This is a genomic window from Gimesia sp. (genome assembly GCF_048260065.1).
Taxonomy (GTDB): Bacteria; Planctomycetota; Planctomycetia; order Planctomycetales; family Planctomycetaceae; genus Gimesia.
Genome location: NZ_JBLXHC010000006.1, coordinates 230686 through 435388, shown reverse-complemented (window position 1 = coordinate 435388; position 204703 = coordinate 230686). Strand labels below are relative to the sequence as shown.

Here is a 204703-nt window from a genome sequence, read left to right as displayed (position 1 = left end):
GTATCAAACCAGGTCGGCATGCGAGGATACCATTGATGACCAGTCTGACTGGAGCACTTGTTCTGAACCGCCGTGTACGGAACCGTACGCACGGTGGTGTGGGAGGACGGGGGAGCAATCCCCCTCCTACCCGATACATCTGGCAAAGTTATGTCAGTCGCTTAGCGAAACGTGCCTCGAATTGCACGGCCCAGCAGGCTGCGGTTGCTCTGAAATTTCCAGGCGAGATTTTCCAGCAGCGATCTGAGATTACGTTCCCCTGCGGGAATTCCCTGGAATACCAGTCTGACATCGGAGAGGACGGTATTACTGTCAGCGTGATACGAGTGCCCGAGTGCGAACAGGTTGGTATCAATTTCCGAGGCATCCACGACATTGATTTTTTTATATTCGGGGAACACGGTCAAATAAGAGCCCCCTTCTCCCAGACGCTGATGCCAGTAGGAATTGACGACCCTCGAAGCTTTCAATGCCAGATCTTCTGACGAGGAATAGATCGTGAAGCGTTCTGCCGTCTGAACTATGTGCGGGGCGATCGATTCTTTAAAGACCTGTGCATCAATGTCGGGCGCTGTCAGAATTACTTCATTAAACAACGGCTCTTCTTCCTGCGTGAGAGCCAGTTTCTGTGAAATGTTTTTCAATGCCCTCGATAAAACCCGATTTCCCATACTGTGAGCGATAAGATGGATTTTTCTGGCTCCAGATTCTCGTGCAATGGCTTCAATAAACAGGGTGACATTTTCTTCACACCACTGCGCAGTGCGGCCATCTTCTTTATAGGCCCAGATAGAACCTCTCTCCTGCGAAGGCCAGCTATACATTAAGGGGGCACCTTTGAATTTCAGGTCGTAGGCGATCTGTGCCGTCCTGCGTGCTGCATCTTCGAATGAGTTGTTAAAGCCGTGAATAAAGATGAACGCTTCCCCGCCAACCTTGATTAATCCGTTGGGGGTTTCTTCGACTTCTACTGATTCTTCGATGGTTTGGCGCAGCTGTAATAAAAAGTCTGATCCGGAAGCGGGCTCAATGGATTTCAGCACGACATGCTTATCGGGGTTTTCCCGGAATTCCAGTTTCCAGATTTTAGGTGATTCCAGTTTACCGGCTTCGTGATTTTCCGGGATACTCACATCACAGAAACCCAATGACAGACTGGCGCGTCTGGTTCCAAAATACGTCTTGGGATGGGGGGAACCTGTCAGATTGCGATCGGTGCCATAAAAGACACGAACGGTTTCGTGCTTCTCTTTTTTCTTCGACTTTAATTGCTCATCAGAAACTGCCGATGCTGGTTCGGGTTGTTCTGACATGCGAGGCGCTTGTGCTTCCTCAGGAGCGCGTTTAGCATCTTTCGCGCCGCTACATCCGGTCAGTGTGGCCCCGGCGAGCGCCAGGGTTAAAAAGATTTTGGCGGCGTTCATTTTGCATCCTTGCAGTGTGAAGCAGTACCTGCTGAATATAAAGCAGTTTCAATGCGAAAAATAATCCATCTGGCTGGATGACTCAAGGCGAAATTGCATCGCAGGCTGGTAGTGATTTTGGCCTGGAAATTCTGACGGAACGGGAATCTCTGTTAACTTAACATCATTATTTGCTATGGGTTATGCTGTCTGTTATGCTGAGATTCAGAGAATCGCCAGCTCAAATGTTCTACCATTCATTGGCATTTTGAACCCGTTTGGACAGGAATTCATCGTGAAAAGCGCTCAACGAATTGTCTTCAGTCTTCTCTTTGTGTTGTTTTGTCTTCAGCAGCCACTGTTTGCTGCGAAAGCTGCTGCGAAACCGAATTTCATCATCATCTTTGCTGATGATCTGGGGTATGGAGATCTTGAGTGCTATGGGCATCCAAAGTTTAAGACACCTCATATCAACCAGATGGCTGCAGAGGGCGCACGATTAACTCAGTTTAATGTTCCGGTTCCTTACTGTGCTCCTTCGCGTGCGACGCTTTTGACAGGCCGCTATCCCTGGCGGCATGGTGTGTGGTTTAATCCTGCACCGGATGGAAAGAAATTCAGTAGTGGGGTGGGAATTGCCGAGAGCGAACTGCTTTTGAGTGAACTGCTCAAAGACAACGGGTATGCGACGATCTGCATTGGCAAATGGCATCTGGGACATGATCCGGAATATTATCCGACCCGGCATGGCTTTGATGATTATCTGGGAATTCTTTATTCCAATGACATGCGCCCCGTCAATTTGATGCAGGGGGAAAAGCTGCTGGAGTATCCAGTCATTCAGGCGAACCTGACGAAACGTTATACGGAACGGGCCGTTAAATTTATTCAGGAGAATCAGGAGCGTCCTTTCTTTTTGTACCTGCCACATGCGATGCCTCACAAGCCACTGGCTGCTTCAGAGGCATTCTACAAAAAAAGTGGAGCCGGCCTGTATGGTGATGTGCTGGCCGAACTGGACTGGAGTGTCGGGCAGATTTTTAAAACCCTGCGCGAGTTGAATCTGGATGAGAACACACTGGTTATTTTTGCATCTGATAATGGCCCCTGGTTTGGAGGCAATACCGCCGGTCTTTCCGGGATGAAGTCGACCAGCTGGGAAGGGGGCTTGCGCGTTCCCATGATCGCCCGCTGGCCCGGTAAAATTCCGCCCCGGCAGGTGATTGATACTGTCTGCGGTTCGATTGACGTCTTTCCCACGATTCTGAAGCAGGCAGGAATTCCGGTTCCGACTGATCGGGTCATTGATGGCAAAGACCTGTTTCCCGTTTTGACAGAGCAGGCACCGACTCCCCATCAGGCTCTGTATTCAATGAAAGGGAATTCGCTGTTTACCGTTCGTAGCGGTCCCTGGAAGTTACATGTGAAACCTTCCCCCCGGCAGGTACTCGCCGGGAAAGGGAAAGACTGGATTGACCCGCGCGGACCCGATGGTGTGACCATTATCGCACCTTACGAACAGGCGATGCCGGATCAGCAACCAGGCATTCTTACCGGTGATAAGCCAGTGCCCATGATGCTGTTCAACCTGGAGCAGGATCCCGCAGAACAGAAAAACGTAGCGAGCGAACATCCCGAAGTTGTCGCACGTCTCATGAAACTGTATCAGCAAATGCAGGCAGAAGTGCCTGCCTCGATTCGGGACTATAAATAACTGGTCGCCAGTCTGGTCCTGAAATCAAAGAGATTATTTCTATCAGTTTCTTTTCAGGATTCGCTGCTGCGCGGCAAAGTTTCTCTCACGTTGCTTTCCATTTACAAAAGGCATTGTTCAGTAATGCCACTTTTCCCTGTCAGGTTTTTCCGACTCAAACGTCGTGGTAGAAACCGTGATCTTGTTGCCAAAATCCAACATTCGTGCTCTCTCGCTCGTAGTGAAGGTTAGAAATGGCAACAGCGTAGAGAGTGTTGCTCCCCTGGCGTGTTTCCGCATCCAAACCTTTTGTGATGTCTTTTTACACCTGACGTTGATCTGGTGTAGAAAAAATACAACAGCGCGGATGAAGAAATTATTAATCTGAAATCGGCTGACATTTCTTAAGTCTCAATGATATAGCGGTTTACCTGCTTTTAGAAACAGAAGTAAACGAATCAGGGCATCAATGGCCCGCGCTTTGCGTCTATTCAATCTTCTTAACAGTTCACTGTTCAGCAGCTTTGATATTCAACAAGAAGAACAAGCAGAAAGTGAGTACAACGGCATGGCATCAAAACGCGACAGAATGAGCGTCTATGAGCGTGAAGGAGTGACCGTACTGGATTTCGGAACAATGGAAATCTGGGACGGAGCCGATCTGGCCCTGCTGCGCGAGACGTTGACGCGTCTGGTTGATCAGGAAGGCTGTAAATCGATTGGTGTCGAACTGTCGTCTGTTAAGTATATCCCCAGTGGATTTTTCGGCATGCTGTATGATCTCTATGAAAAAGGGATCGCGGTGACTCTATATAGTCCGCAGCCGAATGTTGCCAGTATGCTCTGGTTCAAACAGTTCTGTACTCATACCGAGGATGGTCGGTATCTTTTGAAGAGCGATACGATCGCTGCTCAACAGACTCCTACCGAAGAACAGGTACGATCTGAAAAAGAAAAGTGGGAAAAAAGCCTGAAACAGTCCAGCGACTATTCAACAACTGTTTCCTGAAGGGGACATGCTCGTTCTGAGCACGACCCCGGATCCTGAGTACTGACTTATGAAGCAGATTCATCTTCCAGCAGTACCGCATATTTCTCCAGGCGGTTTTTGAGCGAAAGGTAATTCGCTGCCGCCGTTGATTCTTCTCTCAGTTCCTGATCAATTTTCTCTGCCAGGTCAAACAGCTTGAATTCAGGCCAGGCTTCAGCCAGTGTCACTAACTGTTGCAAACCCTCAGGGTTTTGCCGGAGCGGATCCGGGATCAGTGACGCGACTGCGACAGCTGCTGCCGGAGTCAGTCCCAACCTGTCATTGGTCAGTAATTTCAACCCTTCATGGTGCAGATAGACCAGGCAGATCAGATCATCAGGAAATGACCAGTCCAGCATGACATGGGCGGCTGCTTCACAATGGTTCCAGCGGAAATGTTCAAGTTCATAGTCACTGAGCAGACAGGGAGTGCTGTCCTGACTCACCGTAAACTGCAGGTATTGATCAAACAGTTCCCGGGAAAGAACGGGTAAGAGAAAATCCTGAAGCATGGCTGCGGAGAATGCAACATCGGGATCGACTTTCATCAGTAAAGCAATCTCCCGCGCCATCAGAGCCCGCTCAAGATTGGTACTCCAGAAGTTTGGCAGATTGATCAGTTTGGAATCACTGGTTGACATGGCCTGCTTCAACCCGGTGGTGACCAGGAAGAGTTTGGTGGAGCGAATTCCCAGGAGAGTGATTGTCTGTTGTATAGAAGAGACTTTCCGTCTCAAACCCAGAGCGCTGGAATTGACAATTCGCAACAGTTCACAGGAGATGCCAGCGTCAGTTTCGATAATTTTACTGAGCTCTTTCGGAGTGGTATTGGGGTCTTCTGCTTTACGCGAAAATTCCATCACCGCCTTGGGCAGCATGGGAAGTTTAATTTCAGGAGGAAGTGGACTTCTTTTTCCTTCACCAATCAGGTCTTTACGTAATTTGGTCCAGTCTGTCATTATTTCCTCAGATGCTTCGTGAAAAAAGCAATTTCAATGTTTGTGCCAAGGGTAGATTTGCCATACAAAATATCTGCTATGACTGATATCTACGGAAATAATCAGTGTCAGCAGGTTGGCTTTCGTGGTATTAAAACTTTAGCTTAGAGATTCCCGTAAGACAGAGACTTTTTCTGCTTTTCTGGGACCGGAATTCTGTACTTTTGATGATGATTTCCTCTCTAAAAGCACTGCAGATCTTACATTGAATTAAAATCATAAGTTACTAAAATACAGACACTTAGAATCGCATGTATTAAGCGACAGGCAGGCACAGTCAAGCGAAGTGCCTATTCGTATAGAAGCTGAAAACCTCCACCAGTCAGGACCAGAATCATGGATGCATCGTCATTGGATTTCTTAAAAAAACTGCTCCATTCCCCCGCACCTTCGGGCTATGAAGGTCCGATCCAGGATGTAGTGCGAGAGTTTGCCGGTGGATTCGCGGATGAAATTACCACCGACCTGCACGGCAACGTGATCGCCGCCGTCAATCCGGATGCGGAACGCAGGGTGATGTTTGCCGGCCACTGTGACCAGATTGGCTTGCTCGTGCAATACATTGATGATGAGGGATACCTCTGGGCGAATCTGATTGGTGGCTGGGATATCCAGATGCTCCTGGGGCAGAATATGCAGGTTCATACCGCTTCTGGTCCCATCCATGGTGTGATCGCCCGTAAAGCCATTCATCTACTGACGCCGGATGAACGCAAAACCGTTCCAGAAATCAAAGACCTCTGGATCGATATCGGAGCAAAAAACGGCGAAGAAGCCCGCAAGCTGGTTGCCATTGGAGATCCAGTAACCTTTGAACTGGGTTTTCGACCGATGCTAAATAATCTGGCGTCTGCCCCGGGCATGGATAACCGGGTGGGGGTCTGGGTTGTCATGGAGGCATTAAGACAAGTCAGCCAGAAAGCACCGGGTGTCGGTGTCTTCTCTGTTTCAACCGTTCAGGAAGAGATCGGCCTGCGTGGTGCAAAGACCAGTGCCTATTCCATTCAGCCGGAAGTCGGAATTGCCGTCGATGTCACCCATGCGACGGATTGTCCCGCTGTGAGCAAGCAGGAAAATGGCGATATTAAAGTGGGATGTGGTCCGGTCGTTTATCGAGGACCGAATGTGAATCCCGTCGTATTCTCGTCATTAAAGACTCTCGCAGATGAACACGAAATCAGCTGTCAGATCAATGGAATCTCACGGCCCGCCGGTAATGATGCCAATGCGATGCAGTTGAACCAGGGGGGCATGGCGACGGGAATCGTTGCGATTCCCAATCGGTATATGCATAGCCCGGTTGAAGTCATTTCGCTAGACGATCTGGAACAGGCGGCCCGTCTACTGGCGGAGTTCTGCCTGGCCATCAACAATCAGACAGACTTTACGCCTTAAATTACCTCTGTCTGATCAACCAATTTCCTGGAGGACTTCCTCTGCCGCCTGAATGATGTGATCGATATCTTCGTCAGTCAGCATCACCGATGTGAAGTTGGCTTCGAACTGGCTGCAGGGGAGGTAGACTCCCCGATCCAGCATGCCCTGGAAGTACCGACCAAAGCGGGCCGTATCATTCTTTGCAGAGATCGCGTAACTGGTGACTTTTTCCGGGTTGAAAAACAGGGTGAACATCGAACCGCATTCCGCCAGAGTGTGAGGCAGATCTGCTTTCGCAGCCGCTGCACGCAATCCCCGGGTCAGGCGGCTGGTCTTCGATTCCAACTCGGCATAGGGATTGGTTTCTCGCAGGCATTCCAGGGTCGCAATCCCGGAAGCCATGGCAATCGGATTTCCGGACAGGGTTCCCGCCTGATACACGCTGCCAACGGGTGAAATCACATCCATGATTTCTGCTTTACCGCCGTACGCGCCGACAGGCATCCCCCCGCCAATCACTTTTCCGAGCATGCAGATGTCCGGCATGATATCAAACCGCTGTTGTGCACCACCCAGGGCAACACGGAAGCCAGTCATGACTTCATCCATGATGAATACCGAGCCATTTTGAGTACAGACTTCCCGCACGGTTTCCAGAAAACCGGGTTCGGGCAGTACCACACCCATATTTCCCACAACTGGTTCCAGGATGACCGCAGCAATCTGATCTCCCAGTTGCACGAAGGTTTCTTTCAGTTGTTCGATATCATTGTATTCCAGAACCAGTGTATCGGCAGTGCAACCTTGCGGGACACCCGGGCTGGAAGGCGTCCCCAGAGTCAGGGCACCGCTGCCGGCCTGAACCAGCAGGCTGTCGACATGACCATGATAACAGCCTGCAAATTTGATGATTTTATCCCGTCCTGTATATCCGCGAGCCAGTCGAATCACACTCATGCCCGCTTCGGTACCGGAATTGACCATCCGTACTTTTTCGACGCAGGGAACCAGGTCCACGACGAGTTCGGCCAGTTCTGTTTCCACTAAAGTTGGAGCGCCAAAACTGGTGCCTTTCTTGAGGGCTTCTTCAATTCGAGGCATTACCCGGGGATGCAGGTGTCCCAGGATATGAGGTCCCCAGGAACCTACCAGATCGATATAGCGGTTACCATCAATGTCATACAGGTATTGACCTTCCCCCCGGTCAATGACAACGGGGTGTCCTCCGACTGCTCCGAAAGCACGTGCGGGGCTGTTAACGCCTCCAGGAATGACTTTCATGGCGCGGGCAAACTGTTCTTCACTTTTAGCACGTTGGCTGGCTGGCATCTTTACGGGAAATCCTTAGTTTGAGCTGGAGTTATCTGAAGCAGCGGGAGGCTGAACCGGTTTGTTGAGATCCAGACACTTGAGGGCTTTGGTATCTCTGACGAATAACAGACCATTCGACAGAGCAGGGAGGGCACGGGTCGTAGTATTCAAAACCTGGGCACGCCCCAGTTCTTTATATTCTTCTTTCGAGGCGGTGGCCATCACGAGGGTCCCGTCCGTTTTCAGAATGAGTAGCTTGCCGTCCGCTTCGATCAAGGTCGCGTAACCATAGTTCTCCTGGGACCAGAGTACTTTCTGCTCGTTCGGATCAAAACAGAGCAGGCTCGAAGGACCTATGTCCTGTCGGCCGTCTACGCCAATGAGAGCGCCGTCGTATTCGATGGGGGTGGTGTACTGGCTGGCCATCGGTTTCAGGCCTCGCCAGATCTCGGATGTGTTATTGCCTTCAACAATCCCCCAGAAACCGCCGACTCCGTAGCTGGCAGTCGCAAAAATATTCCTGCCGACCTGGACCGGGTTGGCACCATTGACGGTAGCTCCCCGCTTGCCAAAGGGGAACTGAAACAGAATGTTCCCGTTTTCCGGATCGATGCCGATCAGGTGAAGTCGGGTAATAAATACGGCATAGAAACGACCATTCAGATAAACAGAGATCGGCGAAGAATAACTGGCATCGTCGGGCATGGACTGCCAGAGCGTTCTGCCTTGATCCAGTGAAAACGCGACAATGCCGGCATTCTGGCGTTTACCACCTACATTGACCAGGAGCTTATCATCGATAATGATCGGTGTGCTGCCAACTCCGAAAAAGCCTTCTCCCACTTGAAAATCTTTGTGTGTCTGACGGGACCAGATCTGTTTTCCCGTTTTGAAATCCAGACATTGCAGGTGTCCGGTGATTCCATAAACGTACACACGGTTGTTATAGATTAAGGGGACTGCAATGGGGCCATCGTTGGGGTTGTATGAACCTGTATAGCTGACCGGTGACTGATGTTTCCAGATCACTTCCCCTGTGTCAGCCTGCAGTGCTTCGACGATTTCCTGGTCTTCAAGACGATGAAATAAAATCGCTACATTCTGGAAAACCGATACTCCAGCAAAACCACTTCCGACAGCCCTTTGCCATTTCAAACCGGGACCGCCGGCAGGCCATTTGGCTGCCAGTGATTCACTTTCGGCTGCATGTCCATTTCGCGATGGACCCATAATTTGAGGCCAGTCACCAGCTCGACAGGGAACAGTCAGGCTCATGATAATCAGCAGGCTCAATTGAATGAATCGCATATGTCGGGCTCCGCCTTTCAGATGGTACAGATAATGATTTGAATAATGATTTGAACGAATCCTATTTTAACAGGATCGGGGCTTGGCTGCATAGGAACGTCTGTTATAGTCTGGTAAGATAAAAAGTGAAACCGAACCATAGCGACACCGCGCTTCCTGAAGAGGGTTTTCGTGAGATCGTTTGCTTTGCAGGAGAAGACTTTGGACTCAAATCCCTTACGGTTAATCAGAAATCTACGTCGAAGCCGCGAAATTGTGACGGTTCTCATGAACTACGGTTTTGACGACCTCGTTGATCAGCTGCGGTTAAGACGCTATCTCCGCTGGGGGCGCAGGCTGCTGTTCTGGAAGCGTGCAGAGCCCGAAGTGAAACTGACCCGCGCCAAGCGGATTCGCCTGGCCCTGGAAAGCCTGGGGGTCACGTTTATCAAGTTTGGCCAGGTGGTCAGTACCCGCCCCGATCTCGTACCCCGCGATGTGATTCGGGAGCTCTCCAAGCTTCAGGAACGCGTTCCTTCGTTTCCCGGCGAGATTGCCATGGGAATTGTGGAACGGGAACTGGAAGCTCCTGTCAGTGAGTTGTTCGCGGAATTCGATCCTCAGCCATTAGCCGCCGGTTCACTGGGGCAGGTGCATCGTGCACGTCACCATGATGGCACTCCGCTCGTCGTCAAAATCAAACGTCCCGACATCGATCGAGTGATCGAGCAGGATCTCAGTCTGATGATGGAACTGGCGATGATGATCGAACGCCATTTTCCCGATGCAGAAGTGTTTGATCCCACCGGGCTGGTTAATCAGTTTTCACGAACCATTCACCGCGAACTGCAGTTTTCCCGCGAAGCCCGTTCGACGGATGAATTCTGCCGACTGTTTCAGGACGACGCCACACTGTATGTCCCCAAAATATACAGGGATCTGACACAGGGTGATGTGATTACCATGGAATTCATCGACGGTTATAAAATCGATGATGACAGCGAACTCAAAAATCTGCCGATCAGTGCTCATGAAGTGGCGGCGAATGGTGCCCGTATTTTTATGAAGATGACATTCGAGTTTGGCATCTTCCATGCAGATCCTCATCCGGGGAATTTTCGAGTAATGCCGGACGGTTCCCTGTGCCTGCTGGACTATGGGATGATCGGAGTTCTGGAGGAAGAACGTCGGGATATGCTCGTTGATCTTTTCCTGAATGTCGCCCGCAAAGATACGGCGAAACTGGTGGAAGTTGTCTTGAAAATTGGCAAAGCGAAACGCAACGTCGACCACCAGCTTTTACGGGCGGATCTCCGGGATTTTATCGGCAATTATTATGGCGTGCCTATGGACGAAATCAGCGTCGGTAAAATGTTGACGGATTTTATCAATATTCTGGCGAATCACCGTATCCGCTGTCCCGTTGACATCATGCTGTTAATTCGTGCGTTGATCACTCTGGAAGGAATCGCAACTCGGATTGCGCCGGAACTGAATATCGCGCAGGAAATGGAGCCTTACATCTATCGGCTTTCTTCTGAACGCTATCATCCCAAGGCGATTATGAATCGGATCTGGTCAGAAACCTGCAGTCTGTCCAAAGTCATGCATGACCTGCCTGAGCAGATCGGCCGCACTCTCGGAAAACTGAGTGATGATGAACTCAAGGTTCATCTGGAACTGAACGGCATCAATCATCTGACGACAGAGTTAGACCGCTCCGGAAATCGGCTGGCCATCGGAATGGTGATGTCTTCTCTGATCCTGGCTTCCGCCATTACCATTTCTCTGGACTCAAATCTGGTATTTATCAGCATCCCCATTTTTATGATGTCGAGTCTGCTGGGGATCTGGCTGATCTACGGGGTCTTTCGCAGCGGTCGATTATAGACCTTATTCAGTTGGCCGAGTTGGCGTCGCTGATGCGTTGTCTCAGGTAGTTGGCCCGGGCCGCATTACGTTCGCTGGATTGCAGTTCTCCACCATGCAGTTTCTGCAGGTGTGCGGGTTGAGTGAAAATAAACATTTCGTTGACGGCAGAGATCGGCAGTCCTTCAATCAATCCCAGATTCACGCCCATGCGTACGCTGGAGAGCAGGTGCATGGTTTCTTCAGAACTGATGGTCTGAGCGGTGCTTAAAATTCCGTAAGCCCGGGAGACCTGGTCATGCAGTCCCTGGCGGTTTTCCTTAATCAGCGAATTTCTGACTCGCCGTTCATAGGAAATAATATTGGGAACGACTTCCTTGATGCTGTCAATCAATTGGTGTTCGGTCTGTCCCAGTGTTACCTGATTGGAGATCTGGTAGAAGTCTCCCATGGCCTGACTGCCTTCACCATAGAGACCCCGGACGGCCAGGTTGATTTTCTGCAGGGCCTGGAAGACCTTCTGAATCTCTTTGGTAATCACCAGCGCGGGCAGGTGCAGCATGACGCTGACCCGGATCCCGGTGCCGACGTTGGTCGGGCAGGCGGTCAGATAGCCGAACTCTTCACTGAAGGCGTACGTCACTTCCTGTTCCAGGAGATCGTCGATATGGTTGATCGTATCCCAGCACTCATTCAGCGAAAAACCGCTCCGGAGCACCTGCAGACGGAGATGGTCTTCTTCGTTGACCATGATGCCGATATTTTCTTCACTGTCCAGTCCAACCCCGCGCGGGCCTGATCGCTCGGAATGTTCACGGCTGATCAGTTGGCGTTCGACAATAAACTGACGATCCAGATTACCCAGGCTGTTCACATCCAGGTAGGAGAGTTTTACGTCCATGGGGAGTGCGGTAATAATCGGCCGCATCAGCTGTTCGATTTCGCCCAGTGTCGATTCCGTACAGCGATTGATAAAGGGGAACTGTGCGAGGTTCCGGGCCAGACGAATGCGGCTGGACATCACGATATCGGAGTCCGGGCCGATTCCTCTCAACCATTCACCACTTGTGCGAGTGAACGCGTCCAAATTCACCCTATTCTCCTTTATAGTATTCAAAACAGATCAGATCGATGGGGTTGTGATCTGGTCTCTGGCGTTAGTATAACTCACGTGACTTTCATTCCCAAACGGTGTAGACTCGGGGAACAAGTACCATACTCATTCATTACGGGAAAACAAAGTCTAATCCACGGGTTCTGGTTGAAAGCTGTTTAAGATTCGTGTTGTTATTCCATTTTATGCTATGAGTGTCTTGAATACCATTCCTCTCAAGTGATTCCGAAACTGAAAAATCCGAAACTCCCTGTTACGGACCGCTGTTTTCCAGATCTGGCAGCCAGACTTTTTGGAGTTTTTTGAGAACTGAAGCCGCGGGCAGCTTGTCTCTCCGAAAAGAAATGTTCATAAGAGAGACGACTCTGAGTATTAGAGAACCCGGGATGCTTGTTCATCCACAGACAGTAGCAGTTAAGATAGTCCATGAAATACGTTCCCGATTTTGAAACTTTTAAATCACTTTCCGGGCAGGTCAACCTGGTCCCCGTCTATCGGCAGTTGACCGGGGATACCCTGACTCCGGTCAGTGCCTACCAGTTGCTGGAAAAAGGCCCCTATTCCTTTCTGTTTGAAAGTGTGGTCGGAGGCGAACAGATCAGCCGCTACAGCTTTCTGGGAGCGAACCCGTTTTTAACTGTCGACGCGTACGAGCAGCGGATGGTGATCCAGCAGCAGGGGCAGATAGAGGAACGAACAGTCGAAGACCCGCTGCAGGAACTGGAAAATATTCTCGGGCAATACCAGGCAGCAGAGCTTCCCGGTCTCCCCCGGTTTTGCGGAGGGGCAGTCGGGTACGCGGGCTACGATGTCGTCCGCTACTCGGAGCACTTGCCGAATGCCCCGGAAAACGATCGCCAGCTCCCTGATCTTTCCTTTGCCTTATATGATCACATGGTGGTCTTCGATCAGATCAATAAAACGGTTCTGGTCGTGGCACACGCCCACCTTGATGGCGATTTGAATGAAGCCGAATTAAAAGACGCTTATCGGAGTGCCTGTGAAAAAATTGATCAGACCTGTCAGCGGTTTCAGACGGGTGATCCTTCTGCATTAAAGATGGCGGATATCAGTGTTGATACACACGCCGAGCCTGATCTGAACTGGACCTCGAATTTTACACAGCAGAAGTTTGAATCAGCCGTCGATGCCTGTAAAGAATATATTGTTGCCGGCGATATATTTCAGGTCGTACTTAGTCAGCGATTGAAGCTGGAAACGAAAGCGACGCCGCTCGATATCTATCGCAGTCTGCGCGTCGTGAATCCCAGTCCGTTCATGTTTCTGTTGAAAACGCCGGAAGTGGATCTGGTGGGGAGTTCTCCGGAAATCATGGTCCGGGTCGAAGATCGTGTGACGACAATTCGTCCACTCGCCGGTACCCGAAAACGGGGCAAAACGGAAGCAGAAGACAAACGCCTGGCAGATGAACTGCTGGCGGATCCCAAGGAACGGGCCGAGCATGTCATGCTGATCGACCTGGCTCGCAATGACGTGGGCCGCGTGTGTGAATTTGGCTCAGTCGAACTGTCCGATGTTATGGTGGTGGAACGCTACAGCCACGTGATGCACATTACATCGAATGTCACTGGAACTTTAACTGAAGAACGTTCTGCCCTGGATGCACTCCGGGCGGGACTACCTGCAGGAACGGTTTCCGGCGCCCCCAAAGTCAGGGCCATGGAAATCATCGATGAATTTGAACCGCACCGCCGCGGTCCTTATGCAGGAGCCGTCGGCTATCTCGATTTTACCGGGAATATGGATACGTGTATTGCACTTCGAACACTGGTTATGCAGGGATCTACGGCCTACGTACAGGCCGGCGCCGGGATTGTTGCCGACAGTGTGCCGGAAACGGAATATCATGAGACACTTAACAAGGCAAAGGGGTTGCTCAAAGCAATAGAGGTCGCAGAAAAACAACTCACGTAATCGGAAATGCATTTCACGTGTGAGTTCACGAAATGCAAACCGGATCTGAGTGATCACTGTTTGAATCCTTACGGCTCTGAGTAATGTTTCGACTGTCCCCTTCGTCGAAGACAAAGATGAAACAGGAGTACGATGGAATCTCAACAGGAGAGTAACGCGCTCGATCCTTCCGTTGATTCGACTCTCGAAGAATCAATCAAAGCCCCCACCGATTTCTGGGGGATCGTCAAACGACTGGGACCGGGACTCATCGTCGCCGGCAGTATTGTCGGTTCCGGCGAACTGATCGCTACCACCAAGACCGGTGCTCAGGCAGGGATTGCTCTGTTATGGCTGATCATCGTGGGATGTCTGATCAAAGTATTTGTCCAGATCGAACTGGGACGTTATTCCATCTCGCAAGGTGAGACGACACTCGCCGCATTGAATCATGTTCCTGGCCCCCGGCTCGGATTTCTAAGCACCAAAGGGCAGAAAACTCCCAACTGGATTCTCTGGTTCTGGCTGGTGATGAGTCTCTGTACCATCGGGCAGTTGGGCGGGATCGTGGGGGGCGTGGGACAGGCCCTGGCATTGACCCTGCCGATCAAGGGAGATTATCTTCAGGCGATTCAATACCCTTCAGAGAAAGAATTCGTGCATTATCTGGAGCTGGAAGAAGCTTTAAAAGAGGAAGAGAAAGCACTTTCAGATTTAACGCCTGCCGAGCGAGAACGCTATCTGCGCGGACACGCCAAAATGAAGCAGCGCATTGAACGCCTGCAGGCGGCAGGACAGGTGATTCTCGAAAAAATACGCAACGAGGAGTCTCTGCTGGATAAAGATGGGAAATCAATCCTCGAGCCCCAGACCTGGGATGACAAGATCTGGGCCAGTATCATCGCCGTTTTGACAGCCTTTCTGTTGTACTACGGTCGCTATAATCTGATTGAGCATCTATCGACAATTCTGGTTGTCTCGTTCACCTTCATTACCATAGGCAATGTCGTTTCCCTGCAGGCATCCGACATCTGGAGTATTTCGACTGCTGAAATCATCCGCGGACTCTCTTTTGGAGTACCGGAAGCGACAGGCGGTATGAACCCGCTGCTGACTGCACTGGCGGCGTTCGGGATTATTGGTGTCGGCGCAACGGAACTGATTGCTTATCCCTACTGGTGTCTCGAAAAAGGTTATGCACGTTTTACTGGCCCTCATGCAGAAGACGATGCCTGGGCGGAACGAGCGAAAGGCTGGATGCGTGTGATGAAAATTGACGCATTTGCTTCGATGTGCATTTACACTTTCGCGACACTTGCCTTTTATCTGATGGGAGTCGCAGTGTTGCACAAGGAAGGCCTCGACCCGGACGGCATGCGGATGGTGAGTACCCTGGCGGAAGCCTATGTCCCTGTCTTTGGTGCGTTCGCCAAGTGGCTGTTTCTGGCCGGCGCGATTGCCGTGCTTTATTCCACATTCCTGGTGGCGAACGCCGCTAATGCACGAATCTTCTCAGACGGCTTGCGATTTTTTGGGGTCGTAGATGAGAGCAAACCGCACGCGCTGCAGAACTGGATCAAAATCATGTCACTGGTTCTGCCTCTGTTGTGCCTGGCTGTCTTCCTGACAGGAGCCAACCCGGTGCGGCTGGTCTTAATCGCGGGAACGATGCAGGCCATCATGTTGCCGATGCTGGGAGTCGCAGCGATTTATCTGCGCTATACCAGGATTGATGCCCGTCTCGCTCCCGGACGATTGTGGAATCTGATGCTGTTCGTTTCCTGCCTGGGACTGCTGCTGGCTGGTGTATATGGTGTTTACAAACAGCTCTTTACCTGATCTGTTTTAATTGTTGTAGAATAGAATAAGCGACTACAGATTCGATTTTCAGTTTTCGGACTGGTTTTTAAGAAATAGTGTCGAATGAAATACGGAGGAAGCAGGTTACATGTCAGGTGAGAAAACAATTTTCAAGAAAATCATTGATCGGGAAATACCGGCAGACATTATCTATGAGGATGAATTATGCCTGGCTTTCAACGATGTGAATCCACAGGCTCCCGTGCATGTTCTGGTGATTCCAAAACAGGAAATTCCGTCTATTGCACACCTGCAGGATTCGGATCAGGAACTCGTGGGGCATCTGTTGCTCACTGTTGGGAAACTGGCGAAGAAGCTGGGGCTGGACTCGGGATATCGTACAATCGTTAATACCGGTAAAGAAGGAGGCCAGACTGTCGATCACCTGCATCTGCATCTGCTGGGAGGACGATCGTTACAATGGCCACCCGGGTAGTGTTTTTTGTATTTCATGACTGAAGAGATTGGAATGCCGGATTCTGATTGCCAGTAGTAGCTGCCAATCGCCATAATAAAGGTATTCACTTTTATTTTAATCTAGTAGAGGAATCGAATCGTGTCGAAATTCAGAGCTGGCTGGAATGTTCAATTTCTGTTTGTGGGAACTGCTCTGGCTGTAATGATGCTGTCAGAACCCGTAGTGGCTCAGAGTTCCAAAAAAAACAATGTCAAGCAAATCAACCTGCAGGCAGACAAGCTGAAAGATTCCTTCATTCGAGAGTCTGCAGAAATCGCCCGGAAGTATTCAGAAGCCGGAGACTATGAGAAATCTCGCGAGATGCTCGAAGTGATTCAAAGCATTCAAAAAGATGTTCCTGGCGTGAAAGCCATGATTACACAGCTCAATGAAAAACTGATGAGTTCTAATTCATCCGATATTGATATTGATGTTGCGCGAAACTGGAGTACGCCTGCAGGTCTGGTGGCGAAGGGAAAAACGGTCCGCATTCAGGCAATGGGCACCTATGATTTTGTAGCCGACATCAAAACCACAGTAGAAGGTCTGCCACATGGAACAGCCATGAAAGAACTGGCAGACGGGATTCCTGCAGGCGCACTGATGGGACTAGTGGTCTCACAGGAAAAGGGAAAACCGAAAGTAGGTAAACCGTTTCTGATCGGTGAGAAGGCCGAGTTTACACCAAAGGATGACGGCTTATTGATGATTGGGGTGAACCTGCCTGCCGGGCATAAATCAACGGGTAAGTTGAAAGTCCGCATCAGCGGTTATATCCGGCGCGGTTCGAATTGAATCTCAATCGGGTAGCGAGGGAGCTAATCCTTTTTATTTCTCGCATTCATTTCTGCGCGAATTTCACGCCGCAGCAGTTCGGTCATCTGACTGCGTTCCTGCAGAAGCGGTGCTGTCTGAGCAATCACACGCCGCATGTCGTTAATAATGCCACTCTCCAGTTCTTCGGTGCTGATCCCATCACAGGCATTAACACAGGCAACAAAGCGACGAACTAACTCCTGATTCTCGGGGGTGTCTTCACCCAGAAGCTCTCCCTCACTGGAAATCACGAAATGAGGGGGTTGAATGGATTGACGCGCTCCAGTCATTCGCCGAGTACTCCGGTTTCTTAAAGAGACAGAATTGAAGAGCTCTGTCCGTTTGTTCTGTTTGAGTGATTGATTTGAACTCAAAGCATTAAGAAATATTAATACCTGATATCTAAACTATCGGCGAAATTTCAGGCAGCGGTTGAATTTCTCTAATGTTTCAAAGCAAAATGAAACCTGTTTTTGTATAAAATCATCCTTTTAAAGCAATACTGGTGCGGTTGGGTAAGATGGAGCGATGCCTTCAGGACGCATGAGGATATCAGCCACTCTGAGGCTGGGGGGAATTGCCCAGCCTCAGAGTGGAGGTAAATACCTTACGTTGTGAAAGTAAATCTGTTCAAATGACTGGCTATTCCAGCACAATCAACAGATCGCCCGATTCCACTTGCGTGCCTGGCTCGGCGAGAATTTCTTTCACAACGCCGTCCTGTTCGGAAATAACACTCGTCTGCATTTTCATGGCTTCGAGCATCAAGAGCTGATCGCCGGCTTTCACCTTGCTTCCGACTTTAATGCTCAATGAGACAACCACACCGGGCATGACTGCTCCGATCTGCTTTGGATCAGAAGAATCGGCTCGGCGACGCGAACTGTCCTGTGGCTTCAGAGCTTTGTCCACGATCACGACTTCTCGAGGCTGACCGTTCAGTTCAAAGAAGACCGTTCGACAGCCATCCGTCTGTGGCTTACCTACTGCCAGGAACTTAATGATCAACGTCTTACCAGGAGCGATCTCTACAGAGATTTCTTCTTCCGGTTCCAGACCATTGAAGAACGCATAAGTTGGCAGACCGCTTGTATCGAAGTAGGCTTTCTGGTGGGCTGCGAAATCTTCGAAGACTTTCGGGTATAACAGATACGAAACCACATCCTGATCGGTGGGCGTGCGGTTAATCAGTTTCTGAACAGTCTTCGCCGCATCCTCGAAGTCGGCGGGAGGCAGAATACTTCCCGGACGTTCGGTAAGCGGTTCTTCTCCCCGCAGAATCTTCTTCTGAACATCTTCAGGGAAGCCACCGGGAGTCTGTCCCATGCGACCGCTGATCAGATCCAGCACAGATTCCGGAAACGCCAGATCGCGATCGCCGTTCACGACATCATCACAGCTCAGGTCATTCGCGACCAGGAAGAGTGCCATATCGCCAACCGCTTTCGAGGTCGGAGTCACTTTGACGATATCACCCAGCAGTTGATTGACTTCAGCATACACATGGCAGACTTCGATCCAGCGATCTCCCAGTCCCAGTGACTGTGCCTGCTGCAGCAGGTTCGTATATTGGCCGCCCGGCATCTGATGCTCGTACAGATTGGCACCGGCGGGTAAGACCGGACTTTCAAAAGCGGTGTAGTAATTACGGACTGCACGCCAGTATTCGGAAATATCATCCAGATAGCTGACCTGCACTGTTGGCTGATGATCGGTGAACCGCTGGGCTTCGATCACGGTGGTCAGGTTAGGCTGAGATGTTCCACCTGACATGGAAGGCACTGCACCATCGGCAATATCCAGTCCTGCTTCCGCCGCTTTTAGAATCGCAGCCGCCTGGCCTCCACTGGTATCGTGAGTGTGGAAGTGAATGGGAATACCGATTTCCTGCTTCAGAGTTTTTACGAGTAACTCAGCTGCATACGGTTTACACAATCCTGCCATGTCTTTGATGGCCAGAATATGGGCACCCATCTTTTCCAGCTCTTTAGCCATGTTGACGTAATACTTGAGATCGTATTTCGTTTTGGCTGGATCGAGGATGTCACCCGTGTAGCAGATACTGGCTTCGCAGATCGCGCCGCGTTTCTGCACTTCTTCCATCGCGACTTTCATGTTGGGCACCCAGTTCAAGGCGTCGAACACGCGGAATACATCGATGCCCGCTTCAGCGGCTTCTTTCACGAACGCGCGGACCACATTGTCCGGATAGTTGGTGTATCCCACTGCGCTGGAAGCACGAATCAGCATCTGGAACAGGATGTTCGGCACCCGGGTCCGCATCTCTGACAGTCGCTGCCAGGGAGATTCTTTCAGGAATCGCATGGATGTATCGAAAGTGGCACCACCCCACATTTCCAGAGAGAACAGTTCCGGACAGTTGTGTGCGTAGACCTCGGCGATCTGCAGCATGTCATGTGTGCGGAATCGGGTGGCATACAATGACTGATGTGCATCGCGGAAGGAAGTGTCCGTCAGCAGGAGCGGCTTCTGTTCCAGAATCCACTTACTGAATTTCTCAGCTCCCAGCTCCAGCAGCTTCTGTCGCATCCCGTCCGGCGGCGAGATCTTTTTCTTATTGTAAGCAGGAACGGGGGCAGGTGTACGACGGACTGCTTTGGCACGGTCTTTTACCAGCGGGTTTCCGTTGACGACTGTTTCCGCCAGATAAGTCAGAAGTTTCGTAGCACGGTCATGCCGTTTGGGAAACTTGAACAGCTCAGGCGTGTCATCGATGAACCGGGTATAACATTCGCCGTTCAGGAAGGTCGGATGCGTAATCAGTTTGAGCACGAAGGGAATATTCGTCTTTACGCCACGAATTCGAAACTCCTGCAGACAACGCTCCGTGCGGGCTGCAGCGTCTCTGAAGGTTCGCGCCCATGTGGTGACCTTCACCAGCAGTGAATCGTAATACGGGAAGACCATCGCTCCCGAGAACGCCGTCCCTGCATCCAGACGCACGCCCATCCCGCTGGCGGACCGGTAATGTGCCACGCGACCATAGTCGGGCATGAAATTATTCGAGGGATCTTCAGTCGTCACGCGGCACTGCAGCGCGAATCCGTGTGTCTGCAGTTCTTCCTGGGAATTGATCCGGATGCCCGGATCATTCAACTTGGCTCCTTGTGCCAGCAGGATCTGTGATTTCACAATATCGACGCCGGTCACTTCTTCCGTTACCGTGTGTTCCACCTGAATTCGCGGATTGACTTCGATAAAGTAGAACTGATTTGTGTCGGCGTCCAGCAGGAACTCCACGGTTCCCGCCAGTTCGTAGTTCACGCTCTTACCAATTTTCAAAGCCGCTTCGCACAGAGCGTCTCGCACAACCGGATCAAGGTTGGGAGCCGGTGCAATTTCCACTACCTTCTGGTGACGCCGCTGTACCGAACAGTCGCGTTCGAAAAGATGTACCAGGTTACCATGCTTGTCCCCCAGCAACTGCACTTCAATGTGGCGGGCGCGTGAGATGAATTTTTCGACGAAAACATCTTCGCTGCCAAACGCTGCCAGAGATTCACTCCGTGCCAGCTCATAAGCCGCATCGAAATCTTCTTCTTTCTGAACCACTCGCATACCGCGACCACCACCGCCGTGCGCTGCTTTCAGAATGATCGGGAAGCCAATGTCGATCGCAGTCTTCCGGCCCGAGGCAGCGTCCACAATTGCTTCGCCACTTCCCCCCAGCACGGGGACGCCTACCTGCTCAGCAATTTTGCGGGCCGAGATTTTATCTCCCAGCGCTCTCAGCGTTTCGACCCGGGGGCCGACAAAGATGATTCCGGCATCTTCACATGCCTGAGCGAACTCAGCATTTTCAGAGAGAAATCCGTAACCTGGATGGATTGCGTCAATTTTCTTCTGCTTGGCGAGTGTGATAATCGCCTCGATATCCAGGTAGGATTTCACCGGGTGCCCCGGTTTTCCAATCTGATATGCTTCGTCTGCCTTGGTGCGGTGCAGGGCATAACGATCTTCATGGGTATAGATGCCGACTGTGCGAATTCCTAATTCGTGTGTGCTTCGAAAAATTCGAATGGCAATTTCACTACGGTTGGCGACGAGCAGCTTCTTGATTTTACCCTCAGACATGAATGTTCCTAACTCTTTGTATACTTTCGGCTTGAAGGCTGATTTGCCGGGTCATTTTTGATAACTTTTGCTTCAGTTCGTTGGTCATAAGGGTACATGCATGAGCCCGGAAAAACAATGCAGCACACCCTGTCAGGCCATTTCTCAGTCGAACACAATCTCCGAGGGCCCCGATGATCGGAAAATTGGGCCAGATCGCTTCACAATTAACCACAATTTCTGTCAATCTAATATTCTCGGTACAAACGGATCTGGAGTCGTGACAGTAAAACTGGACACAGTCTAAATCCCTCTTGGAAACAGGCTTGAAATGATTCATCTTGACCTGTTTTCCCACTCCGATTAGTGTTCACGCCAATCTGTCCTGTTCTATGGCCTCCGGTTCGAGTTTCAAGGACCTGAAGTGATAGAATTCAATGAATTCTGGCGAATAAATGTGGTGAATCCGATGGAACAAAAACAGTGCGATCTGTGTGCAGGAACCGAGTTCGAGCAAATTGGAGATCGGGATCGACATGGAAATTTGTTGGAATCCGTAATCTGCAAAACCTGTGGTCTGGTCGCGCATGGTAAAATTCCGACTGATGAGGAACTTGCACACTATTACGCCACAGAATACCGTCAGAGTTATCATGGCGAGATGACCCCTTCCGATCGCAGGGTAATGCGTGCCTGGAAAAATGGTCAACGGATTTTTCGTCAGCTGCAACCGCATATCGAACCTGATGCAGATGTCTTCGAAGTCGGAGCTGGGATTGGCTGCACCGTCAAAGTCTTCGAACTCAACGGCCATCAGGCAACCGGCATTGAGCCAGGCGAAGGTTTCCAGGATTACTCGCAGCAGCGCCTGTTGACCAACGTCGTGCGCGGGGATCTGTTTGAACAACCTCGTGATCACAGTCGAGAACTGGTGCTGCTGGTCCATGTGATCGAGCATTTCAATTCGCCACGTCGCGCCCTGGAATACATTCGAGGCATGATGGCGGAGAACGGATTGTTCTATGTCGAATGCCCGAACATCGCAGCTCCGTTTGCACGACGCAGTAAAATGTTTCATTACGCTCACATTCATAATTTCACGCCGTCCAGTCTGAAGATGCTTGCGGAAAGCTGCGGATTCAAACTCGAAGTACAGTTCGGTTCAAAAGAAGATCCCAATCTGCAGATGCTCTTCTCCTGCAGTGACAGCACCGAACTCAACATCGATCCTGCTAACTATCAGCAGACGATGCAGGTCATCGAACAGGCAACCCCCGTTCGCTATCATCTGCGTCCCTGGTATGTCTCAACGCGTCTTTCGAAAGTCGCCAGCTACCTGCGCGAGCATCTGACGGCAAAACAGTTTGTCGCTGACGTAGTGAAAGAATGCCAGCAGTTCGCTTCTGATCAGGAAGACGATCAGCCTGCGGAATTGCGAGCTGCTGCCTGAGTAACTTCACTAAACTGTCTGATTTACTCTGTCTGTTTTTAGCGTTGTAGAAAATAATTTTCGATTGTCGGAATGCGCCCCGGTCATGCTGCCGCGCTGAGCTGAATCGTCTGTATTTCAGGGCTCAACGTCTTCTCAGTGAAAAATGCGACTTTGATTTGAGCACTGTTTTTGCTTGCGCAAAACTGCGTGTTCCGTCACTTATAGACCACTTTCTGCGCAATTTCATACCTGTCTCGCGACACGCCCCCACTCGATCTTGACCACTTTCGGGCGGATTGTTTCTCAGCTTCTCTGCAAGATTCGGTAGCGGCACGCCATCGCATCATACTGGAAAGATTCCCCGAACACGGAAGTGAAAATCGATCACCGGTGCAGGCGATTTTTCAGTTCGCAGCCGGTTTCGGGTTCCCGGGGAGTGTCAGCTTTGCTGCGGGGCCCAGTGGTCGTACTTCCTGATGCGGAAAGGCCCGGATGGTGGTGACGATCTGTTTTTGCTGTTCGAATTCTTTCCCACTGGCCAGTTTCACCGTGGTTTCCAGGAAGCGGTCGATTTTCGATTCGAGGGGCAATCCCGTTTTGCGATCAATCAGGCAGGAGCCGAACGATTTTCCGCCCCGGATGTAGAGTTGAACCGATTTCCCGTGCTGGTTGATCGGGCTGCTGATTTTCGATGCGGCGATATCACCGGCGATGTTGATGCGGGCGATATTGTCGTTCAACTCGCGGAGCGTGTATTCGGTTTTGAGGACCATCGGGATCGGTTGCGTCAGGCGGCGGGTTTTGACCCAGGTCTCACCCACGCGGATGGCACCCCCTTTGTGATTTTCATCGATGTTATAAGGCAGCAGTCCGATACTGTCGTCGATGAAATTTGCGACGCCATCATCGCCCGAGGATTCCGAGATCTTCGCCAGTACGGTTTCCCGCTGGCTGGCACTGGTGTTCTGCAGGCAACGTTTGAGAAACTCATCAAATCCCACCAGTTCCACGATTTTGTTATCCGGCCCGATCCAGAACGAAAATCCGTTATTCACGAGATGCTGGTAGGCCTGAACCTCAGGGGGCACCGGACCTGAGGCGCGATTAGAGTCATAGTTTACCTGTTCGCCGGCGATATCGTGTGAATATTTGACACCTGTGTAACTCACTTTGAGCCGTTTGCGACCGTCGTCGCGCAGTTCTTCTACCGTCAGCGCCAGAATCAGTTCCAGTTTCGAGGTACTCTGAATGATGCCGGCTGCAGAGGCCTGTGACAGTTTCTGTTCGACTGTTTTGATCATGGGGAATCGCTGGTTGACTTGCAGGTTCAATTCCAGCACTTCCACTTTTTCATCTCGAAGCGAGGCATTCTGGACCTGAATCGGGTTTTCCAGTGGATTGACGACCGCCTCAGCCTGGGGTGGTGCTTTGTCCTCAATCACTTCAACGGCATCCTGGCGTTTGATCCAGAATGACCAACCGGTCCACGCCAGTATCATAATTCCCAGCATCCAGCTGATATAACGCTTGCCCTGCATGGCGACATTGTCCAGAATAGATAAAGAAAGCTAACGAATAAGAAATTTCACTCAGATTGAGATGCAAAACTTATCAGTAATACGGATTTTGTGAAAGACGAATTCGGCTCACCCGAGGCCAATTCTTCTTACCAGGAGAGAGAATCATGCCGGCTGTTATTCGCACTTTTCTGCTTATTTTATGCCTGAATTTCTGTTGTACCGGCCTGGCTGCAGACAGAAATCGCGATACGGGAGCGACTCGTCCGAATATCGTCTTTCTCCTCAGTGATGACCAGCGACCCGATACGATTGCGGCCCTGGGGAATCCGCTCATTAAAACACCGAATCTGGATCAGCTGGTGAAAGCGGGAACCAGTTTCACCCGTGCCGTCTGTGCGAACCCGATCTGTACTCCCAGTCGGGCTGAGATACTCTCGGGTGTCAGTGGTTTTCATAACGGTTCAATGGATTTCGGCAAGCCGATCAAAAAAGAACTCCCCACCTGGTCACAGACGCTGTCGAAAGCGGGCTACAACACCTGGTATGTTGGCAAGTGGCACAATGACGGCAAACCTGTCCAGCGCGGTTACGATGAAACGCTGGGCCTGTTTACCGGCGGGGGGGGACGCTGGGCGGTTCCCTCGTATGACGGGAACGGTGTGCTGGTCACCGGTTATCGAGGCTGGATCTTTCAGGATGACGAACGTCATTTCTTTCCCGAGAAAGGGGTCGGTCTTACTTCGAATATCAGCGAACACTTCGCCGACGCCGCCATTGAGTTCATTGATCGCAAGCACGAAAAACCATTTTTTCTGCACGTCTGCTTCACGGCGCCCCACGATCCACTGTTGATGCCGATAGGTTATGAGCAATACTACGATCCGAATAAGATGCCGGTCCCCGCGAACTTTCTGCCACAGCATCCCTTTGATCATGGCAATTTTGACGGCCGCGACGAAGCACTCCTCCCCTGGCCGCGCACGAAAGAGATCGTCCAGAACGATCTTTCACTCTATTATTCGGTTATTTCGCATCTGGATGCGCAGGTCGGCAGAATTGTAGACGCGTTGAAAAAAACGGGTGAGTGGGAGAATACCATTCTCATCTATTCCAGCGATCATGGTCTGGCAATGGGCAGCCATGGGTTGCGGGGGAAGCAGAACATGTATGAGCACACTGTCAACGTACCGCTGATCATGGTCGGCCCCGGGATTCCCGCGGATAAAAGATCAAATGCACAATGCTATCTTCGCGATCTGTATCCCACCAGCTGCGATCTGGCGGGAGTCCCCATTCCGAAGACCGTCGAAGGCAAGAGCCTTAAGCCGGTACTCTCAGGGGAGCAGGATGCGATCTACGATGAGGTCTACTGCTATTTCCGGAACTTCCAGCGGATGATCCGCAATGATCGCTGGAAGCTCATCTACTATCCCCATCTGGATCGCGTGCAGCTGTTTGATCTCAAAAATGATCCGCTCGAACAACACGACCTCTCAGGAGAAGCCGCGCAGCAACAGGTAAAAGAGAAACTCCTGGGCCAACTGAACGCCTGGCGTCAGCAGCAGGACGATCCCTCATTGAAGGGAACGTAACCGCTTAGCTGTCGGAACAGAAGGAGAAGGCTTCAGTTCCGATTTCGAAATCTCAGGGAAATTGAAGAGTCTGGTCGTCATTGTATGCCTTGCCTGCGTCGTTGGCCTGGTTGGCACCCCAGCTGGTCAATCGCGCCTGCTTTGATCCGTCACGGGTATACTGGAACGGTTCGTGCGAAAACATGTCGAGAGGGACCTCTGCGAGTATTTCCGGAGTCAGTTCAGAAAGTGCAGTGGGATAAGTTTCGTGTTGGCTGCGATACACGACCAGAGCCAGTCCGATCAACACCATTGCTTTGCGATTTTGGCCGCGACTATGAGTGAGCTTGCGTTGCCAGCAGTTGGTTCGCAGTGAATAGGCAATCGCTTCTCCAATCCAGCGACTCGTGCCCTCTGGATCGCTGCGGAATACTTCCTCGAATTTGGGGGCAGGTTTGTCTTCTGCATCTGGTTTCTCTTTGGCGACGGGTTCCTCGTCCCCCTTCAGCCATTGTTCGTACTGATCATTCAGCTTCTGAAACTGTTCAAGCTGCTGCCTGGGTTTGTCATGCATGGAAAGCGCCTGTACGACTCCGTCCTGGATTTCGTCTGCCCGTTTTTTAGCAAGATCCCACTGGATCTTTGCATTCTGGAACGCCTCCACTTCGCTTGAGGAATCTTTCCCTCCATGTTCGAAAAAGCCGACGACAGACTCTCTGTCGGTCTGCAGAAGCTCAATTTCCTGTTGAATGATGGCCCGTTCTCCCATGTCTGCAGCGACTTCAGGTGCCGTGATGTCGGGTAATTCTAAGAGGAGCTTCAGGAGTTGCTGAGCCTGGGAACCGGAAAGAATTCCGCTTTCGATCAGTCCCGTTTCCGCCTGGCAGGTCATGGCCTCGATCACATGGGCTTTTACAATTGATACGTCAAAGGGGGAGCCAGCTGCTAACAGGCGCGCCATGCGATGGCAGGCCAGCAGATCACGGAAGGCACCGTCCACATCTTTTTCTTTGACGCGGAGCAGGGCACGTGCAATCAGGCAGCGATAGACAAACTTCAGACGAAACTCAACGGCCAGTGAAGCAGAGATCAACCGGGACGGCGTATCGCTGCACAACAGGGGCGCGTAATATTTCGGTAATTCAGAAGCAGCGACAAACAGGTCGAGCGCTTCTTTATTCTCGGTCAGGTAGTCGGCAAAGGCTGCGTTGTCTGACCGTTGCCAGGGATGATTCGCCAGTTCCACCAGCCCGATTTGAATCTGTGTGGCAAGATTTGCAGCTTGTGCCTCGTTCTCGGCGTGCTCTTTTACGTAGTCGGCAACATATTGGAATCTGGTAGATTGTGCGGACACAGATTCAATTCCCAGCATGTCCAGCGAGTCTTTTTTCAAAGCGGGTTCGAACACATCCGTCCCAAAGAGTTTCACCAGAATGACCACCGCATTGTCTCTGGGCGCGATTCCCTTACTGAGCGTGGCATTCAGTCTGCGAAGTTCGCCAGTCAGATTGTCGTTGATGACGGGACTGGTCGTTTTGATTCCAGACAGGGGTGTTGCGGATTCTTCAGCGTGGCCATGCTGCACGAGGATGCAGATAAAAAGAATGCACGCGCTCCAGGAAAAGTTGCCACGAAACAGAGAAAAGATTGTCGATCGCATCTGTACCACTCCTTGCAGTCAAACTGAGATGGGGAATCACTCCGCATCTGATTACACATTCCATCTTAACATCACGCTCTTCCCCCTTAATAGTGTGTTGCGAATTTTAAGGATTTTCTTAGTCCTGTTGCCGCCACTGGGAGTAAGCCAGATTGGAGTTCTCCCGTCCGGCAGCCAGCGTCATGATGCTGCGGCAATTGGGATGGTGAAGGGCAGGTAGTCAAAGCGGAAAACGGATTGAAGCCACCGGCAGAAAATTCCTGAGTCCCCGGTCATACTGCTGCTAAAATGAGTCGTTTTTGAAATCATTATGATGGCGCGACTCGATGTTGTGTGGATTTTACAAGCTTTCCTGCTGGACAGTCTGTCTGAAATATAAAAATGTAAACCTATATTTAATAACACTTTAAAGGTTTGTGTTTTCGGCCGTTCATATCAAATCGATATAATTGGCATATTTTACGCTCTTCTCTCAAACCGTTCACATCACAACGCGGGCAGCAACGGTTTAACCAAAGGGGAAGAGTCATGATGATCCAGAATAAAGTCCGTTACTTTAAACGGCCGTTTCGCATGTTACTGTCACTGGCAATCGTAGGAGGGATCTGTAGTGCTCCCATACTGGCGGCTGATAAATCGTCAGATCGCAAGAGCCGCAGTTCCAGTCGCAGCAGCCAAAGCAGCTCACAAAGTTCGTCAAAATCATCCCGGCCACAACGTTCTTCCAGTCGGCCACAAAGTTTCACACGCCCTAAAACCTCACGACCTCTGTCGTCTTCCATCTCGAAGAGTCTGCCAAAGACTTCCGGTAAAAGTGTCAAAAACTTTTCCGGTAATATCAGTCCCAAAGTCATTGACAGAGGAAGCAGTCGACCATCGAAATCATTCAAAGTCACACCGCCGACAAAACGCCCCGACTTCAAGATGCCACAGTTTGGAAATCAGGGGAGCATTAAACTCGACACTAAGGATCTGAAACCACGAATTCCCGATCGGAAGGTACCAGATCGCAAAGTACCTCAGATCAGGATTCCTGAGCACAAAATTCCTGGCACAAAGATTCCGGACCGGAAAATACCCGATCGCAAAATTCCGAATCTGAAGATTCCCGATCGTAAAGTCGATCCTGGAAAGTTTGTACCGAAACCAGGTAAAGGGACAAAACCATCAAAACCCGGTTTTGACAACAACGTCTTCAAACCCGGAAAAGGTAAATTCGATCCCAAGCCTGGCAAAGATAATAATGTCTTCAAACCTGGGAAAAAACCGAATCAGATCGGCAAGCTTCCTAAAGGGATTGACCTGCCTGGTCATAAAGACTTTCCCAAAGGCAAACACTCTGGTCCTTCCAAGAAGTGGCTCGGTAAAAATGGTGTGCCTATCAACAAAGATCTGTTCAAAGATAAAAATATCAAACCTCTCAAATTGAATCTGGATAAACAGCTGCAGGCCGGAAAATTCAACGCCCTGATCAACAGCAAGAACAACAAACAGTGGAATCTGAAAAAGCAGTTCGAACTGCACAAGAAAGGGGATGTGGCCCGTCAGCTGCACCTGAATCAGAATCTGCTCAAGCATGGTGGCTGGAGAAACCGCACACTGTTCGGCAACATGGCCAATTCCTTCACCCATACTCACTTCGGCAGCTGGTACGCTGGTCCCGGCATGTACCCCAGCTACTGCTGGAGCCCTCACTGGTCTGCCTGGGTGGACTGGTGCTGGTGGGACTGGTGTCACCCCATCTGTGATCCTCGTCCCTTGATCTGTCGTCCTATCATCTGCAGTCCTTGTGGCCCCTGGGTCTGGTACAACTGCCCTGTCTGGCAGCCACTGCCAGTCGTAACCTGTGGTACCTGGGTTGATATTGAACCGATCGTGATAAACAGCGGACTCGACCTGCAGATGCTGGCAGTACGCTTTGTGGACTCCGGTCATGCAGAAGAAGAACTCGGACCTCGTTTCCGCGTCTGGTTCCGCAACAATAGTGTGGTTGATATCAACCAGCCTTTCAATGTCATGCTGCTGGCTTCCAACTCACGGGAAGCAGTCGCCGGAGTACCTGAAGCAGGAACACGCGTTGATAATATCGCAGCAGGACAGATTCAGTCGGTCGATATTCGTCTGCCATTCGCTGCGAGCACACTTTCTACGGATGCTGAAGGAAATCTGGTGCCTTTCGAACAGCTGCATGTGCTGATCGATTCACACCGGGAAATTCCGGAAGCCTTCGAAGAAAACAACGGTGCTGTCGTGGCTCGTGTTGATGTACTGCCCGTCGATCCTGCTCTGTTCTCTGCAGATTCCGATGTCGTCTTCAGTGGCGGAATGGTGAATCTGGCCGGTGAAGGTCTGGGACCGGAACCAGGTAAAGTTCTGATGTCTCTGAATGGCATGAACTTCGAAGCAGAAATTTATGGCTGGTACGACCTGGGTGTTCGCATCCAACTGCCAGAACTGCCACTGCTGGACGTAGCAGATGCCACCTTCGTCATCGTACGAGGCGATGGTGCTGCATCGAACCCGATCGATTTGCAACTGGCACCGCAGGTTGCTGCGGTCAGTGCTGAGTAACGGAAGTGTGCGTGGGATGGCTTGGAGCTGTCCCAGGTTCCGAACAGGGAGCAGGCAATGTGTCTGCTCCCTTTTTTTATGGAGTCTTTTCAACTGGTACAGTACAATCGTATTTCCGCTAACCGTCTCTCAGTTCTTCAGCAGGCAATGGATTGAATCTCCTGAAAACCTTTCTCCACGAATTCTGGCTGTTCGGCATCAAGCAGGCTTCTGCCTGTATCTTTGGTGGTTTTCTGCTGGCATTGATGATCATCACCCGCTTCTGGTATCCCATCGATTTTCTCTATCGATACGATTTTCTGTTTCTCGCCGCAGTTGCCTTCCAGGTCTTTCTGCTCTGTTTTCGGCTGGAATCGCCGCGCGAAGCGGTCGTGATTCTGATTTTTCATTTTGTCGCGACGGTGATGGAACTGTTTAAAACGTCCGACGGCATCCGCTCCTGGCAGTATCCCGAACCGTTTGAGATTGGTATCGGCAATGTGCCTCTGTTCGCCGGGTTCATGTACAGCGCGGTGGGCAGCTATATCGCCCGTGTCTGGCGGATCTTTGACTTTCGCTATTCCAGCTACCCACCCTTCTGGAGCACTGTTGTGCTTGTGGTACTGATTTATGCCAACTTTTTTACGCATCACTATGTCATGGATATTCGCTGGGCGCTGATTGCCGCCAGCCTGTTGATGTTTGGTAGAGTGATGATCTATTTCAAAATGAACCGGGTTCATCGGCGCATGCCACTCGTCGTGGGCTGGCTGCTGGTCGCATTATTTATCTGGTTTGCGGAAAACCTGGCGACGTACGCGAATGTCTGGATCTACCCCATGCAGAAGCATCACTGGCAACTGGTTTCGCTTACGAAGCTGGTTGCCTGGTATCTGCTGATGATGCTCAGTTTTGTGCTGGTCTCACTGGTGAACCGACCATTGAAAATCGGAGCTCCCGCTCAGCAGATTGACAAACCAGACTGAACCGGAATCATCGTCCTGATTTCAGTCTGTCAGATCCAGTTTGATTTCCGAGTTTGATTCCGTCACCATGATCTTGAGTGGTGTCGTCGTCGGGCTACTGTATTTAATTGGAATCGCACTTTTCATCGAGACTCCTTCGGGCGTGGACTCGTAGGCGTTCACGGTGACCGTGTGCTCGCCGGGAATCGCACCGTCATCTTTCTCGAAAGTACGCAGGAAAAATTTACCCTCGGTATCTGATCGTCCTGTCGCAGGTTTGCGCCCCTTCACGGGGTAGAACATGATCGATGCATCCGTCACCGGTTTTCCCTGATAGGTGACAATTCCATTTACAGCTACTGTTTCCGGCAGGTTTTCATCCCGGCCACCGCCACAACCGCTACACCAGAGTGCGAGTAGTAACAGGACGCCCGCCCGGTTAAGAAATTTTGTGATCAGCATCTATGTCTCCCGCTCAGAATTCCGGACCATCTTGAAATGTGAATTTTCGTAGTCACTTAGTAAGTGAAACCACCAACGGGCAGGCCATCCTGCGGGTTTCCCAGCTGCTGGTAGGTAAGAAAGTCCATATTCTCGCTGAAGAAGTGCACGCTGCCATCCACCAGCAGAAAATGGGCACCCCCTTCGTGATAGCTGGAGGCGGCGAAACCATCGATCCAGCCGTGCGCGCCGGAACTGATGCGCGTCTGTGCGTTGCCCCAGACGGCAAACGGGTGATTGATCGGGTACGCGGTCGTCATGGGAGAATGCCAGGCAGCCCAGGAGGACCAGGCATGAAAACCGGGGGAATTCTCACCTGCAAACAATACGTTGGAGGTTCCATCAAGGACATCGCGCATCTTCATGGTTCGGTTGGGAGTAATCAGACTGTTCCCGCCTCCACTGGCCTGCAGGCCCATGCGGCGGTCAAACATGCCATGAGGCATGGGGGAAGCAGCCAGAGTCTGATCGTACGCGCGACCGTCCACACCTTTGTAGGTGGTGACAGCAATGTTGAGTCGCGAAGAAGCAGGGCAGGAGGCGGGAAAACACCAGTTCGACCAGACCTGATTTCCATCGCTCACATTGCTCGGCGTCGGATCACTGGGGCAGCGGTACAGACCCAGGGGAGTCTGCGCAATTTCCAGGTTACCGGCGTCAACAATGTTTCCGCTGAAATTGATTTTGTTATACAGGGGGGATTGATCCACGTAAGGTAAGATCAAGGCACGCCAGCCAAACGAATTTCCGGTATCGCCGTGACTGATGGGAAAGACATTGTGGGTGTCGTGGTAGTTGTGAGTGGCCAGCCCCAGCTGTTTTAGATTGTTTTTGCACTGGCTCCGGCGGGCGGCTTCCCGGGCCTGTTGCACAGCAGGTAACAGCAGGGCGATCAGGATCGCAATAATGGCGATCACAACCAGGAGTTCGATGAGCGTGAATCCGCGATTCTTAAAGATGGAATGTTTCATCTTTGGTCCCTCTCAAACAGTTTAAAGTGACTGCACAGGCCCGCCCGGGGAGTGGCGCGAAATCAGACGTACCAAAGCCTGACAGTAATTGAACAAAATGGATTTTCAATCATCATTAAAAAGACGTTGCTTTCAGTTTCCGCATTCATGAGTGTGGAGGTTTTATATTTTCAGGTACCGGTCCCAGTGTCATGCCTGTATAAATTTCCGCAGGCATGATACTGGTTTCGGATGTTTCAATCGGGAGTTCGCCGCTGCGCATCTGGTTCAACAGTTTCACCGCGCGGTGGCCCAGTTGGGTTTCGTTAACGGTGACCGAAGCGATCTGCTGTTGCAGCACACTGTGTCGGATCTGATCGCCTACCCCGATCAGGGAGATGTCGTCCGGCATCCGCAGTCCCATTCTTGTCAGGTGCAGGTAAATGCGTTCTGCCATCGAATCAAAACTGGTGAAGATGGCCGTCGGCCGATCGGGTTGATTTAAAATTCGTTTCAGCGCCTCTTCGATTTCGCTGTCCAGTTCCTGCATATCAATGGCCCCGTCGGTACCGAAGTAGCAGTGATCTTCTGCCAGTTCACAATCGATATTGGCCAGTGACTTACGGAACCCTTCGAGGTAGAGGTCGGTTGTCTGTGTGCAGTGGGGCGCGAAGAAGGAGACGCGTCGATGTCCCTGTTTGACCAAAGCTTCGCCCGCCAGTCCGCCGATATGTTGGAACGGCAGTCCCAGCAGAGGAGCTGTGATTCCCTCAACCGGGCGGTGGCACAGGACCACGGGAATTCCCGCTTTCTGTAACTGGCGAATCTGATAAGCGGGAGTGGGAGGCGTGCTGGCAGGCACGATCGCAACGCCTCCCACCTGATTGTCGATCAGTTGCAGAATCGCATTCCCCTGTTTGTCAATGTTGTTGCGTGTGCAGCAGACGAGCATCTGGTTCTGCGACTGACTGGCGGATTCTTCAAAGCTATGCTGCAGGGAAGGGTAGTAGCCCGAGAAGACTTCGGGGATTACCAGCGCCAGGATGTCCAGGCCGATTGCCAGCCTCTGTCGCGCATTTTCATGCACGAAAGTTCCTTTGCCCTGGACGCGGGAGACCAGTCCTTCCCGTTCAAGCATCCCCATCGCCTGTCGAATGGTACTGCGCGCACTCTCAAACAGCGTTGCCAGTTGTTGTTCAGACGGCAGTGCTGTTCCGGGAGGCAGGGTGCCTTCAAGAATCTGCTTCTTGAGGTGATCCTGAATACGTTCGTATTTTGCCCGGGACGAGTTGGAATCCCGGTCGTCCGTCAATGCTGTTGTCTCGAGTAATTCACTGGCAGATAACAACTTAAAGTATCCCTGAATCGAGATTGATGTGGAAAGGTACGTACAATATGGTACAACTGAATTGCTGGCTGTCAAACAAAATATGTTGAGTTTGATCTATAAAATAAGTGAATCTCAAGCTGTCTTCTCAATCAGACCGCCCCGGATGATTGATAAAATGTGCTGGAATGCAAAGTAGAGGTAGGTACTATTACTATACCGGTTTATCCACTTTGCGGGGATTGTTTGCGGGGAAGTGTCGGAAAGTCATGATTCCGGCGGGGAAAAGTAATGGTATCCGCCTATGATAGAGGGGCCTTGGGTGGTCGTTTCAGTGAAGCGAGTTTTCCTGAGCGGGAACCATCCCAACTGCTGTTCAGTGCTGAGTCTGCGGGGGCCGAGACAGAAAATTATTTGATCCCGCTATTCATTGCGGAATCCTGCTTGCATCCCGTGAATAAACTGTTTCTACTATTTAAGTAGTGTATATTGCGAAAATTCCTGCCTTATCTGAATCTCGGGACGAACTCCCGTTTCACCTTGGGTTTAGAACAAACTGACCCCCAGCAAATTGAATCATGCCTGACGATCTAGTCTTTATGATGGGGAATTTCGAAGCCCGAATTCCCCAGGACCGTGTTTATAGTAAGTCACACCTGTGGTTACAGCAGACTGAGAACCACTGGCGCGTGGGCTTTACTGCCTATTCGGTTCGGTTGCTGCAGGATGTCTATTTTCTGGACTGGTTTATCGATCCGTTTACGAATGTGCAGGAAAAGCAGAAGATTGGGGAGATCGAAAGCTCGAAAGCGCTTTCCGATCTCTATGTTCCCGCCAGTGGCAGGATTCTGGAATTTAATGAGGAACTGTTAAACGACCCTTCCGCCATCAATCAGGCGGATAACTACGATAAAGGCTGGCTGTTTGAAATGGAGTCTGAGGCACAGTGGTTGACGCCGGCGGAATATCTGCAAGTATTAGATGATGGCTGGGAACAGACCCAGCGGATTATTAAGGGACAACTCAACTAAAACGGTTCAGCAGACTGTTGCTGCAGTTTCATGTTGAAAAAGGTTTTCGGAATGGCTGATAAAAAATTGACCGTGGTGATCTCGCAGGCTCAGGGAAAAAATCCCGCCAAACGTGAGCTGGAAGAATCCCTGGCAGCAGCACTCCTGATGGAACCGGATGTCGAAGTGTCTCTGGTTCCCCATCTGTACGATCTCTCTGCCGACCATACGGGAACATTGTTTCTACAGGCCCTGCGGGGTGACCTGGTGGTCCTTTCCTGGCTCTATCCCCGTGCGAACCACTGGATTCTGGATCGTCAGGGAGTCCGCGGTAAAGAAGGCATCGTCCTGCTGAAAGAAGAAGTCGACGAAGACGAAGAGGAAGCACAGAAAGAAAAAGCGCCCCCCTTCGAAAATCCCGAGCGGCAGAAAACGATTCCCGATCGCAAAATCTACTCCATCGATTTGAAAGTCAGTTCCAACCCGGAAGATTACCTGACGGAAATCAGGCGAATCGCCAGTGATGCACAGGTCCAGACTTTTCAACTGATGGATATGATCCAGCAGAGCCCGCGTCCTGCCCAGATCGAAAAATATCTCAAACCACTGGACATTCTGCAGGGGCAGAAAACCAACTCTGTCGCTGAAGAAGAAGCACCACAACTGGAGCCGACCAAACGTCGCTGGTATCCGGTCATCGATTATGGCTTGTGTACCAACTGCATGGAGTGCATCGACTTCTGCCTGTTCGGCGTTTACGGCGTGGACCAGGGGGGACAGATTCTGGTGGAAGAACAGGACAGCTGCAAAAAAGGCTGCCCGGCCTGCAGCCGTGTCTGTCCTGAGAACGCCATTATCTTTCCGGGGCACAAAACCCCGGGTATCGCTGGCGCTGATGGTGAAGTCGCCGGCCTGAAAATTGATCTTTCCAAACTTTTTGGTGCCCCCGATGCGCTCGAGATGGCTGCCAGAGAAAGAGATGTTGAACTTGTCGCCGACGGTCGCGATGCCGTCGGGATGACAGTTGGCATTCCCCAACGTACAAAGATATCGAAAGAGACCAGCGATGAACTGGACGACCTGATCGACAGTCTTGATGCCCTCGATTTATAAGCGCCAAACAATCTTCTGACCCCGTATCATAGAGACCTGTATGAGCGAGACCATCTCCTGCCAGCGAGTTCAGGCAGCCTGCCAGAGATCACGCGCGGAATTACTCTCGTTTCGCACTCATGCCGGATACTGGACGGGAGAACTTTCTACTTCTGCACTCTCGACAGCGACCGCCATCATGGCGCTGGAGATGATTCGCCGGAAAAGACCTGCAGCAGATTCATCTCTCAATGAATACATCGACAATGGGATCCGCTGGCTGGCCGAACATCAGAATTCCGATGGCGGCTGGGGAGACACCGTCAAAAGTATCAGCAATATCTCGACGACGATGCTCTGTCATGCCGCCTTCCACGCGACAAAAAGTACGGAAAAATATGTTTCAAGTGTCGTCAATGCCCGGCAGTACATTGACCGGGTCGGTGGTGTGGAAGCGGTCATTGCCCGTTACGGAAAAGACAAAACGTTCTCGGTTCCCATACTCACGCATTGTGCTCTCGCCGGTCTGGTTAAATGGAAGACGATTCCTGCGCTGCCCTTCGAACTCTCCTGTCTGCCGGCGCGATTTTATAAGACAGTGCGGCTACCGGTTGTCAGCTATGCGTTGCCCGCACTGATTGCCATCGGACAGGTTCGGCACCACTTCCGCAAGCCGCGCAACCCGATCACAAGGCTCATTCGTAATCTGGCCGTCAAACGCAGCCTGAAGAAACTGATCTCTATCCAACCCTCGAACGGCGGTTTTCTCGAAGCGGCACCGTTGACCAGTTTTGTGACCATGAGCCTGGCCGGCATGGGATTGATCGACCACCCGGTCGTACAGAAAGGGCTGCAGTTTCTGCTCGACTCCGTCCGACCCGATGGCAGCTGGCCCATCGATACCAACCTCGCCACCTGGACAACGACACTCTCGGTGAATGCCATAGAGGGGACTCTCTCCGAATTTGAGAAAACACCGATTCGCGAATGGCTGCTGGAACAGCAATACAAAGAACTGCATCCCTATACTTCGGCAGAACCGGGAGGCTGGGCCTGGACCGATCTGCCCGGTGGTGTTCCCGATGCTGATGATACCCCCGGTGCCATCCTGGCATTATTGAAACTTCAGCCGGAAGAACCCGATGCACAACAATCAGAAGATTGTGAGACAGCGCTGCGAAATGGTGTTCGCTGGCTGCTTGATCTGCAAAACAGCAATGGAGGCTGGCCGACGTTCTGTCGCGGCTGGGGCGCACTTCCTTTCGATCAGAGTGCCGCGGATATTTCGGCGCATGTGATTCGCGCCCTGCAGGCCTGGCTCCAGACAGAACCCCTGACCGCAGACACTGAATTACGTCTGCGGGCGGAACGGGCTGTCAGACGCGGATTTCAGTATCTGGCGACAGTTCAACGTGCTGATGGTTCCTGGCTCCCGCTCTGGTTCGGCAATCAGCATGTCGAGAATGATGAAAATCCGGTTTACGGGACGGCACGGGTTCTGGCTGCCTATGTCAGCGGCGAAGAACGTGCTTCCCACCAGGCAGAACTGGGCATCCTGTTTCTGAAATCCGTTCAGAATCTCGATGGAGGCTGGGGCGGGGCATCCAGTGCGCCGTCCAGCGTGGAAGAGACTGCACTGGCTGTCGATACGTTACTGGCGCTGGGGTTGGAACCTGCAGAGCCGGTGGTTGCTGGTGGAATCAACTGGTTGCTGGAACGGGTCGAGAACGGGACCTATACAGAACCAACGCCGATTGGCTTTTACTTCGCCAAACTCTGGTATTTCGAACAACTTTATCCAATTATCTTTACTGTTTCCGCCCTGCATCGTGCGGAAACCGTTTTGAAAAAATCTGCGGATGACAATTTAAGATTGTCGCTTGAGGAGGAGGATTACCCTATAATGAGCGTTAAGGAAAAGTAGATCCCTCCTGTTTCCAAACCAATTTGAATTCAATCCTTCTACAATCGCTCGATTGAGTTATTAACCATAGAGGAGTGTTCCGTGTCCATTGCACCTTTAGACCAGGAAAGTTCTGAAGATAAAATTGTACCCGGCTCCAACAAAGCTGCCGTACGCTCTTCCGAAGACAAAAAACCGGTCAAAAGAAAACGCCAGAGTACCAGCCATCTGAAAGCGGTACCGGAAACCTCTGCGCTGCGCGAAGAAATGAAGGCCGAAGCAGAAAAGTTCGTCAAGAAACTCGACTGTTCCAATCCCTTCAATAAATCAACGCTGGAAGCCTGGTCGCGCGAATTGCTGGAGCAGATGAATCAGCCCGAAAAGTTTCTGGGCTTCATGATGGTTCTGATCGGGAACTTTTTCTGGAAACGACAGTTCCTGGCAATCCCATTCGAACGTCGACTCCTGCTGTTACCACACTGCCTGAAGCACGCCGAAGGCTGTCCCGCGGAATACGATGAGTTCGGTCTCGACTGTGAAAAATGCGGTGCCTGTTCGATTGCCGACTACAAAGTCAGAGCCGAACAACTGGGTTACAAAGTGCTCGTCGCCGAAGGTTCACCGGTCGTTCTCAAAATCATCGTCGGCGGTTACGTGGACGGCATCCTGGGTGTCGCCTGTCTGAACGTGCTGGAAAAGTCGATCGATAAAGTCCTCATCGCCGGCGTACCATCCTATGCGGTGCCCCTGCATTCAGGCGACTGCAAAAATACCAAAATGGACGAACCCTGGATCTGGGAAGTCCTCGAAAAATATGAGCCACTGGAACAGCCGCTGACGCGCAGCTATCTGCCCACGATGCGGGCCGCGAATGCGCTGTTTGAAGACAACTTCGATCAGATTCTGCCTCCACTGCGTACCAAAACGGAAGCTGCCGCCCGGACACCACTGGGCAAGACCGAAGCCATCTCCTACGACTGGCTCAAGCATGGCGGAAAACGGTTCCGTCCGTTTATTACACTGTCTGCTTATGATGCCCTCCTCAAAGGAGGACAGTCTGATGAAACCGCAGAGACAACGTATCCGCTGGGCGTGCAGAAAGCTGCGATGGCCATCGAAGTCTTCCACAAGGCTTCGCTGATTCATGATGACATCGAAGACGACGACCAGTACCGCTACGGTCGTGAAACGCTGCATCGTCAGCATGGGACCGGCATGGCCATCAACATCGGTGACTACCTGATTGGCATCGGATACCGCCTGCTGAATGAAGCCCGGGCCGACATCGGTGCCGAAGCCGCCTCCGACCTGATCGAAAAAATGTCCGCCGCTCATATCAGACTCTGCGAAGGGCAGGGGGCCGAGATGGCCTGGCAGGAAAGCGAGACTTTCGAACTGGCACCGCTCGACGCGTTGCAGATCTATGCACTCAAAACTTCACCAGCATTCGAAGCGGCCCTTTACGCGGGCATTCGTATGACCGGTTCGGTTGGCGAGTATGAAGAATTGATTTCCTCCTTCTCGCGGCACATTGGCGTTGGTTTCCAGATTCTGAATGACCTCAAAGACTGGCAGGGTGATGACAACAACAAGTTGATCTCCGGTCAGGATGCCCTGGCGATGCGGCCAACGCTGTTGTTGGCGCTGGCACTCCAGACTGCCGACGATCAGCAGAAGGCCGACCTCAAGGACATTCTGCAGGGACATCCCAGCGATGGGGCCCGCATCGGACGGTTGCGCAAGATCTATCAGGATTGCGACGTCTTCACCAAAGCCGAAGCCCTGGTCGATAAATCACGGGCCCGCGCTGAGGAACTGGCCGAAAGTGTCAAGAACGAAGACTTCAAACAGCTCCTGAAGTTCTTCTGCGAAACCGTTCTGGCCGAAGAGACTCCTGAAGCGAAACCGGAACCACAGGTCCTGATGCCGACTGCCTGATTCGTGCAGTGCTGCAAAAGATCTGACGTTTCTGTTGTCAGTTTTCGAACTGTCTGGTGAGACCACTCATTTATTTGCTGCGCGTCGATCCCTTTCTGCACTGAATTTCTTTACTTTCAGTATGCCCCGATTTTTCTCCGATGGGCCGGCACTGGTTTCGTGTTATGATTGCAGCGGATTCCCGGTCTGAAAACAGGAGAGAAACAATGTGGGATGAGAAATACCGCGCTGCGCACTATATCTATGGCGAAGAGCCCAACACCTTTTTGCAGGAGCATGTGGACTGCTTACCCCAGGGGCGGATTCTCTGTCTGGCGGAAGGAGAGGGACGCAATGCCGTCTTTCTGGCCCGGCAGGGATGCCAGGTGACCGCCGTGGATGCTTCTGAAGTCGGGTTGCAGAAAGCACTGCGGCTGGCTGAGAAACATCAGACCTCCATCGAAATCGTCCACGCCGATCTGGCAACGTTCGAACCTGGCGAAAATCAGTGGGATGGCATTGTTTCCATCTTCTGTCATGTTCCTCAGGAGATCCGGAAACGGATCCACGGCAAAATCGCTACAGCTCTGAAAACAGGGGGTGTCTTTCTGCTGGAAGCCTACACACCTCGACAGTTAAAGCATGGCACGGGAGGGCCTCCTGATGTAGAATCGATGATGTCAAAAGCGCTACTGCTCGAAGAAGTTCCCGGAGTGGCATTCAGCCATCTGGAAGAACTGGAACGCGAAATCATCGAAGGTTCCAATCATACCGGCGTCGGGGCTGTCGTCCAGGCCATCGGGAGAAAGCAGGAGTAATGAAACCGGTCAACAGAAATGAACTCCGCTTATTGGTTTTCGTGATCTGTCTTATTTCCTTCGGGACGCGACAGCTTTCTGCTGAAGAACCGCAGTCGGATTCGTTGCGCAGTCGGTTTCCTGTACCCGTCAAAGTCGATACTGAGGCAGGTCAAACAGACGGCTTACCGAACCGGGTGCAGAATCCTTCTTCAGGAATGTGGTACGCGCTGGTTCCCGCAGGCACTTACACCATCGGCTCCGATCAGGTTTGGGATTCAAAAAAAATCCAGGTACAACTGAGCCCCTATTACATTTCTGAAACATGTGTGACACGCTCTCAGTTGGGGCCGGAATTGTGGAAAAGTCTGCAGCAGGGGGATTGGCTTAAAACAGAGGAATACGCACAGACGCAGCAGTTTCCAGACGAACTACAGGCCAAATTTCGATTGCTGGACTTTATGATGACTTTCGAAGGGGAGCAAGGCTTGTGGGGAGGCATGCTGGATCTGAATCCGGAGTTGACACGCGCTTTTGATGACGACTTTCAAGAGTTCCTGAACATGCCCTTGAACAGTGAAAACGTTGAAGAGGAAAAAGAGCCAACACTGGAAGAAATGATTCAGGCTATCAGGCTTACAGCCCGGCAGAAACAGACCATCACCAGAGTAAAAGAGGCGGTTGCTACTCAACTGAATCATCCGCAACGAGGGCCAGCTCCCTATGATCGTGCTTCCTTCGACAATGCGGTCACTTATGCTGAGTGGAAAGGAGTTGATCTGCCCACTGAAGCACAATGGGAAGTCGCTGCGCAATTAGCGGCAGCAGACAAACTGAAGGTGGATCAGATGGTGGGCAAACACTGGGAATATTGCTCAGATTATTATGCCTACGACTACTTCCAGCGCGATGATGACTTCAAAGATCCAGCAGGTCCCCGTAAAGCAAAATGGAGCAGGGAGCAGTTGGAACAGGAAAAGAAAGCAGAACCGGCCTCCAGTTTTGGACTCTTTAACTGGTTGTCGCGGGTCTCAGTAAAAATTCTGGTCCTGCGCGGAGGCTGTATCTCCGGACGTGAGTATTATCCTTCAAAGACCCGTAGTTCAGCAGATTCAGAAAAACCCCACCGGATCAGGCTCGTCATCAACCCCCGCCAAAAATCATGATCACTGGAATCATCGGGTGGTCAATGCTCGCAGGCAAGATCAGTCGCACGGCATTCGCCGCGATGAATAACGCTGACGGTGAGGTTGTTTTCCTGAGCAGAATACTCAAAACTATAATAGACACACTACCTGTCTGTCGGTAAGTATGACAATATTGATCTTATTGACCAGACACCCAGGCTCTCTCGCTGACAGGAAATACGTCACATGAAATCCACGTTCTGTTTTTCCGTTCTGCTGACACTCGTAACTATTCCAGCAGAACAGATCCAATCCAGCGAACCCACTCCTCAACTCAAACCCCACCCCGATGCGGTCGCCAACACGCACGCTCCCGGCGAAGTCGATAAGCCCGAACTCGTTCCCTTTATCGTGCCCGATCCCACAAAACTGAAAGGCATCGTCGTCGATGAAACCCAGGCCAGGCTCATCGGCGTCTGGCAGTATTCCACACACACGCCCCCTTACGTCGGGCTCGGCTATCTGCACGATCAGAAAAAAGGGAAGGGGGAGAAAGCGGTGATCTTCACCCCCGATCTCCCGCAGCCCGGCCGCTACGAAGTCCGACTTTCACACTGCTACAACATCCGTAGATCGACTAACACTCCCGTGACGATTCACCACGCCGACGGAGATAAAACGATCCGCATCAACCAGCAGCAGATACCGGAACACAACAAACTGTTCCGCACCCTGGGAACCTTCCGCTTCGACAAAGGCAAATCAGGCTGGGTGAAAATTACGAACGATGGCACCGATGGAAAATACGTGATTGCCGACGCCGTCCAGTTCCTCTATGTCGGCGAATAAACGTTTCGTGTGGTTTCGTGTCTTTTCGTGGTAGAAAATTTCATTTCAAATGTTTGATCGGCTCCCATTCCGGGGTGAAACTGGTTTGTCCCTCGCCAGGCGGGCGGACACATGGGTTCCGCCCCTACCGCAGAGCAGGTTGGTGACCTGGAACCTGGATGTGCGATTTCACTTACAGTTTCCTGTTGTCTGCGACAACCCCGGATTACATCCGGGGGCACCCTGTCTTTCTCATGAGCCGTTCAGCTGAGACGTGGTTTCTACAGGTCGGGAGACAACCGGAGCTAACGCTCTGCGGCTAATTGAGAACGCTCTTCGGTTTATTACACTGACACCACCCACTTTTACTTTCGTGCTTTTCTTGGTAGTAAAAAGCCAAAGCAGCACATTCTCAGGCGGTTCTGTTTCACCAGACAACCAGCGATTTGTTGTAAAATTGACAAAATGAAATAATTCATCGGTCAAAACTCTGTCTTGTACTATAACATGCTGAGTCTCGATCATTCATGCAGAATGAACCTTCCCTTCTTATTGTGTGCTCCTCTCGACTAATACTGATGTCACGGACGACAGATGTTATCGCTACGGCTCTTTTTGGTATTCTTTCTGATCGGATATTTTCCTGGTAGCCAGTTGAAACTGTACGCACAACCGGAACCGTCAGGTCATGTTTTCCTTTCAGAACCATCGGAAACTGTATTGGCTGGTTTTTTGCCTGTTGATCGCAGCTTACGGGTGGAAGATGGCCTGCCCCTGGATCAGGTCAATCCTCCGGCGGAAGAATCGTTTGATACTGAGAGCGATGATACGTCCGTTCCGGAGCGACCACTTGATTTCAAATCACTCATGAAGCCGCGGTTTGACAGCTCAGCCGAATGGGAACCTGAAGTGAATGGTGTGGGAATCAGTTCTTATGACCTGTCAATGAAAATACCCGTCTACCCGATATTCGGGCCGCCTCCTCCGTTTATCAATTTCGGTTATACATTCACGCAGATCGATGCCCCTGCTGCACTGGATTTACCTCAGAGTCTGAATGAATTTTCGTTGGGGATGTCATGGATGCGTCCGATCAATGAAAAGTGGATGGCTCGTTATATGCTCAGTGGTGTCTTTGCGTCGGATATGAATAATACCAGCAGTACAGCCTGGCAGATACGAGGCGGCATGTTTGCCATGTATCGTCCTAATGAGACCTGGAATTTTGCCTTTGGGGCACTCGCCACCGGTCAAAATGATGTACCGGTCCTGCCTGTCCTGGGGGCGATCTGGCAGCCGCGACCTTCGCTCAAGGTCGATTTAATGCTGCCTAATCCAAGAATCTCTCTGCTCTTATCCGAATCAGAGTCACGTCAGCATTGGGTCTATGTCGGCGGTGGTTTCTCTGGAGGCAGATGGGCTTACCGTCGCGCGAACGGACTGGGAGAGCGTCTCAACTATCGCGAGTTTCGCTTTGGATTGGGGTGGGAAGCAACTCCTCCCCAAAAGCCGGGATCCTTTGGTTCGAGGGGCACCCGATTGAATACAGAGGTTGGTTACGTATTTGGCCGTAAGTTTGAATTTAACCACAATGTAACTGACATCAAGCTCGACAACACGCTCCTGTTGCACTCCGGAATCAGTTTCTAGAGCGCATCACATTTAACCATAGCGATTGGCAATCTAATCTAATCGGTCCAAATGGATCTGGAGACGCTTCAGTAAAACTGGACACAGTCTAGACAGATCGATTGAAAATGAGATCGCCAGTTTTGACTCTCTGTTCATAAGTCAAAAACGTTTCCCGCCGATCAGTCTTTCCTGGTAAATAAACCACCAATCGTCAGACCGATTCCAGCTCCGAATATTCCACAAATCATACCTGTTATTCCGGCTGCAGCATGACCGCCAGGACCGCCGCCCTTCATGTTGAGGATAATCACTGCAATATTAAAAATAGCTCCCGCGATGATTCCCAAAATAAGTCCAAGAATGCGTGGCATGATAAGCTCTTTCTATTCAGACAGAAGTGAATCCTCAGCATCGAAAGCAAAGCAGCCTTCAATCCACCTGGGGCGGCAGATTTCCATATTCCCATGGATTGTTGTTAAACGCAGGAGCAGCAGGGCGCTCAGGCAGTTTGTCGGGAGTCATCTGTTTGGAAAGTTCGACTGCTGCGTCGACCATCTGCGGGCCGGCGGAGATTTCCAGGTTACTGTAACTGGAGAGACGGGTTTCGTAGCCGCCTCCGTTTTTGTCGAATGCTTCTTTCGTGGGGACATAACCGACACAGCCATTCGCCAGTGAGACCGGAAAGGTGATCGGGAACTGACTGCCCGCTTTGATGTCCAGTCCGAGTTGACAGAAGAATTCCGCAGGATCGGTTAACAGGATCACAGGTCCTAACTGGACGGCTTGCACTTCGACGTCAGCCACGGGCTCTTTTTCCAGACGGGCTTCCAGTAAGAGTGTCTCTTTGGCAAAGATCCAGTTGGTGGCACCTGCTTTACCCGGGCCTGCTTTGACGCGTTCTAACGCTTCTTCCAGATGTTCGCTGCTCGGTTTGCGTCGGGGAATCTTCAGCATTTTGGTTTTACTGGCGATGGTTTCAAAGTTCCCACGCGGCATCGAGAACAGCACCTTGACGACCTCGGCCCCAATCCGGCCCCCCACAAACCGGGCCGACTCTTCACTGGGACGCCGCTGATATTTGGAAAGGTTATCGACCTGCGTCACATCGCCCGAAGCACCTGCCAGGAAGACGAGCGTGACATCTTTCCCGAAGACGCCGCGAATCACCTGTTCCACATAATAGATGTAGTTGGCTGAGATTCCGCCCGGGTTGGTTGTGGCGTGACACACGAAGTTCACGATACATCCTTTGAGTTGTCCCTGTTCATCCCAGACGCCGATCACGCCGACTTCCGGATCGACGGGGCCGGCTGGTTTCACAATGTCCGGATTACCGGGCCGCGGATGCGTAAAGGTCAAACCGTTCCGCATGAAGAACCGGCGGTTGAAGGCCACCTGTTCTTCAATCCCCACTCCCGCTCCACATTCTGATGCACTCCGTTTCTGATACGCTTCGCAGATCGCTTCCACGCTCTGATCGACGACTGTTTCCAGGTAGGCGGTGTCAGCCGTCGATGATTTCTCATACGCCAGTTCCTGCACGAGTTTCGAAGCGTGGTCGTATTCGCCGGGCAGGATCATACCCATTGGGCCCGAAGAGTGTGAGTGTGTTGCGTGCAGCAGGATCGAATTCGCGGGAATCTTGCATTTGGCTTCGACCCGCTGGCGGATTTCATCCACGGTGACCCGCCGAATAAATAATGCGTCCAGGCTGACGACCGCAACCACGTTCTTGCCGTTGTCGAATACTGCGGCCCGCACCTTACAGGGATCGTGAAACGAACGATGAAACGATTTCCCGTAACCGCCTGGCTGCTCCATGCCGATCTCGGGCGTGATGTCACGTTCGGCGAAACCGACTTTCACCTGGGGCGTCTCTGCCGCCTGGATGTTTGTTGTGGTAAGAACCAGGACACAAAGTGTGACAGCATGGCAAAGCAGGAAGCGCATCTTCATGGGAAAACTCGATCATGATCAGTTGGGGAAACAGGAGGAACGTTTCCCTCATTGTAAGCAGAATCAAAATCGAGTCGCTACTGAAGAAAGTTAATAAATTCAGGCTGGTGTGAAATTTCTCTGAGGAAGTGAAGGGACAGAGCGATCACCGTTGGACGAGCCAACGGTGCCACTCGATGTCTTTATGGCGTCACTCGCGAGCTGTATGGCACGAACGAACCGTCTTACACCAGTTCGTAAGGTTTACGGTATTCCTTCGAGAGCCATTTGGCGGCGTCTGCATCACCCACGATGGTTTCCTGTTTCGGATCCCACTGGATCTTCTTGCCGGTTCGGACCGCGATATTACCGAGGTGACAGACTGTGGCGGAACGATGTCCGATGCTGATGTCAGCGGCTGGCTTTTCGCGGGTCTTGATACACTCAATGAAATTGTTGACGTGCGCGATGTTCGCATCACGGTTCACAATCTTGGGCACATCGACTTCTTTCAACAGCTCAGGCGGATTTGCAATGATGCCGCCGCGATAGACGAACAGGCTTCCCTTTTCGCCGACAAATTCCGTTCCCTGTTTTTTACTCGGAGTGCCGGGAACCTGGCGGCAGTTCATCACGACACCGTTGTCATACGTGTATTTGATGTTGGTGGTATCGGGAGTTTCGTACCAGCCATCCGGATTGAAGGTCGCCGATCCTTCTGCACTCACGGGACCGCTTTCATCCATGCCGAGTCCCCACTGAGCGATGTCCAGATGGTGGGCACCAAAGTTGGTCTGCTGACCGCCGCTGTAATCCCAGAAGAAGCGGAACAGGTAGTGCACACGATTTTTGTTGTAGGGACGCTCTGGTGCCGGTCCCAGCCAGCGGTCAAAGTCAAAACCCTGTGGCGGCGCACTGTCGGGAACCGGTTTGCCGGCTCTCGCAATCCAGTTAGGGCCGGGCAGGGTGACGTTCACGGTGTGAATCTTACCCAGCAGACCGGACTGGACCAGGTCGACGGCCAGTTTGAATTCCTTGCCGCTGCGCTGCATGGTTCCGGTCTGAACGACTCGTTTGTGTCTCCGCGCCTCGTCGATCATCACGGGGCCTTCATCCACCACGAGTGTCAGCGGTTTTTCACAATAGACATCTTTGCCGGCGCGGCAGGCTTCGACGGTCATCTTGGCGTGCCACTGGTCGGGAACGGTGACAACGACAGCGTCGAGGTCTTTGGAATCGAGCAGTCGGCGATAATCGTCGGTCTTCATGGCCGACTTGTTGGCGTTCTTCTTCAGATAGGCGTCTGCTTCTGACAGGTAGTTCTGGTCGAGATCACAAAGTGCTTCGATGTTGTTAAGGAAGTACTTCATATTGTTCCGCGGGCCACCCTGGTTGCCGACGCCGATCATGCCGATCCGCACGCGTTCGCTGGGTGGGACAGCCGCAAAGGTGGAGCGATAGCTCTTTGCGGTGAGGCCCATAAAGAGACCACTGAAGACCGATTTTTTCAGGAAGTTGCGGCGTGACAGATGGGACATAAACAGACTCCTCGAGCGACGAAATAAATAACAGGAATGACCGGAGAATTTCCAGTAGAAATCTCACCTGATCATTCTTTAGCGGGACCGATTTTCATGGCAGTACCCGAACCTGAGTCAAGCTGATTCAGATCGGACACAACATCTTATTTTGATGCGACGAAGAGGGCGCGGCTAGTGAACTTGAGACTCTATTTACAGATTACTTTTTATAAAGGTTGTTCACGATTTGATTATCCTTGCCGCCGATGATCTGGACGGCTTGAGCATCTTCGCTGCCTGGCAGATCGGTGCGAATCAGACAATCTGAAACGCGGCTGTCGGTCACGTTTTTCAACAGGAGTCCCGTGGTGGAGTAATCGAGGATTGTACAGCCGGTAATATTCATTCGTCGGGAATCACGAATTTCCAGCGCCGCTGTTACATCACCTGTGCCATTAATGTGATTGCCGCTAAGGGTGATTCCATCGCAGTTGGTCAACAACATACCGACCTGAGCCGTGGCACCATCTTTGTAGTGATAGCGGGGATTGCGATCGAGTACATTGTTGGAAATCAGAATGTTGTTGCAGTCATGGACGCGGATGTTATGGGTGTAACCTTTCCACATCGTGTTTCCGGTGACGGTGACGCCACGGGCACTCGTGATTTCGATATTGGTCTGCACATCGGAAAGCACGTTGTCGGCGATGGTGATATTACCGTCCCGGTGTTCGTCAGAATGCGGGCGGATCCAGGCATTTTCGTTGATGCGAATGTTCGCCGATCCGGGGGCATAGTGGTCGTGCTGAATCGTACAACCCACGATGGCGATTTCCCCGACCATTGCTCCTTCAGAGTCGATGAGTACGTTTGCTGCCGGCGGTGAATCTTTGCCACCCATGTTGCCTTCAATATCACAGGTGCCGATATGAATGTTGCGGATATCCCCTTTGTCGACAACCACACCACCACCTGCGTTATAAGAAATATGACAGCCAACGATATTCGACTGATGAATACTGACGTGATCGTAATAGACGCCAGCGCCGCGGTTCTCGTAAAGATGACAGTTCGAAACGATGACATTCCGGTTGCGTTTCACAAAGTGAATCGCATGCAGAGTGCGGCGGATCGTCAGGCGTGTGAGTGTGATCTGCATGGTGCCGGTCGCTTCCACGCCACAGGACTCCGGATGATCGCCGACAATTTCCAGTCCATCGACCAGCGGCGAACGCTGATTGAGCCAGACGTTTTCTTTGACGGTATCCGGACTGGCGGTTCCCTCATGTGTGCCAATGAATCGAAACGCAGGACCGGCCCCCGCCATGATAATGGTGGCCGTACCATCCGAACTGAGTGAGGTTGGTCCCAGTTGATCCAGGTCGATGTTAATCGTTTTGGTGATGCGGTAGACGCCTTTGGGGAAGGTGATCTGGCCGATTTTGGAATCGACGGCCCGCTGGAATGCAGCTGAGTCATCTGTCTTGCCGTCACCGGTGGCTCCAAAAGATTTGACAGTTGTTACGACTGCAGGCTGGACTGGCGCGGGACTGATTTGTGATTGACTGTCATCAGAAGAGTACAGCAGATAACCCAGAACCAGCAGTGTAGAAAGACAGATCAGAGTTCCACGCATGTGTCGTCACCTTGTTGTAGAGCAGGGGAGAAAATCGAGGATGTAAGTTCTTGTTACTATTTTAAGCAAGTTTACTATTGGATCACAAACGGACAGCCAGTATTCGAAGAAAGATTTCTTCAGGGAAAAAAGTCATAGCAGGTTTCAAGCTGGAACCTGATGGAAGCGACTTTATTTCCATACGGTTCTGGATTATGTTGTGCAGGATGGACCTTCCTTATTCTGATATGAGATGTAATGGCATGATTGATCGACCCGATGACTCCGAAATCTCTCCCGGCGACCGGGATCTGCTGCAGCTGCACACGCGCTGGATGCGATATGCCTATGATGAAGCTCGCGCCGCATTTGAAGAAGATGAAGTCCCCGTCGGTGCCGTGATTGTTTATCAGGATCGAATCATCGCTGCGGCGCATAATCAGCGTGAAATGTTGAGCGATCCCACAGCACATGCGGAAATGATTGCCATCACGCAGGCAGCGGAATCACTGGGAACCTGGCGACTGAGTGACTGTGTGCTGTATGTGACTCTTGAGCCCTGTCCCATGTGTGCCGGCGCGATTATTCAGTCACGATTACCCCTGGTCATTTATGGGACCCGCGATGAAAAAGCGGGCGCATGTCACTCGCTGTTTCAGATTACAAACGATGTCCGGCTGAATCATCAGAGTACGGTCATCAGCGGTGTGATGCAGGAAGAGTGCCGCGCGATTCTTCAGGAATTCTTTCGACGTAAACGTGCTGAAGGAAAAAAATGAAGCGTTTTATTTGTGATGTTTTAATGAAGTTCATTGCAAAATAAGAACAAACTTTCTGCGTCAGAATGACGGATGAAAAATGATACGGGATTGAGTCTCACTCGTGATTAATGAGCGAAAGAATCACGTAACTCATTTGTCAGATATGATGAAATGAATTTTGTCAAGTGAGATTCAGAGAAAAGAAACGTCATTAAAAATCGTTTCATTTTTTGATAACTTTCAGCTTGTCCTTCTGATTCGAGTTCGTCAGAATGTCCTTCACAATAACTATTCACAATTCACAGATTCAATTCTGAAATTTCTTTGAGGCGAGCGAATGCATATTATCTCTCGTGTTGCGAATGAGAGTATCCTCATTGGGGAACATACAATTGTTAAAGTACTTGAAGTGTGCGAGGATCGCGTCAAACTGTCCATTGAAACTCCAGGAGCGGAACCTGCCTATTGGGAGGAAACGGTGTATCTGGATCACTCAGAAGAATTAGAGTCTATGGAAATCAGTGGTTGAACCACTCTGTTAAGTGACTATCTGACCAGAGCTCACGATGGAGCGTGTCCAGTGAATGTCAGATTCGCTTTCTTTCTAGCAAGAAGCTGTGCTTTCCAGCCGCGCAGCCTTGGCGTTTGAGCTGAAATTTCTCACAATAGGCGTGTCAGTGTCTGATTCTGTCACTGCTGGTTGTGAAGTCAGCCGCCAGCCTACGGAACTGTCAGTCCAATTATCTAGCAATCACTGTGAGGCTTATTGTGCCCGCCATATCGGAACAGGATGGGGAGTCACTGGGGCTGGAATCTCAGCAACTGCCACGTCACATTGCGATCATCATGGATGGTAATGGCCGCTGGGCTTCTCGAAGGGGGTTTCCCCGCATCGAGGGGCATCGCCAGGGGGTAAACAGTGTGCGCACCGTTGTAGAAGAATCGACTCGACTGGGGATCGAACAACTTACGCTGTACTGCCTCAGCAGTGAAAACTGGAAACGACCGGCGCTGGAACTCAATCTGCTGATGCAGCTCTTGAAAAAGTTCGTCATCGGTGAACGTGAAGAGATTATGCGGCAGAATATCCGCTTCACGACCATCGGTCGACGCGACGATCTGCCCCGCGATGTTCTGGTGGAAGTTGATAAAACGATTCGCGAAAGTCAGGACAATACCGGGATGCAGCTCTGTCTGGCTTTGAACTACGGCAGTCGATCTGAAATTGTGGACGCCGTCAAATCGATCGTTGCTGAAGTTGAGCAGGGAAATTTGAAGCGGGAAGAGATCAATGAAGAAGTGATCTCCTCGCATCTTTATACCGCGGGTATGCCCGACCCTGATCTTGTGATCCGCACTGCAGGTGAAATGCGCGTCAGTAATTTTCTGTTATGGCAGATCAGCTATGCCGAACTGTGGGTGACTGATACCTACTGGCCTGACTTCAAAGTAACCGATTACTGGCAGGCACTGCGCGACTTTGCCGCCCGCGACCGCCGCTTTGGTGGGTTGAAAGGATAAACGCAGCATGCTGGGCTGGCGGTTACTCGTTTCTGTGATCCTGATTCCACTCCTGTTCGGTCTGTTTTATCTGGATCAGCGCGCGGGAACTTCTGCTCCTTATCTGTATGGTTTGTGTTGTCTGATTATTTTTCGCGGCTGCTGGGAGCTCACGCAACTCTTGACGGTCCGCAATCTGAAACCCGGTTACGCTATCACCAGTCTGCTTTCATTATTAATCTGTTCGCTGGCGTGGCTGCCCTATTTCGGTGACTCTGAGGCAGTCAGCGCGCAGAAGATTTCACTGGCACTGATGTCGGTCGGCTTTTCCATTTCGATTCTGCTGATCTTTCTGAAAGGCGCGATTCGCTTTCAGGAACCGGGAGAGAGTATGGAAACCATCGGGGCGGAAATTCTCTCCGTCGCCTACCTGGGATTCCTGCTGGCAATGCTGGCGGAACTGCGCTGGGTAGCAGGTCCCGAGACCGGTTACCTGGCGTTGGGTTCGCTGATCATCAGCGCCAAGATGGGAGACATTGGCGGGTACACGTTCGGTCGGTTATGGGGGAAGAAAAAACTGGTCCCGCGATTGAGCCCGGGGAAAACCTGGGTGGGAGGCTTCGGTGCGATTTTTGGTGCAGCGTTGGGATCACTGCTCTGGTTTCAATTCACGCCCGCTCTGTTTAATCCACTCTGGTCCGGCAGCAGCTGGTTCTGGGCGATCCTGTTTGGTGCCATCATTGGTCTGGTCGGACTGGTGGGGGACCTGTGTGAATCGCTCATCAAACGGGATGTCGGGAAAAAAGATTCCGCGGAACTCCTGCCCGGGTTTGGCGGCCTGCTCGATCTTCTGGACAGTCCGCTTTACGCCGGTCCTGTGGCGTTTGTACTCTGGAAACTGTTGCCACTGATTACGGTGGTTGCCGCGACCGGCAGTTGATCTGTTCGCAGATTGTACCAGCGTAAGGCGGGCAGCTGATTTGCGAGCGAAGGGAAGTATGCATCAACGGCTTCTGCAGCAGACAGTGTCGCGATCGTAGTATCAGCGGGAAGATCGATCGACTTCAGCAGAATCAGTTCTTCTGCGGGCCAGGTTAACGTGACCCAGGCAGAGATGGAGTCGCTGGTCACATCCCAGGAAGCAGGCAGGGGGGAGAACTCATTCGAGTCTGTCCGTTGCAGATACTGTTCTGCACACAGGATCGGAGTCCGATTCTGCAGCCACGCCTGCTCCGCGTCGTTCTGATTACAGACAATACAGGCGCCTGGCAGTAACTCGCACACAAGTCGTTCATTCAACTTCATCGCGGCAATCGCCAGCCAGTGTGACTCGGTAGCATCCAGTTGGTGAATGGTATCCCAGTGGCGTACCAGATCGGCGGCTCTGCCTCCTCCGCAGATCAACAGCGGTTTGCGATCTTGTAACTGTGCCAGAAACTCAGAGAGCCTGTCTTTCAGATCGGGGAGATCGAACAGGCTGCCTCCGAGTTTTAAGACACTGATCTTCATCCATTTCAATCCAGCGAAGAAAGCGGACGGTTGACTGTCTTAACCAGCGAGCGTCAGTCGATGATTTTGGAAATCTGGTATTCCACGATGCCACATGCGCCCGCTGCTTTCAGTTTGGGAACAATCGTGCGGACCACCGATTCTTCCATGATCGTACTGATGGCAACCCAGTCCGGATCGGAGAGGGAAGAAACGGTCGGCTTCTGTAATGCGGGAAGCAGGTTGAGCACTTCTTCCAGATCGGTGCGGACGACGTTCATCATCACACAGACTTTGCCTTCCGCAGCCAGACACGATTCCAGCATCATCGCGATGTTTTCCAGCTTCTCGCGTTTCCAGGGATCAGCGTAGGCCTGTTTGTTGGCGATGAACCGGGTCGTGCTCTGCATCAGCTCTTCGACAATCCGCAGGTTATTAGCCCGCAGTGAAGAACCGGTTTCGGTGACTTCGACAATTGCATCCGCCAGTTTGGGAGGTTTGACTTCTGTCGCTCCCCAGGAAAATTCCACGCTGGCTTTGACGCCATGCTTTTCAAGGTAGCGTTCCGTCATGCCAACGACTTCGGTGGCGATGCGTTTACCTTCGAGGTCTTTGACCGACTGGATGGGGGAATCTTCCGGCACACAGAGAACCCAGCGGACCGGACGGCGGCTGACTTTAGAGAACTGCAGTTCACAGATTTCCTCTACGTCGGCGTTGGTTTCCAGAATCCAGTCGTAACCGGTGATCCCTGCATCCAGGATTCCCTGATCGACATAGCGGGCCATCTCCTGTGCCCGGATCAGCAGGCACTCGATTTCGTCGTCGTCGATTGTCGGGTAATAGGAACGGGATGAAAATTTGATGACATAGCCGGCCCGTTTGAAGAGTTCAGCCGTCGATTCCTGTAAACTTCCCGCGGGAATACCGAGTTTTAAGACCTTGTCGGACATGGTTCCTGTGTTTCTGAATTCGATGGTTTAATGCGTAATGTGTATGGTATTAACAGTTTATGTGTATGATCCATCACCAGCCGGGAATGAATTGGCAGAGGGCGGTTCACCAGAGGGTGAATGATTTCTCCCCGCAAAATATCCCCTGCGCGTACTCTAACAGCTAAAAAACCGCAGTTCCAGTAGCCCGGAACGAGAATGTTCATAGAAAATCCCAATCAGTGGGCTTCCATCAAGAGTGCAGTTTCTCTAGGATCGTGCAAATATGCATTCAGGATACCCGATTCCAGCCCGGTTTTCACTGCTGGAACCCATGTGCATTCCCCGGAACGCCCCGGTATCCTCCCGGAGATTTGAATCCGAACAGCCACAGAGACGTATGAATCTGCCTCTGTTTCGGCTTAAAGATAGATTTCGTTTCCACAGATATTTTTTAATGAGTAAGGAGAAATTCCTCGATGGCCGAGCAAAAAGCCACTAACGTGACCTGGCATGATCACCGTGTAACCAAAGACGAACGCTGCAAACAGAATGGACACAAAGGCGCTGTCCTGTGGTTTACCGGTCTCAGTGGATCCGGCAAAAGTACGATCGCCAATACTGTCGATCACAAACTCTTCGAAATGGGCAAGCATACGTTTGTTCTGGATGGCGACAACATCCGCATGGGCCTGAACAAGAACCTCGGCTTCTCTCCCGAAGACCGTACCGAAAACATCCGCCGCATCGGTGAAGTTTCCAAACTCTACACCGACGCCGGAATTCTGGTGATGACCGCCTTCATTTCTCCTTACCGGGAAGACCGCGATCAGGTTCGTGAAATTATGGGTGATGGCGAATTCATCGAAGTCTACGTGAAAGCGTCTCTGGAAACCTGCGAAGGCCGCGATCCCAAAGGACTCTACAAGAAAGCCCGTGCCGGCGAGATCAAAGGTTTCACCGGTATCGATGCTCCTTACGAAGAACCAGAAAAAGCAGAACTGGTTCTGGATTCCGATGGCAAAGGCATTGATGACCTCGCAGACGAAGTCGTCGCCTTCCTCGAATCAAAAGGTTATCTGACCTACGCGTAAGTCGCGTTTGCAGATTGACGAGTGAAAAACAAAAAACCTCAGCCAGCGTATCATGCCGGTTGAGGTTTTTTTATGCACGATTGTTTCGTAAGTATCCTGATTTCGATTCAAATTCAGCAGGAAAAAGATCTTTATAGCTTACGGTGATACTCGGTGATATAATTCAGGGAGAACGGGAATGGACGGGTATTCTGGGTTCATAAACTTTTAAAATCGATTCTGCTTTTAGCATGAGATTCGTAAATGGCTCCCAAAATCACTGAAGAAATGCGACAGGCATTGAACCAGCAGCCGGATCGGCCTCTCAAAATTGAGGATGATCAGACGCAAAAGACTTATCTCTTAATCCCTCAGGAAAATTTCAGGCAATGGGTGGACGCTGAGTTACGTCGGGAATTGCAAATCGGCTTTGATCAAGCAGATGCGGGTGAGGTTGCAGAATGGGATCTGGAATCCATTCTATCGACCGCAAGGAGTTTACCATTAGCCGAAGAGCATTAGTCCCGTCTACTCGTCTTTCTTACTTTCAACCTTATAAGGTCCCAGTGCTGCGTCTTTCAGGAACCAGTCTTTCGGTCGGTTCTTCAGGTTTTCTGAATACACGCGAATGGCCCGTTCGTCCCAGAATTGGGGGATCGCAGGGTCTTCCGGAATGCGGCCTTTGTCGTCGATTTCCTCCATCCAGCTATTCAACGCTGACGCCAGTCGCTGCTTGACTTTCTGGTAGTCAGGGGAGTCGGCCAGGTTATTGGTTTCCCAGGGATCCTGTTTTAAATCATACAACTCTTCTTCGGGTCGCGTCTCTGCCATCAGTTTCAAAGGCGGTCCGGTCAGTTCGCCTCTACTGTGTAAGTCTCTTAAGAGGCCAATGATCGGATACGACTTTTCCTTGTAGCGATTGATCTGCAGGAAGGGCCGTTCGGGGTACTTGTTTCGCAGGTAGCGATATTGTTTATCCCGCACCGTACGAATATGGAACACCGTTTCATCGCCTCGATCCCGTCCGCCAAACAGATATTCGCGTGGCGGCTCTGCCTGTGCACCCAGGAAGACCTGCCCCTGCATTTTTTCCGGCTTGGTGATGCCGGCGACCGCTAAAGAGGTGGCACTCAAATCGATGGACGAAATGAGCTGCTCACTTTTTTGACCGCGCTCGTAATGTGCGGGAACGGGTAAATCTGAATTTCCTTCAGGCCAGTAAATGATCAGCGGAATATGCAGGCCGCTGTCGTAAGGCCACTGTTTGCCGCGGGGCATTGCCCGGCCATGATCGCCCAGAAAAACCACAATCGTATTCTTGTCGAGTTTGTCCCGCTTCAGTAAGTCCATGATGAAGGCGACTTTTTTATCCACCGCCATCACCGCATTCAGATACTGAGCCCAGATCCCGCGCGTGACGGCATGATCGGGATAGTAAGGGGGAATCTCCACTTTCGCAGGGTCCGCCTGGTAGTCGATGTGTTCGTGAGACACATTCCAGGCACCGCCGCGATGGGTCTCTGAAAAATTGATCTGGGCATAGAACGGCTGATGCTGTTTCAGTTCGTCCCAGTCCTTGAGGTCGAACGGCTGTTTCCCTTTGGGGTACGTGAAGTTCCAGTCGGTCTTGCCTGTCCCCTTATAAAACTTCGCCAGCTTTTTGTCGTTCGTCAGATTTTTAATATTCGCCGTCGTATAGCCGGCGGGACGGAACCAGTCAGTGATGACTCGCACGCCTGCAGGCAGAGGATTGGTACCATCCCGGTGGGAACGATGGTTCTGAGCATCGATGGACATCGCATACATGCCTGTCATGAACGACGAACGACTGGTCGAGCAGACTGGTGTCACTGTGAAGGCATTCTTGAACAGCATGCCATTGTTTGCCAGTCGATCCAGTGTTGGCGTTTTGACTTCCGGCGTTCCGTAACAGCCCAGTTCCGGGCCCATGTCTTCGGCGATGATCCACAGAATATTCGGTCGCTGGTCAGCAGCCTGTACCGTGGGGCCGAAGCAGAGAAGCAGGAGAATCAGTATGGTGAGCGCTGGGATCAATCGATGCATGGAAAAGACTCTTTACAAATAGAACTCAGTGGAACGAATCAAACGATATTGTATGGTTTATCATCAGCGATCAAACAGGGATTGTCAATTATCTGCTGGTTTTCAGTGAACAGCAGCCACCCAATGCAGGCTGAAACTGGTGTTGTTCGGACATCTGGTGAAAACTCTGATCTGTCTCCTGCTCATTTTCGACTTGACTCCGCCGCGCCAAAGGCGATAAACGCTGATCTGAGTCGCGCGCGTGCCCAGTTTACAGTGCACTGAAACACGCGACAGTTGTTCTGGAACTTCACCGTAAAACAGTCGGTTTTTTCCAGATTAGCAGTTCGCATAATAACACCGGTTCCCAATGTATGCCTGCGGGTCGCCACACATCGCAGAGCATGACCACAGAACCGCCCCGGCGTCGCAGCAGATCGGACCTCTGTCAACCTGTATCGCCACCCGATTCTGTTCATCCCCCCTTGACTCTGCCACGCCCCTGCATAAGATTTTTCCTCGATCAAGGAAAACAACGTGATCCTGGAGTCCGCCCACTGGCAACATTCATCAAGAAAATAATTATCAAAACGATCCATCACTCTCACTCGTTACCTGTTCTAAAAGGCCACATGAAAAGTTCGTGTCTTTTCGTACTTATCGTGGTAGTAAAAAAACAAAAAAGCAAATGCCCTGGTGGCACAGTTGGCTTGCCCACGGGTGCCCGAAAAACCAGTTCTCGCTCCTGAAGCAGGGGGAGGTCCGAATGCAGTAAGCATGAGGTTGCTTCTACCACGTTCCTTTCAGAATCGGTCTGCCTCTACACTTTGGCACGGCCTGACAAGCAGGTCCGTGGCACCCGGTAACTTTATTAATTCTTAATTCTGACCTATCGGATCAGTTGTCCGGGTGCCATCTGTCGGCTTGTCCGACAGTGCTGAAAGCCAGGCTCCCTCACCAGACTCACATCACATTTTAAAAGAAATGCTCGAGTCCCCCGCAGATGAAAATCCCGAACCACGAAATACAGATCATGGGTAGCCCCGGATGCAATCCGGGGTTGTCGCAGACAACAGGAAACTGTCAGTGAAATCGCCCAATCCGGTTCCAGATCACCAACCTGCTCTGCGGTAGGGGCGGGACCCATGTGTCCGCCCGCCTGGCGAGTATCGCCCTGGTATCAAACCACAATGGGAATCGATGAAACGCTCGAAATGATTTTTTCTACCACGAAAAGACACGAAACCGCACGAAAGTAAAAAGTGGCTAAGCCCGAATGCAATTCGGGCCGAGCGGAGCGAGCAGGAGGTCACAGCTGCCGCATTCGTTCCAGAACCGGGCGTCCTATACTATCCCGGCACGGCCGGACGAGCCGGACCGTGGCACACGGTAACCTTTCTTGTATTTGTGTTTATCCTCATTGTATCGCTTCGGTCGGGTGACACTGTTGGCTTGCTATTTAGACCGGACACATGATACACAACCGTTCGGACACATGGGTAACACTCGCGTCAACAGTGGTCTGTTTTCCTGCAGGGAATAAAAAAACGTCCTGAACCAACTGGGGTTCAGGACGTTTGAAGTTGCCCGACTAGGATTCGAACCTAGACTAAATGAGTCAGAGTCATTCGTGCTACCGTTACACTATCAGGCAATAAATGGGAGTGACTCCGCTAGCTAAGCTGTGCAGGCATCATCACTTGTAGCACTAGGGGGTATTATACGAAAATTTCTCGGTTCGCCAAGTCGATCGGGGAGAGAATTTTCTATTCTTTTCAGTCTGTTTCACACTTTTAAGCCGTTTGCGAGTATGACAGTATATAAACAGGACCGGTTCACCGGAATCGGCGTCCCCTCATGGTCTTTTCCCGGAAAGCGAAGCATTGATGCGATACTGGTTTTTACGAAGTGGCCTGTGGTGTGCTGTAGGCCTGGTCTCGGTTCTGGGGACGAATTACGCAGACGAACCATCAGCCAGATCCGATACGAGGCAGGAAGCCGCCCAACTTAAGCTCAAACTGCAACAGCAGATTGAACAGCTTTCAGATCAAATCCAGCAGACACCCGGCGAGACCGCCCTCTATTCCCGTCGCGGAGACGCGTATTTCTTTAACGGAAATTTCAAGGCCGCAGTCGCCGATTATGACAAAATGGTTGAGCTGAACCCTTCCATTTCTGCCTCTCACTGGAGACGGGGCATCGCCTGTTACTATGCAAAGCAGTACACAGCAGCGGCGAAGCAGTTTGAAATTTATCATTCGTTCGATAACGTCGATCGCGAGAACGGCATCTGGCGGTACTTTTCTCAGTACAAGGCCAAAGGAGCAGCCGCGGCGCAACAGGGGCTGCTGAAATATGAAAAAGATGATCGCGAACCATTTCCCGATCTGTATCGGATGTTTCAGGGGAAAACGACTCCCGAGACCGTTTTGAAAAATATTGAGACTGCGGAGATCGATGCCGGGGAACGCAGTAAACGCTATTTTTATGCGTATCTTTATATTGGCTTGAACGAATCATTGCTCGGTCATCAGCAGCAGGCGCAATCGTATCTCAAAAAGTCTGTTGCGAACGACTGGGGCCCGGTTGCCGGTTTTGGGCCGAATTATATGTGGCATACCGGGCGGCTTGAGTTACAATTGATCAAAGGGCCAGATTCTGGATCTGAGAAGAAACCAGGGTCGAAATCAGAAAAATAGATTTTGTCAGTTCTCCAAAGTCTGTCTTGCCAGGAACTTGAAGGGACCCCGCCAAAATGAACCGCAACCGGTCTGCCTGCTGTCTTGCATTTTTTCTGGTGATCTTCATCACCGCTTTTCTGCCTCGAGACGTTTGCCGGGCTCAAGATACTCCTGAAGCCAAGCCGGAAACCCCGTCCGCCGAAACGCTGGAAAAACGAAAAGCAGCATTGGCTCATGCACAGCAGGGGCAGGCAATGCTCAAGCAGAAAGACTGGAAAGGGGCGATCACCGAATTCGAAAAATCAATCGAATTACAGCCTGAAAACAGCATGTTGCACTATCTGCTGGCCGTTGCTTACCTCGAAGATTCCCAGGCCAGTAAAAGCTGGGTTGAGATCCGCAAAGCGGTTCTTCTGGATGCGGATAACAAACGTGCCATCCAGGACTTTCTCAAATTCTGGAGTTTTTTCGATCGCAAAGGGATCCTCAATGTCGGCACGCCGGAAGTCGAAGTGCTGAAACTCCTGGGAAAACCCGATGCGCAAAGGGATAAGAAAGAGGAAACCCGTTTGACTTACGGGTTTATGTGGCTCTCCTTCCGTAATGCCAGTCTGTATGCTTTGATTGACACACGGGGGTTGTCGGCGAAATTCATGACGGCAGAGAAGTCCATGAAATTTCATCTGGGGGCTCCCTGGAGGGAGGGGTACCGCATGATGAATTCGACGAATGCGCTGACCGAATATGTACTCCCGGATGAGACCGTCCAGAATTATCAGCAGCTGTTTTCCACGCAACGACTGTTCAAACTTGGCGAGCAGCTGTCTGCCAGGGAAATGATGAATCGCATGAAGGCTCTGCTCGAGAAGTCACATCAGGTGGAAGAATGGAATGTGATTGAGGACGGCGAGAATGATATTTTGTATGAATGGCGGGTTGCGAAAAGTGATAAAACACCCGCCCAGCATGAGATCAGCAGACTGGTACGTGGCTCACGCGACATGCACCGGCTGGGATATGTCACACGCAAACTACCTCTCAAAGCAGAGGATCGTGAGCTATGGATCAATAAACTGAAATCAGCGGAACTGATATTGGCCCATCCTGAAACAGCCAGACTGACGGACGAACAGAAACAGGAACTGGCAAATCAGTTGAAACTGAAAGCGAGAGAGGTGATCGAGAAACAGCTGCAGTATATCCGCGCGGGAGATGTGGCTTCGATGCAGCCTTATTTCACGGAACGGGTCAGAAAGCTGGTTACAAAAGCAGCACTCGATCAGGCAAAAGAACAGGCCGAATCTGCCACTCCGGAAGACCTGGTCCATAGCATCGAAATGCTGGATGTGGACGGGACTCTGCATGCAAAAATTATGATGAAAAATGGCCGTACGTTGACGACGCTGATCCCCGTCAACGGAAAATGGGAAGCCGACACAATCTGGTTTAAGTAAGCGTCACAGTCGCTTTCAAAGATCCTAAACAACCCATGTTGTGCGGAATGGCGGACCGTTACCACTGGAAGTGGACATGGGAATATTGATTGGTCCCTGGCAAGGGCATTTTACAGCCCAAAAATCTTGATTAATTTTTTAATCAAATTGCTCAATGGATCGCCTCGGCAGGGCGCGCTAAGAAACTTTCTAAGGTACTGAAACATAAATACTTGCGCTTTGTTAAGAGCGGCACGGTTTCAGTTCTTCTCCTCTACGTTTTCTTACCACCGCTACGATTAGCATATTTCGTCTCAACTTCACAATGCGATTATTCCGAAAGATCAGAATAACCGCTTGTACCCGGATAATCGGAAAAGTTTCACATCCGACCGGGGACAAGGGGGAGATCAGTTCGGGAACGACCCGCCTGTTCGCCTCGACCGGTTTTGCAGACTCAGGATCAGACATCCTGAGCGTGCAAGTTCGGGAGAGGATAAGGAACGAAGTTGATCGTCTGAAATCGTAAGAGACGAGTTACACATCGACGTTGGAGCATTCGATGAACAAATTAAGTGTCAGCCTGGCCTGCTTCTTTTTAGCCTCTCAGTACGTACTGGTGTCTGCTTTCGCAGATCCTGATACGTCTGAAGGTAATCAAACAGAAGGACGAGTGACAATTGGTGAGCCGGCAGGTTCTGCAATTGTAGGGAACGTTTCTTCTGGTGTATTCAGGCATGATTTCATTCCTGACAACACAGTCCAGACAAATCACGTTCCCGGATTCACCACCATGAAGGATGTGAGTTATCAGGATAACCTGCAGGGATATGCTCCCTACAGATGGCCTGCTCCACAAACCATGGAAGTGAATGAATTCGTCGATAATGGTGCCGGCTATCAGCCCATGGACATCGATGCATTTCATCCCATCTTCCGCCTCGACAAAGGCATTGGTGGCGGTATCGGTTATGATGATGGTTACTCCAATCTGGGTGTTCTGTTGCCATTTACGATTAACCCCGAACAAAGCATGCTCTTCCTGGATTTACGGGCCATGGTGACTGACCAGGGAGCCGGCGGTGTCAACCTTGGTGCCGGGTGGCGTGCCTACAGCGAAAACCTGGATAAAATTTTCACCTTCGCAGGCTGGTACGACTACGATGACGGACACTATCAGGATTACCACCAGATTGGTTTGAGTGGTGAAGTCATCGGCCAGTATCTGACAACGCGCATTAACGGTTATTTTCCGATCAATAACAATGAGATCATTATCTCTAACAATCTGTCTGGAAGTGCTTACTTCCAGTCGAATCGAATTTATCTGAATCGAACACGACGATCAGAATCATCTTATGGTGGTGTCGACGCGGAAGTCGGTGGTCCACTGCCGGTCCTGGGTAAATTCGGCATCGATGGTTATGTCGGGGGATACTACTACAACTCAGATAACGACAAGAGTGCTGCCGGTGCCAAGTTCCGTGCAGAAGCGAATATCAATGACTGGTGGCAGATGAGTGTCAGCTATGCCAAGGACTCTGTTTTCGGTTCCAACGCCTGGATGAATGTAACGCTCTCGATTCCGGAAGGTCGTTCTGACAAATGGATGCGTCCGAAAACGCTGCAGCAGCGTATGTATCAGCCTATGAATCGTAACTACCGCGTTGTGGCCAACGTGAAAGAGACCACAACGACCGAGCTCGCGATCAATCCGGATGACGGCCTGCCTTACACAGTAGCACACATTGATCCGGATTTCGGTGCGGTCGGAGATGGTACGTATGAAACACCATTCGGTTCGGTTGCCGCCTATAACGCATCTCCACCAACTTCAACAACAGACATCATCTTCGTACAGGACGGTAACGAACTGAACCTGGATGGTCAGATTGTGCTGCTGGACAATGGTGGCGGTATCGGTGGTGTCACCGGTCAGCGTCTGTTGAGTGAAGCGGTAGAACACTCATTTAATACGCTGGATAACGACGGAAATGTCGTCAGCATTACTCTGCCTGGATACAATCCTGCTGCCAGCCGTCCTACTCTGACAAACTTAAGCGGTGCCGGCGGCTCAGCTGGAGCGGTTGTCGTTGGTCAGGGTGGTGCCTGGGAAGTTTCCGGTTTCAATATCAGTGGTGCCCGGACTGCAGGCACACCGCATAATGATGGTATCTACTCAGCGGGAACACGCGGATTTGACATCAATCGCAACACCTTTGTACTGTTTAACCGCGGTATCGATGTCACCAATACAGCCACCGAAACCGGTGTGGTTTCCAGCAACACCTTCTCTGGCGATGGTGTGAACTCGCTCCACGGTGCCCGGATCACACAAACTGCAGGTACGATGGAGCTGTCGTTCATGGACAACTCTGCGACGAATGTACTGGGGGTGACGCCTCCTGGGACTGGGGTCGGGTTTGAAATTATCGCAAATGCAGGAAGTTCTATTGACGGAGTCGGAACCGCTGCAGACGGCGTGACTTCACTGGGGATCACTGGAAATACTGGGAGTACCAATGGTACCGGTATGATTATTACAGCTGACGCCGCATCCTCGATTGTGACCGATTTCTCCTCCAATACCTTCAGTAGCAATACGAATGCCACCACCAGTGGTTTAGTCGTCAATTCTAATTCAAGTACCGTTACCTTTAACAGCTTTGATACCATTACTGCCAGCAACAATGCCGGAAATGGTATTGCCTTTAATACCACTGCAACCGGTACTCTGTCTGCCTTGTCAGATGGTGGAGATAATCTGGGGATGACCAACATCAACGCCAGCAACAACGGTGTTGACGGTTTTGTGGCGACTTCAGATGGTGCCGGTTCGACAACCAATCTGAATATCGGTAATATCAACTCGACCACGAATATATTCAGCAGCAACGGACAGAACGGTATCAGCCTGGTCACAACTAACGATGGTGCCATCAATGGTAGTGTCGTTAATAACACCGCGACCGGGAACGGCCAGGATGGTTTAGCCTTTACACTGACCACAGGGACGATTGATCTGACTGCCTATGGTTCACCTTCCATTGGCAACAACACATTCACAGGTAACACCCGACACGGGATGAGCATTGTGAACAACACGGGTGGTACCTTCACCACCGCTCTGATCTCATCCAACGACTTCAGCGACAATACTGAAGCTGGCATGTTTATCGGAGGTGCCGCTCTGGGCGGAACCAGTACTGCAGTCAATACTCTGGGCAGCATCGATTCCAACAATTTCAACCGCACGACGCTCGGTACATATGGTATCCTGTTTGATTCCAGCGATGTCCGGACTACCGCCACGATCACTTCAAATACATTCATCGGACGTGCCCCTAACCTGCCCGATGCAGGAGCCGGTCCTGGTGTCGGTGGTACAGTCACCGGTACAACCACCGTCGGTGGTAACGGTGGTGTGAACCTGACCTTTGGTAACCTGGCGTCTATTGACAACTCGGAAATCAATACTTTCCAGGACAACGGTGATGCTCATATCGGTCTCGTCATGGAAGGGAATACGGTCAATACTGTGAACGCAGACCAGCACGACTTTAACACCACGGTAGATACCACCGTCAACACTGACTTCGACGGACAGGGCGTGGGCTTTATCATGCGTGATACTGCAACCATCACCGGTACTTTTCAGCGTAACACCTTCCAGAACAACGCAGCGTCCGGATTGTACTTTAATGTGACCGGTAATAACGGTGCTGACTTCGCTCAGATCCTCAATCTCAATGTCGGTACGGGTACGGAAGAATTCGGAAACACATTCACCGGAAACGGCGGCAGTGGTCTGGAAGTCATTCGTACCGGGAACGGTGTCGTGTCTAATTTCAATGTCCTGTTTAACACCTTTACTTCCAATACCCTGGACGGGATCAGCCTGACTGCGGCGAATGCCAATATCACTGATACCTATACAATCAATGATAACACCATCACCGGAAATACTGAGAACGGTGTTGATATCAGTGTGCAGGCTGATGCAGTGTTACAGGCAAACATGGCTCGTAACACGATCACAGGAAACACTCAAAATGGTATCCGTACGACAGAAATGACGGGTGACCCCTCCGATTTACGCAGCGTAACAGGAACGTGGGTTGCCAACACCATCAGCGGCAATACCTTGAATGGTATTGATCTGTCTGCTGCCTCCAATGGTTTGGTGATCGGCGGTGCCGGAGCAAATCGTAATACCATCCAGAATAACGGTGTCGATGGTGTGAACATCGATGGTGCCGGATCTGTTACACTCAATAATAACCTGATTTCCAACAACGTGTTACACGGTATCGATATGAATCTGGTAGGTACCAATAACATCACCATCACAAATAACGATATTACAATGAATGGTGGTGATGGTATTGAGTTTACGAATGTCAATTCTGGCCCCAGCTATACTTTGACAATCGAAGACAACATCATTGACTTTAACCAGGGACGTGGTTTTGACCTCCTGGCTAAGTCAGGCGGGAACAATTTCCAGACGAACATCAGTGTAGAGTTCAATAGAAACGTTGTTAACAGGAATACACTTGAAGGGGTTTATGTGGTTTACACATCCTCAGCAAATCAGACGCAGGATGTCTCCGCAAATACGGCTCTCCTGGCTGATGGTGGTCTCTTTCGCGATCTGCGTTTGAGATTGAATATGGATAGCAACGAGATTCTGGCTAACGGATCTGCTGGGGCCTTCAGCAGCACAGGTCTGGTTGTTCGCGTCGGTACATCAAATGCCAGTAACAGTATCTCCGACGATGGCGGGTTTGCCAGTGATGGCGCCGGGAACTTTACTCGCTCCGGTGTGATCATGGAAGTTACCAATAATACTTTAACAGGTAACTTCGGGTCAGACGCCTACTTTGAATCGTTCGTCTCAACAGTTGACCCGGCTGCGACAGCAGGGACCTGGGGGAATACCAATGATCCGACTGTGATTACCACCTTCCAGAGCGATCCACTGGCTCGTCTGGACTTGAGCTGGGATAACAATACGACCATTGCTACGGATGCAAACAATTCCGGGGCGTTCTACGACGTCACAGATGCTTTCAAATCGCGTCTCAATTCATTGGCAAACAGCCCGGGACCGTTTAATAATACCGACCGTGCTCGTAATGCACAGCGTCAGGCAGCTCGCATTGCCAACCTGAATGCACCAGGGGCAGGAACGTTCCTCTACTCTGGTACCGGAGCAAGTACCTTCCGTGTTGACGGTTCACTTGATACGGCACCCTTCATTCTTGACGATAACCCGTTTCTTGTCACACCGAACGATGCTAATGGTATCATCCTTGGTAATGACATCGGTGAACTGCCCTTCGGTTGGGGACAATTCTAAGATCACGACCTCTGGTCTGATCTGAGTATCAGTGAAAAACAAAAACACCATCCTGAGAAATCGGGATGGTGTTTTTTATTTTGTCAGAACATTTTATTGAACTGTTATGCTGGTGACAGGAACTGTTCGATACGATCGAGGCCAGCTTCCAGTGTTTTCAGGTCCGTGGCAAACGACAGACGGACATATCCGGGTGCTCCGAAGGCATCGCCGGTGACCAGCGCGACATGGGCTTCTTCCAGCAACGCCGTACAGAACTCGCTGGAGTCGGTGACCACTTTGCCGCCCCCCAGTGGTTTGTTGAAGTGGGCACTCACATTGAAGAACGCATAAAACGCACCCCCTGGTTCCGCGAAGCTGATGTCCGGGAATTTTCGCAGGCGCTCCAGCACATAAGCACGACGTTCTTTGAACGCGGTCAGCATGTCTTCCACGCTTTCCTGGGGACCAGTCAACGCGGCAATCGTCGCGGCCTGACTGATGCTGCAGGGATTGGAAGTTTCCTGGCTCTGCAGTTTGGTCATCGCGGCGGTCAGTTCCGGGCTGGCCAGAGTCCAGCCAATTCGCCAGCCGGTCATCGCGTAAGCTTTACTGACGCCACTGACAATAATCGTGCGTTCTGCGACTTCCGGGCCGAAGGAGGCGAAGCTGCGGAATTCGGAACCTTCGTAGATCAGTTTTTCATAGATCTCGTCCGAGAGAACTGCCACATCTTTTTCAACCGCGACCTGCGCCAGCGCTTCCAGTGTTTCCACCGGGTATGCGGCTCCCGTCGGGTTACACGGGTTGTTGAGCATCATCAGCTTGGTTTTGGGTGTAATGGCAGCGGCGAACTGTTCGGCACTCATGCAGAAGCCGCTCTCTTCTGAAGTTTCCACCATCACGGGAGTGGCTCCGGTCAGTTCGACCAGCGCACTGTAGCTGACCCAGTAGGGAGTCGGAATGATGACTTCATCCCCGGGTCCGCATAAGGCGGTCAACACATTATGAATCGAATGCTTGGCACCGTTGGACACAACCACCTGGTTCGGCTGATAGCTCAAACCGTAGTCACGCTGATACGCATCGCAGATCGCCTGTTTGACTTCGAGCGTTCCGGCTGCCGGCGTGTAATGTGTCTGGCCGGCATCCATGGCGTCTTTTGCCGCCTGGCAGATATGAGCGGGGGTGGTGAAGTCTGGCTCTCCCAGGGTGAACTCGTAGACTTTGACGCCTGTGCTTTTTAATTCTTTGGCTTTTGCTGCAGCGGCAATGGTCGCGGAAGGTTTGAGTTTCTGAACAGTAGCTGAGAGCTGCATCGACATAATGGTGATCTTTGTTCTCTGGTTGTATAAAAGTTGGTGGATCTGAAAACTGATATCAGATCTCGGAAGTTCCCCCACGCAGACACGGGAGGAGCGAAGAAGTTCGTAAACACCTGATTCTTTTCACCTGTGGGGACAGCGTCAAGTCTCGGGTGGCATTGTTTGCAAATCGAACCGGAATCCCGCCTGAAATCGGGTCAGGCAGGACAGGAAGTCGCAGTGTAGAGTTCTGGCTGGCTTCAGCGTGAGGCCGGCAGTTCGCTTTCCGCGTTTTTACCCACTTCGTGAGCCGACATGTTCACCTGAATCAGTGATGTCTGTTTGAATTCGGTGCGGGGACGCGTTCCCCCCTTGGTTTCGCGTGTGATCACGACCGTCCATTTGGCAACGCCGAAGGGAAATTCGGAAGTGCGCCAGATTTTCCCCTCGTTTTTCGAGCGGGTCGTTGTGCTTTCGCTGGTGAAGGTTCCCTGGTACTCTCGTGCGGAGACGGTTCCGGCCGGCGTTTCCACACTGGCAGGTTCTCCAACGGAATCCCACTGGGTGTAGTGTTCCAGCATGGTGATCATGGGGTAGAAGCGAAGAATGTTGGTTTTCAGCGGTTCGACTGGTCGGTCACCGATTTTGCGATAACCGCGGACAATCGGCAGAAATGTAATCGGCAGTTCAATTTTACCAATTGTCGCTTTGATTTCACCGCTGATGGCTTTTTCGGGAACCAGCACTTTGTAGATCCGCGGGCCGGAAACACCGGGCGCGACTCCCGATTCTGTTGATTTGCCGGTGATACATTTGAATTCCAGCCAGCGACAGGCGGTCTGTTCCCCTTCATACTCAGCCATTTCAGAACCGACGGAACTGATGATCAGATGCCGTGTCCATTGCAGTTTGATGTTCAAATCGTTGGATTCGGGGCCCGGCATCTCTTTTTCATAGGTCCCTTCAAAGCGGACCCAGGAGCCGTCGGCGGGCAGTTCCCAGATCAGTCCCTGTGCAGAAAGGGAACCCGAGAAGGAAACAACGCAGATCAGTGACAGAAGCAAAGTACGTACGGACATGTTTGTAAAACCACAGTGAGTACAGGGAACGGAACTGTGACCGGAGATCACGCGAGCAACCAGCTGTTCCAGTGTGACAAATGATGCATCCTCTGACAACACTTTTTGGTTTTTCCCACAGGAATTTTCCGAAGCCAACACATTTCAGTGCGTATAACGGGAGCATCAGTCAACTCTTTCTTGACCGTAGCCTGTTGTTCCACTTAGACTGCTTATAGCAGTTAATACAAATTTAACGTTTACCAGAGTGATCTCTTCTGCTGCAGCACAACGCTTCTGGCTCTGCAAACAATACATACGTCCCGATTCTGGAGATTTCTGATGTCGATGCCTGTTCATAACAATCGTTGGTTCCTTGTGGCGCTGCTTCTGGGATGTGCATTACTTCTGACTCCCCATGCCGCCTCCGCAGCTGACAAGGACAAAGCTGCTGACAAGGCTGAAAAAGAAGAAAAACCAGTCCGCGAAAACTGGGCACACATGGTGATTAAAGGCTCGTACCCCGAAGGCCCGCAGATGCCCGGCCTGTTCGGCGATGTCACCGAGTCGCTCTCCAAAGTTGTTTCACGTCTTGAAAAAGCGGCGGAAGATAAATCGCTGACCGGCGTGGTACTGCATTTCAAAGGGACCGAGCTCGGCTGGGCCAAATTGAATGAACTGCGCCAGGCAATCAAGAAAGTCCGCAAGAGCGACAAGAAAGTCTTCGCCTGGATCGAATCGGGAATGACCAAAGATTACCTGATCGCGTCCGCCTGCGATCAGATCGTGATGCCCGAGTCGGCTTCGCTGATTCTGCTCGGGCTGCGTGCGGAAGTCAGCTTCTATAAGAATCTGTTCGACATCCTGGATATCAAGCCCGATATCCTGCGGGTCGGCAAATACAAGTCGGCGGCAGAACCTTATACACGCACCGAAATGAGCGACGCGTTTCGCGAAGAAATGGAAGCGCTGCTCGATAATTATTTCGGGCAGATCACGAGTATGATCTCCGAATCACGGGGAATGTCTGCTGAGAAAGTCGAAGCGGCTATCAACGGCGGTCCTTATATGGCTGCGGAAGCAAAGAAGCTCGGCCTGATCGATCACATCGCCTATGAAGACCAGCTGCCTAAACTGCTCACGGGTAAGAACAGCAAAAACGACGTCAAGCTGATCAAAAAATATGCGAAGAAACGGGCCGACACCGACTTCTCCGGCATCGCCGGGCTCATCAAGCTGATGGACCTGCTGGCCGGCATCGATTCTTCACAGCGTATCGGCTCCGGTCCGCGGATTGCCGTCATCTATGCCACGGGAGCCATCATGTCCGGCTCGTCTGCTCAGGGAAGTCTGCTGGGCGGCAACGTCCTGGGTTCAGACACCTTTATCAAAGCCGTTAAGAAGGCAGCCGACGATGACCAGGTCAAAGCCATCGTGGTCCGCGTCGACAGTCCCGGCGGCAGCGCCTTGGCCAGCGATCTGATGTGGCGGGCCCTCGAAGAAGCCGGCAAACCGATTGTCGTCAGCATGGGCGACGTCGCCGCCAGTGGTGGCTACTACATCTCCATGGGGGCCGAACGCATTTTTGCCGAACCCGGTACCCTTACTGGTTCGATTGGTGTCGTGGGCGGCAAGCTGGCGATTGAAGGCCTCTACAAAAAAATCGGCATTACGACCAGCGTCATCTCACGTGGCAGTAACAGTGGAACCTTCAGCCCGCTGACTGGTTTTACGGAATCAGAACGGGTTGCCGTCACCGGCATGCTGAATGCCATCTACAAACAGTTTACCGAGAAAGCGGCCACCGGTCGCAAAATGGACTACGACAAACTGGAAGCACTGGCGCGAGGTCGCGTCTATACCGGCGAAATGGCGTTGAAGCTCGGACTCGTCGATCAACTGGGAACACTGGACGAAGCCATCGAACACGCCCGCAAGCTGGGGAAAATCGAAGACGGTGCGAAGTTTGAAAAACTGATTCTCCCCCGACCGACCAGCCCGTTCGAACAGTTGTTCGGACCCGTGGACGGCGATACGCAACAACGTCAGCAGGTCTCCCGTCTGCTCGATTCCCTCGCACCAGGTCTGGCTGAACAGGTGAAAAAAATGGACCTGATCAATTTACTGTCTCGGGAAAAGTTGCTCACAATTATGCCATTCGAGATTCGCGTCCAGTAATGATTCTGGTTATGCTGATCGAATTTTAGAAAATCAACACGTCGCAGTTAAGATAGACAGCAAGGAGACAGGATGTTAAACGGCTCAAGCAAATCAATCAGAATTCTCAGCCTTGTATTATTGGCAATCTACTGCGTCGCCGCTGATGGCTCGCGTGCTCACGCGGATGAGAAAGCGAGGCTGGGAGATTCTTACGGCTTTAAACCGCTGGAACTCTTCAAGCTCTCCGACCGCTCCTCCAACATGCTGGCCGAAGATCTCAACGGGGATGGCCTGAATGATCTGATTCTGATTGATAACAGTAACAGCCGCATCGATGTCCTGCAGCAGCGTGCTCCCGGCGAAGAAGTCACACCCGATGAGATGTCAGACGAAGTCAACGCCATTCCCAATGATGCCCGTTTAAAGCACATCAAAATTCCCGTGGATGTCTCCATTTCTGCGCTGACCGTGGGCGATTTTAATGGTGACGGACTCAAAGACCTGGCCTACCTGGCTCTGCCGGACCGTCTCATTATTCGCTATCAGACGAAATCAGGTGAATGGTCGGACCGCAAACGTATCCGTCTGGCCGATCTGCAGTCCACGCAATGGACGATTGCCGCCGGTGATTTGAATCACGATCAGAAAACCGATCTCATTGTCCTGGGCACAAATCACACCTATGTCATCCTGCAGGACCAGAAGGGGGAATTGAAAACCCCTCGCTCCATTCTGAATACATCGCCTAAACTCGGGCTCGCCGCCATTGCGGATCTGAATGGAGACGGACGCAACGACTTTACGTACGCCACCCGCGACGGCAAAGATCAGATGCTCTGTGCCCGCTTGCAGAAACCGGATGGAAATCTGGGGCCGGAAATCCGCTTTGAACTTTCCAATCCCCGTTCGGTGACTTTATCAAACATTGACGGCAAACCCGGTTCCGAAATCCTTACCATCGATTCGCAGACCGGAAGAATGCGTATTCAACAGCTGGAAAAATCGGCGACTCAAAATGGCGATCTTTCCAAACGACTGACGATGTACGGCTTCGGTGAAGAAGGTTCGGGCCGAAATCGCGGTTTCGATCTGGGTGATATCAACGGAGACGGAATTACCGACGTCGTGGTCTCCGACCCGGAAACCGCGCAGATGCTGGTCTACCTGCAGGCGAAAGACAGAGGCCTCGATCTCGGGCAGACCTATCCCGGACTGCTGGGAGTCGAACAGTTACGCATTGAAGATGTCAACGGCGATGGACGGGCCGAAGTGTTTGTTCTCAGCGAACGGGAAAAGATTATCGGCGTCAGTTCGTTTGAAAATCAGCGACTCTCGTTCCCCAAAATCCTGCCGGTGAAAGGGGAGCCTGTTGCCTTTGAAATGGCCGACCTCGACGGCAACCATTCTCCCGAGTTGATCTATGTCTCCCGGGTGGAATCGAATCAGTATAAGCTGCAGGCATTGAAATTGAATCCGGATGGTACCTGGGTCGAGTATCATTTTCCCAGCAATCCTCCCAACCTGGAAAACCCGAAATCATTAGTCAAACTCGATGCCAACGGCGACGGGATTTTTGAGCTGATGGCGTTTTACGGGCTCTCCCGTTCTCCCAAAATGATCACCCTGACTCCCAAACAGACGCCGCAGCTGATCACTCCTTCCGGGGGAATCAACCTGGATGAGATCAAACCGGAATCCATTTTCATAGGCGGCCCGAAACGGGACTGGATTCTGACTGCTCAGAACAATTTCGCCCGTAGACTGGTGTTGAATTCCGACAATCAGTGGCAGGTGCTCGATCAGTTCAATGCGCCGGAAAGTAAAGCCCGCGTGGTCGGAGCCGTCAACATTAACCTGGATGGTGAACCCGGTGACGAAATCGTGCTGATCGATCTGGGAGTGCAGAAGCTCCGCATCCTGCGGAAAGAATCCAACGTGTATCGTCCCTGGAAAGAAGTCGAGATCGGCGAATTTCCTTTCCTGTCCGCGCATGTCGCTGACCTGAATGGGGACCAGCAGTCTGATCTGGTTCTGTTTGGTCGCGGCCAGTTTGGAATACTCTACTCAGGCCAGACCCCTCCCACTTTGAAAGATGTCGCTTCGTACGAATCCAAAATTCCGCAGGCCTATTTTACCGACTCCGTGGCCGGCGATCTGAACGGCGACGGGCAGTCGGATGTCGTCATTCTGGATCTGCGCACACACCAGGTGGAAATCCTGAACTTCCAGGAACACGAAGGGCTGAAGCACGCTTTGAACTTCAAAGTCTTCGAAGAGAAAACCTTTTCGCGTTCCAACCAGTCCGGCGTTGATCCCCGGGAAGCCGTCATTGCCGACATAACCGGTGACAATCGCAAAGATCTGATCCTGTTATGCCACGATCGCGTGTTACTCTACCCTCAGGATGATGGGAAAAAATAATCGCAGTTCGATCAGAGTTCTGATGTGCCATGCATGGCGTACTTTTGTGAGAGATAATCCAGCCCCCAGATTAAAAGGGCGGCGAGGATGATGAGCACAATCGAAGCCCAGAACTGTCCGTCAAAAGCGGTTGGCCAGACATTTTCATAGATCCGATGTTTGAACGGAACCATCTCGGGCGTCTGGTCGGCGGTGTAGGGGGTCACATCTACTTTGAACGGCCAGATTCGTCTGAGCGATCCGACCATCAGTCCACATAAGACGGCCATCGTCAGCGTGTGGTAGTTGTGCAGCAGCCAGCGCAATACCTTGCTGAACAGGATCAGTCCAATCAGACAGCCCAAAACAAACACAACCACGGTCAACAGACCGCTCCAGTCGATATTGCCTTTGAGCAGTTCCTTCGGGATCGTTTTCAACAGGCCTGTGACGTCGTGATATTTTCCCAGCAGAATCAGAATTAACGCACCACTGATGCCCGGCAGGATCATCGCGCAGATCGCAATCATGCCACAGAAAAAGACATACAGGTTTCCCTCGGGAGGCTGGATCGAATGTTCGCCCACCAGGATGTAGACGCCCGCCATTGATGCCAGAAAGGCCAGGACATTCAGTACGGTCCAGCGCTTGACCATCTGCGCGACCAGATAACTCGATGCCAGGATCAGGCCGAAGAAAACGGAAAGCGTCAGTTGCAGATGGTAGTCGAGCAGGTAATGCATCAGGCTGGCCAGGCTGACGACCCCCGTCAGAATTCCCACTCCCAGCGGGAGCACAAACCGCAGATCCAGATGCGTAGCCACGTCAGACCACTGTCGCTTCGCCAGCATTTGAAACAGCCGGGCGTCGCAGTGGCTAATGGCGGTTACCAGTCGCTGATAGATGCCCAGAATCAACGCCACCGTTCCACCGGAAACGCCGGGAATAATATCCGCGCCTCCCATGAGCAGCCCGCGACCCACCTGGATCAGATCAGCTTTCGCAGGAAACTTCGGGGCCGTTTGTGAGGCGGGCTGTGTGGAATCGGACATCAATAATCCTTGATTTAATGGACAAAAGATTTTTCACGGTAATTATTTTTACGCCAGCAATTGAACCGGGCAGGCGGGATCAGCTATCTTTAGTAGAGACGAGAGTGTAGTGTAGTCAGGCAATTCTGAAAAGTGTTGATTTCTGGACCTCCAGCAGCAAAGCGAAGTGAACCATGAAAGGCCCCGGATTAAAGCTGGATCTTGATGTCAGACGGCTCTGGAAATGCCCCCAGACCGGAAAGACGATCCGTTTAAGCGGCGATGTCGTTGCCAAACCGGTCGAAGTGGACGGAAAAACCGTCTTTATGCAACTGGTTGAAGAAAAACGCAAGCAGTATCGGGATCCCTTTCATTTCGAATACTATGAACCGCCGGCTCACGATCAGTCTTCGTCCGAACGCGCCGCTGCTGCAGCCCGTTCCCAGGAAGAACCGGAGGCAGCTCCGCTCGCTGCGCCGGTTGACAATGTCAGCGATGACTCTATAACTGAAGTGGCGTCAGCAACTCCCCTTGATCAACCGGAAGCGGCTTCCCCGACTCCCGCGGAGGCAGAGCCGCCTCAGCCTGCTTCAGAAGAGGAAGACACATTCGGCGGCGGGTTGCTGTAAGCCTGTTTTGAATGCCTTGCGTTCACTTTGATTTCCATTCCACCAGCGAATTTCAGCGCGGCGTCAGCCGATTGGTATAACGCGGTCCATGTCACAAAAAGATATCATCATTACCGGTGCCCGTGAGCACAATCTGCAGAATGTCAGTGTGCGGCTCCCCCGGAATCAGCTGATCGTCATGACTGGCGTGAGTGGCTCCGGGAAAAGTTCACTCGCCTTCGATACCCTGTACGCCGAAGGGCAGCGGCGGTATGTCGAATCGCTGTCCAGTTACGCCCGCCAGTTTCTCGGACAGATGCCCAAACCCGAAGTCGATGCGATTTCCGGGCTGGCCCCTTCCATTTCCATTCAACAGAAAATGAGTGGCAGAAATCCCCGCAGCACCGTGGGGACGATCACCGAAATTTACGATTACCTGCGCGTCCTGTTTGCCCGGGTCGGGCAGGGCTTCTGTGAAAATTGTGGCAAGCCGATCAGCTCGCAGAGCAGCGAACGCATCATCGATTCGATTGCACTGCTCCCCGATAAAACCCGCTACTCGATTCTGGCACCGCTGATTCAGCAGCAGAAGGGGGAATATAAAGACCTGTTCGAAGATCTGCTCAAGCAGGGCTTTCTCCGCGCCCGTGTGGATGGTCGCATCATTCAACTCTCCGATCAGCTGCAGCTCGACCGCCAGATGCGTCACACGATTGAAGTCGTCATCGATAGACTTGTCGCCGGCAAAGTCAGCCGCGCCCGCCTGGCAGAGTCGGTTGAACTCGCTTTAAAACTTTCCAATGGCACCTTGATTGTCGCGACGGAAGTCTCGAAGAAAACCGAGAACAGTGAGAGCGAAGAAAGTCTGCAGGATAAACTCTACAGCTCCCGTTATGCCTGCACCGATTGCGGCATCAGTTACGAACCACCGACGCCGCAGCTGTTCAGCTTCAACAGTCCGCTGGGGATGTGCAGTGAATGTAACGGGCTGGGTATGCGGTACGATTTTCCGCTCGACGCTTTGATTTCCAAGGAGACTCTGTCGATTCAGAAAGGGGCCTTCGAACTTTTAGGGCCGCTCAGTAAAGTCGGTAAGTGGCGCCGCCACATTTATAACGGCGTGGCCCGCTCGATTGAGAACGATCTGAATCTGCCTGAAGACAGTTTTCTGAAAATCCCCTGGAACGAACTGCCTGCCGTCGCACAACAGCAGTTTCTGTATGGAACCGGCGACCGCAACATTACGTTCAGCTGGCGGCATTCGGGAGGCATCTGGAAACATGGCGGCACCTGGGACGGCTACGTCGAAGAACTGCTGGAAAGTTATCGCAAAACCAGCAATCCCATGCGGCGCAAACAGCTCGAAAAATACATGGACTTCGTCCTCTGTTCCAGTTGTCAGGGAACCCGCTTGAATTCCCAGGCCCGGCATGTGCGGATTACTTCGCTCAACAATGTCGGTACCAGTCAGCAGTCGCATTCGGCAAAAACACTCCCCGAAGTCTGCGCCTTCAGCATTGAAGAAGCCGCCACGTTCTTTGAAACACTCGATCTGGACGAAACCGGTCTGCTGATCGCCGATGAAGTGCTCAAAGAGATTCGCGGCCGACTTGGGTTTCTCCTGCGTTGTGGCTTGAATTATCTGACTTTGGATCGAACCGCACCCACACTCTCTGGAGGCGAAAGTCAGCGCATCCGCCTGGCCGGTCAGATTGGCTGCGGTCTGGTAGGCGTCGTCTATATCCTGGATGAGCCTTCCATCGGCCTGCATCCCCGCGACAATACCATGCTGCTGGAAAGTCTGTGTGATCTCCGCGATCAGGGTAACACGGTCATCGTGGTCGAACACGACGAAGAAACAATGCGGGCCGCCGATCATATCGTGGACTTCGGTCCCGGTCCGGGAGTGCGTGGCGGATACATTGTCGCCGAAGGTTCGTACCAGAATGTGCTCAAGGCAAAAGAGAGCGTCACCGGGCAGTTCCTGTCGGGGAAAGAGAAAATCGAAATTCCCGAGCAGCGGCGGCCGCTCGTCAAAAAAGATTCGATCGTCATCAAAGGGGCGACACATCACAACCTGAAAGAGATCACCGCCCACATTCCCACAAAGGGTTTGATCTGCATCACCGGCGTGAGCGGTTCCGGCAAGAGTTCGCTCGTCAATGATATCCTCTGGCCCGTATTGAATAAGAAAGTCAACAAGGGGAAAGGGAATCCGGGTGCGCATCAGAAAATCACCGGACTGGAACTGATCGACAAAGCCATCGACATCGATCAGTCCCCCATCGGGCGGACTCCGCGATCCAATCCCGCGACCTATGTCAAAGTGTTCGATCTGATTCGTGACCTGTATGCGAAGCTCCCCGATTCGCGGATGCGGGGCTACAAAGCGGGACGGTTCAGCTTCAATGTGCCCGGCGGTCGTTGTGAGGCCTGTGAAGGGCACGGCGCCAACAAACTGGAAATGGACTTTCTGGCGGATGTCTGGGTCCCCTGTCCAGTGTGTGAAGGCCGCCGCTTTCATCATGAGACGCTGGAAATTCGCTACAAAGGGGCCAGCATCGCCGAAGTGCTGGAGATGGATATTCAGCAGGCGATTGAACATTTTCAGAATGTGCCCAAAATTCTGAAGCTGCTCGAATCGCTGCACGATGTCGGCCTCGATTATCTGAAACTGGGTCAGCCTTCGCCCACCCTGTCAGGTGGAGAAGCACAACGGGTGAAACTCGCCCGCGAACTGGGAAAACGTTCGACCGGCAGTACGTTTTATCTGCTGGATGAACCGACGACCGGCTTGCATTTTGCCGATGTGAAGCTGCTGCTCAAAGTTCTGCATCACCTGGCAGATGCCGGGAATACAGTGCTGGTGGTCGAACATCATCTGGATGTGATTAAAACCGCCGACTGGGTGATTGATCTCGGCCCCGAAGGGGGTGAAGGGGGAGGCACGATTCTGGTGGAAGGGACGCCGGAAGAAGTCGCCGCCTGTCCCTGGTCGTACACCGGACTCGCATTGAAAGAACAGACCGACCTGGTTCCTGCGAAAACCGTCAAAGGGAAAAAGAAACAGACACTGACGTTAAACAATCCGCATCTGCGCTGGCAGTCGGCCAATACAAAGCAGAAAGGAAAGTCCAACGGCGACAGCACACAGATTACCATCCGCGGAGCCGGCCAGCATAACCTACAGAACCTGGATCTGCAGATTACCCGCGACCAGATGAACGTCTTCTGTGGCCCGAGTGGCAGCGGCAAGACCTCCCTGGCGATGGACACGCTCTACGCGGAAGGGCAGCGGCGTTATGTGGAATCCCTGTCCGCGTATGCCCGCCAGTTCCTGGGTCAGATGCCCAAACCCAAGTTCGAACACATTCACGGACTGTCGCCCGCGATTGCCATCGAACAGAAAACGACCGGCCATTCCCCCCGCTCCACGGTGGGAACGGTTACAGAAATCTATGATTATCTGCGCGTGCTCTATGCCCGGCTGGGAACGATGTACTGCCCTGACTGCGATGTTCCCGTCGAAACGCAGACGACCGACGAAGTGATTGAACGCATCCTCGCAATGGAAGCAGGCACCAAACTGCTGATCCTGGCGCCCGTGGATATCAACGTGGGACAGGCCTACGAAACGCTCTGGGAAAAATTGCGCACGCAGGGTTTTCTGCGCGTCCGCATTGATGGCGTGACCTATCGCCTGGAAGACGTTCCCGATATCGATCGTCGTCGTCGCCATGAAGTGGAAGTCGTGATCGACCGCATCACCGTCGCTGCCAAAAACCGTTCGCGAATTGCCGATTCCGTGGAATCCGCATTGGCGCTCGGCGAAGGGCTGATGTATGCCTGCTACTGCGATGATGAAGTCCCCGAACAGGAATGGGATTTCGAAACGTTCAGCCTGTTCTACTTCTGCGATCAGTGTGGTCAGAGTTTCGAAGAGCTGACCCCTCACAATTATTCGTTCAACAGTCCGCTGGGCTGGTGTGAATATTGTGAAGGACTGGGAACCGAGCTGGGGACGAACCTGTCGGAACTGATTCCCGATCCCAACCGCAGCCTGCAGGATGCCGCCGTCGCCGCCTGGCCCGATCCGCGGACGAATCCCGAATTCAGCAAGACACTGGACGCGATTGCAAAGCAGTTCCGGATTCCCCTGGATGTTCCCTTCAATCAGTTGAGTGTCAAGCAGCAGCGGTTCGTGTTGTACGGCGATGAGGATCGCTGGATTCCGCTCGACGAAGCAGGCACGGTCCAGTTCCAGTATAAAGGTCTGTACCCGGCCATCGAAGAAGCTTCGCGACTCTCGTTCGGTTTTCGCAGTCGCCTGCAGGAGATGACAGGGGAAGTTCCCTGTTCGGTCTGTAACGGGAGTCGTCTGCGTACGGATGCCGCCGCAGTCCGCTTTCAGGGCAAGACCATCGGTCAGTTTTGTGATCTCCCCCTGAAAGATGCCCTGGCATTTATCAAAAAAGCAAAACTCGACAAACGGGAAAAGCAGATCGCCGGAGATTTGATCAAAGAAGCCACAAGTCGCCTGCAGTTTCTGGTCGATGTGGGACTCGAATATCTGACCCTCAGTCGACCGCTCCCCACGCTGTCGGGTGGAGAAAGCCAGCGGATTCGTCTGGCGGGACAGGTGGGACGCTCGCTGACGGGCGTATTGTATGTGCTGGATGAACCGACGATTGGACTGCACCCCCGCGATAATACGCGATTGATCAACACACTGAAAAAACTTCGCGATATCGGCAACACGATTGTGATGGTTGAACATGACCGGGAAGTCCTGGAAGCCTCGGACTGTCTGTATGACTTTGGACCGGGTGCAGGCCGCTTCGGGGGTACGATTGTCGGCAAAGGTTCGCCGAAACAGCTGAAGCGCAAAAAGAAGTCACTCACCGGACAATATCTCGCGGATCAGCTGGCGATTACGCTGCCTCAGGAACGCCGCGTGATTTATGAAAAGCAGGGCAAGACGGAGACGCCTCTTTCGCCCACCGGTCACTGGCTGGAACTGAAAGGGGCCCGGCAGCACAACCTGAAGTCTGTCGATCTGAAAATTCCGCTGGGATCATTTACCTGTATCACCGGCGTATCGGGATCGGGTAAGAGTTCCCTCGTGGAAGAAACACTGGCCCGCGCTGTCACCAAAAAACTGCATCGCTCCAAAGAAGCCCCCGGCCCACACGATGATCTCTTGGGACTGGAGCAGATCAACAAAGCGATTATCGTCGATCAGAAACCACTGGGGAACACGCCTGCCTCCAACCCGGCAACTTATACGGGCGTCTTCGATCAGATCCGTGAACTCTTTTCACGGCTGCCGGAAGCCAAAGTGCGCGGCTATCAGCCGGGACGCTTCAGCTTCAATCGTTCCGGCGGTCGCTGTGAGGATTGCGAAGGAAACGGTCAGCGCTGTATCGAGATGCACTTCCTGCCTGATGTCTGGGTGACCTGCGAAACGTGTAACGGCAAGCGTTATAATCAGGAGACCCTCTCGGTCAGATACAAGGGAAAATCGATCGCGGATGTGCTGGAAATGTCGATCGGCGAAGTCGCCGAGTTGTTCAATAACATTCCCGCGATCCGCCGCACGATGGAAACGCTGTGTGCGATTGGTCTGGATTATCTGACACTGGGGCAATCCGCGCCGACACTTTCCGGCGGTGAATCGCAGCGGGTGAAACTGGCCGCCGAACTGGCGCGACCCAGTACCGGTAAGACACTGTATCTGCTCGACGAACCAACCACAGGTCTGCATTTCGACGATATCGCCAAACTGTTGAAAGTACTCAACAGCCTGGTCGAACTCGGAAATACGGTCATCGTCATCGAACACAATCTGGATGTGATCAAAACAGCTGACTGGCTGGTTGACGTGGGACCGGAAGCGGGAAGTGCCGGCGGTCAGATCATCGCTGCAGGAACTCCCGAGAAACTGGTGGAGCATGCGCAGCAGTTTCGGAAACAGTCTTCGTCAGCTCGCAGCGGAAATTCGAAACAGGCACCGTTACTCAGATCGTATACGGGAGAGATCCTCGAACCGATTCTGTCTTCCGGAAAACGCGAAGCGCGTGAGATTTTTGATGCCCAGAGTTTGAGTGAGAAACAGGAAGGGGATCTCGATCTCAAACAGATTGGCCGCGATGCCCAGATGCCCTGGCAGAAAGAGGGCCGCCGCTGGCATACGCAGGATCATATGTCACTTTCCGGCGCTGCCTGTCAGTGGGAAGGTGCTGCTTTAGAAAGCGTGATCGACTTCATTGAAAACAAAGAGGGTTTCGGCGAGATCAACTGGAACCATCGCAGCATTGTCGAAGTGAATGGTCCGGTGAAAAAACAGGGCTGGTTCCTGCATGCGAATACGGGCGATGAATGGCTGCTGCGGCTCAGCTTCCGCGTGAAACGGAACACATTCAAACAGGAGGGGCTCCGCGATCAGCTGGCGTTGAAGTCGCTGGATGATCTGGACGAACTGCCGATCTACGGACGCTCGAACCGGGTTCGCGTAAAAAATCTGAAAGGTCCCTGGCAGGAAGTCAGTCTGACGATTCACTGGGAAGAAGAAATTGCCACGCCTGGATTCCAGGAATTTCTGGAGACCGCCTCTGAATCGTATCTCGGTCTGATTCAACGTGATGAAATCAAGCCTGAAGAAATCATGCCCTGGAAAGTCTTGAAGAAGAAATGGCATCTCTCCCGGAAAGGCTTCCCCAACAATAAACGGGTCCACTGGGATGCGGCGCTGCTGGAGTCATTATTTGAGCTGCTGGAACAGACATACCCCGAGGCAACGATTCAGTGGGACAGTAAGTCACTGGTCAATCTGTCGCATGTGGGGAAGAAGAAGCCATTTATGACCATTCATACCAAACGCCGCGAAGGCGTGGATGTGACACTGCAGGGAACCGCGGGCAAGATTACTCTGGGTAAGATTGCTGACTTGGGGGACGAGCGGGAGATAAAAACGGATGCCCGGGGGAAAGAACAGGCCCGCATCCGCTTCTCGCAGAAAAAACAGGTCGAGTCAAAATCGTTCAAAGCGCTGCTGGCCTCGCTTGCTTAAGTGTCGCACGTTAAGAGAACTGCGTGCGGAATTCCCCTGTTTGCTAGAGGGAAATCGCGTCAGCCTGGAAAAGATGTTGACGTTTTTTCAATGAACAGATAGGATACTTTCTGTGGTGATAGTCTTAGACTGTGTCCAGTTTTACTGTGGCGTCTCCAGAGTTATTTGGATCGAGTATATTAGATTGATAGACGCTATGGTTAAATGTGGTTCGCTCTAATTCACCTCGTCGTATACAAGTCGAAACTTAATCAGGTCAAGCAGCTCTTTTCTCTCACAACTCAAAAGGTGAGGACCTGTTCAATAAACGATGAAAGACTCGTTATCAAGTAGGAATTTTGGAATTGTGACGGATGCTATTCGCTTACTCCAATCCTGGCACCCTGACCGTTCAAGCTCCTGCTAAGTTAAATTTATTCTTAAGCATCGATGATAAACGCACCGACGGCTTTCACGAAATTACTTCGTTAATGCTGTCGGTAGGAATATACGACACTTTAGTTTTCACGGAGGAACCTTCAGCAGAAGTCGAGTTGCGTGTAACCGAAGCCAATTCACTTCTCACTCCTTTCAAACAAAACCGGCAGCGTATCCCCGCGGGTGAAGAGAACCTGGTTGTGCGAGCAATCCGGTTGCTTCAGGAACACACGGGGCAACAACAGGGAATTCGCATTGAGTTGATCAAACGGATTCCAGCGGAGGCCGGCCTGGGAGGGGGATCGAGTGATGCCGCTGCAGCCTTATTTGCTGCCAATAAACTCTGGCATTTGGGACTGTCGATTTCAGAACTGTGTGAAATCGCGGCGAAACTGGGCAGTGACATTCCTTTCTTTCTGACAGCCAGCCATAGTGCCGTCTGTCGCGGGAGAGGGGAGATTATTGAACCTGTTTCTGTTCCCCAATGTCTGCATTTTGTTGTTGCTCGACCCGAGTCGGGGTTATCAACGGCAGACGTTTATCGGCACTGTCGAGTGGGAAGCCACCCGAAAAATCTGGTTGAGGATCTGGTTGGCAATCTGGCTTCCGGTCAATTTCATGCACTATCCCGCCTGATGTTGAACGATCTGCAGGCACCCGCCGAAAAACTGAATTCCGATATATTAATTCTGAAAGATTACTTCTCAAAACAGTCCGTTTTGGGGCATATGATGAGTGGAAGTGGGACTGCCTACTTTGGAGTCTGCCAAAACAGAGCACAGGCATCTCAGATTGCTGCGCGATTACGATCCACAGTGAAAGGGCATGTATTTGTTGTCCAGAACCGCCTATAGATGAGCATTTTTAAATTTGGCACAAATGGAGTGAGGCCATGGAGATCAGTGAAGTACGCATCAAGTTGATGAACGATCCACACGAAAGATTACTGGCATTCTGCTCGATTACTTTCGATGTCTCGTTTGTCATTCGAGATCTGAAAATCATCCAGGGAGCAAAAGGTGCCTTCGTGGCGATGCCCAGTCGCAAGCTGATGGATCGGTGTCCTAAATGTCACACCAAAAACCATCTCAGGGCTTCCTTCTGCAATCAGTGTGGCGTAAGACTCGATGAAAATCGAGCCGACAAAGATGACGCCGGTCGCGCCCGGCTCTACGCAGACATTGCCCATCCCATCAATTCCGATTGTCGCGAACTGATCCAGGAAGAAGTCCTGAAAGCCTACCAGGAAGAAAAAATCTCTGCGCAGCAGGAAGGTTATGTCTGCCGCTACGACGATTTCGGCGAAGAAGACTTTGCCCGCCTGGGACCATACGAGGAAGACTACGAAGAGACACCGATCTCACAGTCTCCCGCTGCGGAATCGACTCATATTCGTAAGAATAATCAGGTTTTCCGTATCGACTCCGCAGAGTCCGGTTCCGATCGCAGCCGCCCGCATCACACGGCAGCCGATCAACCCTCTTCCAATAAAGTCACCTCAAATGAAAACGAGGCCGGGGGAAAAGGGGATGCCTTCGGATCAGGCATCGTTTGAATTCCGACGGGTTTCCGATTCTGCTATGCGGCGGAGCGCTGCAGTCATAGCAGAATCAATGACAGGTTCACATCCTCAGGTTGTCCGTCCGTCATGACTGTTACATCATGAATAAGCCGACCACCATGATGGTAATGCCGGTTACTTTGGATGTCAGCATGTTCTGCAGACGATCCAGTACATTCTCACTCGGGTGGAAAGCGACAATTTCTTTCTTTTCTACTTCTTTACGCAGTTCCGCATTCAGCCATTCCAGTACGGAAATGCTCAGATTTTGTCGCTGATCAGCTGCGGCCTCCTCAATTCGCTGAGTGAGCATCGCAGGCTCTGGTTGGATTGTCTTCGAATCTTCTCCAGGAGGAGAAGTCACTAATTGTTGCATGATAGCCCATTTCTATTCCGGTAAGTTACCGAAATCGTTCGTGGAAGACACCGGTCGCCGGGGTCAGTTTGTTTGGTTCTGATGAGAAACAGTTTTCCTGTCAGGCGAGTCAGTCAAAGGAGAGTTTGTATTCTATATCGGTAATTTCTGCGGTATGTCCCGCATCTCTTCATTATTTTCTTAAGTAAATATGCAGTGTTGAAGGAAGCTGTATCGATTATAGCTGTCTTGAGAGGCAGGTGGGGTGACTGGCGTTCGCCTGTGTTCAGATTGGATTTCTCGTCTCCAGTTTGTGGTGTCAAAAGTGTGGAAATCGTCTTGTGGATTTCCCTCGTCTTCTCTTATGTGTTGCCGGTATTGTACGTTAGAATGTTAATACAGGATGAAGTTATGCTTCAGATACGAATTTTTTCACGACTTTCCGGAAAGAGAAGTTTTATGAAATCCCTGCATCGAATTCTCCCTCTGCTGTCACTGGTTTGCCTGCTGGCGGCCTGTTCCGATTCCGGTCCGACTGAAGCCCAGAAAAAGGAAGCCGCCGATGATGTCTCCGCCATCGATATTCCCGAAAAAACGATCGAATCGTTATTCGAAGTGGAAGATGGCTTCACGCTGCTCAGCCTGAAAGACTTTGCAGTCTTCAACGCCAAAACCAAAGAGCCGGTCGAGGGGAAAAACTGGAGCGAAGCAGAAGGCGTGATCTCCTGCAAAGGAACACCGCGCGGTTATCTGTACTCCAACGAGTCATTCGGCAACTGCACGATCCGCCTGGAATATCGTTTCCCCGAATCCGCCGAGAAAAATGAAAATCCGAATACCGGATTCCTGCTGTTCATCACCGGCGAAAACCGGGTCTGGCCGAAATGTCTGGAAGTGCAGGGCAAATTCGCCGAGATGGCCCACATCAAATCGAACAGCAAAGAGATTCAACTGGATGTGACCGACGATGAAGCAGCCCGCGAAAAAGCCCGCCGTCCGATTGGCGAATGGAATACGATCGAAGTCGTCTGCAAAGACGGCGCGTTGACATCGGTCCTGAACGGCACTCAGATCGCGACATCCAAACCCAACGAATTGAAGTCCGGTTTCTTCGGTATTCAATCAGAAGGGGACGCCGTCGAGTTTCGTAACATCCGTGTGCAGAAACTGACCGATTAAGCCTTTTGCTTTGCATAATTCGCGATGTTCTCCTTAAAATGAATATCTGATTTTCATTCAATCAAAATACACTCAACTGTGGAGCGATCACCATGAGTTTTCGATTTTTGACAACCTGCTGCCTGCTGGTTTGTGCTGTTCTGTCTTTCTCTGCTGATACGAATGCCGCAGAAGGTAAATCCCGGGTGCTGATGCTGACCCAGAGCAAAGGTTACACACACGGCTCCGTCAAACGACAGGAAGAGAAACTGTCTCCCGCAGAAATCGCCATGATTCAACTGGGCAAACAGTCCGGACTGTTCACCGTCGATTGTACTCAGGACGCCGCCGCAGATTTCACAAAAGAGAATCTGCAGAACTACGACATCGTCATGTTCTACACCACGGGCATGCTGCCGATCAAAGAAGAAGACATGCAGTATTTTCTGAACGACTGGCTCAAGCAGAAAGGCCACGGCTTCATCGGCTTTCATTCCGCCACCGACACCTATAAATCGTATGAACCTTACTGGGACATGATTGGCGGCTCGTTCAACGGACATCCCTGGACTGCCGGCAATACGGTGACGATTACAGTACACGATTCCGATTTCCCGGCGATGAAACCGTTCGGCAAAGAGTTTCAGTTTAAAGATGAAATCTACCAGTACAAAAACTGGCAGCCGGAGAAAGTGCATGTGCTGATGAGTCTGAACATGGAGAAATGCAATCCGAAGAAACCCTATCAGGTGCCGGTCGCCTGGGCGAAAGAATGGGGTGCGGGAAAAGTCTTCGTCAACAACCTGGGCCACAATCCCGAAACCTGGGCCAATCCCATGTTCCAGGATTCCGTGATCGGAGCCATCAAATGGATTCGTGGCGAAGCACCCGCTGCCGTTCCCCCCAATCCGGAGCTTTCCAAAAAAGAAGATGAAAAAGCGGCAGCCGCTGCAAAAACGGAAGCGAAGTAATCCGACTCGGAATGGGAAAGAGGGAAAGTCAGCATGTCGAAAGTGGTTGTCATCACCGGCGTAACTCAGGGACTGGGTCGTGCCATGACCCAGGCGTTGATTGCAGCAGGACACACGGTCGCCGGCTGTGGCCGGTCTGCGGATAAAATTGCTGCACTGTCCGATCGGTTCGGTGCGCCGCATCAGTTTTCGACTGTCGATGTGTCGGATGACCGCGCGGTCGCGAACTGGGCGAAGACGATCATTGCTGAACTGGGGCCGCCTGATCTGCTGTTGAACAATGCCGCCGTGATCAATGAGAACGCACCGCTCTGGGAAATCTCTGCGGACGACATCGATCAGATTATTGACGTCAATATCAAAGGGACCATCAATACCATTCGTCACTTTGTGCCCGCGATGAGCGAACGCCAGTCGGGCGTGATCGTGAATTTCAGTTCCGGCTGGGGACGTTCGGCTTCCGCGGAGGTCGCCTCCTATTGTGCGACGAAGTGGGCCATCGAAGGTTTGACGCAGTCCCTGGCGCAGGAATTACCGCGGGGCATGGCGGCGATTCCCCTGAACCCTGGTATTATCAATACGGCCCTGCTGCAAAGCTGTTTCGGTTCGCATGCGGAACACTACGCGACCGCAGAAGAGTGGGCCGAATCCGCAGTCCCTTTCCTGCTGAAGCTCTCTGCCCGGGACAACGGGAAATCGTTGACGGCTCCCGCCTGAGGTGGTTTCGCGCATTCCCTGCAGCAATTCTCGAATCCGGGGGTGAATGGCAATTCGCGATCGGTTTGAGTAAACTCGTTGCAGTAAAAATACGAACCTCCTCGATTTTCAACTGCATGCAAAAAGTCTTTCCTCATGGCCAAATACTTTAAATATAAAACTCCCGCCGACGTGGTCGCAGACTCCGAACGACTCGGCTGTCCGATTCAGGTTTCCGATAATTTCGATGTGCTCTATCAACCGATTCAGATCGGGCATCTGCAGGCGAAAAGTCGACTTGGCATTCAGCCGATGGAAGGCTGTGACGGAACGACGGACGGCTTCCCTGATGAGTTGACGTATCGACGTTATCAGCGGTTTGGCGCCGGAGGGGCTTCGCTGATCTGGGGAGAAGCGACTGCCATCGGCCCCGAAGCGCGAATGAATCCCCGGCAGTTGATGATCAATGAAAAAACCGCCTCTGCACTGGAAAAGATGCTGGCCGGCTGTCGCGACGCGCACGCGGAAGTGTTCGGTTCCACTGATGGTCTGGTGATTGGCCTGCAGTTAACGCATTCGGGCCGGTTCAGTTTTGAAAAGCCTCTGCTGGCAACGCACGATCAGGTCCTCGATCCTCGCACTGTGGATAAATCAACGGGCCGCATCGTCGATGACAGTTACCCGCTGCTTACAGACGATGATCTGAAACGCATTGAAGATCAGTATGTCACGGCAGCAAAACTGGCGGAATCGATCGGGGTTGGCTTTGTCGATATCAAGCAGTGTCATCGTTACCTGCTCTCCGAATTACTGGCGGCGAAAAATCGTCCCGGTGAATACGGGGGTTCGCTGGAGAACCGTACGCGGCTGGTGCGCAACGTTGTGAAACGCATTCGCGAAGAATGTCCCACGCTGGTGATTGGGACCCGCATGAACGGTTACGACGGGATTCCCTATCGGGGTGCCGGCGAAGAATTCATCGGCGAACCCTGTCCGCATGAGCTGCCGCTGCAGACCGCATTCGGTACGAATCCCAACGATCATCTGCAGGAAGATCTGACCGAACCCCTGGAAGTCGCAAAGCTGCTGAAAGAGTGGGGCGTCAGCATGATCAACATCTCCAACGGGAATCCTTATGCGAATCCGCATATCGTCAGACCCGCCGAGTTTCCGCCCACCGATGGTTATCACGCTCCCGAACATCCGCTGATTGGCGTGGCCCGGCATTTCCGGATTGCCGGTCAGATCCAGGCAGCTGTCCCGGATATCCCGGTAGTCGGCAGTGGTTACAGCTGGCTGCAGGACTTTGCCATGCATGCGGCTGCGGCGAATGTGGAATCGGGAAAGATCTCCATCGTGGGAATGGGCCGCGCGACACTCTCGCAGCCTGAGTTTGCGAAGCAGCTCCAGGAAGAAGGGAAGCTCAATCGCAAAACCGTCTGCCGAACGTTCTCGTACTGCACGAACCTCATGCGCACGAAGGACCATCCCCTGGGACAGTATCCCACCGGATGTCCTCCGTTTGACAAAGAGGTTTACGATCCGCTCTGGAAAGAAGCGAAAGCAAAACTGGAAGCGAAGCAGAAGCCAGCTGAGTGATCAGGCTGCCTGCTGAATCGGTGTTTCTTCCACTTTTTCGTCGGCAATGATTTCTTCGACCAGTCCGCCGTAATCTTTGGCGCCGGGACAGGAGCTGGAATAATCGAAGACGGACTGCCCGTAACTGGGGGCTTCGGCCAGTTTGATATTCCGCCGGATTCGACTCTGGAAAACTTTCGCAGTTGCCCACGGTGCTTCCGGATCGCTTTCCGTCAGGAAGGCTGTCAGGTCGTCGGTGACGTCGGCTGCCAGTCGGGTACCGGTTTCGTACAGACAGAGGACCACTCCCGAGACGCGCAGATCGCGGTTCAAACGGCGGCGGACCAGAGCTGTTGTTTCGAGCAGTTTGGAAAGACCCTGTAATGCGAAGAAGTGTGGCTGCAGAGGAATGATGACTTCGCTGGCCGCCGTCAAGGCATTGATGGTCAGCACACCCAGGGAAGGGGGACAGTCCATAATGACATAGTCGAACGGTTCGGTCTCGGCCATTTTCCGGATGGCCTGACGCAGAACAATTTCGCGGTTTTCAGCGTCTACCAGTTCCAGTTCGGTCGCAGCCAGATCGAGTGTCGCAGGTACGACCCATAAATTTTTCGCGACGAGTTGCCGGGTTTCGGCAAGGGTTTTGAAGCCGGAGAAAACATCATAGGCGGTCGGGACGTTTCCGAAGGGTTCAATTCCCAGGTGTAACGAGGCATGTCCCTGTGGGTCGAGGTCGATCAGGCAGACTTTCTTGCCCTGCATCGCCAGGCCGGCAGCCATGTTCACACTCGACGTCGTTTTGCCGACGCCCCCTTTTTGATTCATGATGGCAATGATACGCATCGGGAGTCCTTTCCCTCTTTCTCTTTGATAATATCGGGTCGCTTACTTGTTTCAAACTCTTGTATGGTCACACCTTAGGTTGCAGCCGGGTTGACGCTGTCCGGGGTGTCATGCTCAGTTTCGGTACTGAAGGTGGGGCAGTATATCTGGTCAATCGAATTTTGGAAACAGGAATTGCGCCGCAGAAAATTGATTTATTTCAGGCGTACTTTCACACAGGTTCAAAGCGGCTGGCTTGCAATCCGGCGATCAAAGCCTGGTGGTCCTTCAAGCCTGTATTGAGGGGGCCATATCAGGTGCGCACGCCAGCGAACTTGCGGACCATTGCGACCAACGGGCCATTCCAGGCCGGAAAAGACTTTAGCGGGGAATCGGTGCGGAGTGATCCGCTGCCTTGTGTTCGCCGGCATGAGGGACTTCGGGCGCTTCCAGTCGCTGTAAAACGTACAGGACATGCTGGGCCCGCAGGTTGGCCAGCCAGGCTTTTTCGATGGCCCGGTGATTGATGATTGGAATCTCCTGCAGAATTTCGATGCCCAGCAGTCGCATCAGATCCTGAAAGTCGTGCATCGACATCAGGTGCAGGTTGGGGGTGTTGTACCATTCGTAAGGCAGGACTTCGGTTACCGGGGCACGCCCCTGTTTGAGGACTTGTAAGCGAATGCGCCAATTTCCAAAGTTGGGGACCACCACCAGTGCTTTTTTGGCGACGCGCACCATTTCTTCCAGCAGCTGTTTGGGATGCAAAACCTGCTGCAGGGTCTGGCTCAGAACGACGTAATCAAAAGCGCCATCGGGAATATCCAGCAGTCCCTCGTCGAGGTCGGCCTGGATCACGGGAACCCCGCGTGCGATGGCGGCATGATGTTGTGTGATATCGATTTCGATCCCCAGGACCGAAGCACCCCGTTCTTCACGCAAGCGTGCCAGCAGGCGACCATCGCCACAACCCAGGTCGAGTACGCGGCTGCCGGGCTGGATCTGTTCCAGCAGCAGGCGGTCGGTCATTTCCAGTGACGGGTCCTGCATACAATATCGATGTTGAGCACACATGGTTCAAATCCGTGTTGGTTTCTGGAGAGCGTTCGTGTGAGAATCGCTCTGGCTGGTTTCTCTAAGAGGCTGGTTTGCTTTCCGCCAGACGCGTGGAATAAGCCTGCTCCAGAAACGGGGTAATCATTTTATTCAGCTGTTCGATTTCAATCAGGAAAGAATCGTGTCCGAACGGGCTCTTGAGCTCGATAAACGAGACATGTTTTCCACATTCGATCAACGCCCTGACGATCTCTTTACTCTGACTGGTTGTAAACAGCCAGTCGGAATCATACGAGGCAATCAGAAAACGGGCGTCTGTTTTTCCCAAAGCATTGACCAGTGATCCATGTTGGGAAACTAGATCAAAATAGTCCATCGCGCGGGTCAGATAAAGATAACTGTTCGCGTCAAAGCGTTCTACGAACCGCTTGCCCTGATAATGCAGGTAACTCTCCACCTGAAATTCCACTTCGGGCAGCATTTCGTAAGTAAATGTATCGTGATCCTGCAGGCGTCTGCCGAACTTCATTTCGATCGACTGGTCTGAGAGGTAGGTGATGTGGGCGATCATGCGTGCCAGGGCCAAACCATAGCGGGGACCGGCTCCCACTTCGTATTCCCCGTCTTTGAACTCCGGATCGGTTTTGATCGCCCGTCTGCCCACTGCGTTGAAGGCAATTCCCTGCGCCGAAAGCTGGGCGGCGGAAGCCAGGCAGATGGCACTGCGTAACTGATCGGGAAAGCGGGTCGCCCAGTCCAGGACCTGCATGCCTCCCAGGCTGCCCCCAATGACGGCGAGCAGCTGATCGATGCCCAGATGTTTTGTGAGGGCAGAATGAACTTCGACGATATCGCCGACGGTGATGAACGGGAAACCGAGACGGTAAGCCTGGTTGGTTTCCGGGTTGATGCTGCCAGGCCCGGTTGTTCCCATGCAGCCTCCCAGAACGTTCGCACAGATCACGTAATATTTATCCGTGTCGAGCGTGCGTCCCGGACCAATCAGGTCATCCCACCAGCCCGGCTTGGCTTTTTCGTCATCGTCTTCATAGTAGCCGGCGGCGTGGGCATCGCCGGTCAGGGCGTGACAGATAAAAATTGCGTTATCTTTTGCCGGGGTCAACTCGCCGTAGGTTTCATAGGCGACCTGAATCGGTCCCAGCACACCTCCACCTGCCAGCTTGAGCCAGTTCGGAGGCGCAAACAGGGTTGCCAGTCTGGTTTTGACAATTCCAACCCCTGATTCATGGCGGGTTTCTGATAGATCCTGTTGTGTTGCCATAGAATAAATGCTTTTCAGTATCGCAGCAAATTCATCAGCTGTCTGTCATTCAGTTCTTATTCATTCTCAAAGGGAGTACCTGCACTCCTGCTCTGGATCGGGCAGACACCCGGTCTGACAGGTTCGGTATTCCGTCGTCCAGACAGTATACCCAAGACTGTTAAGAATTTCGACACGCTACGGAACGAAAGACTTCAGATCCTGCAGCATTTCAGAGGGACCCCGGTCCAGAACCGGACCGGGAGCGGGATGACTCTGTCAGATCGCGTATTTCCAGTACAGACGGCGTTTAAACTCAATGATTTCACTAAGATCAGTCAGCCAGTTCCAGAAAACGATCGACGCGGCGGTCAATAATATCAATACTTTTGTTCCAGAAATCAGCTTCACCCAGATGGTAACCAAATGTCTGGGACACGGCGTCTTCTGTTACCTGACAACCGGTGGCGATCAGGAGTTCACGGTATTTGTCCGCAAACTCCGACTGATCGGTAAAGGTATCCGACAGGGCATAGACTCCCAGGGAGAGGAGATAACCGAAGGTATAAGGGAAGTTATAGAACGGTAATTCACTGATATAGAAGTGGAGTTTGGAAATCCAGAACGAAGGATTCCAGCCCGAATCATCCAGAGCACCCGCATAAGCTTCTTTCTGTGCAGCCAGCATCAGTTCCGAAAAACGCTGGGGGGTTAATTCGCCCGACGCCCGTTCCTGATGCAGGCGGTCTTCGAACAGGAATCGCGCGTGAATATTCATCAGGAAGGCAACAGCGTCTCCCAGCATGCCATCCAGAATCTGTAATTCTTCGTCCCGTGACTGAGCCGCTTTCAGACGTTGTTCGCCGAGCACCGCTTCAGCAAATGTGGAAGCGGTTTCTGCCAGGTTCATCGGGTAGTCACTCAAAACATAAGGCGCATCTTTCAGCACGTAAGAGTGATAGGCGTGCCCCAGTTCATGGGCGAGGGTCGACATGCTGTCGGCTGAGTCGGTATAGGTCATGAAAATGCGCGACTGTTTCTGCAGCGGGAAGGTAGTGCAGAAGCCCCCCTGACGTTTGCCGGGGCGGTTTTCGACTTCGATCCATTGCTCGCGGAGTGCTGTCTCTGCAAACTGGCTCAGATCGGGACTGAACTTTTCAAAGGAATTCACCACCAGTTCGCAGGCACGGTTGTAACTGAGTTCGGCCGATTCACCCCCGGAGAGTGGCAGCGGTGCATTCAGGTCGTACCAGCAGAGTTTTTCGAGTCCCAGCAGTTCCGCTTTCTTTTCGAGAAACTGCACCAGTTTCTGTTTGCGTTGTGAGATCACCGACCACATCGTGTTCAGTGTGCTTCGCTGCATGCGGTTGTAAACCAGGGGGGCATCCAGATGGTCTGTGACGGGGAGATGGCTGTAGAGCGTGAGCCGGGTTCCCGCCAGATGATTCAGCGCATCTGCACACGAATCGGCAATCGTATCCCAGGCTTTATTGGCCGCATAGAAGTTATTCTGTCGCACGAAGCGTTGCGGCGAATCGAACTGGACCTGCCCGGGAGAACGTTCCACCAGTTCCCCTTTTTCCATTAACTGAATTTTCAGTTCTCCCGACAGACGATCATAGAGCCGTCCCCAGGCGTGCAGTCCATCCACGGCCAGTTGCGATGCCAGGATTTCCTGTTCTTTCGGCAGCCTTAATGTTGCGTTCCGTTTGGAGTCTTCCAGGAAAAACTGAATCTGCTGCAGACGGGAATCCTGTTCTGTGAACTGCTGCAGGACTGCGTCGGAGATTTCGCGAATGGTTAACTGGAGCTGGGTTTCGATATTCTCCCGCAGAGGTCGAATACTGGCCAGACGTGCCATCAATGTCTGGAATCGTTTATTGTGTGCATCTTCGGCGCAGTAGCATTCGAGAAAGGCGAATAATCCCGCCAGCTCGGCGACGGCCGCCTGATAGTCGGTCAGAAAATCTCCCCAGAGGGAAGCATGCTGTTGTGGATCTGTCGACTGAGCTAATTCCGCAACGCGTGCCACCAGATCTTCCAGCGACGCTTTGATCTGCTGGAGACAATCCTCGAACTCAGGTTGTTCGGGATGCGGGTACAGCGAGGCCAGTTCCCAGGTCAGCGGATATGCGGTCGACTCTGTCATAGCGGTAAATCCATTTCAGAAAAAGAGAGATGAACAGTCTTGTGCTTTGGCAAGCTTGAAATTGAGGGTTGGGGGTGTTGTTTACGTGCTCCGTTGTCACACTCTCGTGATATCGATCAACCCAAAATTTAAAAAATGACACTCCATAAGAGTGACTGTATTGGATCAGGAGCCAGTCCGTCAATTATACAGCCGCTGATTTGAAATCTCGAACGGAGGAAAGAAATCTTCCCACGAATCAATGTCGTCTATGGTATAATATTTGAGAGGGCACGTCAGGCGCACCTGTTTTCCCCTGCTGAGACAGAGAAAGGTAGTACATTGATTTATGATACCCCGGCAATCCTGATGTGTCCTCCGGACTTTTACGGGATTGAGTATGAAATCAATCCCTGGATGAGTCGCAGCAAACAGAGTGATCTGGCGCTGGCGCGACAACAGTGGGAGTCGCTTTATCAACTGTTGCAGAGCCAGAATACCAGAATCGAACTCATGACGCCGGTGAAAGGCCTCCCCGATCTGGTCTTCACAGCGAATGCCGGCCTGATCTGGAAAGATCGTGTGTTTCTTTCGCTGTTCCGTCATGAAGCGAGGCAGGGAGAGACGCCCCTTGATCGCGAGTGGTTTCAACAAGCGGGATTTGAAACGATTGAGATGCCGGACGGTTTTTTCTTTGAAGGCGCCGGCGATGCCTTATTCTGCGGTGATACCCTGTTTGCCGGTTATCTGATTCGCAGTGATGTGCGGGCTCTGCAATGGGTGGCCGGAGAGATGAACTGCCGGGTGATTCCGTTGCAGCTGGTCGACGAATTTTATTATCACCTCGATACCTGCTTCTGTCCTCTGAGCGAAACGGAAGCCATCTATTATCCGCCTGCTTTCGACGAGTATGCGCAACAGGCTTTGAAAGAATATATCCCGCATCTGCTTCCGGTCGTCAAGGAAGAGGCACAGCGGTTTGCCTGCAATGCGGTTGTGATTGGAGAAACCGTTGTCATGAATACAGGTTGCCCGCAGCTGGAAGCCGATCTGCAGCAGCGGGGCTATCAGACGCTGAGTACACCCCTGGATGAATTCATCAAAGCAGGAGGTTCAGCGAAATGTCTGACCTTAAGGCTGGACGGTGAACGGGCGGCTGTTTGGCCTTGAAGGGCCTTCAAAGTTGAGCCTGCTGGTGCGCGCGATGCCTGCCGACGTCGTTTCTCCAGGAAAGAAGCGGGTGCCTGTCGTCGCCAGTGAGGAATCCCGATTGAGGGAGACGTGCTTCAGGGGGACAGCGGGAGCCGACGCTTCAAAGGTTCCTTTGCCAGGTGAGAGCAGGCTGACCTGAATTTCTCCGAGCGCGTACACATTCAGATTGTGTTCGGGAATTTGCGGGAAGAGTTTGACGATCCAGGTCTGATCGGAGGCCTGGCCTGTGCCAAACTGATTTCCGGCTCGTGGTGCATTTGTCAGAGGCGTTGCAGCGCAGTTTCGGGTCCACTGTCCCAGCTTGAAAGTTTCCTGTGGGACTGCAGCAAAGCGTTGATCCCAGACCGGAAGCAGCATCTGTCGCTGGCCGAACAACTGGATTTTTACATTTCCCGTTAATGCAGCAGGGTTCCCCGCGCGGTCAAATCCCCGGATGCGGACCGAGAGTGCGTCCCAGTCTGCTTTTCCCTGAGTGTTGACGGGCGTCGCCTGGACGCTGATTTGCGCTATTTTTCCCAGCAGCGGCTCGGAGGCAGGTGCGGGAGGAATGACTCCGGGGACAGGTCCATAGCCCAGCGCCTGTTGTGCAACTGTAGCTCGCATCAGTCCCAGGGCATAACCGCGTTCCAGCGTGGGGACGCCATTGGGGTAGTACTGTTTCAGCAGGGGCTGGTAGGCGTTCAGCGGATCTTCGTGAACTCCCAGGATGATTCCTCTGCTGCAGCGGGTGTCGCAGGGCGCGGAACATGTTTCTCGCGGTTCGAAGGGAGCATGCAGGGGGCTCTGATAAACGGGGACCGGCATGGGGGTAAATCGTTTGTGTTTATGCGATGCGAACTGGACGGACTGGCTCTGCTGATACTGGTCTGCTGCGAGACGAATAGTCTGCCGATCGTATTCAGAGTTCTCGATTTTCAGACTCTGGATTTGATTGAGAGACAGGGAGCGGGGGGGCTGTCCCTGCATTTCCAGAAGCAGGGTGGAGTCGGGGCCCCACTGGATGTAGTCCGCGTGAATCGTCTTGCCGGTGTCCAGGGTGATTGCCACATCGGCTCGGGAGATCGACGTGGAAAACAGCAAGAGCGCCAGGCAGAAGACAAAGAAAGTACGTTCGCGTTGCATTACAGTCCCCGATTGAACAGAGAGTCTCAATCACGGTTTGTGACGAGATGAAGTGGTTCATCGGGAATGAAAAGGCAAACATCGCGCCCGAAGCGATGCGTGGGGAGGGGACAGGCAGCAGCAGAGCGGTTTCAGCGAACGGGCGTCCTGTTGGCAGGATTATGACAATTGCAGATGCAGACGGTGATTCGATGCATGCGGATTCGTAATCTCTCGAGGAGAAAACAAATATCTTTTTCGTGGAAACAGCGCCTCCGCGTCAGTGATTTGTTTCAATTCCTTAACACAATTTCCAAGTTGATGTCTGAATGTCTTAACAAAATTCCGTTTCGTATGAGGATGGGGAGCAGGGCATTGAGGTACAGTAAATGTCAGATTTCCCCTCAGAAACGGGGGTTTTGCCAATCCGAGCCTGCGAGATTACACAAAGTCTGCTGAATATGGCACTTAGACCCTTAGAATCCCGTAAACAATCTTGCGAATATGCTTGACAGCAAGGAAAGAAAGCGTGATGATCATGCAATACCGGGGACTTGTGGTTCTCGCTCAAATTGATGTTAGTCTATCGGGAATATCTGTTTAGATAATTTCTTTTTTAGTCTTAACACGTATAATTTGATACTTGATTCAATTCGTTTTATGATCGATTCCGATCGGGCCAGGCAGTCGTCGATACAAACACTATCTGCGATAGTGGATTCACAGGGAATTCATGTGCCTACGTCGGATTTTGTCTTTTTAGAAGAGGGTGGGCTGGAATTATGGCAGCTGGTCACCGTCGTGTTGATATCGAAGAAGTTTCGGATGTCACCATTGCAAAATTTATTGACAAGAAAATTCTTGATGAAGGAAATATCCAGATCATCGGGACTCAATTATTTGGTCTTGTTGATGAAGATGGACGTAAGAAGATCATTCTTGACTTTTCCAACGTGGAATACCTTTCCAGTGCTGCACTGGGGAAGCTGATTACGCTGGATAAAAAGGTGAAAAAGGCAAAAGGTAAATTGAAACTGTGTTCAATTCGTCCTGACATCTATGAAGTTTTTGCCATTACGAGACTGAATCAACTGTTTGACATCGCCGAAACACAGGAGGCGGCTCTCGAAGGATTTTAACTTTGGCTTGGTAATTGCAGATTCATTTCCAGTCTGCTTCAACCATTCTTCAGTAAAAAAATTTGAGAACAATGATTGTGAGAGATTCAGATTGAGAAGACTGTTGTTAATAGCAGGTTTCTCTGAGTGAGTTTGAATGCTCTTTGAATTAGTTACTGGATAAACACCAGAAATCGTGTGCTGGCCAAATTCATGTCATCGGACGAACACTTTGAAGTAACGATACCCAGTGATACCTCGGAAGGTCAGGCTGTTCAGGCCCGGATCGTCGAGGCTCTTGAGGTACGTGAATACCCGGAGAAAGATGTCTTTTCGGTGCGCCTGGCGCTGGAAGAAGCGCTGGTCAATGCGATTAAACATGGTAATCGCATGTCTCCTGATAAGAGTGTCGAGATTCAATGCTGGATCAGTGACGAACGGGTTCGTGTCGAAATCCAGGATGAAGGAGAAGGGTTCGACCGCAGTCATGTACCTGATCCGACACTGCTGGAGAATCTGGAACGTCCCTGTGGTAGAGGGATCATGCTGATGGGAGCCTTCATGAATCTCATCGAGTACAACGATCAGGGAAACAAAGTGACCCTCGAAAAGATCAAAGGGGTTGCCCCCAAACCACCAGAGGCGGAAGCTGAGTGACTCAAAACAGTTACGATTCTTACAAGCCGGCAAAATTCTCAAATATTTTGTCAGAACCACGGCGGTTCCTGTTTAACATCGGTTGACTTCATACATTTCTCACAATATGTTATACGCACAATGTGGTTGGGAGCTTTCCTGAATCACAGAACTGATCCTCGATAGCTCAATCGGTAGAGCGAGCGGCTGTTAACCGCTAGGTTCAAGGTTCGAGTCCTTGTCGAGGAGCTTTTTTAAGTCCTTGCTGTGTCGCAGTTAGCGACAACCCAGAATAGCGAAGGCGAGTAGGGATCAGCGGTTTTACCCTTTTCCCTACCCTTTTCTTTTGTGGTGCGGCGTGAATATCCGATTCACGTTTTCTTGAAGGAGAATCGCACCATGTCAAAAAAGAAGATTTTCAAGCCTGCTTACCAACTCCACAAGGCGTCCGGGCAAGCTCGCGTCCGAATCAATGGTAATGACCACTACCTTGGTCCATATGGCTCCCAGGAATCTCGCGACGAGTATGACAAACTGATCTCCGTATGGCTCTCTAGACAGGATGTTTCCAACATCAAGCTTACGATTGCGGATCTCTCACTTCTGTTCATCGAATTCGCGGATGGTTACTACCGTAAGGCGGATGGGATGCCAACTTCAGAAGCGGCTAACATCCGCAAAGCGCTCAAGTATCTGGTCCGAATGTTCCGCAATCTGTCTGTTCACGAATTTTCACCACTGAAACTTCAAGCGGTTCGAGATGAAATGATTGCACACGGACTCGTGCGAACTTCTATCAACCGGAACATCGGACGCATCAAGCGGATGTTTCGCTGGGGCGTCGAAAACGAGCTGGTAAATCCATTGGTGTTCCAAGCGGTTCAGGCCGTAGCGGGATTGCGGGCCGGCCGATCTGGAGCGAGGGAATCGGACCCGGTCAAACCCGTCCCCTCCCACCGTGTGGAAGCGGTCAAACCATTCGTCAGTCGGCAGGTCTGGGGAATGGTCGAGTTGCAATTGACCACGGGGATGCGTCCGGGGGAAGTCATTCAGATTCGGGGGGGCGACCTCAATATGGACGGCGAGGTCTGGGAGTATCGACCGCAACGGCATAAAGGAGAGCATGTTGGTAAGGATCGTGTAATATTCATCGGACCGAGAGGCAAAAAAGTTGTTCGGGAGTTTCTGAAAACTGACCTGGGAGCGTACATCTTCTCTCCCACTGATGCAAAAGTGGAATACTACGCATCTCTGGAACGGAAAACGCCGATGACACCTTCGGCTCAGAAGCGGAGACGAAAGCGGAAACCGAAGAAACAGCCCGGGAACTGCTACACGGTCTGTTCCTACGGTCAAGCCATCCGCAAGGCGTGCGAAAAGGCATTCGATATGCCAGTTGAATTTCGGAAAGTTTCGCATAATCTCCCCAATGACCAACGCAGCAAAATAAAGGAACAAGCTTCGTCTTGGCGTAAAGAATGGTGCTGGCATCCACATCAATTGCGTCATAATGCGGGCACAGAGTTACGTCGGGAATTCGGTATTGAGGCTGCCCGGTTGATTCTGGGGCACTCATCCGCGGCAATTACTGAGATTTACGCCGAACTCGACCGAGACCAAGCTAGACTGATTGCGGGGAAGGTGGGGTGAACGCGTGATTGGACCAAATCGGATAAGATTGATCCATTCCAGTATGATTTCTGGTACATTCGATAAATCAATCTGGGAGACGAATCTTGAGAGATGTAATTGGTTTGGTAACCGAAAACCGTCCTAATGCCCTGATGGTCCATTGAAAATCGTCGAGTAGTTAATTGTCAAAAAGTGCAGAGATTGTGAAGAGTTCAAAGCAGAGCGGACAAATATGAAGAACGAACCTGATCATACGACCGGCTCAGACGAATACATCGCCCCTCCCCCCCAGTTTGATCCGGGAGAGTTTCGTGGGATTGTCGCTCGGTATATCAGACGACTGATCCAAGCTAGGCAAAAGTCTGATCCAGTTTTTCTCTCTCAGGAAGAATTGCAGCGATGGGGACTCGACAAAATAGCTGACGTCTCATGGAAAGATTGGGAACTGTTACATCTGGCAGCCCGGGATCTGGGACAACTAAACCGGGAATTTCTACCCCGCTGTGGGTCGGGCGGTGTTGAGCCGGTCGGTGAAGAGACGCCGCTTGGACGGTTGATTTTGAATGTTGCTTTTCTCACACCATCGAACGGAGGTAGTCCCGATCATAATGAAGACTTAGTCGACGCGGTCACAGCACTCAAAGTGGGGGAGAATATCGACTGGGAAGCATTGGTCGATTGGGGGAAACTGCCCTCGATACGCGACGATTTAGACCAATTACCAGAGCCGAGATTTTCACGGGACAAGAGATCTGGTGAATCGTTAACTGCGATCGACAAGATCGGCCAGATCCTCCAAGGACAATCGTTTAGACTATTTAAATATCTTAGTAGGTTCAGCTGCCGGCAAGTGAGTTTTGATAAAATCTGCGATGACGCGAAAATACATAAGGCTTTTAGGAAGGACTGCCCTGGAGACGAGACGATTCTTAAAGCGTTAAATCGTCTCAGGGATAAGTTAGAGGCTGATGCCAAAATTTTACCGCATGTGGAAATGACTATAGGAACAGATTACGTCATCCTGAAAATCTCTAATGGACAAATTTAAGGACAACTTTGTCCTGCATATTGTCCCCGCTCTCATATATCCTCCATTCATTGGGTTCTAAACTAGTGAAATGGAGGTTTTTTTATGTCACCTATCCAAATCGAAGATCTTGTCCCCCTAGGTAGAGCACGTCGTGAGCTCATTCCATTGAGCAACTCAGGCAAGCCGGTCTCTCCAGCGACTACCTGGAGATGGATCAATCGGGGGCTGACGTCCGCCACTGGCGATCGTGTCAAGTTGGCTGTCGTCATGGTTGGCGGACGTCCGTTCCTGACTCGCGCCGCTGTCGAAGAATTCTTCACTAAGCTGACCGAAGCACGAGAAGTAGCAGCCGAGCGCGACGACGCTGCCCACAACGAACGGAGCGTCGCGCTCGAAAAGCAATTGCGAAATAAAGGACTGCTCTGAGGTAAACCGGTCGGAGCGAACAGTACCCATTCTTAAACTACATTTACACGGCTCTGTGACCAACAGAGCCATTTATCTCAATTAATAGTTGGAGACAGAGACAATGAATCGCATCGCTAACATGCAACCTTCCGATAATGGGGAGCAAGTGAATGAACCGGCTGTTGACCAGGTTAATCCCAGCTCAATTGACGAATCAAGAGATGTTGATCTCGGTGAATTCGAGCAGCTGAGACTGTCCCAGGACTTTGTTGCTACAGCTGGAGCCAGGCAGGTCATCACGCAAATAAATGTATCGAAGCCACCGAGGACCTCTTTCGTGCGAGTTCGTCCAGGTGAAAACTGGTCTTTCCAAACGATGGTCTACGAAGACGAAGAGTCACGCGAGACGTACCTCGTCTATCCTGGACCGGCACACGAATTAGGCGATCTGTGCCGACCTGCGGTGCTGCGTCTTGCCATCGCTCGCCGTTCGCCCCAACCGTTTCTCTGGCGCTGTTTCCTGCCGGGGCCGGATGGACGCACGAATGCCTGGCATCAGTCCCTGATAGAAGCGAGTCGACTGGCGGAGGACAACTGGGTCCGCGTTGTCGCATCGATGCCTGACGGGATGTATCTGACCTATGAGGCTACAGCCGAACTGTCCGCCCCCGAATGGCCAGCAGAGCTAGGAATGTCGGACTATCTAGAGCTTGCCTTCCGAGATAAGATGATTCGGGATCTGGACCATCCTCTGATGAAGCGGCTTCGGGGGGATGTATAATGTTCCTAGAGCAGTACACTTCGATTTGGCTGGTCGACTTTGAGTTCTACGCGCAGCAAGGGAATCAGCCAGATCCGCTCTGCATGGTAGCGAGAGAGTTCCGATCCGGTCGCACAATCCGGCGCTGGTTGAGTGAAAATCCGGGAGAGCCGATCGGGTGTGGACCGAACGATCTATATGTCGCTTATTATGCGTCCGCGGAGTTGGGGTGCCATCTGGCTCTCGGCTGGTCCATGCCGGTTAACGTCATTGATCTATACGTTGAGTTCCGCAATCTGACGAATGGTCGTTACGTCCCCTGTGGTCGGGGGCTTTTGGGAGCACTGAGCTACTTCGGTTGTGATGTAATTCAGGATGTAGAAAAGGACTCAATGCGTCAGCTGGCAATGCGCGGCGGCGAGTACACAGATCAGGAGCAGTCTGATCTGATCAACTACTGCGAGTCAGATGTTGCGGCACTAGTCGACCTATTGACTAAGATGGGCGATCAGCTCGATATCGAGCGAGCGCTACTGAGAGGTCGATATATGAAGGCAGTCGCCCACATGGAGTGGACGGGAGTTCCGGTTGATTGCCAACTCCTTGAACGTCTCCGGGGGAACTGGGACGCAATCAAGTCACACTTGATTGATGTGGTTGATGCGGACTATCACGTTTTCATCTCAACCGGTCAGCGAATGTCGTTTTCTGAATCTAAATTCTCCCAGTGGCTGTTTGAGCACGGTATCCACTGGCCCAGACTGAATACTGGACGGCTGGCTCTCGACGATGAGACCTTCCGGAAAATGGCAAACCGATATCCAGAGGTCGGCCCACTTCGCGAACTGAGACATTCGCTTGGTCAGCTTCGATTAACCGATTTCGCTGTCGGTAGCGATGGCCGAAACCGATGTTTGCTGAGTCCATTTCAGGCAAAGACTGGCCGCAACCAACCTTCGAATTCAAAGTTTATCTTTGGTCCTTCCGCTTGGCTGAGATCGCTCATCAAGCCGAAGCCGGGTTGGGCCATAGCGTACGTCGATTGGAGCCAACAAGAGTTCGGTATCGGTGCGGCACTATCCGACGACGATGCCATGATGTCGGCCTACGAGTCTGGTGACCCGTATCTGGAATTTGCCAAGCAAGCTGGGGCTGTGCCCTTCGATGCAACCAAAGCCAGCCATCCAGTCGAACGGGCCATCTACAAACAGACGATTCTCGCGGTCCAGTATGGCATGGGGCCTGAGTCACTGGCTGTGAATATCGGACAGACCCCCGCCCACGCACGCGAACTACTTCACCTCCATCGTTCGACTTATCGGAAGTTCTGGCGTTGGTCAGATGCCGCTGTCAATCACGCGCTAGTCCACGGGACAATCCGGACGGTGTTCGGCTGGATGTTGCACGTCGCTTCGGAGGCCAATGTGCGCTCACTGGCCAACTTTCCATGCCAGGCCAACGGAGCCGAAATGATGCGACTAGCGGCCACCTTATTGACTGAGCGAGGCGTTTCCGTCTGTTGTCCAGTCCACGACGCATTCCTTGTCGAAGGTTTGGCCGATGAGATGGAGGCAGTCGTGGCCGCAACTCGGCAGTCAATGTCTGATGCGTCGGCTGTTGTCTTGGACGGTTTCCGATTGAGGACCGATGTCGAGATCGTCCATTCACCTGACCGATACTTTGATGAGCGGGGGCGGGCGATGTTCGACCGGATGAATGACATACTAGTGGACATTGAGAATTCGAAATGGGAGTTACCAGATGTCCCGAACGATGGATGTGTAGAACCTACAACGCAAAGGGTTGATTACCAGGGTTACTTAAACCATCACCGGTAATAGACCCGTCGCTATCTCCTTTTCTTTATCCTTAAGTATATAGCAATGGTAGTAGAGGTACTCAAATGGTTGAAGAGAACATTCCAGAACAACTGACGATTGAGTCTCAGAACAGACGTAGGGCGGTGCAGAAGAAATGGGACTCTCAATTCATCGCCGGGCCTATTCCTATTCCCTGGATCACTCACGCCGCATCCCTACCAGGTAAGTCACTGTCCGTGGCCTTGGCAGTGTGGTTTGAGTCAAGGAAAAGGTATTGGAAACCAATTCGAGCTGGTAACGCATTACTCTCAAGATTCCACGTGAGTCGTCAACAAGGCTATCGAGCTTTGAATATGCTCGAATCCGCAGGTCTGATCAGTATCGAGCGTCACCGAGGCCGAAGTCCGGTCGTAACGATCGTTTGTCGACACGATCGGGGAAAGTAAAGTGCCGATCCTATAGGGTACTCAATCACTTTATAACTTTTCTGACTATCGAACAAAGTGAATACTGAAATGTGGATGGGGGCTGTAACCATCTCTCAATCCGAGATAATCAATTTCGAACTCGAGTCTTCGAGTCGGTAATGAAGGGATGAATCTATGGATGTTAATTACCCAGGTTGTTCCGTCAAAGAAACATCTACCGTTGGCGACTTTTCATGGGGAGTTGCAGACGTTCTTAGCTGGCTCGGTCGAGCCACAGAACTCCCGGGGAAAGGTTCGCTCGCGACGGCACTTATGATCCTGAGAGAGGGCTTTCGATATGATCGGTGGTATATTCTTCTCACACCAAGAGTTCTTCGACGATACAACCTGAGCCGAACTACGGTATATCGTGCTCTGCAGGTGCTTGAATCTAGTGGGTTCATCGAGGTCTATCGCAATCGAGGGGAAAGCCCTCGGATTTCGATCATATTTCACTCAATTAACCTCCGCGATTCGGAGCTTTTGAAACCGATACCTCAAAAGGAGACAACATGATGTCGAATCCTCCCAAATCTTTAGCAGCACGACTGGACTGGGGTAAGGTTCTGCTCGAATTGGGTATCGATGATGGTCGAAGGATACTCCCTAAAGCAATGAAATGTCCGCTTTGCGGCGACGGAAGTATGAAGATAATGGAAGATCAGGTCCTGGGTGGCGCATGGTTTTTCTGCTTCAAATGCCTGTTTGCCGGTGATGTCATTGAGCTGGTTGCGATGTTTCGTGAGTGTGATCTGGATCAAGCCATCGAGTTGCTGGAGCTTCGTGAATTCTTTGAAGCGGATCTGAAGGAGGATGACATTGCCAGTTACCGGTCTCAGCACGTCGAGTATCGGCATCGACTCAGGGAGTTTTGGAAGTCTGCACAAAGCGAACCGTTGCTAAAGTTTAAGGCATCAGGTCGAATGCTAATGCGCCGTATTGCGATGTTCGACACAGCATGTCATGGTCTGTGGTCCACGCATCACGGCCAATTATTTGGAGCAGCCCACAAAAATGAGATCGAAGAACTGTTCGCACCATATTCATATCAACCTCAGGTTCGATCGAATCATCAAGAAAAATCATCGAAGCGGCGTGGACCAGGCCCAGGCAAACGTAGGTTGTTTGAAGGACACGACTGGGATGATTTCGTGATAATTCCACATTCTGACCTACCCGGACGAATCATAGGGTTTACCTTTATCGGACGAGATGGTAATACTGATCAGGGTGACATCATTTTCAAACGAGGGAATCTCGGGTGCTGCAGTCAACGGCCGAGAGAGTCCGGCTTCGCTTGGCTGGATGTGCTCCACAGAAAGTCTAACCCCGCATTCAGTGGGACCGTTTTCATTTTTACTGAGATCCTTCAAGCAACCCTTCTCCATGCTCGACATCTTCGTGACTCAAGAATACCGCTACCCATTCTGGCAGTAAGGTCAAGTCGTGACTTTCAACCTCTCAATTTACCTCCCGAGGTTGCTGAAAGGACGATCGTCTTTTGTGGTCCCCCGAACGAGACGATCCCCCTCGCGAAACGTTTTGGTGGAATGGTCTCAGATTATGAGCTTTCTGAAGCTAGCATGGAGAGAGGTCTCAGTGGCTACGATTCGTTATTTCAGTTGAGACAATTCCGTAATCATGCGATCCCTTGGCAGGCAGCACTGGGTAAGCAATTAACACAACTAAATGGCGCTGACGTTGAGATGCTGATCGTCAAACTTGGGCTCACCCCCGACGAATGTCGCAGTCTCCGTGGAGGGTTTGACATTCAGACCGATAAGCTGTGGGAAAACTATGATCCATCCCAACTGTCTGTGAACCGAGTGCGGGTAGGTGGGCAAACTGTCGTGGAACGTCCGGAAGGATGGTTTATTGAAGAGACTGGGGAAAAAATCTGCAATTACCCGTTGCGTGTTGAAAGAATTATCACGACCGAAGCGGGGAAGACCTATCTCAATGTCCGGGTCGAGCGGCCTGAGCAACCGCTCGAGTTGTATATCTCCGAAGAGATTGTCAAGAAAAAATCACTATTTGAGACAGCATCGAATGGCCTGAGAGAGAAAACAGGAGATCTCCTCAATTACCAGAAGAGGAAATGGGCGAAAGAATCGTTGTTCATTGCTCGCGAGTTCGGACAACCGAAAATCCTGACCCATGCAGGGCGTGTAGGTTACTGGGCTGATCAACGTTGCTATCAATTCCCACACTATGCCATCAACTTAACCGGAGGCATTCTCTCCGACCCCATCCCCCGGGAATTCTATGAGGAACCACTTCCAGGAAATGAATTCGCATCCCCCGAGAACAATAGGCAAGCTGTCATGATGCTTTCGATGAAGACTCCCCAAACTCAAATTCTATGGGCGCTGGCAGTTTGTGTATTACAGCACTTGCTTGCGGGTAGAGGTTGCCGCGAGCAAGGCAATGGTATCATCCTTGACGGAGAATTCGCCCACAAAACCGGCGAAATGGCGGCGATAGCCCTTGGCTGTAATACTGCTTCGAGCAGTCAACGGGGTAACAGATCACATTTGGACTTTGTGTCAAGTACTTGTATGGCACACGACATACCAACTCTAATCCAATTTGGCCATCAATCGCGAGTTTGCATGACAACGTCGTGGCTGGATGATATCGGCATACGGAAGGCGATCCTACAGTTGTCTTCATATGCGGCATTGGCTGTCAGTTCCCATTTGGGATTCGTGCGAATTCACGCTTACGAATCCCCCCAACCTCTCGGCATGCTATCGCGTCATGCCCGCTGGGTCATTCCACGGTACCTAAGGGATGTTTGCCAGCGGAAGCATCAGATAAACATCTGGGCTCAGCAACGCGAATTGCTGGCTCTTTTGGACGATATAGCTGATTGGTTTCACCGGGATGGGGGGGACCCAGAAGCGGTGACGGATGCTGCAAGCATGCTGAACTTCGATTATGTAGAACCTGAACGATCATTTTTTGAGCTCTTGTTGAGAATGAAACAAGAAGGCGATATCGCCTGGTGCCATCGCGATGAATATAGGTCAGATTTGAAAAGTAAATCGATCGCAGTTATCGAGCCGAACATTGGAATTAGAGAAGACAGCGGGGTACGGATATTTCCTGGGGTGATCAATCAGGTCTTGAAACGAAAACGTGCTCCCAGCTTTGCTGTTGGAGTGGTAAGAGAAAGGCTTCAGTCGCTATCAGTCCTGCAAGGCTGTGAGCAATTCGATGGAGGCGAATCATGGCTCCTGGATTATGGATGGTGGGCGGGTTGTGTCGGGGGTAGGAAAACATGCAGACACTTTAGGGGGGAACTGCGTAAAAAGTACGTTTAGACCGTTTGATTTATTCCGCAAATGGAGCGGCGGAATGGGTTGAGTAGAAGTGACTTTTGGACTCTATAGGCCTCCGTAATGCCTTTCAGTAGGTTTCGGGCCCTTAAAATAAAGGCGTTTAAAGACATTGGCGAAGTTCAGGTTAAGTGCTTATGGGTGATGGAGCGAGAGCAGAGGGCGTTCTGAATTCCCATAATGACTTTTCTGTTGCGCGGCGGTCACCAACGCTAAGAAACGAACAGTTTGCCGAAGTGTTACGCTTTAAGAAAGAGATATACCGTTCTTCAGGAATAGTAGCGCTGGAATAAGGTTATACTGCCTGCCCCATTCACGATTGGAGATGAAGTTCCCCAGAAATAGTGGGCGCTGGAATTAGGTTATACTGCCTGCTCAAACATTTCGGGGCTCTGATAGCCCAGAGATGAATGGAGCCTTTCACGGTTATAAAACACTTCGATGTATTCGAAGATGCTGTGCCGGGCTAATGCCGTCTAATGTATGCAGTTGTTCACAAACGGAGAGGCTGTTGGCCCGGACGAGGCTTCCCGGTCGACGCGCCAGATCGGGTGATTCGGCGTTGTACCGATCTGTTTGGATTCCCCCTCGACTGAGATGTCCAGGGTTTGTGAAGCTGCGTGTTGGAAGGTCCCAGTGACGATCTAGAAGCCCGGTCCTGGACGGTGTGCGGGGGGGGAGGACAGTCTGCACTACGGGCTGCTTCAATCTCAAGGATAGTACCGTTTTTTCCTACAAATCAGGCTGATTTTAAACAGAACCTTGTCCAAGAAGTAACCCCAAATCGACTCTTCACCAAGTACATGCTTTCTTAGCGAATCGCTATCGAGTTTTTTCCACGGGGTTTTAAATTATCCGGTGTGGCAATGGGATCATGCAAATGTCACACCATGCTCTCTTTGGCTAAACAGTTGATTGTGACAGAACTTGACGGTGTGTTTTATGTCTGACGCACTCAAAAAGCCCGTTGAATTGACTTAACAATTCAGCGGGCTGAGAGTCGACCAGAACACAGATTGGCTGTTACATCAGTATTCCAAATGCTAACCCAGCGATCAGGCTACTGGCAGCAACCGTCAGTTTATTGATCGGGGCAGTAACCTTAAATTTACTCTTGGGAGGCTGAAACGGTACACGTTTACGCGTCAATGATTCCTGGTCCAATCGGGATAAATCGGTAACACCCGATTTTTCGATATGCCGTGTTGCTGCGGTCATGGCCAGGGTGATTGCCTTCCGCCATGACTTACCATTCACTCGCATGGCCGCAAGAGTTCCTACGAAAACATCACCTGCACCTATCGTGGATTTTACATTTTTGGCCTGAATTGTCGGTTGAAAGATCCAGTTCCCATCGCAGTAACCATTTACGGAATCTTTAGAAGTGATAATCACATTCTTCACTGAACGATCGCGGAGCCATTGAATCGCTTTGACCGGATCGGAAAATCCAGTCCAATAAGTGGCTTCATTGTCATTGATAACTGTGACACCTGCCATCTGGGCCAATTGAATGCACATGCCGGCGTTTTCCAATTGCTGTTTTGACAGTTGAAGAATCGAATTGGAATTCGTCTTGAGAATCTGCTTCGTTAATTCATAATCCTTCTGTGTCATTGGACCAACAATCAGCATTTCACTGTTGGCACAGATTTCCCGGATATGGACAGGCAGATCCTGAATTATGGTAGAAGCACGCTTTGTAATGATCGAATTTCCGCTGATTACCGAAGCACGTGTGGCTTCCATTGCAGGATGTAAAAGTAGCGTCTGTTCTTTGAATTCATCGAAGGCCAACTCTTTAATGATCTTGCCCAGGAAATCATCCGCGATCAGCAGGATCAGTGCTACTGTTACGTACAATCCAGCAGCCCTTGCCCCATTGACAGGCGCACCGCCTACTTTGAATTCGAGATCGCCGTCCCGTTTGTCAGCACCTGAATTTGAATCAAAAGGTGCAGAGTGAATATCAAGCACCCCCGACCCAAACGACGTGATTTTGTGTTTTTTGTTCATCCGGTTCATTTGAAAAAACCTTTCATCTAATATGAGTCTGGAAGCATTACTAGAAACGAGGCTCTCCTATGCCAGTAAGTCACTGGTAAACAGGAATGCCACAAACAGAGGGCCCGCGTCGATGAGAGTCCTGGTACTGATTCGAAGTAACTTGCGTCGCATCTGTCTCTCCCAATTAAAGCCAGTGGAACTTGCGAGGAGCTGAAGCTGTTCCTTTCCCCTTGTTTTAAGTAATGAGTTTAGGGGATCGAAGATGACCGGTATTTGTAAAGTTTTTAAAATTCTCTAGCTTCTTGCCTGACCACAGATTTGCATCTCTACGACAGTGTTGACAAAATGACACTATGCATAAGCTGCTTCGATTGAATGTAAAGGGCTGTAGATGACGTTGTTACAACAGATGGATCGACGCAGGAGGGCAGGTGATTATCTTCACGCACTTTTGTTCTTTACCGGTCCCGAAGACAATAAAGAAGACGCATTTCGAGCCCATTTTCTGGGAAAAGGCTCAGATGGTGAGTATCAGACATGTTTGTTATTAGAGGCGGCATCTCAAGGACATGCTGCAGCGATATTAGACGAACTGACAAATAATCCACTCGCTCAAACTTTGTTTCCGAGTGAGTGTGCCTGTTTCATGTTCCAGGCCCGCATGAAACTGATCGAGTCGATCCAGATATTGGACGACTCATCTGAACTGATCACTCAACTGATCTCTGAAGCGGTAGACCTCTATCGGCGGGCTTATCAGTACGAAAAGAAGACACCCCCGACATCAGAGGCTGCAGGCACACCAGATTTTGTTAAAAAACTACAGGGGCGCTGGAAAACTGCGCTCATCGAAGTCGAAAAACAAAAACGGCTTCAAGACAGCAGAGTCGCTGATTGGGACGATCCAGTCCTGCTAATGGTGGCAGAATCCCTTTATTACCTGCTCAATGACGGCATGCTTTCAATGGAAGGAAAACCTGTTGAGAGTTCTGTGTTGTTGGCTATGGAGACTGAAAAAAAAGTTATCAATCCTGAAGGCGAGCAAAAAAGTGTAAAGATTCCGGAAGGCTTCCTGGCACATCTGGTTGTTGAAAAGGTCCCGGGAGGGACCGGCCTGCTATATCCTGATTGCCGCTATTGTGGCTATCTGCCGCTGGCTCCTGGTTTTCGTCAGGGTTTGCGTAATGTGATGACAGTGTTGAAAGGACGAGAAGAATGGAGTGACCCGCAAGCATTCTCATTTAACTATCGCTGGCGGTTAATTCCACTTAGCCCGAAAAGTGGGTTCAAGCTGCCACAAGCGGTGGGAGCCATCGATGGACGATCCGCCGAGGCGGCTTTTGCATCTGCTGTCTTGGCAGCAACTCGAAATGAGCGTCTTGACCAGCAGACAGTAATTTCCGCCTGTTTTGATGAACCAGAAACAAATGACAGACTGCATCAAGTCGCCAGTGTTTCTGAAAAACTACTGGCTTTTCGTGACGAACAAATCGATGACCATCCTGAAGTTCTTCATTTTGTAGGAATGAAAACACATCGTCTTCATAAGTTTGTACTGTATGAGAAGGAAGGAAAACAACCGGCCTTGCCTCAGGATGCCAAAGTTTACGATTGGACTGTCAGGTTCTCGTATGTGGAGAGCTTTGATCAAGCCTATCGGCTCCTGACAAGCTATTGTCGAATTACCAAGTTAGTAAAAGATCACCTGAAAACAAGAGCAATAGAACTACTTAAAGGAACTTGCAACCCTTATGTGTTTTCGAAACTCTCCAAACTTCAAATAGGAAAATCGGAGAGCATGGGGCCTGAGTCGGAAACCAAGAAGTTATTGAAGATATTATCAAAATATTCAATGTTTCAAAAAGCAAAATCGGAGAGCATGGGGCCTGAGTCGGAAAATAAGAAGATTCTGTCCGCAGAAGAAGCGGAAGCACTGCTGATGGGTAATTTAGATACTCAGACATTGCGTAATCGCATTCTTGCAGAAAGTGGGCTTGGCAAATCAACAATGCTGATCAAAGCAGAAGAATTAATTGCTTCGACTGAAGGAGATCGGATTCCGTTGCGAATCGGTGCAGGGCCAATGAGCCTGGCTACTGATGATAGTGGAGACCTGTTACGTCTGCCTGCCTTATCTGATTTCAAATGGGACATTAAGCCCTCTGAATTGGAGGATTTTCTTTCTCTTCTGGCGCAGCGACTCTTCAGCGACTTGATCTCAGACAAAACGGAACGTGATCAGTGGATTTGTGAAGCAGTACAGCGTGGAAATGTGGTCTTTCTATTTGATGCACTTGATCAAACAAGTGAAGCTCCCCGGTTTCAGAATTTTCTGACTTGTGATGGTGTCAACCGTTGTCCGGTCATAATCACGGGGCGCCCGGAAACAAGACAATTAAAATGGGCGAGTTATGATCAACAATATGACTGGGACCAACATACCTACTTTGCTGAACCCTTCGATAAAGTACAAGTGGGAGAGTTTTGGGGTTATACCCATGTTCCTATACAATTGCTTGTCAGTTTTGAGTCCTGTCAAATTACAGAAAACCCACGCAGCAGGATCGAGTTGCTTTATGAAAGCGCTGACTGGGAAGCACTGCTGAAAGTGCCCTTACTACTGACTCAGATCAAAAAATTGGCAGAAGAAGAAAAACTTGCTGATCTGCGAAACAGGGAAGCAGTTTATTTTGAGACACTGAAGATGCTTGTCGATCATGGTCATAAAAGCTACCGACAATCATCCAGTATAGAATCAGAGTTTGAAGGTCTTGATTACATTGAAATATTGCTGGGAGAAGTTGCCTGGGAGATGATTTCACAGGAAGCGAATCAATCTGATAGATTGATTGGAATGACAGTTGCTAATTTTACGGGAGGGTTAACTGGAAGAGCTTATACCGACTTTTTCATTAAGCATAAACCCATGCTTACTCAACTTGATGCGCTTAATTTAACAACACGACAGACTTATTTTGATCAAAACCAAAGAACACAAACTCTGATTGCCTGGAGACATTTCTCGTTTTGTGAATGGTTTGCAGGATTGCATCTGTCAAAGATGGCACCGGAACAACAGGAACGGTGGATTGAGACAAATACTTTTGACTCCCGCTGGTATGGCATCTTCCGGTTTGCTTTAAGCGCTGCAGACCGGGATAAAGAACTAGACGAGAATGTTGTAAACCATCTCGCTACATGTTTGTTGAAATATGGGGCAGCTTTCCTCTTATGGGAAATTATCGAACAGGACAGTGTACTGATCACTACCAAGCTGGATCTGTTCTGTCGTTGGCTGGTACATCGAGATAGTGTTGGTTGTGATGCCTGGTTAGAACGACCAGATAAAAACATTCTGAAAATAGAGCTTGATGAAGATCTTGTTGAAATACTAAATACTATGTTCGAATGTAAAGAGGAAAAATTAAATTATGAACCGAAATATCGGGACAGTCGATGGCTACATCCAGCCTGGGAGTTGGTTGAGACAAATCTGCCCGGATCCGAAAGCACGGCTTCTGACGATATTAAACAGGTTTGTCAGAAGATCCATGACAACTTTTTGAGCGAATTTGAAAAACGAGTTTTACAGGCGGCAAAACGCAATCGTGGCAGAAAGTCTAATGAGTGGGAGGGCACTGATCGTGGTATCTTACAACTTGTACCAGAAGACTGTTTTCTTGAATCACCCTTGAGTCAATTTAAATTACTCACCCAAGATGAACTGGACAGCTTTAGAACTTGGCCTGCTTCTGAACAATGTAAGGACTACAGGCAACGACGTGATCAGTTCAATCGACATCTAAGATCTAGTAAGGTTAATTATTGCCTCTGTCCTCCTCGAAACTGGGAACGTCCTGATGGAGGTAATCCTCAGTTTTGTATGGTAGGTGAAAATGAAGAAAGGAAAAAGAACAGAATCCCACCGCATTACATGCTGCAAAGAACACCGATGACTAACCTGCAATTCGAAGTCTTTGATCCACTCCATCAACGATTTCGAGAATGGCAATGGCGACGTCCTGAAGAGTCTGACGAGAATCAACTAGATGATCACCCAGTAGTCGAAGTTTCATTCTTTATGTCCAAAATGATGACAATCTGGATGACAGGAAAAGGGACTTTAGGGATGTATGATTTACCGGAAGAGCAGGATTGGGAAGCGTGTTGCAGAGCAGGACGTGATGCAGAGGTAGATCGTTTTGGAATCCCCTGGACTGATAAAAGTGGCGTAGAACATTTCGATTCTCTTTCTTCGAAAGGGGCGAATCTTCGTGGTAATTACTCTACAGGAAAAGCACCTCAAGGAGAGGACCGTAATGGTACGATTCCTGTTGACAATAAAAGTTTTCCTGGAAACGGATTTGGTCTTTGTGAAATGCATGGTCAAGTTTGGGAATGGTGCGAAAGTACAGAGGCAGAAGATTCTATCGATCGTCCACTTCGCGGAGGTTCTTGGCTCAATGATGCAGGGTTCGCTCTTTCTACCCGACGAGATTTTTGGTACGAACTTGAAAACCGTCGAGGCTATATTGGATTTCGTATCCTCAGGACCAAATAACCATATATGATATTAAATCTGTTACCCTTTGCTCTTTTAAATTTTTATTCTTTTACCCTGCGTAATGCGCGCGTTGAAATATTTGAGATACGATTTGGAATTTTTATCAAAGCAGTTTCATACACCGCTGAGACTCAAGCAGAGAATCAGACTTAGAGAGAATTGATGATGGCGGGCCCGGAAGATTTCAAAGAAGCTCTAAAAATCTGGCATGAAGAAGAGTGCAGTACAGAGCGCAGTACAAACTTTAAAAGTCTGCACTCACACTGGAATGGTGGTCAGGCTACGATTCTGTCCTACCCCCGGGCACTGGCATTAGACGGTCAAGTGCTATCGGCCGAGCTGATCAAGCTGCTTAAGGAATCACTGAATGGTGAAAACTCTCTGTTACAGAATGGTCGGGTCAGGGAGATTCTCGGTATCACTGAAGTTGAAGTCCAAAGCCAGGTCGTGAATCTCGCCAGCGGTATTTTGAACGGCATCCTGGCCTCGCAAGTATTAGCGGGCTGGACGTCCAACAGGAATCATGCTGACTTTACTGAAGCATGGGACGCGATTGAGAACTGCTTCGAGTGCTACCATGCTGCCTGGGATTTTAAATCACCAAAAATCGATGACACTGAGCTTAAGCAGCAACCCGTCGAAGCAGAAATGCTTTCGCATGCCAAACCAGACCCCGATAAAGCCACCGCAATCCTCGATCAATTCCGCGAAGTGAAGCGACCCACGGCAGAGATCTGGTGGACGGAGTCGAACTGGTTACTGGTACGAAGGTTACTCTCTTATCTTTTGGGAGAGCAGGGTGATTCTTTTTTGCAGAAGAATACCGTTCAGATGCTGCTGGTCTCAAAAGAAGATATAGATGGGAATTACAAAGGTGAAACCGCTCCGGTCACTACAACCGCTGTCCAAGAGAGGTGGTCGTCTGCTTATCTGGACCCAGTGAGCCTGGGAATTACGATCCTCGATAAGAAGATGCTTACAAGCCTGGAGTTGGCCGGCAGAGTATGCCAGCCCGTCCTGAGTGAGAACCATCAGTCTCTGCGGATCTCTCCCGATATTGGCAGGCTGGATTATTACATTCAACTGGCAGGTGGTTCTGCGGGGGGAATCGTCACCCTGTCCAGTTGTGCCACAGCTCTGGGCATACGCCTGAACCAGACCGCCACGGCCTCATTCCAAATACAAGAATCTCAAGAGGAAGACGAGTCAGATAAAGAACTGACTATCGATGATCTCACTTTTGAGCCTGTCGGTGAGGACAGTCTCGCTGCCAAATTGCAGCGAGACGTTCTGGGCTCTGCCGTAACCGAGACGGGAGAGCCGCTGAATACGGTCTACCTTCATCATAATCAAAAATGCTGTCTGAACGGGCAGGCTCCGCTGGAGTGGGATGAGTGGACCAAAATGGTTTCCAATCAGCAGCAGCTTACCATCATGCCCATTAAAGAGAAGACGTCACTGCGAACCCTCATTCACCAGATGAGCGGCGATGAACGGATTGAGCATCAATTCGAAAAATATTGTGATACAGTCATCCAGGAATGGGAACAGCTAACAAGGCCCGGTTTAGATGAAGCGGAACTGGAACATTACATCTCCCCCTGGTTTTCACGAGCGATCAATCCCAATTCCACAAAACTGGAAGATTCCTCAGAAAACCAAGATCTCAAAAACTTGTATCGCCCTCTGTGCAATCCAACAGATTCGGAGTCGACCAAATTTCTGTCACTCTTTCAAATGGGGGATGCATCTCAACCAAGTTCCTTAAAATCCCGGCGGATTGTGCTCACAGAGGATGCGGGGGCCGGGAAATCGGTCTTTAGTCGCGCGATCAAGCGCTGGTTATGTAGTCAGGAAGGGCGGGACGCATTGTATGAAGGACAGCCACCACTGGTTATACGCTGGGAACGAGGAAAACACTCCTGGCCAGAGAAAACAGATGCCAACACGTCTGGCAGAAATGTTTATATTCAACATTTAACCGAAGAGATTCAGTCTGCACTGGATATCACAGAAGAAACCAAAGCAGCCTCCATCGTGGAATATGCCATGCGGAAGGGACGCGTCGTATTTATTCTTGATTCCTTTGATCAGCTTGCCGGGAATACCAAAGCACGACAGATTGAAGCATTCGAAGAACTCGTTGAAACTTCCAAATTTCATGATTTTCGAATTATTGTTACCAGTCGGGCAAAGCCCGTTGAAGATCTTCGATCTGAAGAAGGTCTATTCTCCTGGCAAACCTGGAACTTTGTGAGAATCAACGGCTTTACGCCTTTTCAACAGCTGGTCTATCTCAAAGATTTGACTGAGTCACTGGTCGGATTTGCCGATGAGCAAACTCGTCAAGCCTGGGATGATTTCTTTGAGCCATTCAACTCACAAGGAGAATCGATTGGCGAGAGCAGAAATCTGAACCAGGGAGACGATCAGGATGAACCCGATCCCGATCAAGTTGCCCGAGCGTATTTACGACAGATTTTTAAGGATGTCTACGACGAAGTTCAAGAATTACTGGAAGTCCCTGCGGTCCTAAAGTTCATTCGATTTCTTTCGCGCAGTCAAAACAGATTCCCCGAATTTGCCAACCGGGCTGATCTCTATTTTCAGGCAACCGATCATATCTTTGAACGTAATCTGACTAAACACGATCAGTTCAAATCAAATGTTCCAAATTATAAGAAGTACTTTCGAGAAATCCTGTCTGCTGCCGCCTATCAGATGATGATCCTGGATTCGCATACTTACAATGTCGAAAATGATCTGGTAACCAAGCTGGAAGAACTGACTAAGACATGCATTACCAATTCAGCGATCACAAAGAACTGGGATTTACTCTGGGAAAATATGCAGGTTGTTGCCGGGTTAACCAACCACCTGATTCTCGAAGATAAGTCAAAAGACTATTTCGGTTTCAAACATAAGGGCATGATGGAATTTTATGCAGGATTATTTCTATCAAGAAACTCACATGGAGATTGGGACAACATATCCCAGGCTGGACAGGAACTGGAGGGAGCATCCACTCTGATAGAAAAATCGGCAGACTCTAATTGGGACTGGGCATATCGATTTGCAGTGGAACTGCTTGAGTCCAGAAAAACGTCTGCGCGACAATATCCAACGAACGAGTCGCTGCTTCCTTCGCTCAAGGCACTGTTTGCCCCCAAACAAGAAACACATCACTTACGACCGACGAAATTGATGTTTCGTGTCTGGAAGATACTCAAACGGAATGAGAACTCAAATTCTGAGATCAAGAAGTGTCTGGACGATCTTCTGGATTTCTACCGCAGCAGTTTTCGGGGTATTTTCATTGAGCGAGATGAGCAGGGAGAACCGGCAGGGCGAGCGTTTCTGGCTGCAGAATTAGTGCACGAGGATGATCTTCCAGAACTGGTCACGAAAGCTATTGAAGAGCGTGAAGGCAATCTCCGCGTCCAGCTTGGTCAATTAGAGGGAAAAAATCGAACTGAACGCCAGGACGAGAGAACTATCGAAACAGAATTAAACTGGCTGAGAGAATTCGATAAAGACTCGGTCATCAATGGCTGGGTCACAAAAATCACTCCCCATCACCAATCCTACTCCCGTTGTGCCGATTCGATTCACGACAAGCAAACGGGTTCTGACGACTACCTGACGTTTATGATGGGAGCCTCACCAGAGGATGATGAGGCCTATGGAGAGAATGAGGAAGACTATGAAAATGAAAAGCCTTGGCAAATGGTGCGAGTTAAAGCTTTTGACATGGCAGTCTGTAGTGTGACACGGGCTCAGTATTGCCTGTTTGATGCTCAATTGGAGCAGCATTACGAATCTGATTTCAGTCAAATTTCACCAGAACCGGATTGTCCTGTTATCAAGACGAACTGGTTTGACGGTGTGATGTTGAGTTTATGGCTGGGAGACAGGTACCGTCTGCCGAGCGAATTTGAATGGGAGGGGGCAGCCTGGGGAGGCCTTGATCGCTGGGAACCAGAGAACATGAAACTCAAATATTCCGTGCTGTATCATGAATCAATCACGATTAATGAAGTCAATTTCGATGGGAAATTAGGACGCACGTTACCCGTACGCTGGGATCAGGAGCGCTATGAAACATCACAAGACGCTGAATTGAAGAAGATCGTTCGCAACCACTACCTCCCAAACGGGTTCGGCTTGTATCATCTGAATGGCAACGTGTCGGAATGGAGTTCAACGGTTTGGAACACAGAGTTGCTCGACGAACGCATCCTCGAGATATTTTGCTATAATCTAAACCGGGCGCGTGTGGAAATATCTATCGCAGAGGCATTGCAGTGGTTAGAACAAGAATCAGGGTTGGATACTAAGCAGGCTTGGCTCGCATTATGGGAGGAGATGGAGCCGTTGGAAGCTCCGACATCAGTAAGTGTTCATGCGGACTGTTATCATTGTCTTCGGGGTGGTTCCTGGATCATTCTTGCGAGGATCTCGCGTACTTCGAGTCGTTACGGCAACGGGCTCGAACCCGATTACCGACTCAACGATCTTGGGTTGCGTATCCTGAGGACCAAATAACCCTGTATGATCTTAAAACTGTTACCCTTTGCCCTTTTAAATTTTATTCTTTTACCTTGCGTCACACTGCGTGTGACGCAAGGTAAAATTTGATATGAGTATCAACACGCGCACCTGTCAATTTCCAACATGACAGTAAGGACACGCTTCATCCTGCATCACCTCTACCCCTTCGGCTTCCAAACCGGTTTTGTCATTCCAGGTCAGGCGTTGCCAGAAAGAGCCCGTATGGCCCTGTAAAGAGGCGAGCCATAATTCGACTGAGGTCCCGACTGTCATCGAATTGAGGTGGATGAGGCTACCCACGCGTTGCTCGTACCAGGGTGCCGGTTCGCCCCGGTGCAGACTTCCGTGCGGGGCCGCGAATTCGTATTGCGCCTCTGCGGGGGCTCGTAAGCCACCAACGCAACTCACACAACCGCCGTCATAAGGCTGGAGTAACCGCACATCGCCTGCCAGTAGTTGTGAGTTTTCTGTACGTCCTACTTCGGTACCAATGTCCAAATGGGGGATCAACAACTCACGCGATAACCAGGAAGCAGCAACGCGCGCGACATCGCTGTCCACGCAGGTGATAATCAAGTCGAATCGCGTGCGTAACTGATCGAGAATTTCATGGACCGGCTTCGTAAAACAGCGAATCGTCATCTCATTATTGTAAGCAATCAGGTGCCGGGCTAACACGGTCACTTTGGGAAGGCCGATATCATCCAGCGTCAACCCGGGCATAGCGTCCAGGTTCTCGATTTTGAGTACGTCCTCGTCAACCAGCGTCATCTGCTCAATCCCCAGCCCAGCAAAGTTCCAGGCTGCGAGCGTCCCATTCCGGCCACAGCCGATCAGCAGCAGATTTGAATTTCTCACCTTGCTCCATAAGGGACCACCGAGTGCTCCGATGGTACGTGACCAGCGGCCTGCGGTGGGCAATTCCTGAATAACCGGTTCATCCTCGCGATTCAGCCGCATCATGCCCGGGCCTATGATGTGGATTTCATTTAATGGGATGACCTCACCTTCTCGATGTACGAAGCCGTCCCATCGCTGCCGATCCTCGTCATAAAACGTCAGAATGATCACTGTTTGAGACTTGCGCGGCTTGATCTGTTGCAAGATTTTTACCGGTGTCTCACTTGGGTCACGACTGACTGCCATCACCAGCCAGTCAGTCAGCGGGAATCGCTCTTCGCCAACGGGCCAGCGTTCGACCAGGTCCAGTTGATGGACCAGAAATTCTGTTGAAGTTACGGTATTGTTCCATCTCAGCGAACCGATCGCACACCGATCGGCATCAAGCAGCATCGAGCGTAAGGCGGCAGACCAGGCTGCGTGCGTGATGATCAGCCGGTAATCAGGGGCAATATTCGTCATTGTGTCTTCTCCAGCGCAAAAAAACGCCGCAGCCAGGTTTGGCCCGACTGCGGTGTGAACAACATTGAGAGCTAATCGAATGCAGCAATTTGACGCAAACGTTCGAGCTCCTGCTGTTTTTTCAATTCCCGCTCCCGGGCTTCTTCAGTTTCCAGACGATCCATTTCTGTCTGTAATTCCTCAGAATGGCTCGGAGCGGAAGCCACTGGCATCTGCCACGGCACGGTCATCTCCTCCGCATGTGTATCCGGAGGTTGCGTGGAGGGCTTCATAAGAAAATCTCCTTTAGAAAGAGTTGGGAAATCGGTCACCCCGTAGGTGACAACCACACTCTTTCTAAAGGAGATTATTGGAGAGAAGAGGAAATATTTTTGTGAGAGATTTATTGTGGCAGTCAAGAAGGATCTTCCCTTAGATAATATTCTTTTATTTTATTTCTGGCTGCCCTCAGTTGCTTTTGAACGGTATTTAACTTTTTCTCTTTAGTGACCTCTAGGATTTCAACCGTTTCGAGGCCCTCGAAATATCTAAGCTGTATTACTCGACGCTCTTTTTCGCTCAGGCGGTCCATCGCTTCATTGATAACTTCAGAATTGAACGGTTTGTCGATCATGTCGTTAAGATCGGGCTGATTGGGATCTTCTGGATCATAAGACTGGGGTTTTCCCTCATCATTCTTGCCGCCCAGAGCTTCAAATGAGATTTCTTTTGGACGTTTTTTTTCGCGGATTACTCTACAAAATTCATGGTAAACTACTGTGCCCAAATATCCTTGAGTAAGATAATCACAATTTTTAAGTCCATTTCTCCGCACTGCCAGATAAGCATCATTCGATATATCTACGGCCTTTTCCTTATTTCTAGTCAATCTGAGCGCAAAGCGGAACATGTAATTACCACACATCAAATACAATGTCTCCCACGCTTCATGGTCTCCTCTCTGTAGAGCGGGAAGCAATTCATTGAGTTCACTCCTCATACCTCACCTCCCTGCTCAGCCATCTGCAGAAACCAGGCTGTTTTCTCGTCAGAAAGACGTGATTTCTGAAATTCGTAGCGAAACTCGGTCGTAAAAACATCAGGTTCCTGGGCAGTCACAGGAACGGCAGCGAAATTTTCACACTCTTCTGCCAGCAGTGTTGTCACCTGCTCGTTGCTTAAGCATGGGATGTCTCCCTCTTCCAGGGCACGTACACGGATCTTGCCTTTTTTGGAAGGAGCATCATACAAGGGGAAGTTCTGAAGCCGGCCTTTGGCGATGCTCTCGTGTTCGTTGCGATGAACCGGTACTACCGAGCAGGCAGAGGGGCTTTCGGTGTCGGGGGCATCGAACACTTCCACGACAACGAGATCGTCGGTACGTTTGCCGATTTTGGCGTAGACCTCCAGGTCCCCCTCTTCCAGATTCAGCTTTCTGTCATCATCACTATCGCGGGAGACACTGAAGTAACGCGTATCCCCATTCGGTTCTTCGTTGCCTTCCTGGTCCAAGTTCCCTGCGTCAGCCATCAGTGCACCTGTATGGCCATAAACTGCAGAACCAGGAGCATTCTCAGGTTCAGCTGCCGGTCGAACCACCGGTTTTTGGGGCAGTTCAATCTCAGCTTCAAACGGCTTACGCCCGCGATCCAGGTCGAAACCCGCCAGAACGAAGCTCATCGGAGCCAAGTGAGAGGGCCAATCGGCTTCCAGCTTGAACTGATTCTCCCCCGTCCTGGTCAGGATTAACTGGAACGATTTGATGACGCCATTCACCTCGTATTCCACTTTTACTTCAATTCGTTCCAGTTCAAGGAGTCCGGTGAGATCCGATTCCGGTTTCAGGCGGCACAAACGAGTATGAAACAGATCGGGAAAATCCAAGGGGGGGAGCTCTGGCTGCCCCTCCTTTTCATCCAGCTCGGAATCGTTCCACATCCTTTCAATCAGTTGCAGCTTCTTGTCTTCGTCAATCGCCCGTATGATCCGGTACATTTCTTCCAGATCACTGACGCCGCCTTCAAAAAGGCGAATGACGTCTTTGGGGGTTACAGGTTTCATGGGATCTCTCCATCTAATCAAATACAGGATAAACAGGACTCGAGGCGCGGAATCCGGGCCTCTCTATATATACCTGAAATGCGAAATCAGCCCCCAAGGGGAAAGGAGATCTGATTTTTTGAGAATTTTCTGTAGGATAAATTGTGTAATATTTCAAAAACGCTTTCCTCTTCTGGACTTAAAGAGTCTTTCTATTCTTAGAGAAAGTTCTTGTTTTACCGGAAAGTCCTAATCATGACCGAGGAAAAATCATTCAGTCTCGCGTTTTATCGCGATGACCTGCGCGCCTGGATTCACTATTCACCGCTTTATACTGAGTTGTCTATAACAGTTTCCCAAAAGACCGCCCACGGGGCCTATTCCGTGGAAGTGCTCTATCAGCCGACCGATGATGCAGGGATGGCCGTTGGCTGCGTTCACAAATTGTACAGTGCAAAAGTCGAAATGTATAACTCGGAGTATTCTCAGAACGCATTTGGTCAGCTTCAACTTCCGTTCCGTCTGACGCCTGATTTGCTGAAAGCCTGTTACCTGCGTTTGGTTCCCTGTACAATTTCCCTCACCGATGAAACTCAACCTAAGAACAAGACTTAGCGAGAATTGATGATGGCGGGCCCGGAAGATTTCAAAGAAGTTCTAAAAATCTGGCATAAAGAAGAGTGCAGTACAGAGCCAGACAAAAACTATAAAAGTCTGCACTCTCACTGGAATGGTGGCCACGCTACGATTCTATATTACCCCCGAACATTGGCGATAGACGGTCAAGTACTGCCGGATGAGCTGATTACTCTGCTGAGGGAATCACTGTATGGTGAAAAATCCCTATTACAGAATGGTCGGGTCAGGGAAATTCTCGGCATCACTGATGGCGAAGTCCAAAGCCAGGTCGTGAATCTCACCAGCGGCATTCTGAACGGCATCCTGGCCTCGCAAGTATTAGCGGGCTGGACGTCCAACAGTAATCATGCTGACTTTGCTGAAGCATGGGATGCGATTGAGAACTGTTTCAAGTGTTACCATGATGCCTGGGATTTCAAAACACCGAAAATCGATGGCACTGAGCTTAAGCAGCAACCCGCCGAAGCAGAAATGCTTTCACAAGCCAAACCGGCCCCGGATAAAGCCACCGCAATTCTTGATCAATTCCGCAAAGTGAAACGCCCCACAACAGCGAACTGGTGGACAGAGTCGAACTGGTTGCTGGTACGCCGATTACTTTCTTATCTCCTGGGAGAAAAGAATGATCCTCCTTTGAAGAAGAATACCATCCTTTGAAGAAGAATACCATTCAGATGCTGCTGGTCTCAGACAGAGATACCGAAGGAAAATACAAAGGTAAAACCGCTCCGGTCACCACAACCGCTGCCCAAGAGAGGTGGTCCTCAGCCTATCTGGACCCGGTAAGCCTGGGAATGACGATCCTCGATAAAGAAATGCTCACAAGCATGGAGTTGGCTGGCAGAGTTTGCCAGTCCATCCTGAGAGAGAACCATCAGTCTCTACGCGTCTCTCCCGATATTGGCAGGCTGGAACATTACATTCAACTCGCAGGAGGTTCTGCGGGGGGGATCGTCACCCTGGCGAGTTGCGCCACGGCTCTGGGAATCCGTCTGAATCAAACCGTCACGGCCTCATTCCAAATACAGGAGACACAGGAGTCAAAAAAACAACCAGAGAAGGAATTGACCATCGATGATCTCACTTTTGCTCCAGTCCGTAAGGAAAGTATCGCTGCCAAGCTGCATCGAGAGGTCCTTGGCTCTGCCTTGACTGGGACGGGAGAGCAGCTGAATACGGTCTACCTTCATCATAATCAAAAATGCTGTCTGAACGGGCAGGCTCCGCTGGAGTGGAATGACTGGACCAAAATTGTTTCCAATCAGCAGAAAGTTGCCATCAAGCCAGTTAAAGAGCAGACGTCACTGCGAACCCTCATTCACCAGATGAGCGGTGATGAACGGATCGAACATGTCCTCTCAGAGTATGCAGAAAGCGTCCGTGATGAATGGCAACGGATGACGCAGGGAGAGGTCCCCGATCGTGGTGACGACCATAAACTCGACATTTATATTGAACCACGTCTGTCTGTACAGCTGACACCGGAAGAACAGTATAAACTGCGTTCCAAGCACGAAGATGTTGATTTCGAAAAAAACACTACGAGCGGATCGAATGAGTTTCATGAACTGGAAAGAGGGATAGACGAGCTGGTCGAAAAGTATGTCATTGATGAACGGAACTGGCTGCTGATCACCGAAATCGCAGGTGGGGGAAAAACCGTCTTGTCCTGGCGTCTCCTCAATGAACTTAGCTCATTAACAGAACCCTTTCTGGTCGTCCGCTATGAAGACGAGTGGCCGAAAGATCTACGGGGGGCTCTGGAAAAGGCAGTGAGTCGGTACTGTTCTGATTACGTTTCCCCTTCACCGGGTGAAGTTATTGACTATTTACTTGCGAAACGGCGCGTCGTAGTGATTCTGGATGCCCTCGATCAGGTCGATCATGAAGTCTCAAAAACTCTGACACGATTGCACCAGGCAGGAAACCAATATTCAGACTTGTCGCACGAAAACATTCAAATGATCGTCACATCTCGTCCACATGCTGTGAACCAGTGGCCCGACCGTTTCAATAAAGAGATCTGGCGACATTTTCATCTGGAACTGTTCGACTCTGAGCAGATTGAGAATTATAAAAAACAGCTCCGTCAATTGCGGGAAGTAAAGAATCCCGGTGAGGGAAAGCTAGTTGATGAATACTGGGGAACCATCACCGAGCAGCAGGAGAATGATGAATTACTTCAGCTCCCCAATAATCTCAAGCTGGTTCGAGCGATCATCGAGGATGCCCTGTATGGGGAAACCAAAGTTCGCCCATTTAAAACGGCCGGCGACTTACATTGGGAGACAGCTTATCGAGGTTTTCATCGAGACTCTTATAAGGGGGATGTGGCAGAATTCCGTCAACCAGGTGATGTGGAAGAATTAATCCACGCTGCGGCCTGTCTCGGCTTTGAGATCCTGCATCAGGCCACACAGGAAAATTCGGCAGAAGAGCAGGATCCGCATTCTCTCTATCACGTACCAGAAATCAGAATTTCTAAAATCAAGAAAAAGGCAGGCAATCGGTATGGAAGTTCTGAGGAAAGCTGGAAGAAATACGATGCGATGCTTCGTAAAACCATTTTGACGGGAAGTACGACACTCAAAAAGAATGACGAGGAGGAGCTTTCTTTTCCCTCCCTGAAAACGATGGAGTTTTTTGTGGGTTTATATCTTTCTCGTTACGCCAGTAAAACAGATATTGACGATATCAAAATTCATATCGGGGATAATCGTTGGAACAACGCCTGGAAGTTTGCCATTGAGATGCTGGAAACCACTGATTCGTCAGGAAATGCTCTCTGCAATTTCGACTCTTATTCCTGCATGATGAAGCAGTTGTTTATACCACCATTGGGGCAGTATTTGCGACCGACGGAATTGATGTTCCGTGTCTGGCAAATCCTGAAACGTAATGAGGACTCGAGTTCTGAAATCAAATCCTGTCTGGACAAACTTCTGGATTTCTACCGCAGCAGTTTTCGACAAATATTGATTGAGCGAGATGAGCAGGGCGAACCGACAGAGCGGGCGTTCCGGGCGGCAGAATTGGTGCATGAGGAGGATCTCCCCGATCTGGTCACGAAAGCTATCAAAGAGCGTGAAGAGAATCTTGTCGTACAGCTTGATCAGCTAGCAGGAAAAACTCGTGCTGAACGTCAGACCCAGAAAACTATCAAAGCAGAGTTGAGCTGGTTAGAAGATTTTGATGAGGAACCGGTCATCAATGCTTGGGTCAAGATGATCACTCCCCATCACCAATCCTATTCCCGTTGTGCCGATTCGATCCACGACAGGCAAACGGGTTCTGACGACTACCTGTCGTTTATGCTGGGCGCCTCCCCAGAGGATGATGAGGCACGCGACGATGAGAAGCCTTGGCAGATGGTACGGGTTAAAGCCTTTGATATGGCGGCCTGCTGCGTGACCAAGGCTCAATACCACCTGTTTGATCCTCAACTGGAACAGCAATATGAATCTGATTTCAGTCAAATATCACCAGAACCGGATTGTCCCGTCATACATACGAACTGGTTTGACGGTGTGATGCTGAGCTTATGGCTGGGAGACCAGTACCGTCTGCCGAGCGAATTTGAGTGGGAGGGGGCAGCCTGGGGAGGCGTTGACCGCTGGATAACAGAGAAAAGAAAGCTGAAATATTCCGTGCCATATAAGGATTCAATCACGATTAATGAAGCCAATTTCCTATCGAAATTGGGACGTACGTTACCCGTACGCTGGGATCAGGAGCGCTATCAGACGTCTCAGGACACTGAATTGAAGGAGATCGTGGGCAACCACTACTCTGCGAACGGGTTCGGTTTGTATCATGTGAATGGAAATGTGTGGGAGTGGAGTTCTACAGTTTGGAATGGTGATTTGCTCAAGGAACGCCTCCTGGAGATATTTTGCCATAAGCAGAACCGGGCACATGCAGAAACATCAATCGAGGAGACGATGCAGTGGTTTGAACAAGAATCAGGGCTGGAAACCAAACAGGCCTGGCTTCAATTATGGGAGGAGATGGAGCCGTTGGAGGCTCCGATAGCATGGAGAGATCATGTAAACAGTGATCGTTCTCTTCGGGGTGGTTCCTGGGGCGATACTTCGAGTAGCGCGCGTTCCTCACACCGTTTCTACAACTGGGTCGATCCCGATTTCCGAATTGACATTTTCGGGTTGCGTCTCCTCAGGACCAAATAACCATATATGGTTTTAAATCTGTTACCCTTTGCCCTTTTAAATTTTATTCTTTTAACTTGTGTCACACACAGTGTGACGCGCGTTGAATATTCAATATGAAAACCGATGAAGAACTACCGATCATCCGATTGTGGTATAAATCTGAGATTTGATTGCCACCATCCGGTGGGGCAAGACGATAACACTCAAAGCGGAAGGATGCAGTGAATTACGCATCCTTCCGCTATTTCTAAATCAATTTTCAAGAGACTGTGTCATCCAAAACCCTGTTGCCAGCATCCCCTGTTTTTCATAGGCGCGTCTGGCACGCTCATTCGTATCCACTACATGTAAGGAAAGCCGTTTGGCCCCCCACTGCTGACACAGCGCAACCGCATGAGCGTGCAGTTGATCATAAATTTTCCTACCACGGAATTCCGAGTGAATGAAGACGTGCTCGATCCAGGCCTCATCCCCCATCAGCAGGTCATTGTACTGACGTGCCAGTTTGAGTTGACCGATCACTCGACTGCCAACCGTGGCGAGGATATACAGATCCTGCGAATTGCCTGAAAAGATCCGCTGAACCCCAGCCAGCGATTCTTCAAATCGATACCGGTCGGCCCGATTGGTGACGACAAGAATCTCCCAGGTCATCATGGTAATCAGCGGGACATCATGACGCGTCGCAGTCCGGATCTGAACTTCACTTTGATTGTTGCCAGAAATATTCATCTGTTGTGCTGGAATAGTCATAAAATCCGTCCCTATAAAATGTTTTCGATTTCATGTTGATCGACAAAATAGAAAAAGATCGCCGAAGATGAGTTCTGACTTCGACGATCTCTCGTAGTGCTTCAAGCATCCAGTCCTACCCGAGGAGAGAGCCCAGTGTGACTCCGATCAGCAGGCTAGAGGCCAGGCTAGCTGACTGCAGCGCCAGAGTCATTTTCCTGGGACGCTGCGGTAGCTGTAACGGCATCGGTTTGCGTTTGCGTGACTCTTGTTGCAACTGCTTCAGATCAGCAGTCAGCGGCGTGCCATCAGATTTGATCGCGACCGCTGCCAGTGCCAGTCCGATGGCGTCAGTTACCGGTCGGTCCTCTATATGAACAGCAGCCAGAGTACCAACGAAACAATCGAAAAGGTCGGCCGTGGGAATTTTCGTATCTTCGAGATGCACATAGCCAGGGACGTGTACCCAATGCCCATCGATAAAACCGATTGCTTCGGTGGATGAGAGCACCAGGATATTTTTGACCTCCCTTTCCCGGACCCACTGAACGCCTTTGATGACTTCAGTGCATCCGGTCAGTTGTGCCAGCTGCTGCTCAGTACAGACAACCAGCGTGGCCCGCTTGCCCAGGTCAAGGCACAACCCGGGATCCTGTAACTGTTCTTGAGAAAGCATCAGGTATGAGCTCGAAGCCGCATCTAAGACGCGAACCACGAGCTCATAAAGGCCGGCAGGCAGCGGCCCCACAATTGTGCCTGATGCATTTTTAATCAACAGCATCGACTCTTCAGGTAACGTGTCATCTTTGAGAGCGGTTCCGGAGATGACTTTAGAATTCGCCTGGATGGTTGAACGCACGGTGGCGGTTAAATTACGCAGGCAGCTTTCCTTACCCTTGAAATTAGCTTTCGCCAGGTGTGAGACCAGGGCTCCCGCTGCATCATCACCCGTGAAAAAGACCGGATTCACATGCCCCATAATCTTTTTGACCTGACTGGCTATCCCTACCACCGATCCAGTCAAACCATCGTGAATGATCACATTCGGATATTGACAGGCATTGGTTGAATCAGTGGCTGATACATGGGTAAAGACCTCGGCAATGCCGAGGACCACTACATTTTTCGAAGTGTCGTAGTTCATCATGCGACTTTGTCCTTTTTGATAAGGGGCTGTGTTGAGACAGGCAGAGCATGTCTCGTTGGTAAAAACAGGTAAGGTGATAGCAATGAATAATGGCCACAGGTCGACGAACAGAGATTTCAAGGTTTGCCAGAATGGTTTGGGGTTCACGATATCCTCCTTAAAGCCAAAGGTGAGCAGACAGTTGTCTAAAGAGGGTCGAGAGGCGAAAGGGGAACGGTTTTTAGCTTTTTTTCAAAATTGGCTAAAACTTATGTGAGCGGCAGAGAATGGGCCGGTATCTGAAACAGCCAATATGGATGACCGCATTCTCTGATAGATAAAAAAATACAGTCGAGCCACCATCGAAGGTGGCCAGACTGCATTCGTACTATTGGATATTCGTTGATTTAAATGAGAGAGTTTAAAATCAGTCAGCTTACCACAGTCTCACCTGCTAGCAGGTTCAGTGTCATATCTGAATCAGTAGAAATGTTTCGCAGCCAGCGAGAGAACTGATGCAGCATCAATCCGGCTGCGATGTTCGCAGTGTAAATCGTACTACGGGAAGTGCAGGCTCCGGTTTGTGCCTCGTCCTGAGTAAACAAGGTGGAGTCATAGTGGTCCCGCGACTCCGAATCCACGGCAGTCAGAATTCTCAGCACTTCTCCTCGCATCCGCCCATCACACCAGAACGAACACTGATGTCGTAACGCCCGCCAGATGGCGGTACGACTGCTGATGGAATCCACGCAAATAAACACGGCTTCTCCTGTCACCAGACCAGGCCGAAAACGATCCACAATGATTTCCATCTCCAGTTCCGCATCAACGGCTTGCAGCGCCCGTGCTGTAGCTTCCACTTTGAACTGCCCCAGATCCGCTGCCAGATATCCCTGTGTTGTGATATTAGTCGGTTCAACCATATCGAAGTCAATTAACTGCAGTCTCCTGACTCCCAGTGCCGCCAGCTGCAATGCTACCTGACGACCAATGGCCCCCACGCCAATGACGGTGACAGTCAACGGTTTGAGTTTATCCATAGGGACCAGATCTGACTGGCGAACAAAACGATCGGACAGAAGATTCATGGGTGATCCTTTTCAATTTTGAAGTAATAAATTTATGGGGATAGACTTAGATGGGCATAACGGGTCACAGTTCTGGATACAAAAATTCGTCTTCAAGCCACTCAGCCAGACCCCAGAAGGGCTGCAGAGGTGCTTCCTGTACACACTCCAGGTACTCAGCTTCCCAGGCACTTTGATTACTGCCGGAAAACTCTGGTTTGAAATCAATTCCGACCGACAATTTTTCGGCCTTTGATCTGCCGGAGTGTTTTAACTCTGCGTAAGTGGTTCCATTCCGGGCCAGAATAAACATCACCGCCCAGTCACAGTTACCAAACACGCGGGCGAAGGTTTCCACATCTACCTGACTGGGGCGCGCCGAATTTCCGGGGTGCGTGTGAATCCAGATCCGGCCAAAGTTTTCGGGATGACGGCCGACATCAATCTGGTCATCAAAGAAGTCAGCGACTGCGGCATCATCGAATACCACAGTCACGTCGGTACAAGTCTGCTTGATCAGAACAATGTCTGTCACGAACCGTGGATCGTCTGGTTCAGTAATTCCAAAACCACCGACTTCGGTTGGCCCCAGGTCACGCAGGTAGATCAGTTTGGCCCACGCATACGGGCTGAACCGGAGCGTGCGGCGTTTGCGCTGCTTCGGGCGTTTCTGACGGGGACGCTGCAGCAGGCGGTGCGTCAGGGGTTGATTCCTCGGATAAGGCATCTTCATTCTCCTTCACTTCCTCAAGACAGGATGAACAGGTTTGATCAGACAGGCAGGAACGACAAAAGCAATCACTGCAAGCGTCGCATTCAGAAAGACAATCGCGACAGAAGGCGTTATGGCAGGTCTCACAGGTGTCAGCACAACTGGAACAGAGATGATCGCCACAAGTAGTACAATTGCGACGGCAGTATTCACAGATCTGGTGTTCGCATATGGAACAGGGGCGACTCTCTTCCTGGGACATCGAATCGTCGCAGTCAGCGCAGGATGAATTCCACCAGCGATCCAGGGGGACATACGCGGAACCCGGGTTGTAGGTCTGCAGAATCTGCTGCACCAGCAGAAAGAAATCTCCCAGTCGGCCCTCTGCCAGGGCCTGACTGATAGGGATTTTTCCTTCCCCTTCGCAGAGTGTGTCCCCCTGGACGTGGGGATGATGCACATCGTCCGTCCCGGTTTGAGAGAGTGAAATGATCCGGTAAGGTTGGGGATCACCGAGCTCACTCCAGCGAAGCCGGATTTCAAACTCGCCCAGGTTGATTTCTCGCAGGACAACAGGCGGAGTACGAACGACGATTTCCTGTTCCGCCCAGTCGATGGAGGTATTATCGAATTCGTCCGACAGTGAACTGAGTTCATCGACCAGGTCCCGCAAGGAGGGGATCTCAGGCTTTCGTTTGATCGTGGTGATCTCATTGTGGCAGGCAGTTAATTCCTGGATAAGCCGAGCCATGGATTGTTGATATTGTACCAGACAAAACGCGAAGGCAGCTGGACAGTGATACTGCTGGGCTTTTTTCAGCAGTCGTGAAAGACGCATGACCCGCGTCCACTGGTCTACCGGGGGAGAATTGACGTTGGGGAAACAAATCAACTGAGACTGGTACTGCTCCCGAAATTTTGTAGCAGCCCGTATCCAGGGCCGCTGCTGTTGTCGTTGGTTCATTGAAAGGGTTCTCCTTAAAAGAAACGAGGCCACCTGATGCGACAGGTGGCCTCTGTAAAAAGAATGTAAATTTTAGCGTCGTCTGCGGCTGTTGCGGCGAGTTTGAGGAGTAGGGCGGATGTCTCCACCATGGATCAGCAGAGTGGTCATGATGGCCGCACTGATCAGGAACAGCAACCAGGACTGGGCAGCTCCACCAAGTATGGCGGCGGCGATCAGAACGGCAAATAAGTAGAAGCTGTTAAGGCGTTGTCGGGCTCCCATCGGGCTCCTTTCAGTTTGGGGAATGGAATGCAGGTTACACGCGGGGACGAATGGGTTAACGCACCCTCGATCTTTGTCGGAGTAATCGAAACGCGATCACCTTCCTGCAGCACATAACCGGCAGTGGTCGGTTGGCGGTTCACGCGGATCAGGTAGTCCTGCGGACGACCGTGAGGCAGCCGCTGCTGAAACAACGCTTGTACCGAGGTACCGGCCTCGATCTGGATCTGATCAGCAAATCCGGAACCGTCGTTGTTGATGAATAAAATCTGCATACAGAACTCCTTGTGTAAAATGAAATGGGAATCTCGCATCTGCGAGTGTGGTATCAGTAATCTTCTGGCAGCAATACATTGGTCACCGAGCGGTCGGCGACCGTGATGATCCAGAACTTGATGCCGTCAGCCGTGTGGTAGACTGAAAGCAGTCGGTCCCCTGTCTGCAGGGCCGCGTTATTGGCGTCCGCATCAGCGGGACAGCAGTCGCCCCAGTCACCTGAGCAGTGCCGGCCCAGGGCACGCTGGATTTCGTGCTGGGGCAACTGTGACAGCGCGTTTTGTGTGGCGAGTACCAAACCCAGTGAAACCACCGGGCGATTCTGTTGAATCATCATCGCTCCTTGGAAATAGATAGGTTTACCTAGATTGCTCCTGCTGCCGGTGGTCGTCAGTGGCTTGCGCACTCAATGTCTGACTGCAGAAATGCCACATGCCCCAGATGAGACCGGCTGCTGCCAGTAACAGGGGCCATCCCAGAAGACAGCCGGTAAGCAGACAGACCGTCAATCCAAGGCTGGTATAGCGAAGACAGACTCTGATCAGTTCTGACAATTGAGGATCATTTTGTTGATTTGCCACCGGCTCAAACCAGCCCCGGCAACCGACCGAAGGGCTGGTGAAACAGGGGGACGTTTCGATCCAGTTCCCGCGCATCCCAGTCCACGATCTGGGGGCGACGGTTATCCGGTTCCGGATCAAAGTTCACTTTCAGGGGATCAGCCAGGCTGAAACCCCGCTGTTGTATGGCACGCAGATCTTCGCCGGTTGCATTTGCCACCGCGCGGTTCAGGTCTTGTGGGGTCATCGTTTGCTCCTTGTTAAAAAACAGAACGACCACCCGCACAGGATGGTCGTGAGAAAAACACAACCACCCCGCACCATGCGAGGTAGAGTTACTTTACCGGCCGGTCAACAGCCAGTGTTGGTTCAGCCAGTCCTGTTCTGCCATCAGCGCGGCAGAACGCTGGGGAAACGGCCCCAGCAAGGGGCCGCTAACAGGGGAGAGATCAGCCGTCCATAAACCGTCGCGCGTGGGTTCCACATGTGAGCCACGGCTGATCTCAGGTGTGCCCAGTGGCAGCAGTTCGATAGTCTCATCATAGATACAGCGGATCATTCCGCTCTGTGTGATAATCAGGTCCATATTTACTCCTGTGGAGAGCGGCGGAGTATATTTCGCCGCGGCCGATCGATGAGCAGTCCGTCCAGGGATGACTGCACGCCTGCCAGCTGGCTGGCGACCTGTTGCCGCAGAGTCGAGTTGTCCCGCAATTGCTGGGGTTTGATACCAGCGACGATTTGTTGGGCACGATCCACGAGCGCATCCAGCTGCTCGTTGGAGCGGACATTCAGAGTCCGGAACCGCTCAAAGAACTCGGTCAGATTGGTGATCGCCGTATCCCGGAAGACTTTGGGACGGCCATCTGACTGGCCACTCAAACGCTCACTGGCATGTTCGACCAGTTTGGAGATCTCTTCCAGAAAGGCCTGCTCGGCCAGTTGTACTGCGGCATCGAACCGCTGCTGCATCCGCTGGCATTCCAGTTCGTAGAGTGCAGGACTGAGTTGCTGCAGGTAAGGGGGCGGCTCCACTGAAGGAAAATCGTGTTCAATGGCAAACATGCCGATCGGGGACGGGGGATAGTCGGCCGAATTGAACAGGTCTCCCAATCGTTCCCGGGCTGCGGACCGGAGTTCATCAAAGTGACGATCCAGATCAGCCACCGCTTCGTCCAGTTCGTCCCGGAAATCTGCCATTCGTTGATCAAAGTCCTGAATCTCAGACTGTCTGATCAGGCGGATGCCCGGTTCCGGATAGGGGAGCGAGACCCCTTTCCAGTAGGCAACAGCGCGTCCCCGCACCGCCGTGACAACTTTGAACGCGGGGTGCGAGGTATCCAGCAGTTTTTTGCCGGCAGAAAGAAATTTACCCTCGGCACCAAATGAATCGGCGGCCTGGTCCTTCTGAGATGCTGTCAGCGATTTGCGGACCCCCAGCCAGGTAAAACTGAGTCGGGCAGCCGCCATCGTGGTACGGAGCCGCGTTGCAGCGGCGCTGACCGAAGGGGCGGTCTGTGGTTCTTCAAGAATGGAATGGCTCATAAGGCTCCTCTAAGAAAGGGGAATAAAAAAAGCCGCGTGACCTGTTTAGGGCAAGCGGCATTCAGTGAGTGTGATTTAAAAAATGATTTGAATCAGTTTTTGTTAAAACTTTTGATTTCATAATCACGATGATGTCATCGTCAGTTCCTATCTTGCCGTCAAAGCCGGATGACATACCAACGACGATATCTGGTCCAAACGTATAAATAATGGGACGCCCCCATGCATCTAACAACTCTTTTTTATTAGTGGCCACCGCATCTTTTTGGTCCAGGGCGGTTTGCGCGTGTTGCTGGATCAGCTCTTTGGATTTCGTGACTTTCTGGGCATCTGATTCGCACATAATCAGAATGGCGAAGAGGCCGACAAGCAACAGGGTGCAAAGTAACACTTTCACTGATTTGATCATGATCGTTCTCCAAGTGTATGTTGCTGAAAATTGATGGATGTAGTCCGTGTTGATACCAGCAATGCCTGTGAGCTGGACCGGACTTACTTAGGGGCATTGAACGCGGCGAACGAAACGTCGCCCTGCGAAATATTGAGCGGATCGCCGATACACTGGGTATCAGCGTGGCGGAGCTGATGGAAGATGTCTGATCAGAGGCTCTCGAGGGGTTCCGGCAGGATGACAGTCACCAGCAGAGACGTGGTATCGGTGCTGGCCTGTTCGGCAGCTTGCTGAGTTGATAATAGATCTGTAGTCAGGAACTCTGTTCCCGCGGCATTGATCACAGCATATTTCAAGCGGGCTGAAGCCAAATGGCTCCTCAGCTGTTGAATCTCATCCGCAGTCCAGATCTGATCGGCGGTTGGATCTCCTGAGTAGACTCTCAGCAACTGGCTCTCCCCAGGATCCATCTCTTCTGCCCAGAACTGGAGTGCCGCGGTAATCAGCAGAATATTCTGTCGTGTGAGCATGGAGCTCCTTTCTATGACTGGCAGGTCAGTTGATCGAAGCCAGGTGCTTGAGACTTCGACGGGATTTTGGTTGTGGGTTTTCCCAGTGATAGACGCCAGGCTGGTCGGCATCCAGGCAGCGACCACTGGCCCAGTTTCGTAGACGCGCGACCGATTCCGCGGCCGTCACGGCAACAGGGACCACATTCTGGCGGGCCTGGAGCAGGGGGACATCCAGTAATCCTGCCAGGCGACAGCAACTGCGGATCTCCGCTCCGGTCCAGTCAGTGTCTTCAGGACGTTCTTGGTCCGGGTTCAGTCCAAATAACCGGATATACTGCGTCCAGATCTGATCCTTCTGCTCTCGACCTGGCAGATCCAGGAAAAAGATAGCGTCAAAGCGTTCGCTGCGACCAAACTCGGGGGGCAGTTTTGTCACATCGTTGCTGGTGGCAACAACGAATACATCGGACGTATGGTCATTGAGCCACGACAAAAATGAACCAAACATGCGAGCTGACACTCCACTGTCTCTCTGGTCAGAACTCCCTACACCGGCGAACGCTTTTTCGATCTCGTCGATCATCAACACACAGGGGGCCATGGCGTCCACGATCTGCAATGCCTGCCGTGTGCGTTTCTCGGATTCCCCGACCAGGGAACCCATGAGAGCACCCACATCCAGAATCAGGACCGGGCGACCGATTTCATTTCCCAGGGTTTTACAGAACTGGGATTTTCCACAGCCGGGAGGGGAGAGTAACAGGATCCCCCGCGATTGCAGGTCGCGATCATGGGGCTGCAGGATTCGTGTCGTAAACTCTTTGAGAGAGGTCAGGCCTCCCAGGCTGTCGAAGGATTCTGCCCCGCGGTGTAGTGTCAGTAGACCTGATTTTTTGAGGGTCTGGGTTTTCAGTTCCCAAATCGCAGTGGGAGTGATCTTTCCCTGCCGTACCAGTGACAGCGAAAATGCCCCCTCTGCTTCAAAGCGGCTCAATCCGCTGGAGGCATCCAGGATGGTTTCCAGTTGAGATCCCTCGGGTAGTTCGCCTGGTTCCGTGGCGATTCCTTGCGCGATCTCAGTCAGCTGACGTCGATCCGGAAGTTCATGTTGCAGGACCAAGAACAGTTTTTCGAGTTCTGCAGGAATGGACACCACAGGGGAGAGCACCACGATAAAGGTCCGGTTCTGTTTTCCGGAGAGGATCTGCTGCGCCAGGGCTTGCATGATTTCGACGGACTGGATGAAACGATGAAAATTCTGCAGTACCAGGATGGCTGTTCCGTCCGGAGTTGCCAAGCTGTTGATGGCCTTGATGGCGGCCAGGGGATCCGTGTTCCCGGCCTCGGTGGTTTCTCCTGCGAGTTGGAATCCCTGGTCGATGTCCCAGCTGGCTAATCGCCAGTCTTCCTGCTGGCAGAGCTGAATCAGTTCCGCCAACGCTTCCTGGTGTTCGTGGCTTTCGATCCAGATCCCGGTGAAGCAGGCGCGGACATATTCTGAAAATGTAGCGGTCAGAGTCATAAAAGTCTCCCGTAAAATAAGGATCGGAAAATAGCAACCAACTCAAAGGCCTTCCTGCAGGTGCTCTTGTTCAGAAACACCCTGATGGAATTCTGGCTTGAGTTGTTCTGAAGTTGGCTGGCCCAGAGCCTGTTCCAGATACTGGCTGGCGCTGCGACAGTCACTGCCGGAAAAGCCGTTGGTTTCGATGCGGGACTTGCCGTCTGCGGAGATAATGATTTCGATGGACTGGTTCATACGGCTGCTCCTGCCTGGATGGTGAGTTTGATAGAACCGTCTTCCAGTAGCTGTTCCAGAACGGAGTGGCCACGTTTTCTGGCTTCCAGTCTGGTTTTTTCGACGGCATAGCCCTGCAGGAAATGGTCCAGTTGCTGCCGTGCTCCCCAGCGGCCTTCAAAGTTATCGTAAGCCAGTTGGGCCGTGTTGATATCGCAGACGACGGGATACCGCCAGTCAGGTAACTGCACGGCCCAGCCGGTGGCTGTGCTGCTGAAGAGCTGAGTTTCTCCGAAGACCGGTGGTGGTAACTGCAGCCGCTCACAGGCGGCGCGGATCGCAACAGGATCTCGGATTTCAGTTTGAATCTGCACGATGTGTGACATGTTGGGGCTCCATTGATTAAAGAGAAAACAGAAACGGAATCAGGTAAAGAACCTGAAATGAAAACAGCCCACTTGAAGACCGGTTCAATATGGTCTTCAGTGGGCTGATAAACGGAGTCGCTGAATGATATGCCAATGGACTCATCTTATATGCCGCGTTTTGAGTCTGGATTTAGTAAGAGTTTCAATTCCTTCGATAAGTAGTTCTGGATGAGGCTATGTTGGAGACTTTACCAAGAAAACTATGGATTCATTCTGAACCAACTTTTACGATAGAGTTTTCTCAAACGAGGGAGACTACTAATGAATTCAGATTCCATTAAATTGACGAGGCAGCAACTCTATGAGCGAGTCTGGGCAGAGCCCATGTCGAAGCTTGCTCCCCAGTTTGGACTGTCAGATGTGGGGCTCAAAAAGATCTGTCGTAAGCATCAGATCCCAACGCCTCCAATTGGACATTGGGCGAAGATCGAATTTGGAAAACCATCGCCCCAGCCTGAACTTTCCCAGATTGATGAAAAAGATCTCCAGGAAATACGACTGTTCCGCAGGCAATTTGATAAACCGGCAACCAGTTCTGTCCCAGCACCAGATATTAAAGTAAATGAAAAGCTGGTCCATCCCCATGAACTGGTCAATCTCTCCAGACAGAAGCTGAGAATCGCGGAGCCGGGATACAGGGATCGCGGATTGCAATCCGTACATGGCGAAGAATGTCTGGGGATCACGGTTTCAAAGAAATCACTCACGCGAGCTTTACGTCTGGTGGATGCTTTAATCAAGTATTGGGAATCGACTGGCGGAACGGTTTCTGCTGGAAACCCGGGAACCAGGTTTTCGCGCGGCGAAGACACTGTAGAACTCTGTCTGACGGAGCAGACCCGTCGGCACGAAATCCCCAATAGCTATGGCTACCGTTATGAAGCGACTGGCAAACTGACATTCAATATCGATTCATGGGGAGATGGGCTCCGTAAAACCTGGTCAGATGCAAAGAAGCAACGTCTTGAAGATGTACTAGGGAAGGTGGCGCTGCAATTGGATGTTTGGATCGATCACTTCCATGATCAGCGTCTCGATAGAGAATGTGAGGAACGACAAAAGAAGCGGGCTGCTATAGTTCGTCAATCTCGAAAAGAATTTTCAGAGAAGGAAACTGCACGACGCGAAAATCTTGATTCCTGTGTAGACAGTTGGTCCAAATCACAAAGAATCCAGAAGTATTTGAATGCCTTGGATGAGGTAGTGGAATGTGGACGTCTTGAATATGATGATGAACAGTTTCAAAAATGGCGTGAATGGGCCCAGTGGTATGCGATTGATCTGTGTCCTCTCACTCCTAACCTCCCCGCTCCATCAATCCATCATGTCTCCCCACCGAAGAACACTCCTATACAGGAACTCGATCTGACCTCAAAGGTACGCACCGCTTTCGAACGAGCCAAAATCTTAGATACGGACGAATTGGCCTCGATCACAAAGGATGAACTGAAAGAGCGCTGTGGAGAAAGAGTCTGGAGCCTGTATGAAGAAGCTTCACGAATCCTGGAAGGCCTCGGCTATGATGTGAGCGATCGTAAAAACAGCTATTACTGAATTGATTGATAAGCTGCGATTTGAAACTGGTTCCCGCCACACACACACACACATCTTTTCTGCATAGACTAAGAGTTGTGGTGGATTTTTACGCAGAGCGATAAATACCGGAACCTCTAAAAGCTAAATCGAAGCATTCAATTCATATTCCACATTTTGGGCTAGAATTTAGCGATTCTGGTTGCCCTTCTGTTGGATACTGGGAAATTGAGGGCAGTCACGTCGCCCTGTCTGGGATCCCTGAAATCTTCCTGGCAGATTGCCACTTCCCATCGACTTTGGAAGATTTGGTAGGTTATTCTCAATCCGCACACTTTCTGTAAGTTGCGATTAGTTTATGCAATTTCCAATTGCATCGCTGTAACCGAAGTTCATTTTCGAGATGGACATTGGCTTCCCGGAGTTTCGAAATGATCTATTCGTATGAATGACGCTTGGAGGCATGTTCGCATCATCCTCAGTTGGTCCAGAATCCTGATTAGCATATCAATTTCTGGACGCGGCCAAGCGGGACAGGTCAGATGCAAAAGTCCCCAAGTTCAGTTTCTTCGAGCCGTTGGAGTGTTCAAACTTGTCAGCAATTCGTGGAAAATAGTGATCCAATGCTATCGGCGGGGTGTAGACTCTGGTAGACTGTTCACTTCCTTGGACGGGGCCAATTCTGCCACGCATCGAAGGTGTAGCACAATGGAAAAGTTGAGTGAATATCTGAAAACCGCTGAGGCAGCGGAGATTCTTGGTGTCTCCCAAACAACACTCAGAAAGTATGCCGCCGCCGGAAAAATCCTTGTGCGGATCAATCCGGCCAACGGCTACCGGCTATTCAAACGAGCAGATTTGGAGGACTTTCTCAGGAAAGCGTCCGAACCAGTTCCCATAGCGAAACCCAAGAGGTCGAAGTGATGCCTATCGTAAGAAAGTTATAATGGCCATGGCAAACAACCCATACCTCGACCAGTTTCTAATGTTTTATAGCCAGTCCGACGCTGGCAACGGTCTCACGCGCGGCCTTGAGAATGATTTGGCACGTCGGACATATGTACCTACTAAGCTCGATCGTGAGCTTCGAGACGCGATTCTGGATTGTAATTATCGCCTCGTGATTCTGACTGGAAATGCCGGAGACGGTAAAACCGCGTTCATTCAGAAACTAGAGGAAGCAGCAGAAGCGGCAGGGGCAAAAATATCACGTCCTGATTCTCTGGGAAGTCACTTTGAAATAAACGGGCGGACATTCCGGACGTTGTACGACGGCTCGGTTGAAGTTCCAGGCACTACAAATCAAGAAATGTTGGCGAACTTCTTCGTCGATTTCGAAGGAGATGAGCCTTCCTCGGGCAACACATGCCTCGTCGTTGCGATGAACGAGGGCAAACTCATTGACTTCCTGTCGCACACAACGCACTTCAAATGGCTGAGCCAGAAATTGTTAGAGCATCTTCAGCTCAATACCCCACTAGCCGACGACATGGTTCTAGTGAACTTGAATCTGCGGTCGGTGGTAGATGCCGCTCGTGGTCAAACCGACAGCCTCTTCGATCAGATTCTAGATCGCTATGTAGCCGAAGAGTTCTGGACCTCCTGCGACGGATGCCCCGCCCGACACCGATGTCCGGTCAAGTTCAATGTCGACACGTTTCGGCTCCGCAGTATAAGTGGGCTCAATGATAAAGATGCAGAAGCAGTCGAGGAAAGGAACGCCTCGGCGCGGATCGCTCGATCACGCCTAAAAAGCATCTTTCAGATCCTACACTTCCGAAAGCGAATTCATGTTACGGTACGTGATCTAAGATCCGTGCTGGCATACACGTTGTTCGGCAAGCACACGTGCCAACAGATCGAGCAAGAAATCCAAAGCGGAAGCACCGACTTCACAGATCGCTACTACTATAACGCCGTTTTTGACGCGAACGAAAAAGATCGCATCCTCGGCCTCCTACGCGACTTTGATGTAGGGCTGGCTTCGCTACCAATGACAGACAGTCGATTGAGCTTTACGAGGCCGGGCACATCAGAATTTCGTCAACTCTTCTTGCGATTTGACCACCCTGGGACGCTCGGTCGAACCAATAGCGATGTTGAAGACCTGTGCCGGCTTTACGATTCTCGCCCGATGAGTCCCGAACAGCGCTCTCAAGACTCTTTGGAGACATCACGAAAGTATGTTTCATCGCTGCGTCGGAAACTGTTCTTTGAAGGCGATCAACCGGACGAGCAGGGGCAACGTAAGTTTCTCTCGCATCTGCTTCCATACGACAACATCGAAGAGTTCATGCGATTCATCGAGACCAAGACCGACCCATCTGGTCATTTGAAGCAATGGATCGTCCTCGCGATCAGTCGAAGCGAAAGCATTTACGACGAACAGCGCGGCCGTGAGAACATCTGCATCCGCACTCGGCATGATGCGGACACGGCCGTGAAGGCTTACTTCACTTACCCCGCCGGCCACTTCAATCTTGAAGTCGAGGAGCCGCCAGCGCAAGCCAAGTACGTTGAATATCTGCCCACCAGCGTCCAACTGCGTCATCACGAGCGTAACATCGTGCTGGAAATATCACTGGATCTCTACGAAATGTTGATGCGTATCCGCGACGGCTACGTCCCCGCCGCAGGAGAGATGAGGGCGTTTTTCTTGAACCTGTTGATGTTCAAGAAGCAGCTCATGTCTTTGCCCTCTGAGCGTCTGCTTCTTTCGGGTTCTGACTACAACCTTTACCAAATGTCACGGACACCGCAGAACGGTGTTTCCATCGGCGTGCCTTCGTGAGATAGGTGACATGGCTAAGAAGAAAGCAACAAGCCCGCTTACGCGGAATCAAAAACTGTTTCAGATGCCGTATCTGTATCCCGTTGACGCGAACAACCTCGATGTCGATGAGGCGATGAGCCGCCTGTTTATCTACTTACGCACTGGCGGGCGGCTAATCCGGCGTTCTGATAAAATCATCTTCGACGCCAAACTGTGTGAAGATGCGGAGACCCCCAAGGCTGTCCTTAAGGCTGTACTCGAAGAGAACGGACATTTGTTTGACGGAGTTGGCGACGATCGTCGTGAGCTGCTGTCTTCCTGGCTAGAGTCGCACTTTGCGATCATGTCTCGCCGCGGAAAGTCCGCCGGTGGCGCTTATCGTATGGCAGGGCTTCGACCATTGCATTTCATGGTCATCAAGCTGTTCAACCCGAACGTGAAGGGACAAGACCGTCGCCTGAGCCAGTTCTTTTATAATGCACTCAAAGACGACACAGCGCTTACATCAGCGCCAGACTCACTGATGCGTGAGTTCTTCGAGATTGGCGTTCGGCGACATGGAGACAATGATTATCGCGTTGATGAAAACGCCCTGAATCAGCTTGCTACGGATCACAAGCTCGATATCGAGTTGCTGTTCCTTCTCCGGCTACTCCAGCCGTTTGACACTGACAAATACAGCACGAAGAAGGATGATCAGGTCGCCGCCATCGAGTTTCTATGTCCTGAGCAGATCGACCTGCTGAAACAGGATCTCAAGCTGCTGTTTCTTTACAAAGACTGCATCCCACGCCGTGAGCTCATCAACTACATGACCACCCTGATGGTGTTCCATGCAGCCTTGTACTTCTACCAGACCGTTCGCATCACCAACTACATGATCGCGCACGGAAAGCTACCCGAGCCGCAAGGTGATCAGCCGCAACCGGGTGAGCCTCGCAGTCACGCACCGTTTGCGCTCGATTTTTTCTGCGACATGACCGGAGGCCATCACGAGCACGTCGATGGACTTGCCAAGCAGCGGTTTACCGAGCACTTTAAAGACGTTGAGAAGTATTTCAAGTCAGCCTATCTGATGAAGAAGCTAGAGGAGTTTGCCGGTGGATACCTAACTCCCGACCAGAAGAAGGGCGGCGGAAAAGCATACATTGAACTGTTGCTCAAAGGCTACCTGAATCACAAGGACATTGATGGTTACTTCGCCAGGGACATTCAGGCGATTAGACAGGCAGGCTACGACGAAGAAAGCGGTGAGTTCAATTCCGACGTTGAACGGATCATCGCCATCTGCAACGGCCGCGGATTGAATCGTCTGCAAACCTTTGTCGAAATTCTTTACCACTTCCAGTACGGAACGCTCCGAGAACAGCATCGCAAGCTAATCTCCGGTCTGTGCGGCAACGAGTTGGACCGAGGCTTCATGGCCGGCCGAGGGCGTGCTCGTCGGAAATACGTGATCGGGAACGAACTGTTGGAAGTGTTGATTCAACTAGCAGTGTTGGAAAAACGCGAAAGCGACAACAATTGGCAAACGCGGCCGATGCCCATCCGCAAGTTCGTTGATTGGCTGGGTGGTCGCTACGGCCTACTGATCGACACACTTGGCCCCAACGGAGAAGAGAGCGAACAGAACAACCGTGCTCTCGCGTCCAACTACGAGGCTCTCAAAACAAGGCTGCGGCAACTTGGATTCTTCACGGATCTGGCGGATGCCTCGAACTCTCAGGTGATTGAACCGCGATTCCACATCGTCAATGGTGAAATGGAAGAAACGCTCTCCGGAGCTTGAAAGTGATACGTCTATGGCAAAGAAGAAAGCAGTGCGAAAGAAGAAGCCTGCGGACGCTGTCCTAACCGCTGATTCATCCGTCGACGATGATCTGCTGGAAGGACAAGCCGACGTTGGCGTGAAACTCGATGAAGGCCAGGTCGTCGATCTTGTCACGGGTGAGGTTGTCAAGCTCAACGACTTGGAACTGATCATCCAAGAGGAACAACGGAAGCTGCTTGAGGAGTTTGGTTACCCCGAAGAGCAGAAGGCCGACCTCATTCGGCGTAAGTTTCGGGTTCGTCCCAAACAACTGAAAGCTAAGGTGTTTCCGCTGGTCGTCTTGCGATCCAACGGCGGTGATTCGGGCGCCGACGATCAGGACAGAGTCTACATTCTGATCGACATCCAGAATCCAAAGGTCAAGGCTGAAGACTCGAAGAGGGGAGCCGAGAGCCTTGCCGAGTTTCTTCGGGACACGCCCAGTGCCGAGTACGCGGTGTGGACTAATGGCACGGATCGCGTCGTATATTGGAAGGAAACGGGGCGCATTAAGATTCGCACCCGGCTGATCAACGATATCCCCCGTTTCGGTCGCGGTCCAGAGGATTGTTTCTCGCCGGGTAAGCAGGCGCTGCGAGCAGCAAGCGGCCTCTCGCTCCGTCAGGCGTTTCAGCGTTGCCACGATTATGTCTATGCCAATCGGGGTGGATCGAACGAGACGATTTTCTGGGAGTTCCTCAAAATCGTCTTCGCAAAGATTCAAGATGAGCGTTGCATGCAGAAGGCCGAATCAGAAGGTGCTGGGTACGAGCGCCGTTTTCGGATTGCCAGTCTGGAAGAACGGAACGACACTGAGAAGTCGCAGCAGGTCAAGGATCGCGTCGAAGAACTCTACGCCGAAGTCCGTCAGCTTTATCCAGAGCTGTTTGCTCAACAGGTTGAGGAAGTCGATCTTGCGCCACGAATCCTGACTTATGTCGTTGCTCAACTGGCCGACTATGACTTCCTTAACTCGTCGGTCGATGTCAAGGGTGAAGCCTACGAAGCGATCGTGGGCAAGAACTTGCAGGGAACGCGAGGCGAGTTTTTCACACCGCGCAACGCGGTAAAGATGGGCATCCGTATGCTGGACCCGGAGCCGGGCATGAAGTGCATCGACCCCGCGTGTGGAACAGGCGGATTCATCGTGGTCATTCTCAACTACATGGCGGCGAAGATCGCCAGGAGCATGGTGAGCGAGGGGAAGGATCCGCAAGCCAAAGACTTAAGCGAATATAACCACAAGCTGAAGCTCGCCTCCCAGCGCATCTTTGGCCTCGACATCAACCCCAACCTAGTTCGTGTCGCGCGAATGAACATGGTGATGAACAACGATGGTCAGGGCGGCATCACGCACCTGAGCTCGTTGGAACGGCCCGAGAACTGGGAGTTTCCCACGGGCAAGACAAAGATTTACCTGCCAGATGGAACACTCAAAGATGTTGATCTTGCGGGTTTCTTCCGTGATGAGTTGCAGGAGGGCACCTTCGATATTTGCGCGTCCAATCCTCCCTTCGGAACGAAAATCAAAATCGACTCGGAAGATGTGCTGTCGCAGTATGAGTTGGCGCGGAAGTGGACATATGAAGAAGATCGCAGTCTTTGGGTCGCCACGCCATCACTGCAATCCGGCGTAGCACCAGAGGTTCTGTTTCTGGAGCGGTGTGTGAAGCTATTGAAGCCTGGAACTGGCCAGCTCTGCATCGTTCTTCCAGACGGACTTCTTGGAAACCCAGACGATGAGTACATCCGCGCTTGGTTGCTACGACATTGTGAAGTATTAGCCCTGATTGATATGCCGGTGGAACTCTTCCTCCCCAAGGTCGGCATGCAAACACACCTAGTGTTCTTACGCCGCAAAAGCACAGACGAGATGAACGAAGAGAGCCTGGGTGGAGATCCAAAGGACTACCCAATCTTCATGGCGATTGCGAAGAACGTGGGCAAGGATCGCCGCGACAATCAAGTTTTCAAGCGGGATCGAGAGGGGCGGATTCTTGATCACTTCAGAAACGCAAACAGGCAGGACCTTCACGAAGCCTATTTGAAAGCTTCGGTTCTCGACTTTCTCCCCACTGTCGATCAATATGGACGCATGGTTGACGACGATCTGCCATTCATAGCCAAAGCTTACCACGACTTCTTGTCGGCAAAAGAGGAGGGCACGATTGACTATGAACGATGAGCAGGGATTTGCGTCAGTGTTTTCCATAGCCGAAGAGTTTTCCTCGATCGAAGCATTTGCAGCTGCTTCGTCGGAGGTTTACTCCGGATCGCACCGAATGGACGGCGAGTACTACGGCGACGATGGCTATCGTGCAAGACAGGCGGTAGTTCGCTCCCGTTTTCCTACGAAGGCCTTGCACGATCTGGTGGATGTGTATTGGCCTGGTACAGATGGATCGTACAGTGAGTACAAGCGAATATACGTTGATGACAAAGCGTACGGCGTACCCTTTCTTTCCACTTCGCAAATGCTCTTGGCTCGGTTCGACGATGTGAAGTACGTCACACGAATGCTCACTGGTAGTATGGCCAATCTGATTGTTCATGCTGGCCAAATCTTGTTGTCCGTGTCTGGCACGATAGGCAATACGGTAATTACCAATAGAGATTTTGACGGCCTTTGCGTGTCGAACGATGCAATGCGTTTGAACCCACGCGAGCCAGAGGGACTGGGCCTGCTTTTTTGCTTTTTACAGAGCCAAGCTGGGAGGTTTCTGCTAACAAGAAACAAGGCGGGTGGAGTTGTCGAACATCTCTATGTTGATGATGTATCAAGTCTACCTGTGCCCGTTCTCCCGAAGCGACTTTGCATGGAACTGACGGAGCTGGTAGCGAAGTCAAACGAACTTCGGGCGCGTGGCAACCAGTTGATTGACGAGGCGATCGCCGATGTGCAACATCAGTGCTATTTACCAGACATGAACCACTTCATGCCTGGTCGCACGTCGAACGCGGAGCCGCTCACGTTCATCCATTCAGCTAAATCAAGGCTATTTCCAGAAAACGCAGGGTTCGGTGAACGCCGGCTCGACGCGACCTACCATGAGCCAGCCGCTGTCGCCCTCGCTAAGTACATTTTTTCACACGACCGTGGTTGCGAACTTGGTGATGTGCTGGCAGCCGTACGAAACTCAACTCTCCGAAAGCGGAACTATGTTGACGATCCCGAACTCGGAGTGGCGCTGATCGGTGGGAAGCAGCTCATGCAGTGGAGGCCCCAGGGCGTGAAATATTTGTCTAAAGCGCTGACTCGCAACTTGGGAAATGAAACTGTGGAGGATGGTTGGACGCTCGTTTCCTGCGGAGGAACTCTCGGACGCACAATGTTTGTCCACCGTAACTTTGATGGTTGCGCGCCTTCGCAGCATGTGATGCGGCTGGTTCCTGATACGGCCAGTGTTTTCGGGGGGTTCATCTATGCGTTTTTGGCGTCACCCTACGGGCAAGTACAAATCGCTCAGCGGTCCTATGGATCTGTGATCCAAGAGATTCGCGATTTTCAGTTCAAGAGCATCGCGATCTCGTTGCCCGACGATCGTGGTGAGTTGATTCACGAAAAAATCGTTCGGGCGTTTGATGCGAGGGCTGACGCTCACGATATTGAAGACCGTGCACTAAATCTATTTGAAACTGCAATCGAGCGCGGCAAGACTTATACAGAAGCGGAATGGGGATCGGAGTACTAAGAAATGAACACATCCACAGAGCTGTTCCGACTAGACGAGGCCGTTGTCGTTGACGAGTACGTCGATGCTTTATTCGGTGAACTGAAATCCTTTCTCCAGAAGAAGAATCCAGGCCACTGCCAACGGATCGACTATCTGCCGCGTGACGTGATGAATCGGCTCGGACAACGGCTGGCCGACGACACCGACTTGCAGTCTGCAAAGGTAGTCTGCCGTGTCGTGACCGACAAACCCGAACATGCGGACCATGAATCGTGGGAATCGAGTGGCAGCGGCGCGGTAGCGTTTCGAGAAGATGCAACCTACGGGCGTATCCGCGTGTTCTGCGCGATGTTCCCGGCTGGCATCCGGCTGGCCGAGGAGGACTCGCTGAATGTCGCCACCTTCAAGACCGACGACGCGCTCAGCTTCAACGTCCGCAGGTGCTTGGACACGCACGTTCGGGCGAAAGTCAACATGTTACCGGAGGATGAGCGCAAGATTCTGGACGCGATTTTGAAGGAAGAGGCGGTCAGACAGTTGGATGTGCGACTGAAACTCCGCTACGTCCTGTCGGTTCTCGGGCAGAAGGAATCCAGCAATCAACCCGTCAACTGGGAGACTGCAGGAGCGTACCTGTATGAACTGAAAATGATTCCCGACTTCAAGCTGGAATCGGAGAATCTTCCGGTCCAACTCACGCGCAACCAGATGTGTGCTGCGATCTTGAGTGACGGCGACAAGAGTTTGACGCAGAATCTGGATCGCCTTGTAACCGAAAAAGGACTGGACGATGAAGAGCGGCGTCGTGACTTGGCCGTTTTCCTATCCGACAAGGACATGATGCAACCGGATCAGTGGCTGCCGGACATTTGCCACGATGACACTGCTCGCGAAAGGTTGTCCTTTGACGAGTGGCATTTTAGCGAGCCGACAACTGGTGTCAGCATAGAGTTGAGCCCGCTACAAAACCCCAACACATCGAAGGTCACCAAGGGCTTGATCTATCAAAACGGCGCGTTGGTCAACGACGGCAAAAAGCCCATTCAGATTCGTTGGACGGTCAAGCCGACTGGAACAAAGGACGTCGGCGGCTATCGCATCTATGTTGTGCGAAACACGGAAGACGAAGGCGAGGTGGACGTCATCATGCCGCAGGCGCTCTCTGGGAAACGTGTGTCGTTCATGGTGCCGATCGCTGATAACAACCTGGACGACGACGAAAAGTGCGTCGTGCGCATCCGCATCCAGGCTCTGAATAAGAACGGGGTTCCACTGCAAGATGCCAGTGACGAGTCAGAAGAGTTTTGGATCGAGAACGGCGAAGAGATTACACCCCCTCCACCTGATCGCGGAAAACGCCTTCGTCATTTGAAAGAGGTCGCTTTCCGCGCGACTCACAAAACCGGCAAGACCTACGATGTGCGTAGCCGTGGATGGGACGCCAAGCGTGACTATGTTTATGCTCTTCGGCTCACCAACAACGACCGCGGTGATCTAGCTCTGAATCCGCTACTACGAGACCTCGAACGCGAGATCCTGCTCAACCCAAACAACCTCGGCGTCTACGAAGCAAACATTATTGGGAAGCGAACGGCGCAGCTAGCTGATTTTCACGAGATCGAGCTGTCTGATTCGATCAACACGATGGCGAACGACTTCTTTGAGGCAAGAAGTGCGTTCTTCACGGCCGTCCGAGAGCTGGAAGACGGAACGGGCATCGTGGAGATTACCGATCTCCACACGATCATGGATGAGTCGTTGATATACATCCAGAAGTATGTTGAACTTCTTAAGAAGGTCGCCGAAAAGGTTGGGAACTCGACGGGGCCAGGGCAGATCAACAACATCCTGCATGATTACGCGGCAATCATGCGGATCGACACGGTGTTGATGCGGATTGGACCCACCGAAGCCCCGATGCAGGTTCTCTTGCTCAGCCCAACACACCCACTGCGGATACTGTGGCTGTACCAATACGAGACTTTCGTGGATCAATGGATTCAGAAGATGACGGGGCGCAAGCCCGACGAGATCCAGCGACTGATTTCCGAGGACAGCATCGACAAGCTGATTAATCTTAACATTCCCAACGCGATCTCCTGGGAGCAGGGTCAGACTTTCATTAACACGGACAACCTCGACCTGTTCTGGAGCGTTTTGCCGAATGGGAATGTGAAGGACTTGCGGACAGCGGTGAATGCGACACGCCAAGCGGTGGGTGCCAGCCGACAGGAAGTTGTCGTATCAACCGTCACACCCAAGCAGATCGCCGACAAGATTGAGAGGTATCTTTGTCATCATCCTTACGTTCGGTCGCTCAAGGTCAATGTGATCAATCCTGGTGACGGTGCGCTGCTTTTGGAAGCGATCAAGAGCTTGCTCGGCAAGCCGCTCTATGAATATCTGAACTTCGACGTGAAGTTCTTCGCTCCCAAAGATACACGGCACGAACTTGTTGGCGATGCGTTCGACGACTTTATGACGCAGCGGCGTCCCGAGGAATGGACGTATGGTGGAACCCTATCGGAGACGGAAGAACGACTACTTCAGCCGAATGAAAACCCGCTGTTTCCCAAGTTGATTTACGCGAAACACAATATCGCAGAGTTGCTCAACGACAATGGCGGGCGGTTCGAGTCGCACCTGACATTTTTAATTGACTACTTTGGCACTACTATCGCCACCCGACCTCATACGGAACTGATGGGAAGCTCCTCGCTGCACAATCTACTCGCCGAGTATGTGACTGACTACTCGGCCGGCGCGGCAACAGCAACGTGGTCACGTCTGATCGCACCGACCGAGTGCCCGGAGTTGGCGAGCGACGGAAACACGAAGCGTCTGTTTCAATCACACAACACGCTGTCCCATCTTTCTGCGTGCTTCTACGATTGGGCGGACAGCCTTGAGAAGTACACCACGGTTCAGCTTGAGCTGACAGATTCTGGTGGAAGACATCACCTCAAGTTGCTTCGGCAGGTCCACCTGATTTCAGACTGGGTCTTCACGATAGATCGAAACTTCGGCATCGAATACTACGACGATCCGAAGCGGCCTGCTGGCGGGGAATCTAAGGGTTATTTGATCGACTACACACCAGAGTTCCTGGATGCCGTTGCTCATCGCCTGATCATCTCGACCTACCACCAGCAGGAGATTGAAAGCATATTGCGACACGGTTTCGCCAATCTACTGACAACAGCAGACGGCCAAGAACCTGTTATCGCAAGTCATACGATTGGACGCATACTTCAAATCCTGAAGTCTGTTTCTGGGAAGCTGGCGCTGAAGCTGATCAACAACCCAAACCAGGCCCAAGAAGTCATCGGATTGGCTCTAACGCGACTGTCTTTGGAACGCGACGACCGACTTCGTGGTCGGGTTTTGATTCCAGTAGACAGCCACATCGACCTTTTCTACCAGAACAAAAAGGAACTGGAGAACAGCGAACTTACGCTGAAACGCAATGATCTGATGCTGGTGGAACTCACGGGGTCGAAAATGACCATTGATCTGATCGAGGTCAAGAACCGCAAGCACTCCAGCCCGCAAGAGCTACTCGATCTTCAAACTCAGATTTGCGAAAAGAACTCCAACACAGAGCAGCATTTTCGTGCACACTTTGTGGGCTCTGGTGATACGAAGCGTTTTGATTCCGACATCAAGAACAAAGAACTCGCGAACATACTGCTGTTCTACTTCGATCGCGCCCGGCGCTATGGTCTGTTTGAGACGTCCGAGTTGGATGAAACGAGTAGCTCCACTCGAATCCAGGCCTTCTACAAGGGTATCGAGGCCGTCGAGGTTGGAGCGTGCGAAGTCTCATTCCGACATGAAGGGTTCATTTTCAATGGTTCCGCGCTGACGGACCAAGAAGATCGCGACATCAACAACAATGACATACACATCGTAGGCAGGGTTGGGATCAGCGAGTTCTTGGGGCTGGTTATCGACGAAGAAGAAGGGACAACGAATACATCAGAAGATGAACCTGGCGGCGATTCAGGAGACGGGACGGGACCTGAGCCGGAACCGTCCCCCGGGGGGATCGGGGGGCAAACGGGTTCACCCGAACCCAGCCCTTCCGAAACTGACACGTCGGGTGATCCTGAAGTTGCCGTAGCGACAGAAGAAACCGGCACAGTGCCACCTGACGAACCAGCAGTCTCTGGGGAGACCAAAGCAACATCAGAAGAACCCATGCCTTCTACCGAGGGCAAGAAGGGTGTTAGTACTCCAGAAAAGCCGAAAGACACTCCTGTTGCTTCCGGTGATCTCGGAGCCGCAGAGGTCAACATTCAACTCGGCAAGAATTGTGTTACCGGCCAGGAAGTCTACTGGAATCCACAGACGAAGAAGCCGCGCCGTCTGACCAACCAGCATCTGCTCGTAGTAGGCAAGAGCGGGTCGGGTAAGAGCGAAACGACCAAAGCGCTCATCTGGGAACTCGATCGACTTGGCGTCCCTTCGATCATCCTTGATTATCAGGGCGAGTACGCTTTTGGCGAGTTCGCCGAAGCTGTTGAACCACAGAAGTTCGACGTCATGGATGGCCTGCCGGTCAATCCTTTTGAACTTCCTTTTGATCCGATCGCCAATCGAAAACGTCCTCCGATCGAGATGATCTTTGGACTCGCGGACACCTTGAACACCGTCTTCAGTGGTTCCGGTGACATCCAGCTTGGCATCCTTCGTGAGGCGATCGAAGCCTGTTACGTCCAAGCCGGGTTTGATTTTCACGATCCCGCGACTTGGGAACTTGAACCGCCAACGTTGGAAATGCTTGAGGCGGTACTTGATCACATGGCGCAAGACCATGGCACGCAGGTTCGCAATCTTCAAATCCGCCTTCAACCGCTCTTCAAGAGCGGCATCTTCAAGCAACAGAACGCCGGGTACAGCTTCGACGAACTCTTTCAACGTACCAGCGTGATCCTAATGACATCGGGAATCAAAGACCTAATGCTTGCCGCCAGTAGGTTCATCCTGGAGAAGGTCTATTCCACAATGCTGATGCAAGGCGTCACTAAGCAGCTTCGCGTGATGGTCGTCATCGATGAGGCACACAAGCTGTGTGGAGATGAGACGATTATCAGCTTGGTGAAGGAAGCGAGAAAATACGGTCTAGGATTGATCCTCTCGTCTCAGGAAACACGTGACTTTCATGGCTCTGTCTTCGCGAACACGGGCACGCTCATCGCACTTGGACTTGAAGATGCCGACGCTACGGTGATGGCAAAACATCTCGGGCTGACCGACAAGAAGCATCAGACAAGTGCGAAGGAGCTGATCTTGAGCCAGTCCAGTGGTCAGGCACTTGTTCGATCGCAGCATTTTCTTCCATACGCCCAGGTGCATATTCGGTCGTTTGAAGACCGGATCGAAGACGCTGAACCCGTACCGAAGAAGAAGCCGACAGGGCTAGGGACTCCAACAGGCGGCGATCCGAGTCCGCAAACTCTGAAAACTTTTCAAGGTTATAAACTAGTCCAATCCCTGGATATAGCTGGAATGTCAGAGGCATACATAGCCGAGAAAGAGGAAGACGGCAGTCAGGTATTCCTAAAACGTGTACGCACACATTCGGCTGATAAGGCTGCACTGGAACGGGAAGTCCGCATCTACGAAAAACTGCTCCGTCTGCAACCTCATTATGTGGCGTCTGTTCTCGATTTCATTCGGGACGACGAGTATGTGGCCATCATTACAGAGTGCGCCGACGGCGGCGATCTTCAAACGTTTATCGAGAGCCAGACATCAGGACGCGGTCTTAGCCCAAGTGATGCCAAGGCGATCGCTATCAATCTAGCGACGGCATTGAAAGAGTTGCACGACAGTGAAGTTGTCCACCGCGATCTGAAACCCAGGAACGTCCTTTGTTTTAAAGGTATATGGAAGCTCGGTGACTTTGGCATCGCGAAGAACCTCGGCCGGCTAGGGACACTCAAGACTTTCCAACAGCACGGAACACGCGGCTATGCCGCACCCGAACAGTTCCAAGGTGTCACGGCTCATCCAAGCGCTGACATCTACTCGCTTGGAAAAACGATCGTCTTTCTATTAACCGGCCAGACCGATATCGATTTCGTGCCCTATACCCAGTGGGCTGACTTGGCGAAGAAATGCATTGCCGTCAAGCCTCAGGATCGGCCGACAGTAGATAAAGTGATTGAACTACTAGGCGAGATTCCTACGTAACCGGCTCAGAAAATTCAGAGAGATTTCAGTTCTTGGATTACTGTTTGTATTCCATTCCGCTATCCTAATGCACAGGTGGTCGCTTGGGTTTATTGTATGGCTTTATCTGGATTCCAATCGCTTATGTAGTGTCAAAGAGCCAAGTTTCGGAGCGTTCGAAACCACAGGTGTTATTTGCCCTGAACGGATTGAAAACCTATCGCCCAAGTCACATGGTCATTTGTGGCGAAGATCAACTGTCTGGACAAGACATTGGTCAAGTAGGAGTTCTGGAATTGCGCGCAGGAGGAATTGTTTGCTTCCGAGTGCGATTTGCTGCTGTGCTCGGCGGGTTCGTTGTCGGCTGTAATTTGTGAGGAGGCCCGGCAGCGGGGGCGTAGGGCGATTGATGTAGGTTCAATGGACTAAATTCTGGCAACACCAGTCGCCGTTAGTGTTGATTCCGTATCGCTCAGAAATCAGCACTATCGACGAGCACGTTGACGGTCCGGTGGGCTAAAAAAGTTGTGGAGATGGCAGTGGTCATGTGAGCCTTCCGGGGCTGTCGAGCAGGATTCAACGCTCATCGCGAAAGTTTTTTGAGATTGCCTGCCGCACGTCAAGTCTTATCAGGGCAATCACTTAAGAATTCTGGTGCGATCTGCTATGTTTCTGTGATGCATGTTATGCGATTGTCAGGCTTGCGTATCTGCATAATATGCAGTTCGGCGACTTGCGTTCGCGGAAAACTCTTTTGGGGAGGTGTCAAATGGTAAACAGCGAGAACCTGCGTCAGGTGCTACAAGTATTGAGAGAAAAGTCCAATCTGTCACAAACCGAATTGGCAAAGAGGCTTCCATACACTGCGAGTCGAGTGTCGCGTCTTGAATCCGGAGATTTGACACTTGACGTTGAGGAGGCTGTCCAAGTAGCCGAGGCGATCGGGTCGGATGAATCTAGAGCGTTTGCAGAGTACCTACAGCAGGACTGGCAGGTTCTCGATCCTGTCGCATTCCATCATGTAAGCCGAGGTGTACTTTGGGAGGCAGAATTGGCTCTCCAGAGGCTGCGAGACCTGAGAGAGGATCCGGACATTCGAAACGTTTTCCTGAAGCAGATTGAGTCTTGTGAGGAGGCTTTATACCAGAAGGCCAGTTTCATTTCTTCGACGGAACACCCGATCGCATTCATCGGCAGCCCGGGGGTTGGGAAAACAACGGCGATTTGTTCATTAGCAGATCTGCGCGATCCGTCCGAAGAGGATTTGAATCGTCAAATGGCTCTGCAGACTGGTTCGGGACGGACGACGATCTGTGAGGTGCATGTGAAGTACGGCGGGGAATATGCAGTCTCGATCGAGCCCTGCTCCGACGAGGAACTACGATACCACGTCGCCGATTTTTGCGACCACGTGTTGGCTCAGGCTGGGATCCTGAAAGATGATACAACGACTGACGGACCAGGGATCAGTATTGAAATCGCACGGGCATTGCGACGCATGTCGCAACTCGTACAGAAGAAAGTGAAAGGCGAGAATGGCAAGACGCATCGGGAGGATCCCGCAATAGCTCTTGCGCATGAGTATCCAGATCGCGATGAGTTGCAGATTCAGGTTCTGCAGCGCCTGAACCTGCCGAGACGTAAAAGGACTTCGGTCTCATATCCGCGAGACTCCGCGAAGCCCGGGTTCCATTGGCTGTCCAAGACCTTCGCGGACATCAATTATGGAGCCCATCCAGAATTCTCACTCCCGAGGCGGATTGAAGTTTCAGTACCTAATCCAGTCCTCAATTCGACCGCGGTCGAGCCGCGACTCATAGACACTCGTGGAGTGGACGAACCGTCGGCGCCTCGCCGGGATCTTCAATCGTATCTGGACGATGATCGCTCACTCATCGTACTCTGCTCTGGCTTCAAAGACGCACCGGACGCTGCAGTGCAGAGTGTCATTGAGCGGGCTAGTGCTGGTGGAAATCGAAGGGCATTGATCAAACGCGGAGTGATGCTCATTCTCACTCAAGGTGAAGAGAATGCAGTTCGCGACAGTAGCACCGGAGAACTGGTCGACGACGAAGAAGAGGGGCGAGATGTCCGTCGCGAACAGGCTCGTTCGACAACACTCGGGCACTTGGGCGTTTCTGAGTTACCGATAGAGTTCATGAATGTGGCTAAAGCAGATGATTGCAAGACGATGCAGCAGAATCTTATCGATCGCGTCATGCAGCTGCGTGGCGACGCCGAAGAAAAAATCCGGTCGCTGATTGAAACCACAGATCGGCTCATCGCCAACAAGGAAAACGAGCAGGTTCGGGCGGTGTTCGAGCAGGCAACTCGCATGATCACCACTTGGCTCGATAGCAATTTCGAGATCCGACACAAAGGCAGCCTCCCGGAGGAGGCTTTGCTGGAGGAGATGGATGGTCTGAGATACGCCTCGACACTTCGAGCTTCAGTTGCCCGCCAGGGTAGCTGGCCGAATTTCGACTTCTGGCATGGGTTGGGATTTGGTGCCCGTCGTGAAGCGGTGGTACGAACCTCAGAGCAGTTGATCGAACTGAAAGGTGTAGTACAAACAATCCTGAATGACGAAGAGCTTGCCGAATCACATGACTTTGTTCGACACTTCTTGGCACAGGTAGAGGAAGTGGCAAATGACTACTTCCAGAAGAGCCAGACTCTCGGCGAAACCGCATTTGCGAGCCAGCTCAAAGGTACACACGATTACTGGAGCAAGTGTCAGGATCGTTGGGGCCAGGGAAGTGGATACAAGATCGACATTCACAACTGGACGGGCGAATGGTTCTCGAATGAGGCGCGCGACGAACGCCACGAATTCATCGAGACCGAACTCCAGCGGCTTTGGCGAGAATCGCTCACACGGTTGGCTGGAAAGCTTCGGTCTGCTGATCCCGAAACCTCAAGTGTTGGATGAAATGCAGATGCCGGAGGGAGGTCTGGGGGCATCAACAAGGGACACCAGAAATAGGACGTGCTCCTATACCCTTTTCTACCCTACGGACAGAAAAACAGCGAAAAACACTAAAAGATGAGACGAGGTAATGAACGGTATTGATTCGTACTTGCAAACGCGGTAGAGTCTAGAAAACAAGTGATATTCTAACGTCGCGGCAATGTACAAAATCGCTTCTGTTAACCGCTAGGTTCAAGGTTCGAGTCCTTGTCGAGGAGCTTGTTTCACTTCTAAGAAACAGTGAATACACCCGGTATCGAATTTCGGTACCGGGTTTTTTTGTGTCTCATTCCCATCAAACAGACGGGCACACGATCGACTCCTGTTTGAATCAACAGTGAGCGCGGTGACTGTCAGTGGTTGCCTGGATTTTCTTAAATGCAGCTCATTCTTTGTCTGTTCCATTTCTCAGCCAGTGTACTCTCTCAACGCAACGTGGCTGATGTGTGCCCCTGGGATCAGGCGATGTAAATTGTTTTCCTGAAAAGGGTTGGGTCTACGATCACAGCTCTGGCTCACATGTGTGAATGTGAAGATTTCCCAGAATTCCTGTCATGCCTGTTTTTATGCTGGAAATCAGGTTGCTTTATTTTCCAATTTTCAATACCAAACGGATGTCTCACAAAGATTTGCGTTGAAGGTAATTGAGAAGCAGGTCCTTCATTTCGGGCAACAGGATTCAGGTACGATCGATACCTGATAGTATTTTCAACAATCGCTCTGCCTCAGACAAAACAGGGAATTGATATGTCGAGAAAAGGAATTGTATTGGCGGGAGGAACCGGAACCAGACTGCACCCGGTGACGAAAGTGATTTCGAAACAGCTTCTGCCGATCTATGATAAACCGATGATTTATTATCCGCTGTCATCGCTGATGCTGGCGGGGATCCGGGAGATTCTGATCATTTCCACTCCGCATGATCTGCCGATGTTTCAGGATTTACTGGGGACGGGGGAGCAGTGGGGAGTCAGGTTTGAATACGCAGAGCAGCCTTCCCCCGACGGACTGGCCCAGGCGTTTCTGATTGGTGAAGAGTTCATCGGCACTGATGATGCGTGCCTGATTTTAGGTGACAATATCTTCTACGGACACGGTTTTACGGAGAGCCTGAAATCAGCAGCCGCGCGGGAATCCGGTGCGACGGTCTTTGGTTACCAGGTACACGATCCGGAACGGTTTGGTGTTGTGGAATTCGACAGTGAGCAGCGTGCGATCTCCATCGAAGAAAAGCCGGTCAAACCCAAGTCCAACTATGCAGTCACAGGATTGTATTTTTACGATAACGATGTGATTGAAATCGCTAAGAATGTGAAGCCTTCTGCGCGAGGCGAGCTGGAGATTACGTCAGTCAACAATGCCTATCTGGAACGGGGCGGGTTGAACGTCGAATTACTCGGTCGCGGGCACGCCTGGTTCGATACGGGGACTCATGAAAGTCTGCAGGAAGCCAGTCATTTCTTTCAAACCATTGAAAAAAGACAGGGGTTGAAAATCGCCTGTCTGGAAGAAATCGCGTTCCAGAAAGGCTGGATTACGAAAGACCAGTTGAAGACCCAGGCTGAAAAATTTGCGAAAAGCAACTACGGCCAGTACTTGTCGAAGCTTTTAATTGATCTTTCATGAGAAAAGTGGATTTAGTATAAATCGCAGGCTGGTTAAATGATATCAGCCTGTTTTTCATACAGTTATGCTCCTCATCTGTCTTCTGGACAGGCTCAAAAATTGATTCTGGCCCGACTGATCCGGCCTGATGAAGTATTACATCGGAACGCTACATGAATCCTTTTGCATCAAAATCAATCTCACCAGTGTTTATGCTGCAAAGTTTGATTGTTAACCGTCGTTTGATTTATCAAATGGCAAAGCGAGAGGTGATTGGCAAGTACAGAGGATCGATTCTGGGCTTAGCATGGTCGTTTTTTAATCCGTTGATCATGCTGGTGGTATACACGTTTGTCTTCAGTGTTGTCTTCAAGGCACGGTGGGGAGTCGGATCGAACAGTAAGACTGAGTTCGCCTTGGCACTGTTTATCGGCATGTTCATACATGGCCTGCTGGCAGAGTGCGTGAATAAAGCTCCCGGATTGATTGTCGGGAACGTGAGCTATGTCAAGAAGGTGGTGTTTCCGCTTGAAATATTATCGTGGATTGCCCTGGTAGCCACGTTGTTTCATACGCTCGTCAGCCTGCTCGTCTGGGCAATCTTTTTTGTCATCGTGAATCATACCTTTCACTGGACGGCAATCTTTTTACCGTTTCTGTTTATACCACTGATCCTGTTCACAATGGGGATTACCTGGTTCCTTGCTTCTTTTGGAGTCTACTTGAGAGATGTCGGTCAGATCACGGGCGTCTTCCTGATGGTGTTAATGTTTATGTCACCCGTTTTCTATCCGACCTCAATCTTTCCGGAAAAATATCAGCCCATTCTCTATGCCAATCCGCTGACTTTTATCATTGAACAGTCGAGAGATATCTTAATGTGGGGGAAACTCCCGCATTGGGGAGGAATCTTTATTTTAACGTTTCTTGGTTCTGTCGTTGCCTGGCTGGGATTTGCCTGGTTCCAGAAAACACGTAGGGGATTTGCTGATGTCCTCTGAATTAGATTTGAACCAGGAGACTGCGATTCAGCTGGATCAGGTTTGCAAGTCTTTTCAAATTTATGATAAACCGCACCATCGGTTGTTGCAGGGACTCTTTCGAGGAAAGAAGCAGTATTTCCGCGAATTTGTTGCCTTGAATGATATTTCGTTCGAGATCCGACGGGGACAGACTGTTGGGATCATCGGCCGAAATGGTGCCGGCAAATCGACGTTGTTACAGATTATTTGTGGAACAATGTCACCCACTTCCGGATCGGTCGAAGTCAATGGACGGGTTGCTGCATTACTGGAGTTAGGGTCTGGTTTCAATCCAGAATTTTCAGGTCGCGAAAACGTTTACCTGAACGGTTCCATCCTTGGTCTGACTCGTGAAGAAATTGACGAACGTTTCGATAAGATCGAGGAATTTGCCGGGATTGGTGATTATATAGATCAACCGGTCAAAACATATTCGAGCGGAATGTATGTCAGACTGGCTTTTGCTGTCATTGCGCACGTCGACGCCGATGTACTCATTATTGATGAAGCGCTGGCAGTAGGCGATGCAATCTTTACCCAGAAGTGTATGCGGTTTATTCGATCATTTAAGAAAACAGGCACTCTGATTTTTGTCAGTCATGATATGAATTCCGTGCTGAATCTGTGTGAGGAAGTGGTCTGGCTGTCGGAGGGTAAGGTCCGGACGCGGGGAGAAGCGAAGCAGGTTGCTGAAGAGTATCTCCAATATACACTGCAGGAAGTTTACAGTGATGACACCCTGTTGACTTCAACAACAAAAAATACAAGTAAGAAGAAAAAAATTAATAAGGTCGTTGAGACCGTATCTGTGTCACACGAATATTCCCGTTCCATAAACAGTGAGGGAAACTCAGTAACAAGCTACGAATCGGAAGCTGTCGTCGTCAATAACCTGGATGAATCCTGTGGTTGGGAGACTGGAGATGGCGAGATCATTGATGTGTCACTGGAAGAATTGCATGAGAGTACCGGGACAAGCCTCAAGGGGGGAGAAATGGTACAAATGCTTGTTACAGCAGTGGCTCACAAATCAATGGAAAATCCGATCCTGGGATTCCTGGTCAGGGACCGTTTAGGGCAAGATTTATTTGGAGAAAATACGTTACCTCAAACTCAAAAAGAGCCATTCAGTGTCGAGGCAGGAGAAACATTTTCAGCAAGTTTCATTTTTAAACTGCCAATGCTTCCTAACGGACAATATACAGTAATGATTTCTTTTGCAGATGGTGATCTGGTCAACAATGTCCAGCATCATCTGTTACACGATGCATTGGTTATTACAGTATCTTCAAGTGCAATCCGGTGGGGTCTGGTAGGAATTGAATTTGATGAAATATCTTTGAGGAAGAAAAATGGGCTATAAAACCTTACAGCAGATTACCAGTACTCATGATGGGAAGGTTTCAGATAAATGGGCTGCATATCTCAATGCTTACGAGGAAGTACTTGCTGAGTATCAGGATGCAACAGTCAAATTACTGGAAATCGGTGTTCAAAATGGAGGATCACTGGAGATCTGGGAGCAGTATTTTTCCAATCTTCAGACAATCGTTGGATGCGATATTAATCCTTCCATTTCACAACTTGAATATCAGAACCCGAGCATCAATCTGGTTGTGGGAAATGCAACAGAGGATGACACGGCAAAGCAAATCCTTGAACACTGCAACTCATTTAATATCATCATTGATGATGGTTCTCATCGATCTGATGATATCATTCTGACCTTTGCGCGTTATTTTCCCGTTTTAGAATTGAATGGTTTATTCATCATTGAAGATCTGCATTGCAGCTTCTGGGAAGAGTTTCAAGGGGGCCTGTTCGAACCATTTTCCTCACTCTCATTTTTAAAACGTCTTTCAGACATCATTAACCATGAGCATTGGGGAATTCAAAAAAGCCGTGTTGAACATCTCGCAAAATACGGTGAGAAATACGGGTGCGAATTTGATGAAGAAGAACTGAAAAAGATACATTCAATCGAATTTATCAATTCGATGTGTATTATTCGAAAGAAAGAGGCAGATTTGAACAAGCTTGGTAAGCGAATCTTTTCGGGTCAAAAAGAGCTTATCGCCGCCTGTTCTGAAGAATATGCTGGCACAGAATTGATTTCACCAGATCAATCTGAAAACTACTGGTCTTTTCAGGGGACTTCCTTAGAAGATCAATTGAGTAACAGCCTTAAAGAAATCGAAGCATTGAAGGATTCAAACGAGACCCTCAATCATAAAATATGCGACCTGGAAAATAAAATTCTGGAGTATGAAACCTCAGTCAGCTGGAAATTAACAAAGCCAATCAGGCTGTTTACCAGCTCCAAAAAAGCCAGCTAGAGATCAGTGACTCAACATCAGGATGGCGACTGGTATTTCGACACGTTTCAGGTGATTTTACTGTTTGGCAATTTCAATTATATCTGTAACCCTTATTCAATATTGAGATCTGATGAATTCTCAAAATGTGGAATCTGTCGCAAGTATTATTGTGACATTTAATCCTGATTTTGAAGTCCTGAAGCGATTGCTGAATGCGATTGCGTCTCAGGTCTCACATGTATTCATTGTTGACAACAGCCCTGAAATCTCAACTCAAAAGGAAGTTCAGGAATCGGTTCCTCCGAATGGTTCCTGTATTACCATGGGAGGGAATTTTGGAATTGCTGAGGCGATCAATCATGGAATCACGACCGCTGACAAAATGAATTTCAGCCATGTTGTATTTTTTGATCAGGATAGTCTTCCGAGTCCGGATTTAATCAATACACTCATCAACGCGATGAATACAGAAATCAGAGCTGGAAAAAAAGTTGCTGCTGTCGGGCCTAACTATCAAGATGTGAAAGGCTCGCATTCTTCCCCCTTTGTCAAATTGATCGGGGGTCGCTTATGTCGAATTGCATGTGCAAAGGATGAAGTTGTTTCTGTAGATCATCTGATCACTTCTGGATGCCTTGTCTCAATGGCAAGTTTAAATGAAATCGGTCTGATGGAAGAGAAACTGTTTATTGATTATGTAGACACGGAATGGTGCTTACGCGCCATCTCTAAAGGTTATGAAATAATCGGTGTTGGCAACGCGCAAATGCAGCACGATTTGGGGAATAATTTTGTTCAACTGTTTGGCAGAACAATTCCCGTTCATTCTTCTCTTAGATATTATTACCTGATTCGAAACGGGATCTGGCTCTTAAAGCAAAAATGGGTTTCAGGTTCCTGGAAATTGATGGACGCCAGACGTCTGTTTCTGATGTATGTCGTTTATTCTTTCTTTATAGGTAGACGCGTCGAAAACTGGAAAATGCTCAGTCTGGGAATTTGGCACGCCATGATCGGCAAGATGGGAAAATTTAGTGGATAACTCTCTGATTTCAGTGATCATTGTCAATTACAATGCGAATGATAAACTGACTCTCTGTGTCCAATCTCTCATTAATACGAACCAGAACCTGGAAATTATCATCGTTGATAATGCTTCTTCCGATTCCAGCATTAATGATATTCAGGATGCGTTTCCAGATGATTCCAGAATTCGGTTAATATTAAATCAGGATAACCTGGGGTTTGCAAAAGCCTGTAATGCTGGTGCAAAAATTGCGAAGGGTGATTACCTGCTCTTTCTGAATCCAGACTGTAAAATTGATAAACAGGCAATTCCTGAACTGCTCGCCTGCTTTTCGCAGGATGAGAAGATTGGAATGGTGGGAGGCTATCTTCTCAATGATGACGGTTCCGAGCAGGTGGGAGGCAGAAGACTGGTTCCTACCCCCTGGCGCACACTGGTTCGTGTCTGCAGGCTTTCTTTTTTATCTCCCGTATTCCCGCGTCTGTTTTCAGATTTTAATCTGAATCAATGTCCGCTACCCGAACATCCGGTGCCTGTGGAAGCGATTTCTGGGGCATGTATGCTGGTTTCGCGCGAAGCATACGAAGATGTCGGTGGACTGGATGAAGGCTACTTCCTGCATTGTGAAGATTTAGACTGGTGCATGAGTTTTCGTGCGAAACAATGGTCTGTGATGTTTGTGCCTGATGCAAAAATATCGCATTTTCAAGGAACCTGCAGCCGTTCAATACGCGTGACTGTTGAATGGCATAAACATCGAGGCATGGTGCGGTTTTATCGAAAGTTTTTTCGAAATCAGTACCCTGGTGTCCTGATGTGGATTGTCGTCGTTGCGATCTGGTTTCGCTTTGGTTTGTTGATGTGCTACTTTACGGCAAGACGGTTTCTGAGATGGTTAAAAAATATTGCCTTATCACCGCAAATGGAATCTCAGGAAATACAGACAGCTCGTGTTGGATCTCATCATAATTAAATCAAATTAGAGCGTTTTAAATGCTTTCCCCGCTGGAGCATAAAGTCATGAAGAACAAATGGAAAATTCTTCTCATTAATTCAAAGAGCAGTGACCCCAATTACTATATCTGTTTACAGATCAAAAACGCATTAAAGCGTCATTCCAATGTGGAATGTGTCGTTCTGGCAGATTATTCAAATGCGACTTCGATCGTTCAAACAGACTCTTTCAACTTACTGTTTGTCTATGGCGGCGAAAACATCAATCGCCCCGTCATCCAGATATTGAAAAATGCCTGTGGCAGGTCGATCGTCTGGTTTACTGAAGACCCATACGAACTAAGTAATAACATTCATAACAGCAAACTGTTTGATCTTGTATTTACGAACGATCCCGGCTCGGTGGCGAAATATCCCCAAAAAGCTTTTTTCCTGCCGCTGGCATCAAGCAAAGAATTCCACTACTGCGAAATTCCCCAGGATGACAGCAGGTACCGGTATGATCTCAGTTTCATCGGTACGGCGTGGCCTAATCGGACACAGTTTATCAATACATTATTGAAGGAAAAGCCAGAGCTGAGATATAAACTCGCTTTGCCTTCCAATGAACATCTGCCGGAAGTGAAGCTTTCGATTCCTAAAAGCGAAATAAACTGGCGAACACCAAATACGGAACTCGCAAAGATTGCGAATTACAGTAAGTTTTCACTCATACTTCATCGGGAATTCAGTTCTTCGGGAAATGAAGCGAAGGCAGAATCCCCCGGTCCCAGGTTGTTTGAAATCGCAATGGCCGGTGGACTGCTGCTTGTCGATGATTCGCTGGAAATCAATTCGGAATTGTTTACTCCCGGAAAAGAATACCTGCCTTTCAAGAACATGCAGGAGTGTTTAGCACACATCGATTATTATAAAGATAAAGCTGATGAGCGGAAGGAGATCATCGCCGCTGCCCAGCAACGGGCAATGCAGTTTCACACATACGATCAGAGAATCGATTCTCTGCTGGAAATTACAGACGCGAATCTGGAAGATCAGCAGAAGGTGGTCCACAATCAGAACAGACGCAGTCGACTGTTGATTGTCATGCATAATGTCATCAATATTCAACCCTTCGGCGGTGTTGAAGTTTATGTGGACTCAGTTGTGCAGAAACTGAAGCAGAAGTATGAAATCTTCTTTTATGTCCCTGACAGGCTGCATGGTAACCATAAAACTTATTCCATTCTGGATGCAGAATATAAGAAGGTAGAAGACTTCCGTTTTGATTATCCGATCAGTGAAGACTGGTTGTCAGAGCCAGAGCGGGAACGAAGTTTCTTCGAACTGCTGGTGAAATATAAAATCGACGTGGTCCATTATCATCATCTGCTCAATCATGTTCCGTCACTACCTTTGATCTCAAAAACTCTCGGACTCAAAAACATAATCAGTATTCACGATTATTATTATATTTGTGATTCTTTTAATCTCTTAGATTTTAAAAATGAGTACTGTGATGTGAGAAACAGGTGTATTGAATCCTGTGATATTTGTGCTTCAAAAAGAGCCGGGTATGTCAGTGGAACGGTTCAAAAAAGACGCGCATTCTTTCAGAGAATTCTCAACAGCGCTGACGTGATTATCGGCTATTCCAACACGACAAAATCATATCATGAAAGTGTCTTTAAAGGACTTGATGACTTAAAGGTGATTCCTCTTCCAGCTCCGGCGGAGAGGGGGTTCAGTCCGGTTGATAAGCAGACGGAAAAATTCAAAATCGCAATTTTGGGAAATTTTGCGCCGCATAAAGGTGCTGATCTGTACCTGGATATTTTCAGGAACATGGTTGACGAAAATGTCGAGTTTCATATTTATGGAAAAATGAACGACCATTATCAGCAGGTCCTGGACCGACTGTCGTTGAAAAATGTGGTAATTCACAAAAGTTATCAGGTCTCTGAATTAAAAAATCTCCTGAAAGACATGAACCTGTCCCTGCACCTGTCGGTGTGGCCTGAGACATTTTTATTAACCCTGTCTGAAGCCTGGATGAACTACCTGATACCCATTGTCAGTGATATTGGAGCATTAGGAGAAAGGGTCACTGACGGGGAAAATGGTTTTGTTGTTCCGGTAAACGACAGTGGTGCCGTCATTCGAGCCATTCGACGGGTGATCGGCGATAAAAAATTATACAAGTCCGTACTGAATAATATTAGTGCCATGCAATTGACTGAATTGGATGAGCATGTTCGCGTCATGGAAGAAATATACGAGACGCCGCTCATGGACCGGGCTGATATTAAGTCAGAGCAGGCAGGTCTCTGCCTGAATGGATTGTCAACAGGTCTTGTCTGCAGCCAATTAGTCAAACATTCGAGTCCCCCGGAATTACTGCAGATACAGAGAGATGGTTTAAAGCAGAAGATGAAAAAAGCCTATCGCTTTTACCGCTCCAATGGTGCTAAACGAACCTGTAAACGAGTGCTCGCTGAATTTGCAAAAGGTTTGTAGCGCGTAAGAATACTTTGGTTTCATTAGTTCAGCGGCGTTTATGGATAAGTGTACTTCCTGTTTCTGTTGCATCTTATGCCTGCTGTGAGTAAAGCTGTATTTAGTATGCGAATAGAGAATCTTCATGGTCGACAACAAAAAAATCTTGATCTCGGGGGCTTCTTATGATGGACCGAATAGAAATGCCATCTTGAGAACTTATGTGCTGGAAGGGTTTCAAGAGCTTCTGGGAGAAGACAGCGCACATGAAATTGCACTGGATTTCGTTGAAGAAGGATTACGAAAATACCAGCCTGATATTTTGTTGTTATTTGGCTCCTGCATGCCGGATGACATCTCTTACAATGCTCTGAAGAAATACTGTGACAAGCATAATATTCTGCTGGTATTCTGGTTGCATGATGACCCCTATGAATTCGATTATGGTTTCAAGGTAGAGAATGTCGCGGATGTGATTTTCAGTAATGATAAATGGGCCAGTTTGCATTACTCTCATGATCATGCTTATCATTTGCCACTGGCAGCCTCAAAACGGACTCATTTTCAAAATCTGAACAGCGAATATGACCATGATATATTTTTTTGTGGAGTAGCTTTTCACAATCGAATTCAGCTGGTTCGGGATCTGCAGAAGGTGTTAGAGAAACACAAGACGTTGATTCTTGGGGCGGAATGGCCTGATGATATTGGAGATTTTCTGGAAAATCGAACTATCAGGAATGATCAGTTAATTGATTACTATGGAAAATCCAAAGTGATTTTAAATATGGGCCGGCATTTCAATTATGCTAACAAGAAATATAGTCTGACTCCGTCTACGCCCGGGCCACGAACGTTTGAAGCTGCCATGGCAGGTGCCGTGCAATTCTACTTTGCAGAAAGTCTGGAAATTCTCGACTACTACTCTGACGGTACTGAGATCATTCTGTTCGATTCCGTCCACGACTTTGCAAAAAAAATTGAAATGCTGCTCGACGATACAAAATCGCTGCAATCAATCGGTACAGCAGCCCAGCAGAAAACATTAGCGGCTCATACCTATACTCATCGAGCCTCTCAAATCATGGAAACCCTGTCTCAATACTTCTGAGTCATGCAGGAGCATCATCTCTGACGCGTGTCTATGACAGCATTTACTCTCTCAAATAAAAGCAGTGGTGTTTCACCGGCGATATGGAATCACAGGCATTACATATAAAGCAAATCTCCAATTTGTTAACTGAAATGGAATGAACCTCTTAATGTTAAAAAAAACCTTCCGGAATCTGCTGTATCAAATCCCACCAGTCAGACGCTACGTAGACCAGGTACGACAGACCAGAGCATCGGCAGAAGATCTGGAAAAAGAAATTGCAAGACTGAATGAAATCATCAATCATTCACGAAGTCCTGCCTTATTCCAATCTAAGGATGACTTACTGACAGAACGACTGCTGGCTCATCCTGCCATCATTCCACTTCCTGAAGTTTCCATCAGTTCCAGTCCAGCTATAGATAATTCAAATCGAGAAATCGTAGCTGAGCGTCTCCTCGATGCTTATCACAAATCATTGGAAGACGAACACAAATCATCTTTAAGACGTGAAGGTGAAGATGTCTGGACCGAGCTGATCCGGAATGAATTACCTGATTTAATGGCGATGGTTGAAAACAGAAAGGCAAAAGAACTTGCCGATTATCTCATGAATTTCGGACAATCTTTTGTCTGGTTTGGAGGGATTACGACCTGCCTTGATGGTTACAACAAAAATCTTGACCCAAAACAGGTTGCATTAACCTACCTTGACAAACTGATCTGTTTTTCTGAATCGATAGGTCTGTCGAGATTCGAAAGTCCCGAGCACGGCCCCTGGGGCAATAATCTGCATGAAAATCTGGCCGAACTGGTTGATGAAATTGAAAAACACCTTGGCATTTCGATTGCGCCACCGCTGGGAATCATTCATACAGATGGTCTGCAGATAAACGAAAATCTGTTTCATTACAGACACATCAATGGCCTGTATTGCGGAACGAGAATAGCCGACTTAAGAACTGATCATGGAAAAGTGTGCGAGTTTGGAGGAGGCCTCGGTATTACTGCCATGTACGCCAGGCGACTGGGAGTAACCGATTACACGATGCTGGACCTCCCAATCACCTGCCTGCTGGCTGGTCATTATCTGCTGCATGCCGTGGGGCTCGATTCGGTTGCCTTGTATGGTGAAACAATGCGAGAAGATGTCATTAAGATATTGCCGTTTTGGGAATGTCTGAATCTTCCGGATAAAAGTTATTCACTCACAATCAATCAGGACAGTTTCCCTGAACTTGCAGAAAATCTGATTACCGAATATCTGAACCAGATCAAACGGATTACCACAGACCGATTTTTGAGTATCAACCATGAGTCGTTTTACCCCAAAACGGTAGCGAATTTCATAAAACAAAACTCCGGATATCAGAGACTGTATCGCGGTAAGTACTGGGTGAGAGAAGGGTATCTTGAGGAAGTTTATGATATCAGTAACGGCAATGAAAAGGTTTGAAACCCTTTAACCGATTTGATTCACTGCTCGAAATGAATCGTACTCTGTGACATGGGTGACAGGAAATGTCTGAAAAAGATAATAAGCGGTCATCGGGAGTGACCCGCCTGCCCTGAACCGGATCCTGTACTTTTTCAATGGAGTTCATCGCAAAATACTGGAACTGCTCGACGTTTCATGATTATTTTTCGTGTTGCAATTGTCGCTCAATCAATGGCTTGAACGAAAGTCGCGTCGCATCTAATTCCGTTACAGGTTGAACAGACTGATCCCAGTAGTCGCTTTGAAACTCAGGATCGGAGCGTTGTGCTTCTTTCAGGTCGTTCCAGAATTGGGTATGTGAGATATTTTTTGTCGGCCAGATCTCACGAGCGGTGGTCAGCATGAATGTCGTATTTCCTGCGAGACTGACACTGGCTGCTATCACTAAGCAGGCTACAGCCGTTTTGGAAAAAGCTTGTTTTGAGTTGAGAAAAAGTCCCACACAAAATAGAAAGCCAAAAAACGAACTGAAGATCAGATATCGATCCCCAATGATATAGCTGATGAGGATATCATCATCGGCTACCGTCTGGGCTCTGTAAGAAATCATGGCGACAATCAGGCATAATGTCAGGGATGGGGCCGTTAACAAGACAATCCGCACAAGTGATTGATCATCAGCTGGCGCTTTCAGATATTTGAGACAGTGTGAAATTACTGCTGTCATCACCAGTAAAACAAGTCCCCATCCATAGACAGAGTCTGCTTCCAGTCCCCGCAGCTCCGGCAAGGACAGTCCGCCGGGAGCCCAGAGATATTTTAATGAGTTATGAAGCATTTCAATCAGCAGACCGCCGAAACGGATTGCCGTTGTAAGCAAACTCACCTTTTCTGATTCCGTATCAGGTGTGATGCCAATCGTCATCAGTATCGCATGTCCTGCAGTGAGAATCGACACAATATAGACAGGGACAAGCGACTTTAAAAGTTGTAACAGCTTTCGGTCTGGAACGCTATACCATCTGAGTGCTATCAATAGTGTCGCTGTAAACAGGACGGATAGACTGACCGCCAGACCGGTTCCCAGCGTATGCATTGTTAAATATCCAAATACTAATGCCTGCCAGAGCCGAACTCGATTTGCTGTTTGTGCATATTGAACCAGGAAATAGAAAGAGATTGCTGAGAGCGAGAGGCAAATGAACTGAAATGCCATAAATGGCCAGGCAATCAGGGTTGTCATTATCGGCTGAAAACCAAAGATGACGCCAATTGAGAGAGCTGTCATAAGCATTTTTATTGTTGGTTTCGTATTTTCCTGCCCAGGCATGGAAAGGCTCACACAATAAACCGTGAGACTTGTGAGGAAGACAGCTGCCAGGAATATCTGACGCCAGAACCAGAAAGTTTCATTCGTGCTGAATAACACTGTCTGACAGTATTCAGCCAGAAAAATCAATGGAGCCCAGTGGCCGTTAACACTGGAGTAGATATGTTTTTTAAAAAATGCGGCTGAGTCCTCTGGTGAAGCTGCTGTTGCCTTCAGAAATAGACTGGATTCTGCTCGCAAAAATTGAATATCGAGGTCGATCAGGATGTAGTAGATGCCATTTAAAAGCAAAAAGAACACAAAGACAGGGACAATCAGTTTCCCCAGAGGTATTTCCTTTAAATTCGCCTTCATAAGCCACCATGCAACGAAAGAATGATTCCTGTTCCCGAGCGTGTAATCAGGCGGGCAGAATTCGCACTGATCTAATTTAGCTTCAGATCAGCATCGACGGTTAAGGTCTTTGAAGCATGCACTCGAGACAAAAGCAGATACAGAAAGTTGGGTAGGCAGCTCTCTGTGACACGCCATGTTCCTGATTCTGAGTTTGATAACATATTTTTGATATGACATCAAGATGAAGTACTTTAACCTGTTTATATTCAGCGGGTTAGATCAAAGCGAAATTGGTCTTTTAAGCATTAGTGATTATTTGTAAGATCCCGCAGCGATCTGAATAAATGAACCGATTGATTTGGTTTCAAAGTCTTGATCGACTTCTACTTATGACTTCATTTCGAGAGCGTTATAAAGTTTTCTCACTCCACAATCGGAATGGGAGTGATAATTTTCTAACTGCATAAAATTCAAAAATGATCGAACACAAAAATATCGTAGTGACTGGCGGCGCCGGCTTTGTTGGCTCAAGCATTATTCATGCCCTGCATGAACAGACCGATTCGCGCATTATTGCATTTGATAACTTACGTCGGCGTGGCAGTGAACTGAACCTGGAACGTTTCAAAGATTTGGGTGTGGAGTTTGTTCACGGAGATGTGAGGTTGCCCAGTGACTGGGAATCTTTGCCAGCCTTCGATCTGCTGATTGACTGTTCTGCGGAACCATCGGTGCATCAGGGAACAACGGGAAGCGGTTGGCCACTCATCGAAAATAATCTGGTTTCTACAGCCCATTGCCTGGAAGCCGCCAGAAGGAATAATGCGGCGCTCATGTTATTGAGCACCAGTCGAATTTATCCGATTGAGACGCTGGAAAGTTTAGCCTGGGAAGAACAGGAGACCCGTTACGAATGGTTAGACGACCAGGATGTTCCAGGTGTCAGTTCCCAGGGAGTGACAGAGGCTTTTCCACTGCCGGGTGCCAGGTCCTTATATGGGGCTACCAAGCTGGCCAGTGAGTATTTACTCCAGGAATATCATTATCTGCACAACATGCCTGTTATGGTCAATCGCTGTGGCGTACTCGCCGGGCCGTGGCAGATGGGTAAGGTTGATCAGGGTGTGATCTCATTGTGGGTGGCACGCCACTATTTCGAAAAGCCTCTTTGTTATAAAGGATTTGGCGGAACGGGCAAGCAGGTTCGTGATGTATTGCATATTGATGATTTCACAGATCTTCTGCTGAAACAGCTTCAGCACAAAAATCTATGGAATGCGAAACCCTATAATGTCGGTGGCGGCCTGGAATCTTCAACTTCACTTCTTGAACTGACAAAAATATGCCAGGAAGTCACAGGACGATCGGTTCCCCTCTCAAAAGAAGAGGAAACTTCTGCGGTAGATCTCCGGATTTACCTGACTGATAACACACGCGTCAATCACGATTTTGGCTGGAAGCCGCAACGCAAAATAAGTGATACGGTTGAATCAATCTATCACTGGATTGATCAAAGCCCTCCTGGCCTTCAAAAAATTCTGGGTTAGCAGGGAGCTCCAGTTTCAATGCTGCTGCTGATTATGGAATTTCCAGTGAACTTAATCTATAGGTGAATAGCCCTGTTTTTAAAGAGGTTTTAACATGTTGCTGTCCGTTGTTATTCCAGCGTATAACGAAGAAAAGAACATTGGCAAGACCATTCACGCTTTAGTCAGTGAGTTGGATAAGAACGAGATTCCATTCGAAATCGTCGTTGCCAATGACAACAGCAAAGATCAGACTGAAGCCGTACTACAGGGACTGTCTGCAGATGACGCTCGCGTACGATATATCAACTGTTCCCCCCCGAATGGTTTTGGCCGTGCGATTCGAACCGGGCTGAGTGCAGCACGCGGGGACTACATCGTGGTCTATATGGCGGACCTGTCCGATCACCCGGATGATGTCGTGGCTTACTACCGAAAGCTGGAAGAGGGGTACGACTGCGTATTCGGGTCCCGATTTATTGATGGCAGTAAGGTTGAGGACTATCCTCGCGTGAAATATGTCGTCAATCGAATTGTGAACTATTCTTTGAAGTGGCTGTTCTGGTGTAAATTCAATGACCTGACCAATGCGTTCAAAGGTTATCGTCGGGAAGTGATCGAAGCCTGTGGACCGTATTGTGCAAGCCATTTTAATATTACCGTTGAGATGTCGCTCTCAGCACTCGTTAGAAAATACACAATTGCCCAGGTACCCATCAAGTGGTCCGGGCGAACATGGGGAGTCTCCAATCTGCGTCTGACGGAAATGGGGAGACGTTACCTCAGTACATTTATAAAGATCTATGCAGAACGCATTTTGATTCTGGATGATGTGATTGCTGAGAAACTTGCTTCAAAAAGAACGAATCCGAAAAATGATGAAATCCTGAAATATCGCCTGCTGAATCTGGAAGGAGAATTTCAGAAGGTTTCTACCCGTCTTGATGAAATTGAAACAAAAGATAATGTCAGAAAAGCAGCATAGAAACTTTCAATGGAAGCTCATCAGGGATGCGCTTCGGGAAGTGATCAATGTAGCTGGTGTTCTGTTGACAAAATAAATGGTAACTCTTCTCTCACTTCCTGGCTTAGTACAGGATGGAGGTGAGACATCTTAGGAAAAAGAAAGTAGAACATTGACGAAAAAAATGTTAGTAACTGGTTCCAGTGGCCTGATCGGATCAGAGGCCGTTACCTATTTTGACCAGCGTGGATGGGAAGTCGTTGGCGTTGACAATAACATGCGTGCAGAATTTTTTGGTCAGGCTGGAGATACCAGCTGGTCATTAAAACGTCTGCTGGATGGAACTAAAAATTTCCGTCATTTAAATCTCGACATTCGAAATGTTGACAGCATCATGGAACTGTATCAGACAGAAAAGTTTGATGCGACCGTGCACTGTGCAGCCCAGCCATCCCATGATAAGGCACGCGATTTCCCCCTGACCGATTTTTCAGTGAATGCGGTCGGAACAATCAACCTGCTGGAGGCAAATCGCCTTTACAGCCTGGAGAGTCCCTTTGTTACCATGAGTACTAACAAAGTTTATGGCGACGCTCCCAATGAAATCAAACTGAAAGAATTAGAAACACGCTGGGAATATGATGATCCTGCATATGCGAATGGAATTGATGAATCAATGCGAATTGACGCATCGAAACATTCCATTTTCGGGGCATCCAAAGTGGCAGCAGACGTGATGGTTCAGGAGTACGGTCGTTATTTTAATATGCCAACCTGTTGTTTGCGGGGAGGCTGTTTGACTGGCCCGAATCACTCCGGAGTAGAACTGCACGGCTTCCTCAGTTTCCTTGTTAACTGCAATTTGCAGGAACGTGAATATACCGTATTTGGATATAAGGGTAAGCAGGTTCGAGATAACATCCACTCACTCGATGTGATTCGCTTTATTGAACAGTTTATCGAAAAGCCAAGATCGGCAGCCGTCTACAATATTGGTGGTGGAAAACAGAACAGCCTGTCCATCCTGGATGCGTTTAATCGTGTCAGTGAATTGACCGGAAAAGAAATGCGCTGGAAATATTCGGATGAAAACCGTTCCGGAGATCATATCTGCTACTATTCCAATCTGAATCACATGAAAAATGACTACCCGGAATGGGATATCACAAAATCACTTGATGATATTTTTTCAGAAGTGGTTCAGTCCTGGAAGCAGCGTGCGTAAACAGAAAGTTCAATTACTGAATTGACGCCACTTATATAGCAGGTGGCATCATCTTACTTGCGAATTATGAATTGATCTAACAGAGAAGATTTTCATATTGCCTGTAACGGTGATCGATAGTGACAAATTCATCTGCCAACTCTGTACAGAATCTGGATACGATAATATGAGTATTACCCCGGAATCTCTCCAAAAAGAATATCAATTGAGGTTTGGGCATCTCGCCGATTACCGCCAATCTGTCTGGCAGATACTTTGTTCGGAATTTTTTTCCAAGTATGTTTCGCCGGATGCGAGAGTTCTGGATCTTGGTGCAGGCTGGTGCGAGTTTATTAATAATGTGAAAGCCGGCCAGAAATACGCAATGGATCTTAATCCTGATACGGAAAAGCGGCTTTCTCCGGATATTCGATTTTTACATCAGGATTGTTCGACAAAGTGGGACCTGGAACCTGGATCTCTGGATGTAGTCTTCACAAGTAACTTTCTGGAACATCTTCCAGATAAAGATGGTGTAACGCGGACTATTGCTCAGGCTTACGAGTGCCTGGCGCCGGGAGGTTGCCTGATTTGCCTGGGCCCCAATATCAAATTCTTAAATGGAGCCTACTGGGATTTCTACGATCATTATGTAGCTCTCACCGAACTTGCAGTAGAAGAAGTACTTCGGCTGGAGGGATTTGACGTCGAGTTGTGTGTCGATCGATTCTTGCCTTATTCAATGTCACAGGGAAGCACTCCTCCATTATTCCTGCTGCGATTGTATCTGAAATTCAGCTTCTTATGGCGTTTCGCAGGCAAACAGTTTTTAGTTGTCGGTAGAAAAAAATAACCAGCTACTACTGACACGAATCTAATCTGTCAGAGTCATCTCTGAATGATCATGATAACAGGATCAGCAGATTTAGATCGATTCCAGCGATCTCTTTTCAGCGGTACGTATGGTACTGGCCTGGCCTCCGAGATGATCTTTTTATAAGCATCAGGGTGAAAAATGCAGGCAGGGCTGATTTAGGAACCTTGAATGGGATAATCGAATTGGTCAGGTCGTATCAAATCACGGTTCGCTGCGATCGCCATTCACTATTAAGAACAGACCGTTTTGTGATGCTGATTCAATTCGTGGCCAGGGCACATCGGCGACAATAGTCATTCCAGGGAAGAAGAAATGGCAGATATCGGAATTGTGTATGGAATTCTAATCTCCCTGGGGGTACTGGCTCTCATCTATTTCACAGGTTTGAGCGTTCTCTATTGCTTGAAATCTGAATTGAAAGGCCTCTATCGTACCTGCTGCAGTTTCGCGGTTGGGGTACCAGTCCATGCTGCTGTAGGACTTTTTATTCTCTTATTTGCGGATAAACAGCTTGGGGCAATCATCGGGCTCTCTGTGTTGTACCTGTTTGTGTCAGGGACTCTGGTTCACAGCCGGGTCAGAAAGTCCCCTTTTTTCTTTTTGGAAAGTAGTCGAGACGCTTTCATTTTGCTGGCAATATTTTGTCTGTTTATCACGCTGTGTAATGTTCTCGTTTATGGCCAAATCGATTTTCCAGCTCAGCTTCATGATGGCCCCTATATCACCAAAAAGCATACCTTACCTGTCAAAATACAGGTGGTTACCCAGCATCTTCCAGCAGACAATATAGTCGCTTATCTGGTGTCTGAATATTTTTTGAGGGATATTGATTTTCGCGCTGAAAGACCATTATTGCCCGGGCAGGAGGTGACCAACCGAACGATTATTATGTCGCTGGTTGCAATGCCTTTCCGGTCCGTGTTTTATAAACCGGAAAAATTCAATGGTTCTTTAGGGAAATACAATTATCTTGGTACTGAATGGCCTGACTTCAGTAAACTGGTTGATAATCGATATTACAGCATTTTTGTGTCGATCGGTCTGGCTTTAAATAGCTTGATTTTCTTCCCATTTCTTCTGCTTTACAAAGAACTGGTCGGGAGAAAATATTTAATTCTCGCCTCGCTCGTCTTTATTCTTACCCCTTACGTAATAATTCAAACCGTATTTATTTGGCCTAAAAATCTCGCTGCTTTTTTTATATTACTTGCCTTATATCGAGTTATTGTTGGCGAGAAAGGAATTGCGTTTACATTTATCCTGTTAGGCCTGGCTTACAATTCGCATCCGTTTGCTCTCGTGTTTATCGGAGGGTTTTTCGCATATTATTTATTGCAGGATTGGAAAGAGAAGAGGCTCAACAGTTCTCTTAAAGCGATCGCAATCACGATATTGATGCTGGGGCCATGGATTGTCTGGGGGAATATGATTTTGCAGATCAAGTCGGACCTGATTATGCAAAATTTTATTTCAGACTCACGCAGAAACTTTGTCTGGGTCCGTGTTTATCATTTATACATGGTATGGTTTCCCTCTTATTTAGACATGTATCCATTTGATGCAAGATTGCTGTTTCAACGTATGATGTTGTCTGTTCCTGGAATAATCGGAGGAGTTACTTTTGTCTTCTCGTATTATTCAATGTATCAGTTAATAAAATCCAATCAGCGTGAATGGATGGCGCTCTGCCTGCTGTTACCGTTGACCTTAATCGTGTGTATTTTCAGCCGGCCGGTCACGCCTATATTTCATGGCTTCCAGGTGATGATTCCTGTTCTGATCATTCTTGCGTTTCGTTGTATGCAGAATTTCAATAAAACGATCGTTGTGGTGCTGTTTACTGTTCAATCTCTCGTCGGCGTTGCTTTGTATGCTGATTATCTCAAAGATCAAAATTTCAGGGTCAATCTTTCCGGGGCTTCGGAATACAGCTTATTGGATCACGGGAAAATCAATATCGTCAACAGCGATAAAGAAGTTCATGTTGGCGTATCGATTCCGTTTCAGAACGGGGCGAAGAAATGTGTCTGGATGAATCCTGTTACCACTGTCAGCTTCGATGATATTTCTATTAAACAAGGTGATGCATTTGAGTCTATTCTGACGTTTCATCCGGAGGTGGTTGGTTTGGCTACAAATGACGGGGCATTATTCAAAATCGACCTTTTAGAGGAGGGGAAAGTGCTGGATTCCCATGAATATTTCTATCAGGCGGACGGCAAGATGAATGAACTGCATCTTGAATTGAATCGATACGCAGGCAAAACAATCAGCATTCAACTCTCAGTTCTTCCTGGTCCCGGCAAGGATCTTGAAGGGGACTGGTGTCTGTGGGTCGCCCCCAAAATCGTCTCAGACTCGGATCATAATTAGAATACAGCAGTCAGTCTGCTGACGGAAATATCGGACCGCTTTCGCCAGGAAATCAGGGTTTTTCAGCCGCTCAGATTGACCGTAACATTCAGCTGTTGTTTCAAAAACAGTCATTAATGATAAAAGACTGCTTGACTTTCGAATTGATAGTGTCGATAATACACTAACAAGGGGAAGAGCAATGTCGAAGTTATCACAAATCTATCAGACACCACTGGCTCTGCTGACGGACCTGTATCAATTGACGATGGCGCAGGGTTACTGGAAATCAGGCCGTTCCGAACAGGCAGCCGTCTTTCATCTGTTCTTCCGCAAGAATCCCTTCCAGGGGGGATTCACGATTGCGGCCGGGCTGGAGTATGCGATCGACTATCTGAACCAGTTCCGATTTTCAGACTGCGATATTGATTATCTGAGCAGTCTGCAGGGGAATGACGGCGCGCCCCTCTTTTCCAAGGAGTTTTTGAGCTACCTGACCCGCCTTGAATTCTGCTGCGATCTCGATGCCGTACCCGAAGGGACAGTCGTCTTTCCGCATGAACCACTGGTTCGCGTGAAAGGGCCGATTCTGCAGTGTCAGTTACTGGAAACAGCGCTCCTGAATCTGGTCAATTACCAGTCGCTGATTGCCACCAAGTCCGCCCGGATCTGTGCAGCTGCCGGTGCGGACCCGGTGCTGGAATTCGGCCTGCGGCGTGCACAGGGCATTGATGGCGGTCTGGCTGCCAGCCGTGCCGCCTATCTGGGTGGTTGTTCTGCCACATCGAATGTGCTGGCGGGAAAACTGTTTTCGATTCCCGTCAAAGGGACTCATGCTCACAGCTGGGTCATGTCATTCGAAGACGAACTGTCTGCCTTTGAGGAATACGCGGAAGCCATGCCTAATAACTGTGTCTTCCTCGTTGATACATATGACACTCTGGACGGCGTGCGGAATGCCGTTCAGGTCGGGCTCCAGCTGCGTGCAGCAGGACATGAGATGGTCGGAATTCGACTGGACTCCGGCGATCTGGCTTATCTCAGCATCGAAGCCCGGAAGCTGCTCGATGAAGCCGGGTTGACGAAGGTCGCGATTGTTGCCAGCAATGATCTCGATGAAGGCATCATCACCAGTCTCAAAGCCCAGGGCGCAACCATCGCGGTCTGGGGCGTGGGGACCAAACTGGTGACCGCCTACGATCAGCCGGCACTGGGAGGCGTTTACAAACTCGGGGCAATTCAGAATGAATCCGGGGAGTGGGAACGCAAACTGAAACTGTCGGAGCAGGCAATCAAGACGTCTACTCCCGGCATTCTGCAGGTGCGTCGTTTCTTCAATTCCGAAGGGGCGATCGCTGATATGATCTATGATGAATTAAATCCACAGCCCGTCAGTGATATCGTCGTCGATCCCCTCGATCCGACACGGCGGCGTCTGTTAAGTCGTGATCTCAAGGCAGAAGACCTGCTTTTACCGTTTGTTCGCGAGGGCAAAGTTGTTAGAGACAGCGAAACACTGACAGAGATTCGGCAGCGGGTTCAGCAGCAACTGTCACAGTTTCATAATGGTGTTCGCCGACATACGGCACCGCATCAGTATCCCGTGGGACTCGAACAGGAACTGCATGAATTCAAAACAGCGGAAATTCTCAGAGCCCGGCATCCACATCCCACGTAGGGAATGTCGGACCATCATCGATTAAAGGTAGAAAGTGAGATAAGCAGCCATGCAATTGATTCAGGTTGCTGCAGTAGCACTCAATCAGACTCCGCTGGACTGGGCGGGGAATCTGAAGAATATGGAAACAGCCATTTCCACCGCACGCGAACAGGGCGCCAGTCTGGTCTGTCTGCCCGAATTATGTATCACCGGTTATGGCTGTGAAGATGCTTTCTTCTCCCCCGACGTTCAACAGAGAGCACTTCATTCACTGCAACAACTGCTGCCGTTGACAGAGGGGCTCATCGTTTCAGTCGGGCTGCCTCTGTTTCATGGCGGGGCACTTTATAACTGTGCCTGCCTGATTGTCGATCAGAAAATCGCAGGTTTTGTCGCAAAGAATCATCTTGCGGGAGACGGCATTCATTACGAACCACGCTGGTTCAAACCCTGGAATTCACCGCATGTGAGCCAGGTCGAAATGGAAGGTCAGTCTTATCCGATCGGCAATCTGATATTTGAGTGTGGCGGAATTCGTATCGGGTTCGAGATCTGTGAGGATGCCTGGGCGGCACGACGTCCGGGACGCGATCTGTCACAGGCAGCCGTCGATCTGATCGTTAATCCCAGTGCCAGCCACTTCGCTTTTGGGAAACAGGAAATTCGCCGTCGACTGGTTCTGGAAAGTTCACGCGCTTATGGCGTCAGCTATCTCTATTCCAATCTGCTGGGGAACGATGCCGGACGTGTGATTTATGATGGGGCAACATTGGTCACCAGCAACGGTTCCATCCTGGCGGAAGGGCCGCGGCTCTGCTTTAGAGACGTTGTCGTCACCTCGGCTGTCATCGACATTGATCTCACACGCATGAATCGCGCCCGCCTGATGAGTTTTCAACCGGATCAATTGGGACAGTCTGAAAATCGGATCGTCTCCTCATTTTCATTTCCGGAAATCCAACCGCAGCCGAAAATTCAGACTGCGGAATCCTGGGAAACGTCCTTGGACGTCAAAGCGGAAGAGTTTTCTCGCGCGGTCGCACTCGGGCTGTATGATTATCTGCGTAAAAGCCGTTCCCAGGGATTCATTATCTCTCTGAGTGGTGGCGCTGATTCTTCTGCTGTCGCCACGCTGGTCTGGCTCATGGTAAAGCTGGCAGTAGACGAGTTGGGTCTCGAACCCTTCCAGGCAAAACTGTCTCATATTCCGGGTTTGGATCAGGCCACCGATGTGGGAGATCTGGTCTCTCGACTGCTGACCTGCGTGTATCAATCCACGCGTAACAGTTCGGAAACCACAGAACAGGCGGCCGCAAAACTGGCCGAAGCGATTGGCGCCAATTATCTCAAGCTCGACGTAGATTCAATCGTGCAGGATTATGTCGGACTCGTCACAGAAGCGGTCGGACGTGAATTGAGCTGGGAAACCGATGATGTTGCCTTACAGAATATCCAGGCCCGCGTACGGGCACCGGGAATCTGGATGATCGCTAATTTACGAAACGCACTTCTGCTGGCGACCAGTAACCGGTCTGAAGCCGCCGTCGGTTATACCACGATGGATGGCGATACCTGTGGCGGGCTTTCGCCGATTTCCGGAATCGATAAAGCGTTTTTGCGTCAGTGGCTGCTGTGGATGGAAGCAGCGGGGCCGGAGGGCGTGGGAACGCTTCCGATGTTGAAGCTGGTGAATCAACAGGAACCAACGGCGGAATTGCGTCCACAGGCCTCTCATCAGACGGATGAAACCGATCTGATGCCGTACGAACTGCTGGACTGGATCGAACGGGCCGCCATTCGGGATAAACAGGGGCCGGTTGATATTTATCGACTGGCACGAACTCAGTTTCCAGGCTATTCGCCAGAGCAACTGTCTGCCTGGGTGATCCGCTTCTTCCAACTCTGGTCACGCAATCAATGGAAACGTGAGCGCTACGCGCCTTCGTTTCATCTGGATGACGAGAATCTGGATCCTAAAACCTGGTGTCGTTTCCCGATTCTCTCAGGCAGCTATCAGCAGGAATTGCAGGAGCTGCGCGAATTCGTGGACAAAGAAAGAGGAATTTGAAGGTCAGACAATGAAATATAGTTATGAATATCCCCGGGCCGCTTTGACCGTTGACTGCGTCGTGTTCGGCCTGGACGAAGCCGACCTGCAGGTGTTGTTGATTCAGCGCGACCTCCCCCCCTTTGAAGGGGACTGGGCGCTGCCCGGAGGCTTCGTCCGACTGGAAGAATCGCTGGAAGAAGCCGCCCGCCGGGAGCTGCAGGAAGAGACCGGCATTGAAAACGTGTTTCTGGAACAGCTCTATACGGTCGGAACAGTGGACCGTGATCCGCGCGAACGGGTCGTCACGGTTGCCTATTATGCGTTGGTGAATCTTTCCGATCACCGTATCCAGGCCGCCACCGATGCCCGCAATGCCGCCTGGTTCGCCGTGGATGATGTGCCGGCACTCGCCTTTGATCACCCCGAAATATTAGAGATGGCACACGAACGCCTGCGCGGCAAAGTCCGTTATCAGCCGATCGGTTTTGAACTGCTGCCGCCCAAGTTTACGCTGCGTCAGATTCAGCATCTGTACGAAGTCATTCTGGATCGACCGCTCGATAAACGCAACTTCCGTAAAAAAATCCTCAGCATGGGAATTCTGATTGAACTGGATGAAGTGGAGACCGACGTGGCTCATCGTGCGGCCCGGCTCTACAAATTCGATCATCGCAAATATAAACGTCTGACGAAACAGGGCTTTCATTTCGAGATCTGATATGGAGAAATACGAGCAAATCCTGGGATGCCTGCTGGGGACGGCTGTCGCTGATGCGGTCGGTCTGAAACGGGAAGGCTTGTCAAAAAAGCGAGGCCGGAAGCTCTATGGTGTGCCTCCGCTGATGCCGAATCTGATTCTGGGCCGTGGGTTCTGCAGTGATGATACCGAACATACGATGATGGTAGGCCGCGCGCTGGCGCTCTCTCAGGGAGATCCCGTCGCATTCGAAAAAATATTTGCGGGTGAACTCAAACGCTGGTTTGTGTGTCTTCCTGCAGGAGTCGGCTTAGGCACGTTACGTGCCTGTCTGAAACTGCTGCTGGGTGTTTCTCCACAGCGCAGCGGAGTCAACAGTGCGGGCAACGGTCCCGCAATGCGATCGGCGTTATTGGGAATTTACGCAGAGACTGACCCCCAGGTCGCGCAACTGGTTCGTGTTTGCACCCGCGTGACTCATCTGGATTCAAGAGCCGAAGAAGGAGCCTTACTGGTTGCCAAAGCGTCACGACTGACCAGCAGCGGTTCTGCACAAACGCCGGTCGAATTTCTACAGGCTTCCGCCTTGACCATTCAGGATCAGGGGCTGAAAACTGCAATCCAGAACGCCGTCGAACATCTTTCCCGGTCTACTGATCCGGAAACGTTCGCTCAGGTGCAGGGCTGGAGTAAAGGGATCAGCGGTTTTGTCAATCAGACGGTTCCCGCTGCTTTGTACTGCTGGGCATATTCGCCCGGCGACTTCCGACAAGCGGTAGAAAACGCCGTAATGCTGGGGGGTGACACCGACAGTGTCGCCGCCATCACGGGGGCGATTTCCGGTGCAAACCTGGGAGCGGAAGCGATTCCTGCAGCATGGTTGTCACATCTGGCAGAATGGCCCCGCAATCAGAAATGGATGGAATCGCTGGCGGTCAGTCTGGCCGAACCGCAGTCGATTTCAGAAGCAGTCGCTCCTCCCGGCATGAGGTGGCTGGCGACCATACCGCGTAATCTGGCCTTTGCCTGTGTGGTCATCACCCTGGGATTTCGACGTCTGTTGCCTCCTTATTGAAAGAGAAAAACATGAACACACTGATTCTGGTTGACCTGCAATATGATTTTATGCCCGGTGGCTCGCTGGCGGTTCCCGAGGGGGATCAGGTCGTTCCGGTCGCCAATGAGTTGATGTCGGATTTCGATCTGGTCATAGCGACGCAGGACTGGCATCCGGCCGATCATTTGAGTTTTGCCAGTCAGCATCCCAATCGGGAGATCGGGGAACTGATTGACCTGGCGGGCCTGGATCAGATTCTCTGGCCCGATCATTGCGTGCAGGGGACCCGGGGCGCGGAATTGCATTCCGATTTGAACCAGGGCCAGATCGACCGGGTCTTTCCCAAGGGGACAGACCGGAAAATCGACAGTTACAGCGGCTTTTATGATAACGGCCATCAGAAGTCGACCGGCCTGGGAGAGTACCTGAAAGAGCAGGGGGTGCAGACTGTCACGGTCCTGGGCCTGGCTTCTGACTATTGTGTGAAATGGACGGCTCTGGATGCTGTAAAACTGGGGTTCCAGACCCGCTTGATCGAGCGCGGTTGTCGAGGCGTCAATCTCTCACCAGGTGATGTAGATCGCGCCAGCCAGGAAATGCAGAAGGCAGGCGTGAAAATTATAGAATGAATCAATTTAGAAATAACGGATTTGAAATCCGCAGAAGAAAAAAGATATAGATAAAATGAACGAACAAGAATTAAAAAAGAAAAGCAAATTCCTGAGTCTGATTCTCAGGCACCAGCCGGAGACGGTGGGGATTACGCTGGACGAATCGGGCTGGGTCGATGTCGATATATTACTGGCAGCGATGTCACAGCAGGGAAAAGGGATGTCGCGCGCGACACTCGACACCGTCGTGCAGTCGAATGACAAACAGCGGTTTTCCTTCAACGCCGACGGCACCCGCATTCGTGCCAACCAGGGCCATTCGATTTCCGTCGACCTCGGATACACCACAGCGGTTCCCCCCCGAGATCCTGTTTCATGGCACTCCCGAGAAATTTATCGAACCCATTTCCCGGGAAGGGCTCAAAAAAATGAATCGGCATCACGTGCATCTGCATGTGGACGAGCAGACCAGCATTGCCGTCGGTCGCAGACGCGGCAGACCGGTGTTACTGAAAGTCCGGGCGCGGGAAATGCATCAGGCAGGCTGCGAATTCTTTGTCACACCAAACCAGGTCTGGCTGACAGATAGCGTACCCGTCGAGTATATTGAGTTTCCCTGAGGTTTACGTGTTATTGTTAGCTTGTTCGCGAAGTTGTGACCGGATTTCCATCAGGATTCGCCCCAGCATGTTCTTGCCGCTGTTGTCTCCACCATCACCCCAGTAACTGTCGTTTGTAGTGTGTTCTACTATTTTCCGCTCACCTGTTGAAAGCAGGAGCATGCGCAGTTCCTCATATTGTGCAAATTTACTGAGCACGGCAGTCCGCATGACGGCGACTTTTACTGATTCCCAATCTTTTCGGAGCGGCCGTTTACGATCACGCCCCATCCGCGCGGCCTGCATGGGAGATGGCTCTTTACGAATTGCTTCCCGATGCTGCACCTCGGCAAATTTCTGCGCCTGAAAATAATGCTCCGAGGTTGGCCACCGTTTGCCATCTACCTGGATCGGGTATTCAGCAAAGTTTGAGAATTCCCCATATGCTTCACTGACGCTGTAGAACAGAACGGGTTGATTGGCATCAGACATGGGAAAGTTTTCTGATTGGAATAGAGGGAAAGAAGTATCTTACTGCACTTTAACTAAATGACTACCAGAGAAACTTCTGGTTCGGCTTTTCGCGATCTATTACTGAGGATTAGGTTAAAGTATAAGTATCAAAGAGTTTAGCGAAACAGATTGTTTTGGGGAGACGACTGATTCCTGATTCAGCAGTATACAGACTGGAATAATATGATCCTGTAGAGGGCTAAGATCGTTTGAAACATAGAAAAGTCTTTTCTGTAAGAAAGATGAAAACGTGAAAGACTCAGCCGCTGAACTGCAGGAATTCAGAGCCAACTTCGAACAGGCTATGAGAGAGGATGAACAGAAGGGGAAATGGGCCTGTTCTCTGCTCTTCGGATCGTGGTTTATCGAATACGCATTGCTCTGGATTTGGATCAAGTACAGTGGGACCCCCAGCAATGAATCTATGAGCGCAGTTGTAACGGTGCTCCTTCTATTGCCGCTGACTTTTTTTGCCTGGGATCTCATCAGAGTGAGCAGGGATTCCCGGTTGAAGTGCCCCCTCTGTACCGGTCCTTTGTATGACCAGCGGAAGGAGCATTTGTTAACGACAGGCATGTGCCTTCACTGCAGGCAGATCATAATGCAAGGGACTCTCCCCTCAGCAGAGGCAGCGCATGCGTATTATGCGGAACAGAACTTAAAAAGTAAGCGTCTGGAAATAGTAAATATGAAGAGCGGAGCAAGGATTTCTTTCTGGGCCGCATTTCTCGTATTGCCACTCGCTATTCCCATGTATTTTTGGATCAATAGCCTGCAGGATGTGCTCGGGCAGGAGACTTCCTACAGACCCGTCAGTGGCGTTCTCATCGTATCGGCAGGTTTGATCCTTCTATCAGTTTTTCTCAAAAGAACAGGCAACCATCTGGAACGAAAGCTGAATGAGCCATTAAAACAGGAAGAGACTGCTCATGGATAACGGGAAGAAAGATGACGTAAATAACTCAGACGTTGAACTACAGGAATTCAGAGCCAGCTTCGAACAGGCTTCGAGAGAGCATGATCAGAAGGGGAAGTGGGCTGGTAATCTATTTTTAGGATCATTGCTTTTAGAATATGCACTGATCTGGCTGAAGTGCAATGGGACCTCCGCAGGTGAATGCATGAGCCCTGCCCAGAGCGTTGTAGTAATAATGCTCTTTCTGCTGCCAATCATTCTATTCTTCTGGTATCTCTTCAGGATATGCAGTAACTCCTGTTTAAAGTGTCCTCTCTGTTCCGTTCCATTGTATCACCAGCTGAAGGAACACCTGTTAACGACGGGAATGTGTCCGCACTGCAGACAGATCATTATGGCAGGGACTCTCCCCTCCGCAGAGGCAGCAAATGCGTACTATGCGGAGCAGAAAATAATCAGGCAACGTGAGGACATCATCGGTTCGAAAAACCTTGCTCGTACCACGTTCTGGTCCGCGATTATTATTTTACCTCTCTCGATTCCCATGTATTACTGGATGAAAAGTCTGGAAGAAGTGCTGGGGCAGGAGACCTCTTATGGAGGCGTGAAGGCAATCTTCTTCATGTCGGCGGTTTTGATCCTTCTGTCCGTCTTTTGCAAAAGATCAGGCAAACGCCGGGAACGAAAGCTGAATGAGAAATTAAGGCAGGAAGAGTCTGCCCATGAATAACGGGGGGAATAGCGTTTCAGATTTCAGACAGAGTTTCGCTTCCGCAGTGAATCAATATGACATTCGACTCATTGTCCATGGGTTTGGAGCCGGAGTACTGTTTTTTCTCTCTGCGTTTCTCTCTGTTTTTCTACTTGTTTATGTTTACAGATCCTATGGTGAGAGTGATCAGGGAATTTCGAAAGTCGTTACTGCAGAGGACGAATGTGTTTGCCGAAATTGCGAATTCTTGTTTATTCCTGCAGTATTATGTGCCGGTAGTATTTCAATCATCTATCTGAGCTATCAGGTCAAACGTGCACGACGAAACTCGAATATCAAGTGTCCGCACTGTCAGAACTCGGTAGTGAAGCAGAGAAGAGTCGTGCAATGGACGGGGTACTGCCCTCTCTGCAAAGTCAAACTGATGGAAGGGAAATTTGCTTCGACGGCAGAAGTCAAAGAACACAGCGAGAAAATCCGGAAGACAGAAAAGCGTGCGGTCCGGTTTGCTTGGATTGCTACTCTGGCAGGAATCTCGATTGGTATCGCCATTTATCTCTGGTCCCTCTCCACAGCAGAGGCTGCGGGGGGCACAGTCCGCGGGCATTGGGCGATTCCCTTACTGACTCTGGTGATTCCGATCATGTTGTGGGGAATATCGAAATTCAGTGGAAATGAATATAATGAGGTCGTTCAGTTATTTCACGAGATTGAGAACCCGACATGACCAGCCTTTCTCTGTATTATCACCGGCAGCGGGGACCGCTCTGTCTGGTTCTGTACGGACTGGCGGTTGCGTTTTTTGTGATTGCCTGGTTTGTACGGACGGTGCCCCCTCAATCTTTCTTGAGTCTGATCTTCGTACTGACAGGTCTGGTGATGTTGATCCTGGCGACAGGCTTTCATCATCTGACCGTGTCTGACGAAATAGATCGGCTGAGGATCTGCTTTGGTCCGCTCCCCCTGTTGCAACGCAGTGTCTTGTACGAAGAGGTGTGTCGCGCCGAAGTGGACCGGACCACATTGCTGGAAGGCTGGGGAATTCATCTGAGCCCGCGCGGAGGCTGGGTCTGGAATCTCTGGGGCCGCGACTGTGTCACACTACAGATGAAACGAGGCACTTTGCGCATCGGCACCGATGATGCCGAGAATCTGGCCGCGTTCGTGAACAGTCGCATTGATGAATTTGGACTGGATGCGGAGGAGCATTGATTTCCAGAATCATTAATCAAAGAGCCATCTTTTGCCAACACTCATACAAACCCCCGCCATTACCAGTCCACCAACGGGACGTGAACGTCTCCCATCGCCAGCATCACCAGCAAAGAGCGCGTAGAAAGCTCCCACCAGAATCAAGATTCCTAATGCCATCGCCAGCACACCAAAAGTTTTTTTGACGATGCCGCCCACTGAGATGTTTAGCGATTTTCTGGTCGAGGTCTTTTTCTTTTTGGGTTTCGATGGGGCTGCTTTTTTCTTGCGTGGCTGTGCAATCGGCTCGCCATAATCGGCGGAGAGGTCTTCCAGTTCCTCTTCCGCAGCAGGCACTCGCATTTTACTGCCACACGATTTGCATTTCAGGGTCTGGCCCGCCCGTTCCTCTTTGACTTTATAGTTCTGAAAACATTCTCCACACTGGACCGTAATGGACATCGATTCAACCTCAAAGTGAAACACTGGAGTGAGCTACGTCAGATATACTGTTGTGAGGACATTTTTACCCGAAAGGTTCACAATTTTCCAGTAGTTTATTAAAAAAATCCCCGGATCCGATTTCTCAGATCCGGGGCTTTGATTGAAGTGGAAATCTGCATTAAAGCAGGTTTACCACACGGTCAGTCAAACCCTTCTCACCCAGGATGATGTTGAGTTTGTTTTCCGCAGCGATTTTTTCCAGGACTTCCAGTTCACGCAGACGCATCAGAACCGGGTTGTCCTGCAGCAGTTTGGCAGTATTCACCTGACTGCGGATCGCCGCTGTTTCTTCACGACGGGCAATCAGATTCGCTTCCGCTGCTTTTTTCGCTTCGGTGACCTTATTCATCAGGTCTTTCATTTCGCCTGGCAGGATGACATCGCGAATACCCACCGATGCGAGTTCCAGACCCAGTTCAGCGGCACGACGTCGCAGGTTCTCTTCGATGTCCTGCGCCAGCACATCCTTCTCAGTCAGAAAGACGTCCAGTTCCCGGGCACCCAGAACGGCACGCAGCACCAGCTGCGTTTCGCGGTAGAGTGCCTGTCGCACGTCGTCTGTCTGTGAAGCGGCTTTCCGGGCATCGACTACTTTGTAAGTCACCACGGCATTAATCCGCAGTGTGACTTTGTCCGCAGTCATGATGTCCTGACCACTGATGTCGACCATGGTTTCCCGCAGGTCGTATTCAGCGATCAGCGCCTGGGACTGACCCAGCCAGAACGCATACAGACCTGGATCCAGTGTATCCACATAGCGACCGTCGATAAACAGGACGCCGACATGGTTACGTTCCACCGTGCAGACATCCAGCAGACGCTGTGCAGAGACAGAGCGCGCGATGACTTTCAGATCGATGTGCTCAAAGCGTACTTTACGCGCATCGACGATTTCGACTCGCACTTCTTTCAGCTCTGTCCAGAAGACGTACTGACCAGGTGCCAGAATGTGGTTGAACCGGTTGTCAATCCAGACCAGACCCCGTTCGTGGTCCTGCAGGTCCAGCACCAGCGCATGTTCCTGCAGTGCCTGCGATTTGAACATCAGGTCCAGTTTTTCGTGAATCAGCAGCGGAGCGCGCAGCGAAACGATGTCAACCTGAACCTTATCGAAGGGATCGAAAAACCAGTGCGTACCCGTTTTGAGGAGTCCCTGAAATTCACCATTCTTGAAGAACAGTCCCATTTCGTAACTGTGAATTTCATAGTATTTGATACCGAACATGACTACCTCCTCAGGGAACGTCCCTGGACTGGAATTTCTGCTTTAACATTCAAGCAGAGACAAAAAAATAAAACGCGACGTCAGTGTCGCGAACCGTTTCGAAGAGACACCTTTCGAAGACAGAGTGTTCGCCGATCACACAGGCACTTCGCGGAGTACGCTTCAGCAGGCTGCTTCCACCGCATCCACAGTGATCCACTCGGCTCGATTCAGACTGGGGACCTGGAGGAATCCCAGCTGAATCACACCTCGCTGCATAATGTTTCTACGTTGAAAGCAGACCAGCGGTATCCACGTACTGCAAGGCGGTGCCTTGTGCTGCCTGAAATCACTTTCCCCCTGCGAGTTGCAGGCAATCCGCAGGGAGTCCATCAGATCAGGCCGATCCAACGGACATCTGTCTTCGTCCGGTTTCTTAGGGTTAACGCTTGCTGCGTTTGAGAGATAGCCGTTTTCCGGCTAACTCTTGCTTGGAACAGGAATCGAACCTGTAACAGCCAGATTAAGAGTCTGGTGCTCTGCCAATTGAGCTATCCTGATATTGTCCGCATCCACTTAGAAACCCGACACGGCACGTACAGCATCAAACCGGACACGGTGACCTGCACGCCGCTGGACGAACGACGAACAATCGTTCCTGCATAGACAGCAGGATGCACAGGAAGGTTCAGCAATCACGCAGAGAAAAATGCGGTCGGAGAAAAAGCAGATTGAGAGTTAGAATATTCGAAGTGACGCAGACAAAGATCAGGGAGTCTGCTGCTGTTCATATTCTTTGATGGTCGCTTTGATTTCTTCCAGCAGCCTGCGACCATCTTCGCCGGTCATCTCAATGAACTGCTCGCGGACGGGCTGACTCGCTTCGCGAAATGCGGCGCGGGCTTCCGGCGTGAGTTCATCGACGATCTTCAGTTTGGGGCGGTTCTTACGAATCAGATTCAGTCGCTCGCGGTTGAACTGCTTCTGTACATCCAGAATGTAAACATTTAAATCGGAGACAACTCCCAGAACCAGCTGTTGTCGTTCCGGAGGGAGGGAGTTGAAAAACTCACGATTGGTGACAGCAGTGGTGATAAAGGGAGCGTGTCGCGCGAAGATCATCCAGTCGGTGACTTCATAAAAATTCATTTCCTGAATCGCAAAGACCGGGTTCTCCTGACCGTCGATCATATTCAGCTGCAGAGCCGAGTATACTTCAGAGTAAGGCAGAGGAGTCGGGCTTGCACCATAGGCTTCATAAGCGGCCAGTAACAGAGGCGTTGTCATGACCCGCATTTTGACCCCCTCAAAATCTTCGGGAGTCTGGATGTCCTTCTTGGTCGTCCAGACCTGCCAGCCTTCGGAAAAAATCGAAAGCAGTTTCAGATCTTTGCGGGCGTAAAGTTCATCAAAGGTGTCCTGCAGTTTTGGATCTTCGTTGAGCACCTTGTTATTGATTTCGTCGTCATCGGAAAACAGAAAGTGGAGCAGAAAGACCTGGACCTCCGGAATCAGTTTCCCCAGATGGCCCGGCGAAGCCATGGCAAACTGAATCACCTCCATGTCGACGAGTTCGGTAATCTGATCTGACGTCCCCAAAGTTCCATAGGGATAAATCGTGACTTCAATTTTTCCCTCGGACCGCGTTTCAATCAGTTCCTTAAACTTGAGGGCGTATTGATGCTGTACGCTGCCGATCGTTTCTTCAATGGCAAAACGCCACTGCACCACCGGTTCGTTTGTGGAGGCGGCCCCTTGTGATTCACAGGCAGCAGGCAGAGTGAGGCAGATCAGCAGTCCGCATAACTGAATCAGTTTGAAAAAGAATGTGCTGTGCATCGTCGGTACCTGTCTGATCAGTGAAACGCCAGATCGCGTAGAAACAGAGAAATGGCTGGGAACGCAATCAATAAAACACCTGCGAGCAGTAGAATGGCGATAAACGGGGGTGTGCCGCGAATGACTTCCAGGTAGGGACGACGGAAGACCGCGATCGCCGTAAAAATATCACAACCAAACGGAGGCGTGGCCGAGCCGATCGCGACCTGCAGGGTGACTACGATACCAACCAGCACCGGGTCGATGCCGGCGGCCGCTGCGACAGGATGGAAAATGGGAGTCAGGATCAGGATGACCACAATCGGGTCGACGAACATGCAGCCGATGAAATAGGCGACCGCAATTGTCAGCATAATCGTCCAGTAACCGGATTCGGGAGTCAGTCCCAGCCATTGATTGATGAGGGCATCAGGCAGTTGAGCAAATGAAATGACCCAGCTGAAGCCTGCGCCAGCGCCGACCAGGATAAAGACGACTGCAGTGACCAGGCCCGTCGAGAGTGCGATGTCGGGAATGTCTTTCAAAGAGAGATCGCGAAAGCAGACGATTTCTAATATGCCGGCATACAGAACAGAGACGGCGGCGGCTTCTGTCGGGCTGAAGATACCGGAATAGATGCCGCCAATGATGATCAACGGAAATCCCAACGGTAGTAATGCCCGTTGAATGGCGGTGCGTCGTTTTGCAGAATCCGCTTTGGGTTGCCGGGGAATCTGCATCCGAATGGAGGCGATCCAACAGTAGATGCAGAACATCAGCAGTACCAATAAACCGGGACCGATGCCGGCGATGAACATCTCGCCGATGGAAGTTCCTGAAACAACGCCATACACAATCATGCCGATACTGGGGGGGATCAACAGGGCAATGTCACTGGCATTGATGATCAGCGCGGTGGTGAAGGAGTCGGGGTAGCCAGCTTTGAGTAACTGCGGACGCAGCGGACCGCCGATGGCGACAACCGTCGCCTGGGTTGAACCGGACATCGCACCAAACAGGGTACAGCTGATGGCACTGGCGATGGGCAGGCCGCCTCGCAGATGACCAACAAACGCAGTCACCAGGTCGAGTAATCGATTTGCCGAGTTCCCGCGCGTCATGATATCGGCGGCGAAAATGAACATGGGGACGGCGATCAACGCCGCCGGCTTGATCCCGCCGATCATCTGCTGAATCAGTACCGCCGGAGTCACATCAGGATAAAACACCAGCAGAACCGCCAGCGCTGCGACAATGAGGGGGACCTTCATCGGAAAGCCCAGCATCAACAGTACGAGCATGATTCCCAGAATGAGTAATACTTCCACGCCGTTATCTCCTCACCGGATGGATCATTTCAGAGTTCTCCTACCACCGTGGTTTCATATTCATCCTTCTGGGTATACGAAATATAGACATCGGGGGACGTCAGATTTCGCATCACGGTCAAGCCATACTGAATGGCTGACAGCAGCAGACCCAGAGGGACGAACAGGTAAACCAGGTACAGGGGAACCTGCAGGACGGGAGAAACGGTCTCGAGAAAGCGGACCGTGGAAATATATTCGAACGCATACCAGGCGAGTATCAACATCAACAGAGCGGTCAAGCCGCTGATGGCAATCATCAGGATCTTACGCCAGCGCTGATTGAGCTGATCGTAGAACGCCGTCATGCGAATGTGGCGTCCGCGACTGGCGGCGTAGCTTAAGCCGACAAAGGTGACAATGATGATCAGGAACTGGGAGAGTTCCCCGGTAAAGGAAACGCTGAAGCCGAGCACGGCCCGGCAGAACACATTCCCGATGGAAAGTGCTGCAATCGCAATGATCGACCAGGCCAGCAGGAAGGCTTCGATTTTCTGAATCAGCTGAAAGAGGCGGTTCATCAGCGTCTCTTTCTGAGATTCATGAAACGAACCGTACAGAAGCCTGCAGGTCGCCTGGGAATGCGGAATGGATTGTACGACATCAAATGAACTCTCTGGGTTTCATTGTGTTGCTGAATTCACGTGAGGCGATAAATTCAGGTCGTGGTTTCTGATTGGAGTAGGGGTGGACGAGCTGGTTCCAGATACTGTTGTAGACAAAAAACAGGTTGGAACGGGGAAACGGTGTAATGTTTCCATTCGATCCATGCATGGTGTTGCAGTCAAACAGCAGCAACGAACCGGCGGGGCCTGTCGCCTGGGTGATCCCGTGTTCGTTCACTAACCGGGTGAGCGATTCAGGATCGGGTACTCCAAATTTCTGTTGTTTCAACGAAGACTGATAATGGTTTTCGGGCGCTGCACCCACACAGGTGACGTATTGACGATGCGATCCCGGCAGCAGCATCAACGGTGCATTAAACTCGTAATTATCATCCAGCAGGAGCGAACAACTGACCGTCCGCATGCGCGGCAGTCCGTCTTCGACATGCCAGGTCTCAAAATCGGAATGCCAGAAAAATTCTTTGCCGGCAAATCCGGGTTTCAGATTCACTCGCGACTGATGGATATATACTTCACTCCCCAGGACCTGCATGACCATTTCCAGGATTCTTTTGTCCGAGGCAACCTGCGAAAATCGAGCACTGATTTCCAGTCGATGCACCGCAAACAGCGAACGTAACGCCGAACCGTCCGGCTCAACAATGGCTTCGGGACGCTGTCTGATTTCGAGCGAGTCACGCAGCGCATCCAGTTCCTGATGGCAAAACGCTACCTGCTCTGCAGTATAAAATCCGGGCAGCAGCAGAAAGCCGTCCCGGTCAAATTGATCAAGTTGTTCCGCGTTCAACGGTCCATTTTGAGCATCTCCATACACGACCGGATCACGGCGTTCGAGAAACTCAGGTTGCTGTTTGACGCGAGAAGGATACAGATCCTCTACGCGAGTCGTAGAGTCAGTGGTTGTGTGGGCGGTCATCAGAGGCGCTTTCTTTGGATGTTGCCGCTTTAGGTTGTGTTCTGAAGCCTTTCGCTTAACTAAATGATGTTGTGATGTAATCAATTCAGGCATCGCTGCCAGCGGCTGCTGGATAGACACCGTTTTCGTCATGCACTTCCTTACCTGTGACTGGCGGATTGAAGACACAGATCATGCGTAACTGTGTCTTGGCCCGCAGCAGGTGGCGGTCGTGTTCATTCAACGCGTACATCATGCCGGGTTGGATGGGGTAAGTCGGTCCATCGGGAATCAGTTCGATTTCCCCTTCTCCTTCAATACAGTACACCGCTTCCAGGTGGTTCTGATACCAGATTTCGGTTTCCGTGCCCGGATGAATCAAGGTGTCATGCAGGGAAAAGCCCATCTTGTCACCGGCCAGTAATAAACGGCGACTGTTCCAGGTTTCCGCTTGCACATCTCGCTCTGTTCCGAGAATGTCCTCCAGTTGTGTAACGATCATGGTCTCACTTTTCTATCTATCTTGTATGAATATTGCTGGCCGAATGTGATTCGAAACGACTGATCTCAATTTGAGACCAGTCCCAGTTCTTTAATCACCTTTTCGTCGTTGAGCACGGCTTTGAAGCAGTCGGCAACGATATCCAGGCCTTCGAGCAGCAGGTCATCTTCGATGGTCAGCGGCGCCAGGATTTTTAAGACATGGCTGTCGGTACCACTCGTTTCGATGATCAGGCCACGCTTGAATGCTTCGGCACTGATCATGTCCGGCAGTTGCGGATATTCCGAACAGGCCAGGCCCCAGATCATGCCGCGGCCCCGTACTTCCAGGTGCATTTCTGTCGTCCTGTCGGCAATCGCCTGGAGACGACTTTCAATCAGGGTACCTTTGCGTTTGACTTCGCGCGCCAGGCGGTAGTCACTCCAGTAAGTTTCGATCGCTTCCGCAGCCGAGACAAAGGCAAGGTTGTTTCCACGGAACGTACCGTTGTGCTCACCCGGTTCCCACTGATCCAGTTCGGATCGCATCAGAACCAGTGACATGGGTAAACCATAGGCGCTCAGTGATTTGGAGAGTGTGACAATGTCGGGAACAATGCCAGCCTGTTCAAAGCTGAAGAAGCTTCCCGTGCGGCCACAACCGACCTGAATATCATCCACGATCAGCAGAATGCCATGTTCCTGGCAGAGTGTTTCGAGCTGTTGCAGCCATTCGAAGCTGGCTACGTTCACGCCCCCTTCACCCTGAACGGTTTCCACAATCACAGCAGCCGGCAGATCTAAACCGCTGCTGTTGTCTTTCAGCAGGGCTTCGAAGTATTCCAGCGTGTCGATGTTGTCACCCAGATAGCCGTAATAAGGCATGAAGGTCACATTGTTTAAAGGAGTACCAGCGGCATTGCGAAAATGGCTGTTACCGGTCGCGGCGACAGATCCGAGGCTGACGCCATGAAAACCATTGGTAAAGGAAACGACGTTGGTGCGTCCGGTCACTTTGCGTGCCAGCTTGAGAGCTGCTTCAACAGCGTTGGTACCGGTGGGACCGGTGAACTGAACTTTGTAATCGAATTCGAGTGGAGAGAGGATGTATTTTTCGAAGACTTCCAGGAAACGCTGTTTGGCATCGGTGTGCATATCAAGACCATGCAGCAGACCGTCACGTTCCATGAATTCCAGCAGTTTCTTTTTCAGGACCGGGTTGTTGTGGCCATAGTTTAATGTACCGGCTCCGGCGAGGAAGTCGATATATTCGTTTCCTGCTTCATCACGTAAAGTCGCATTGTTGGCTTTCGTAAAGGTTGTCGGGAACGAGCGGCAGTATCCCCGGACATTCGATTCGAGTCGGTTGAATATAGTCATAATACTTGCGTTTTCTCTCCATAAGAAAGTTCGAGTGTGAATGGGCCTAGCTGATACAGTTCTTCGGGTTCGTGTTCTTCAGCTTCACCAAACAGGTCCGAAGAAAATCCACTGCACGTTCGGCACTCCGTGTTAAGCCGTTTCGCCAGAGAGCGAAACAGTTTCTGTGACGATTTGTTGGAAGGAGTAATCGTCGTCTCCAGATAGTTAATGTCTGACAGGTTCTCGCGCGAGAGCAGGGCATCGAGCATGCGCGAAGCAACTCCACAGCCACGCATACTGCTGTCGACGGCAGCCTGCCAGATAAAGATCGTGTTTTCTCGATGAGGGGGAACATACGCCGAGAGGAATCCCACGATTTGGGAATCATGCTCTACCAGCACACAGGTATCGTGAAAATCGCGGCAAAGCAGCAGGGAGACGTAAAGGGAATTCACGTCCAGGGGAGGGCAGTTCTTCACCAGGTTGGAAATAGCGAGACCGTCTTCCAGCGTGGGCTCGCGAAAAATCAGTTGGGGGGCCTTATCCATTTGGCTTTGTTTTACGGGCTTTTAGAGCAATGGGCTCTGGTGTATGAAAATGATTAGACTACAAAATAATGTCGAATTCAGTTAATGCATTGAATTTGTATTGTTATCAAAGCATTGATTCGTGCAACATAACTGGTTAAGAGGCGTTATGTTGATACAGATAATAGGCTTATGCTAATTTGATTTAATTTCTGTACCCGGTTTGTAGCTAAATAATATTTAGTATGCAATGTTTTGTACACAATACAATATAGGGTGTCAACCCTCAGTTTTTGAATTGCAGATGAATAGAGTGTGAGGTGAAGTCTGTTCTGGCAACCACGCACGGGAGAGGAAACGGGCGGCGTAAGCGAATGCGACTACATAGACAGGCTGATGTGACTTTGTCTCACCTGTGAAGGGAGCGTGAGAGCGAGTCTGTTCGCATGTATTGTCGAATTCTCGATTTTTTTGCCCACCCGTCTGCTCAATACATGCTGGAGGTTCAGGCAGAGAAACGGTTTTACTCGTTCAGGAAGCGGGAATCATGCTCTGAGGGATTTGAAACTTCGCCTGCAGACAGGACAGGGGAAGCATCAATGTCCTCGGCGTCCATCATCGAAGCGATGCGTTGTAGAGTGGAGAGCATCTGTGTCTGTTCCCATTCCTGCAGCATCAGGAGTTCGCGGCGAAAGCGGTCCTGCAGTAACGAGGGGGCATTCTGGATCATCGCCTGGCCTTCTGCGGTTAATTCAACCACGACCGTTCGTTTGTCCTGTCCCCTGCGACCACGGGAGACCAGATTACGGGATTCCAGTCGGCTCAAGATCCCGGTGAGTGTGGCCTGGCTGAGATGAATCGATTTCGCCAGAGCACCCACAGTAATGGGTTGCATCCGGGCGATGGTCTGCAGTGAGGCCAGTTGGGGCGCTGTCAGTCCAATTTCCTGCATCAGTCCGCGAGAGTGTAAATCGATGGCGCGTGTGATGCGTCGCAACGCGACAATGACCTGGTCCTCAAGACTGAGAGGTGACATAAGATTCTCGATGTAAGTAGCAGGTAGAAAAACAAAGCGCAGGCAAGCCCTGTGAAATATTATGCATACAATATATTGTTTTTCAACGGTTGTGGAATCAATCGCCAGATTTCAACTGACTCTGTTGCTGTAAGGCGCGTAAATCGAGCGGGTAGTCCGTGAGAATGCCATCGATTCCCGCTTCGGTTGCCTGCTGCCAGTTTTGGGGGAGATTGCCACTGACAGTTGGACCAGCGATGAAGGATTTCTTTCCGGCGGCATGTACCTGTTGCATTTCAGACCGGGTTGGCAGGTACCGCACATACACCCAGTCTGCATTCGGTTCTGACAGCGCTGCGGAAAATTCGGATGCATTATTGGCAACCGCCGCTGTTTCCGCTTTCAGGGAAATGGCCTTGATATTTTTTCTGACGACAGGTTCCTGAATTGTTCTTCCGATAAAAATCAGGTGTTCCAGGATGCCCTGTTTCTCCGCCAGTTTGACGACATCCTGCTCAACGTCGGAGTCCTTGAAGTCGACGGCGATGAGAATTTCATGCTGACGATATTGCGCTGCCAGTTGTAAGACTTCTTTGACGGTAGGGACCCGCTCTCCTTTAAAGCGAGGATCGAACCAGCTGCCGGCATCCAGCTGTCTGATCTCCGACAGTGTCAGATTGGCGACCTTCCCGCTGCCATTGGTGGTGCGATCGAGCGTGCTGTCATGAATGCAGACCAGGTGTCCGTCTTGACTGCGTTGCACGTCAAACTCAAAGCCGAGTCTTAGTTCCAGGCAGGCTCGGAAATTTGCCAGGGTATTCTCCGGCGCCACTTTAAGTAAGCCGCGATGCGCGACAATCAGAGGTTCTCCGGCGCGTGCGATGCGGTAATCACTGGCAGGCAGCAGCAGGGAAAAGAGGAGCGTCAGCAGAATCTGTTTTGTGTACATTAGGATCTTCCCGGGGGTAAAGATACGGATACGCTGAATTCAGCCTAAACAAACGGGATCTGTTTTACCATTCTCGCTGTCACAGATTTCTGTCCGGAGGTTCGAATCCCGTTTCTGATCTCAGATTGAATCTCGAAAACGCTTTTCCTATGATACGCGGCCTCACTGGTCTGCAGAGCTCAACGAGGCAATGAAATCCAGACCGGTGAACGCTTGAAAAATGGAATACGAACTGAGGGACGAGTGTGATTAATTCTGATCGGAACGGATTCTGGCGCGAGGCATTTGCAATACACGGTTCGGTGACGCCGCATGTCCTGCCCTATGTCGGTGCGTTTGGCCTGATCAGTGCGGGGATCAGTCTTTGTGCCTGGGCCATTGAAAAAAGTTTTGATATACGAATCGGTCTGGAAGTCACACCCTACGAGTTTGCCGGTATCGCGCTGGGGTTGCTGCTCGTATTGCGTACCAATGCCGGCTACGATCGCTGGTGGGAGGCGCGGAAATTATGGGGCGGAATTGTCAACCAGTCCCGTAATCTTGTCATCAGTGGTCTCGCTTATGGACCAGCTGACGAAAAGTGGAAACAGGATCTGGTGCACTGGGCCGCGGTATTTCCGCATAGTGCCCGTGCCAGTCTCCGGGGAGAAAAACCTTCAAGTGAAGTCGTTGCTTTAGTCGGTGAGCAGGCAGCGGATCAGCTGGCCGCCTCTGATCATATGCCGGGTTATGTGGCTTTTCAGATCAGTCAATTACTGCAGGATGCCTGCCAGAACCGGGAGATGGATCGCTTTGCCTTTCTGGAAGTGGAAAAACAGAGAGGGATTCTGATCGATCACATCGGCGGTTGTGAACGGATTCTGAAAACTCCGTTGCCCCTGGCATACTCGATTAAGATCAGGCGGTTTATCGCATTGTTTTTACTGACACTCCCTCTCGCTATGCTGCACCAGACAGACAGTTTCTGGCTGATCCCCGTAGTGGTAATGCTGGTCGCCTATCCTCTGGTCTCACTGGATCAGATTGGTGTGGAATTGCAGAATCCCTTCTCAAAAGAGAATCTGAGCCACCTGCCTCTCACAGACATCTGCGTTACGATCGAACGCAATGTTCTGGCATTATTAGCAGCGCAGCAGGTCACTCAGGAAACAGCTTCCACAGACTAACAGGTCGGGAGCTCGTTTTCGTCAGACAGAATTGGGGAGCTGTAACTGATTTGCAGATAGAGTCTTAAGCGAATGGTCTCGCGGAAGATCTCGCAAGTCGTTCTGGCATTTCGCTTAACAGGAACCCGGCCGAATTCCGATAAGTTGTATATGGCCAGCATTCCTTCCCCGAGTCATTTCGATGCATGAAATCTGTTTGCGAGCGTGGCATTTACTGTTTGTCAGTCTCGTGTTGTTCTGCTGCGCAGGGAAAACGGGTGCCGAAACCGATGGGACTCTCTTTGATCAAAGTCTGCTCTCATCAGAATATGCCGAAGCTCCCGAGGTTCAATATGAAGCCCCGCGTTATCGGCTCCTCAATTTATCACCGGAGTGTGGCACCCTGTTTCAGTGGAAGGGCAGCACCGGCTGTAACGGAGGCCCTCAACTTGATGAGCCTCTACAGACCGACCGGCCGAATTTCACATCCACGTCTGTGACAGTTGGCAAAGGGGTTACTCAGATTGAGTTCGGCTATACTTATCTGGACAGTGAAGAGCTGGGCGCGGATGTCAAATACCAGTCATTCGGCGAAATCCTGTTTCGCCGGGGGATCGTGGCGGACTGGATGGAATTTCGCCTGTCGTTTTCTCCACTGCAGCAGAGTACCGAGGCAGGCCTCTTTCAGAATACGACTTTCGGCAGCCAGGATCTGGGACTGGCACTGCAGTTTGCTTTGACTCCGCAGCAGGGGCTCCTGCCTGAAATGGCTCTGATTACTTCGATGAGTGTTCCGACAGGCAGCACCGCGTTTACAGCAAATCAGGTCGAACCGGGCGTTGATCTGATCTATGCCTGGACCATCAATGACTTTCTGAATGTGGCTGCCTCCACGCAGGGGTATGGCGATGTCGATGACTCTGGTGAATCCTTTCTCGAAATCGCGCAGTCCTGTTCGGTGGGATATACGCTGACTGACAAGCTGGGAGCTTTTACCGAATGGTTCGTATTGATTCCCAGCGGTGCCCGAACCGCACGCACCGAACACTATTTTGATGCCGGCTTCACTTATCTGATCACCAACAATCTGCAGCTCGATATGAGTGCGGGCGTCGGGTTGAATGACGCAGCAGATGGTTTCTTCGTGGGCGCCGGTTGCTCGATTCGTTTTCCCTGATTCAATCTGCGGAAGTCATTGAATTCAGCTTTTGACGCCTTCAATGATGCTGAGTTCCGATTCCGTCGGCAGGATGCGCGTCAGTTCGAAGCCGGCCTGGTTATAGAGTGTCTGAAATTCTTCAGCCGTCCGTTCTTTGCCCCCGGTCACCAGCAGCATCACCAGGTCGACGAATTTGCCTGCGAACGGATCGTTGCCTGGATCGATCACACTTTCCATCACCAGCAGATTTCCGTTCACGGGCAGCGCTGCATGACAGTTCTTGAGAATCTGAAGTGATTTCTCGTCATTCCAGTCGTGAATGATATGTCGCATCAGATACGCGTCCGCTCCTGCTGGCACTGACTGAAAGAAGTCACCGCCAACGAGTTCACAGCGGTCGGTCAGGCCAACCTGCTCGATTCGTGCGCGTGCATTTTCAACGACATGAGGCACATCAAAGAGAATGCCTTTCAGGTTCGGACAGGCCTGGAGGATGCTGATCAGATTCGAACCGTTGCCTCCCCCGACATCCGCCAGTACCTTGATGTCGGTAAAGTCATACGCTTTGATCGCGGCATCGGTACCGCGACCATGGATGCCGATCATTGCTTTATCAAAGATGCGTGCCTTCTCGGGATGTTCAGACAGAAATTCAAAAATCGACTTCCCCCAGATGTTGTCGTATGCAGGCTTTCCGGTTTGAAGACTAAAAATGATTTCGCACCAGGGGCGAAACTGGTCTTCGCCGTTCATGATGGCTAACGCCTGCTTTGACTCGGGATCGTCACTGCGTAAGGGTTGTGCCAGCGGGGTTAATGCGAATTCCCCCGCATCATTTTCTTCAAAAATACCGATACTGGCCAGCGCACGTAACAGACGATAGAGGGCACTGGCATCAGTATTGGTAGCAGCCGCCAGTTGCTCGGGAGACTGAGGACCGGCGATCAGCAGGTCGGCAATTCCCAGTTTCGCAGCGGCATAAATACTCTGCGATTTCCAGTAGCCCGTAATCATCTGCTCAAGTTGTTGATGCGTTGTTTTCTCTGGCATATCGTTTCACCTTCGTGTCTGAATGCTTCGATTCTTCAGGGCTAAGAAAAACAGGTTAAGCGTTATGATAGTGAGGCTACTGAATCGAACTCTCAATCATCGTAATTGGCCAAAGGTTATTAGTCCCGGTTTTTCCGGGGCTGATTGGGTTTCGCATTTTGATCGTTACTTTTTGTAAAGACGAATTCAAATAGAGCGATACACTGACAGTTTCCTGCTCGCTGCGCTCGGCCCGGATGTGCATCCAGGCCCACCCCTTGTTTTTTATTTTCATGTGGTTTCGTGTTTTTCGTGGTAGTGAAAGAATCGTATTAACCCCGGTTGCTTCAAGTCTGCTTGATACCTTCGATGATACTGAGTGCCGATTCGGTGGGGATGATACGTGTCAGTTCAAAGCCCGCCTGTTCGAACAGTGACTTGTATTCCTCAGCCGTGCGTTCCTTGCCGCCGGGGATCATCAGCATGACCAGATCCAGGAACTTTCCGGGGAACGGATCATTCCCCTCGGGAATCACACTTTCGACGACCAGCAGTCTGCTGTTCTTCGACATCACCGCATGGCAGTGACGGAGGATTGTGAGAGATTTTTCATCATCCCAATCGTGGATGATGTGTCGCAGGAAAATCGTATCAGCGCCTGCAGGTACCGATTCGAAGAAGCTGCCGGCGATGGACTGGCAGCGGTCTTGCAAGCCTGCCTGTTCGATATGAGACTGTGCCCGCTCCACGACCTGTGGCAGGTCGAACAGGATGCCTTTCATCTCGGGGTAGTGTTGCAGCAGATTAACGAGGTTCGAACCGTTTCCGCCGCCGACATCCATCAGAGTGTTTAGACCGGAGAAATCATAAGCGTTCAGGATATCCCCGGTTTCTCTGCCATGAATGCCCGTCATCGCCTGATCAAAAATCTGTCCTTTGTCCGGGTTGTCAGACAGGTATTCGAAGATCGGTTTTTCAAAGACTTTATCGAAGGACGTTTTGCCGGTCTCGATGCTGTAGAGAATCTCGCTCCAGGACTGGAACTGTTCATCCCCGCTCATCATGGCCAGTGCGCGTTTGGAGCCGGGGACATCGCTCCGTAGAAATTCTGCCATCGGTGTGAGTGCGAATTCGTGTTGTTCGTTTTCAGTAAAGATGCCGACACTCGCCAGGGCGCGCAGGAGACGATAGAGGGCTCCGCTGTTTGTTTTTGTTGCGTCAGCAAGTTGTTCAGCTGTTTGAGGGCCCGCAACCAGGAGATCGGCAATTCCGAGTTTCGCGGCGGCATAAATACTTTGTGAGACCCAGTAGCCGGTAATCATCTGGTCGAGTTGATCGGGGAGCGTGCTATCTTTCATTTTATTCTTCCTTGAAAAACAAGTGCTGTTATTTTTTTCCGACCGGCGGAGGTTGTGGTCGCGAAAATGTTAATTTGACTGAGGTTGATTCATCGGGCTGATATTCGTATCCGTCCAGGTTGAATTCGCATAACCGGTCTGGCTGATCAATGCGGTTCTGGATGATCCAGGCAGCCATCCGTCCGCGCGCCTGTTTCGCAAACAGGGCAATCGTTCTTGATTTGCCATCTTTGATCTCTTTGAAAACAGGTGTGATCACCGGACCTGCCAGCAGTTTGGGTTTGACCGATTTGAAATATTCATTCGAAGCCAGGTTAACGAGTTCAGGGTGTTTGTGGGATTCCAATTCCCTGTTGAGGGAGTCTGTGATCTTGTCGCCCCAGAAGTCATACAACGAGTTTCCGCTGCGCGTCGCCAGGCTGGTTCCCATCTCCAGGCGATAGGCTTGCATCAGATCCAGTGGACGCAGCACGCCGTACAGACCGGAGAGAATCCGCAGATGATCCTGTGCAAATGCCAGATCACGGGCTTTGAACTGACTTGCCTGCAGGCCCTGGTAAACGTCTCCGTTAAACATCAGGGCTGCCTGTTTCGCATTTTCCGTCGAGAAGGGACGCGACCACTGGTTGAACCGTTCGTGATTCAACTCAGCCAGATCCTCGCTGATGCCCATCAGTTCCCGCAACGACTTCTTCGACATCCGTTTCAGTTTTTTGACGAGCGTTTCTGCCTCGTCGAGGAATTCCGGCGTCGAGAATTTAGTAGTCTGCTTTTGTGGCTCCAGGTTTAGTGATTTAGCGGGTGAGAGAACGGTCAGCATGGTCGCGATGTATCCTTATCGTAAAGCAATTGATTCGCTTCGGTTATAGATCGCGCCTCTCTGATTGTCAACGAAAACCAAACACGGTGTTTATGGTTTGATGGCTCGATAGTATTCGATCATCGCGTCAACTTTATCTGTTTGTGGATGCAGAGAGCCCCAGCGAAAGACCATCACGCCGGTCGCAGGTGGACGGGTGCCATGATCCAGAACAGAATGGACTTGTTCTACAGGCACCTCTTCACCCCAGTCGGAAAGCTGGACGATCGGCCAGATTTTGAGACGTTCTTCCGGTTCCCCTTTGATATCCAGATATTTTCCCAGCCAGGCGGTCTGACGTGAGATCCAGGCAGGGTCCTGCGGATGATTGAAGCGGGCGTGATAAGGCATGATGCTGAAGACATCGACATATTTTGCCTGGGCTTTCAGATCGATGGCCAGTTTGTTTTTGAGAGCGCCGTCGAAATCGGTGTCGGACCAGGGACAATGAAATGTTCCCAGCAGCGCTTTGGGTCGGGTTTCGTCAATGATCGAACGGAACTCGCGGACCCAGTCGGTAAAGAGATCACAACGCCACTGTACCCAGGCTGCCTTATGTTTATTCAACAGGATCTGCGAGAGTTCGGAGGTGGGAGCCTCAGGCAGACTGGTTTTGGTATCGCGCTGAAATTGAGTCAGGCACCGTTCACAAAAACAGGTTTCAGGCATGTCGGGAACCGCGCGCTCCCAGCTGGCGTGGCTGTGATGATAATCGAGCCAGATCCCGTCGATCTCATACTCCTTGAGCACTCGGCGGAACTCATCCATGCGGTATTTACGATAACCGGGATGCGTCGGGCAGATTCCCTGCCAGCCTTGCGGAGGCGGTGAGATTTTTCCATCGACGCCGATCGGGGTGGCATCGGGATGGTCTTTGAGATAGTTCGCCACGTGCATGGTATTGAATTCAGCAAAGACCTGGGCGCCCTGTTGTTTTAATTGTGCGATGCGTTCCTCGGTCAAACTTCCCGAACCCATGAAGATGGCGTTCACACCCAGTTCGGGCAGCCGCTTGTTCTGTTCCAAAAGTTGTGTCGGCGAACCGCCATAGATACCACGGATTTGAATATGCGGTCGTGGTCTGGTCTCGGCCAGGGCAGATTGCCAAGGTGAAATAGGCAGGGAAATGAAGACAATCAATAATGACAGAGAGTTCAGCAGCCGATTTGACATTCTAATGTTTCCTCTGGGACTGGTTGCAGATCAGGTTTCAATTGATTACGAGGTGATCTCATTTTTTGAGACGATTGGCCAGCCATTGACGCGCCCTGGCTCGTGCGGGGATGTCTTTGAGCACCCATTCATTCGAATGATTGGGGTAGGGAATCGCCATAAAAGTGAACTGCCCCGGGGAGTCGGTATCTTTCAGATAATCTTCCGTGGCCTGGGTCGACATTTCCTGTGTGATGAACTGTGCTCGGCCGCCCAGGCGGGCCAGTCGCTTTTGGGCAGACGCGACATCACTGTCGGAATAGTTCCACTTTCTCACGCCATCATAATGGCTGTGTGGCAGCATACCTTTCCAGAGAGCCGCAATCTTATCGTCACGCAGGCCGATATAGTTACAGGCGATCGCACCGCGGGAGAAGCCGGTGAGAAACACGTTCTCAGGATCGCCGCCGAATTCGCTGCAGATCCGCTCGACCGTCTGGCGGCAGTAGTCCGCAGTTGCATCCGGATCGCCCCACCACTTGATCGCATGCTTGCCGGTCCGGGGATCGACGAACGGCAGACTGACCCAGATCATCCCCTTGCCGGCGGACAGGCCGAATCCCAGTTTGCAGTCCTGTACTCTCCCTTGACTGACATCATTTAAGGCATTCGAATAGCCGCCATTCCCCGGGTAC

General features: G+C 50.6%; 154 protein-coding genes, 3 tRNA genes and 3 pseudogenes (1 of these 160 cut by a window edge). 90 read left to right on the top strand and 70 right to left on the bottom strand.

Annotation, left to right across the window (positions count from 1 at the left end):
- Positions 1 to 161: 161 nt before the first annotated feature.
- Positions 162 to 1424: an alpha/beta hydrolase gene (locus tag ACN0YN_RS14410; protein ID WP_417385716.1), complete on the bottom strand. Its 1263-nt coding sequence runs from the start codon at positions 1422 to 1424 to the stop codon at positions 162 to 164.
- Positions 1425 to 1698: 274 nt separating this feature from the next.
- On the opposite strand from ACN0YN_RS14410, the gene ACN0YN_RS14405 reads away from it, so the two are divergent.
- Both ACN0YN_RS14405 and ACN0YN_RS14400 read left to right on the top strand, forming a co-directional pair.
- On the top strand, positions 1699 to 3117 hold the full coding sequence (locus tag ACN0YN_RS14405) for a sulfatase (RefSeq protein ID WP_417385715.1): 1419 nt from the start codon (positions 1699 to 1701) through the stop codon (positions 3115 to 3117).
- Positions 3118 to 3664: 547 nt separating this feature from the next.
- The gene (locus ACN0YN_RS14400; RefSeq protein ID WP_417385714.1) at positions 3665 to 4105 is read left to right on the top strand and encodes a hypothetical protein; all 441 of its coding nucleotides are present in this window, start codon (positions 3665 to 3667) and stop codon (positions 4103 to 4105) included.
- Positions 4106 to 4152: 47 nt separating this feature from the next.
- Here the strand turns inward: ACN0YN_RS14400 and ACN0YN_RS14395 are convergent, their stop codons facing one another.
- On the bottom strand, positions 4153 to 5085 hold the full coding sequence (locus tag ACN0YN_RS14395; RefSeq protein WP_417385713.1) for an HDOD domain-containing protein: 933 nt from the start codon (positions 5083 to 5085) through the stop codon (positions 4153 to 4155).
- 375 nt (positions 5086 to 5460) lie between these two features.
- Between ACN0YN_RS14395 and ACN0YN_RS14390 the strand changes: the two genes are divergently transcribed.
- On the top strand, positions 5461 to 6519 hold the full coding sequence (locus ACN0YN_RS14390) for a M42 family metallopeptidase (RefSeq protein ID WP_417385712.1): 1059 nt from the start codon (positions 5461 to 5463) through the stop codon (positions 6517 to 6519).
- A 15-nt stretch (positions 6520 to 6534) separates the two neighbouring features.
- On the opposite strand, the gene hemL is transcribed toward ACN0YN_RS14390, so the two are convergent.
- Complete coding sequence (hemL, locus tag ACN0YN_RS14385; RefSeq protein WP_417385711.1) at positions 6535 to 7830, bottom strand: glutamate-1-semialdehyde 2,1-aminomutase; 1296 nt, start codon at positions 7828 to 7830, stop codon at positions 6535 to 6537.
- 15 nt (positions 7831 to 7845) lie between these two features.
- The gene (locus tag ACN0YN_RS14380) at positions 7846 to 9120 is read right to left on the bottom strand and encodes a PQQ-binding-like beta-propeller repeat protein (protein WP_417385710.1); all 1275 of its coding nucleotides are present in this window, start codon (positions 9118 to 9120) and stop codon (positions 7846 to 7848) included.
- Between the two features lie 201 nt (positions 9121 to 9321).
- Between ACN0YN_RS14380 and ACN0YN_RS14375 the strand changes: the two genes are divergently transcribed.
- Entirely contained in the window at positions 9322 to 10989 is a 1668-nt protein-coding gene (locus ACN0YN_RS14375; protein WP_417385709.1) for an ABC1 kinase family protein, read from the top strand.
- Between the two features lie 7 nt (positions 10990 to 10996).
- Here ACN0YN_RS14375 and ACN0YN_RS14370 read toward each other — a convergent pair whose 3' ends face one another.
- Positions 10997 to 12061 (bottom strand): protein arginine kinase, encoded by a 1065-nt coding sequence (locus ACN0YN_RS14370; protein ID WP_417385708.1) that lies wholly within the window; start codon positions 12059 to 12061, stop codon positions 10997 to 10999.
- Positions 12062 to 12508: 447 nt separating this feature from the next.
- Between ACN0YN_RS14370 and trpE the strand changes: the two genes are divergently transcribed.
- The 4 genes from trpE (at position 12509) to ACN0YN_RS14350 (ending at position 17108) form a co-directional block, all read left to right on the top strand.
- Entirely contained in the window at positions 12509 to 14017 is a 1509-nt protein-coding gene (gene trpE, locus ACN0YN_RS14365; RefSeq protein WP_417385707.1) for an anthranilate synthase component I, read from the top strand.
- Positions 14018 to 14149: 132 nt separating this feature from the next.
- On the top strand, positions 14150 to 15835 hold the full coding sequence (locus tag ACN0YN_RS14360) for an Nramp family divalent metal transporter (RefSeq protein ID WP_417385706.1): 1686 nt from the start codon (positions 14150 to 14152) through the stop codon (positions 15833 to 15835).
- 109 nt (positions 15836 to 15944) lie between these two features.
- Entirely contained in the window at positions 15945 to 16292 is a 348-nt protein-coding gene (locus ACN0YN_RS14355; protein ID WP_417385705.1) for a histidine triad nucleotide-binding protein, read from the top strand.
- 120 nt (positions 16293 to 16412) lie between these two features.
- A complete protein-coding gene (locus ACN0YN_RS14350) occupies positions 16413 to 17108 on the top strand; it encodes a hypothetical protein (RefSeq protein WP_417385704.1) in 696 nt (231 codons plus the stop codon).
- A gap of 23 nt (positions 17109 to 17131) precedes the next feature.
- Here ACN0YN_RS14350 and ACN0YN_RS14345 read toward each other — a convergent pair whose 3' ends face one another.
- Together ACN0YN_RS14345 and ACN0YN_RS14340 are read right to left on the bottom strand one after the other, a co-directional pair.
- Positions 17132 to 17419 (bottom strand): hypothetical protein, encoded by a 288-nt coding sequence (locus tag ACN0YN_RS14345; protein WP_417385703.1) that lies wholly within the window; start codon positions 17417 to 17419, stop codon positions 17132 to 17134.
- Positions 17420 to 17771: 352 nt separating this feature from the next.
- Positions 17772 to 21224, bottom strand: a complete 3453-nt coding sequence (locus tag ACN0YN_RS14340) for a pyruvate carboxylase (protein WP_417385702.1) — start codon at positions 21222 to 21224, stop codon at positions 17772 to 17774.
- 448 nt (positions 21225 to 21672) lie between these two features.
- On the opposite strand from ACN0YN_RS14340, the gene ACN0YN_RS14335 reads away from it, so the two are divergent.
- Entirely contained in the window at positions 21673 to 22653 is a 981-nt protein-coding gene (locus tag ACN0YN_RS14335; protein ID WP_417385701.1) for a class I SAM-dependent methyltransferase, read from the top strand.
- A 386-nt stretch (positions 22654 to 23039) separates the two neighbouring features.
- Here ACN0YN_RS14335 and ACN0YN_RS14330 read toward each other — a convergent pair whose 3' ends face one another.
- Entirely contained in the window at positions 23040 to 24173 is a 1134-nt protein-coding gene (locus tag ACN0YN_RS14330; RefSeq protein ID WP_417385700.1) for a DUF6263 family protein, read from the bottom strand.
- A gap of 146 nt (positions 24174 to 24319) precedes the next feature.
- Here ACN0YN_RS14330 and ACN0YN_RS14325 point away from each other — a divergent pair, with 146 nt between their 5' ends.
- Positions 24320 to 25747 carry a sulfatase-like hydrolase/transferase gene (locus ACN0YN_RS14325; RefSeq protein WP_417385699.1) on the top strand — a complete coding sequence of 476 codons (1428 nt, stop codon included), beginning with the start codon at positions 24320 to 24322 and terminating at the stop codon, positions 25745 to 25747.
- Between the two features lie 52 nt (positions 25748 to 25799).
- On the opposite strand, the gene ACN0YN_RS14320 is transcribed toward ACN0YN_RS14325, so the two are convergent.
- Positions 25800 to 27386 (bottom strand): hypothetical protein, encoded by a 1587-nt coding sequence (locus ACN0YN_RS14320; protein WP_417385698.1) that lies wholly within the window; start codon positions 27384 to 27386, stop codon positions 25800 to 25802.
- Positions 27387 to 27914: 528 nt separating this feature from the next.
- On the opposite strand from ACN0YN_RS14320, the gene ACN0YN_RS14315 reads away from it, so the two are divergent.
- Both ACN0YN_RS14315 and ACN0YN_RS14310 read left to right on the top strand, forming a co-directional pair.
- The gene (locus ACN0YN_RS14315) at positions 27915 to 29957 is read left to right on the top strand and encodes a hypothetical protein (protein ID WP_417385697.1); all 2043 of its coding nucleotides are present in this window, start codon (positions 27915 to 27917) and stop codon (positions 29955 to 29957) included.
- Between the two features lie 152 nt (positions 29958 to 30109).
- Positions 30110 to 30922, top strand: coding sequence for a DUF817 domain-containing protein (locus tag ACN0YN_RS14310; protein ID WP_417385696.1), 813 nt, complete (start codon positions 30110 to 30112; stop codon positions 30920 to 30922).
- A 21-nt stretch (positions 30923 to 30943) separates the two neighbouring features.
- Here ACN0YN_RS14310 and ACN0YN_RS14305 read toward each other — a convergent pair whose 3' ends face one another.
- The 3 genes from ACN0YN_RS14305 to ACN0YN_RS14295 form a co-directional block, all read right to left on the bottom strand.
- A complete protein-coding gene (locus tag ACN0YN_RS14305) occupies positions 30944 to 31363 on the bottom strand; it encodes a hypothetical protein (RefSeq protein WP_417385695.1) in 420 nt (139 codons plus the stop codon).
- A 56-nt stretch (positions 31364 to 31419) separates the two neighbouring features.
- Positions 31420 to 32373, bottom strand: coding sequence for a DUF1559 domain-containing protein (locus ACN0YN_RS14300; RefSeq protein WP_417385694.1), 954 nt, complete (start codon positions 32371 to 32373; stop codon positions 31420 to 31422).
- A gap of 145 nt (positions 32374 to 32518) precedes the next feature.
- Positions 32519 to 33700, bottom strand: a complete 1182-nt coding sequence (locus tag ACN0YN_RS14295; protein ID WP_417385693.1) for a GntR family transcriptional regulator — start codon at positions 33698 to 33700, stop codon at positions 32519 to 32521.
- Positions 33701 to 34257: 557 nt separating this feature from the next.
- On the opposite strand from ACN0YN_RS14295, the gene ACN0YN_RS14290 reads away from it, so the two are divergent.
- The 8 genes from ACN0YN_RS14290 to ACN0YN_RS14255 all read left to right on the top strand — a co-directional run bounded on the left by ACN0YN_RS14290 (position 34258) and on the right by ACN0YN_RS14255 (position 44003).
- On the top strand, positions 34258 to 34710 hold the full coding sequence (locus ACN0YN_RS14290; RefSeq protein ID WP_417385692.1) for a glycine cleavage system protein H: 453 nt from the start codon (positions 34258 to 34260) through the stop codon (positions 34708 to 34710).
- A gap of 51 nt (positions 34711 to 34761) precedes the next feature.
- On the top strand, positions 34762 to 35802 hold the full coding sequence (locus ACN0YN_RS14285; RefSeq protein WP_417385691.1) for an ATP-binding protein: 1041 nt from the start codon (positions 34762 to 34764) through the stop codon (positions 35800 to 35802).
- A 40-nt stretch (positions 35803 to 35842) separates the two neighbouring features.
- On the top strand, positions 35843 to 37705 hold the full coding sequence (locus ACN0YN_RS14280; RefSeq protein ID WP_417385690.1) for a prenyltransferase/squalene oxidase repeat-containing protein: 1863 nt from the start codon (positions 35843 to 35845) through the stop codon (positions 37703 to 37705).
- A gap of 81 nt (positions 37706 to 37786) precedes the next feature.
- Positions 37787 to 39622 carry a polyprenyl synthetase family protein gene (locus ACN0YN_RS14275; RefSeq protein ID WP_417385689.1) on the top strand — a complete coding sequence of 612 codons (1836 nt, stop codon included), beginning with the start codon at positions 37787 to 37789 and terminating at the stop codon, positions 39620 to 39622.
- A gap of 206 nt (positions 39623 to 39828) precedes the next feature.
- A complete protein-coding gene (locus ACN0YN_RS14270) occupies positions 39829 to 40419 on the top strand; it encodes an SAM-dependent methyltransferase (RefSeq protein WP_417385688.1) in 591 nt (196 codons plus the stop codon).
- Positions 40419 to 41564, top strand: coding sequence for an SUMF1/EgtB/PvdO family nonheme iron enzyme (locus ACN0YN_RS14265; RefSeq protein WP_417385687.1), 1146 nt, complete (start codon positions 40419 to 40421; stop codon positions 41562 to 41564). The genes ACN0YN_RS14270 and ACN0YN_RS14265 overlap by 1 nt, the downstream gene beginning before the upstream one ends.
- 207 nt (positions 41565 to 41771) lie before the next feature.
- A complete protein-coding gene (locus ACN0YN_RS14260; protein ID WP_417385686.1) occupies positions 41772 to 42374 on the top strand; it encodes a xanthan lyase in 603 nt (200 codons plus the stop codon).
- Positions 42375 to 43073: 699 nt separating this feature from the next.
- Positions 43074 to 44003: a DUF6268 family outer membrane beta-barrel protein gene (locus ACN0YN_RS14255; RefSeq protein WP_417385685.1), complete on the top strand. Its 930-nt coding sequence runs from the start codon at positions 43074 to 43076 to the stop codon at positions 44001 to 44003.
- Positions 44004 to 44164: 161 nt separating this feature from the next.
- Here ACN0YN_RS14255 and ACN0YN_RS14250 read toward each other — a convergent pair whose 3' ends face one another.
- The 4 genes from ACN0YN_RS14250 to ACN0YN_RS14235 form a co-directional block, all read right to left on the bottom strand.
- The gene (locus ACN0YN_RS14250) at positions 44165 to 44356 is read right to left on the bottom strand and encodes a hypothetical protein (RefSeq protein ID WP_417385684.1); all 192 of its coding nucleotides are present in this window, start codon (positions 44354 to 44356) and stop codon (positions 44165 to 44167) included.
- A 58-nt stretch (positions 44357 to 44414) separates the two neighbouring features.
- The gene (locus ACN0YN_RS14245) at positions 44415 to 45941 is read right to left on the bottom strand and encodes a hypothetical protein (RefSeq protein WP_417385683.1); all 1527 of its coding nucleotides are present in this window, start codon (positions 45939 to 45941) and stop codon (positions 44415 to 44417) included.
- Between the two features lie 224 nt (positions 45942 to 46165).
- Positions 46166 to 47458 (bottom strand): Gfo/Idh/MocA family protein, encoded by a 1293-nt coding sequence (locus ACN0YN_RS14240; RefSeq protein ID WP_417385682.1) that lies wholly within the window; start codon positions 47456 to 47458, stop codon positions 46166 to 46168.
- A 202-nt stretch (positions 47459 to 47660) separates the two neighbouring features.
- A complete protein-coding gene (locus ACN0YN_RS14235) occupies positions 47661 to 49076 on the bottom strand; it encodes a right-handed parallel beta-helix repeat-containing protein (protein ID WP_417385681.1) in 1416 nt (471 codons plus the stop codon).
- Between the two features lie 242 nt (positions 49077 to 49318).
- Between ACN0YN_RS14235 and tadA the strand changes: the two genes are divergently transcribed.
- The 4 genes from tadA (at position 49319) to ACN0YN_RS14215 (ending at position 52256) form a co-directional block, all read left to right on the top strand.
- Positions 49319 to 49834, top strand: a complete 516-nt coding sequence (gene tadA, locus ACN0YN_RS14230) for a tRNA adenosine(34) deaminase TadA (RefSeq protein ID WP_417385680.1) — start codon at positions 49319 to 49321, stop codon at positions 49832 to 49834.
- Positions 49835 to 50153: 319 nt separating this feature from the next.
- Positions 50154 to 50345, top strand: a complete 192-nt coding sequence (locus ACN0YN_RS14225) for a carbon storage regulator (protein ID WP_417385679.1) — start codon at positions 50154 to 50156, stop codon at positions 50343 to 50345.
- A gap of 239 nt (positions 50346 to 50584) precedes the next feature.
- Positions 50585 to 51337 carry an isoprenyl transferase gene (locus ACN0YN_RS14220; RefSeq protein WP_417385678.1) on the top strand — a complete coding sequence of 251 codons (753 nt, stop codon included), beginning with the start codon at positions 50585 to 50587 and terminating at the stop codon, positions 51335 to 51337.
- Between the two features lie 7 nt (positions 51338 to 51344).
- Positions 51345 to 52256, top strand: a complete 912-nt coding sequence (locus tag ACN0YN_RS14215) for a phosphatidate cytidylyltransferase (protein WP_417385677.1) — start codon at positions 51345 to 51347, stop codon at positions 52254 to 52256.
- Here ACN0YN_RS14215 and ACN0YN_RS14210 read toward each other — a convergent pair.
- Both ACN0YN_RS14210 and hisG read right to left on the bottom strand, forming a co-directional pair.
- Positions 52181 to 52825 carry a hypothetical protein gene (locus ACN0YN_RS14210; RefSeq protein WP_417385676.1) on the bottom strand — a complete coding sequence of 215 codons (645 nt, stop codon included), beginning with the start codon at positions 52823 to 52825 and terminating at the stop codon, positions 52181 to 52183. The two genes, ACN0YN_RS14215 and ACN0YN_RS14210, sit on opposite strands and share 76 nt — an antisense overlap.
- A gap of 53 nt (positions 52826 to 52878) precedes the next feature.
- Positions 52879 to 53757 (bottom strand): ATP phosphoribosyltransferase, encoded by an 879-nt coding sequence (hisG, locus tag ACN0YN_RS14205; RefSeq protein WP_417385675.1) that lies wholly within the window; start codon positions 53755 to 53757, stop codon positions 52879 to 52881.
- Positions 53758 to 54215: 458 nt separating this feature from the next.
- On the opposite strand from hisG, the gene cysC reads away from it, so the two are divergent.
- Together cysC and ACN0YN_RS14195 are read left to right on the top strand one after the other, a co-directional pair.
- Complete coding sequence (cysC, locus tag ACN0YN_RS14200; protein WP_154900872.1) at positions 54216 to 54830, top strand: adenylyl-sulfate kinase; 615 nt, start codon at positions 54216 to 54218, stop codon at positions 54828 to 54830.
- Positions 54831 to 55073: 243 nt separating this feature from the next.
- Positions 55074 to 55331, top strand: coding sequence for a hypothetical protein (locus tag ACN0YN_RS14195; RefSeq protein WP_417385674.1), 258 nt, complete (start codon positions 55074 to 55076; stop codon positions 55329 to 55331).
- A 6-nt stretch (positions 55332 to 55337) separates the two neighbouring features.
- Here the strand turns inward: ACN0YN_RS14195 and ACN0YN_RS14190 are convergent, their stop codons facing one another.
- A complete protein-coding gene (locus tag ACN0YN_RS14190) occupies positions 55338 to 56873 on the bottom strand; it encodes a sulfatase (protein ID WP_417385673.1) in 1536 nt (511 codons plus the stop codon).
- 1562 nt (positions 56874 to 58435) lie between these two features.
- Positions 58436 to 58506 (bottom strand) — tRNA-Gln (locus ACN0YN_RS14185).
- Positions 58507 to 58738: 232 nt separating this feature from the next.
- Here ACN0YN_RS14185 and ACN0YN_RS14180 point away from each other — a divergent pair.
- From ACN0YN_RS14180 to ACN0YN_RS14170, 3 genes are all read left to right on the top strand, one after another.
- Positions 58739 to 59551: a tetratricopeptide repeat protein gene (locus tag ACN0YN_RS14180; RefSeq protein ID WP_417385672.1), complete on the top strand. Its 813-nt coding sequence runs from the start codon at positions 58739 to 58741 to the stop codon at positions 59549 to 59551.
- A gap of 56 nt (positions 59552 to 59607) precedes the next feature.
- On the top strand, positions 59608 to 60987 hold the full coding sequence (locus ACN0YN_RS14175) for a tetratricopeptide repeat protein (RefSeq protein ID WP_417385671.1): 1380 nt from the start codon (positions 59608 to 59610) through the stop codon (positions 60985 to 60987).
- A gap of 541 nt (positions 60988 to 61528) precedes the next feature.
- Positions 61529 to 66328 (top strand): right-handed parallel beta-helix repeat-containing protein, encoded by a 4800-nt coding sequence (locus ACN0YN_RS14170; protein WP_417385670.1) that lies wholly within the window; start codon positions 61529 to 61531, stop codon positions 66326 to 66328.
- 104 nt (positions 66329 to 66432) lie between these two features.
- Here ACN0YN_RS14170 and ACN0YN_RS14165 read toward each other — a convergent pair whose 3' ends face one another.
- Positions 66433 to 67632, bottom strand: coding sequence for a pyridoxal phosphate-dependent aminotransferase (locus tag ACN0YN_RS14165; RefSeq protein WP_417385669.1), 1200 nt, complete (start codon positions 67630 to 67632; stop codon positions 66433 to 66435).
- A gap of 239 nt (positions 67633 to 67871) precedes the next feature.
- On the bottom strand, positions 67872 to 68690 hold the full coding sequence (locus ACN0YN_RS14160; RefSeq protein ID WP_417385668.1) for a hypothetical protein: 819 nt from the start codon (positions 68688 to 68690) through the stop codon (positions 67872 to 67874).
- A gap of 321 nt (positions 68691 to 69011) precedes the next feature.
- Between ACN0YN_RS14160 and sppA the strand changes: the two genes are divergently transcribed.
- Complete coding sequence (sppA, locus tag ACN0YN_RS14155) at positions 69012 to 70847, top strand: signal peptide peptidase SppA (protein WP_417385667.1); 1836 nt, start codon at positions 69012 to 69014, stop codon at positions 70845 to 70847.
- A gap of 72 nt (positions 70848 to 70919) precedes the next feature.
- Positions 70920 to 73250, top strand: a complete 2331-nt coding sequence (locus ACN0YN_RS14150; RefSeq protein WP_417385666.1) for an FG-GAP repeat domain-containing protein — start codon at positions 70920 to 70922, stop codon at positions 73248 to 73250.
- Positions 73251 to 73261: 11 nt separating this feature from the next.
- On the opposite strand, the gene ACN0YN_RS14145 is transcribed toward ACN0YN_RS14150, so the two are convergent.
- Complete coding sequence (locus tag ACN0YN_RS14145; protein ID WP_417385665.1) at positions 73262 to 74281, bottom strand: DUF368 domain-containing protein; 1020 nt, start codon at positions 74279 to 74281, stop codon at positions 73262 to 73264.
- A gap of 173 nt (positions 74282 to 74454) precedes the next feature.
- Here ACN0YN_RS14145 and ACN0YN_RS14140 point away from each other — a divergent pair, with 173 nt between their 5' ends.
- The 4 genes from ACN0YN_RS14140 to ACN0YN_RS14125 all read left to right on the top strand — a co-directional run bounded on the left by ACN0YN_RS14140 (position 74455) and on the right by ACN0YN_RS14125 (position 83909).
- Positions 74455 to 74889: a hypothetical protein gene (locus ACN0YN_RS14140; RefSeq protein ID WP_417385664.1), complete on the top strand. Its 435-nt coding sequence runs from the start codon at positions 74455 to 74457 to the stop codon at positions 74887 to 74889.
- A gap of 88 nt (positions 74890 to 74977) precedes the next feature.
- Entirely contained in the window at positions 74978 to 81937 is a 6960-nt protein-coding gene (gene uvrA / locus ACN0YN_RS14135; RefSeq protein ID WP_417385663.1) for an excinuclease ABC subunit UvrA, read from the top strand.
- A gap of 353 nt (positions 81938 to 82290) precedes the next feature.
- Complete coding sequence (ispE, locus tag ACN0YN_RS14130) at positions 82291 to 83208, top strand: 4-(cytidine 5'-diphospho)-2-C-methyl-D-erythritol kinase (protein WP_417385662.1); 918 nt, start codon at positions 82291 to 82293, stop codon at positions 83206 to 83208.
- A gap of 38 nt (positions 83209 to 83246) precedes the next feature.
- Entirely contained in the window at positions 83247 to 83909 is a 663-nt protein-coding gene (locus tag ACN0YN_RS14125) for a septation protein SpoVG family protein (protein WP_417385661.1), read from the top strand.
- Between the two features lie 100 nt (positions 83910 to 84009).
- Here ACN0YN_RS14125 and ACN0YN_RS14120 read toward each other — a convergent pair whose 3' ends face one another.
- Positions 84010 to 84291 carry a hypothetical protein gene (locus ACN0YN_RS14120; RefSeq protein ID WP_417385660.1) on the bottom strand — a complete coding sequence of 94 codons (282 nt, stop codon included), beginning with the start codon at positions 84289 to 84291 and terminating at the stop codon, positions 84010 to 84012.
- 438 nt (positions 84292 to 84729) lie between these two features.
- Here ACN0YN_RS14120 and ACN0YN_RS14115 point away from each other — a divergent pair, with 438 nt between their 5' ends.
- The 4 genes from ACN0YN_RS14115 (at position 84730) to ACN0YN_RS14100 (ending at position 88694) form a co-directional block, all read left to right on the top strand.
- Entirely contained in the window at positions 84730 to 85449 is a 720-nt protein-coding gene (locus tag ACN0YN_RS14115; RefSeq protein WP_417385659.1) for a 3-keto-disaccharide hydrolase, read from the top strand.
- A gap of 92 nt (positions 85450 to 85541) precedes the next feature.
- The gene (locus ACN0YN_RS14110) at positions 85542 to 86399 is read left to right on the top strand and encodes a ThuA domain-containing protein (RefSeq protein WP_417385658.1); all 858 of its coding nucleotides are present in this window, start codon (positions 85542 to 85544) and stop codon (positions 86397 to 86399) included.
- A 33-nt stretch (positions 86400 to 86432) separates the two neighbouring features.
- Complete coding sequence (locus ACN0YN_RS14105) at positions 86433 to 87116, top strand: SDR family oxidoreductase (protein WP_417385657.1); 684 nt, start codon at positions 86433 to 86435, stop codon at positions 87114 to 87116.
- A gap of 135 nt (positions 87117 to 87251) precedes the next feature.
- Positions 87252 to 88694, top strand: coding sequence for an NADH:flavin oxidoreductase (locus ACN0YN_RS14100; protein ID WP_417385656.1), 1443 nt, complete (start codon positions 87252 to 87254; stop codon positions 88692 to 88694).
- Here the strand turns inward: ACN0YN_RS14100 and ACN0YN_RS14095 are convergent, their stop codons facing one another.
- From ACN0YN_RS14095 to ACN0YN_RS14080, 4 genes are all read right to left on the bottom strand, one after another.
- Complete coding sequence (locus tag ACN0YN_RS14095) at positions 88695 to 89519, bottom strand: ParA family protein (protein WP_417385655.1); 825 nt, start codon at positions 89517 to 89519, stop codon at positions 88695 to 88697.
- Positions 89520 to 89879: 360 nt separating this feature from the next.
- On the bottom strand, positions 89880 to 90572 hold the full coding sequence (gene metW / locus ACN0YN_RS14090; protein WP_417385654.1) for a methionine biosynthesis protein MetW: 693 nt from the start codon (positions 90570 to 90572) through the stop codon (positions 89880 to 89882).
- 61 nt (positions 90573 to 90633) lie between these two features.
- Positions 90634 to 91836 carry a homoserine O-acetyltransferase MetX gene (metX, locus tag ACN0YN_RS14085; protein WP_417385653.1) on the bottom strand — a complete coding sequence of 401 codons (1203 nt, stop codon included), beginning with the start codon at positions 91834 to 91836 and terminating at the stop codon, positions 90634 to 90636.
- Between the two features lie 313 nt (positions 91837 to 92149).
- On the bottom strand, positions 92150 to 93964 hold the full coding sequence (locus ACN0YN_RS14080) for a M3 family oligoendopeptidase (RefSeq protein WP_417385652.1): 1815 nt from the start codon (positions 93962 to 93964) through the stop codon (positions 92150 to 92152).
- A 321-nt stretch (positions 93965 to 94285) separates the two neighbouring features.
- On the opposite strand from ACN0YN_RS14080, the gene ACN0YN_RS14075 reads away from it, so the two are divergent.
- Entirely contained in the window at positions 94286 to 95113 is an 828-nt protein-coding gene (locus tag ACN0YN_RS14075; protein WP_417385651.1) for a dimethylarginine dimethylaminohydrolase family protein, read from the top strand.
- Here ACN0YN_RS14075 and ACN0YN_RS14070 read toward each other — a convergent pair.
- Positions 95075 to 96277, bottom strand: a complete 1203-nt coding sequence (locus ACN0YN_RS14070) for a hypothetical protein (RefSeq protein WP_417385650.1) — start codon at positions 96275 to 96277, stop codon at positions 95075 to 95077. The two genes, ACN0YN_RS14075 and ACN0YN_RS14070, sit on opposite strands and share 39 nt — an antisense overlap.
- Positions 96278 to 96324: 47 nt before the next feature.
- On the opposite strand from ACN0YN_RS14070, the gene ACN0YN_RS14065 reads away from it, so the two are divergent.
- The 10 genes from ACN0YN_RS14065 to ACN0YN_RS14020 all read left to right on the top strand — a co-directional run bounded on the left by ACN0YN_RS14065 (position 96325) and on the right by ACN0YN_RS14020 (position 107453).
- Positions 96325 to 96486: a hypothetical protein gene (locus ACN0YN_RS14065; protein WP_417385649.1), complete on the top strand. Its 162-nt coding sequence runs from the start codon at positions 96325 to 96327 to the stop codon at positions 96484 to 96486.
- Positions 96487 to 97038: 552 nt separating this feature from the next.
- Positions 97039 to 97395: an STAS domain-containing protein gene (locus tag ACN0YN_RS14060; protein WP_002647021.1), complete on the top strand. Its 357-nt coding sequence runs from the start codon at positions 97039 to 97041 to the stop codon at positions 97393 to 97395.
- A 192-nt stretch (positions 97396 to 97587) separates the two neighbouring features.
- A complete protein-coding gene (locus ACN0YN_RS14055; RefSeq protein WP_417385648.1) occupies positions 97588 to 98031 on the top strand; it encodes an ATP-binding protein in 444 nt (147 codons plus the stop codon).
- 155 nt (positions 98032 to 98186) lie between these two features.
- Positions 98187 to 98259 (top strand) — tRNA-Asn (locus tag ACN0YN_RS14050).
- Between the two features lie 150 nt (positions 98260 to 98409).
- Positions 98410 to 99660, top strand: a complete 1251-nt coding sequence (locus tag ACN0YN_RS14045; protein ID WP_417385647.1) for a tyrosine-type recombinase/integrase — start codon at positions 98410 to 98412, stop codon at positions 99658 to 99660.
- Between the two features lie 214 nt (positions 99661 to 99874).
- The gene (locus tag ACN0YN_RS14040; protein WP_417385646.1) at positions 99875 to 100690 is read left to right on the top strand and encodes a hypothetical protein; all 816 of its coding nucleotides are present in this window, start codon (positions 99875 to 99877) and stop codon (positions 100688 to 100690) included.
- A gap of 84 nt (positions 100691 to 100774) precedes the next feature.
- Positions 100775 to 101098, top strand: a complete 324-nt coding sequence (locus ACN0YN_RS14035; RefSeq protein ID WP_417385645.1) for a hypothetical protein — start codon at positions 100775 to 100777, stop codon at positions 101096 to 101098.
- Positions 101099 to 101417: 319 nt separating this feature from the next.
- On the top strand, positions 101418 to 101861 hold the full coding sequence (locus ACN0YN_RS14030; RefSeq protein WP_417385644.1) for a hypothetical protein: 444 nt from the start codon (positions 101418 to 101420) through the stop codon (positions 101859 to 101861).
- Complete coding sequence (locus tag ACN0YN_RS14025; RefSeq protein ID WP_417385643.1) at positions 101861 to 103678, top strand: DNA polymerase; 1818 nt, start codon at positions 101861 to 101863, stop codon at positions 103676 to 103678. Before ACN0YN_RS14030 ends, ACN0YN_RS14025 begins: the two co-directional genes overlap by 1 nt.
- 961 nt (positions 103679 to 104639) lie before the next feature.
- Entirely contained in the window at positions 104640 to 107453 is a 2814-nt protein-coding gene (locus ACN0YN_RS14020) for a hypothetical protein (RefSeq protein WP_417385642.1), read from the top strand.
- Positions 107454 to 107830: 377 nt separating this feature from the next.
- Here the strand turns inward: ACN0YN_RS14020 and ACN0YN_RS14015 are convergent.
- A pseudogene (locus tag ACN0YN_RS14015) lies at positions 107831 to 107935 on the bottom strand (IS3 family transposase); the annotation flags it as partial.
- Positions 107936 to 108491: 556 nt separating this feature from the next.
- Complete coding sequence (locus ACN0YN_RS14010; protein WP_417385641.1) at positions 108492 to 109493, bottom strand: carbohydrate kinase family protein; 1002 nt, start codon at positions 109491 to 109493, stop codon at positions 108492 to 108494.
- Between the two features lie 373 nt (positions 109494 to 109866).
- Here ACN0YN_RS14010 and ACN0YN_RS14005 point away from each other — a divergent pair, with 373 nt between their 5' ends.
- Both ACN0YN_RS14005 and ACN0YN_RS14000 read left to right on the top strand, forming a co-directional pair.
- Complete coding sequence (locus ACN0YN_RS14005; RefSeq protein WP_417385640.1) at positions 109867 to 114036, top strand: SUMF1/EgtB/PvdO family nonheme iron enzyme; 4170 nt, start codon at positions 109867 to 109869, stop codon at positions 114034 to 114036.
- Between the two features lie 165 nt (positions 114037 to 114201).
- Positions 114202 to 118584, top strand: a complete 4383-nt coding sequence (locus ACN0YN_RS14000) for an SUMF1/EgtB/PvdO family nonheme iron enzyme (protein ID WP_417385639.1) — start codon at positions 114202 to 114204, stop codon at positions 118582 to 118584.
- 117 nt (positions 118585 to 118701) lie between these two features.
- Here ACN0YN_RS14000 and ACN0YN_RS13995 read toward each other — a convergent pair whose 3' ends face one another.
- The 4 genes from ACN0YN_RS13995 to ACN0YN_RS13980 all read right to left on the bottom strand — a co-directional run bounded on the left by ACN0YN_RS13995 (position 118702) and on the right by ACN0YN_RS13980 (position 121992).
- Entirely contained in the window at positions 118702 to 119952 is a 1251-nt protein-coding gene (locus ACN0YN_RS13995) for a ThiF family adenylyltransferase (protein WP_417385638.1), read from the bottom strand.
- 71 nt (positions 119953 to 120023) lie between these two features.
- Positions 120024 to 120224, bottom strand: coding sequence for a hypothetical protein (locus ACN0YN_RS13990; RefSeq protein ID WP_417385637.1), 201 nt, complete (start codon positions 120222 to 120224; stop codon positions 120024 to 120026).
- Positions 120225 to 120346: 122 nt separating this feature from the next.
- Positions 120347 to 120931: an RNA polymerase sigma factor gene (locus tag ACN0YN_RS13985; protein WP_417385636.1), complete on the bottom strand. Its 585-nt coding sequence runs from the start codon at positions 120929 to 120931 to the stop codon at positions 120347 to 120349.
- The gene (locus tag ACN0YN_RS13980) at positions 120928 to 121992 is read right to left on the bottom strand and encodes a hypothetical protein (protein WP_417385635.1); all 1065 of its coding nucleotides are present in this window, start codon (positions 121990 to 121992) and stop codon (positions 120928 to 120930) included. The genes ACN0YN_RS13985 and ACN0YN_RS13980 overlap by 4 nt, the downstream gene beginning before the upstream one ends.
- A gap of 234 nt (positions 121993 to 122226) precedes the next feature.
- Between ACN0YN_RS13980 and ACN0YN_RS13975 the strand changes: the two genes are divergently transcribed.
- The 3 genes from ACN0YN_RS13975 to ACN0YN_RS13965 are packed head-to-tail and all read left to right on the top strand — an operon-like array spanning position 122227 to position 126797.
- Entirely contained in the window at positions 122227 to 122586 is a 360-nt protein-coding gene (locus tag ACN0YN_RS13975) for a hypothetical protein (RefSeq protein WP_417385634.1), read from the top strand.
- Positions 122587 to 122595: 9 nt separating this feature from the next.
- Entirely contained in the window at positions 122596 to 123267 is a 672-nt protein-coding gene (locus ACN0YN_RS13970; protein ID WP_417385633.1) for a hypothetical protein, read from the top strand.
- Positions 123264 to 126797, top strand: coding sequence for an SUMF1/EgtB/PvdO family nonheme iron enzyme (locus ACN0YN_RS13965; RefSeq protein ID WP_417385632.1), 3534 nt, complete (start codon positions 123264 to 123266; stop codon positions 126795 to 126797). Before ACN0YN_RS13970 ends, ACN0YN_RS13965 begins: the two co-directional genes overlap by 4 nt.
- A gap of 234 nt (positions 126798 to 127031) precedes the next feature.
- On the opposite strand, the gene ACN0YN_RS13960 is transcribed toward ACN0YN_RS13965, so the two are convergent.
- The 11 genes from ACN0YN_RS13960 to ACN0YN_RS13910 all read right to left on the bottom strand — a co-directional run bounded on the left by ACN0YN_RS13960 (position 127032) and on the right by ACN0YN_RS13910 (position 134434).
- Positions 127032 to 127532, bottom strand: coding sequence for a GNAT family N-acetyltransferase (locus ACN0YN_RS13960; protein WP_417385631.1), 501 nt, complete (start codon positions 127530 to 127532; stop codon positions 127032 to 127034).
- Positions 127533 to 127647: 115 nt separating this feature from the next.
- Entirely contained in the window at positions 127648 to 128658 is a 1011-nt protein-coding gene (locus ACN0YN_RS13955; protein WP_417385630.1) for a hypothetical protein, read from the bottom strand.
- A 410-nt stretch (positions 128659 to 129068) separates the two neighbouring features.
- Positions 129069 to 129725 (bottom strand): ThiF family adenylyltransferase, encoded by a 657-nt coding sequence (locus ACN0YN_RS13950; RefSeq protein WP_417385629.1) that lies wholly within the window; start codon positions 129723 to 129725, stop codon positions 129069 to 129071.
- Between the two features lie 572 nt (positions 129726 to 130297).
- A complete protein-coding gene (locus tag ACN0YN_RS13945) occupies positions 130298 to 131380 on the bottom strand; it encodes a hypothetical protein (RefSeq protein WP_417385628.1) in 1083 nt (360 codons plus the stop codon).
- Between the two features lie 215 nt (positions 131381 to 131595).
- A complete protein-coding gene (locus ACN0YN_RS13940; protein WP_417385627.1) occupies positions 131596 to 131919 on the bottom strand; it encodes a hypothetical protein in 324 nt (107 codons plus the stop codon).
- A 53-nt stretch (positions 131920 to 131972) separates the two neighbouring features.
- The gene (locus ACN0YN_RS13935; protein ID WP_417385626.1) at positions 131973 to 132257 is read right to left on the bottom strand and encodes a hypothetical protein; all 285 of its coding nucleotides are present in this window, start codon (positions 132255 to 132257) and stop codon (positions 131973 to 131975) included.
- A 22-nt stretch (positions 132258 to 132279) separates the two neighbouring features.
- The gene (locus tag ACN0YN_RS13930) at positions 132280 to 132501 is read right to left on the bottom strand and encodes a hypothetical protein (protein WP_417385625.1); all 222 of its coding nucleotides are present in this window, start codon (positions 132499 to 132501) and stop codon (positions 132280 to 132282) included.
- A gap of 4 nt (positions 132502 to 132505) precedes the next feature.
- Positions 132506 to 132727: a hypothetical protein gene (locus tag ACN0YN_RS13925; RefSeq protein WP_417385624.1), complete on the bottom strand. Its 222-nt coding sequence runs from the start codon at positions 132725 to 132727 to the stop codon at positions 132506 to 132508.
- Positions 132728 to 132820: 93 nt separating this feature from the next.
- On the bottom strand, positions 132821 to 133066 hold the full coding sequence (locus ACN0YN_RS13920) for a hypothetical protein (protein ID WP_417385623.1): 246 nt from the start codon (positions 133064 to 133066) through the stop codon (positions 132821 to 132823).
- A gap of 2 nt (positions 133067 to 133068) precedes the next feature.
- On the bottom strand, positions 133069 to 134025 hold the full coding sequence (locus tag ACN0YN_RS13915) for a hypothetical protein (RefSeq protein WP_417385622.1): 957 nt from the start codon (positions 134023 to 134025) through the stop codon (positions 133069 to 133071).
- Between the two features lie 61 nt (positions 134026 to 134086).
- Complete coding sequence (locus tag ACN0YN_RS13910) at positions 134087 to 134434, bottom strand: hypothetical protein (RefSeq protein ID WP_417385621.1); 348 nt, start codon at positions 134432 to 134434, stop codon at positions 134087 to 134089.
- 63 nt (positions 134435 to 134497) lie between these two features.
- Between ACN0YN_RS13910 and ACN0YN_RS13905 the strand changes: the two are divergent.
- Positions 134498 to 134625 (top strand): annotated as a pseudogene (locus ACN0YN_RS13905) (helix-turn-helix domain-containing protein); the annotation flags it as partial.
- On the opposite strand, the gene ACN0YN_RS13900 reads toward ACN0YN_RS13905, so the two are convergent.
- The 4 genes from ACN0YN_RS13900 to ACN0YN_RS13885 are packed head-to-tail and all read right to left on the bottom strand — an operon-like array spanning position 134626 to position 137052.
- Positions 134626 to 134946: a hypothetical protein gene (locus ACN0YN_RS13900; RefSeq protein ID WP_417385620.1), complete on the bottom strand. Its 321-nt coding sequence runs from the start codon at positions 134944 to 134946 to the stop codon at positions 134626 to 134628.
- Positions 134947 to 134971: 25 nt separating this feature from the next.
- A complete protein-coding gene (locus tag ACN0YN_RS13895; protein ID WP_417385619.1) occupies positions 134972 to 136450 on the bottom strand; it encodes an AAA family ATPase in 1479 nt (492 codons plus the stop codon).
- A gap of 42 nt (positions 136451 to 136492) precedes the next feature.
- Entirely contained in the window at positions 136493 to 136687 is a 195-nt protein-coding gene (locus ACN0YN_RS13890; protein ID WP_417385618.1) for a DUF2997 domain-containing protein, read from the bottom strand.
- Complete coding sequence (locus tag ACN0YN_RS13885) at positions 136684 to 137052, bottom strand: DUF1257 domain-containing protein (RefSeq protein WP_417385617.1); 369 nt, start codon at positions 137050 to 137052, stop codon at positions 136684 to 136686. The genes ACN0YN_RS13890 and ACN0YN_RS13885 overlap by 4 nt, the downstream gene beginning before the upstream one ends.
- Before the next feature lie 303 nt (positions 137053 to 137355).
- On the opposite strand from ACN0YN_RS13885, the gene ACN0YN_RS13880 reads away from it, so the two are divergent.
- From ACN0YN_RS13880 to ACN0YN_RS13800, 17 genes are all read left to right on the top strand, one after another.
- A complete protein-coding gene (locus ACN0YN_RS13880) occupies positions 137356 to 138648 on the top strand; it encodes a hypothetical protein (protein ID WP_417385616.1) in 1293 nt (430 codons plus the stop codon).
- Between the two features lie 687 nt (positions 138649 to 139335).
- The gene (locus ACN0YN_RS13875) at positions 139336 to 139551 is read left to right on the top strand and encodes a MerR family transcriptional regulator (protein ID WP_417385615.1); all 216 of its coding nucleotides are present in this window, start codon (positions 139336 to 139338) and stop codon (positions 139549 to 139551) included.
- Positions 139552 to 139573: 22 nt separating this feature from the next.
- Positions 139574 to 141418 carry a hypothetical protein gene (locus tag ACN0YN_RS13870; protein ID WP_417385614.1) on the top strand — a complete coding sequence of 615 codons (1845 nt, stop codon included), beginning with the start codon at positions 139574 to 139576 and terminating at the stop codon, positions 141416 to 141418.
- Positions 141419 to 141428: 10 nt separating this feature from the next.
- A complete protein-coding gene (mads7, locus tag ACN0YN_RS13865) occupies positions 141429 to 143189 on the top strand; it encodes a methylation-associated defense system protein MAD7 (protein WP_417385613.1) in 1761 nt (586 codons plus the stop codon).
- A gap of 13 nt (positions 143190 to 143202) precedes the next feature.
- Positions 143203 to 145395, top strand: coding sequence for a restriction endonuclease subunit M (locus tag ACN0YN_RS13860; RefSeq protein WP_417385612.1), 2193 nt, complete (start codon positions 143203 to 143205; stop codon positions 145393 to 145395).
- Entirely contained in the window at positions 145385 to 146902 is a 1518-nt protein-coding gene (locus tag ACN0YN_RS13855; RefSeq protein ID WP_417385611.1) for a hypothetical protein, read from the top strand. The genes ACN0YN_RS13860 and ACN0YN_RS13855 overlap by 11 nt, the downstream gene beginning before the upstream one ends.
- Positions 146903 to 146905: 3 nt before the next feature.
- On the top strand, positions 146906 to 153082 hold the full coding sequence (locus ACN0YN_RS13850; protein ID WP_417385610.1) for a protein kinase domain-containing protein: 6177 nt from the start codon (positions 146906 to 146908) through the stop codon (positions 153080 to 153082).
- A gap of 748 nt (positions 153083 to 153830) precedes the next feature.
- Positions 153831 to 155993: a helix-turn-helix domain-containing protein gene (locus ACN0YN_RS13845; protein ID WP_417385609.1), complete on the top strand. Its 2163-nt coding sequence runs from the start codon at positions 153831 to 153833 to the stop codon at positions 155991 to 155993.
- 786 nt (positions 155994 to 156779) lie between these two features.
- Positions 156780 to 157658 (top strand): glucose-1-phosphate thymidylyltransferase RfbA, encoded by an 879-nt coding sequence (gene rfbA, locus ACN0YN_RS13840; RefSeq protein WP_417385608.1) that lies wholly within the window; start codon positions 156780 to 156782, stop codon positions 157656 to 157658.
- A 191-nt stretch (positions 157659 to 157849) separates the two neighbouring features.
- Positions 157850 to 158638, top strand: a complete 789-nt coding sequence (locus ACN0YN_RS13835) for an ABC transporter permease (RefSeq protein ID WP_417385718.1) — start codon at positions 157850 to 157852, stop codon at positions 158636 to 158638.
- Positions 158628 to 160022: an ABC transporter ATP-binding protein gene (locus ACN0YN_RS13830; protein WP_417385607.1), complete on the top strand. Its 1395-nt coding sequence runs from the start codon at positions 158628 to 158630 to the stop codon at positions 160020 to 160022. Before ACN0YN_RS13835 ends, ACN0YN_RS13830 begins: the two co-directional genes overlap by 11 nt.
- Positions 160012 to 160995, top strand: coding sequence for a class I SAM-dependent methyltransferase (locus ACN0YN_RS13825; protein ID WP_417385606.1), 984 nt, complete (start codon positions 160012 to 160014; stop codon positions 160993 to 160995). The genes ACN0YN_RS13830 and ACN0YN_RS13825 overlap by 11 nt, the downstream gene beginning before the upstream one ends.
- 112 nt (positions 160996 to 161107) lie before the next feature.
- Positions 161108 to 162019, top strand: coding sequence for a glycosyltransferase family 2 protein (locus ACN0YN_RS13820; protein ID WP_417385605.1), 912 nt, complete (start codon positions 161108 to 161110; stop codon positions 162017 to 162019).
- Positions 162012 to 162977 carry a glycosyltransferase family 2 protein gene (locus ACN0YN_RS13815; RefSeq protein ID WP_417385604.1) on the top strand — a complete coding sequence of 322 codons (966 nt, stop codon included), beginning with the start codon at positions 162012 to 162014 and terminating at the stop codon, positions 162975 to 162977. The genes ACN0YN_RS13820 and ACN0YN_RS13815 overlap by 8 nt, the downstream gene beginning before the upstream one ends.
- A gap of 47 nt (positions 162978 to 163024) precedes the next feature.
- Positions 163025 to 165454: a glycosyltransferase family protein gene (locus ACN0YN_RS13810; protein ID WP_417385603.1), complete on the top strand. Its 2430-nt coding sequence runs from the start codon at positions 163025 to 163027 to the stop codon at positions 165452 to 165454.
- Between the two features lie 124 nt (positions 165455 to 165578).
- Positions 165579 to 166544: a CgeB family protein gene (locus ACN0YN_RS13805; protein WP_417385602.1), complete on the top strand. Its 966-nt coding sequence runs from the start codon at positions 165579 to 165581 to the stop codon at positions 166542 to 166544.
- 151 nt (positions 166545 to 166695) lie between these two features.
- Entirely contained in the window at positions 166696 to 167982 is a 1287-nt protein-coding gene (locus tag ACN0YN_RS13800; protein ID WP_417385601.1) for a putative sugar O-methyltransferase, read from the top strand.
- Between the two features lie 181 nt (positions 167983 to 168163).
- Here the strand turns inward: ACN0YN_RS13800 and ACN0YN_RS13795 are convergent, their stop codons facing one another.
- Positions 168164 to 169252, bottom strand: a complete 1089-nt coding sequence (locus ACN0YN_RS13795) for a hypothetical protein (RefSeq protein WP_417385600.1) — start codon at positions 169250 to 169252, stop codon at positions 168164 to 168166.
- A gap of 854 nt (positions 169253 to 170106) precedes the next feature.
- On the opposite strand from ACN0YN_RS13795, the gene ACN0YN_RS13790 reads away from it, so the two are divergent.
- The 11 genes and pseudogenes from ACN0YN_RS13790 (at position 170107) to ACN0YN_RS13740 (ending at position 183248) form a co-directional block, all read left to right on the top strand.
- A complete protein-coding gene (locus tag ACN0YN_RS13790; protein WP_417385599.1) occupies positions 170107 to 171177 on the top strand; it encodes an NAD-dependent epimerase/dehydratase family protein in 1071 nt (356 codons plus the stop codon).
- A 94-nt stretch (positions 171178 to 171271) separates the two neighbouring features.
- Positions 171272 to 172141: a glycosyltransferase family 2 protein gene (locus tag ACN0YN_RS13785; RefSeq protein ID WP_417385598.1), complete on the top strand. Its 870-nt coding sequence runs from the start codon at positions 171272 to 171274 to the stop codon at positions 172139 to 172141.
- A 163-nt stretch (positions 172142 to 172304) separates the two neighbouring features.
- A complete protein-coding gene (locus ACN0YN_RS13780) occupies positions 172305 to 173345 on the top strand; it encodes an NAD-dependent epimerase/dehydratase family protein (protein ID WP_417385597.1) in 1041 nt (346 codons plus the stop codon).
- Between the two features lie 166 nt (positions 173346 to 173511).
- Positions 173512 to 174177, top strand: coding sequence for a class I SAM-dependent methyltransferase (locus ACN0YN_RS13775; protein ID WP_417385596.1), 666 nt, complete (start codon positions 173512 to 173514; stop codon positions 174175 to 174177).
- A 336-nt stretch (positions 174178 to 174513) separates the two neighbouring features.
- A complete protein-coding gene (locus ACN0YN_RS13770) occupies positions 174514 to 176574 on the top strand; it encodes a hypothetical protein (RefSeq protein WP_417385595.1) in 2061 nt (686 codons plus the stop codon).
- A gap of 181 nt (positions 176575 to 176755) precedes the next feature.
- A complete protein-coding gene (locus tag ACN0YN_RS13765) occupies positions 176756 to 178231 on the top strand; it encodes a nicotinate phosphoribosyltransferase (RefSeq protein WP_417385594.1) in 1476 nt (491 codons plus the stop codon).
- A 49-nt stretch (positions 178232 to 178280) separates the two neighbouring features.
- A complete protein-coding gene (gene nadE, locus ACN0YN_RS13760; protein ID WP_417385593.1) occupies positions 178281 to 180281 on the top strand; it encodes an NAD(+) synthase in 2001 nt (666 codons plus the stop codon).
- Between the two features lie 10 nt (positions 180282 to 180291).
- Entirely contained in the window at positions 180292 to 180981 is a 690-nt protein-coding gene (locus tag ACN0YN_RS13755) for an NUDIX hydrolase (protein WP_278471990.1), read from the top strand.
- 1 nt (position 180982) lies between these two features.
- Positions 180983 to 182035: an ADP-ribosylglycohydrolase family protein gene (locus ACN0YN_RS13750; RefSeq protein WP_417385592.1), complete on the top strand. Its 1053-nt coding sequence runs from the start codon at positions 180983 to 180985 to the stop codon at positions 182033 to 182035.
- Between the two features lie 11 nt (positions 182036 to 182046).
- Complete coding sequence (gene pncA, locus ACN0YN_RS13745; RefSeq protein ID WP_417385591.1) at positions 182047 to 182646, top strand: bifunctional nicotinamidase/pyrazinamidase; 600 nt, start codon at positions 182047 to 182049, stop codon at positions 182644 to 182646.
- A gap of 55 nt (positions 182647 to 182701) precedes the next feature.
- Positions 182702 to 183248 (top strand): annotated as a pseudogene (locus ACN0YN_RS13740) (RNA 2'-phosphotransferase).
- A gap of 3 nt (positions 183249 to 183251) precedes the next feature.
- Here ACN0YN_RS13740 and ACN0YN_RS13735 read toward each other — a convergent pair.
- Positions 183252 to 183719: an NADAR family protein gene (locus ACN0YN_RS13735; protein WP_417385590.1), complete on the bottom strand. Its 468-nt coding sequence runs from the start codon at positions 183717 to 183719 to the stop codon at positions 183252 to 183254.
- Positions 183720 to 184341: 622 nt separating this feature from the next.
- Between ACN0YN_RS13735 and ACN0YN_RS13730 the strand changes: the two genes are divergently transcribed.
- From ACN0YN_RS13730 to ACN0YN_RS13715, 4 genes are all read left to right on the top strand, one after another.
- A complete protein-coding gene (locus ACN0YN_RS13730) occupies positions 184342 to 184677 on the top strand; it encodes a hypothetical protein (protein ID WP_417385589.1) in 336 nt (111 codons plus the stop codon).
- A 373-nt stretch (positions 184678 to 185050) separates the two neighbouring features.
- Positions 185051 to 185386 (top strand): hypothetical protein, encoded by a 336-nt coding sequence (locus tag ACN0YN_RS13725; RefSeq protein WP_417385588.1) that lies wholly within the window; start codon positions 185051 to 185053, stop codon positions 185384 to 185386.
- A 346-nt stretch (positions 185387 to 185732) separates the two neighbouring features.
- Positions 185733 to 186095, top strand: a complete 363-nt coding sequence (locus ACN0YN_RS13720) for a hypothetical protein (RefSeq protein ID WP_417385587.1) — start codon at positions 185733 to 185735, stop codon at positions 186093 to 186095.
- Positions 186092 to 186580 carry a hypothetical protein gene (locus ACN0YN_RS13715; protein WP_417385586.1) on the top strand — a complete coding sequence of 163 codons (489 nt, stop codon included), beginning with the start codon at positions 186092 to 186094 and terminating at the stop codon, positions 186578 to 186580. The genes ACN0YN_RS13720 and ACN0YN_RS13715 overlap by 4 nt, the downstream gene beginning before the upstream one ends.
- Before the next feature lie 12 nt (positions 186581 to 186592).
- Here ACN0YN_RS13715 and ACN0YN_RS13710 read toward each other — a convergent pair whose 3' ends face one another.
- From ACN0YN_RS13710 to ACN0YN_RS13650, 13 genes are all read right to left on the bottom strand, one after another.
- A complete protein-coding gene (locus ACN0YN_RS13710; RefSeq protein WP_417385585.1) occupies positions 186593 to 187021 on the bottom strand; it encodes a hypothetical protein in 429 nt (142 codons plus the stop codon).
- A 160-nt stretch (positions 187022 to 187181) separates the two neighbouring features.
- A complete protein-coding gene (locus ACN0YN_RS13705; RefSeq protein WP_417385584.1) occupies positions 187182 to 188288 on the bottom strand; it encodes a slipin family protein in 1107 nt (368 codons plus the stop codon).
- Between the two features lie 162 nt (positions 188289 to 188450).
- On the bottom strand, positions 188451 to 188678 hold the full coding sequence (locus ACN0YN_RS13700; protein ID WP_417385583.1) for a hypothetical protein: 228 nt from the start codon (positions 188676 to 188678) through the stop codon (positions 188451 to 188453).
- Positions 188679 to 188758: 80 nt separating this feature from the next.
- Positions 188759 to 188824: transfer RNA gene (locus ACN0YN_RS13695), tRNA-Lys, on the bottom strand.
- 211 nt (positions 188825 to 189035) lie between these two features.
- On the bottom strand, positions 189036 to 190106 hold the full coding sequence (dctP, locus tag ACN0YN_RS13690; protein ID WP_417385582.1) for a TRAP transporter substrate-binding protein DctP: 1071 nt from the start codon (positions 190104 to 190106) through the stop codon (positions 189036 to 189038).
- Between the two features lie 17 nt (positions 190107 to 190123).
- Positions 190124 to 191386 carry a TRAP transporter large permease gene (locus ACN0YN_RS13685; protein WP_417385717.1) on the bottom strand — a complete coding sequence of 421 codons (1263 nt, stop codon included), beginning with the start codon at positions 191384 to 191386 and terminating at the stop codon, positions 190124 to 190126.
- Between the two features lie 56 nt (positions 191387 to 191442).
- Positions 191443 to 191973, bottom strand: coding sequence for a TRAP transporter small permease (locus ACN0YN_RS13680; RefSeq protein WP_417385581.1), 531 nt, complete (start codon positions 191971 to 191973; stop codon positions 191443 to 191445).
- Between the two features lie 82 nt (positions 191974 to 192055).
- On the bottom strand, positions 192056 to 192994 hold the full coding sequence (gene thpD, locus ACN0YN_RS13675) for an ectoine hydroxylase (protein WP_417385580.1): 939 nt from the start codon (positions 192992 to 192994) through the stop codon (positions 192056 to 192058).
- An 85-nt stretch (positions 192995 to 193079) separates the two neighbouring features.
- Positions 193080 to 193475, bottom strand: coding sequence for an ectoine synthase (locus ACN0YN_RS13670; protein WP_417385579.1), 396 nt, complete (start codon positions 193473 to 193475; stop codon positions 193080 to 193082).
- 65 nt (positions 193476 to 193540) lie between these two features.
- Entirely contained in the window at positions 193541 to 194833 is a 1293-nt protein-coding gene (gene ectB / locus ACN0YN_RS13665) for a diaminobutyrate--2-oxoglutarate transaminase (RefSeq protein WP_417385578.1), read from the bottom strand.
- Positions 194830 to 195363 carry a diaminobutyrate acetyltransferase gene (gene ectA / locus ACN0YN_RS13660; protein ID WP_417385577.1) on the bottom strand — a complete coding sequence of 178 codons (534 nt, stop codon included), beginning with the start codon at positions 195361 to 195363 and terminating at the stop codon, positions 194830 to 194832. The genes ectB and ectA overlap by 4 nt, the downstream gene beginning before the upstream one ends.
- Before the next feature lie 502 nt (positions 195364 to 195865).
- The gene (locus ACN0YN_RS13655) at positions 195866 to 196378 is read right to left on the bottom strand and encodes a MarR family winged helix-turn-helix transcriptional regulator (protein ID WP_417385576.1); all 513 of its coding nucleotides are present in this window, start codon (positions 196376 to 196378) and stop codon (positions 195866 to 195868) included.
- A gap of 97 nt (positions 196379 to 196475) precedes the next feature.
- Positions 196476 to 197306, bottom strand: coding sequence for a glycerophosphodiester phosphodiesterase (locus tag ACN0YN_RS13650; protein WP_417385575.1), 831 nt, complete (start codon positions 197304 to 197306; stop codon positions 196476 to 196478).
- A gap of 245 nt (positions 197307 to 197551) precedes the next feature.
- Here ACN0YN_RS13650 and ACN0YN_RS13645 point away from each other — a divergent pair, with 245 nt between their 5' ends.
- Complete coding sequence (locus tag ACN0YN_RS13645) at positions 197552 to 198472, top strand: bestrophin family protein (RefSeq protein WP_417385574.1); 921 nt, start codon at positions 197552 to 197554, stop codon at positions 198470 to 198472.
- A 196-nt stretch (positions 198473 to 198668) separates the two neighbouring features.
- Positions 198669 to 199628, top strand: coding sequence for a transporter (locus tag ACN0YN_RS13640; RefSeq protein WP_417385573.1), 960 nt, complete (start codon positions 198669 to 198671; stop codon positions 199626 to 199628).
- A gap of 24 nt (positions 199629 to 199652) precedes the next feature.
- On the opposite strand, the gene ACN0YN_RS13635 is transcribed toward ACN0YN_RS13640, so the two are convergent.
- The 5 genes from ACN0YN_RS13635 to ACN0YN_RS13615 form a co-directional block, all read right to left on the bottom strand.
- The gene (locus tag ACN0YN_RS13635) at positions 199653 to 200660 is read right to left on the bottom strand and encodes a methyltransferase (protein ID WP_417385572.1); all 1008 of its coding nucleotides are present in this window, start codon (positions 200658 to 200660) and stop codon (positions 199653 to 199655) included.
- Between the two features lie 326 nt (positions 200661 to 200986).
- Entirely contained in the window at positions 200987 to 201997 is a 1011-nt protein-coding gene (locus ACN0YN_RS13630; RefSeq protein ID WP_417385571.1) for a methyltransferase, read from the bottom strand.
- 28 nt (positions 201998 to 202025) lie between these two features.
- Entirely contained in the window at positions 202026 to 202817 is a 792-nt protein-coding gene (gene yaaA / locus ACN0YN_RS13625) for a peroxide stress protein YaaA (protein ID WP_417385570.1), read from the bottom strand.
- 90 nt (positions 202818 to 202907) lie between these two features.
- The gene (locus tag ACN0YN_RS13620; protein ID WP_417385569.1) at positions 202908 to 204029 is read right to left on the bottom strand and encodes a hypothetical protein; all 1122 of its coding nucleotides are present in this window, start codon (positions 204027 to 204029) and stop codon (positions 202908 to 202910) included.
- 58 nt (positions 204030 to 204087) lie between these two features.
- Positions 204088 to 204703 carry the 3' portion of a hypothetical protein gene (locus tag ACN0YN_RS13615; protein ID WP_417385568.1) on the bottom strand. It continues 257 nt past the right edge of the window, so only the last 616 of its 873 coding nucleotides appear in the window; its start codon lies off the right edge, out of view — the gene reads right to left on this strand; the stop codon is at positions 204088 to 204090.

Coding starts and splice junctions, on each gene's coding strand:
- ACN0YN_RS14345 (WP_417385703.1), bottom strand. CDS start 17,419: ATGACTGGAGCGCGTCAATCCATTCAACCCCCTCATTTCGTGATTTCC.
- ACN0YN_RS13800 (WP_417385601.1), top strand. CDS start 166,696: ATGTTAAAAAAAACCTTCCGGAATCTGCTGTATCAAATCCCACCAGTC.
- ACN0YN_RS14380 (WP_417385710.1), bottom strand. CDS start 9,120: ATGCGATTCATTCAATTGAGCCTGCTGATTATCATGAGCCTGACTGTT.
- ACN0YN_RS14270 (WP_417385688.1), top strand. CDS start 39,829: ATGTGGGATGAGAAATACCGCGCTGCGCACTATATCTATGGCGAAGAG.
- ACN0YN_RS14245 (WP_417385683.1), bottom strand. CDS start 45,941: ATGAAGATGCGCTTCCTGCTTTGCCATGCTGTCACACTTTGTGTCCTG.
- ACN0YN_RS13990 (WP_417385637.1), bottom strand. CDS start 120,224: ATGAAGCCCTCCACGCAACCTCCGGATACACATGCGGAGGAGATGACC.
- ACN0YN_RS13895 (WP_417385619.1), bottom strand. CDS start 136,450: ATGACTCTGACCGCTACATTTTCAGAATATGTCCGCGCCTGCTTCACC.
- ACN0YN_RS13885 (WP_417385617.1), bottom strand. CDS start 137,052: ATGTCACACATCGTGCAGATTCAAACTGAAATCCGAGATCCTGTTGCG.
- ACN0YN_RS13685 (WP_417385717.1), bottom strand. CDS start 191,386: ATGCTCGTACTGTTGATGCTGGGCTTTCCGATGAAGGTCCCCCTCATT.
- ACN0YN_RS13755 (WP_278471990.1), top strand. CDS start 180,292: ATGAAATATAGTTATGAATATCCCCGGGCCGCTTTGACCGTTGACTGC.
- ACN0YN_RS14125 (WP_417385661.1), top strand. CDS start 83,247: ATGGAGATCAGTGAAGTACGCATCAAGTTGATGAACGATCCACACGAA.
- ACN0YN_RS13775 (WP_417385596.1), top strand. CDS start 173,512: ATGAGTATTACCCCGGAATCTCTCCAAAAAGAATATCAATTGAGGTTT.
- ACN0YN_RS13835 (WP_417385718.1), top strand. CDS start 157,850: ATGCTGCAAAGTTTGATTGTTAACCGTCGTTTGATTTATCAAATGGCA.
- mads7 (WP_417385613.1), top strand. CDS start 141,429: ATGGCTAAGAAGAAAGCAACAAGCCCGCTTACGCGGAATCAAAAACTG.
- ACN0YN_RS14060 (WP_002647021.1), top strand. CDS start 97,039: ATGGCAGCTGGTCACCGTCGTGTTGATATCGAAGAAGTTTCGGATGTC.
- ACN0YN_RS13860 (WP_417385612.1), top strand. CDS start 143,203: ATGGCAAAGAAGAAAGCAGTGCGAAAGAAGAAGCCTGCGGACGCTGTC.
- ACN0YN_RS14100 (WP_417385656.1), top strand. CDS start 87,252: ATGGCCAAATACTTTAAATATAAAACTCCCGCCGACGTGGTCGCAGAC.
- ACN0YN_RS14235 (WP_417385681.1), bottom strand. CDS start 49,076: ATGCGTGGAACTCTGATCTGTCTTTCTACACTGCTGGTTCTGGGTTAT.
- ACN0YN_RS14055 (WP_417385648.1), top strand. CDS start 97,588: ATGTCATCGGACGAACACTTTGAAGTAACGATACCCAGTGATACCTCG.
- ectB (WP_417385578.1), bottom strand. CDS start 194,833: ATGACTATATTCAACCGACTCGAATCGAATGTCCGGGGATACTGCCGC.
- ACN0YN_RS13950 (WP_417385629.1), bottom strand. CDS start 129,725: ATGAATCTTCTGTCCGATCGTTTTGTTCGCCAGTCAGATCTGGTCCCT.
- cysC (WP_154900872.1), top strand. CDS start 54,216: ATGGCCGAGCAAAAAGCCACTAACGTGACCTGGCATGATCACCGTGTA.
- ACN0YN_RS13875 (WP_417385615.1), top strand. CDS start 139,336: ATGGAAAAGTTGAGTGAATATCTGAAAACCGCTGAGGCAGCGGAGATT.
- ACN0YN_RS13765 (WP_417385594.1), top strand. CDS start 176,756: ATGTCGAAGTTATCACAAATCTATCAGACACCACTGGCTCTGCTGACG.
- ACN0YN_RS13750 (WP_417385592.1), top strand. CDS start 180,983: ATGGAGAAATACGAGCAAATCCTGGGATGCCTGCTGGGGACGGCTGTC.
- ACN0YN_RS13880 (WP_417385616.1), top strand. CDS start 137,356: ATGAATTCAGATTCCATTAAATTGACGAGGCAGCAACTCTATGAGCGA.
- ACN0YN_RS13770 (WP_417385595.1), top strand. CDS start 174,514: ATGGCAGATATCGGAATTGTGTATGGAATTCTAATCTCCCTGGGGGTA.
- ACN0YN_RS14360 (WP_417385706.1), top strand. CDS start 14,150: ATGGAATCTCAACAGGAGAGTAACGCGCTCGATCCTTCCGTTGATTCG.
- ACN0YN_RS14390 (WP_417385712.1), top strand. CDS start 5,461: ATGGATGCATCGTCATTGGATTTCTTAAAAAAACTGCTCCATTCCCCC.
- ACN0YN_RS14215 (WP_417385677.1), top strand. CDS start 51,345: ATGCTGGGCTGGCGGTTACTCGTTTCTGTGATCCTGATTCCACTCCTG.
- ACN0YN_RS14005 (WP_417385640.1), top strand. CDS start 109,867: ATGACGTTGTTACAACAGATGGATCGACGCAGGAGGGCAGGTGATTAT.
- ACN0YN_RS13940 (WP_417385627.1), bottom strand. CDS start 131,919: ATGCAGATTTTATTCATCAACAACGACGGTTCCGGATTTGCTGATCAG.
- ACN0YN_RS13985 (WP_417385636.1), bottom strand. CDS start 120,931: ATGAGGAGTGAACTCAATGAATTGCTTCCCGCTCTACAGAGAGGAGAC.
- ACN0YN_RS13810 (WP_417385603.1), top strand. CDS start 163,025: ATGAAGAACAAATGGAAAATTCTTCTCATTAATTCAAAGAGCAGTGAC.
- ACN0YN_RS13955 (WP_417385630.1), bottom strand. CDS start 128,658: ATGATGAACTACGACACTTCGAAAAATGTAGTGGTCCTCGGCATTGCC.
- ACN0YN_RS14320 (WP_417385698.1), bottom strand. CDS start 27,386: ATGCGATCGACAATCTTTTCTCTGTTTCGTGGCAACTTTTCCTGGAGC.
- ACN0YN_RS13805 (WP_417385602.1), top strand. CDS start 165,579: ATGGTCGACAACAAAAAAATCTTGATCTCGGGGGCTTCTTATGATGGA.
- ACN0YN_RS13855 (WP_417385611.1), top strand. CDS start 145,385: ATGAACGATGAGCAGGGATTTGCGTCAGTGTTTTCCATAGCCGAAGAG.
- ACN0YN_RS14330 (WP_417385700.1), bottom strand. CDS start 24,173: ATGCAGGGCAAGCGTTATATCAGCTGGATGCTGGGAATTATGATACTG.
- ACN0YN_RS14195 (WP_417385674.1), top strand. CDS start 55,074: ATGGCTCCCAAAATCACTGAAGAAATGCGACAGGCATTGAACCAGCAG.
- ACN0YN_RS14335 (WP_417385701.1), top strand. CDS start 21,673: ATGGAACAAAAACAGTGCGATCTGTGTGCAGGAACCGAGTTCGAGCAA.
- ACN0YN_RS13655 (WP_417385576.1), bottom strand. CDS start 196,378: ATGTCACCTCTCAGTCTTGAGGACCAGGTCATTGTCGCGTTGCGACGC.
- ACN0YN_RS14120 (WP_417385660.1), bottom strand. CDS start 84,291: ATGCAACAATTAGTGACTTCTCCTCCTGGAGAAGATTCGAAGACAATC.
- ACN0YN_RS14025 (WP_417385643.1), top strand. CDS start 101,861: ATGTTCCTAGAGCAGTACACTTCGATTTGGCTGGTCGACTTTGAGTTC.
- ACN0YN_RS14305 (WP_417385695.1), bottom strand. CDS start 31,363: ATGCTGATCACAAAATTTCTTAACCGGGCGGGCGTCCTGTTACTACTC.
- ACN0YN_RS13910 (WP_417385621.1), bottom strand. CDS start 134,434: ATGATCAAATCAGTGAAAGTGTTACTTTGCACCCTGTTGCTTGTCGGC.
- ACN0YN_RS14140 (WP_417385664.1), top strand. CDS start 74,455: ATGAAAGGCCCCGGATTAAAGCTGGATCTTGATGTCAGACGGCTCTGG.
- ACN0YN_RS14010 (WP_417385641.1), bottom strand. CDS start 109,493: ATGAACCGGATGAACAAAAAACACAAAATCACGTCGTTTGGGTCGGGG.
- ACN0YN_RS13620 (WP_417385569.1), bottom strand. CDS start 204,029: ATGTCAAATCGGCTGCTGAACTCTCTGTCATTATTGATTGTCTTCATT.
- ACN0YN_RS13825 (WP_417385606.1), top strand. CDS start 160,012: ATGGGCTATAAAACCTTACAGCAGATTACCAGTACTCATGATGGGAAG.
- ACN0YN_RS13730 (WP_417385589.1), top strand. CDS start 184,342: ATGCAAGGGACTCTCCCCTCAGCAGAGGCAGCGCATGCGTATTATGCG.
- tadA (WP_417385680.1), top strand. CDS start 49,319: ATGATTGATCGACCCGATGACTCCGAAATCTCTCCCGGCGACCGGGAT.
- ACN0YN_RS14105 (WP_417385657.1), top strand. CDS start 86,433: ATGTCGAAAGTGGTTGTCATCACCGGCGTAACTCAGGGACTGGGTCGT.
- ACN0YN_RS13680 (WP_417385581.1), bottom strand. CDS start 191,973: ATGAACCGCCTCTTTCAGCTGATTCAGAAAATCGAAGCCTTCCTGCTG.
- ACN0YN_RS14260 (WP_417385686.1), top strand. CDS start 41,772: ATGAAATCCACGTTCTGTTTTTCCGTTCTGCTGACACTCGTAACTATT.
- ACN0YN_RS14325 (WP_417385699.1), top strand. CDS start 24,320: ATGCCGGCTGTTATTCGCACTTTTCTGCTTATTTTATGCCTGAATTTC.
- ACN0YN_RS13870 (WP_417385614.1), top strand. CDS start 139,574: ATGGCCATGGCAAACAACCCATACCTCGACCAGTTTCTAATGTTTTAT.
- ACN0YN_RS13890 (WP_417385618.1), bottom strand. CDS start 136,687: ATGAACCAGTCCATCGAAATCATTATCTCCGCAGACGGCAAGTCCCGC.
- ACN0YN_RS13970 (WP_417385633.1), top strand. CDS start 122,596: ATGATGGCGGGCCCGGAAGATTTCAAAGAAGTTCTAAAAATCTGGCAT.
- ACN0YN_RS13995 (WP_417385638.1), bottom strand. CDS start 119,952: ATGACGAATATTGCCCCTGATTACCGGCTGATCATCACGCACGCAGCC.
- ACN0YN_RS13725 (WP_417385588.1), top strand. CDS start 185,051: ATGGCAGGGACTCTCCCCTCCGCAGAGGCAGCAAATGCGTACTATGCG.
- ACN0YN_RS13705 (WP_417385584.1), bottom strand. CDS start 188,288: ATGTTCGGTATCAAATACTATGAAATTCACAGTTACGAAATGGGACTG.
- ACN0YN_RS14175 (WP_417385671.1), top strand. CDS start 59,608: ATGAACCGCAACCGGTCTGCCTGCTGTCTTGCATTTTTTCTGGTGATC.
- ACN0YN_RS14210 (WP_417385676.1), bottom strand. CDS start 52,825: ATGAAGATCAGTGTCTTAAAACTCGGAGGCAGCCTGTTCGATCTCCCC.
- ACN0YN_RS13785 (WP_417385598.1), top strand. CDS start 171,272: ATGTTGCTGTCCGTTGTTATTCCAGCGTATAACGAAGAAAAGAACATT.
- metW (WP_417385654.1), bottom strand. CDS start 90,572: ATGTGTGCTCAACATCGATATTGTATGCAGGACCCGTCACTGGAAATG.
- ACN0YN_RS14160 (WP_417385668.1), bottom strand. CDS start 68,690: ATGTCCGTACGTACTTTGCTTCTGTCACTGATCTGCGTTGTTTCCTTC.
- metX (WP_417385653.1), bottom strand. CDS start 91,836: ATGGCAACACAACAGGATCTATCAGAAACCCGCCATGAATCAGGGGTT.
- hisG (WP_417385675.1), bottom strand. CDS start 53,757: ATGTCCGACAAGGTCTTAAAACTCGGTATTCCCGCGGGAAGTTTACAG.
- ACN0YN_RS13670 (WP_417385579.1), bottom strand. CDS start 193,475: ATGATCGTTACACAACTGGAGGACATTCTCGGAACAGAGCGAGATGTG.
- ACN0YN_RS14180 (WP_417385672.1), top strand. CDS start 58,739: ATGCGATACTGGTTTTTACGAAGTGGCCTGTGGTGTGCTGTAGGCCTG.
- ACN0YN_RS13715 (WP_417385586.1), top strand. CDS start 186,092: ATGACCAGCCTTTCTCTGTATTATCACCGGCAGCGGGGACCGCTCTGT.
- ACN0YN_RS14095 (WP_417385655.1), bottom strand. CDS start 89,519: ATGCGTATCATTGCCATCATGAATCAAAAAGGGGGCGTCGGCAAAACG.
- thpD (WP_417385580.1), bottom strand. CDS start 192,994: ATGACCGCCCACACAACCACTGACTCTACGACTCGCGTAGAGGATCTG.
- ACN0YN_RS14065 (WP_417385649.1), top strand. CDS start 96,325: ATGAAGTGGTTCATCGGGAATGAAAAGGCAAACATCGCGCCCGAAGCG.
- ACN0YN_RS14300 (WP_417385694.1), bottom strand. CDS start 32,373: ATGAAACATTCCATCTTTAAGAATCGCGGATTCACGCTCATCGAACTC.
- ACN0YN_RS14145 (WP_417385665.1), bottom strand. CDS start 74,281: ATGTCCGATTCCACACAGCCCGCCTCACAAACGGCCCCGAAGTTTCCT.
- ACN0YN_RS14110 (WP_417385658.1), top strand. CDS start 85,542: ATGAGTTTTCGATTTTTGACAACCTGCTGCCTGCTGGTTTGTGCTGTT.
- ispE (WP_417385662.1), top strand. CDS start 82,291: ATGCTATTCGCTTACTCCAATCCTGGCACCCTGACCGTTCAAGCTCCT.
- ACN0YN_RS14150 (WP_417385666.1), top strand. CDS start 70,920: ATGTTAAACGGCTCAAGCAAATCAATCAGAATTCTCAGCCTTGTATTA.
- ACN0YN_RS13630 (WP_417385571.1), bottom strand. CDS start 201,997: ATGAAAGATAGCACGCTCCCCGATCAACTCGACCAGATGATTACCGGC.
- dctP (WP_417385582.1), bottom strand. CDS start 190,106: ATGCACAGCACATTCTTTTTCAAACTGATTCAGTTATGCGGACTGCTG.
- ACN0YN_RS14250 (WP_417385684.1), bottom strand. CDS start 44,356: ATGCCACGCATTCTTGGACTTATTTTGGGAATCATCGCGGGAGCTATT.
- ACN0YN_RS14265 (WP_417385687.1), top strand. CDS start 40,419: ATGAAACCGGTCAACAGAAATGAACTCCGCTTATTGGTTTTCGTGATC.
- ACN0YN_RS13790 (WP_417385599.1), top strand. CDS start 170,107: ATGATCGAACACAAAAATATCGTAGTGACTGGCGGCGCCGGCTTTGTT.
- ACN0YN_RS14020 (WP_417385642.1), top strand. CDS start 104,640: ATGATGTCGAATCCTCCCAAATCTTTAGCAGCACGACTGGACTGGGGT.
- ACN0YN_RS14315 (WP_417385697.1), top strand. CDS start 27,915: ATGATGATCCAGAATAAAGTCCGTTACTTTAAACGGCCGTTTCGCATG.
- ACN0YN_RS13795 (WP_417385600.1), bottom strand. CDS start 169,252: ATGACAGCTCTCTCAATTGGCGTCATCTTTGGTTTTCAGCCGATAATG.
- yaaA (WP_417385570.1), bottom strand. CDS start 202,817: ATGCTGACCGTTCTCTCACCCGCTAAATCACTAAACCTGGAGCCACAA.
- ACN0YN_RS13975 (WP_417385634.1), top strand. CDS start 122,227: ATGACCGAGGAAAAATCATTCAGTCTCGCGTTTTATCGCGATGACCTG.
- ACN0YN_RS14045 (WP_417385647.1), top strand. CDS start 98,410: ATGTCAAAAAAGAAGATTTTCAAGCCTGCTTACCAACTCCACAAGGCG.
- ACN0YN_RS14395 (WP_417385713.1), bottom strand. CDS start 5,085: ATGACAGACTGGACCAAATTACGTAAAGACCTGATTGGTGAAGGAAAA.
- nadE (WP_417385593.1), top strand. CDS start 178,281: ATGCAATTGATTCAGGTTGCTGCAGTAGCACTCAATCAGACTCCGCTG.
- ACN0YN_RS13980 (WP_417385635.1), bottom strand. CDS start 121,992: ATGAAACCTGTAACCCCCAAAGACGTCATTCGCCTTTTTGAAGGCGGC.
- ACN0YN_RS14400 (WP_417385714.1), top strand. CDS start 3,665: ATGGCATCAAAACGCGACAGAATGAGCGTCTATGAGCGTGAAGGAGTG.
- uvrA (WP_417385663.1), top strand. CDS start 74,978: ATGTCACAAAAAGATATCATCATTACCGGTGCCCGTGAGCACAATCTG.
- ACN0YN_RS14165 (WP_417385669.1), bottom strand. CDS start 67,632: ATGTCGATGCAGCTCTCAGCTACTGTTCAGAAACTCAAACCTTCCGCG.
- ACN0YN_RS13710 (WP_417385585.1), bottom strand. CDS start 187,021: ATGTCCATTACGGTCCAGTGTGGAGAATGTTTTCAGAACTATAAAGTC.
- ACN0YN_RS14035 (WP_417385645.1), top strand. CDS start 100,775: ATGTCACCTATCCAAATCGAAGATCTTGTCCCCCTAGGTAGAGCACGT.
- ACN0YN_RS13820 (WP_417385605.1), top strand. CDS start 161,108: ATGAATTCTCAAAATGTGGAATCTGTCGCAAGTATTATTGTGACATTT.
- ACN0YN_RS13735 (WP_417385590.1), bottom strand. CDS start 183,719: ATGTCTGATGCCAATCAACCCGTTCTGTTCTACAGCGTCAGTGAAGCA.
- ACN0YN_RS13650 (WP_417385575.1), bottom strand. CDS start 197,306: ATGTACACAAAACAGATTCTGCTGACGCTCCTCTTTTCCCTGCTGCTG.
- ACN0YN_RS14290 (WP_417385692.1), top strand. CDS start 34,258: ATGCCTGACGATCTAGTCTTTATGATGGGGAATTTCGAAGCCCGAATT.
- ACN0YN_RS13830 (WP_417385607.1), top strand. CDS start 158,628: ATGTCCTCTGAATTAGATTTGAACCAGGAGACTGCGATTCAGCTGGAT.
- ACN0YN_RS13780 (WP_417385597.1), top strand. CDS start 172,305: ATGTTAGTAACTGGTTCCAGTGGCCTGATCGGATCAGAGGCCGTTACC.
- ACN0YN_RS13850 (WP_417385610.1), top strand. CDS start 146,906: ATGAACACATCCACAGAGCTGTTCCGACTAGACGAGGCCGTTGTCGTT.
- ACN0YN_RS13920 (WP_417385623.1), bottom strand. CDS start 133,066: ATGGACCTGATTATCACACAGAGCGGAATGATCCGCTGTATCTATGAT.
- ACN0YN_RS14280 (WP_417385690.1), top strand. CDS start 35,843: ATGAGCGAGACCATCTCCTGCCAGCGAGTTCAGGCAGCCTGCCAGAGA.
- ACN0YN_RS14080 (WP_417385652.1), bottom strand. CDS start 93,964: ATGACAGAGTCGACCGCATATCCGCTGACCTGGGAACTGGCCTCGCTG.
- ACN0YN_RS14240 (WP_417385682.1), bottom strand. CDS start 47,458: ATGTCCCATCTGTCACGCCGCAACTTCCTGAAAAAATCGGTCTTCAGT.
- hemL (WP_417385711.1), bottom strand. CDS start 7,830: ATGCCAGCCAGCCAACGTGCTAAAAGTGAAGAACAGTTTGCCCGCGCC.
- ACN0YN_RS14040 (WP_417385646.1), top strand. CDS start 99,875: ATGAAGAACGAACCTGATCATACGACCGGCTCAGACGAATACATCGCC.
- ACN0YN_RS13945 (WP_417385628.1), bottom strand. CDS start 131,380: ATGAACCAACGACAACAGCAGCGGCCCTGGATACGGGCTGCTACAAAA.
- ACN0YN_RS14000 (WP_417385639.1), top strand. CDS start 114,202: ATGATGGCGGGCCCGGAAGATTTCAAAGAAGCTCTAAAAATCTGGCAT.
- ACN0YN_RS13925 (WP_417385624.1), bottom strand. CDS start 132,727: ATGACCCCACAAGACCTGAACCGCGCGGTGGCAAATGCAACCGGCGAA.
- ACN0YN_RS14355 (WP_417385705.1), top strand. CDS start 15,945: ATGTCAGGTGAGAAAACAATTTTCAAGAAAATCATTGATCGGGAAATA.
- ACN0YN_RS13960 (WP_417385631.1), bottom strand. CDS start 127,532: ATGACTATTCCAGCACAACAGATGAATATTTCTGGCAACAATCAAAGT.
- ACN0YN_RS14225 (WP_417385679.1), top strand. CDS start 50,154: ATGCATATTATCTCTCGTGTTGCGAATGAGAGTATCCTCATTGGGGAA.
- ectA (WP_417385577.1), bottom strand. CDS start 195,363: ATGGATAAGGCCCCCCAACTGATTTTTCGCGAGCCCACGCTGGAAGAC.
- ACN0YN_RS13915 (WP_417385622.1), bottom strand. CDS start 134,025: ATGAGCCATTCCATTCTTGAAGAACCACAGACCGCCCCTTCGGTCAGC.
- ACN0YN_RS14115 (WP_417385659.1), top strand. CDS start 84,730: ATGAAATCCCTGCATCGAATTCTCCCTCTGCTGTCACTGGTTTGCCTG.
- ACN0YN_RS13935 (WP_417385626.1), bottom strand. CDS start 132,257: ATGATGATTCAACAGAATCGCCCGGTGGTTTCACTGGGTTTGGTACTC.
- ACN0YN_RS13845 (WP_417385609.1), top strand. CDS start 153,831: ATGGTAAACAGCGAGAACCTGCGTCAGGTGCTACAAGTATTGAGAGAA.
- sppA (WP_417385667.1), top strand. CDS start 69,012: ATGTCGATGCCTGTTCATAACAATCGTTGGTTCCTTGTGGCGCTGCTT.
- trpE (WP_417385707.1), top strand. CDS start 12,509: ATGAAATACGTTCCCGATTTTGAAACTTTTAAATCACTTTCCGGGCAG.
- ACN0YN_RS13635 (WP_417385572.1), bottom strand. CDS start 200,660: ATGCCAGAGAAAACAACGCATCAACAACTTGAGCAGATGATTACGGGC.
- ACN0YN_RS14170 (WP_417385670.1), top strand. CDS start 61,529: ATGAACAAATTAAGTGTCAGCCTGGCCTGCTTCTTTTTAGCCTCTCAG.
- rfbA (WP_417385608.1), top strand. CDS start 156,780: ATGTCGAGAAAAGGAATTGTATTGGCGGGAGGAACCGGAACCAGACTG.
- pncA (WP_417385591.1), top strand. CDS start 182,047: ATGAACACACTGATTCTGGTTGACCTGCAATATGATTTTATGCCCGGT.
- ACN0YN_RS14190 (WP_417385673.1), bottom strand. CDS start 56,873: ATGCATCGATTGATCCCAGCGCTCACCATACTGATTCTCCTGCTTCTC.
- ACN0YN_RS14285 (WP_417385691.1), top strand. CDS start 34,762: ATGGCTGATAAAAAATTGACCGTGGTGATCTCGCAGGCTCAGGGAAAA.
- ACN0YN_RS14070 (WP_417385650.1), bottom strand. CDS start 96,277: ATGCAACGCGAACGTACTTTCTTTGTCTTCTGCCTGGCGCTCTTGCTG.
- ACN0YN_RS14340 (WP_417385702.1), bottom strand. CDS start 21,224: ATGTCTGAGGGTAAAATCAAGAAGCTGCTCGTCGCCAACCGTAGTGAA.
- ACN0YN_RS13900 (WP_417385620.1), bottom strand. CDS start 134,946: ATGCTCACACGACAGAATATTCTGCTGATTACCGCGGCACTCCAGTTC.
- ACN0YN_RS14410 (WP_417385716.1), bottom strand. CDS start 1,424: ATGAACGCCGCCAAAATCTTTTTAACCCTGGCGCTCGCCGGGGCCACA.